The organism is Dyadobacter fermentans DSM 18053, assembly GCF_000023125.1.
In the GTDB taxonomy this organism is placed as follows: Bacteria; Bacteroidota; Bacteroidia; order Cytophagales; family Spirosomataceae; genus Dyadobacter; species Dyadobacter fermentans.
Genome location: NC_013037.1, coordinates 4,007,501 through 4,238,186 on the forward strand (window position 1 = coordinate 4,007,501; position 230,686 = coordinate 4,238,186).

Annotated in this window: 195 protein-coding genes, 6 tRNA genes and 1 riboswitch (2 of these 202 cut by a window edge); of the genes, 104 read left to right on the top strand and 97 right to left on the bottom strand. The window is 50.8% G+C overall.

The window, feature by feature from the left end; translation table 11 throughout:
- Positions 1 to 762, bottom strand: the start of a protein-coding gene (locus DFER_RS16180; protein ID WP_015812724.1) for a ribonucleoside-diphosphate reductase subunit alpha. 1,683 nt of this gene lie to the left of the window's left edge; 762 of the gene's 2,445 nt are visible here — the first part of the coding sequence; its start codon is at positions 760 to 762; its stop codon lies off the left edge, out of view.
- 427 nt (positions 763 to 1,189) lie between these two features.
- Between DFER_RS16180 and DFER_RS16185 the strand changes: the two genes are divergently transcribed.
- From DFER_RS16185 to rimK, 6 genes are all read left to right on the top strand, one after another.
- On the top strand, positions 1,190 to 2,101 hold the full coding sequence (locus DFER_RS16185) for a sugar phosphate isomerase/epimerase family protein (RefSeq protein WP_015812726.1): 912 nt from the start codon (positions 1,190 to 1,192) through the stop codon (positions 2,099 to 2,101).
- A gap of 130 nt (positions 2,102 to 2,231) precedes the next feature.
- Entirely contained in the window at positions 2,232 to 2,474 is a 243-nt protein-coding gene (locus DFER_RS16190) for a type B 50S ribosomal protein L31 (RefSeq protein ID WP_015812727.1), read from the top strand.
- A gap of 157 nt (positions 2,475 to 2,631) precedes the next feature.
- Positions 2,632 to 3,825: a putative sugar nucleotidyl transferase gene (locus DFER_RS16195; protein WP_015812728.1), complete on the top strand. Its 1,194-nt coding sequence runs from the start codon at positions 2,632 to 2,634 to the stop codon at positions 3,823 to 3,825.
- 33 nt (positions 3,826 to 3,858) lie between these two features.
- Positions 3,859 to 4,977: a DNA polymerase III subunit gene (locus tag DFER_RS16200; RefSeq protein WP_015812729.1), complete on the top strand. Its 1,119-nt coding sequence runs from the start codon at positions 3,859 to 3,861 to the stop codon at positions 4,975 to 4,977.
- The gene (locus tag DFER_RS16205) at positions 4,974 to 5,432 is read left to right on the top strand and encodes an ATP-dependent zinc protease family protein (RefSeq protein WP_015812730.1); all 459 of its coding nucleotides are present in this window, start codon (positions 4,974 to 4,976) and stop codon (positions 5,430 to 5,432) included. Before DFER_RS16200 ends, DFER_RS16205 begins: the two co-directional genes overlap by 4 nt.
- Before the next feature lie 54 nt (positions 5,433 to 5,486).
- Positions 5,487 to 6,389, top strand: a complete 903-nt coding sequence (gene rimK / locus DFER_RS16210; protein WP_015812731.1) for a 30S ribosomal protein S6--L-glutamate ligase — start codon at positions 5,487 to 5,489, stop codon at positions 6,387 to 6,389.
- Positions 6,390 to 6,517: 128 nt separating this feature from the next.
- Here the strand turns inward: rimK and DFER_RS16215 are convergent, their stop codons facing one another.
- Entirely contained in the window at positions 6,518 to 7,597 is a 1,080-nt protein-coding gene (locus DFER_RS16215; RefSeq protein ID WP_015812732.1) for a DUF2652 domain-containing protein, read from the bottom strand.
- A 159-nt stretch (positions 7,598 to 7,756) separates the two neighbouring features.
- On the opposite strand from DFER_RS16215, the gene hemC reads away from it, so the two are divergent.
- A complete protein-coding gene (gene hemC / locus DFER_RS16220; protein ID WP_015812733.1) occupies positions 7,757 to 8,680 on the top strand; it encodes a hydroxymethylbilane synthase in 924 nt (307 codons plus the stop codon).
- Between the two features lie 99 nt (positions 8,681 to 8,779).
- On the top strand, positions 8,780 to 9,241 hold the full coding sequence (locus DFER_RS30155) for a hypothetical protein (RefSeq protein ID WP_015812734.1): 462 nt from the start codon (positions 8,780 to 8,782) through the stop codon (positions 9,239 to 9,241).
- A 64-nt stretch (positions 9,242 to 9,305) separates the two neighbouring features.
- Here the strand turns inward: DFER_RS30155 and DFER_RS16230 are convergent, their stop codons facing one another.
- Entirely contained in the window at positions 9,306 to 12,227 is a 2,922-nt protein-coding gene (locus DFER_RS16230; RefSeq protein WP_015812735.1) for a TonB-dependent receptor, read from the bottom strand.
- A gap of 359 nt (positions 12,228 to 12,586) precedes the next feature.
- Here DFER_RS16230 and DFER_RS16235 point away from each other — a divergent pair, with 359 nt between their 5' ends.
- Both DFER_RS16235 and DFER_RS16240 read left to right on the top strand, forming a co-directional pair.
- The gene (locus tag DFER_RS16235) at positions 12,587 to 13,657 is read left to right on the top strand and encodes a sensor histidine kinase (protein WP_015812736.1); all 1,071 of its coding nucleotides are present in this window, start codon (positions 12,587 to 12,589) and stop codon (positions 13,655 to 13,657) included.
- A gap of 2 nt (positions 13,658 to 13,659) precedes the next feature.
- A complete protein-coding gene (locus DFER_RS16240) occupies positions 13,660 to 14,391 on the top strand; it encodes a LytR/AlgR family response regulator transcription factor (protein WP_041736482.1) in 732 nt (243 codons plus the stop codon).
- 57 nt (positions 14,392 to 14,448) lie between these two features.
- Here the strand turns inward: DFER_RS16240 and uvrA are convergent, their stop codons facing one another.
- Complete coding sequence (gene uvrA, locus DFER_RS16245; RefSeq protein ID WP_015812738.1) at positions 14,449 to 17,301, bottom strand: excinuclease ABC subunit UvrA; 2,853 nt, start codon at positions 17,299 to 17,301, stop codon at positions 14,449 to 14,451.
- Between the two features lie 315 nt (positions 17,302 to 17,616).
- On the opposite strand from uvrA, the gene DFER_RS16250 reads away from it, so the two are divergent.
- From DFER_RS16250 to DFER_RS30160, 3 genes are all read left to right on the top strand, one after another.
- Positions 17,617 to 20,874 carry a SusC/RagA family TonB-linked outer membrane protein gene (locus DFER_RS16250; RefSeq protein WP_015812739.1) on the top strand — a complete coding sequence of 1,086 codons (3,258 nt, stop codon included), beginning with the start codon at positions 17,617 to 17,619 and terminating at the stop codon, positions 20,872 to 20,874.
- A gap of 32 nt (positions 20,875 to 20,906) precedes the next feature.
- Entirely contained in the window at positions 20,907 to 22,670 is a 1,764-nt protein-coding gene (locus DFER_RS16255) for a RagB/SusD family nutrient uptake outer membrane protein (RefSeq protein ID WP_041735213.1), read from the top strand.
- 111 nt (positions 22,671 to 22,781) lie between these two features.
- Positions 22,782 to 22,946 carry a hypothetical protein gene (locus DFER_RS30160; RefSeq protein WP_015812741.1) on the top strand — a complete coding sequence of 55 codons (165 nt, stop codon included), beginning with the start codon at positions 22,782 to 22,784 and terminating at the stop codon, positions 22,944 to 22,946.
- Here DFER_RS30160 and DFER_RS16260 read toward each other — a convergent pair.
- Genes DFER_RS16260 through DFER_RS30920 form a run of 4 tightly spaced genes read right to left on the bottom strand, consistent with a single transcriptional unit; the run spans position 22,943 to position 25,153 of the window.
- Complete coding sequence (locus tag DFER_RS16260) at positions 22,943 to 23,551, bottom strand: IMPACT family protein (protein WP_015812742.1); 609 nt, start codon at positions 23,549 to 23,551, stop codon at positions 22,943 to 22,945. The two genes, DFER_RS30160 and DFER_RS16260, sit on opposite strands and share 4 nt — an antisense overlap.
- Positions 23,541 to 24,728 (bottom strand): MFS transporter, encoded by a 1,188-nt coding sequence (locus DFER_RS16265; RefSeq protein WP_015812743.1) that lies wholly within the window; start codon positions 24,726 to 24,728, stop codon positions 23,541 to 23,543. Before DFER_RS16265 ends, DFER_RS16260 begins: the two co-directional genes overlap by 11 nt.
- 37 nt (positions 24,729 to 24,765) lie before the next feature.
- Positions 24,766 to 24,927: a hypothetical protein gene (locus DFER_RS30165; protein ID WP_015812744.1), complete on the bottom strand. Its 162-nt coding sequence runs from the start codon at positions 24,925 to 24,927 to the stop codon at positions 24,766 to 24,768.
- Entirely contained in the window at positions 24,896 to 25,153 is a 258-nt protein-coding gene (locus tag DFER_RS30920; protein WP_374754565.1) for a DUF6934 family protein, read from the bottom strand. Before DFER_RS30920 ends, DFER_RS30165 begins: the two co-directional genes overlap by 32 nt.
- A gap of 157 nt (positions 25,154 to 25,310) precedes the next feature.
- On the opposite strand from DFER_RS30920, the gene corA reads away from it, so the two are divergent.
- Entirely contained in the window at positions 25,311 to 26,255 is a 945-nt protein-coding gene (gene corA, locus DFER_RS16275; protein WP_015812745.1) for a magnesium/cobalt transporter CorA, read from the top strand.
- 385 nt (positions 26,256 to 26,640) lie between these two features.
- Positions 26,641 to 27,627 carry a glycosyltransferase family 2 protein gene (locus tag DFER_RS16280; protein WP_015812746.1) on the top strand — a complete coding sequence of 329 codons (987 nt, stop codon included), beginning with the start codon at positions 26,641 to 26,643 and terminating at the stop codon, positions 27,625 to 27,627.
- On the opposite strand, the gene DFER_RS16285 is transcribed toward DFER_RS16280, so the two are convergent.
- On the bottom strand, positions 27,614 to 28,489 hold the full coding sequence (locus DFER_RS16285) for a glycosyltransferase family 4 protein (protein WP_229206022.1): 876 nt from the start codon (positions 28,487 to 28,489) through the stop codon (positions 27,614 to 27,616). The two genes, DFER_RS16280 and DFER_RS16285, sit on opposite strands and share 14 nt — an antisense overlap.
- 202 nt (positions 28,490 to 28,691) lie before the next feature.
- A complete protein-coding gene (locus DFER_RS16290; RefSeq protein ID WP_015812748.1) occupies positions 28,692 to 29,486 on the bottom strand; it encodes an FkbM family methyltransferase in 795 nt (264 codons plus the stop codon).
- 268 nt (positions 29,487 to 29,754) lie between these two features.
- Between DFER_RS16290 and DFER_RS16295 the strand changes: the two genes are divergently transcribed.
- A complete protein-coding gene (locus tag DFER_RS16295; protein ID WP_015812749.1) occupies positions 29,755 to 30,750 on the top strand; it encodes a ribonucleoside-diphosphate reductase small subunit in 996 nt (331 codons plus the stop codon).
- Between the two features lie 57 nt (positions 30,751 to 30,807).
- Here DFER_RS16295 and DFER_RS16300 read toward each other — a convergent pair whose 3' ends face one another.
- Positions 30,808 to 31,260 carry a regulatory protein RecX gene (locus DFER_RS16300; protein WP_015812750.1) on the bottom strand — a complete coding sequence of 151 codons (453 nt, stop codon included), beginning with the start codon at positions 31,258 to 31,260 and terminating at the stop codon, positions 30,808 to 30,810.
- Between the two features lie 120 nt (positions 31,261 to 31,380).
- Here DFER_RS16300 and DFER_RS16305 point away from each other — a divergent pair, with 120 nt between their 5' ends.
- Positions 31,381 to 32,196 (top strand): metallophosphoesterase family protein, encoded by an 816-nt coding sequence (locus DFER_RS16305; protein WP_015812751.1) that lies wholly within the window; start codon positions 31,381 to 31,383, stop codon positions 32,194 to 32,196.
- Positions 32,197 to 32,199: 3 nt separating this feature from the next.
- Here DFER_RS16305 and DFER_RS16310 read toward each other — a convergent pair whose 3' ends face one another.
- The 3 genes from DFER_RS16310 to tyrS form a co-directional block, all read right to left on the bottom strand.
- Positions 32,200 to 32,475, bottom strand: coding sequence for a hypothetical protein (locus DFER_RS16310; RefSeq protein WP_015812752.1), 276 nt, complete (start codon positions 32,473 to 32,475; stop codon positions 32,200 to 32,202).
- Positions 32,476 to 32,533: 58 nt separating this feature from the next.
- Positions 32,534 to 32,743, bottom strand: coding sequence for a hypothetical protein (locus tag DFER_RS16315; RefSeq protein WP_015812753.1), 210 nt, complete (start codon positions 32,741 to 32,743; stop codon positions 32,534 to 32,536).
- Between the two features lie 178 nt (positions 32,744 to 32,921).
- Entirely contained in the window at positions 32,922 to 34,217 is a 1,296-nt protein-coding gene (gene tyrS / locus DFER_RS16320; RefSeq protein ID WP_041736484.1) for a tyrosine--tRNA ligase, read from the bottom strand.
- 148 nt (positions 34,218 to 34,365) lie between these two features.
- Here tyrS and DFER_RS16325 point away from each other — a divergent pair, with 148 nt between their 5' ends.
- Positions 34,366 to 36,147 (top strand): family 43 glycosylhydrolase, encoded by a 1,782-nt coding sequence (locus DFER_RS16325; protein ID WP_015812755.1) that lies wholly within the window; start codon positions 34,366 to 34,368, stop codon positions 36,145 to 36,147.
- A 2-nt stretch (positions 36,148 to 36,149) separates the two neighbouring features.
- Here the strand turns inward: DFER_RS16325 and DFER_RS16330 are convergent, their stop codons facing one another.
- The 3 genes from DFER_RS16330 to DFER_RS16340 all read right to left on the bottom strand — a co-directional run bounded on the left by DFER_RS16330 (position 36,150) and on the right by DFER_RS16340 (position 38,572).
- On the bottom strand, positions 36,150 to 36,701 hold the full coding sequence (locus DFER_RS16330; protein WP_050774703.1) for a Uma2 family endonuclease: 552 nt from the start codon (positions 36,699 to 36,701) through the stop codon (positions 36,150 to 36,152).
- 81 nt (positions 36,702 to 36,782) lie between these two features.
- On the bottom strand, positions 36,783 to 38,048 hold the full coding sequence (locus DFER_RS16335; protein ID WP_050774761.1) for an S-adenosylmethionine:tRNA ribosyltransferase-isomerase: 1,266 nt from the start codon (positions 38,046 to 38,048) through the stop codon (positions 36,783 to 36,785).
- An 11-nt stretch (positions 38,049 to 38,059) separates the two neighbouring features.
- Positions 38,060 to 38,572 carry a hypothetical protein gene (locus DFER_RS16340; RefSeq protein WP_015812758.1) on the bottom strand — a complete coding sequence of 171 codons (513 nt, stop codon included), beginning with the start codon at positions 38,570 to 38,572 and terminating at the stop codon, positions 38,060 to 38,062.
- Positions 38,573 to 38,680: 108 nt separating this feature from the next.
- Here DFER_RS16340 and DFER_RS16345 point away from each other — a divergent pair, with 108 nt between their 5' ends.
- From DFER_RS16345 to DFER_RS16360, 4 genes are all read left to right on the top strand, one after another.
- Positions 38,681 to 39,241 (top strand): cob(I)yrinic acid a,c-diamide adenosyltransferase, encoded by a 561-nt coding sequence (locus DFER_RS16345; RefSeq protein WP_015812759.1) that lies wholly within the window; start codon positions 38,681 to 38,683, stop codon positions 39,239 to 39,241.
- A 141-nt stretch (positions 39,242 to 39,382) separates the two neighbouring features.
- Positions 39,383 to 40,450 carry a branched-chain amino acid aminotransferase gene (locus DFER_RS16350; RefSeq protein ID WP_015812760.1) on the top strand — a complete coding sequence of 356 codons (1,068 nt, stop codon included), beginning with the start codon at positions 39,383 to 39,385 and terminating at the stop codon, positions 40,448 to 40,450.
- Between the two features lie 188 nt (positions 40,451 to 40,638).
- Positions 40,639 to 41,154, top strand: coding sequence for a cupin domain-containing protein (locus DFER_RS16355; RefSeq protein WP_015812761.1), 516 nt, complete (start codon positions 40,639 to 40,641; stop codon positions 41,152 to 41,154).
- A 67-nt stretch (positions 41,155 to 41,221) separates the two neighbouring features.
- On the top strand, positions 41,222 to 42,121 hold the full coding sequence (locus DFER_RS16360; protein WP_015812762.1) for a DUF72 domain-containing protein: 900 nt from the start codon (positions 41,222 to 41,224) through the stop codon (positions 42,119 to 42,121).
- Between the two features lie 186 nt (positions 42,122 to 42,307).
- Here DFER_RS16360 and DFER_RS29270 read toward each other — a convergent pair whose 3' ends face one another.
- Positions 42,308 to 42,523, bottom strand: a complete 216-nt coding sequence (locus DFER_RS29270) for an MBL fold metallo-hydrolase (protein WP_050774704.1) — start codon at positions 42,521 to 42,523, stop codon at positions 42,308 to 42,310.
- Positions 42,524 to 42,971: 448 nt separating this feature from the next.
- On the opposite strand from DFER_RS29270, the gene DFER_RS16370 reads away from it, so the two are divergent.
- The 4 genes from DFER_RS16370 to DFER_RS16385 all read left to right on the top strand — a co-directional run bounded on the left by DFER_RS16370 (position 42,972) and on the right by DFER_RS16385 (position 47,559).
- Positions 42,972 to 44,810 (top strand): hypothetical protein, encoded by a 1,839-nt coding sequence (locus DFER_RS16370; RefSeq protein ID WP_015812763.1) that lies wholly within the window; start codon positions 42,972 to 42,974, stop codon positions 44,808 to 44,810.
- Between the two features lie 46 nt (positions 44,811 to 44,856).
- Positions 44,857 to 45,879, top strand: coding sequence for a T9SS type A sorting domain-containing protein (locus tag DFER_RS16375; RefSeq protein WP_015812764.1), 1,023 nt, complete (start codon positions 44,857 to 44,859; stop codon positions 45,877 to 45,879).
- Between the two features lie 65 nt (positions 45,880 to 45,944).
- Entirely contained in the window at positions 45,945 to 46,397 is a 453-nt protein-coding gene (locus tag DFER_RS16380; protein WP_015812765.1) for a GNAT family N-acetyltransferase, read from the top strand.
- 97 nt (positions 46,398 to 46,494) lie between these two features.
- Positions 46,495 to 47,559: an AI-2E family transporter gene (locus DFER_RS16385; protein ID WP_015812766.1), complete on the top strand. Its 1,065-nt coding sequence runs from the start codon at positions 46,495 to 46,497 to the stop codon at positions 47,557 to 47,559.
- Positions 47,560 to 47,584: 25 nt separating this feature from the next.
- Here the strand turns inward: DFER_RS16385 and DFER_RS16390 are convergent, their stop codons facing one another.
- The 4 genes from DFER_RS16390 to pdxR form a co-directional block, all read right to left on the bottom strand.
- Positions 47,585 to 48,886 (bottom strand): ABC1 kinase family protein, encoded by a 1,302-nt coding sequence (locus DFER_RS16390; RefSeq protein ID WP_015812767.1) that lies wholly within the window; start codon positions 48,884 to 48,886, stop codon positions 47,585 to 47,587.
- A 3-nt stretch (positions 48,887 to 48,889) separates the two neighbouring features.
- Positions 48,890 to 49,564 carry a TetR family transcriptional regulator C-terminal domain-containing protein gene (locus DFER_RS16395; protein WP_015812768.1) on the bottom strand — a complete coding sequence of 225 codons (675 nt, stop codon included), beginning with the start codon at positions 49,562 to 49,564 and terminating at the stop codon, positions 48,890 to 48,892.
- A gap of 103 nt (positions 49,565 to 49,667) precedes the next feature.
- Positions 49,668 to 51,020, bottom strand: coding sequence for a D-arabinono-1,4-lactone oxidase (locus DFER_RS16400; RefSeq protein WP_041735221.1), 1,353 nt, complete (start codon positions 51,018 to 51,020; stop codon positions 49,668 to 49,670).
- Between the two features lie 82 nt (positions 51,021 to 51,102).
- The gene (pdxR, locus tag DFER_RS16405) at positions 51,103 to 52,587 is read right to left on the bottom strand and encodes a MocR-like pyridoxine biosynthesis transcription factor PdxR (RefSeq protein ID WP_015812770.1); all 1,485 of its coding nucleotides are present in this window, start codon (positions 52,585 to 52,587) and stop codon (positions 51,103 to 51,105) included.
- Between the two features lie 67 nt (positions 52,588 to 52,654).
- Between pdxR and DFER_RS16410 the strand changes: the two genes are divergently transcribed.
- On the top strand, positions 52,655 to 54,607 hold the full coding sequence (locus DFER_RS16410; protein WP_015812771.1) for a TonB-dependent receptor plug domain-containing protein: 1,953 nt from the start codon (positions 52,655 to 52,657) through the stop codon (positions 54,605 to 54,607).
- Between the two features lie 163 nt (positions 54,608 to 54,770).
- Positions 54,771 to 55,424, top strand: coding sequence for an alpha/beta fold hydrolase (locus tag DFER_RS16415; RefSeq protein ID WP_041736486.1), 654 nt, complete (start codon positions 54,771 to 54,773; stop codon positions 55,422 to 55,424).
- Here DFER_RS16415 and DFER_RS16420 read toward each other — a convergent pair.
- Genes DFER_RS16420 through DFER_RS16435 form a run of 4 tightly spaced genes read right to left on the bottom strand, consistent with a single transcriptional unit; the run spans position 55,408 to position 58,617 of the window.
- Positions 55,408 to 56,412: an NAD(P)H-quinone oxidoreductase gene (locus tag DFER_RS16420; protein WP_015812773.1), complete on the bottom strand. Its 1,005-nt coding sequence runs from the start codon at positions 56,410 to 56,412 to the stop codon at positions 55,408 to 55,410. The genes DFER_RS16415 and DFER_RS16420 overlap by 17 nt on opposite strands.
- Positions 56,409 to 56,780 (bottom strand): YccF domain-containing protein, encoded by a 372-nt coding sequence (locus tag DFER_RS16425; protein ID WP_015812774.1) that lies wholly within the window; start codon positions 56,778 to 56,780, stop codon positions 56,409 to 56,411. The genes DFER_RS16420 and DFER_RS16425 overlap by 4 nt, the downstream gene beginning before the upstream one ends.
- 51 nt (positions 56,781 to 56,831) lie before the next feature.
- A complete protein-coding gene (locus tag DFER_RS16430) occupies positions 56,832 to 57,509 on the bottom strand; it encodes a pseudouridine synthase (RefSeq protein ID WP_015812775.1) in 678 nt (225 codons plus the stop codon).
- Between the two features lie 37 nt (positions 57,510 to 57,546).
- On the bottom strand, positions 57,547 to 58,617 hold the full coding sequence (locus DFER_RS16435) for a DUF3500 domain-containing protein (protein ID WP_229206023.1): 1,071 nt from the start codon (positions 58,615 to 58,617) through the stop codon (positions 57,547 to 57,549).
- A 143-nt stretch (positions 58,618 to 58,760) separates the two neighbouring features.
- Here DFER_RS16435 and DFER_RS16440 point away from each other — a divergent pair, with 143 nt between their 5' ends.
- The 6 genes from DFER_RS16440 (at position 58,761) to DFER_RS16465 (ending at position 65,706) form a co-directional block, all read left to right on the top strand.
- Positions 58,761 to 60,107, top strand: a complete 1,347-nt coding sequence (locus tag DFER_RS16440; protein WP_015812777.1) for a deoxyguanosinetriphosphate triphosphohydrolase — start codon at positions 58,761 to 58,763, stop codon at positions 60,105 to 60,107.
- A 110-nt stretch (positions 60,108 to 60,217) separates the two neighbouring features.
- A complete protein-coding gene (locus DFER_RS16445) occupies positions 60,218 to 61,339 on the top strand; it encodes an FIST signal transduction protein (RefSeq protein WP_015812778.1) in 1,122 nt (373 codons plus the stop codon).
- Entirely contained in the window at positions 61,336 to 62,673 is a 1,338-nt protein-coding gene (locus DFER_RS16450) for a sensor histidine kinase (RefSeq protein WP_015812779.1), read from the top strand. Before DFER_RS16445 ends, DFER_RS16450 begins: the two co-directional genes overlap by 4 nt.
- A gap of 44 nt (positions 62,674 to 62,717) precedes the next feature.
- Positions 62,718 to 63,149, top strand: coding sequence for a response regulator (locus DFER_RS16455; protein ID WP_015812780.1), 432 nt, complete (start codon positions 62,718 to 62,720; stop codon positions 63,147 to 63,149).
- A 28-nt stretch (positions 63,150 to 63,177) separates the two neighbouring features.
- Complete coding sequence (locus tag DFER_RS16460; protein WP_015812781.1) at positions 63,178 to 65,181, top strand: response regulator; 2,004 nt, start codon at positions 63,178 to 63,180, stop codon at positions 65,179 to 65,181.
- A 315-nt stretch (positions 65,182 to 65,496) separates the two neighbouring features.
- Entirely contained in the window at positions 65,497 to 65,706 is a 210-nt protein-coding gene (locus tag DFER_RS16465; protein ID WP_015812783.1) for a hypothetical protein, read from the top strand.
- 196 nt (positions 65,707 to 65,902) lie between these two features.
- Here DFER_RS16465 and DFER_RS16470 read toward each other — a convergent pair whose 3' ends face one another.
- The 5 genes from DFER_RS16470 to DFER_RS16490 all read right to left on the bottom strand — a co-directional run bounded on the left by DFER_RS16470 (position 65,903) and on the right by DFER_RS16490 (position 72,118).
- Positions 65,903 to 67,126 (bottom strand): IS110 family RNA-guided transposase, encoded by a 1,224-nt coding sequence (locus DFER_RS16470; RefSeq protein ID WP_015810681.1) that lies wholly within the window; start codon positions 67,124 to 67,126, stop codon positions 65,903 to 65,905.
- 189 nt (positions 67,127 to 67,315) lie between these two features.
- Complete coding sequence (locus DFER_RS30170; RefSeq protein WP_187293388.1) at positions 67,316 to 67,468, bottom strand: hypothetical protein; 153 nt, start codon at positions 67,466 to 67,468, stop codon at positions 67,316 to 67,318.
- 310 nt (positions 67,469 to 67,778) lie between these two features.
- The gene (locus DFER_RS16480; RefSeq protein WP_015812785.1) at positions 67,779 to 68,939 is read right to left on the bottom strand and encodes an ATP-binding protein; all 1,161 of its coding nucleotides are present in this window, start codon (positions 68,937 to 68,939) and stop codon (positions 67,779 to 67,781) included.
- Positions 68,940 to 69,024: 85 nt separating this feature from the next.
- Positions 69,025 to 69,666, bottom strand: a complete 642-nt coding sequence (pdeM, locus tag DFER_RS16485; RefSeq protein WP_015812786.1) for a ligase-associated DNA damage response endonuclease PdeM — start codon at positions 69,664 to 69,666, stop codon at positions 69,025 to 69,027.
- A complete protein-coding gene (locus DFER_RS16490) occupies positions 69,656 to 72,118 on the bottom strand; it encodes a ligase-associated DNA damage response DEXH box helicase (protein ID WP_041736489.1) in 2,463 nt (820 codons plus the stop codon). Before DFER_RS16490 ends, pdeM begins: the two co-directional genes overlap by 11 nt.
- A gap of 157 nt (positions 72,119 to 72,275) precedes the next feature.
- Between DFER_RS16490 and DFER_RS16495 the strand changes: the two genes are divergently transcribed.
- Positions 72,276 to 73,316, top strand: a complete 1,041-nt coding sequence (locus tag DFER_RS16495; RefSeq protein ID WP_015812788.1) for an acyltransferase family protein — start codon at positions 72,276 to 72,278, stop codon at positions 73,314 to 73,316.
- Here the strand turns inward: DFER_RS16495 and DFER_RS16500 are convergent.
- Positions 73,309 to 74,907 carry an ATP-dependent DNA ligase gene (locus tag DFER_RS16500; protein WP_015812789.1) on the bottom strand — a complete coding sequence of 533 codons (1,599 nt, stop codon included), beginning with the start codon at positions 74,905 to 74,907 and terminating at the stop codon, positions 73,309 to 73,311. The genes DFER_RS16495 and DFER_RS16500 overlap by 8 nt on opposite strands.
- Positions 74,904 to 76,013, bottom strand: coding sequence for a ligase-associated DNA damage response exonuclease (locus DFER_RS16505; protein WP_041735226.1), 1,110 nt, complete (start codon positions 76,011 to 76,013; stop codon positions 74,904 to 74,906). The genes DFER_RS16500 and DFER_RS16505 overlap by 4 nt, the downstream gene beginning before the upstream one ends.
- Before the next feature lie 139 nt (positions 76,014 to 76,152).
- On the opposite strand from DFER_RS16505, the gene DFER_RS16510 reads away from it, so the two are divergent.
- The 8 genes from DFER_RS16510 to DFER_RS16545 all read left to right on the top strand — a co-directional run bounded on the left by DFER_RS16510 (position 76,153) and on the right by DFER_RS16545 (position 83,841).
- On the top strand, positions 76,153 to 77,322 hold the full coding sequence (locus tag DFER_RS16510) for an ABC transporter substrate-binding protein (protein ID WP_015812791.1): 1,170 nt from the start codon (positions 76,153 to 76,155) through the stop codon (positions 77,320 to 77,322).
- Positions 77,319 to 78,371: an iron chelate uptake ABC transporter family permease subunit gene (locus tag DFER_RS16515; RefSeq protein ID WP_143828751.1), complete on the top strand. Its 1,053-nt coding sequence runs from the start codon at positions 77,319 to 77,321 to the stop codon at positions 78,369 to 78,371. Before DFER_RS16510 ends, DFER_RS16515 begins: the two co-directional genes overlap by 4 nt.
- Positions 78,368 to 79,411, top strand: a complete 1,044-nt coding sequence (locus DFER_RS16520; RefSeq protein WP_015812793.1) for an ABC transporter ATP-binding protein — start codon at positions 78,368 to 78,370, stop codon at positions 79,409 to 79,411. The genes DFER_RS16515 and DFER_RS16520 overlap by 4 nt, the downstream gene beginning before the upstream one ends.
- A 71-nt stretch (positions 79,412 to 79,482) precedes the next feature.
- Complete coding sequence (locus DFER_RS16525; RefSeq protein WP_015812794.1) at positions 79,483 to 81,465, top strand: ArnT family glycosyltransferase; 1,983 nt, start codon at positions 79,483 to 79,485, stop codon at positions 81,463 to 81,465.
- 14 nt (positions 81,466 to 81,479) lie between these two features.
- Positions 81,480 to 81,878, top strand: a complete 399-nt coding sequence (locus tag DFER_RS16530) for a hypothetical protein (protein ID WP_015812795.1) — start codon at positions 81,480 to 81,482, stop codon at positions 81,876 to 81,878.
- Between the two features lie 51 nt (positions 81,879 to 81,929).
- On the top strand, positions 81,930 to 82,334 hold the full coding sequence (locus DFER_RS16535; protein ID WP_015812796.1) for a ketosteroid isomerase-related protein: 405 nt from the start codon (positions 81,930 to 81,932) through the stop codon (positions 82,332 to 82,334).
- Positions 82,331 to 82,933, top strand: a complete 603-nt coding sequence (locus tag DFER_RS16540) for a GNAT family N-acetyltransferase (protein ID WP_015812797.1) — start codon at positions 82,331 to 82,333, stop codon at positions 82,931 to 82,933. The genes DFER_RS16535 and DFER_RS16540 overlap by 4 nt, the downstream gene beginning before the upstream one ends.
- Positions 82,861 to 83,841 carry a carbon-nitrogen hydrolase family protein gene (locus DFER_RS16545; protein WP_229206024.1) on the top strand — a complete coding sequence of 327 codons (981 nt, stop codon included), beginning with the start codon at positions 82,861 to 82,863 and terminating at the stop codon, positions 83,839 to 83,841. Before DFER_RS16540 ends, DFER_RS16545 begins: the two co-directional genes overlap by 73 nt.
- 51 nt (positions 83,842 to 83,892) lie before the next feature.
- On the opposite strand, the gene DFER_RS16550 is transcribed toward DFER_RS16545, so the two are convergent.
- From DFER_RS16550 to DFER_RS16560, 3 genes are all read right to left on the bottom strand, one after another.
- Complete coding sequence (locus DFER_RS16550; protein WP_015812799.1) at positions 83,893 to 85,086, bottom strand: tail fiber domain-containing protein; 1,194 nt, start codon at positions 85,084 to 85,086, stop codon at positions 83,893 to 83,895.
- A 99-nt stretch (positions 85,087 to 85,185) separates the two neighbouring features.
- A complete protein-coding gene (locus DFER_RS16555; RefSeq protein WP_015812800.1) occupies positions 85,186 to 86,247 on the bottom strand; it encodes a DUF8740 domain-containing protein in 1,062 nt (353 codons plus the stop codon).
- Positions 86,248 to 86,275: 28 nt separating this feature from the next.
- Positions 86,276 to 88,228 carry a tail fiber domain-containing protein gene (locus DFER_RS16560; RefSeq protein ID WP_015812801.1) on the bottom strand — a complete coding sequence of 651 codons (1,953 nt, stop codon included), beginning with the start codon at positions 88,226 to 88,228 and terminating at the stop codon, positions 86,276 to 86,278.
- A gap of 517 nt (positions 88,229 to 88,745) precedes the next feature.
- Here DFER_RS16560 and DFER_RS30565 point away from each other — a divergent pair.
- Positions 88,746 to 90,179: a T9SS type A sorting domain-containing protein gene (locus DFER_RS30565; protein WP_015812802.1), complete on the top strand. Its 1,434-nt coding sequence runs from the start codon at positions 88,746 to 88,748 to the stop codon at positions 90,177 to 90,179.
- A 57-nt stretch (positions 90,180 to 90,236) separates the two neighbouring features.
- Here the strand turns inward: DFER_RS30565 and DFER_RS16570 are convergent, their stop codons facing one another.
- From DFER_RS16570 to DFER_RS16580, 3 genes are read right to left on the bottom strand one after another with little or no spacing between them, the layout of a single operon-like run.
- Positions 90,237 to 92,000 carry a PQQ-dependent sugar dehydrogenase gene (locus DFER_RS16570; protein ID WP_015812803.1) on the bottom strand — a complete coding sequence of 588 codons (1,764 nt, stop codon included), beginning with the start codon at positions 91,998 to 92,000 and terminating at the stop codon, positions 90,237 to 90,239.
- Between the two features lie 11 nt (positions 92,001 to 92,011).
- Positions 92,012 to 93,250, bottom strand: a complete 1,239-nt coding sequence (locus DFER_RS16575) for an amidohydrolase/deacetylase family metallohydrolase (RefSeq protein ID WP_015812804.1) — start codon at positions 93,248 to 93,250, stop codon at positions 92,012 to 92,014.
- Positions 93,251 to 93,252: 2 nt separating this feature from the next.
- Entirely contained in the window at positions 93,253 to 94,530 is a 1,278-nt protein-coding gene (locus tag DFER_RS16580) for an amidohydrolase/deacetylase family metallohydrolase (protein ID WP_187293389.1), read from the bottom strand.
- A 930-nt stretch (positions 94,531 to 95,460) separates the two neighbouring features.
- On the opposite strand from DFER_RS16580, the gene DFER_RS16585 reads away from it, so the two are divergent.
- The 3 genes from DFER_RS16585 (at position 95,461) to DFER_RS30575 (ending at position 98,382) form a co-directional block, all read left to right on the top strand.
- Positions 95,461 to 96,489 (top strand): hypothetical protein, encoded by a 1,029-nt coding sequence (locus DFER_RS16585; protein WP_015812806.1) that lies wholly within the window; start codon positions 95,461 to 95,463, stop codon positions 96,487 to 96,489.
- Positions 96,490 to 96,500: 11 nt separating this feature from the next.
- Complete coding sequence (locus DFER_RS16590; protein WP_015812807.1) at positions 96,501 to 98,093, top strand: YjbH domain-containing protein; 1,593 nt, start codon at positions 96,501 to 96,503, stop codon at positions 98,091 to 98,093.
- A 61-nt stretch (positions 98,094 to 98,154) separates the two neighbouring features.
- Entirely contained in the window at positions 98,155 to 98,382 is a 228-nt protein-coding gene (locus DFER_RS30575) for a hypothetical protein (RefSeq protein WP_015812808.1), read from the top strand.
- A 70-nt stretch (positions 98,383 to 98,452) separates the two neighbouring features.
- Here the strand turns inward: DFER_RS30575 and DFER_RS16595 are convergent, their stop codons facing one another.
- From DFER_RS16595 to DFER_RS16620, 6 genes are all read right to left on the bottom strand, one after another.
- Positions 98,453 to 99,340 carry a dienelactone hydrolase family protein gene (locus tag DFER_RS16595; RefSeq protein WP_015812809.1) on the bottom strand — a complete coding sequence of 296 codons (888 nt, stop codon included), beginning with the start codon at positions 99,338 to 99,340 and terminating at the stop codon, positions 98,453 to 98,455.
- Positions 99,341 to 99,519: 179 nt separating this feature from the next.
- Positions 99,520 to 100,998, bottom strand: a complete 1,479-nt coding sequence (locus DFER_RS16600; RefSeq protein ID WP_015812810.1) for a hypothetical protein — start codon at positions 100,996 to 100,998, stop codon at positions 99,520 to 99,522.
- 208 nt (positions 100,999 to 101,206) lie between these two features.
- Positions 101,207 to 101,280, bottom strand: a tRNA-Asn gene (locus DFER_RS16605).
- Positions 101,281 to 101,365: 85 nt separating this feature from the next.
- Entirely contained in the window at positions 101,366 to 101,647 is a 282-nt protein-coding gene (locus tag DFER_RS16610; protein WP_015812811.1) for a hypothetical protein, read from the bottom strand.
- 27 nt (positions 101,648 to 101,674) lie between these two features.
- Positions 101,675 to 102,295 carry a 16S rRNA (guanine(527)-N(7))-methyltransferase RsmG gene (gene rsmG / locus DFER_RS16615; RefSeq protein WP_015812812.1) on the bottom strand — a complete coding sequence of 207 codons (621 nt, stop codon included), beginning with the start codon at positions 102,293 to 102,295 and terminating at the stop codon, positions 101,675 to 101,677.
- Positions 102,286 to 103,416, bottom strand: a complete 1,131-nt coding sequence (locus tag DFER_RS16620) for a glycosyltransferase (RefSeq protein ID WP_143828752.1) — start codon at positions 103,414 to 103,416, stop codon at positions 102,286 to 102,288. Before DFER_RS16620 ends, rsmG begins: the two co-directional genes overlap by 10 nt.
- Positions 103,417 to 103,527: 111 nt before the next feature.
- Here DFER_RS16620 and tgt point away from each other — a divergent pair, with 111 nt between their 5' ends.
- From tgt to DFER_RS16685, 13 genes are all read left to right on the top strand, one after another.
- Positions 103,528 to 104,661 (top strand): tRNA guanosine(34) transglycosylase Tgt, encoded by a 1,134-nt coding sequence (tgt, locus tag DFER_RS16625; RefSeq protein ID WP_015812814.1) that lies wholly within the window; start codon positions 103,528 to 103,530, stop codon positions 104,659 to 104,661.
- Positions 104,662 to 104,888: 227 nt separating this feature from the next.
- Positions 104,889 to 106,343 carry an OmpA family protein gene (locus tag DFER_RS16630; protein ID WP_015812815.1) on the top strand — a complete coding sequence of 485 codons (1,455 nt, stop codon included), beginning with the start codon at positions 104,889 to 104,891 and terminating at the stop codon, positions 106,341 to 106,343.
- A gap of 111 nt (positions 106,344 to 106,454) precedes the next feature.
- A complete protein-coding gene (gene glf / locus DFER_RS16635; protein ID WP_015812816.1) occupies positions 106,455 to 107,561 on the top strand; it encodes a UDP-galactopyranose mutase in 1,107 nt (368 codons plus the stop codon).
- Positions 107,562 to 107,707: 146 nt separating this feature from the next.
- Positions 107,708 to 109,969 (top strand): GumC family protein, encoded by a 2,262-nt coding sequence (locus DFER_RS16640; protein WP_015812817.1) that lies wholly within the window; start codon positions 107,708 to 107,710, stop codon positions 109,967 to 109,969.
- Positions 109,970 to 109,996: 27 nt separating this feature from the next.
- Positions 109,997 to 111,010, top strand: a complete 1,014-nt coding sequence (locus tag DFER_RS16645) for an N-acetylneuraminate synthase family protein (protein WP_015812818.1) — start codon at positions 109,997 to 109,999, stop codon at positions 111,008 to 111,010.
- Positions 111,003 to 112,148: a UDP-N-acetylglucosamine 2-epimerase gene (gene neuC / locus DFER_RS16650; protein ID WP_015812819.1), complete on the top strand. Its 1,146-nt coding sequence runs from the start codon at positions 111,003 to 111,005 to the stop codon at positions 112,146 to 112,148. The genes DFER_RS16645 and neuC overlap by 8 nt, the downstream gene beginning before the upstream one ends.
- A complete protein-coding gene (locus tag DFER_RS16655; RefSeq protein ID WP_015812820.1) occupies positions 112,145 to 112,879 on the top strand; it encodes an acylneuraminate cytidylyltransferase family protein in 735 nt (244 codons plus the stop codon). Before neuC ends, DFER_RS16655 begins: the two co-directional genes overlap by 4 nt.
- Positions 112,843 to 114,201, top strand: coding sequence for a hypothetical protein (locus DFER_RS16660; protein WP_015812821.1), 1,359 nt, complete (start codon positions 112,843 to 112,845; stop codon positions 114,199 to 114,201). The genes DFER_RS16655 and DFER_RS16660 overlap by 37 nt, the downstream gene beginning before the upstream one ends.
- On the top strand, positions 114,189 to 115,583 hold the full coding sequence (locus DFER_RS16665) for an O-antigen ligase family protein (protein WP_015812822.1): 1,395 nt from the start codon (positions 114,189 to 114,191) through the stop codon (positions 115,581 to 115,583). The genes DFER_RS16660 and DFER_RS16665 overlap by 13 nt, the downstream gene beginning before the upstream one ends.
- Positions 115,576 to 116,541: a glycosyltransferase family protein gene (locus tag DFER_RS16670; RefSeq protein ID WP_015812823.1), complete on the top strand. Its 966-nt coding sequence runs from the start codon at positions 115,576 to 115,578 to the stop codon at positions 116,539 to 116,541. Before DFER_RS16665 ends, DFER_RS16670 begins: the two co-directional genes overlap by 8 nt.
- A gap of 327 nt (positions 116,542 to 116,868) precedes the next feature.
- The gene (locus DFER_RS30580) at positions 116,869 to 117,132 is read left to right on the top strand and encodes a hypothetical protein (protein WP_041735232.1); all 264 of its coding nucleotides are present in this window, start codon (positions 116,869 to 116,871) and stop codon (positions 117,130 to 117,132) included.
- The gene (gene dnaG, locus DFER_RS16680; protein ID WP_015812824.1) at positions 117,122 to 119,146 is read left to right on the top strand and encodes a DNA primase; all 2,025 of its coding nucleotides are present in this window, start codon (positions 117,122 to 117,124) and stop codon (positions 119,144 to 119,146) included. The genes DFER_RS30580 and dnaG overlap by 11 nt, the downstream gene beginning before the upstream one ends.
- A gap of 20 nt (positions 119,147 to 119,166) precedes the next feature.
- Positions 119,167 to 119,706, top strand: a complete 540-nt coding sequence (locus tag DFER_RS16685) for a DUF4136 domain-containing protein (RefSeq protein WP_015812825.1) — start codon at positions 119,167 to 119,169, stop codon at positions 119,704 to 119,706.
- A gap of 69 nt (positions 119,707 to 119,775) precedes the next feature.
- On the opposite strand, the gene DFER_RS16690 is transcribed toward DFER_RS16685, so the two are convergent.
- Entirely contained in the window at positions 119,776 to 120,078 is a 303-nt protein-coding gene (locus DFER_RS16690; protein WP_015812826.1) for a YtxH domain-containing protein, read from the bottom strand.
- Between the two features lie 88 nt (positions 120,079 to 120,166).
- On the opposite strand from DFER_RS16690, the gene DFER_RS16695 reads away from it, so the two are divergent.
- Positions 120,167 to 121,285: a WD40/YVTN/BNR-like repeat-containing protein gene (locus DFER_RS16695; RefSeq protein WP_015812827.1), complete on the top strand. Its 1,119-nt coding sequence runs from the start codon at positions 120,167 to 120,169 to the stop codon at positions 121,283 to 121,285.
- A gap of 43 nt (positions 121,286 to 121,328) precedes the next feature.
- Here DFER_RS16695 and DFER_RS16700 read toward each other — a convergent pair whose 3' ends face one another.
- Entirely contained in the window at positions 121,329 to 122,336 is a 1,008-nt protein-coding gene (locus DFER_RS16700; protein WP_015812828.1) for a YpdA family putative bacillithiol disulfide reductase, read from the bottom strand.
- Positions 122,337 to 122,463: 127 nt separating this feature from the next.
- On the opposite strand from DFER_RS16700, the gene DFER_RS16705 reads away from it, so the two are divergent.
- From DFER_RS16705 to DFER_RS16745, 9 genes are all read left to right on the top strand, one after another.
- Complete coding sequence (locus DFER_RS16705; protein ID WP_015812829.1) at positions 122,464 to 123,468, top strand: aminodeoxychorismate synthase component I; 1,005 nt, start codon at positions 122,464 to 122,466, stop codon at positions 123,466 to 123,468.
- Positions 123,455 to 124,048: an aminotransferase class IV family protein gene (locus tag DFER_RS16710; protein WP_015812830.1), complete on the top strand. Its 594-nt coding sequence runs from the start codon at positions 123,455 to 123,457 to the stop codon at positions 124,046 to 124,048. Before DFER_RS16705 ends, DFER_RS16710 begins: the two co-directional genes overlap by 14 nt.
- A gap of 42 nt (positions 124,049 to 124,090) precedes the next feature.
- Positions 124,091 to 126,586 (top strand): replication restart helicase PriA, encoded by a 2,496-nt coding sequence (gene priA, locus DFER_RS16715; protein WP_015812831.1) that lies wholly within the window; start codon positions 124,091 to 124,093, stop codon positions 126,584 to 126,586.
- Positions 126,587 to 126,614: 28 nt separating this feature from the next.
- Positions 126,615 to 128,054: a pyruvate kinase gene (pyk, locus tag DFER_RS16720; RefSeq protein WP_015812832.1), complete on the top strand. Its 1,440-nt coding sequence runs from the start codon at positions 126,615 to 126,617 to the stop codon at positions 128,052 to 128,054.
- A gap of 156 nt (positions 128,055 to 128,210) precedes the next feature.
- The gene (locus DFER_RS16725; protein ID WP_015812833.1) at positions 128,211 to 128,834 is read left to right on the top strand and encodes a hypothetical protein; all 624 of its coding nucleotides are present in this window, start codon (positions 128,211 to 128,213) and stop codon (positions 128,832 to 128,834) included.
- 156 nt (positions 128,835 to 128,990) lie between these two features.
- On the top strand, positions 128,991 to 129,365 hold the full coding sequence (locus DFER_RS16730; RefSeq protein ID WP_015812834.1) for a BlaI/MecI/CopY family transcriptional regulator: 375 nt from the start codon (positions 128,991 to 128,993) through the stop codon (positions 129,363 to 129,365).
- A gap of 15 nt (positions 129,366 to 129,380) precedes the next feature.
- Positions 129,381 to 130,901 (top strand): M56 family metallopeptidase, encoded by a 1,521-nt coding sequence (locus DFER_RS16735; RefSeq protein WP_015812835.1) that lies wholly within the window; start codon positions 129,381 to 129,383, stop codon positions 130,899 to 130,901.
- Positions 130,902 to 130,913: 12 nt separating this feature from the next.
- Positions 130,914 to 132,728, top strand: coding sequence for a TonB family protein (locus DFER_RS16740; RefSeq protein ID WP_015812836.1), 1,815 nt, complete (start codon positions 130,914 to 130,916; stop codon positions 132,726 to 132,728).
- Positions 132,729 to 132,811: 83 nt separating this feature from the next.
- The gene (locus DFER_RS16745; protein WP_015812837.1) at positions 132,812 to 133,840 is read left to right on the top strand and encodes a Gfo/Idh/MocA family protein; all 1,029 of its coding nucleotides are present in this window, start codon (positions 132,812 to 132,814) and stop codon (positions 133,838 to 133,840) included.
- Positions 133,841 to 133,918: 78 nt separating this feature from the next.
- On the opposite strand, the gene DFER_RS16750 is transcribed toward DFER_RS16745, so the two are convergent.
- The 3 genes from DFER_RS16750 to DFER_RS16760 form a co-directional block, all read right to left on the bottom strand.
- Positions 133,919 to 134,311 (bottom strand): ExbD/TolR family protein, encoded by a 393-nt coding sequence (locus DFER_RS16750; RefSeq protein WP_015812838.1) that lies wholly within the window; start codon positions 134,309 to 134,311, stop codon positions 133,919 to 133,921.
- A 62-nt stretch (positions 134,312 to 134,373) separates the two neighbouring features.
- Entirely contained in the window at positions 134,374 to 135,054 is a 681-nt protein-coding gene (locus DFER_RS16755) for a MotA/TolQ/ExbB proton channel family protein (protein ID WP_015812839.1), read from the bottom strand.
- A gap of 120 nt (positions 135,055 to 135,174) precedes the next feature.
- On the bottom strand, positions 135,175 to 135,801 hold the full coding sequence (locus DFER_RS16760) for a Uma2 family endonuclease (RefSeq protein ID WP_229206025.1): 627 nt from the start codon (positions 135,799 to 135,801) through the stop codon (positions 135,175 to 135,177).
- A 207-nt stretch (positions 135,802 to 136,008) separates the two neighbouring features.
- Here DFER_RS16760 and DFER_RS16765 point away from each other — a divergent pair, with 207 nt between their 5' ends.
- The 6 genes from DFER_RS16765 to DFER_RS16790 all read left to right on the top strand — a co-directional run bounded on the left by DFER_RS16765 (position 136,009) and on the right by DFER_RS16790 (position 141,670).
- A complete protein-coding gene (locus DFER_RS16765; protein WP_041735234.1) occupies positions 136,009 to 136,830 on the top strand; it encodes an MbnP family protein in 822 nt (273 codons plus the stop codon).
- A 20-nt stretch (positions 136,831 to 136,850) separates the two neighbouring features.
- Complete coding sequence (locus tag DFER_RS16770; protein WP_041736492.1) at positions 136,851 to 137,969, top strand: cytochrome-c peroxidase; 1,119 nt, start codon at positions 136,851 to 136,853, stop codon at positions 137,967 to 137,969.
- Between the two features lie 146 nt (positions 137,970 to 138,115).
- Positions 138,116 to 138,445 (top strand): DUF6787 family protein, encoded by a 330-nt coding sequence (locus DFER_RS16775; RefSeq protein WP_015812843.1) that lies wholly within the window; start codon positions 138,116 to 138,118, stop codon positions 138,443 to 138,445.
- 127 nt (positions 138,446 to 138,572) lie between these two features.
- Complete coding sequence (gene ffh, locus DFER_RS16780) at positions 138,573 to 139,895, top strand: signal recognition particle protein (protein ID WP_015812844.1); 1,323 nt, start codon at positions 138,573 to 138,575, stop codon at positions 139,893 to 139,895.
- A 12-nt stretch (positions 139,896 to 139,907) separates the two neighbouring features.
- The gene (locus tag DFER_RS16785) at positions 139,908 to 140,408 is read left to right on the top strand and encodes a hypothetical protein (RefSeq protein WP_229206026.1); all 501 of its coding nucleotides are present in this window, start codon (positions 139,908 to 139,910) and stop codon (positions 140,406 to 140,408) included.
- A gap of 17 nt (positions 140,409 to 140,425) precedes the next feature.
- The gene (locus tag DFER_RS16790; protein WP_015812846.1) at positions 140,426 to 141,670 is read left to right on the top strand and encodes an alkaline phosphatase family protein; all 1,245 of its coding nucleotides are present in this window, start codon (positions 140,426 to 140,428) and stop codon (positions 141,668 to 141,670) included.
- Position 141,671: 1 nt separating this feature from the next.
- On the opposite strand, the gene DFER_RS16795 is transcribed toward DFER_RS16790, so the two are convergent.
- Positions 141,672 to 142,337 (bottom strand): hypothetical protein, encoded by a 666-nt coding sequence (locus tag DFER_RS16795; protein WP_015812847.1) that lies wholly within the window; start codon positions 142,335 to 142,337, stop codon positions 141,672 to 141,674.
- Between the two features lie 101 nt (positions 142,338 to 142,438).
- Here DFER_RS16795 and DFER_RS16800 point away from each other — a divergent pair, with 101 nt between their 5' ends.
- Positions 142,439 to 143,896: an NADH-quinone oxidoreductase subunit N gene (locus DFER_RS16800; RefSeq protein WP_015812848.1), complete on the top strand. Its 1,458-nt coding sequence runs from the start codon at positions 142,439 to 142,441 to the stop codon at positions 143,894 to 143,896.
- A 210-nt stretch (positions 143,897 to 144,106) separates the two neighbouring features.
- Here the strand turns inward: DFER_RS16800 and DFER_RS16805 are convergent, their stop codons facing one another.
- The 3 genes from DFER_RS16805 to DFER_RS16815 form a co-directional block, all read right to left on the bottom strand.
- Positions 144,107 to 144,550 carry a DUF6934 family protein gene (locus DFER_RS16805; RefSeq protein WP_015812849.1) on the bottom strand — a complete coding sequence of 148 codons (444 nt, stop codon included), beginning with the start codon at positions 144,548 to 144,550 and terminating at the stop codon, positions 144,107 to 144,109.
- Between the two features lie 123 nt (positions 144,551 to 144,673).
- Positions 144,674 to 145,534, bottom strand: a complete 861-nt coding sequence (locus DFER_RS16810; RefSeq protein ID WP_015812850.1) for a TraB/GumN family protein — start codon at positions 145,532 to 145,534, stop codon at positions 144,674 to 144,676.
- Between the two features lie 63 nt (positions 145,535 to 145,597).
- Positions 145,598 to 147,238 carry a M28 family peptidase gene (locus DFER_RS16815; protein ID WP_015812851.1) on the bottom strand — a complete coding sequence of 547 codons (1,641 nt, stop codon included), beginning with the start codon at positions 147,236 to 147,238 and terminating at the stop codon, positions 145,598 to 145,600.
- A gap of 101 nt (positions 147,239 to 147,339) precedes the next feature.
- Between DFER_RS16815 and DFER_RS16820 the strand changes: the two genes are divergently transcribed.
- From DFER_RS16820 to DFER_RS16855, 8 genes are all read left to right on the top strand, one after another.
- Positions 147,340 to 147,609 (top strand): DUF2442 domain-containing protein, encoded by a 270-nt coding sequence (locus DFER_RS16820; protein WP_015812852.1) that lies wholly within the window; start codon positions 147,340 to 147,342, stop codon positions 147,607 to 147,609.
- 211 nt (positions 147,610 to 147,820) lie between these two features.
- A complete protein-coding gene (typA, locus tag DFER_RS16825) occupies positions 147,821 to 149,635 on the top strand; it encodes a translational GTPase TypA (RefSeq protein WP_015812853.1) in 1,815 nt (604 codons plus the stop codon).
- Between the two features lie 295 nt (positions 149,636 to 149,930).
- Positions 149,931 to 151,205, top strand: a complete 1,275-nt coding sequence (locus DFER_RS16830) for a Glu/Leu/Phe/Val family dehydrogenase (protein WP_015812854.1) — start codon at positions 149,931 to 149,933, stop codon at positions 151,203 to 151,205.
- A 502-nt stretch (positions 151,206 to 151,707) separates the two neighbouring features.
- On the top strand, positions 151,708 to 152,793 hold the full coding sequence (locus DFER_RS16835) for a sensor histidine kinase (protein ID WP_015812855.1): 1,086 nt from the start codon (positions 151,708 to 151,710) through the stop codon (positions 152,791 to 152,793).
- Positions 152,794 to 152,822: 29 nt separating this feature from the next.
- Positions 152,823 to 153,122, top strand: coding sequence for a Dabb family protein (locus DFER_RS16840; protein WP_015812856.1), 300 nt, complete (start codon positions 152,823 to 152,825; stop codon positions 153,120 to 153,122).
- A 589-nt stretch (positions 153,123 to 153,711) separates the two neighbouring features.
- Entirely contained in the window at positions 153,712 to 155,367 is a 1,656-nt protein-coding gene (locus tag DFER_RS16845) for a fatty acyl-AMP ligase (RefSeq protein WP_015812858.1), read from the top strand.
- A gap of 93 nt (positions 155,368 to 155,460) precedes the next feature.
- Positions 155,461 to 155,709 (top strand): acyl carrier protein, encoded by a 249-nt coding sequence (locus DFER_RS16850; protein WP_015812859.1) that lies wholly within the window; start codon positions 155,461 to 155,463, stop codon positions 155,707 to 155,709.
- A gap of 4 nt (positions 155,710 to 155,713) precedes the next feature.
- Positions 155,714 to 157,099 carry a high affinity choline transporter 1 gene (locus DFER_RS16855; RefSeq protein WP_015812860.1) on the top strand — a complete coding sequence of 462 codons (1,386 nt, stop codon included), beginning with the start codon at positions 155,714 to 155,716 and terminating at the stop codon, positions 157,097 to 157,099.
- A 6-nt stretch (positions 157,100 to 157,105) separates the two neighbouring features.
- Here the strand turns inward: DFER_RS16855 and DFER_RS16860 are convergent, their stop codons facing one another.
- The 5 genes from DFER_RS16860 to DFER_RS16880 all read right to left on the bottom strand — a co-directional run bounded on the left by DFER_RS16860 (position 157,106) and on the right by DFER_RS16880 (position 162,157).
- Complete coding sequence (locus DFER_RS16860) at positions 157,106 to 158,980, bottom strand: monovalent cation:proton antiporter-2 (CPA2) family protein (RefSeq protein WP_015812861.1); 1,875 nt, start codon at positions 158,978 to 158,980, stop codon at positions 157,106 to 157,108.
- 11 nt (positions 158,981 to 158,991) lie between these two features.
- On the bottom strand, positions 158,992 to 159,582 hold the full coding sequence (locus DFER_RS16865) for an NAD(P)H-dependent oxidoreductase (protein ID WP_015812862.1): 591 nt from the start codon (positions 159,580 to 159,582) through the stop codon (positions 158,992 to 158,994).
- A 22-nt stretch (positions 159,583 to 159,604) separates the two neighbouring features.
- The gene (locus DFER_RS16870) at positions 159,605 to 160,510 is read right to left on the bottom strand and encodes a quinone oxidoreductase family protein (RefSeq protein WP_229206027.1); all 906 of its coding nucleotides are present in this window, start codon (positions 160,508 to 160,510) and stop codon (positions 159,605 to 159,607) included.
- 144 nt (positions 160,511 to 160,654) lie between these two features.
- The gene (locus DFER_RS16875) at positions 160,655 to 161,233 is read right to left on the bottom strand and encodes a TetR/AcrR family transcriptional regulator (RefSeq protein ID WP_015812864.1); all 579 of its coding nucleotides are present in this window, start codon (positions 161,231 to 161,233) and stop codon (positions 160,655 to 160,657) included.
- Between the two features lie 84 nt (positions 161,234 to 161,317).
- Positions 161,318 to 162,157 carry an SDR family NAD(P)-dependent oxidoreductase gene (locus DFER_RS16880; protein WP_015812865.1) on the bottom strand — a complete coding sequence of 280 codons (840 nt, stop codon included), beginning with the start codon at positions 162,155 to 162,157 and terminating at the stop codon, positions 161,318 to 161,320.
- A 113-nt stretch (positions 162,158 to 162,270) separates the two neighbouring features.
- On the opposite strand from DFER_RS16880, the gene DFER_RS16885 reads away from it, so the two are divergent.
- Positions 162,271 to 163,149, top strand: a complete 879-nt coding sequence (locus tag DFER_RS16885; RefSeq protein ID WP_015812866.1) for a PIG-L family deacetylase — start codon at positions 162,271 to 162,273, stop codon at positions 163,147 to 163,149.
- Between the two features lie 5 nt (positions 163,150 to 163,154).
- On the opposite strand, the gene DFER_RS16890 is transcribed toward DFER_RS16885, so the two are convergent.
- The 9 genes from DFER_RS16890 to rocD form a co-directional block, all read right to left on the bottom strand.
- Positions 163,155 to 163,922, bottom strand: coding sequence for a class I SAM-dependent methyltransferase (locus tag DFER_RS16890; RefSeq protein WP_015812867.1), 768 nt, complete (start codon positions 163,920 to 163,922; stop codon positions 163,155 to 163,157).
- Entirely contained in the window at positions 163,919 to 164,839 is a 921-nt protein-coding gene (locus tag DFER_RS16895) for a glycosyltransferase family 2 protein (protein WP_015812868.1), read from the bottom strand. Before DFER_RS16895 ends, DFER_RS16890 begins: the two co-directional genes overlap by 4 nt.
- Positions 164,836 to 165,930: a DegT/DnrJ/EryC1/StrS family aminotransferase gene (locus tag DFER_RS16900; protein ID WP_015812869.1), complete on the bottom strand. Its 1,095-nt coding sequence runs from the start codon at positions 165,928 to 165,930 to the stop codon at positions 164,836 to 164,838. The genes DFER_RS16895 and DFER_RS16900 overlap by 4 nt, the downstream gene beginning before the upstream one ends.
- A complete protein-coding gene (locus tag DFER_RS16905; protein WP_015812870.1) occupies positions 165,927 to 166,322 on the bottom strand; it encodes a sugar 3,4-ketoisomerase in 396 nt (131 codons plus the stop codon). The genes DFER_RS16900 and DFER_RS16905 overlap by 4 nt, the downstream gene beginning before the upstream one ends.
- Positions 166,323 to 166,579: 257 nt before the next feature.
- Positions 166,580 to 167,779 carry a hypothetical protein gene (locus DFER_RS16910; RefSeq protein WP_015812871.1) on the bottom strand — a complete coding sequence of 400 codons (1,200 nt, stop codon included), beginning with the start codon at positions 167,777 to 167,779 and terminating at the stop codon, positions 166,580 to 166,582.
- Positions 167,780 to 167,827: 48 nt separating this feature from the next.
- Positions 167,828 to 170,926: an AAA family ATPase gene (locus DFER_RS16915; RefSeq protein WP_015812872.1), complete on the bottom strand. Its 3,099-nt coding sequence runs from the start codon at positions 170,924 to 170,926 to the stop codon at positions 167,828 to 167,830.
- A gap of 118 nt (positions 170,927 to 171,044) precedes the next feature.
- Complete coding sequence (locus DFER_RS16920) at positions 171,045 to 172,559, bottom strand: GH3 auxin-responsive promoter family protein (protein ID WP_015812873.1); 1,515 nt, start codon at positions 172,557 to 172,559, stop codon at positions 171,045 to 171,047.
- Between the two features lie 111 nt (positions 172,560 to 172,670).
- The gene (locus DFER_RS16925) at positions 172,671 to 174,062 is read right to left on the bottom strand and encodes a S41 family peptidase (protein ID WP_015812874.1); all 1,392 of its coding nucleotides are present in this window, start codon (positions 174,060 to 174,062) and stop codon (positions 172,671 to 172,673) included.
- Positions 174,059 to 175,321 carry an ornithine--oxo-acid transaminase gene (rocD, locus tag DFER_RS16930; RefSeq protein ID WP_015812875.1) on the bottom strand — a complete coding sequence of 421 codons (1,263 nt, stop codon included), beginning with the start codon at positions 175,319 to 175,321 and terminating at the stop codon, positions 174,059 to 174,061. Before rocD ends, DFER_RS16925 begins: the two co-directional genes overlap by 4 nt.
- Before the next feature lie 152 nt (positions 175,322 to 175,473).
- On the opposite strand from rocD, the gene DFER_RS16935 reads away from it, so the two are divergent.
- The 5 genes from DFER_RS16935 to DFER_RS16955 all read left to right on the top strand — a co-directional run bounded on the left by DFER_RS16935 (position 175,474) and on the right by DFER_RS16955 (position 180,253).
- Positions 175,474 to 175,701 (top strand): addiction module protein, encoded by a 228-nt coding sequence (locus DFER_RS16935; RefSeq protein WP_015812876.1) that lies wholly within the window; start codon positions 175,474 to 175,476, stop codon positions 175,699 to 175,701.
- Positions 175,702 to 175,709: 8 nt separating this feature from the next.
- Complete coding sequence (locus DFER_RS30925; RefSeq protein ID WP_015812877.1) at positions 175,710 to 176,012, top strand: type II toxin-antitoxin system RelE/ParE family toxin; 303 nt, start codon at positions 175,710 to 175,712, stop codon at positions 176,010 to 176,012.
- 44 nt (positions 176,013 to 176,056) lie between these two features.
- Positions 176,057 to 176,151: riboswitch (TPP riboswitch) on the top strand.
- A gap of 70 nt (positions 176,152 to 176,221) precedes the next feature.
- Positions 176,222 to 178,669, top strand: a complete 2,448-nt coding sequence (locus DFER_RS16945) for a TonB-dependent receptor (protein WP_015812878.1) — start codon at positions 176,222 to 176,224, stop codon at positions 178,667 to 178,669.
- Positions 178,670 to 178,697: 28 nt separating this feature from the next.
- A complete protein-coding gene (gene hemE / locus DFER_RS16950) occupies positions 178,698 to 179,726 on the top strand; it encodes a uroporphyrinogen decarboxylase (protein ID WP_015812879.1) in 1,029 nt (342 codons plus the stop codon).
- A 2-nt stretch (positions 179,727 to 179,728) separates the two neighbouring features.
- The gene (locus DFER_RS16955) at positions 179,729 to 180,253 is read left to right on the top strand and encodes a D-glycero-alpha-D-manno-heptose-1,7-bisphosphate 7-phosphatase (protein WP_015812880.1); all 525 of its coding nucleotides are present in this window, start codon (positions 179,729 to 179,731) and stop codon (positions 180,251 to 180,253) included.
- Here the strand turns inward: DFER_RS16955 and DFER_RS30725 are convergent, their stop codons facing one another.
- Both DFER_RS30725 and DFER_RS16960 read right to left on the bottom strand, forming a co-directional pair.
- A complete protein-coding gene (locus DFER_RS30725; protein ID WP_262485284.1) occupies positions 180,254 to 180,382 on the bottom strand; it encodes a hypothetical protein in 129 nt (42 codons plus the stop codon).
- A gap of 111 nt (positions 180,383 to 180,493) precedes the next feature.
- On the bottom strand, positions 180,494 to 181,999 hold the full coding sequence (locus tag DFER_RS16960; protein WP_015812881.1) for a type III PLP-dependent enzyme domain-containing protein: 1,506 nt from the start codon (positions 181,997 to 181,999) through the stop codon (positions 180,494 to 180,496).
- Positions 182,000 to 182,551: 552 nt separating this feature from the next.
- On the opposite strand from DFER_RS16960, the gene DFER_RS16965 reads away from it, so the two are divergent.
- From DFER_RS16965 to DFER_RS16985, 5 genes are all read left to right on the top strand, one after another.
- Positions 182,552 to 183,193 (top strand): TetR/AcrR family transcriptional regulator, encoded by a 642-nt coding sequence (locus tag DFER_RS16965; RefSeq protein WP_229206028.1) that lies wholly within the window; start codon positions 182,552 to 182,554, stop codon positions 183,191 to 183,193.
- Between the two features lie 64 nt (positions 183,194 to 183,257).
- On the top strand, positions 183,258 to 184,529 hold the full coding sequence (locus DFER_RS16970) for a TolC family protein (RefSeq protein ID WP_229206029.1): 1,272 nt from the start codon (positions 183,258 to 183,260) through the stop codon (positions 184,527 to 184,529).
- A gap of 45 nt (positions 184,530 to 184,574) precedes the next feature.
- Positions 184,575 to 185,705 (top strand): efflux RND transporter periplasmic adaptor subunit, encoded by a 1,131-nt coding sequence (locus tag DFER_RS16975; RefSeq protein ID WP_015812884.1) that lies wholly within the window; start codon positions 184,575 to 184,577, stop codon positions 185,703 to 185,705.
- 150 nt (positions 185,706 to 185,855) lie between these two features.
- Entirely contained in the window at positions 185,856 to 189,287 is a 3,432-nt protein-coding gene (locus DFER_RS16980) for an efflux RND transporter permease subunit (RefSeq protein ID WP_015812885.1), read from the top strand.
- Between the two features lie 125 nt (positions 189,288 to 189,412).
- Positions 189,413 to 189,486: transfer RNA gene (locus DFER_RS16985), tRNA-Pro, on the top strand.
- A gap of 80 nt (positions 189,487 to 189,566) precedes the next feature.
- Here DFER_RS16985 and DFER_RS16990 read toward each other — a convergent pair.
- Positions 189,567 to 190,316, bottom strand: coding sequence for a DeoR/GlpR family DNA-binding transcription regulator (locus DFER_RS16990; RefSeq protein WP_015812886.1), 750 nt, complete (start codon positions 190,314 to 190,316; stop codon positions 189,567 to 189,569).
- A 143-nt stretch (positions 190,317 to 190,459) separates the two neighbouring features.
- On the opposite strand from DFER_RS16990, the gene DFER_RS16995 reads away from it, so the two are divergent.
- The 3 genes from DFER_RS16995 to DFER_RS17005 all read left to right on the top strand — a co-directional run bounded on the left by DFER_RS16995 (position 190,460) and on the right by DFER_RS17005 (position 192,639).
- A complete protein-coding gene (locus DFER_RS16995; RefSeq protein ID WP_015812887.1) occupies positions 190,460 to 191,179 on the top strand; it encodes a 3-keto-disaccharide hydrolase in 720 nt (239 codons plus the stop codon).
- A gap of 13 nt (positions 191,180 to 191,192) precedes the next feature.
- On the top strand, positions 191,193 to 191,696 hold the full coding sequence (locus DFER_RS17000; RefSeq protein ID WP_015812888.1) for a cupin: 504 nt from the start codon (positions 191,193 to 191,195) through the stop codon (positions 191,694 to 191,696).
- 73 nt (positions 191,697 to 191,769) lie between these two features.
- On the top strand, positions 191,770 to 192,639 hold the full coding sequence (locus tag DFER_RS17005; RefSeq protein ID WP_015812889.1) for a sugar phosphate isomerase/epimerase family protein: 870 nt from the start codon (positions 191,770 to 191,772) through the stop codon (positions 192,637 to 192,639).
- Positions 192,640 to 192,685: 46 nt separating this feature from the next.
- Here DFER_RS17005 and DFER_RS17010 read toward each other — a convergent pair whose 3' ends face one another.
- Entirely contained in the window at positions 192,686 to 193,552 is an 867-nt protein-coding gene (locus tag DFER_RS17010) for a sugar phosphate isomerase/epimerase family protein (RefSeq protein WP_015812890.1), read from the bottom strand.
- 239 nt (positions 193,553 to 193,791) lie between these two features.
- On the opposite strand from DFER_RS17010, the gene DFER_RS17015 reads away from it, so the two are divergent.
- Genes DFER_RS17015 through DFER_RS17025 form a run of 3 tightly spaced genes read left to right on the top strand, consistent with a single transcriptional unit; the run spans position 193,792 to position 197,708 of the window.
- Complete coding sequence (locus tag DFER_RS17015; RefSeq protein WP_015812891.1) at positions 193,792 to 194,733, top strand: DUF4249 domain-containing protein; 942 nt, start codon at positions 193,792 to 193,794, stop codon at positions 194,731 to 194,733.
- Positions 194,730 to 197,048 carry a TonB-dependent receptor gene (locus DFER_RS17020; RefSeq protein ID WP_015812892.1) on the top strand — a complete coding sequence of 773 codons (2,319 nt, stop codon included), beginning with the start codon at positions 194,730 to 194,732 and terminating at the stop codon, positions 197,046 to 197,048. Before DFER_RS17015 ends, DFER_RS17020 begins: the two co-directional genes overlap by 4 nt.
- A 33-nt stretch (positions 197,049 to 197,081) precedes the next feature.
- The gene (locus DFER_RS17025; protein ID WP_015812893.1) at positions 197,082 to 197,708 is read left to right on the top strand and encodes an outer membrane beta-barrel protein; all 627 of its coding nucleotides are present in this window, start codon (positions 197,082 to 197,084) and stop codon (positions 197,706 to 197,708) included.
- 13 nt (positions 197,709 to 197,721) lie between these two features.
- Here DFER_RS17025 and DFER_RS17030 read toward each other — a convergent pair whose 3' ends face one another.
- Both DFER_RS17030 and porU2 read right to left on the bottom strand, forming a co-directional pair.
- The gene (locus DFER_RS17030; protein WP_015812894.1) at positions 197,722 to 202,041 is read right to left on the bottom strand and encodes a T9SS type A sorting domain-containing protein; all 4,320 of its coding nucleotides are present in this window, start codon (positions 202,039 to 202,041) and stop codon (positions 197,722 to 197,724) included.
- Between the two features lie 148 nt (positions 202,042 to 202,189).
- Positions 202,190 to 205,510 carry a putative type IX secretion system sortase PorU2 gene (gene porU2, locus DFER_RS17035; RefSeq protein ID WP_015812895.1) on the bottom strand — a complete coding sequence of 1,107 codons (3,321 nt, stop codon included), beginning with the start codon at positions 205,508 to 205,510 and terminating at the stop codon, positions 202,190 to 202,192.
- A 265-nt stretch (positions 205,511 to 205,775) separates the two neighbouring features.
- On the opposite strand from porU2, the gene DFER_RS17040 reads away from it, so the two are divergent.
- Positions 205,776 to 206,057, top strand: a complete 282-nt coding sequence (locus DFER_RS17040) for a hypothetical protein (protein ID WP_015812896.1) — start codon at positions 205,776 to 205,778, stop codon at positions 206,055 to 206,057.
- A gap of 85 nt (positions 206,058 to 206,142) precedes the next feature.
- On the opposite strand, the gene DFER_RS17045 is transcribed toward DFER_RS17040, so the two are convergent.
- The 22 genes from DFER_RS17045 to DFER_RS17150 all read right to left on the bottom strand — a co-directional run bounded on the left by DFER_RS17045 (position 206,143) and on the right by DFER_RS17150 (position 229,332).
- Positions 206,143 to 206,499, bottom strand: a complete 357-nt coding sequence (locus DFER_RS17045; RefSeq protein ID WP_041735241.1) for a hypothetical protein — start codon at positions 206,497 to 206,499, stop codon at positions 206,143 to 206,145.
- Between the two features lie 242 nt (positions 206,500 to 206,741).
- Entirely contained in the window at positions 206,742 to 208,682 is a 1,941-nt protein-coding gene (locus tag DFER_RS17050) for a KUP/HAK/KT family potassium transporter (RefSeq protein WP_015812897.1), read from the bottom strand.
- Between the two features lie 54 nt (positions 208,683 to 208,736).
- A complete protein-coding gene (locus DFER_RS17055; protein ID WP_015812898.1) occupies positions 208,737 to 209,708 on the bottom strand; it encodes a hypothetical protein in 972 nt (323 codons plus the stop codon).
- Between the two features lie 135 nt (positions 209,709 to 209,843).
- Positions 209,844 to 211,988, bottom strand: a complete 2,145-nt coding sequence (locus tag DFER_RS17060; RefSeq protein WP_015812899.1) for a xanthine dehydrogenase family protein molybdopterin-binding subunit — start codon at positions 211,986 to 211,988, stop codon at positions 209,844 to 209,846.
- A gap of 2 nt (positions 211,989 to 211,990) precedes the next feature.
- The gene (locus DFER_RS17065; RefSeq protein WP_015812900.1) at positions 211,991 to 212,452 is read right to left on the bottom strand and encodes a (2Fe-2S)-binding protein; all 462 of its coding nucleotides are present in this window, start codon (positions 212,450 to 212,452) and stop codon (positions 211,991 to 211,993) included.
- Positions 212,453 to 212,546: 94 nt separating this feature from the next.
- A complete protein-coding gene (locus DFER_RS17070; protein ID WP_041736494.1) occupies positions 212,547 to 212,876 on the bottom strand; it encodes a DUF3467 domain-containing protein in 330 nt (109 codons plus the stop codon).
- 175 nt (positions 212,877 to 213,051) lie between these two features.
- Positions 213,052 to 217,374, bottom strand: a complete 4,323-nt coding sequence (gene rpoC, locus DFER_RS17075; RefSeq protein WP_015812902.1) for a DNA-directed RNA polymerase subunit beta' — start codon at positions 217,372 to 217,374, stop codon at positions 213,052 to 213,054.
- Positions 217,375 to 217,463: 89 nt separating this feature from the next.
- Positions 217,464 to 221,330, bottom strand: coding sequence for a DNA-directed RNA polymerase subunit beta (gene rpoB / locus DFER_RS17080; protein ID WP_015812903.1), 3,867 nt, complete (start codon positions 221,328 to 221,330; stop codon positions 217,464 to 217,466).
- Between the two features lie 279 nt (positions 221,331 to 221,609).
- The gene (gene rplL, locus DFER_RS17085; RefSeq protein WP_015812904.1) at positions 221,610 to 221,996 is read right to left on the bottom strand and encodes a 50S ribosomal protein L7/L12; all 387 of its coding nucleotides are present in this window, start codon (positions 221,994 to 221,996) and stop codon (positions 221,610 to 221,612) included.
- Between the two features lie 90 nt (positions 221,997 to 222,086).
- The gene (rplJ, locus tag DFER_RS17090) at positions 222,087 to 222,617 is read right to left on the bottom strand and encodes a 50S ribosomal protein L10 (RefSeq protein ID WP_015812905.1); all 531 of its coding nucleotides are present in this window, start codon (positions 222,615 to 222,617) and stop codon (positions 222,087 to 222,089) included.
- Position 222,618: 1 nt separating this feature from the next.
- Positions 222,619 to 223,317, bottom strand: a complete 699-nt coding sequence (rplA, locus tag DFER_RS17095; RefSeq protein WP_015812906.1) for a 50S ribosomal protein L1 — start codon at positions 223,315 to 223,317, stop codon at positions 222,619 to 222,621.
- 36 nt (positions 223,318 to 223,353) lie between these two features.
- Positions 223,354 to 223,803: a 50S ribosomal protein L11 gene (gene rplK / locus DFER_RS17100; protein WP_015812907.1), complete on the bottom strand. Its 450-nt coding sequence runs from the start codon at positions 223,801 to 223,803 to the stop codon at positions 223,354 to 223,356.
- Positions 223,804 to 223,878: 75 nt separating this feature from the next.
- Positions 223,879 to 224,433: a transcription termination/antitermination protein NusG gene (gene nusG, locus DFER_RS17105; RefSeq protein ID WP_015812908.1), complete on the bottom strand. Its 555-nt coding sequence runs from the start codon at positions 224,431 to 224,433 to the stop codon at positions 223,879 to 223,881.
- A gap of 41 nt (positions 224,434 to 224,474) precedes the next feature.
- Complete coding sequence (secE, locus tag DFER_RS17110; protein WP_015812909.1) at positions 224,475 to 224,666, bottom strand: preprotein translocase subunit SecE; 192 nt, start codon at positions 224,664 to 224,666, stop codon at positions 224,475 to 224,477.
- Positions 224,667 to 224,685: 19 nt separating this feature from the next.
- A tRNA-Trp gene (locus DFER_RS17115) sits at positions 224,686 to 224,756 on the bottom strand.
- 103 nt (positions 224,757 to 224,859) lie between these two features.
- Positions 224,860 to 226,047: an elongation factor Tu gene (gene tuf / locus DFER_RS17120; RefSeq protein ID WP_015812910.1), complete on the bottom strand. Its 1,188-nt coding sequence runs from the start codon at positions 226,045 to 226,047 to the stop codon at positions 224,860 to 224,862.
- Positions 226,048 to 226,210: 163 nt separating this feature from the next.
- A tRNA-Thr gene (locus DFER_RS17125) sits at positions 226,211 to 226,282 on the bottom strand.
- 94 nt (positions 226,283 to 226,376) lie between these two features.
- Positions 226,377 to 226,452: transfer RNA gene (locus DFER_RS17130), tRNA-Gly, on the bottom strand.
- A 63-nt stretch (positions 226,453 to 226,515) separates the two neighbouring features.
- Positions 226,516 to 226,598: transfer RNA gene (locus DFER_RS17135), tRNA-Tyr, on the bottom strand.
- A 163-nt stretch (positions 226,599 to 226,761) separates the two neighbouring features.
- Positions 226,762 to 227,880 (bottom strand): porin family protein, encoded by a 1,119-nt coding sequence (locus tag DFER_RS17140; protein WP_143828755.1) that lies wholly within the window; start codon positions 227,878 to 227,880, stop codon positions 226,762 to 226,764.
- A gap of 11 nt (positions 227,881 to 227,891) precedes the next feature.
- A complete protein-coding gene (locus tag DFER_RS17145) occupies positions 227,892 to 228,761 on the bottom strand; it encodes a hypothetical protein (protein WP_015812912.1) in 870 nt (289 codons plus the stop codon).
- Positions 228,742 to 229,332, bottom strand: a complete 591-nt coding sequence (locus tag DFER_RS17150) for an RNA polymerase sigma factor (protein WP_015812913.1) — start codon at positions 229,330 to 229,332, stop codon at positions 228,742 to 228,744. The genes DFER_RS17145 and DFER_RS17150 overlap by 20 nt, the downstream gene beginning before the upstream one ends.
- 131 nt (positions 229,333 to 229,463) lie before the next feature.
- On the opposite strand from DFER_RS17150, the gene murI reads away from it, so the two are divergent.
- Complete coding sequence (gene murI / locus DFER_RS17155) at positions 229,464 to 230,273, top strand: glutamate racemase (protein WP_015812914.1); 810 nt, start codon at positions 229,464 to 229,466, stop codon at positions 230,271 to 230,273.
- A 19-nt stretch (positions 230,274 to 230,292) separates the two neighbouring features.
- Here murI and DFER_RS17160 read toward each other — a convergent pair whose 3' ends face one another.
- Positions 230,293 to 230,686: the final stretch of a glycosyl hydrolase gene (locus DFER_RS17160; RefSeq protein ID WP_015812915.1), read on the bottom strand. The gene runs 2,129 nt beyond the window's last position; only the last 394 of its 2,523 coding nucleotides appear in the window; the start codon falls outside the window, past its right edge — the gene reads right to left on this strand; its stop codon occupies positions 230,293 to 230,295.

Consider the following 230,686-nt stretch of genomic DNA (forward strand, 5'->3'; position numbering starts at 1 on the left):
GTCGTGAATGCTCAAACCGATACCACCGGCCGACTGCGAAATCAATGCGCAGTTTTTAAGGGTATCATAAATACCATTGATGCTGTCCTCCTTCATCGTGAGCAGGAAGCACGACGACATTTGCGGCTTCGGGGTACCTGCATTGAACAGCGTAGGCGTCGCATGCGTAAACCATTTTTCCGAAAGCAAATGGTAGGTTTCAATCGCCGCCTGCACGTCCTCCTGGTGAATTCCGATCGCCACGCGCATGAGCATATGCTGCGGACGCTCGACAATTTTTCCCTCAACTTTCAGTAAATACGACTTTTCGAGGGTTTTATAGCCGAAATAATCGTAGGAATAGTCGCGGTCATATATAATAGTAGAGTCGAGCAGCGATGCATTCTGGCGGATTACCTCGTAAACCTCGCGGGAGATCAACGACGCATTCTCGCCGGTTTTGGAATCTATATATGTATAAAGACGCTTCATCGTAGCCGAAAACGACTTCAATGTGTTCTTATGAAGGTTCGAGATAGCGACGCGGGCAGCCAGGATCGCATAGTCCGGGTGCTTGGTGGTCATGGAAGCTGCGGTTTCGGCAGCGAGGTTATCCAGCTCGGCGGTAGTAACGCCGTCGTAAATACCGGAAACAACCTTCTTGGCTACTTCCACGGGTTGGACGTACGTGGCGTCGAGCCCGTAGCTCAATTTCTCGATACGGGCGGTCACCTTGTCGAATTTCACGGATTCGCGGCGGCCGTCACGCTTTATGACATACATAGACATAGTAATGTGGTGTTAGATAGAACGTTAGTGATGTATATTGTTGGGATTGCAATGGAAGATGCACTTGAAAAATCTCTTGAAGTAACGTTAAATTGTTCACAAACGCAACGGGAAATTTCACCTGAAAACCGGCTTTAACGCCATAATCCAAATTACTAAATTGTTAAGAAACTAATAACCAGATGTTTCCAGAAAATTGAATCTACGAAAATTTTTTAGGCAAAATGAGATTCAAAAATTTGCAAACATTTTTAGAAAAAATTTTCCATCAAAATCCTAAAATTCATAATTATAAACTGAAAATCAAGTCATTAAAAGTTATCAACTATTTAGATTTAATCTAAACTTGTAAACTTTGCAAACAGAGACACCTGACATTCATCCATAAAAATTCAACTGACAGACGCTAAACAATATAATTATGAGCACAATTATCGAACAGGCCGATCGCCGGACATTTCTCAAAACGACCTCCGGGCTTGTAGCAGGCCTCGCGATGGGCGGGTCGCTCACAGAAGCCATGGCCAAAGCTGCCGGAAACGCAGCCTACAACATTCCGCTGGGTGTGTATGCAGCTTACGACAAAGCCGACTTTTTGCGCAAATCGGGGTGTGCATATATTGAAGAATCCGTGGGCGGCTTCCTGATCCCGAAGGACGGCGACGCCGGCTATGAGAAAAACCTGACACAATTGAAACAGGAGCATTTCCCCATCAAATCGTACGTGATCCTGCTTCCGGCCAGCCTGAAAACGCTTGGCCCTGAGGCAAATCACGAAGCAATTCTGCAACGGACCGAAACCGTGCTGAAACGCGCCAAAGAATGCGCTTCTCAGTTTGTGGTATTCGGTAGTGGTGGTTCAAGAATCATTCCAGAAGGCTTCGATAAGGCCAAAGCGAAGGCACAGCACATTGAGCTAACCCAAAAAATGGCCCCCATGGCCGAGAAATACGGCATTACCATCGCCGTGGAGCCGCTGAACCGCGGGGAAACGAACTTCATCAACAGCCTGGCCGAGGGCGTCGAGATCATAGACGCCGTGAAAAGCCCTCGCGTGAAGCTGCTTTGCGATATATACCATATGCTGGTGGAGGACGAGCCTGCGTCGGAGATCGTTAAATATGGCAAGCACATTGTGCATTGCCACATCGCCGAGAAGGCAAAACGCACACCGCCGGGCGTGGCAGGCGACGATTTCCGCCCCTATCTGGCTGCATTGAAGAAGATCGGTTACAAGGGCGGACTTTCCATCGAATGCTTCGTGTACACCGACTTTGAAAAGGAAGCGAAGCGCGGCGTGGAGGTGCTCAAACAGCAACTCAGTGAAGTTTAGCGCATTAATTTTTGGTGTATTGCATTAATATTAAAAAAGATAGCGCGCGGATGCTTGATTTACAAATCTGGATTTTTTACTTTTGCAATCCTTTTGGAAATCGTATAGAAACAAATAATACCATATACCAATGAAAAAAGATATTCATCCCAATTACAGAGAAGTAGTTTTCTGGGATCTATCAAGCGACTTTAAATTCATTACTCGCTCAACCATAGAAACTTCTGAAAACATCACATGGGAAGACGGCAAGACCTACCCTGTGTACAAAGTCGAGGTTTCTTCGCAGTCACACCCTTTCTACACTGGTAAAAACGTACTGGTTGACACTGCCGGTCGCGTTGACAAGTTCAGAAAGCGTTACGGAAAATAAGCAGCGCTTACGGCGTACACCTGCGTGGTCGAACACAGCGGGCGCACGAAAAAATATAGCGGCAGTCTCCCGACAAATATGCTCGGGAGACTGCTTCTTTTTTTGCCGTAACCAATAAAATGCCCGAACTTTGGCGTGCACATACGCTTTTTGAAACATGCCAGATATTATTCTGTTCGACGATCCAACGCTTAGAATACAACTTTTACCTTTTACATACACCAGACCTGTCGCCGGCATCCGCTGCGGCATTCATACACTGGCCGAAAAGTGGGCCGACAGGTGCCATTCCCCGGTTTCGTTCCAAACCGAAGCTTACCTCACACAGAAATACCCGCAGCATGCTTCCGATGATAACCTGTATATCAACGGCGCATTATGTCCCGATGAGCATTTAGCAGGCATCGTAAAAGGATTACCCTACGGCAATGCACTCGTGTCAAAACAGGGCGAAGTCCTCGCCGTGCGCACGCACGCGGCGTGGCATGCACAGGAAGGCACGAATCGCCTTTCGGCGGTTACCTATGAAGAACCTTTCACGATGATCCGGAATGTGTGGGACATTTTCGGTCAGAACGGTGCACAAATCAAAGCCGATTACGAACGCATTGTGTCCATTCGGAAATCGGTAGGTGTCAGTGATCCGTTCACGCATTGTTACAAACCTGAAAATGTCTTTATTGAGGAAGGAGCGGTAATCAAAGCATCCATTCTGAATGCGGAAAACGGCCCGATTTACATTGGCAGGAATGCGCTGATCCAGGAAGGTTCAATGATCCAGGGACCGTTTGCGATCGGCGAAAGCGGCGTTCTGGCGCAAGGGACAAAGATACGGCCAAACACGACCGTCGGGCCGTTTTCGAAAGTCGGCGGTGAAGTGAGCAATTGTGTGGTGTTTGGTTATAGTAACAAGGGCCACGATGGCTACCTGGGCAATTCGGTTTTGGGAGAATGGTGTAACCTTGGGGCTAATACCAATAATTCGAACCTCAAAAACGACCATACGAACGTGAAGTTGCATAGCTACGCCGTTAATGCATTGGCTGACACTGGTTTAATGTTCTGCGGGCTAATGATGGGCGATTATTCCAAGGCAGGAATTTCGACCATGTTCAACACTGGCACCGTTGTAGGCGTAAGTGTAAATGTGTTTGGCGCTGGATTTCAGGCCAAACACGTACCATCGTTCTCCTGGGGCGGTGCAGCCGAGGGCTATTGCGACTATCGCTTCGAAAAGGCCATAGCAGTGGCCAACGACACAGTGAGCCGCCGCGGCGTCGCATTCGGGCAGGCGGAAGAGGACATTATGCGTGCAGTTTTGGAACAAACGCAATACCAGCGCAGCCAATAGGCATCTTTACCCAATATTAATTGATTTAAAATCGTGCTTTTCAGAGATATTCCGGGACTTGAAAATATCAAATCGACGCTCCGGCGCTCGGTCCGGAACAGCCATTTGGCCCATGCGCAGTTGTTCGACTACCCTGCCGGCGGGGCTGGCCTGGCCATGGCGCTCGCATTCTCTACCTACATCAACTGCGAAAACCGGAATGATGACGACGCCTGCGGCACCTGCGCCTCCTGCGTGAAAATGAGCAAGCTCGTCCACCCCGATTTTCACTTTATATTCCCCATCGCCACTTCCAAGAAGGTGGATGGCAAAAACAGCGAGGCATTCCTGCCACTTTGCCGCTCGTTTTTGCTGGATAACCCCTACCGCGTCCTCCCCGACTGGCTCGACCACATTGGCGCGGATAACAAGCAGGGCAACATTTCGGTGGAAGAAGCGCGCGGGATTTTGCGCAAATTGTCCGTGAAAGCCTATGAAGGCGAATACAAAATCCTGCTCATCTGGAAGCCCGATATCATGAACGCGGCCTCTTCCAATGCAATCCTGAAAATTCTGGAAGAGCCGCCTGAAAAGACATTGTTCCTCCTCGTAAGCGACCAGTCCGACAAATTGCTCACCACCATCATCTCCCGCACGCAGCGCATTACCATTCCGGCATTCAGCGATTCGGAAATCAAATCCTACCTGAAACAGCAGGAAGTGAGCGACGCGGTGGCCAATCAGGTCGCATTTCTGTCCGACGGCAACATGGCTGAGGCATTGAAACTCGTTCAGGAAGAGCAGGATGACCGCTCGGCGTGGTTCGCCGACTGGATGCGGTCGTCCTACAAATTCGACGTGGCGCATCTGGTGAAACTTGCCGATAGCTACGACGTGATGAGTAAGGAAAAGCAAAAAGGCCTGCTTGAATATGCATTGCGGCTGTTCAGGGATATGCTTGTATGGAGCCACGGCGCTGGCGAGCTTTTGCGCGTTCCGCAGGAAGAGCTTACATTCGTGCAGAATTTTTCCAAAACCGTCAATTTTGAATCGCTGGAAAGGATGATCGGGGAAGTGAATACGGCCTATTACCACATTGAGCGCAATGTGCGGGCCAAAATGGTGTTTCTGGACCTGTCGCTAACGGTCGGCCAGTTTTTCCAGCGCCGATGAAGCGCCCTTTGGAAATTATCGGCGCGACCGATGTGGCGGATTTGCCCGAGCTCGGCTGGCATCATGTGCCCGTCAGGGTAGATTCCGGCGCGGCTACTTCGGCCATTCATTGCTCGCGTGTGAAACTGGTGGAAAAAGAAGGCATTAAAGAACTCCACGTGTACCTCGACGCCAAGCGCGGAGCACCTCAACATTTCTTTATAGTAACCGATTTCAAAGAGACCGTCGTCCGCAATTCCTTCGGAAAAGAGGAAAAACGCTTTGTGATCAAAACACCAATCCGGCTTTTCGGCCGAAAAATACGTACCGAATTTTCGCTGGCCAACCGGCAAAAAATGAGTTATCCCATACTACTAGGGCGAAAATTGCTCAAAAACAGATTCATTGTCGATGTTTCGAAGAAGAATCTGTCCGCGGCACGACATTCGCTGACACCAACTCGTTCCCAAAATTAACCAGGATCACCCGGCGCAAAGCCCAGATCAACCTCCATTTTTTCTAAGCATTTTATGAAAATCGCCGTATTATCCACCAATCCGGACCTGTATTCGACCAGGCGCCTGGTGGAGGCTATCAATCAAAAGGGACACGAAGCGGTTGTGATCGATCATGTCAAATGCTCCGTCATGATCGAAGGCGGCAAGCCCACCATTTTTTACAAAGGCAAGTCCGTCGCCGGCATCGACGCCGCCATTCCGCGGATCGGCACGTCGGTGAATGCATTTGGCTGCGCGGTCGTGCGGCAGTTGGAGCTGATGAAGGTTTTCACGACCGTCAAGTCGCAGGCTATTCTACGCTCGCGCGACAAGCTGCGCAGCATGCAGGTGCTCGCGAAGGCCGGTATCGACATTCCAAAAACCGTCATCGCCAAAAACCCAGCGCAGGTCAACGAGCTCATTCACCTCGTAGGTGGCCCGCCGGTGGTGATCAAGCTGCTCGAAGGCACGCAGGGCGTGGGCGTCGTTCTGGCCGAAACCATTAAAGCCGCCAAATCGACCATTGAGGCATTTTACGGGCTAAAAGCCAACTTCCTCATCCAGGAATACATTGCCGAATCCAAAGGCGCCGACATCCGCGCATTCGTGATCGGGAACAAGGTGATAGCCGCTATGAAACGCCAGGGCGCCGAGGGCGATTTCCGCTCCAACCTTCACCGCGGCGGCTCCGGGTGTATGATTGATCTTTCTCCCGAAGAAGAGCAAACAGCCATAGCGGCCGCCAAGGCACTGGGCGTCAAAATCGCGGGGGTGGATATGCTGCAATCGGCACGCGGACCGCTGGTAATGGAGGTCAATTCCTCACCAGGGCTGAGAGGCATTGAGGAGGTGAGCGGCCTTGACATTGCGTCGATGATCGTGGCCTATATTGAGGATAAAATCGTTACCGATGAAGGGGATACGGTGGGGGTTTGAATGATTGAATGAGTGAATGAGTGAATGAGTGAATGTGCGAATGAGTTAATGACCGGGTCGCCGGTGCGATGAATGAGTGAATGATTGAATGAGTGGGTGGCGGAGCGGTGGAGTGGATATGGGTTTGGCTAGAAATCTACGGGGACTGTGATTTCGGGGAGTAGCCTTTCCAGGTTGTTGAGTGATTTGCGGATGTTGGCTTCCATTTTTTCCTTTTCGAGCAGCCTGAAAATGAGCTGTTTCCAGGCATTTTTTTTCAGATAGTATTCCAAACTGAGCCGCGTGCGGGTATCGCTCAGCTTTTCGAGCACGAAATAGAGCGAGCCCGTCAGCTTTTCGTCGGTTTCACTGAAAACCACCCGTGAATCGGGATCGTAAGTAAAACCGCTGGCGTAAAGGATCGCCTCGCCGTCCTCGCGCACGCACCGGTGACGCGACCCCAGGCTGGGCAGGAAATGATCGAGTTCTTCAATGTATTTCACCCCCTCCTGCCAGCGATGACGGAGGTCGAGATGCCCGGCTGTGAAAAAGATTTTCTTGATATCCGCCTCGAAATCCTTCGACACGGTGAGCATCTTCACTTTTGAGGTGGGTTCGAGGACGGGTGCTTCGTAAGGTGGAATACTGTCTTTCAGCGCGCCGATCTGGGTGTATTCAAATGGGATCTGTTCATTCTCGGTCGTTTTCGAGCCGGGGTACCACGTCATCCATTCGGTAAAGCCGTTTGGCTTTTGCCCGTTCAGCAAATTTTGCGTCACCAGCCAGTATTCGTGCTGATCAATATCGTTTTTCAACAACTGGTGCGCGACGATAATGTCCTTGCCGATCAGTTTTTTGAAGTTTTTGACCTGATAGGTCGTGAATTCTCCATAATGCGCAACCACTTTCAGCGTGAGGTTCACAGCCGAAATGCAGGCTTTGCATTGGCAGAAACGGCGGTTATCATACGCAATCAGGTATTTGTGGAAATCGCAGAACATCTTTTCCACTTGCCGGTACAGCACTTCGAGCTGCGGCGCCTGCCCGAATTTGAAAAACAGGATCGCATCGCCCTCAATTTCTGAGATTTCGAGGCCAATCTGATTCGCATTCACCAGCGTTTCGAGCAGCTCCTGGATAATCTGCCGCCCATGTTCGATCTCGGTTTCATGCATAAACCGCGTAAACCCGCTGATATCGGGGATGAAGATAAGGCCCTTATTTTCCATGGTGCTGAAGTTGATGGTGTTAATTTACGGGGAATTTCTGAGGGATTGATGTAGATGCCCGCAAACGAATCCTGGAACTCTAACATTTCACTCGGCGGTTTCCCAGTTAAGGCCTAACTTCGCCGTTGAATTGACATTCGTTCAGGATCATTAACAATCATGCATATAAAAATAGGAACCCGCGGGAGCAAGCTGGCACTTTGGCAGGCGTATTATGTCGAAGAATTGTTGCAGCGAGGCGGTGTGGAAACGGAAATCGTTATCATTGAAACCAAAGGCGATAAAATTCTCGACCGGTCGCTTTCAAAAATCGGAAGCAAAGGCGTGTTTACCGAAGAGCTGGAAGATCAGCTCCGCAGCGGCGACATTGATATTGCCGTGCATAGCGCCAAAGACCTGCAATCGCATCTCGATGACGCATTCGAAATCATCGCTTTCACCGAACGCGAGCAGGCGAACGACGTTCTGGTAAGCCACGATACGACATTATCCCTTAAAAGCGGCGAATCGTTTACAGTGGGAACATCGTCCACGCGCCGGGTAGCAGTTTTGAAACATTATTACCCGCATATCAAAACGGTAGATATGCGCGGTAACCTGCAAACCCGCCTTCGCAAGCTTGAAGAAGGCCAATGTGACGCACTGCTGCTGGCTTTTGCCGGCGTGCACCGGATGGAGTACGACGATAAAATAGCCGAACATTTGCTCCTCGACGAGTTTACCCCAGCCGTAGGACAGGGCAGCGTGGCCATTGAAACCGCCGTGGCGCTCGATCCCGCAAAGAAAAGCAAGCTCCGCGAGCTACTTAACAACGAGCATACCGAAACGTGCCTGCTCGCCGAAAGGGCATTTCTGAAACGTCTTCAGGGCGGTTGCAGCATCCCGGTCTTCGGGATGGCAACGCTTCACGAAGATGAAATCCGCATGACCGGCGGCATCATCAGCCTCGACGGCACCGAATTGATCCGCAAAACCGAAACCGGCGCCACCGCATTTCCGCAGGAACTGGGGACCGCATTGGCCGAGGAGTTGCTCGCTGCCGGGGCGGACCGGATTTTACAAACGATCAGGAACCATATCTGACTCCCAATATTCATTGGTTGTCACCGCGAGATAATTCAAAGCTAGACACAACAGAAGTGTAAGTTATCATTGCCGATATCAACATAAAACGATTTGACAATGACAACGAAACATCTTGCTTACCTAATCATTTGTATATGTCTCATTTGTTGCAAACGCAACGAGTCAGATGATGAACCAGACTTTTCTACGGCATCGAAGCTTATATCCAGGTACCAATCGATAGACGATTCTGTTTTTAACATCAGGAGGCAATGGACTATCGAACTTACTGACGTTAACAAGGTAAGATTGATAGAAAATGTAGATGATTTGAATGAACAGGGAAAGTCTTTCAAGCGGATCTATGAAGAGATCTCGATTATTAAAGAGGGTAACGTTTACTATCTCAAATTTGAGAACTGCAAAATTGACACTCCGAACCAGAAAGTATTGCTAGGATTTGCAGCGCTTGATTCCGCAGAGCCAGATGTCCTGATCGCAAAAATTATAATTGAGGATCTAAAAACACATGCATTGCTACCTAACTGTGCATATGGCACTGTCCTAAAAAAGATTTGAATAAGAATGCGAAATGCGAGGTTTACGACCCCGCATTTCGCTTTTTAACGGTATAAATTAAACTTTATTCCTTCTTCGTCGAATCCGCCGGCGTAGCTGGTTTCACTGGCAACGCGGTCGAATCCTGCTTGATTGGCGTTGCGGGCAATGCCGGACGTGCCGTGCTGTCCGGGCGGACGGTGCTGCTATCTGGACGAATTGTGGTGGAATCCGGCCTTACTTGCGTAGAGTCGCGTTTGATCGAATCCTGACGCATTACAGGTTGTCCTTGTCCGGGAAGGCCCGGAGAGTTACCCTGCTGAACCGGGCGCGCCGTGCTGTCTGCGGCTGGTCTTGCACCTTGCGGACGTCCCGCACCGGGAGCACCTGCTCCACGACCGCCTGCTGCCGGTGCAGCTGCCGGCGCCTGTCCGCCGCCCTGCATTCCTCCGCCGCCAGCGTCCATATTACCGCCGCCGTCGGATTTCTGGTCGTCGTTATTCACTGATTTTCTTCTGCGCGGTTTCTGCTCCACGAACGTCATTTTACCGAAACGATAAGAGAAGTTCACCCGGAAACCGCGGTTGTACAGGTAGTTGGTATTGTTTTGGGTAAATGTACTGGATTCCAGGCTGGTCTTCATTTTAAACGAAGGCGCGAGGAAGTTTTCCATTCCAAAACCGATGCTGCCACGCTTGTTGGCAAATTCCTTGCGGATACCGAAGTCGTACATGCGGAAACCGGCCTGCGTACCTTGCAGCTGCACGTCGCGGCCGCGCATGAAGCCGCCTGCCTGCAAGCCCCAGCCGTTTTTGATGTTCAAACTGGTGCGGAAACGGCCGCTTAACACGAAACCGCTGTTGGAGTTTTGCAATGCGAGATCAGGACTGTTGTTGGAAAGGTCGGCGTAGTAGAAATCGAACCCGCCGCCGAGCTGCCATCTTTTGAAGAAAGTTACATTACCGAAAATATTGGCACCATAGTTCTTCTTCGAACCGATGTTTCCATAAGTCGTCGTGATCACACCGTTTTCGTCGGTGGTACGGATGCTTTCGATGGAGCTGTTGGTGAAGCGCGCGAAAGTCGAGACATTAATGTACATCGAGTTTTTGAAGAAGCTTGTCCCCAGCTCCACCTGGTCGGTCAGTTCCGGTTTCAGGTTCGGGTTACCCTCGGTGATGTTCTGCGGATTGGCCGCATTCCGGTTCGGGTTCAGGAACTGAATGCCCGGGCGTTGGAGGCGGCGGTTATAGGCCAGCTTCACGGTCTGCCCTTTCCCGAAAGTCTGCGAAAGGTTAATGCTCGGTACCAGGTTACCGTATGCCGGCAATCTCAGGTCTCCGGCTTCGCCCTGCTGCGCATCGATGCTCGTGTATTCGTAGCGCGTGCCCGCTTTTACGGTAAATCTGCTTTTGGTAGTGAATGTGTAGGACAAATATCCCGCTGCTACATTCTGATCATAGTTCAGGTTGCTGGCCGGCTGTGGTGTGTCCACCGTGTTGTAATAATCAAAATTACTCACTACCTGACGGAAAATACCCTTTCCACCGAGTTCCAGCATCTGGTTTTCCTTGATCGGTGTCTGGTAATCGACCTGAACGGTGCTTTCCTGGTTGTGGCTGCTATTGTTGTTGCCTTGCTGGCCAATCAATTCTCTCAGCTGCGTATTGTTCAGCGAGAAAATGTCGGCGTCGAAGTCGTTCGTACGGTTGTTACGGCTGTATTGCGTCGAAATGCTCAGCTCCTGGCCAGGCTTGGCAAGGGTTTTCATATAATCGACATTCACGTCCCAGGTGCCGGAAAGGTCCTTGCTGTTCACGTCGCGGAAGCTGGTTCTAGTGGTATCGTTTACGGTATTGTAGGTGTAGAGCTCCTGGTCCACCTTGTTGTTCCGCATGCCATAGCGCACCCCGGCCGACAATGACGTTTTGGAATCGATTTCCCAGTCCCACCCGAAGTTGTAGGAGCCAAATGCCATTTTATTTTTGGAATCGCTCATTTGGCGCACCGTAAAATCGCTCAGCTTGCCAACCTGCAAATTCTCCGATTTACCCGGCATATTATAATTGAACCGGCCGAAACCGCCCAAACTGAAACCCATTTTGCCGATCCGGTAGTTACCGCGCAAGCCCAGGTTGGAGCCGCGGTTACCGATACCCGTGTCGAGGTTAAGCGTACCGCCTTGAATGGTACTCTTTTTGGTGATGATATTGATAATACCCGCAGAACCTTCGGCATCATAGCGTGCGGAAGGCGACGTGATGACCTCCACGGATTTGATCATATCTGCCGGGATCTGTTTCAATGCATCGGCCACGCTGGTAGCGATGATCGTCGAAGGCTTGTTGTTGATCAGCACGCGTACGTTGGAACTTCCGCGGAGCGATACGTTACCATCGAGGTCCACGGTGAGCATCGGCACCTTTTTCATCACGTCGGAAGCGTCACCGCCCCGGCTGGTAATGTCCTTTTCAGCATTGTACACCAGCCTGTCGACTTTCTCCTCCACCATTTGCGCCATCCCCACCACTTCCACTTCGTTAAGCTGCACCACGTCGGGCACCAGTACAACAGTGCCCAGGTTCAGTTCCGTCCTGCGGTCGATTTTGACGTTGCTGATCGTTTTTGTTTTATAGCCGATAAAGGAAATCAGGATCTTGAAGTTGCCCGAAGCCACTTTTGTGAGGGTAAACTCGCCTTTTTCGTCGGTAGTAGTACCATCAATCGGACTATTCGTTTTCGTATCTACGAGCGACAATGCGGCGAATTCCACCGGTTTTTTAGAAGTCGAATCCACGAGCACGCCCGTGATTTTACCGTTGCCTTTGGGGGTGTCTTCTGCCGTTCCCGGAATAACCGTCTGCCGTTGCGGCCTGTTGCCGCCTCCGCGAAAATCGCCTCCACCGCCTCTGGAACCACCGCCGCCACCGCCCGGAAACTGGGCGAATGCCTCCGATGTGAGTCCTGAGAACACAGCCAGGAATGTTAGTTGTAAAACAAGTTTCATGGTTTGGGTTTTAAAAGTGTACTTTTCGAATTTCAAAATAACAACCTATCTATCTGTGATAAAAAAGGAATAGATGGATAGGATAGATGTACCGATCAAAGGCCGTTTTCGGACGATATATCCCGGTAAATGACAGACGGTTCCGTACCCGGACGCACCATAAGGCATGCTTTGACAGCGCTCCGGCCGCAGGGTTTAAACCACACCGCCTGCAGCCCGGCCCATTGATAGATTGCAGCGCGCCATCGGTCGGCATTCGGGGGTACTTTGATCGATTGAAATAGGTGATTTCGTAAATTCCGCGTAAGATTGCAGTGATATGTTGCGTTCAATGCACATTGAAACTAACTAATTGCTAAATGGATACGCGTGCTGCACGGAAATATCCTCCGTTATTCCTCCACTTGCTGGGATGGAGTTTTCTGGCCCTGTTTTTAATGTGGCAACCGCTGAGCTGGCAGATCCAGTTTCCGGCGAGTTTCTGGATCAAACAAGCGGTGTTGTTTTCGCTGCTCATCACCATATTTTACCTCAACTATTACTTCTGGTTCCCCAAATTCCTCGCTAAAAACAAGTATTCGCGGTTTATCCTTTTCAATATCGTGTCGGTTGTGATGCTGGCCGTGATTACCGAGCAGGTGAAGATCGCGATCAACCACGGCGAGCAGATGGACCGGGCATTTAAGCTGGCCCGCGAAGTGAATGGCGACAAGAAACGGCACGACCGCCTCGACTATTTTGCATTGCTCACCGCATTAATGATCATCGGGCTCAGCACCAGCGTGGCCGCCGTACGCACGGCGCAGCTCGACAAGCAGTACCGCCAGAACCTCGAAAAGGAGAAAATCAATTCCGAGCTCTCGTTTTTGAAAGCACAGATCAACCCGCATTTCTTTTTCAATACCCTGAATAACATTTATGCACTCACTGTGATCGACGTGGAGGCTGCGCGGGAAGCGTTGCATAAGCTCTCGCGCATGATGCGCTACGTGCTGTACGAAACCCAGCACGGCACGGTGCTGCTCAGCCAGGAAATAGCTTTTGCGCAGGATTACATCCAGCTCATGCAGCTCCGCCTGACCGACAAGGTAACCGTGCACCTTAATCCGCCCAACCCGCTCCACGACGTTTCCATTGCACCCATGCTATTCCTGCCCTTTATTGAAAATGCATTCAAACACGGTGTGAGCGCCGTACAGCCGAGCCGGATCGACATTCAGATCCGCCAGGAAGGCCATAAGATATTTGTAGAAGTGAAAAATACCCTGTTTACCGACAAAAGGGCCATTCTGGACGAAAGCAACGGCATTGGCCTGGCCAATACCCAACGCCGTCTCGATCTGTTGTACCCCGGCAAATACCAGCTGGAAGTCACGGAGAACAAGGAAGAGAAAGAGTTTGAAGTACACCTGGAACTGGAAACGGCATGAGTGTGACACTGGAATGCATTGCCGTGGACGACGAACCATTGGCGCTCGGCCTGGTGTGCGCATTTATTGAAAAAACACCGTTCCTGAACCTCGCAGGCCGTTATTCCAGCGCAGTGGAGGCTTTGCAGGTGATTAACAGCAAGCCGATCGACGTCATTTTTCTCGATATTCAAATGCCCGACCTCACTGGCATCGAACTAGCCCGGGTGCTTGAAAAAGCCGGTAATAAGGCGCCTAGGATCATTTTTACAACCGCATTCAATCAATACGCGCTCGATGGTTTTCGCGTAGATGCCATTGACTATCTCCTAAAACCCTTTAATTACGAAGAGTTCCTCCGTGCCGCATCCAAGGCGCAGGCGTACGTAGAGCTGGTGCAAAAGGCCTCGTCGGCCGGTTCTGCGGAGCCGAAGGACGAGTACTTGTTCCTGAAAGTGGAATATCAGCTGGTGCGGATCGCCTACGACGACATTTTGTACACGGAGGGGCTCAAAGATTATGTAAAAGTCCACCTCAAATCGGACCCGAAGCCTGTGCTCTCGCTCACGAGCCTGAAAGCGCTGGAAGAAAAGCTGCCCGCGTCCAAATTCATGCGGGTGCATCGGTCGTTCATCGTCAATCTGGATAAAATCAGCGCGGTCACGCGCAATACCATTCAGATCGGCGCTATTTCGATTCCCGTCAGCGACCAGTACAAGGAGGCTTTCAATCAGTTTTTGAGTAAATGGATGTAAGCAAAAAGCCCCGCACGATCACATGCAGGGCTTTTTTATGACTTTTCTTGCAAATTTCTATTTCAATTCTTCTTTCAGGAAGTACCCCGTAAAACTGCCTTTCACTTTGGCTACTTTCTCGGGCGTTCCTTCCGCGATGATACGGCCGCCTTGCGCACCGCCTTCCGGACCGACGTCGATCACGTGGTCGGCGACCTTGATCACGTCGAGGTTGTGCTCGATGATGAGGACGGTATTTCCTTTTTCAACCAGTTTGTTCAATACATTGAGCAAATGGCGGATGTCCTGAAAATGCAAACCGGTGGTTGGCTCGTCGAGAATGTACAATGTCTTGCCCGTATCGCGTTTCGATAGCTCTTCCGATAACTTCACACGCTGCGCCTCGCCGCCGGATAATGTAGTGGCGTGCTGGCCGAGGGTAATGTAGCCCAAACCTACATCGTTCAGTGTCTGCACTTTGCGCAGTAACCTCGGCTGGTTTTCAAAGAATTCCAACGCAGATTCGACGGTCATATCGAGCACATCGGCGATGGATTTGCCTTTGAAACGAACTTCGAGCGTCTCCCGGTTGAACCGCTTTCCCTTACAGGTTTCGCAATTGACATGCACATCGGGCAAAAAGTCCATTTCGATCTTCTTCATCCCTGCACCCTCGCAATCCTCGCACCGTCCGCCTTTGACATTAAATGAGAAGCGGCCCGGCTTGTAACCGCGGATTTTGGCCTCGGGCAATTCCGCAAAAAGTGTCCGGATGTCGGTAAACAGATTCGTGTAAGTAGCCGGGTTCGAGCGCGGCGTGCGGCCGATCGGCGATTGGTCCACCTCGATGACCTTATCAATATGTTCGAGGCCTTCGATGGATTTGTAAGGAAGTGGCTCCCTTCTCGACTTGTAAAAATGCTGATTGAGCAATGGAAACAGCGTTTCGTGGATCAGCGACGATTTACCGCTGCCGCTCACGCCCGTCACGCAGATCATCGTACCAAGCGGTATCGATACCGACACATTTTTGAGGTTATGTCCGGTACAGCCTTTCAGCGTGATGGACTCGCCTTTACCTTTCCGGCGCTTTTTGGGTACCTGAATGGCTTCGCGACCAGCCAGGTAATCCGCAGTTAATGAGCCATTTTCAAGGAATTTCTCCGGTGTACCCGCCCCCACCACGCTCCCGCCATGACGCCCGGCTCCGGGGCCAATGTCGAGAATGTAGTCTGATGCGAGCATCATATCCTTGTCGTGCTCCACTACCAGAACCGTGTTACCCAGGTCGCGAAGGCTTTTGAGCGAGTTGATCAGGCGTACATTGTCGCGCTGGTGCAGCCCGATACTCGGTTCATCCATGATATAAAGCACGCCCGTCAGCTGTGTACCGATTTGCGTCGCGAGGCGGATGCGCTGTGCTTCGCCGCCGGACAATGTCCTCAGCGAGCGGTTTAAGGTGAGGTAATCCAGGCCTACGTCGAGCATAAAGCCCACGCGTTTGCGGATTTCTTTCAAAACCTCGTGACCGATCACGCGCTGCTTTTCTTCCAGGCGGTCTTCCAGCCCTACCAGCCATTCGGCCAGCACGCGGATGTCGCTGTCGGCCAGCTCGGCAATGTCTTTTTTATCGATTTTGAAGTGCAGCGATTCCTTTCGCAGGCGTTTTCCCTGACATTCGGGGCAGGTTTGGGTTACCATGAAATCTTTCAGCCAATCCTGAATTTTTTCGTTGCCCGACTCCTGCTGGCGCTTCAAAAAGTTGATGATCCCGTCGAATTTCGTTTCCCATTCCGTGCCGGGGTATTTTTTCGAAGGCACCGGAACCGCTTCCTCGCTTCCATAAAGCACGAGTTTCAGTGCCTCCTCGGGAAATTTTTCAAGCGGGGTAGTAAGAGTGATTTTGTATTTTTTGAGAAGAACTTCCAGCTGCTTGAATATCCACGCCTCACGATATTCACCCATTGGTGCAATACCTCCGCGACTGATGCTCAATGACTTGTCCGGAATGATCGAATCCTCGGTAATTTCCTCGATAATGCCTAATCCCTGGCACGTAGGGCACCAGCCGTACGGTGAGTTGAACGAAAACGCATTCGGCGCGGGATCGTCATAGCTGATCCCCGATTCGGGGTCCATCAGGTTTTGGGAAAAGTAATGCGTGTTGCCTTTCGCATCCAGCACCATCAATGCGCCCTTGCCCTGCTTAATGGCCGTCGCCACCGACTGGCTCATCCGGTACCGTGACTGCGAATCTTCCTCCTCCTTTTTGGGAATCACGCGGTCGATCACAATTTCGATATCGTGCACCTTATAGCGATCGAGCTGCATTTTGGGCGTAATGTCCTGCACCTCCCCGTCCACACGCACTTTGGTATAACCAAGCCGAGCGATTTGGACAAACAGCTCGCGGTAATGTCCCTTACGACCTTTCACCGCCGGTGCGAGCAGAATGATTTTCTGGCCTAGAAACTGCGTCATCAGCTGGTTTACGATCTGGTCTTGCGACTGCTTGATCATCCGCCGGCCCGTCACATACGAGTACGCCTCGCCCGCACGCGCGTAGAGCAGGCGCAGGAAGTCGTAAATCTCGGTCACCGTGCCCACCGTGGAGCGCGGGTTGCGTGAAGTCGTTTTCTGTTCAATGCTGATCACCGGCGAGAGGCCGCTGATTTTGTCGACATCCGGGCGTTCCATTTCGCCGATAAAACCGCGGGCGTACGACGAAAAGCTCTCCATGTACCTGCGCTGGCCTTCGGCATAAATCGTATCGAATGCGAGCGAAGATTTGCCGCTGCCGCTGATGCCCGTTACCACCACCAACTTATTGCGTGGAATGGCTACGTCTATGTTTTTAAGATTGTGTTCCCGGGCGCCTTGTACCTCGATGAGGTCCTGTTCTGCCACTTCGAGGCCATTTAAGTATTCCAAAGTCCTGATGATGGTTTGTGAGTTAGTTTGTTAAATGAAGTTGTAATTCTGATAACCACAAAAATACACTTTCAGTTGCAAATTTTCTCACTCACAGGCACCTGCGTATACAGTTAACGTATTGATTCTTTCCAAGAAAAAATGACGAATGCAAACGATTGCATTATAAAACTTTTCCAAGACTGAATATTATGTAACCACTATTTTATTTATATTAATTATAAAAATATTCCTAAACACAGGGATGAATTTTCTATTTTAAACAGTATATTGACAATTAGTAATACATTTTTAACATCATCCCCAACTTAATTTATGAACAAACATTTACTAGTCCCGCTTTTCCGGGGTGTCATGATTATGCTGTTTGCAATAGCAGCGCATTTATCGTACGCCCAGGATCATCAGGTCAAGGGTAAAGTATCCTCCTCTGCTGATGGAACCGGCATTCCCGGCGTAAACGTACAATTGAAAGGAACGGCTGTGGGTACCGTTACCGACGCGGACGGTAGCTACGCTATCGACGTAAAAGGTACCGACGCGGTCCTGGTTTTCTCCTCAATCGGATTAATCAAGAAAGAAGTAACGGTTGGTAACCAGTCGACGATCAACGTTTCGCTCGAAGACGACATCAAAAACCTGAGCGAAGTGGTGGTAACCGGCTACGCGGCACAGCGTAAAAAGGACATTACCGGCGCGGTAACCGTGATCAACCCCAAAGAACTGACTTCCGTGCCCACTGCGAGCGTTACGCAGATGCTGCAAGGGCGCGCTTCGGGTGTAACCGTCGGAAACGACAACTCGCCGGGTGGCGGAACGATGGTCCGTATCCGCGGTTTCGGTTCGATTAACAACAACAGCCCGCTCTACGTGATCGACGGCGTGCCTACGCAGGGAACGCTGAACCAGATCAACCCGAACGACATCGAGTCGATGCAGGTACTGAAAGACGCTTCGGCAGCTTCCATTTACGGCGCCCGCGCTGCGAACGGGGTGGTGATCATCACAACCAAAAAAGGCAAAACCGGCGCTCCTAACATTACATTTGACTTCTACACCGGCACGCAACGTCCCGGCAAGATGCTCGACCTGCTCAATACGAAAGAGCTGGGCCAATATCTGTACGAAGCTGACCTCGGCGCTGGTAAAAACCCCTCGGTGACATCGCCCTCTGCCCAATACAAATTCGATGAAAACGGCAACCAGACCGTCGCTGACTACATTTATCCGAACATCTACGGCACGCTGCCTTCGGACATTATCTATACCAACGACATTGCCGATCCAAGGCTTGGTAAAACGGCATTCAACATCACCCAGGCCAACAAAGAAGGAACCGACTGGCAGGACGTGATTTTCGATCCGGCACCGATTTCAAACTACCAGATCGGTGCTTCGGGCGGTTCGGAAGCAGCTAAATATGCACTTTCGGCCAATTATTTCACGCAGGACGGTATTTTGAGATACACCAAATACAAAAGGTATTCCGTACGCGCCAACACCGAATTCAAGAAGGGGATAGTAACTGTGGGTGAGAACTTTACATTCTCTTACGACCAGAGACAAGGCATCACCAACAACGACGAAAGCAACCCGATCATGTTCGCGATCCGCGTGCACCCGATCATCCCGGTGTTCGATATCTCCGGCGGCCCGAAGGCGCTTGGCGGAAACAACACGTCCGATTACAATGGATTTGCAGGAAGCCGCGGCAGTAACCTCGGTAATGCGCCTAACCCGCTGGCCCGTTTGTACCGCGAGAAAGACAACCTGACCAAAGGCACGCACGCATTCGGTAACGTGTTTGCGCAAGTGGACATTCTTCCGGGGCTTTTTGCACGCACCAGCCTTGGTATCGAATACAACCAGTCGAACCGCTCGGAATATTTCCACCGCGACATTGAAGCGGCCGAAGCCCGTAATGCGAACAGCCTGAACGTGATCAATAATGTGGACCGTTCGTTCACCTGGTTCAACACTTTGAATTATGCTAAATCTTTCGGCGTGCATAATTTTAATGTCTTACTGGGTACAGAAGCTGTGAAGACTTACGCAGCGGAATTCCGGGCGAGCCGGAGCGGATTTGCATTCGACGACCTCGATTACCGCTATCTCGATGCAGGTTCGGCGGCCGGTTTGAGCAATGCAGGGCCCGGCGCCACGGAAAGTGCGCTGTTCTCCCAATTCGGAAAAATCAATTATGTGTTCAAAGATCTCGTGCTGGCCGACTTCACATTGCGCCGCGATGGCTCATCCCGCTTCTCGGAATCGAACCGCTACGGTATCTTCCCGGCATTCTCTCTGGGTTTGCGGATGACCGAGCTGGCATTTATGAAGCCTGTGAAGTTCGTCGACGATTTGAAAGTGCGCTTCGGCTGGGGTAAAACCGGTAACCAGCTCATCCCTAACGTTTATAATGCTTACACGCTGTACGCGGCCGATCCGCAGAACAATGCTTACGATATCAACGGTACCGGTACGTCCATCGTAGGTGGTTTTGACCTGGTGCAGTTCGGTAACAGCAATGGCAAATGGGAAACGAATACCTCTACCAACATCGGTCTGGACGCGTCGTTGTTCAACAGCAAGCTGGAAGTGGTGCTCGACCTTTATAACCGCATTACCTCCGATATGCTAACGCAGATCGCGATCCCGAGAACAGCCGGTACCGGTACGATCCCTTACACCAACATTGGCGAAGTACGTAACCGCGGGGTGGATTTGGGTATTAATTTCAGAGAGAAAAAAGGCGATTTCAGCTACATGGTGGGCGTAAACTTTGGCCACTATAAAAACGAAGTATTGAAACTGAACAACGACCCTAATGCGACGATCTTCGGTTTCACAACACGTCTGCCGGCCATGTCGGCCACGAAAGCCGGCCTGCCGATCGCTAGCTACTACGGCTACTTTGTGGATGGTGTGATCAAAGACCAGGCGGAAGCGGATGCCGCACCGAAATTTGGCTCTTACACGAGAGAAGGAACCTTCAAGTTCCGCGATGTGAATGGCGACGGCGTGATCACCGCCGCCGACCGCACGATTATCGGCAACCCGCACCCCGACTTTAACTACGGTATCAATGTGGGCGTTGGCTACAAATGGTTCGATCTGACCTTATTCGGACAAGGCGTGCAGGGCAACCAGGTGTTCAACTACGTGAAATACTGGACGGATTTCAACGTATTCCAGGGTAACCGCTCGAAAACAATGCTTTACGACTCCTGGAAAAAACCGGGCGACGATGCCAAGCTGCCCCGCCTGAACTCGGGTGACGCTACCAGCCAGCAGGTTTCTTCCTACTTCCTCGAAGACGGCTCGTATTTCCGCCTGAAAAACATCCAGCTGACCTTCTCGTTGCCGTCTGCCTGGCTGAAAAAAGCGAAACTGGGCTCTGCGCAGATTTACATTCAGGGACAAAACATGTTTACGCTCACAAAATATACCGGTCTGGACCCGGATATCAACCTGAGAAGATCCGGTGAAAACAACCAGGATACCCACATGGGCGTCGATGAAGGCTCCTACCCTGTGGCCAAATCCTACCTGGCCGGCCTGCGTTTCAGTTTCTAATTATCTCTGATCTTCATTATACAGAACATACAATGAAAAAGACCTTATTAATATGCATGCTGGTCGGCCTGAGCTTCTCCTGCTCCGACGATTTCTTCGATCTGAAACCCCAGGGGCGCGCGTCGCTAGATCAGCTAAGCAATAAAAATGGTGTGAATGCCCTCCTGATCGGCGCATACTCACTGCTTGATGGCGTGGGCGCGGGTAACACCGGCCGCCAGTCGACCATCTCCAACTACGTTTTCGGTGGAATCAGCAGCGACGACGCCGTGAAAGGCACCGACGCCGGCGACCAGCCCGAACAGTCGTTTATTGAACAATACAACTGGCTTTCGGACAACACCTATTTCCTCGGTAAATGGTGGCATTCCTACGACGGCGTTGCCCGCGCGAACGAAGTAATCCAGATCGCAGGCAACCCGAATGTGAAAGACATGTCCGACGCCGAAAAAATCCAGGTGGTGGCAGAAGCACGTTTCCTCCGCGGACACTATCATTTTGAGGCCAAAAAAATGTGGAACAATGTGCCTTTTATCGACGAGAAGATCTACAATGCAGGTGATCCCAACTCGACCAAAGTGCCCAACACGGAGGATATCTGGGCGAAAATTGAAGCGGATTTCCAATTTGCGGCGGACAACCTGCCTGTAACGCAGGCTCAGAAAGGCCGTGCAACACAATGGGCGGCCAAGGCTTACCTGGCGAAGGCCTACCTATTCCAGAAAAAGTGGGATAAAGCGAAAGTGCTGCTGGATGATGTCGTCAAAAATTCGGGCAAGAAACTGGTAGCGAACTACCACGACAACTACCGCACAACCGGCAACAACAACAGCGAATCGATCCTGGAAGTGCAGTTTTCGGTAAATGACGGCACCAATGGTAACAACGGTAATGCTGGCGACAACCTGAACTGGCCGTATTCAGCTGGCGCACCGGGACGTGGCTGCTGCGGTTTCTACCAGCCTTCTCACAACCTTGTGAATGCATTTAAAACCGAAAACGGACTTCCGATGATCGGTAATGCAGCGGATGGAACACTGGATACTTACAACAAAGTAGATTTGCCGAACGATCAGGGAATTGTAGCCTCGGCGGCATTTACATTGGACAAAACGGTTCCCGTTGACCCCCGCCTCGACTGGACCGTCGGTCGCCGCGGTGTGAACTTCCTCGACTGGGGCCCGATGCCCGGCTCGACCTGGATTCGCGACCAGGCATATGCAGGTCCATTCACCGGTAAAAAATGGATGTACTACCTGGCCGAAGAAAACAGCACAACCCACTCCACCAGCAAACGGAACGTGAATAATAACTACCGTTTGATCAAACTGTCGCACGTGCTGCTGTGGCTGGCCGAATGCGAAGTAGAACTGGGCAACCTGGCCACCGCGCAGGATTTGGTAAACCAGATCCGCAACCGCGCGAAAACCGGTTCGGTGCAGGACGAAAGCGTGACCTACAAAGTGGAGCCTTATCCTGCGGGAACATTCGCTTCCAAAGGTGCCGACTTCGCCAGAAACGCGGTGCGCATGGAGCAGCGCCTCGAATTTGCGATGGAAGGTCACCGCTTCTTCGACCTCGTTCGCTGGGGCATTGCCGAGAAAGTATTGAACAAATATGCTGCGGAAGAGGCCGTGCCGGGCAAAGAGCCATCGGGACGGGTGTTCAACAAGCGGGGTTATATGGCAGGTAAAAGTTTCACACAGAAAAACCTGTATTTCCCGCTGCCACAGGACGAAATCCTCAACAGCCAGAAAGACGGCAAACCTACTTTGACACAAAATCCCGGATATTAACCCCGGCATAACCCACTAATGCACCCCAAAAGAGCCGGCCTTCGTGCCGGTTTTTTTGTGCATTGAAAAACAATAAAATACTTTTGACGAATCATTCAAACACTTGCGAACATGAAAATCACGAACGAAAGCGAATATGAAAAAGCCTCGGAGCGGGCTGATGAAATATTTAATGCAAAAAAAGGGTCAGCCGAAGAAAAAGAGCTGCAAGAACTGCTGAAAGCGATCAAAGAGTACGAGGACGATTTTGTACGGATGCTGCGCGACAACAACTAGTCGCCCAGCTTTACCGAAAGGCCTTCGACATTACCCGCGCGCGTGATAAAACGCTCTACCAGTGTGGAGCGCACCTCTACTTCCATTTCGCATTGCATTTCGAACTCCTGCCGCCGCACCGGCAGCTCCATTTCCTTCACGATCCGCATGACGTCGTTCATAAGCGGATATTGAAATGTCAGTTTGTAAACGCTGGAATAATGCCGCGTCACAATTTCCGCCGAATCCAGCGCGAGTTCCGTTGCAGTTTTGTACGCATTGATCAGCCCCGGCACACCAAGCAGCGTCCCACCGAAATACCGCACCACCACGACGAGCACATTGGTCACATTTCTGGAATATAATGTATTGAGGATCGGCCGCCCCGCCGTGCCCGATGGTTCACCGTCGTCGCTCATTCGATAACTCATGCGATCGGCGCCGAGGCGATAGGCATAGCAATGGTGAACGGCTTTCGGATGCAGTTCATACAATTCGGCCAGGTGGGATTTGGCCTGCAAATCGTTTTCTACTGGAAAGGCGTACGCGAGAAATTTGCTGCCCTTATCCTTGAAAAACCCTTCCGCGGGGCCTGCGATGGTCTGAAAAGTATCGTCAAATAACACGGGCGCGGCGCTTTTTAAACTGATAAATAATGACGGTGTAGCAAAGTCCCGCCAGGGCAAATGCCGCCATGCAGAAAAACACAAGCGGGAGGTTCTGGCGCTGATTTTCAAATAATTCGGCCGAAAGGAATGCACCGAGCCCGATACCGGCTTCCAAAGAAATAAACATCGTAGCGATGGCCCGGCCGCGGTTGTGATCGCCGCTCAGATCGACCGTCCATGCCGAAAGTACCGGCGACAGTATGCCCATGGAAACGCCAAAAAACGCGGCGCCGGTCAGGAATGTGAACACCGAATCGGCAAATCCGGTGATGATCATCGCGATGATGAGGATAATGCAGCCTACGATCGTGACGGGCATCCGGCCATGACGGTCGGATATTTTCCCGGCAAAAAGGCGGACCATGATGGAAGATATCGTGAACATCATGAAATACAGCCCACGGTTTTCCAAGCCCAGGTAACCGCTGAAATCCGGGGTGATCGTCGCCACGGCCCCGAATCCGAAATAGCAGAGGAATGTAATGAGCGCCGGGCTGAACACATCAGGTTCAAAAACGTCCCGCCAGGTGATTTGAAACGACTTCAAACTGAGTTTTTGCTTTTCCTGCAAGGTTTCTTTCATATTCAGAAGGATAGCGATGGAAAGAAATGCGAGCAGAGACGATGTATAAAAAAGGGCATTCAGCGAAAACTGCTGGCTGATCATACTGCCGATCGCCGGCCCGAACGCCGAGCCCACGCTCATGCACATGCCATGGATGCCCATCGCCTCCCCACGCCTGTTGACCGGCACAATGTCCGCGACGTACGCAGCGGTGCCGGTGGGTTTGAAGCCGGTTGAAAACCCGTGAACCAGCCTGAGCAGCAGGAACGGCATTACAGTGGTAAAAATCGGATACAGAAACCCGCAGACAAAGCACACGAGCGAGCCGAAAGCCATTACCGGAACCCGCCCGATGCGGTCGGTAAGCCGGCCGCTGAACGGCCGCGAAAGGCCGGCCGTCAATGTAAAAAGACCGATAATGGCTCCTTTATATTCAGCCCCGCCCATGCTCGAAAGGTAAGCTGGCAGTTCGGGGATCAGCATGTTGAAGCTGGAAGAGAAAAGAAACGAGCTAAGGCCCAGCAACCAGAACTGCGTCGTTAATATTCCCGGGGAAGCTGTATTTTGCATTACGCAAAAATACGAGAGTTTCAGGAAAGTGCGGGAGTTAGTCCCAAATATCGTCGATCGGCGTTTTCAACGACTTTAATACTCGCTTCGCTTCTTCGATTTTGCGGACAACGAAAGGGTCGTTCGCATGGCTTTTCAGATTTGGATTAATCTTTACTTTCGACAAATCAAGCATGTAACTTTTTGCTCTCGGTTTCATTGACCTCATTTTTGCGTTTAACAAAGAAACTTTCAAATGCAATATTGCTTTGAAAAGGAATGGCCTTCCCATCATATATGCCCCTAATCTCGAAGATGGAAGACCAACTGCCAACTTCCCTACTTAGCACAACCCGGTAAAGCCTGGTCTTCGCGCCGATTCTGTTAAACTCGACGGATTTTGCCACCACGCGGTCTTGCGATCTGCTTTCAAACGAAAAGCGCATGTAATCCTCCGATGCCTCAAACGGGTAAAATTTCTCTTTCACAAGTGTGTGTTAATTAGCGAATACAAGTTAGCTTTAACCGGTGGGCGTTCCAAGCCAATGCAACACCGATGAACGAACGGCTAAGCGTATGGCTTTTTTTTACCAACTTTAACCCATGGTACGCATATTCTATAAGGACGGTAAAGTCATCAAGCGCGAAAACGATATCCGCGAGTTGGGGAAAATCCCGAACCTGGTTTGGGTGGATTTGCAATCTCCGAGCGCCGAAGAGGAGGAATGGGTGGAGAACAAATGCAATATCAGCTTTCAAACACCCCAGGAAATCGTGGAAATTGAGAGCAGTTCACGTTTTTTTGAGCAAAACGAGACGATCAACGCCAACTCCAACTTCCTAAAAATCGACCGGGATGGATACGAGACTTACCCGATTTCGTTCATTCTCAACCAGAATGTGCTTTTCACTTACCGGCGCGGCGATTCAAAAACGTTTGCCGACACCGTGAAGAAGATGAAAGTGAGCCCCGAGGGCATCCAGGGTGGGGTTGATTTTATGCTGCTTTTGCTCGAAACACGCATTGAAGCGGACGCCGACGCGCTCGAAGGCATTTCCAAAGACATCTCGGCGATCAGCAAAGACCTTACCCACGAGCAGAAAACGCGGCAGGAAGTCCTGATCCGCATCAGCGGCTTGCAGGAAATCACAATGATGCTCCGTGAAACCAGCATCGACAAGCAGCGCGTGCTTTCTGGCATTCTCAGGAGCCAGTATTTTCCCGAGGACCGCAAAGAGCACCTCCGGATCATTCTCAAAGACATCAACTCCCTCCTCGAATACACCACCTTCAATTTCGAGCGGCTCGAATACCTGCAAAACACATTCATGGGTTTGATCAACCTCGAACAAAGCCAGGTGATCAAAATCTTCACCGTGGTGACGATCATCTTCATGCCGCCCACCCTTATTGCGGGTATTTTCGGAATGAATTACCAGCACATACCCTCGACAGGTGAACCGTGGGGCTTTTGGCTTTCGCTCTTTCTGATGGTCTTTTCATCCCTCGTTGTCCTTTGGTTTTTCAGAAGAAAAAAATGGATTTAGAAAGGAAGTTTTCTCACACGCATAGTTTTTTCTATGATTATACGTTTCGGGCATAACTTTGGTGTAATCTTTTATGTTAAGAGGGAATACAATAAAATTTTCGTCATAGTGTTAGTATAGAAGTTATATTTCGGCGGCCGGAGTTTATGCCAGGTAGTACCGACCCTCTTCCAACCATTTCCCTAACAATAGAGTCATAAGTCCAGGCTGCGTAGCTCCCACAAACGCTGGCTTGATATTTGTATAAAAAAATATCCGCAAGGGTATGGGAATGAGCTATATAATTTCACCAATGGATAAGATCATGAACGCCATCCTGTTTAGAGGAAGTATTACAGAATCGGGTATTAAAAAAACTCTCAACTAACTTGATAACCGATTATCTATGAAAAGTATATCAGTAGTAATCCCCAACTATAACGGGAAACATCTGTTTGAAAAATATTTTGAACATAATTATAAGGTCCTTCAAAAACTTGAAACCAGCGTTCAGATAATCGTCATCGACGATGCATCTACGGACGATTCGGTGGCTTACCTTGAAGAACATTATGGCGATAAAATCACGCTGATCCGTAAAGAAACCAATTCCGGATTTTCAGAAACCTGCAATATCGGCATCCAGAATGCCACCAACGATTTAATATTCCTTTTAAATACAGACGTAACCCTTGAACCGGGTTACATGGAAAAACTATATAAGTATTTCGAATTGGAAGACACTTTCGGTGTAATGGGAAGGGTAATCGGAATGAACGACGACCTCATCCGTGAAGCTGCGAGAGAGCCCAAAATTTCGGGAAGAAAAATCAAGTCATCCGATTTCTTCCATTTACAGAATATCAATGCATTTACGCCTACATTTTATTTATCAGGCGCCATTGCATTAATGGATACGCAAAAGCTGAAAGCTATCAATGGATTCAACGAAATGTTCAATCCCTATTATGGCGAAGATCAGGAACTTTCGATTCGCGCGTGGCGACTGGGCTGGAAATGTTATTATGAACACGATGCCGTTTGCCGGCATGAAGTTTCGGCCAGCACGAAAAACCATAACCATAAAAAAGCGATCAAAAGAATCCATTTCCGCAACCGGTATTATGTTCATTACCTGCATTTGCAAGGTATGGACCTTAAATTATGGCACCTGCAAATTCTGCTTTGCGACGTGCTGCTCGGCATGCTGACGCTTCAATTTTTCAAGGTCGAAGCCTATTGGGATTTCATTAAGAACCGGGGAAATTTGCAAGCGAAGAAAGTGGCTTTCAACCGCGAAATGAAGAAACATCAGTCCGAAATCGGCATTATCGATGTGATCAATAACTTCCGGATGATGCTGAAATATCAACAGGTCATTAAGCTAAACTAGCGAGGTTCCGGTACAATTCAAGGTATTCGGAAGCAGCTCTGTCCCAGGAGAAAAATCTTGCCCGATCGCGGATTTTTTCCCTGGGCTTTGTTTTATTATAGTCTTCCAGGCTCGCGTGGAGCACGTTACGCATATGCTCGGGCTCGAAATTATCGAAGTAATAGGCACAATCTCCACCGATTTCCGGCAGCGAGGTGCAGCGCGACAAGATTGCCGGCTTCCCGTAATACATCGCCTCGATCACCGGTAATCCGAATCCCTCCGCGATGGATGGAAACAAAAAAGCCGTACAATTGCTGAGATACCACTTTTTATCATTCTCAGTAACCGGCCCTGTAAATATCAGCCTGTCCAGCACATTCCATTTCTGGGCTTCTTTAAGGATCAGCTTTTTATATTCCTGACTGCTTTCGATACCGGCAATGACTAATTTAAAATTATTCCCAGCCAGCAATGCGGGCAACACATGGAAATTCTTTTTGCCGACAATCGTACCTATTGTAAATAAAAATGGTCCTTCAATGTGTTTTTCAGGTGTGGCAATAGTCGCAGTATCATCGATATTGCAACCGTTGTAAATCACCGACGCCGGTTTGTTACCTAATTCCAGGTTCTTTTTTAGATCTTCCAGAACGAAATTCGAAATGGCCACAATGTGATCGGCCCTATCGATTTTCAGTTGTAATCTGTTTAAATACTTATTAATTCGTTTCTCCGATCGCTTGCCGTCATACAGGAAATTCAAATCGTGAATTGTCAAAACCACTGATACCTTTTTGCCAAACGGATAATAGCGTGAACCCTGGTAAGTACAATGCCAGATATCGACCGAGCTCGTATCTGGAAAAAACAATTTGTGCATAAAATGCTGGGAGACGTAATTCGCATTTTCTCCAAAAACATGTTCCGCCGAAGTAGGTAGGTAAAAAGCGATCTTATCCCGTTCTTCCCCAACCCTTTTCAGGATCGAATTCCCCAATTGAAGGCAGTAATGATAAAGCCCGGTATGAGGGTGCCTCATCCTTTCGCAATCAATCAGAACTCGTTTCAACATAAATGCTTGTTCATTTTTTGTACGCTTCCAGCGCATAACAAAAGCCGTTGATCGGCGTATAATTCACTTCATAACCCAGCTCCCTCAGATATTGGCTGAACGTCACTACATTATAGCGGTCATCAATATCGTGCACCTCTATTAACAGGATTTCACACCGGCAAACGATATCCGCAGGCGTGTTCAAAATAATATCATATTCACTTCCCTCGCAATCCATTTTCAATAAATCGACCTTCGTCCGCGGCATACCGGCCATAATTTCCGAGAATGAAACGGCCGGAAACCAGCGTTCGCTGGTATTATCACCACTAAAATCTTTTAACGAAGAAGCGACCACCTGATTATCATCCGTATCCTGTGCGTATAGCCGCAACATTTCGCAGGATGTTCCGGTTACGGCAAAAGGCTTGATGATCACGCTTTTATCGAATCTGCGATTGGAGGAGGCAACAGAACGCATGCGTTCGATGTTGCTGCTCAGAGGCTCGTACGCATAAATTTGGGCATTCTTTACCTTAGATAAAAGCAATATATCAAAAAAACCGGCGTTCGCGCCGATATCGATCACCAGCGGATCATCGGGCAATACGCGGGCAAGCGGCCGGATGTTGTACACGTCGGCCATGAAAATTTCCTTGAATACCTGGTAGAGACTGGCCGGGACCTCGAATGTGAGCCTGGCGGGTTTGGTGGCAAAATGTAGCGTTCTGCCACGATGGTGGAATTTGTCGAAAAGGTACTCGAACGGATTGCCGGTGTTCCGGACCAGGTTCACGTACCTCCTCAGGCCTGTGACGGGCATAAGTCTTGCTGTTAACGATGTATTTGCGATATTTTCGGGGTAGACATCCAAAGGAGCTACGCCTTTCTATATACCCACACGCTCATTCACATCGCTTTAATAATTAACCAATGGCCCGGCTCCAATTTTCCTGCGGCGCCATCACGGCACTTTATTTGAATTCTAGCCCAAAGCGTGTAGCTTTGTTTTCCTCCGGCCCGGCATTCTGAGCTGTGGCCAGTACTAACGTTATATTCATTCTGATTCCAGCAAAATACGCTAATTAATTATGTCACAAGAACTTAGCAGACAGGAACCCCTGTTGACCGAAGATCCCCTGCGGTTTGTCCTGTTCCCGATCAAACATTCCGACATATGGGAAATGTACAAACGTCACGAAGCCTCATTCTGGACGGCCGAGGAAATCGACTTGTCGCAGGATATGAAGGATTGGGAGAATCTGAGTGATGGTGAAAGACATTTTATTTCCCATGTACTGGCGTTCTTCGCGGCGTCCGACGGGATTGTCAATGAAAACCTGGCTGTCAATTTTCTTAGCGAAGTGCAATATGCCGAAGCCAAATGCTTCTACGGTTTCCAGATTGCGATGGAGAACATCCATTCCGAAACCTATTCGCTGCTGATTGACACATACATTAAGGATTCGGCAGAAAAAGACAGGCTGCTGCGTGCGATCGAAACCATTCCATGTGTACAGAAAAAAGCCGACTGGGCATTGAAATGGATCGATAGCCCCGTATTTGCGGAGCGCATCATCGCATTTGCGGCGGTGGAAGGTATCTTCTTCTCGGGTTCATTCTGTTCGATATTCTGGCTCAAAAAACGCGGCCTGATGCCCGGACTTTCGTTCTCGAACGAGCTGATCTCGCGCGACGAAGGGTTGCATTGCGAGTTTGCATGCTTGCTTTATACCAAACACATTCTGAACCAGCTTCCGCAGGAACGCGTGATCGAAATCATGCTGGATGCGGTGGAAATTGAGAAAGAATTTGTCAGTGAGGCACTTCCGGTGTCGCTGATTGGCATGAATGCCGATCTGATGAAGCAGTACATCGAGTACATCGCCGATTTCTGGCTCGAAAGACTCGGCTGCCCGAAACAATTCGGTTCAGCCAACCCATTCGATTTCATGGAGCTTATCTCGCTTCCGGGCAAGACCAACTTCTTCGAAAAACGTGTGGGAGAATACCAGAAAGCCGGCGTAATGAGTGGTGTGAAGGACAAAGAATCCGCGCACAAAATTTCGTTCGACTCTGATTTCTAGCATTATGTCATGCTGAGCGGCCCGGTCCGCTCAGCATGACCATACCATTAAAATACATCATAACTCCCCTATTTCCTTCCACACCAGTTCACTTTCATAGCCTTTTCCCAGCGCGAACCTCGCCAGCTTTTGTTTCAATTTAAATGGGTCGGTTTCTGTTTTAGAAAGTAAATTCCGCTTCTTCGCAAGCAGTTCGCGCAAACCGGCCACATAATCGGCATCACCGATTTCGTCCATCCCTTTTTCAATGCTATAAGTGCTCAGGCCGCGGCGGTTGAGCTCCTGCCGGATCTTCATGCGGCCCCAGTTCTTGATCCTGAATTTCCCACCGGCATAGGTTTTCGCAAAGCGCTCTTCGCTGAGGTAGTTCATGGAGATCAGCTCGGCGATGATTTCGTCGGCCTCGTCGCCCCACACATTCCATTTTTTCAACCGCTGTTTCACCTCGTCCTGCGTCCGCTCCTGGTAGGCACAGTAGGAAGCCGCTTTTTGTAAAATAAGCCGGTCCATGCGTTCAGTTTTTCATTAAATCTTCATAACAACCTGCAACATTAAGGAAATATAATGGACGAATAGCTATTTTTGAAAATACAAAAAACCCCTGATCCGATCATCCCAACCCGATAAACCATGCCTTTCCAGAGACGGTCTTTTCTAAAACTTCTGCCTGCATTATCCGGAATCACGCTATTATCAGAAACCGCAAAAGCACAGCCGGCGGCGAATATCAGCCTGCGGTTCATCGTTGCTTCGGACGGGCATTACGGACAGCCCGGCACGGAGTTCAAGAGCTTCCATACAGATCTGGTGAGTTGGGTAAACCGCGAAAAGCTGCAAAAAGGCGTCGATTTCCTCTTCCTGAATGGCGACCTGATCCACGACGACCCCACATTGCTGTACGATTTCAAGAACACAATCTCGAACCTGAGCGTGCCTTACTATGTGAGCCGTGGCAACCATGACAGAGTGGCGCCCGATGTGTGGCAAAGCACCTGGGGATATGCTACCAACCACAGCTTCGCAAAGGGCGAATATGCGTTTGTGGTAGGCGATACTTCCAATGAAAAGGGAGAGTATGTGTGTCCCGACGTGACCTGGCTGCGTAACGAGCTTGCCAAATACAAGGAGAAAAAAGGCATTTTTGTGTTCCTGCACATTACTCCGTCCAAATGGACGGTCAACGGCATCGAATGCAAGGAAGTGATCGAGCTTTTTGAAAACACGCCCAATGTGCGTGCCATTTTCAACGGCCACGACCACGACCAGGACAGCACGAAAATCTACGGCAAAAAGCCCTATTTCTTCGACGGCCACTTCGGCGGGAGCTGGGGAACGACTTATAAAGGTTACCGAATTGTGGAAATCTACAAAGACTACACGTGGCAGTCCTACCAGTACAACCCGACAGCCGCACCGGTTTTAAACACGTTTAGCGGGAAGAGTTGAAAGTTATGATTTCCGTTTGACGATCGTTTCGCTAAGCTTTGTGATCAACGTCACCACCCGAAGTTGATTCGCAATGTGTATGCGCATTTCAGGCGTCACATTTTCCATATTTTCTGTGAACAGAAATGCCTCTACCAAAGTGTTTAGTGAATCTACAATTTCGGCGCTGCCGTCCCGTTTGAAAAATTCGGTTACCGCTTCATACTGCTGATAAAGCATTTGAGTTTCGACATCTCTGAAAGGTTTGAACTCTTTGTTTTGTTTGGTTGTGATGGTCATTTCGATAGTGATATAGTGGAAATTGTATGAAAATCTTACAAATTCAATTCAAAAAAATTTACCTTTTGTAAGTCACTAAAATTTTGACGTCAAATCCATAACGCTCTAAAATTGAGATCATTCTCTTCTGGGAAATTCCCTGGTTGAATGTAAAGCTCCGCCATGCGCTGACGAGCTCACCTTTTTTTTCGTCAGCAGGCAAATTTTTATAGACGTTTTCCAAAAACCAGGCAAATGCCTCTTCAATAGAACTAAATGACTTTGACATTCAAATATAATATTTGTAGGAAAATCTTACAAACTGTTTACTACTAATTTTCAAATCTAAAAAAGATAATGACACTGGTGCAAAAAACAGGAGGCTCCTGACGGAGCCCCCTTATTAATGCATTGCTTTATTCTATAAACAGGATGCTCCTAACGGAGCATTTTTTAACTACAAAACCCTATTCAACCCGGATCAAATGGTTCTTCTTACCCTTTGAGATCAGCAAAAACTTGTCTTGAAGCAATGCAAACTCGCTCAATACCTGCGCCTCCGAAGTGACTTTTACCTTATTGACGCTGACAGCATTTTGCTGAATCGCGCGTCGGGCCTCACCCTTTGAAGGGTAGATTTCAGATTTGGTAACAGTTGATACCAAATCGAGCACATTAGCTGCATTATCCCATTCTTCACGCGAAATTTCCGTCTGCGGAACGCCGTCGAAAATCGCATCAAATTCATCAATCTCAATGCTTTGCAAAGTTTCGAGCGTTGCTTTTCCGAATAAAACTTCCGAAGCTTTCAGAACCGTCTGATATGCTTTTTCGGAGTGAATGCGGATTGTCAGCTCGGCAGCCAATGCCTTTTGCATTACCCGCAAATGCGGCTCAGCGGCATGGCTGGTTTCCAGCGCTTCGATTTCTTCGCGGCCTTTCAGCGAAAACACGCGCAGGTAACGCGGCATATCGTCGTCGCTTTGGTTGAGCCAGAACTGGTAAAACTGGTATGGCGAAGTCCGTTCCGGGTCGAGCCAGATATTGCCGCCCTCGCTTTTTCCGAACTTGGAACCGTCGGCTTTGGTCACCAGCGGCGTGGTCAATGCGTAGGCTTTGAAATACCCTTCGTCATCGCCTTCCTTGCGGCGGATGATCTCAGTCCCCGTCGTAATGTTGCCCCATTGGTCCGAGCCGCCCATTTGCAGCCGGACGTTTTTGTGTTTATATAAATGATAAAAATCGTAGCCCTGCAAAAGCTGGTACGAAAACTCGGTAAACGAAATACCGGTTTCCAGACGCTTTTTCACAGAATCTTTGGACATCATGTAATTGACACTCAAATACTTGCCTGCATCGCGCAGGAATTGCAGGAATCCTATATCCTTGAACCAGTCGTAATTATTGACCATTTCAGCCGAATTGTCGCCGGAATTGAAATCCAGGAACGATTCGAGCTGCTTGCGGATACCCTCCTGGTTGATCCGCAATGTATCCTCATCGAGAAACGACCGCTCGGCAGCCTTGAAAGACGGGTCGCCGATCATCCCCGTGGCGCCGCCCACCAACGCGATAGGCTTGTGGCCCGCGCGCTGGAAATGCACCAGGAGCATGATGGTAGCCAGGTTACCGATGTGCAGCGAAGGAGCCGTCGGGTCGAAACCGATATAACCGCATGTCATCTCCTTTTGAAGTTGCTCATGTGTTCCCGGCATCATGTCGTGCAGCATGCCCCGCCAGCGTAGTTCCTCTATAAAATCAATCGCCATTCTAAAAACTGTTGCTTATTTCAAAATCGACCGCAAAGGTAAAGGTTATCAGTTTTAAAACTTCTCAAAGACGCGATCGTTTTACTTGCGGCAACCATTATTAATTCAAAAACGGGTAATTTTGAAGAAATACAAGATAAAAATGAACCCTATCATCAACAAGATCATGGCTTTACGTCGCCCCGGCATACTCACCGCATTCATACTGCTGCTCAGCTCGCTGGCCACCTCCGCGCAGACGACCTATTGTAACCCGATGGACATCGATTACAAATACAACTTCGAGCAGCTCAATGAAAACATCAGCTACCGCTCCGGCGCCGATCCGGTGATTATCAACCATAAAGGCGAATACTTCCTGTTCGTGACCATTTCGGGCGGCTACTGGCATTCGAAAGACATGCTCAACTGGAAATACCTAACCGCCAACCGCTGGCCGTTTGAGGATATGTGCGCGCCGGCGGCGGTGTCCGTGCGGGATACACTGTTTTTGTTCCAATCCACATTCGAATCGCGGCCGATACTGTATTCCGTAGCACCGGAAAAAGGCATTTGGGAGTTCTACAACCGCTGGACGCCACGCCTGCCGAAGGATATCGGCCCGTGGGACCCCGCATTGTTCCATGACCCGGACACCGACAAATGGTATATGTACTGGGGCTCTTCCAACGTGTACCCGATCTTCGGCTCAGAGCTGGATTATTCCAAACGGCTTGCATTCAAGGGGCAATATCAGGCCATGTTTTGGCTAAACCAGTATGAGCACGGCTGGGAGCGCTTCGGGCCCAATCACTCCGACCCATTCAAACCATTCACCGAAGGCGCCTGGATGACCAAGCATAAAGGCAAATATTACCTGCAATACGGCGCGCCGGGCACAGAATATAATGTGTATGCCAATGGCACTTACGTGGCCGATCAGCCGCTGGGGCCCTTCACCTATGCGCCCTACAATCCTGTTTCCTATAAACCCGGTGGATTTGCAACCGGAGCCGGGCACGGCAATACGTTTCAGGACAATTTCGGAAATTACTGGAACACCGGCACGTCGTGGATCGGCCTGAACTGGGCCATGGAACGGCGCATTGTTCGCTACGCGGCCGGTTTCGACAAAGACGGACAAATGTTCGCCAACACCCGCTTCGGCGATTTCCCGCACAAAATGCCCACTAAAACATGGACCGGCAAAGGCGACGAGCTTTTCACGGGATGGATGCTGCTGTCCTACAAAAAACCCGCAACGGCGTCCTCCACGCTCGACACCATGGCTGTGCATAAGATTACCGACGAAAATCCGAGGACATTCTGGGCCGCGAAACAAAACAAACCCGGCGAAACGCTGACGATCGACCTCCAAGCAGAACAGGAAGTAAAAGCCGTGCAAGTCAACTACACCGACTATAAATCCGACATTTTCGACAACAAGCCCGAAAAGGTTTACACCCAATTCAAAATCTGGACCTCGAAAGACGGCAAGAAATGGGACCTCGCCAGCGACCTTACCAACGAACCGAAACGCGACCGTCCGTGCGCCTATATTGAGCTCGCGACGCCGGTACGCGCGCGTTACGTACGCTACGAGCACGTGTACGTAGCCTCGCCGGTCCTGGCCGTCAGCGAATTCCGGATTTTTGGAAATGGCTTCGGCAAAGCCCCGCAAACGCCCGCAACCTTCACGGCCGTCCGCCAGAAAGACACCCGCAATGCGGATCTGGAATGGGAGAAAGTCCCCGGCGCAATCGGTTACAACGTGCTATGGGGCATCGCGCCGGACAAGCTGTACCAAACCTACCAGTTCTGGAACGACGAGCCAAATACCTTCGAGTTGCGTGCATTGAACGTAGGAGTGCCTTACTATTTTGCGATTGAGGCTTTTAATGAGAATGGGGTGAGTGCTGCGAGCAAGGTCGTTTCGGTCAAGTAGCACTACTCCTGTGCGGCAAGCCTAATATGCTCGTAAATCGCTTTGAGGCCGATTTCAAAATTGAACACGTCAAAGCTAATTACTTCCTCCAAATTCTCGTACAAACGGTAGCTCCAAAGATCGCTCCCTTCGTTCCGCGAATAGCACTCTACTTTATATTCGGCCTGGTGTATGATCAAATAGTGATAAAGCGTAGATATCGACTTATGCTGATTTAGTTTAAAAACCCGGTCTCTTCTGCCGGAAGATTTCGATATCACCTCCACCACAATGCAGGGCTGCTGCACAATATGAGTCCCTGCAAGATCTTTCTCCGAACAGGTAACGACGACATCGGGGTAAAGGTAGCAAATGTCCGAAACCTTTAATTTCACAGTTTCGGCGAAAGCACGGCAGCCACGCGGACGGAAGATACTTCTGAAAACATTGCCCAAATTCCCAACAATGTCATTGTGATTAAAACTAGTACCGGACATGGCGTACACCTCGCCATCGTAATATTCATAGCGGATATCACTTTTTTCGTCCAATTCGAAGTATTCCTCGACAGTCATTCGCCGGTCAATTGGCTTTGCACATCCCATAATTTACTGTTTTTTAAACAACAAATTGCGAGAAAAGCTCAACTAATAAAACTACGATACATCACCGTTTAGCCAAAGGAGCGAAGAATCGCCGTAGCTTAAAAAGCGGTAATCGTTGCTCAATGCCTCTGAATAGATCTTTTTCCAGTCATTTCCGACAAAAGCGGCGACGAGCAGGATGAGTGTGGAGCCTGGTTGATGGTAATTAGTAATTATCCCACGGCACAATCTGAATCGGTAACCCGGGAAAATGAATATCTCCGTTTCGCCGACGATCTCGTGCAGGCCTCCGGCGTCCATATGATCGGCGATGGCTTGCAGGGATTGCGCTGCGGTAGGCAATTCCGTTTCTCTCCAGGGGTAAGGGTATAGTTTTTCGATATGGAAATCGGTCGTTTCGCCTGCGAAAAGCTTCACGCCGTACCAGTACAAGCTTTCCAGCGAACGCAATGACGTAGTGCCCACCGGCACAATGTGATCCACCGATTGAACCAGGTCATTGATCAATTCTCTGGTGAATACCACCTGCTCCGAATGCATCCGGTGCTCGGTAACCTTCTCTACTTTGATCGGCTGGAATGTGCCCGCGCCCACATGCAGTGTCAGGAATGCCTTTCCGATGCCTTTCTTTTCCAGTTCATCGAACACCCGCGGCGTGAAATGCAGGCCGGCCGTCGGAGCGGCAACCGCACCGTCGTGGTTCGCGTAAACGGTTTGGTAGGTTTCCTTATCCGGCTCTTCGGTGTCGCGGTTGAGATACGGCGGCAAGGGAATCTCACCCAATGCTTTCACCAGGTCGAGGAAGGTGACGCCGGCGTCCCAGGTGAGCCGCACGAGGTTCCGCTCATAGTCGTGGTACGAAACCTGTAAATGGACTTCAAATCCATTCACCTGAATGACGTTTGATAAGCTATCCCCGGCTTTCCACCGCTTTTTATTACCGATCATACATTCCCAAACGCACGCATGCGTCACAAGCATGGCGTCGTTGATCACCCGCGTGGGCAATTCGGGATGCAATAGCAGCAATTCGATAATCGCCCCGGTTTCCTTTTTGAAATGCGCGCGGGCAGGTATCACTTTGGTATCGTTGAAAACGAGCAGCGTTTTTTCCGGCAGCTCCGAAGAAATGTCGGTAAACCGTAAATGGCCGAGTTCCCCGCCTCGGTACACCATCAGCTTCGACTGGTCACGGACCTCCATCGGGTACTTCGCGATTCGGTCGTCGGGGAGGTCGTAAGTGTAGCTTTGCAGATCAATCGCCTCCGCTTCTTTCCGCCACAAAGCTGCTTCGTCAGCTGTCCTGTTCCCTTCCATTTTTGGCAACATTAAAGCTTATCGTCGTGCAATGGAGGCCAAAGCAACCGGAGCGGAAGCAGGAAAACGATTAGCACGAGCGCGAGGCTGGTGTAGTAAAGCCAGGAGAAATCGAAGACGTCCAACTTGTAAGCAGTGCTGTTGATCGTCGCCAATGCGAGCAAACTAAACCCGGTAATGGTGTTGATCACCGCCACGAGGCAGAAAAGCCAGTTGGTAAGATGCTCATTCAGTTCGGCGCGGTGCCTGGCCCATTCTTTGCGTTTGAGGATCGGCAGATGCAGCGGGTCCACATTGGGGATGTGGCGGGCAATGCCGGTGATCACCACGTTGTTAAGCAAAAAGAGGCCGGTTACAATGTAAAAAATATTTCCTTTTTCCACATATCGCTCTGCGAGCCCGCTATCCGCGAAGTCGACCGCGACCATTTCCGGGAAAAGTGAATAGGTCCACGCCAGCGCCCCGATAACGAATAATAAAGAAGCCCAACGCCAGATCTTTATTGCAAATGTTGTAATTTTCATGAATTGGTAACCTTTAGAGAGGTTTTTTCGCCATAGTAAATCAGGGTGCAAAATTAGGTCGGGGAGTTTCTAAAACCTAATTGAAAAAAGTAAAGACCTATTTCACCTATGAAAATCTACACCAAAACCGGTGACAAAGGCACAACGTCGCTTATCGGCGGCACGCGCCTGAGCAAAGCGCATGTGCGCATCGACGCCTACGGGACGATCGACGAACTGAACAGTTACATCGGAATGCTGCGCGACCAGCCGGTAAACGAAGGCCGTAAAGATCTGCTGAAAGAAATCCAGGACCGGCTGTTTACCATCGGCTCGCACCTGGCCTCGGAGTCGGACCAGAAAAAGAAAATCCTGCCCGATTTGCATGACGAAGACATTGTCCTGCTCGAAAAGGAAATGGACCTGATCGACGCGAAAGTGCCGCCGCTGCGGGCATTCATTCTGCCCGGCGGACACGCCTCCGTTTCATTCGGGCACATCGCCCGGACCGTCTGCCGCCGGGCCGAGCGCGCGGTGATCCATTTGCAGCAGGGAGAGGAAGTCGAACCGATCGTCGTCCGCTATCTGAACCGACTCTCCGACTACCTTTTTATGCTCTGCCGCGCCATGACACACGAGCTCGGAATCGAAGAAATTACCTGGCAGCCGAGGGTCTCGCGGGAAAAATAATTGTTATACTAAATATCAATAATTTACAGATTAAATTCTTTAAATTGCGGGACTTATGAAAGAATGCGCCGGGACTTCCAAACCCTGCCTTTTTTCGAATTGTAAGCTCGGAAAGCGTTTGAAAAATTAAATTTTGGCATCATGACAGCCGACACAGTACAAATAGAAGTTCAGCAAACCACCCAATCCCGTTTGCAGGAGGTTGACTTCGACAACCTCGTTTTCGGGCGGAACATCTCCGACCACATGTTTATCGCCGAGTATAAAAACGGCCAATGGCAGGACCTCCGCATTGTCCCTTACGGCGATCTATCACTGAGCCCCGCCACTGCCGCACTGCATTACGGCCAGGCCATTTTCGAGGGAATGAAGGCTTATAAAAACGAAGCCGGCGAAGTGCTGCTTTTCCGTGCGATCGATAACTGGAAGCGCCTCAACAAATCTGCCGAGCGCCTTTGCATGCCGCAAATCCCGGAAGACGTTTTCATGAACGGCCTTACCGAGCTCCTCCGCCTCGATGCAGGATGGGTGCCGTCACAGCCGGGCTGCTCGCTTTACATTCGTCCCTACATGTTTGCCACCGATCCGTACATCGGCGTCAAAGCATCGGATTCATATTATTTCATCATTTTCACCAGCCCGGTTGGCACCTATTATGCCAAACCGCCGCGCGTGAAAGTGGAACAACATTTCATCCGTGCCGCAGAAGGTGGCGTGGGTGCTACCAAATGCGCAGGTAACTACGCAGGCTCTTTGTATCCGGCAAAACTCGCGCAGCAGGAAGGCTACGACCAGCTGATCTGGACCGATGCCCGTGACCACGCCTACATCGAGGAGTCGGGCACGATGAACATCATGTTTATGCTGGACGGCAAGCTGCTCACACCGCACGTTTCCGAAACGACGCTCGACGGCATTACCCGCAAAAGCATTGTCGCTATCGCCGAGCATTGGGGAATTCCTGTTGAAGAGCGCCGCATCAGCGTGGCTGAGATCATCGACGCCCTGAAAGCCGGCAAACTTGAAGCCGCATTCGGCGCAGGAACCGCCGTGGTAATCTCCCCGTTCGCGACCATCGCTTACGAAGGCGTGGATTATCCGTTGCCAGAAATCAAGGAAGATTCGTTTGTGAACAAAGTGAAAAACTACCTTACAGACCTGCGCACCGGGAAACAGGAAGATATCTTCGGATGGATGCTCAAAGTGTAAAGTTTTAATGTCGCCAAATGGCGATATCGATAATAAAAAGAGTTCTGAGCCGGGAATTGCCCTAGGCTTTGAACTCTTTTTCATTTAAACCCCAATCACAGCGCTTCATCTTTTTTACTTCCTGAGGCATCTTTCTGTTTTTTATCCTATTTTTGAGCTTCACCTGATTCACTAATTACATCCCGGTTATGATACAATCGTTTGCGGCTGATGCCGATAAAACTGAGGTTTTTGAAAACGTACAGCAGTTTATAGATAAGCAAGGCTTTACGGTTGTCGCCAAAGATCATTCACGTCCGTGGGGCGGCTTTTTTGTGCTCGACGAAAGCCAGGCACCGCAGTTCATTTCCACGTTTTTCCCCCATTTGTCGCTCGCCGATTTTGCCGGTTACGAAAAACTCAGTCCGAAAATCCTTGTGGTGGCGCCGAACAAGCGCCTTTCATGGCAATATCACCACCGCCGCGCCGAAATCTGGAAGGTAATCGGCGGGAACGCAGGCATCGTGATCAGCGATACGGATGAGGAAACCGAATTGCAGCAACTGCCGATCGGCACGGTTGTAAACCTGAAAAAAGGCGAGCGCCACCGCCTGGTAGGCGTTAACGAATGGGGCTTCGTGGCTGAAATATGGCAGCACACCGACCCTTCCAACCCGTCGGACGAAGATGATATCGTTCGCGTGCAGGACGATTTCGGAAGATAGTGCGTTCAAAAGCCGGCCAGGCAGCATCTGGTCGGCTTAATATTTGTTCATCCTAACCTAGCCAGTCATGAAATTCGGAAAAGTTGATGATGCCGATCATATAGATTTCAAACTGCCGGACGATGCGCCTGCCAACAAAGCGCTGCTGAATGCGGCGAAGGGCGGAAAGCCGGAAATCTACATCGGCTGTGCCAAATGGAACAGAACCGATCTCAAAGGTTTTTACCCGCGGGGCACGAAAGATGAATTGGAATACTACGCGAAGCAATTCAACAGCATCGAACTAAACGCGACCTTCTACAACAATTTCCCCGTAGAAACCATCGAAAACTGGTACGCCAAAACACCGGCGGGTTTTAAGTTCTTTCCCAAACTTCACCAGGGCATCAGCCATTGGAAACGACTGAAAGAAGCCAAAGAGCCAACGGATCTTTACCTAGACGGCATTGCCCATTTGCAGGAAAAACTCGGCATGCTGTTCCTGCAAATGCCCGATAATTTCGGCCCGAAAAACTGGGATATCTTACAGGCCTATCTCGAAGAATGGCCATCCGGCTTCCCGCTGGCCCTCGAATTACGTCACAAAGGCTGGTATGATAACTCTTTCAACAGCGAAGAGTTGTACAGCTTGCTCGAAAAGCAGAAAATCACGCATATCATCACCGATTCGGCGGGGCGCCGCGATTTGCTGCACATGCGACTCACCACACCCACCGCATTCATCCGCTACAATGGCGCCAATGTCGATTCCGATTACACCCGCCTCGACGACTGGTTCGAAAGGCTCAAACTGTGGATCGAAGAGGGCATTCAGAATATTTACTTTTTCGTACACCAAAACCACGAGGAAGCGTCGCCGCTGCTGTCGTCGTACCTGATCCAGAGACTGAATAAGGAACTAGGAACGGATTTGCACGTGCCTTTCGACCCGCGTGTGGACAGCGGGCAGGTCACATTGTTCAAATAGCACGAAGGCGGGAACCGACCCGCCTTTCGCATGCTATTTCAGTTCCAATTTTATGCCTTGCATTGCAAAGATCAGTCGCAGGCCGAAGCTGTTGGCTGCGTTCAGCGCCTTCCGTATTATTTCCTCGTTGTTTCCGGTCGGTTTAATGTGCGTTACCACCATATTCAGGTTTCGCAAATGCTGCTTTCAGTCGAGTTCCGCCAGTGTTTCACACTCATTCATATACCACTTGGGCGTCAGATGCCCGTACAAATGCCGGTCGGGCTGCGCACTGGGATACAGGACTTCCGGACACCCCCCTTTCAACCGCCCCGACTTCACGAGCGGCATCACAGCGATCCTAACTTGCTTCATGCGGTCGGATTTCTCTACCTCATCCGGGCCGGTATCCGTAAAGTGCATACTCGTCACGATATTTTATCAGGAAAGCAGTACTTGAATAGGGTTTGGAATGGCTTAGCGTAAATGCCTGCACGGTCATTTCTGGTCCCGCGGATCGTCTCCACCCTTCTTCGAGCTGTTGGTACCGGTATTTGTTCAACGTGGGCTTCGGACCGTCGCCGGTAAGATTGGGCCAGCTCTGCCAATTGAAGTAATGCGCTTTCATGACGTCAATGCAATGCGCCCTGGCATAAACGTGTTTGACGGTACCGCATTAAAAAAAGAGCAGAATCTCACCGTGGGAACCGAAGGTTAATTCGCCCGATCCGGTTGTTCATTCTTTGAAACCGCCATTCCGAAGAGTGCCGTAATTAGTCATACTAATCGCAAATAAGGCACAACAGATTTTAATCAAACCGGCATCGCCTCTGTCATCATGAAAAATTTTTTTTGCTTGTTAACCATTTGCATGGCTGGTATTCAATTGGCATATGGCCAGGTTTTTCCCGAAACTTTCACGAGTGCCGTTTGCAGTAACTGTGTCCCGCTTGGATACAGCATCGTGTCCGGCGAACCGGCCGTCTCCAACATTGTAGGGTATCAGGGCGTCCAATGGGCTTCCGCCATTCCATTTCCTCCTTCGAAAGACGAGGTAATTTTTCCCAACACCAATAGTGTGTTTCTATCCTTGAAAAGTACCGGCACCCAAAGTGCCAAAGTAAAGGTTATTTCAGGCGGGTTTGTACCTGGATTCGAGTACACGATAAGCTATTACGTACTCACGTCCAGGGAGCAGTTCTCTTCCTACGGTAGCTCCGCCACATTACAGATCGCGACAACCGACCAACTTCCGGCGATTATTGCCACCGGTGTTACTAACTTTAATTCTAATAATGCCAATCAATGGCTCCTGCAAGAGCTGACATTCAAGGCCCCTGCGGCAGAGCTGCAATTCACGCTCTATGGAGCTACAATCGGTGGCACGGGTCACGTAAATTTTGATATTTACTCACGACCGTTCAAATGTAAGATTCCCGGCGGGCAGGTTAAGTTTATTAGAGACTCAGACATTACGCCGTTCCCGTGCGAGACCGAGAACCTTTACGAGAACATAAAGTTGCCCATCCCCGCAGGCGCACAGGTAATATGGAAAGCAAATCCGGAGGTGACCTCGGCTACGTTAACGACCCAGCAGGCGTCCAATGCCAGCCCGCTCCCTTCCGGCCAGCACTATTACGCTTTCTATAAAGGCGAAAACATTCCCTACGAATGTTACAACACGGAGTTCTCAAACGCCGAATATTCGTTTACGTCTGTCGAAACGCAAGCGCAACTCATAAGCAATTCTGCCACCATCAATTGTGTCGACAAGAATTCGTTCGATCTGACGAGCCAGAAAGCGCAGTCACCGTATGAGGTCCGATGGTTCAATAACGACGCCCATACCGGCTCCATGGTCAGCAACCCAACCCAGGCACCTTTGGGCACGTACTATGCATTCTATTACAATTCCGACGGCAATTGCTATTCGACCAACAAAGCGCTGTTAACTTCCGCGTTTACGGTCTCGCCGGCGACGATATGCTGCAACAACCCCAACAACCCCGCCAGCCAAATCCCGCTGTCGGGATCTACCGCCGACGTTGCATGCCCCATGCAGACCGCCGATTTGACCAGTTTTCTCCCTCAACCTTTAAATTTACCTCCCAACACGGTAATCGAGTGGTTTACTACCGCAGACCATTCCACCGGCAAAGTGGACGACCCTACTGCCGTAACTACCGGCACTTACTACGCCTTTTCACACGATCTTACTTACGGTTGTTACAACACCATCCTTTCCAGCTCTTTTGTTAACGTCAATACGCCCTGTGCTGCGGCTGAGCTTACCACGACGCTGGACATAGACGGGCTGAATTTCAAAGAAGGTACCGAAAGAGACTTTGTGGTCAACATTTTTGAAACCGCGGGCTTCGGAACGAATGGAAACACTTCATTCAGGATCAGCAAAGTCGGTGCTTTTGATATCACTTTTCCCACCAACAGCGGCACTTCAAACGTGTTCGGGGGCGTAAACAATAGCAACGGCAACTGGGCATTTTCAGAAGACCCCAATTTTATTACCGCCAGCTCAAACATGGCACTGCCTGCCAACAGCCAAACTACTATCGGTTTCAAAATCAAAAGGAAACCGGACAAACCCGCCGGCATCATACAAAATGTAACCGCGGTGATTGTGACCAGCTCAGGCGGAGACAAGAATGGCTATAACAATGCGGCAGTAACGGCCGTCTCCACGACCAAGTAGCCTATCGATATTTACATCGCAAAGTTTCAAATTCTACATCTAAACCATGAAAATAAAAGTGACAGCCCTGGTAATGCTGATGATTGTCGGCCACTGCGTACACAATAGCTACGCCCAGGACCTCGATATCAATCTCGATCCGCAACAGGCCTCTGTTCTGGACAAAACATACGGGGCTTTGGAAGTTAAAATATGTAACTGCCACACCGCAAATATTACGGCACCCGCCAATAAAGCAAGGCCGCTAATCAGTTTTCCCGACAACCTCATCATAGAAAACGTGACAAACCCGGACGGCTCGGCCATTACAGATTTTTCCGTGCAAAAGCTGAGTAACGATCCCGGCGATCATGGTGTACGTTTACTATTGAATACTCCACTGGCCAACACCGCCTGCGCTTCATTCCTGATAAATGTCAAAGGGAACGGGGTAGGTGATGGACCGATAATAGCCACTTTGGGCTTCATGGGCCCCCAAACAGTCGGGAACCTGACTGCCAACGACAATGCCGTAGCGGCGCTGCCGGTTATGGTAAATTTTCCGGTCGAGCTCGATGAATTCAGCGTCAAAAAGGAGGAAAACACCGCTATTCTGGAATGGAGCACCGCCGTTGAGATTAATTCAAGCCAATTCGACGTTCAGCGAAGCAGCGACGGACATAATTGGCGTACATTGGCGAGCGTTACAGCGAAAGGGAATTCCCAAACGCAGGTGCGCTATTCGGCCAGGGATACCGACCCTTTGAACGGCGAAAATTTGTACCGCCTCCATATGATAGATACGGACGGCTCTTCGACTTACAGCATGATACGCAACCTGAGATTTGAATTCGAGCCTGTCGCCTTCTTCCCAAACCCCGCCAGGGACATGCTGCAAATCAAGACCAGCGATTGGAGCAAAATTCAGCAAATCTCTATCAAAAACACAAAAGGACAGGCTGTTTATATCTCCGCCGGCAGCAAGGCCAGGCAGATAGACCTCAGCTCATTAAAGGTCGGCATTTATATTTTGGAAATCCTTACGCATAACGGCGAAATCAATACATACAGAATAGCTATCGCAAAGTAGTACCGGATGCTCATCTTTCCTGGTATTGAAGCCGTATCTTCGGGAAATTTACCAGCAGACCACGCATGTATCAGATCATCCGCACGAACAGCGAACACCCCGGCTTCCGCGTACTCACGAACGAACTGGACGACGAACTTTGCCGCATTTACAACACCAACAAGGCTGATTACGAAGCATACAACCGCATTTCCGGCCTCACAACCGTGTTACTCGCATACGAAAACGGCCTAGCTATTGCCTGCGGCTGTTTCAAAACCTTCGATGCAGATCGCATTGAGCTGAAACGCATGTTCGTAAAACCCGCATTCCGCGGCAAAGGCATTGCCTCAGCGATGGTCGCCGAGTTAGAAAAGTGGGCGGCGGAGCTGGGCTACCAATCGGCAATCCTGGAAACCGGCATTGGGCAGCCGGAAGCCATTGCATTATACCGGAAGCTTGGATACCACGATATCCCGCATTTCGGAGAATTTCCGGAGGAGTCGCGGAGTGTATGTCTGGGGAAAAGTTTAACTTAAACGTGCTGTAAGATAAAGTCAAACTTATTACTCATTGGAAACTTCTACCCCGCCCTTCTATCAAAAACTTTCCCTAACCCTCCTGGCAATCGGCATTATGATGGTTGCCATTTACCTTGGGCAGGACATTATTGTTCCATTGGCGCTGGCCGGACTGCTCGCGGTGCTGCTGCGGCCGCTCGAACAGCGGCTGATGCGAATGGGGATTCCCAAACTGATCGCAATTACCCTGGCGCTTACGCTCGCGATCCTGGTTGTGTCGGCGGTGGCGGTGCTCATTTCCATGCAGGTGGCCGATTTTTCGGACGAATGGCCTAAGCTGAAACGCAATATCGATCACTTTTACCGCGATGCGCGCCGGTGGATTCGCCGGGAATACAGCGTAAGCTACCGCCAGCAGGCCGAATACCTCAAAAACGCGCAAACGAAAACCCTCGAGACGTTCCAGGGTCCCGAAACCCTCGGTGCGGTGACAGGTCCGCTCGGTACACTGATCCTCATTCCGATTTACACGTTCCTGCTGCTTTACTACCGGGCTATGCTTATCCATTTTTCGGTGGTGCTCTTCGCGGAGGAACAAAAGCACCGCGTTCTGGAAATTCTTGGAGAGATCAAATCGATCATTCAGAGTTACATGGTGGGATTATTGCTCGAAACCACCGCGGTGGCCGTGCTCAATTCGGCTGGTCTGCTGGTGCTGAATGTGCAATATGCGATCCTGCTGGGCGTGATGGCTGCCATCCTGAACCTCGTACCCTACATCGGCGGGCTCGTGGCTACGGCCCTCGCGGTAATGGTGACGTTCATCAGCCATCCGGAAATAGATGTGCTGCTGGGCGTTGTGGGGATTTTTATCGTGGTGCAGATCATTGACAACAACTTCCTCGTGCCGTTCATCGTCGGTTCGAAGGTGAAGATCAATGCCCTGGTGTCAATTGTGGGCGTGCTGGTGGGAGGTGCGCTCGCGGGACTGTCCGGGATGTTCCTTTCCATTCCGGCCATTGCCATGATGAAGGTAATTTTCGACCGCGTCGAGGGATTGGAGCCGTGGGGCATTTTGCTGGGCGACCAAACGCCCGAGCAGGCGAACAACAATCTGTTCCGGTTTGTGAATCTCAAAAAACCGGCCGCGGACGACGCAAAAGAAGAAAACCAGTCGTGAAAAGTATCACGACCGGTTATTGGTGTCAGCTTACAAATTGCTTGGTATCTACCACCGCTTTCAAGTCATGCAGCAGGCTGAAAAGCCCGAAGAATGTGCGGTTGATATAAATAAAATGCTTCGAGCCGCGATTCATGTTCATCTTGCGCAGCTCCTTGTCGTTCGCATATTTCTCCCCTAACGCGGCCAGTTTCAGGAAAAATGCTTCGTCCGAAAAATCGAACGTCTCGGCCTGGAATGGCTGGGTGAGCAGCGCGAGTATGTCCCGAAACAGGTTCGAGAAATAAACGATTTCCGCCTGGGTGTCCTTCTCCGTGAGAATTTCGAGCTCGGCCAGTTTGGCGTGGAAAACGGCTGGATTGTTCAGATTTTCCGGCTCGGCGAGTTCGAAATACGGTACGTAAAACTCCTCGGGTATTTCTTTGATACAACCAAAATCAATGGCGATCAGGTTATCGTTTTCGTCGATCAGAAAGTTGCCCGGGTGCGGGTCGGCGTGGACTTTGCGGAGCTGGTGCACCTGGAACATATAGAAATCCCACAATGCCTGCCCGATTTTGTTGGCCGTTTCCTGGCTGGGGTTTGTTTTACAAAACTCCGACCAATGCACCCCGCTCATCCAATCCATCGTGATCACGCGCTCGCTGGAAAACTCAGGATAATATTTCGGGAAGCGCAGGTTTGGGATATGCTCGCAAGCTTCGGCGATTTCGGTGCTCTGGGCTATTTCAAGGATGTAATTCGTTTCCTCGGTCAGCTTCGTTTCCACTTCTTTGAAATACTTGTCCGAATCCTTCGCCTGGATGTTGAACATTTTCATCGCAATGGGCTTCACGAGCGCTAAATCGGTCGAAATGCTTTCCGCTACTCCCGGATACTGGATTTTTACCGCCAGCTCCTTGCCCTCGTGCGTGGCCTTATGCACCTGACCAATGCTGGCCGCATTGATCGCATTCGGATTAAATGTGTCAAACAATTCCAGTGGCGACTTGCCGAAGTATTTGCGAAAAGTCTTCACCACCAGCGGAGCCGAAAGCGGCGGTACCGAAAACTGCGAGAGCGAAAACTTCTCCACATAAGCCTGCGGCAAAAAGTTTTTCTCCATACTCAGCATTTGCGCCAGCTTCAATGCGCTGCCTTTCAGGCTTTTGAGGCTATCATAAATATCCTCCGCATTGTTGCTGTTGAGGTTGTCCCGGGCCGTTTCCGGACTGGTGATCTTCTCGCCGTAATATTTCAGATAATTTCCCCCAATCTTAACCCCTGTTGAAATAAGCCGGGTGGCACGCCGTATTTTGGAAGTAGGGATACTGTCAATTGTTTCCATTCCTTACTTCAATTTTTCTTTAATGAGAAACTTCCCAAAATCGATCACGCTTTCGAGCGGCGTGGTGTCGATCAGGTCAAACGTCGCGCGGATTGATTTTTCAATGAACAGGTCCGTTTTTTCAAAACCAACCGATTCATCGTCGATCCAGAATTTCAGGGTAAGCAGCAGCTGAATCCACGCGCCCTCTTCAAGCGCGTCCTGCTGCGCCTTGCGGATGCGTTCGCTCCGGGCTTTGAGGTAACCATCGCTGATCTCGTGAATGTATTCCTTGAAACTGTTGCGAAATTCTTTGAGCTTCAAAATGCCGTTCAGCCTGTTTTTGTCCTGTTTTAATGCAAAAACCACGTAGCTGCGGTTGGCTGTCAGGATTTCCACGAGCGTGAAATAGTACGCCAGCAATTTGTCCCTGAAACCCACGCCGTCGATCTCGCCGCTCTGATTGATCAGGTTCACGGCCAAGTTATGGAAACTCACAAAAACGCGCTTTTCAAGCGAATCGATCGAAGTGAAGAACTTGTAGAACTCACGCTCCGTAAATCCGTGCGCCTTGGCAAACAAATAGACGGATTCCGGCTTTTTGTTGTTTTCAAGGCAGTAATGCATATATAATTCGGTGATCTTGTCGGCAGTGAGCTCCTCGCTCGCAGGTGGTAATGCCTTCATTTTAGTAGCCATCAGAAGTATTGGTTTACTTATGGAAGATGAGTCACGTTAAAGTAAACGCTCGAAGCGGCTATTTAATTCGGCAAAACCTCACTTAATTCCGCTCATTTTCAGCCTATGCCTTAAACACATTCAAATTCAGAAATGCATTCCGAAACTTCCCTTTCGGGTCCATTTGCCCGGCCAGTTCGCGGAATTCCGGCAGCTTTTCGTACCGCTTTTCCAGCACCGCGGGCGACACCGTGAACAGCTTGCCCCAATGCGGCCTCGGATTGAATGGCGCCAGCTCCCGCTCGATCACCGGCAGCAACTTGCTCACCGCCGGCCAGTCCTGCTTCCAGGTAAAGTGGATCGCCACTGAATCCTGCTTGTAACACGGGCTCAGCCAAAGGTTATCGGCCGCAATGGTCCTGATTTCGGATGTAAACAAATGCGGGCTGATTTGTTTACCCATTCTGGAAATTGCCAGGATCGCGTCCACCGCGTTTTTTCTCGGAACAAAATACTCCGATTGCAGCTCTTTGCCGCTGCTGGGCGTAAAACCCATTTTGAAATGCGGCATCCGCTCGTACCAAGGCCCCGGCACGCCCATCTGCTCGGTGCAGTTTTCGGCCGAGAGCTCAGGGATCGGGTGCAGGTTTTTGGTAGCGAGCTTCCCGCCGAAAAATTCCTTGTCGGGCAGCGCTTTCAACGGCTTGGCACTATTGGTTTTAAATTTAACCCACACCTCGGTAATGTCATCGGCGGCCCAGTTGGTAAACAAACTCACGCTGTAACCGCTGGCCTCTATCTCATCGAAATGTGCTTTCAGCTGGCTCAATGGCACATTTTCATACACATATTGGCCCATCATAAACGTCGGCTGCACGTCCAGCGTCACTTTTGTCACCACGCCCAAAGCGCCCAGATGCACCACCGCCGCATTGAATTTCTCTCCGTCTTTTTCCCTGCTCAACTTCAACACTTCCCCGTCGGCCGTCACCATTTCAAATGCAGAAACTGCGGTAGCCAGGTTGCCGTTTTTTTCGCCGGACCCGTGCGTGGCCGTTGCACAGGCGCCCGCAACGGAGATGTGCGGCAGCGAGGCGAGGTTAGGCAGCGCGAAGCCTTGTTCATGCAGGTAAGGCGCCAGCTGGCCGTATTTGAGCCCTGCGTTCACGGTCACGGTTTTATTTTTGGTATCCAAATCCATCACCTCCTCCGCACCGACTACGGAAATAAACTGGTCTTTCGTATCCGCAATATCGTTGAAGCAATGCCGCGTTCCGAGTACTTTCAGCTTCGGGTATTTCTTGACGATCGTTTGTACCTGCTTCAAATTTTTGCCCAGATCCAGCCTATCGGTGCTGTATTCAAGGTTGCCTGCCCAGTTGCGGAGCTTATCGGCCTGGGCCCAGCCTGCGAGCGGGGAAAGTAACGGAGCCGTCATTAATGCCGATGAAAGTTTGATGAAAGTTCGTTTGTTCATGCGGTAGCTAGGTTGAAATGCACGAATAGGAATTTATCCCAAATTAATTGAATAAATCGGCATTGCAACGCTGCGCAGTCGATCAGGCGGTCTTTTCCAATGCCGCTTTCAGAATCCGCACCGCTTCCCGCAGCTCTTTTTCGTCCAGATTGCCGAAACCCAGCCGGATGGCGCTCAGCCGGCCCGTTTGGAAAAGCAGCGTCTGGGGCAAATGCAGGTTTTCGCGCAGGCATTCCTTGCTCACACGCATGAGGTTAATGTCCCGCCGCCACTCCGTCCAGATCGCCAGTCCGCCCGGCGGCGCCTTAAAGGTGAGGTAAGGGCTGAAATCGTTTTCCAGTAATTCCGTAAACAAATCCCGCCGCAGGTGATACACTTTCTGCGCTTTCTTGATGTGCCGCTGGATTTCGCCCTCATCGAGCAGCTCGGCCAGGGCTTGTTCCATCATCAGGTCGCCCTGCCGGTCGATAATCCGCCGCATTTTGCCCAATTCCCGGATCAGGTTCTGCGGCGCCACCACGTATCCCGACCGCAAACCCGGCGCCAATGCCTTGCAAAATGAACCGACGTACACGACCATCCCGGCGCCGTCCGCACTCGCCAGCGGCAGCACGGGACTGCTGTTGTAGTGAAAATCGTAGTCATGGTCGTCTTCGAGGATGATAAACCCGTACTGCACCGACAAATTCAGCAATTCCACCCGTCGCTCGGCGCTGAGCGTGACGGTGGTGGGATAATGGTGATGCGGCGTAATGTACAGCATTCTGATGGCCGTACGCTCGCAAAGCTGGCGCACCGCTTCTACGGAAATCCCCTGATCATCCACCGGTACCGCAAGGATATTCGCACCGGCTTGTTGAAAAATCATATTGGCTACATAATAGCTCAAATCACCCACCACCACATTGTCGCCCTTTTTGAGCAGCAGCGTCGAGGCCAGGTAAATGCCCATCTGAATGCCTCTTGTGGTAATGATATTCTCCGCGCCGATGTGCAGCCCGCGCGTGTTGTTCAGGTAAGTTGCGAGGCGCTCGCGGAACCAGACGTTCCCTTCCACGTGCGAATAGCTAAGGTATTTCCGGTTGTTATTTCTTCTCAACACACTCGAATAGGCTTTCGCTAGCTTATCCATAGGCGCGAGGCGGACGTCGGGAAGGCCGTCGGTAAATTCCAAATCCACCCGGGAAAGCGAAACGGGCCGGTCGAGCAGCATACTCTCTTCGAATGCGAAACCGGTGCGCTCGGGGTATTGTTTCAAATCGCTCACGCTCGCGAGCGCACTGCCGCGGACTACCGGACTTTTCCGGGTTACGAACGTCCCGCGGTTCGGCAACATTTCTATCCACCCTTGCGCGTCGAGTTCGTTGTAAGCGGCCACCACGGTTTTACGGTGCACGTCGAGCATTTCGGCAAGCGCCCGTGTTCCAGGCAGTTGCACGCCGGTAACCAGCACGCCGCGCTGAATGGCGTTGATCATCTGGTGTGCGATTTGCAGATAAACAGGGGTGCCGGACGCACGGTCCAGCAGGATCACATTTCGGAAGGGAATTTCAACCGGACTACTCATTAGATTTAAACCGGAGCATATAAACGGTCCGGCAAGATAATAGTTTTGCATCGAAATCATTCCAGATATGAAACTACATTACCTCAGCATCACCTTCTTTCTGTCTTGCATTGCGAGCCCCGGCCTCGCGCAGGAAATATCGCTCGACCCTGTTACCGTCACCTCGTCGCTCGTCGAAAAGCGCGCCTCGCAGACCGGCCGCAACATTGCCGTCATCAAAGGCGAATACTTTCAGCAACTGCCCGTCCACAGCATCGACGACCTGCTCCGCTACGTGCCGGGCGTGGAAATCCAGGCGCGCGGCCCGCAAGGTTCGCAGAGTGACATTGTGCTGCGCGGCGGCACGTTCCAGCAGGTGCTTGTGATCCTCGACGGCATTCGCCTGAACGACCCGAACACAGGCCATTTTAATAGCTACATTCCCATCTCCCCGGCCGAAATCGACCGGATCGAGGTTTTGAAAGGCGCTTCATCCGCATTGTACGGTTCCGATGCCGTCGGCGGGGTTGTTCATGTTATTTCAAAGACATTTGCGGCGCGGCTTGCCGGCGCAGGAACGGATAATGCTGTACAAAAAACGCAAGTTAACGGCGGCGTGAGCGCTGGGGAATATGGGCTGTTTAATGCCAATGTGGGCGCATTTGTACAGCGGAACAAGCTGGCGGTTTCCGGAGGATTTTTGTCCAACAATGCCTCAGGCGTGCAGCAGCGGGGCATTAAGGGCTATTTTCACAATAATACGGCCTCATTATCGCTGAGCTACGCGATTTCTCCGAGCTGGAACCTATCCATCCGCAGTGCCTACGACCACCGCGATTTTGCCGCGCAGAACTTTTACACCGTGCTCAAATCCGACACCGCGAGCGAAAAAGTGAAAATGTCGTGGAACCAGGTGCGGCTGAGTTACCAGAAAAACAAGACGGCATTTTCGGTAGACGGTGGATTTAAATCGGTGCAGGACACCTATTTGTTCAACCCGCATTCCATTGCCAACAGCAGTAAATCGAAGCTCTGGCAGGGGCTGGCTACTTTGCAGCAGGGCCTCACCGCCAGCACGAACCTGATCGCCGGCGTCAACTTTCAGCAGCGTAATATCCGGTCCAACGACCGCGGCAATCACACATTGAACCAGCTCGCACCATTCGTTTCGGTGGTACAAACGATCGGGGAGCATTTTACAGTGACACCTTCCGCCCGCCTGGATTGGCGCGAAAACATTGGCACCGAAGTTTCGCCCCAAATCAATTTATCCTACAAAAAATCGAACTGGCAGCTGCGGGCGAGTGCAGGAAAAACCATTCGCGACGCCGATTTCACGGAACGGTTTAACAACTACGCCAAAACGCTCGTCACCGGCGGCAGCGTCGGCAACCCCGACCTGAAAGCCGAGCGCTCGATCAGCTACGAAGCCGGCGCCGACTGGTTCCTGACCAGCAACCCGACGGCTCAGCTCAAAATTTCAGGCACGTTTTTCCAGCGCCTTCAAAAAGACCTGATCGACTACGTCACCACACCATATGCACAAATGCCCCGCAAGGATAACCTCTCGCCAACTGGCACATTCGGCCTTGCATTGAACATCGCCGAAGTAAACACGACCGGCTTTGAGCTCGATATTCAATCGGCCAATGCGATTTCGGATAATCAGAAACTGCTCCTCAACGCAGGCCTTACCTGGCTCGATAGCGACAATAAAAGCAATATCCAGTCTTTCTACCTCTCGTCACACGCCCGTTTCCTTGCCAATTTCTCGGCCATTTACCAGGTCGGCGCATTCTCAGTGAGTGTGAATGGTTTGTACAAAAAACGGGCAGAACGGGAAGCATCGGCCATCGAAGCCACGATTTCTAAAAACTACTTTTTGCTGAATGCACGCGCCGAATATGCGTTTCTGAAACGTCAGCTGGGTGTGTTCGTGCAGGCCGATAATGCATTCGACAAGCAATACAGCGATGTGCTCGGCTCGGTAATGCCCGGTCGCTGGTTGATGGGCGGCGTTCGTTTCAGCTTTTCAAAATAGATCGGCATTCTTTTTGCAGGCGTTCGTATATTCGTAAAGACAGCCCCCTTTTATGTTTTTGAGTATACGTAACTCCTGTTTTCTAGTGGCATTATTGGCATTTTCAGGATCACAGGCAGCCGGCGCAACGGATAGCGCCGGCGTAGATCCTGCGGCCAAAAAAATGAATGTTTACTTCATCAGTGGTCTTGGCGCCGACGAGCGCGTGTTCACCAAACTCAAACTCGATCCGCGACTGAATGTGAAGTACATTAAATGGGTGAAGCCGCAGAAGAAAGAGACGTTGCAGCATTATGCAGCCCGGCTGAGTACGCAAATTGACATGTCGCAGCCGTTTCAATTGGTAGGATTATCATTCGGCGGCGTAGTGGCTTCCGAAATTGCGGATATCGCCTGTCCGCAGCAGGTTACGCTCATTTCGAGCATGTCGACCGGCGTTCCGCTTTCGAAGTTCTATCAGTTAATGATTAAATTCCTGCTGATGTCGCCGCTGTCGGCACCATTGCTGAAATCAGCGAATCGGCTTACCTACAACTATTTTGGCGCGGATACGCCCGAATTAAAGAAGCTGCTCAAAAAGATCCTGCACGATACCGACGCCAAATTTCTGAAATGGGCGCTGGTGCGCATGAGCGGCTGGAACCGGAAGGAGCGCATCGATAACGTTTTTCACATCCACGGAACCGCCGACAAGCTTATCCCGATTATCATCGTAAAGCCGGATATTGTGATCGAAGATGGCGGGCATTTGATGATTTACGCCCAGGCCGACCAGATTTCCAAAATTCTCAACCACCGGCTTACGGCCATTGATTGAGCAGAATGATCTTGCCGATATGGTCGCTGCTTTCCATTAATGCATGTGCTCTGGCAGCTTCCGCCAGCGGGAATGTCTCCGCAATCACGGTTTGAAATGCACCGCGTTCCATAACCGGCCACACGTTTTCCCGTATTTCATGTGCTAATGCTGCCTTGAAAGCATGGTCGCGGTTTCGCAGCGTGCTGCCGGTGACGGTGAGCCGCTTGCGCATGATCAGGCTGAAATCTACCACATCCTCGCCGGTGACCTTTCCGCCTTTCATGGTATTGATAAAAACAAGCCGGCCTTCTTCGCGCAGCAAACGCAGGTTTTTGGGGATATAATTTCCACCGACCATATCCAGGATAACGTCTGTACCGAGCTCGCGCAGCTGTTCTTCGAAATCTGCTTCCCGGTAATTAATGCTGATATCGGCCCCCAATGCATCGCACGCAGCACACTTTTCTTCCGACCCTGCGGTGGTAAACACGCTGGCACCGAATGCCCTGGCCAGCTGGATAGCCGTAATACCGATTCCGCTCGTGCCCCCGTGTACGAGGAAGCGCTCACCCTTCCGCAGCCGCCCCCGTTGAAAGACATTATGCCAGACGGTGAATACCGTTTCCGGCAACGAGGCCGCCCGGGCAAAAGCATCGCTATAATGGTTGAAAGCAACGGGTATGGGCAGGCAATGGCTGGCTTCCGCGAGGGCATATTCCGCGTAACCGCCGCCCGCCAGCAATGCGCAAACGGAATCGCCGGGTTTCCAGATGGTAACCTCCGGGCCCGTTTGGTCGATGATACCAGCCACTTCCAAACCAGGAATGTCCTGCGGTGCATCCGGCGGCGGTGGATAGTTGCCTTTCCGCTGGAAAACATCGGGGCGATTTACACCTGCCGCGAATACCTTGATGCGTACTTGCGAACCGGTCGGATGCGGCATGGCTACCTCCTGCATTTGCAATACTTCCGGCCCGCCGGGTTGAGTGATGACGATCGCTTTCATGAATAAATTTCTTTTCCAAACGGTGCGAAAGAGAGGCTCATTAATTTGAAATGCTGCTTCGCAAATGGCAGTCCGATGATGGTAATGGCGAGCAAAATGCCGAAAACGAGGTGCGTCAATGCGATCCAGATCCCGCCCAGAAAGATCCAGATGATGTTGAACACGGTAGACAAGCAACCCGAATCGCCAGGGACATCCCGCACGTGCTGACCAAACGGGAAGAGCGTCATGATCCCGATTTTGAAACATTGAATCCCGAAAGGAATGCCCACGATCGTCAGGCAAAGCGCCAGGCCCGCGGCCATATATTCCAGAAAGACGACAAATCCGCCGAAAATAAGCCAGATAATGTTCCCGATGAGGTTCATGGTGCGATCAGGTTAGATGTGAGTACCGCTTAAAACTAATGCCGTGAACAACTAGTATGCCTGATTTTCGACAGACGGTTCCAGGCGCAAATCGCCGGACGAAATCACTGACTTCCAGTTGTCTATTTTCAGCAATCTGAAAAACTCCTCCTCCCCGATTTCCCTCACCCCTCCCGGCGGCAGATCGCCGAGTTCCAAATCCTCGATACTGGCCCGGACGAGGCGTTTACAGCGGTGATTCGCCTCCCGCACCATTTTGCGAACCTGGTGGTATTTGCCTTCGGTGAGGGTAATGCTCAGCCAGGTGTTGGGCACACCGGGCTGGCCTTCGCTTTGATGCCAGGGCAAAATCGCCGGGCGTTCGATGACCTCCACCTCGCAGGGCGCTGTTGTGTAATAACCGCCACCCTTCACGCGGATAGGAATGCCCGTCCGCAGCAACTGCACCGTCTCCGGTGGCACGATATGGCCCACATTCACCCAGTACGTCCGGGTATGCGGCACTTCGCCCAGGAAAAGCAAGTTGGTAACTTTTTTGTTGGTAGTCAGGATCAGCAGCCCTTCCGACATGCTATCGAGCCGCCCCACGGCGTGCGTACCTTCTGGAAAATCAAAATCCAGCTCCCCCAGCAACCGCACATCATGCGAGCTGACGAACTGCGAAACCATGTTGGGTGGCTTGTTGATAATGAAGTAGCGGTGTGGTACCATGCCCAAATGTACGATCATGGTACCACATGCTGCACAAAAGCAGCAAGAACTTTATTCAGTTATGCTTCGCCTTGTAATGCGCTTCCAGCAAATCCTCTCCGAAATCGTTCGTGAGATCGCGGACTACCGAGTGGATGTGGTTGCCGCCGTTTTGGGTGTTGTCGAATTCGATGAGGAATGTGGGGCCGTGGATGCGGTAGTAGTGGCCGTGGCCGGTGCCGATCTCGGGCTGGTGGTCGCCGAGCCATGCGAAACGGATCTTTTCGAGGCCATGTTTTTCGAGTTCGGCCCATTGCTGGTTTTTGAGCGTGACATGATAGCGCTGCAAATAGGCCATAATGAGTTTTTTGAATGCGGCTTGCTGGCTTGCATTCAGCTCGGCCATCGGGATGCCTTCCATTTTGGCAAGGGAGGCTTTCCGGCTGTTGGAAGTAAATATTTCGTTCGGTGCTTTGGCACCGAGGTTCGCTTTTTCGAGCTGGGAGGCGTCGAGGCTGTGCAGAAGCGCAAATGCGAGGTCCTGCTCGGCTTGGAGGATCCTCCGGCCTTTTTGCGGTACATCGGCCATGACCGTCCCGGGGTTACTGCCCATAAAACTGGGTGTGTAGGATAGCTGATTGTCTATCGACGAGAAGTGCAGCGACAAATGGTGGCCTTCCACGCGCCAGCCCCACGGCTCGCTGCCCGGCGTGCCGAATATGAGAAATGCATAGTTTTCAGGATCGCGGTAGGTGTCGTTCGCCGGCCGGGATTCTACCACCCGCAGCACATGTTCGAGGTCGATGATCTGCACGGCTTTGTTATAACCTTCCTGGCTGAGTACCACGCGGATGAGCGCCATTGCGGCTTTACGCTGCGCGGCATTCATCGTTTTGAGCGTAATGCCTTTGCGGGCGCGCGGCGTGAAGTTCCAGTCGAACCGGGCAAGGTCGGTGTAGGGCAGCTGGGCCTCCTTTCGCTGTTCGGCGGAGAGTGTATGTAGAAAAGCTGCGGCAGCGGCCTGCATTTCACGGGCAAGCCTGGCATCACCCGGCCCGCAACGAACGGGTGGCTTGCCGAAAACCTCCGGCGTAGCGATTTTAAGGCATATTAATCCAAAAAATAAACACTGGATCAGCTTTCTCATAGCGCTTCGGTTTGAAATAAATCGTTGTGCATTACCCATTTAAAAGCCGCGCCGGCGTTCGTTTCTACCTGATAAAGCCCCCAGCCTTATTTCCGCGTATTTTCGACGAAAGGCATTAGTTTTGCGGCTTATTTGAAATTAATATGATGCAATGGGAAAAATTGCTGTCGGCCAAACGCTGGGGCAGTGAAGACAAATACAATTCCGACCCGACCGAAGCGCGTTCGGAATTCCAGCGCGACTACGACCGGCTGATCTTTTCATCGCCATTCCGCCGTTTGCAGAACAAAACGCAGGTTTTTCCGCTGCCAGGAAGCATTTTCGTTCATAACAGGCTTACCCACAGCCTGGAAGTAGCGAGCGTGGGCAAATCGCTCGGGCGGATGTTCTACAATCATTTGCGGACACAAAACCATCAGATCGACGACGATCTGCCGCTGATCAGCGAGATCGGCAACATCGTGTCGGCGGCCTGTCTCGCGCACGACCTCGGCAACCCGGCTTTCGGGCATTCCGGCGAGGCGGCGATCTCACATTATTTCACCGATGGCGACGGTTTGAAATACCAAAAAGAAGTAAGCGAAGCGCAATGGGCCGATCTCACGCACTTCGAAGGAAATGCCAATGCGATCCGCATTCTCACCCATCCGTATGCAGGCAAGGGTTACGGCAGTTTTGCTTTGACCTACTCCACATTGGCTGCCATCGCAAAATATCCCTGCGAAGCCAGTGCAGGACATCAAAAAGCAAATATTTATACCAAAAAATACGGCTTCTTCCAATCCGAGCAGGCTGGTTTTCAAAAGATTGCCACTGAGCTGGGGCTTTCGCAAGTTTCGCAATCGCCGCTCGTTTATAAGCGGCACCCGCTGGTGTACCTGGTGGAAGCGGCCGACGATATTTGTTACAATATCATCGACCTCGAAGATGCGCACCGCCTCAAAATCCTGTCTTACCAGGAAGTGGAAGCGTTGCTGCTGGCGTTATGCAACGATCCGCGCATGCCCGGCCGCCTGGCCGAAATCGAGGATGACGATGCCAAAATCGGGCTGCTGCGGGCGAAATCCATCAGCGTGCTCATCGGCGCATGTTCCGAACTATTTATTAATGAACAAAATACAATCCTGAAAGGCGATTTCAATGCAAGCCTGATCGACCGCATTCCCGAGCCTCACCGGTCGGCCATGAAGGAAATTGCCCGGATTTCGGTACAGAAGATTTACAACTATTCATCGGTGGTGCAGATCGAGGTGGCGGGTTACAAAGTCATGGGTGGATTGCTGGAAGAATTTGTGCCTGCATACCTCCATAACAACTCGCATTACACCCGCAAGCTGGTGGACCTGATACCGAAGCAATTCATCACGTCGCGCACCGACACTTATTCCAAAATTCAAACCGTACTCGACTTTGTATCAGGCATGACCGACCTGTATGCCGTAGAATTATTCCGAAAAATCAAAGGCATCTCGTTCCCATCTATTTCGTAGCAGTTACCCAATTACAGTGGCTGCATATCGCCTTGCGTAAAAGTAGTTCGTTCTCAAAAGTTTTTATGTAAATTGTAGATCGAATTAAACAGCCGCAACCGCCTGTACGTATGCAGATTGAACAATTTGTCTATTCGGATAGTCAATCCGAAATCGCATTCTCCTTTTCACCGCAATTGCTGTTCATTTTCGGCGACCGCGAATTGCTTGAAACGACGGGAATTGCTCACCAACTGGCCTCGGAATTTCCGGGTGCGGTATGTTCCGGATGTTCCACAGCAGGCGAAATCGCCAACGAATCGGTGCGGGAGCACACGGTGATCGTAACAGGCATCGCATTCGACTCCGTGATGGTGCGCAGCTCCAAAATCCAGCTGACCGATGTGGCTTTCGATAGCACGGAAGCGGGAAAACTGCTCGTTTCCAAGCTTCCGCAGGAAGGTTTGAAACATGTTTTCGTCGTTTCGGATGGCCTGAAAGTGAACGGCACCGACCTCGTCAAAGGCATGACAGAAGGCCTTTCCGATGGCGTTACCATTACCGGCGGCCTCGCTGGCGACGGTTCTCACTTCTCCCGTACGATAATTATTGAGCCCGATGGAAAAGTCGCGACGGAAAGTGTAGCGGCAATCGGGTTTTATGGTGAAAAATTGACGATCGGTTACGGCTCGCGCGGCGGATGGGACAGTTTCGGGCTCGACAGGGAAGTGACGCGTTCGCAGGACAACATACTTTACGAAATCGACGGCCAGCCCGCACTTGACCTTTACAAATCGTTTTTGGGTGAAAAAGCCAAAGAATTGCCGGCGTCGGGACTGCTGTTTCCACTGAGCATGCGCGATAATGAAGACCGTGTTCCCGTGGTGCGCACCATCCTGGGAATTAATGAGGAAGAAAAGAGCCTCACATTCGCGGGCGATATTCCGCAGGGCTCATTTGTGCGATTAATGAAGGCCAATAACGACCGGCTTGTGAACGGGGCCGAAGAAGCGGCCCAGGAAGCCGGCCGCGCACTGGGCAATAGTCCGGACTTCGCCATCCTGGTGAGCTGCGTCGGGCGCAAGCTCGTGCTGAAACAAATGGTGGAAGAGGAAGTGGAATGCGTGTCCCAAGTGCTCGACGGGCCTGTCATGACCGGCTTTTACTCATACGGGGAGCTGGCGCCATTCAACCGCGATTCGCTTTGCGAGCTTCATAACCAGACTATGACCATTACCACCTTCCGTGAATGACACCCATGCAAACGCTCGAACTGACCGAAACCAATTACCACCGGCTGTTGAAGCGGCAAATCCGGAAATCGCTGCCGCCCGACCTAGCCGAACACCCCGACATACAAGATTTCCTACTGGCTGTAAACCAGGCATATACCGAATACCAGGACGATCTGTCGCGCATGGAACTGATCCTGGAACAGAGTTCGGGAGAGCTTTTCAAGGCCAACCGCGAGCTTAGCCGCATTGCCCAGGAAAAAACAGAAGAGGCTGCCCTTACCAGTAAAAGGCTCGAAGAAGTGGTAGGCAGCATTTCGGAAGTGCTGGTGCAGCTCGATCGCGACGGTAATTTCACTTACCTGAACCAGGCGTGGGAAAGCATTACCGGCTACCCGGTGAGCGCCAGCATGGGACAAAGCTTCGCAGGTTTTTTCCCAACCGCCGAAGCCAGGGAAAAAGTGACCGAAATACTCTCCCAGGAAACCGAGGGAAAGGAGGAAACGCTGCGGATTTATACGGTGGGCGGCCAGGAAAAATGGCTGGGCGTTTCACTTACCCCTTATTTCAGCAACGGGCAGCACATTGGCTTTACCGGTACGCTCGCGGACGTGACCGCACGGGTGACCGCCGAAACGAAACTAAAATCCTACACCCGCGACCTCGAACGCATTAATGCGGAGCTCGACCAGTTTGCCTATGTGGTAAGCCACGACCTGAAAGCGCCGCTGCGGGCGATCAACAACCTCTCCGAGTGGATCGAAGAGGACATTGCCGATATGCTCGAAGGCGAAACGAAGGACCAGTTCCGGCTGCTGCGCGGGCGCGTTCACCGGATGGAGAACCTTATCAACGGCATCCTGTCCTACTCGCGCGCCGGAAGAATGAAAACCGTGAAGGAGAAGTTCGTGATCAGAGGACTGGTGGACGAGCTGTGCGAATCTTTCAGCACCAAAAAGCCGCTTTCTTTCAGCATTGAGGGCGACGCATCTATGGAAATCGAGGCGGAGAAGATCGCATTGACGCAGATTCTCCAAAACCTCGTTTCCAATGGGATCAAATACAATGATAAAGATGAAATCCGCATCAGCGTCGGCTGGAAGGACCTTGGGAAAGAGTACGAATTTCACGTCGGCGACAATGGTCCCGGCATCAGCCCCGAGTTCCACGAACGCATATTCGTCATTTTCCAGACGCTTCAGGCGCGCGACGAGGTAGAAAGCACCGGCGTAGGACTCGCGATCGTCAAAAAAATACTCGACGAAAAGCACAGCAAGATCCGCATCGACTCGGTAATGGGCGTCGGCACGACTTTTTACTTTACCTGGCCGAAAAACGAAGCAAAAGACATTTGATATGTCCCTGATAACCCAATTAAATACAATTCAAAAACAACAAGATGTCCCTTTCCTCCCCTATCCCGATGACCATATTACTGGTAGAAGACGATGAAGTAGATGTAATGAATGTCAAGCGGGCATTCAAAAAGAACAATATTTCCAACCAGCTCGTCGTCGCATCCAACGGCATCGAGGCGTTGGCGCTGCTCCGTTCCGACAGCCTGGATTATCCTAAGCCGAAGATCGTGCTGCTCGACCTTAACATGCCGAAAATGGGCGGAATCGAGTTTTTGAAAGAAATCAGGCAAGACCCGTCGCTCAGTACGCTGTCTGTATTTGTGATGACCACCTCGAATGAAGACAGTGACAAAATCGACGCATTCAACCTGAACGTCGCCGGCTACATCCTCAAACCATTGTCGATGGACCGGTTCATTGCCGCAGTATCCACATTAAACAGCTACTGGACCCTGTGCGAATATCCTCAATAGCCGTTATTCACCACTATATCTGAACATTATGCCCCCTCTTTCCATTCTGCTTGTTGAAGACGACGACATCGACGCTATCAAACTGAGCCGTGCAATCAGCAGGGCGCAAGTTGAAATAGGGGAGATCCGAGTATGCAAATATGCCGAAGAAGCGCTCCGGATGCTGGAAACGTGGACGCCTGGCTGCATTTTTCTGGACTACCAGCTGCCTAAAACCAACGGTTTGGAACTGCTCAAAACCGTGAAACTCCGCGCGCCCCACCTGCCCGTGATCGTGCTAACCTCGCATGGCGACGAGCGCATTGCCGTCGAGATGATGAAAGCCGGGGCGCTGGATTACTTTCCAAAATCGGAAGTGAACCCCGAAAAACTCACGAAGGCCTTCCACACCATGAGCCAGATGCTCGAAATGGAAAAAGGCCGGGAAGTAGCGGAGCACGAATTGGCTGAGAAAGAGGAATTTATTAATAAAATCGCGCTCCTTTCGCCCAATATCATTTATGTGATTGATATTGAAAAATGGACCAATATTTTCCACAACAAGCAAATCTGGAAAATACTCGGCTACTCGGAACACGAGGTAGAAACCGACACCCGCAAGGGCCTTGCGCGGATTATCAACGAGCGCGACCAGCATACTTTCCGCGCGCATTACAACCACATGCGCTACAGTGTGAAAGATGCGGAAGTGGTTGAAAAGGAATTCAGGTTGAAACACAAAAACGGCTCGGAAATCTGGATTATCACCCGTGAAGTGCCTTTCAAAAGGAACGCGCGCGGGCGTGTGCAGGAAGTGCTGGGCACGGCCATCGACATTACGGCCCGCAAAATCGCCGAAAAGGAGCTCATTCAGGCGAAAAAAGATGCCGAAGAGGCTACCCGCATCAAATCCGACTTCCTATCGACGATGAGCCACGAGATCCGGACGCCGATGAATGCGATCATCGGATTCACCGACCTGCTCCTATCGAGCGGGTTTACCGGACAGGAGCAGCAGTATTTGAACACCATTAAATATTCCGCTGATAATCTGCTGGTTATCCTGAACGACATCCTCGATTTTTCGAAGATCGAAGCGGGAAAATTCGGTCTGGAAAACTTCGAATTCGACCTGCGCGAGAAGTTGGGATACCTCATGAAAACGTTCGAAATCCGTGCGAAGGAGAAGTCGATCCAATTCACTTTCCAATGCAGCACCGACGTTCCGCAGATCGTCATGGGCGACCCTTACCGGCTGAACCAAATCATGGTCAACCTGATCGGCAACGCCATCAAATTCACCGAAGAAGGCGGTTCTGTGGAAGTATCCGTGCACCTCGATAAAGATCACGGCGACAGCATCGACCTGAAAATCGACGTGTCCGATTCAGGAATCGGCATTTCGGAAGACAAGCTGAGCGTGATTTTCGACAGCTTTTCCCAAGCGCACAACAACAATGCCGTCCGCAACTTCGGCGGCACGGGGCTGGGGCTAAGCATAACCCGCAAGATCACCGAGCTCATGAATGGCTCCATTTCGGCCCGCAGCACGCTGGGCAAGGGAAGCACATTCACGGTGGTCCTCAATTTCGGCAAGGGAAGCACGTCCTATGAAGAAGAAAAAACCAATGCGCCGACGAAACTGTCTTTAAAAGGCTATCGCATTCTGGCCGCCGAGGACATTTTCGCGAACCAGATCCTGCTGAAACACCTGCTGGAAAAATGGGAAGCCGAGTTTGTGATTTGCAACAACGGAAAAGAGGTGCTGCACATGCTCGAAACGGAAGATTACGACCTGATCCTGATGGACATCCAAATGCCGGTCATGGACGGCGTAACGGCCATGAAGAAGATCCAAAGCTCCTATCCGCGCCATCACCACGTCCCGGTAATCGCGCTCACCGCCGATACCTTCGCGGAAAAAACACCCGAAATCGCCGCCTGCAATTTCAGCGGGTTTGTGACGAAACCGTTTAAAGCGGAAGAGCTGATCAGGGCAATTAATAAGCATCTGAAAGTAAAGGTCCCGCCGAATCATGCGGTGATTGGGTAATGGGGGTGGGCTTGGAAAATTGCCGTATATTTGCGGTACATTTAACTATACACCACCATTATGAAAGCTTAGCCTCGATCAGTTCCAGCTAGCTGATTACTCCCATTATTTTCCTGAATGGAAGCGATTCCAGGAAAAAATCGGGCGACCGGGATCCAGCTACAAAATGGACATCAACGATTTTTTCGAAAATTACATTGATGAAAAAGGTCTTTTCAACGATAGTGAAGAAGATTTGGAAAATGTATTTGTCCTAACTTCGGAAAAAAACACGCCTACTGCTTTGTAGGAAACTCGAATAATGATTATATTTGAATGAAGAAGTTTGATTCAATTCCGGAAGCGTTTGACTGGTGGATAAAGAATGTATACCCATCACTTCCGCCTGACATTAAGAAGGGAAAGCCGGTAGTTGCTTGGAGAGATTATACCTACAAACAGGGGATTTCCGAAAAGCGAATGCGTGACATCCTGCTCGAATTCGGAAATTTCAGAATTGAGACTTTGATAGTTTACGAGCCGTGATTGCGGCTTTTTTTTCTGAAAGTCTTTTCTAAACCCGTATAGACAAAGTAATCCGATGATCACAGATCGATGTAAGCGCTTTTCCTCTTAGAGAAAAATTTTTTCTACGTGCTCTATGGCAACAGCTGTGGGTGCTTAGCGTCTGTTATCAGTTTTGTTTACGGGGTATAGTCCACCAAAAAAAGCCTCGACCTTTCTATTGGGACGCTAATATTTTCAACTTCCTTACGCGGTTTTCTAACCGTTGGATTTCAGCTTTCCTTCTTTCGATCAGGATTTCTGGTCTCAGGGCTGGTTCCTTGTAAGGTAATTTATCCCGGAGGATATGGTATGATGCTGTGAGTATGTGGTGGGCAATCGCCATTGCCGCTTTCTTCTTTCCCCGTCTTTGGGTGAGCTTGTGGTACTTGAATGACAGGTAGGTATTCATCGTATGGCTTGCCGCCCAGGCTGCTTCGATCAATGTTGTTTTCAAATAGGTGTTGCCATGGGTGGTCCTTGCCGATCTTACTTTTCCTGCACTCTCGTTGTTGCCTGGGCATACCCCTGCCCAAGAAGCCAGGTGCTTGTCTGAGATAAACTGGGACATGTCCAGACCGATCTCGGAAACGATACCAATAGCTGATTGCCTGGATACGCCTGGGATGGTTTGCAGTAGTGCGAGCTCGGCCTGCTTACCGGCCAGGCAAAGTTCAATCTGCTGGTCAAGTTGTTCGATGAGCTTTTCCAGGGCGCCCATTGTCTGTGTGAGCAACTTTAACATAAAGCGGTGACGCTCACAGAACCGGCCGTAAAGCGCCTGTTGTAAAACCTGCTTTTTATTTACCAGCGAACCTTTGGCCTGGTTTGAGAGAACCACGGGGTCAGTAATTCCTTCCATAAGCAGATCTACGATCCCCTGTCCGGTTTTGGAAAACACATCGCTAACCACGCTGCCGAGCTTGATGTTGGCATCTTCCAGAATATTCTGTAACCGATTTTTCTCCCGGCTACGCTCATTGACAAGCTTCTTACGGTGGCGTAGCAATGTCCTTATCTCCCGCACCCATCCTTCCGGGACAAAGCTGTGCCGAAGAAGTCCGCTCAACAGCAGCTTGGCGATCCATTCGGAGTCCTTTTTATCAGTTTTGTGGCCGGGAACGTTCTTGATATGACGGGCATTAACCAAAATGATCTCAAAGCGGCCTTCCAAAACATAATACACAGGCCGCCAGTAAACGCCCGTACTCTCCATAGCGATGTGGGTAATCTGATGGCCTTCAAGCCAATGCGACAAATCTTCCAGGTCTCTGGTGAAGGTGGCGAAGGTCCGGGTTTCTTCCTGGATTCCCGTCCCTTTGATTGAAGCAACTACTGTATCTTTGTGTACATCCAGGCCACAACCTCGGGCTATGAGCTGGGGGAATTCTACTACTGCCATGTCGTTTGATAGATTGGTCTCTAATTAAAACGACTTTCATGCGCGTGGGTGAATTCCCCCAATTCATAATTGTTTTGTTTAAGCAACATTTGTAGAGTTTCCTACAAAAACAAAACATTCACGAACTATGACCACACTACACACCACTTCACCACACAAGCCCTATTAGAAGAACACGAAATCATCCAGTCATTCTTCCAAACCGACAGCGCCAGCGAGATTATCAATTCGCTGACTTTCATAACCGAAAGCCTCCTCTGCATGGAAAACATGGAGAATGTGAGCGGTGAAATGCGAATGCATATTGTAAATCAGCTGCGTGTTGCGAATCTGATTTCCCAACTAGGCGAGAATTATCGATTTGATGGTCGGTAATGGTAACGGTTGATGCATGTAGGAGGCTCCGTTCGGAGCCAAGCACATTGGTGCCTTTTGGATTGCTATAAACAGGGTGTTCCCCCGGAACAGTGCTACCCTACGTGGTTGTGATTCATTCGATTTTGAAACCACGGGATTTAACAGACGAGGCCTACACTGCAAAACGATTGTCGAAATGCATAATTCCGGCGGAATGCCTGTTTATAGCATCCCGATATCCTGCCCGTTCGCGGCTCCGAAGGAGCCTCCTAACTAATGCGGAATACCGGCACACTCAAACATTCCGTCGCAGCAACTCAAACCAATTCAGAACGTTGATCCCATTCGAGCGCTCCTCCGTCTGGTTACCGGCGTAGGCAATGTAGCCGGTTTGGGCCCCGCTCAGTTTGTTCCAGTAAGTCATATTGCTGAAAAATTCGTTATTCACGGTCTTGCCGGCTTTGATTTCAACGGGGATCAACGACAACCCATTATCAACAATAATATCCACCTCATGGCCGGTTTTGTCCCGCCAATAATAGAGATTTACGAGTTTACCCGCGTTCGTGCGCTGTTTGACGAGCTCGGTAACCACGAGCGATTCGAAGAGCGCACCTCGCAAAGGGTGAAGCGCAACCTGTCCCGCATTGGAAATACCCAATAGAGAACAGACAAGCCCGGTATCATAAAAATACACTTTGGGCCGCTTGACGAGGGTTTTGTTGAAGTTTTTATAATGCGGCCGCAGCAGATAGATAATAAAACTGCTTTCGAGAATGCCAATCCACGACTGCACGGTTTTCGTGTCCACGCCGGTGTCGACGGCCAGCGACGTAAGGTTAAGCTCCTGCCCATTCCGACCGGCCAGCAATCTGACGAACCTTTCGAAGACAATGAGATCGGTAATATTTTTGATTTGCCGTACGTCGCGGTCAATGTAGGTGCGCAGGTAATTCGGAAACCAGTCGGCAGGCGGGATACCGGGCTCGTAAATTGGCGGATAAAGCCCGTTGAATATCAGCTCGTTTTCGTCCGGCACATTGCCCAGCTCTGCAAATAGCTCTTCCGTGCTGAACGGCAACAGATTTAGAATGGCAACACGTCCGGCGAGGGTTTGTGAAATATTTTGCTGCAATAAAAAGTTGTTGGAGCCGGTCAGGATGAAGCGGCCTGGTTCGGGCGATTCGTCCAGGATTTCCTGTAAGTAGGAAAAAAGCTCGGGCGCTCGCTGCACTTCGTCGAAAACCGCGCCGGATTGGTACCTCGAAAGGAACCCGCGCGGATCTTCCAATGCAAACCGGCGAACATCCGGATTTTCAAGTGACAGGTAAGTTTTATCAGGAAAAAGCGACTTTGCCAGCGTCGTTTTCCCCGATTGGCGCGGACCCGTAATGGCTACGGATTTGAAAACCGATGCCAGCTGGTCGATTTTTGAAGCTGCATTTCGTGCTATCATACACCAAAAATAAGCAAATCTGGAAAAATATGGAATCTGATTCCAGATTTTTCCAGATTTAACATAACTCCTTAACTATCAAATCTTAACAAACAGAAAATACCCGAGTCTCCGTAGTAATATAAATCTTCCGATCATCCGCGAGCCCCATTTGATACCCTCCCGTGAACACGCCGAAGCTCGGCAGGATAGCCTGGTGCTTGTCAATCACGAAGCAGGGCAGCCGCACGCTTTGCCGGCCCCGCCCGTAGGAAGTGAAAACGGGATGCACGTGGCCCGCGAAAACGAATTTTGATGGGTCGAATTCTACTCTCGGGTGGTGGGTGAAAATAAATATATCTTCTTCATAATCATTTACATAAACCTCCAAATCACATTCAAGGAGCAGGCTCATGGGCAGTATGTCGTGGTTGCCCATGACGATGATCATGTCGATGTAATGGTGCTCGGCGCGCCATTCGCGGAAGGTTTCCCATTCCGAATTGTATTGGTTATGAAAAAGGTCGCCGAGGAAAATGATGCGTGTGGCGCCTGTTTGCTGCACGATTTGATTGAGCCGCTCGAAATTGTTGGCCGCGGCATTGTTCGGGATGGCGATGCCCTCCTTTCTGAAATGCGTCACTTTGCCCAAATGCAGGTCCCCGATCAGTAATGTTTGCGTTTCTTCCCAAAAAATCGCCCGCTGCGTCAATAATAAAAAATGGTTGCCTCTGATCTCAATCTGCATTACTGTACTGTTTGATCATTCTCTGGATCCTGTCATCCAGTTTTTCCGAAGTTAATTGCTCCCGAAGCCGGTCCACCATGATCGGAAATGAAAATGGCGTGGGCCTGTCGGTGTGTTGTATCACTATTTTCTGATGCTCGATCCGGGCGAGCGCGTCGCGCATGCGCACTTCTTCGAGCTGGTAGGTCAAAACCTCCTGGTATGCCTGCTTGATGAGCAAGTTGTTGTCCTCATATTTGCTCATCACAGTAAATAACAGCGAGCTGGATGCCTGCAATTGCCTGGTTTTGACGTATTTCCCCGGATACCCCTGGAACATCAGCCCCGCTATCGCGGCGATCTCGCGGAATTTTCGCTTGGCCATTTCCGTCGCATTTACGCTCTGGTAAATGTCGTCCACGAGGTGTTTGGTCGAAAAAAGATCGGTTTCGCCGAGGATTTCACCTATATCAACAAACTGATCACTCAACAGTTCAAATCCGTAGTCGTTCATCGCCACCGAGAACGTGATCGGTCGCAGCTGACTGATGCGGTAGGCGAGCAGAATCGACATTCCCTCGTGCACGAGCCGGCCTTCGAACGGAAATATAAATATATGATATCCCTCGCGGGTTTCGCATTGTTCGATCAGGAGTTGGTTGGTTTTGGGGATAACCGAGCGCTTGGCCTGCAATTCGAGCAACGGCTGCATTTTGGCCAGTTCCAGTTCTTTATGCGGATTTTCAATGGCGTCGGCCAGGCGCTCGCGGATGAATGCCGACAGTTGCGAGGAAAGCGGCATACGCCCGCCGGCCCAGCGCACGAGGAAGCCCTTTTTGCCATCGGCTTTTTTGACGGTCACGGTCATTTCATGGATTCGTACAAATTCTACGCTCATGCCCGCGAAGAAGAACACATCGCCCGTTTTCATCCAGGTTACAAACGATTCCTCCACCGCACCCAGATATTTGCCGCTTTGGAGCTTCACTTTGAGCGAAACCTCCGAAACAATCGTCCCCATACTGAGCAAATGCCGGTGTGCAATGCGGCGGCTCGTCACCACGTAGCGGCCATTCACGCGCTCTACCTTCTTGTATTCGTCATAAACAGTGAGTGAAGAACTGCCGGTCGTGATGTAGCCCAAAAGCCATTCCCATTCCTCCCGGTTAAGGTATTGATACCCATAAGCACTGCGTACTTCTTCAAAAAGCTCCGCCTCATCAAACCCTTCTCCGACGGCAAGCGTGATCATCCATTGAGCCAGCACGTCGAATGCGTGAGCAACCGGCGGACGGTCCTCGATCATGTTTTTGAGCACGCCTTCCCGCAGCGACACCGCTTCGATCAGTTCCAGGGCATTGGTCGGACAAAAAAAGATCTTGCTATCCACGCCCGGCCGGTGTCCGCTCCGCCCGGCACGCTGCACAAACCGCGCGATGCTTTTGGGGCTTCCCACCTGGATCACCGTGTCCACGGGGCGAAAATCGACTCCCAAATCGAGGCTGGCGGTGCAAATGACGAGCTTTAATCGTTCGTCGTGCAATGCCTCCTCCACCCAATCGCGGATCTCCCGGTCGAGCGAGGCGTGGTGCAGTGCCATTATCCCGGCGAACTCCGGGTATTTTTCGATGATTGTCCGGTACCAGATCTCCGTGCCCGATCGCGTATTGGTAAAAAGCAGCGTCGTGCGGCTCTGGTTCACGATCTCCACCACCTTATCCACCAGCCTGATGCCCATATACCCCGACCACGGTAATGTTTCCACCCGTTCGGGTATAATGCTTTCTACCAATATCTTTTTCTCGGTATTGGCCCGGATCGTCACTGCGTTTTCCTGCGGAAACTGCATGCCCAGCAGCACCTGCCGCGCTTCTTCAAGGTTGCCGATGGTTGCGGAAATGCCCCACGTCTGAAGGTCGGGGTTGATCGTGCGGAGGCGGGCCAGTGCGAGCTCGGTTTGCGTGCCGCGCTTGCTGCCCATGAGCTCATGCCATTCGTCCACCACCACCGTATGCAGGTTTTTGAAAAATTCGGAGGCATTCTTCTGGGTGAAGAGCATATGCAGGCTCTCGGGCGTGATAATGAGGGCATCGGGCATTTGCTTTTTTTGCTCGTTGCGCTCGCGTGTGCCCGTATCGCCCGTACGGATGCCCACACGCCACGTAAGGTTCATTTCCAGCGCAGCCATCTCCATATTGCGGAACAAATCCTTTGAAAGCGCGCGTAGCGGCGTTATCCAAAGGACTTGCAGGCCCTTTTTGGTCTTCAACGGCTTCTTGGGTAATGAATTGATATGCCGGATCAGGATCGGCAGCCAGAGCGAGTAGGTCTTGCCGCTGCCCGTAGGAGCGTTCACCAATCCGCTTTTCCCCGCTAGGTAAGCCGCCGCGGCCTCCTTCTGAAAAGCGGCCCACTTCCACTTTTTATCTTTAAACCATTGCTCAACAATGCTATGTCCGCGGGATTTGGTCAAAATGTTCAAGGATGTTTTTCAGTAAAATACAAAGAATATCAAATTCCATTCCATATCTGCCGGAATAGGCGAAATAGCCATCACTTAAAAATATTGACTAATTTCGCGGTGGACTGCCAAACCGGCAATGCGGTTATAGCACACTTACTTTTCCATCATGCTTAACAGTATCCAGATTCTGCGGGCAATCGCCGCACTTTTTGTAGTATTCGCACACTTTGAATATATCAAGCCAACGATCGGCGGATTCGGTGTTGATATATTCTTCATCATCAGCGGATTTATCATGGCGTACATCGTCGACAAAAGCACGGCGTCATTTCTCTACCGCCGCATCATCCGGATCGTACCGCTTTACTATTCCATGACATTGCTGACGACCGGTCTCTATCTGGCCAAACCTACATGGTTTCGGAACGTCATTATCACCCCTGAGGCCATTGTAAAATCGCTGCTGTTCATCCCCTACCGCATCAAAGGAAGCGGCCCCATTCTGTCGCTGGGCTGGACACTGAATTACGAAATGTTCTTCTACCTCGCTATCGCCATTTTTGTAACCATCTTTAAAGGAAAGAAAGGCATGATAGCCTGTTTGACAGGCCTGTCGGCATTTGTGTTGATTTCCACTCTGTTCCCCTCCGACAACCACATGCTGCGCTTTTGGGGCGGAACGATCGTTCTTGAATTTGTAGCGGGCGGCATCTTGTTTTATTTGTGGAAAAGCAAACTGCTTTTCCTGTCCAAGCCGGCGAAAACCGCGGGGATCGTCTTAGGGTTTCTAAGTCTCCTTTTTTTGATGTACGCCGACTACACAACAGATCCTTATTCCATCCGTTTCCTGCTGTTCGGAATCCCGTCATTTTTCCTGGCGGCCGGCTTTTTATTGCTGGAAGGCCGCGTTGACAGCACTAATAAAGTTCACTCCAAGATGATACTCCTGGGTGATTCCAGTTATGCTATGTATCTGGTACATCCATTCGTGATATATGGTTTTTTGCGACTGATATTCGTGCGCCTCAGTCCCGAAGGGGAGATCTACGAACTGATCGGCCTGATACTTTCGATGATCGCGGTTTGCCTGGTAAGCATTGCAATTCACAAATGGTTTGAGAAGCCTGTTATCGCGCTGCTGAAATCATTTCTGGACAAGCGCTTTGATCCAAAAAAAGCCAAACTGAACGAAAAGGCGGTCATTTGAACCCTTCCAGAATCGCCCTGAGTGATTGAAGGCTATCCGCCTCCGCCGCCTTCTTATCCTTCCTCCATCTCAAAATCCGCGGAAAGCGTACGGCTATTCCCGATTTGTGGCGGGAGGATTCGTTGATGCCTTCAAAGCCAATTTCAAAAACCAGTTCCGGCTTTACCGTCCGGACAGGGCCGAATTTTTCGAGGACGTTGCGCTTGATGAAGTAATCCACCTGACCGATTTCGGCGTCGGTGAGGCCGGAGTAGGCTTTCGCGAATGGAACCAGCTTGCCGTCGTCGCCCCAGACCGCGAAGGTGTAATCCGTGAAGAGCTCGGCACGGCGACCGGAGCCTTTTTGGGCGTAAATGAGCACGGCGTCCACGCTCAGCGGATCGATTTTCCACTTCCACCAGTCGCCTTTTTTCCTGCCAACCTGGTAAATGCCCGCTTTTCGCTTGATCATAAATCCTTCCGCGATATTCTCGCGCGATTGCGGATGCAGCTCCCGCAGCTGCTGCCAGTCCGTGAAATCGATCAGCGGCGACAGGTTGAAATGGTTTTGCGGCGGCACATTGGCGTGGATCGCTTCCAGCTGCGCGCGGCGCTGCTCCTGTGTGAGGCCACGAATGTCCACGCCGTTTGCTTCAAGAATATCATAGGCCAAAAACGCCACCGGCGCTTCTTCAAGCACTTTTTTAGAGAGATTTTTCCTTCCAATGCGCGTTTGCAGCACATTGAAAGGCATCGGCCGGCCATTCATGTAAGTCACGATCTCGCCGTCGAGCACAGTGCCTTCGGGCAGAACGTCGCTGAGAAAATGCAGTTCGGGGAATTTCTCAGTGGATAGCTCTTCGCCCCTCGTCCAGATGAACAGCTCCTGATTCCGGTAGATCACCTGCGACCGGATTCCGTCCCATTTCCATTCGGCAAACCAATCGATTGCCTCGCCGAGGTCCGCCACGTCGCCTTCGATCGGATAGGCGAGAAAAAACGGGTAGGGCCGCGATGCATTGTCGTTTTCGCCTTTGTCGAGAATGAGCTGCTCGAAAGTGGTTTCCAGCGGGTCCCATTGGCCCATTACGCGGTGCGCAATCACGTTGGAATCCGTTTCAGTCGCTTCCGCGAGCGCACGCACGACGAGCGTCTGCGATACGCCAATGCGGAAACTGCCCATGAGCAGCTTGTTGAAAACAAATGTCTCGTGCTGCGAAAGCTGCATCCAGGCCTGCATAATGTGGTCGCGCTTCTCTTCGTCGCTCATGCCGGGCAGCATACCGAGATATCGGAACCATTCCGAGAGCGATTTGTCCGAACCTCCCAGGCTGGTCCGCGGCAAAAGGAGCGAAATGGTCTCGCCCAAATCCCCCACACTCTGGTAGCTTTCCTGAAAAAGCCACATCGGCACGCCGGCTTCCGCTGCCGCCCATCCCTTCACCTGCGTACGATTGACCTTGAACGACGGCCTGCGGCCGGTAAACAATGTGAGCGCCCACAGCTTATCCTCGTCCGACGCCGTCAGGAAGTAGTTTTTCAGCAGTTCGACCTTCGCATTGGTTTTATTCGTGCGGTCGAGGTTCATGAAGAGTTCGGCAAACTGTTTCATGGCTCAAAATCGTTATGTTCCGCATGTTTTTCGCCTTCCAGCTGCTGCTTATGCTCCTCGTAAGCCTCCTTGCCGGCGCTGGCGTCCTGCACGGTTTCCTCTTCTTCATTTTCATCCTCATTGCCGTACATCGTAGTCACTTCGGCCGCTTCAATGCCGTTTTCGTTGAGCCAGCGGGAGTAAATGCTCGTATAACCGTGGGTAACATATACTTTTTCGGCACCGGTTTCTTTTACGGCCCGGTTCAGGTCGGGCCAGTCGACGTGGTCGCTCAGCACAAAGCCCTGGTCCACTGCGCGGCGATTTTTGGCACCCCGCAAAGCCATCCAGCCCGAGCAGTAGCCCACTGAATACGGTGCAAATTTCTTGATCCACGTCGTACCGTCGGCCGACGGCGGGGCCAGTACCAATGCGCCACGGAACAATTTTCGGTCGGTTTCTTTGGTAACCAGCGTGAGTTCGGGCAGATCGAAACCTGCCTCCCGAAGCCTTTCGTTTACGGTGTAAATGGCGCCGTGCGCATACAGCACGTCGTCCTGCAACTGAATGTTCTTCAAAATACGCTGCATTTTACCCAGCGAATAGCCCATCAGCACGCTGGTTTTGCCGTCGGCACGGTTTTGCGCCCACCAGTCGTCGATTTCCGACATGACCTGCTGCTGCGGCTGCCATTTATATATAGGTAGTCCAAACGTGGATTCGGTAATGAACACATTGCATTTGACTGGTTCAAAGGGCGTAGCGAAATGATCGTCTTCGAGCTTGTAGTCGCCGCTCGCCACCCACACTTCGCCCTGGTACTCAACCCGCACCTGCGCCGAGCCGATGATATGCCCTGCCGGATGCAAAGAAAACTTCGCGCCGTTGATCATGAATTTCTCGCCGTACTGCACGGTTTGCAGGTTAATGTCCTGCCCGAGCCGCAGCCGCAGGATCGGCTCGCTGTCCTGGTGCGCCAGGTAATGCCGGCTGCCCCAGCGCGCGTGATCGCTGTGTGCGTGTGTGATGATCGCCCGGCCAACCGGAATCCACGGGTCGATGTGGACGTCGGCAACGGCACAGTATATGCTTTTTCCCGTGAACTGTAAGAGTGGCTGTTTTGGCATAGTCGGTAAATTATCAAAAGTATGCCAGATCGCCACCCGCATTTGCGCCGCGTCCCACGCCGAATTTCGGGCACAAGGGTCGAAGCACTTAATAAATCAGTAATTTTGAACGGGCGAATCATTCACTCAACACAAAAACATGCTTAGAATCATCAGTCTGCTCTTTCTTGCGGGCCTGCTTGTGCAGGGCTGTGCGCCGTCCGGAGAGGGCCAGCAAGAGCAGTCAGCTGCCGCCGATACGTCCACACAGTTTGTAACGACGGACATCCATCACGCCCGCGGTTTCACGATCCGCTATTTCCGCGATTTCAAGCTGGTGAGTATCATCAATCCATTCGGTGCGAATGGCGACACGATTCAGTATATCCTGCAAAAAGCGGGTGCAGCTGTTCCCAAAAGCTACCCGAAAGCGCAGCGGATCACGATTCCCGTAAAAAGCCTGGCGGCAATGTCGTCCATGCACATCGGCCTGCTTCACTTTCTCGACGCCGAAGATGTTTTGACGGGCCTCGGAAGCCTCCAATATGTGTTTTCACCTTATGTAATCGACAGGATTAAGGGCGGAAAGGTAGTCGGAGTGGGCCGCGACCAGGGTTTGAATGACGAAAAAGTGGTTGAAATGCAGCCCGATGTGGTCATGACCGTCGGCAATCCGGGCGGAAAAATGGACCATTACAAGGTGCTCCGGGAAGCCGGCATTCCTGTGCTTATCAACTCCGAATGGGTGGAGCAAACACCCCTGGCCCGTGCCGAATGGGTGAAGCTCATGGCCGCGTTGCTGGATAAAGAACAGCTGGTGAACGAAAAATTTGCGAAAGTTGAATCAGAATATCAGCGACTTACAGCCCTGGCGGCCAACGCTGCCAAAAAGCCCACCGTTTTATCAGGCCTGAACACCAAAGATGCCTGGTTCGTACCCAGCGGCAACAGCTATATGGCGCGCTTTTTCGCCGACGCCGGTGCCGACTATCCCTGGCAAACTACCCAGTCGACAGGCAGTTTGCCGCTGCATTTCGAAGCCGTTTACCCAAAGGCATTAACGGCCGACTACTGGCTGAACGTCGGCTTCGATCCCGCCGACAGCCGGAAGAGCATTCTGGCGCAAGACTCGCGCTATGCCGATTTTAATGCATTTAAAAACAGGCAGATGTACAGCTACAACAACCGCGTGAATGCACTGGGCTCCAATGACTTTTTTGAATCGGGCAGCGTTAACCCGCATATTGTGCTAGCCGACTTGATCCACATTTTCCATCCCGGGCTACAACCGGGTTACCAGCTTTACTACTACAAACGACTTCCCGAATGACGCACGCCGGTGATAGCAGAAGGTGGATGTTTGGCTTGCTGGGTGTGCTGGCGGTCGCGCTGTTCTGCCTGGACATTATGCTGGGTTCGGTAGCCATTCCGTTCAAGGAAGTGTTCCGCATTGTCACCACGGGCGAGTCCGAAAACCGTGCATGGCTTTTTATTATTGAAAAAATCAGATTGCCGAAAGCGCTTACCGCTGTGCTGGCTGGCTGCGGCCTTTCCGTGAGTGGCTTGCAAATGCAAACGCTCTTCCGTAACCCGCTGGCCGGGCCGTCGGAGCTGGGCATTACCGCCGGGGCCGGGCTGGGTGTTGCGGCCGTGATGCTCGCAGGCGGAAGCAGTGCGAGCATGTATGCGATCAGCCAACTGGGCATTTCGGGGAGCTGGCTTATTATCGGCATGGCCTCGCTGGGCTCGGGGCTGGTGCTGTCGCTCATTCTGCTCATTGCAGGCAGGGTCCGCGACAATGTGATCCTGCTCATCGTAGGCGTCATGATCGGCACCATTACCCTATCTATTATCAGTATTTGGCAATATTTCAGTCAGCCGGAACAATTGCAGGAGTACATTATGTGGACGTTCGGCTCGCTGGGCGGTGTTACGGGCTATCATTTATACGTGCTGTCGGGTGTAGTAACGGCGGGCTTGATGCTCGCATTTGCTTCTTCCAAATCCCTTAATGCATTGCTTTTAGGTGAAAACTATGCGCGAAGCATGGGGCTCACCGTCGGGCGGACCAGGCTTGTGATCATGCTTAGCACGAGCCTGCTCACGGGCAGCATTACCGCCTTTTGCGGTCCTATCGGCTTTGTGGGCATCGCCATTCCGCATATTGCCCGGCCGCTTTTCAAAACGTCCAACCATCGGGTGCTCATTCCGGCTACCTGTCTGGCGGGGACGGTGCTGCTGCTGCTTTGTGATATCATTGCACAGCTCCCCGGTTCTCAAACCGTCATTCCGATTAATGTGGTGACCTCCCTGCTGGGTGCGCCGGTGGTCATCTGGATCATTATTCGCCGCAATAATATACGCTCCGCATTTTCATGAAAGAGCCGGCCATTATACTCGAAGCGCATGATCTGGCAATCGGCTACCGGTCGGCGGGCAACGTACGGACCGTGGCGAAGGGCCTTCACCTGCAACTTCGGACGGGCATGCTAGTGTGCCTGCTCGGCTCCAACGGGGCGGGCAAATCCACGCTGATGCGCACATTGAGCGGCTTGCAACCGGCACTCGACGGCCAGGTCGTGATCGGCAACCGCGCACTCGCCTCATTGAAACCGACGGAACTGGCCCGGCAGCTAAGCCTGGTCCTCACCGACCGCACCGACACCGGCAATCTTACCGCGCGGGAAGTGGTGGCGCTCGGCCGCACGCCTTACACCGGCTGGCTGGGTTCGCTCACAGCCGTCGACCATGCAAAAATCGACCTCAGCATTGCGCAAACGGGCATTGCCCCCCTGCTCGACCGCCCTTTGCACCAGCTTAGCGACGGCGAAAAGCAAAAGGTAATGCTCGCGCGCGCGCTCGCGCAGGACACCGCGCTGATCATGCTCGACGAACCCACAGCGCATCTCGATCTGCCCAACCGGGTCGAAATGATGCGCCTGCTGCACATGCTTGCCCGCGACACGCGCAAGGCCATCCTGCTGAGCACCCACGAGCTGGACCTGGCCCTGCAAACCGCCGACGAGCTGTGGCTCATGCACCCCGACGGCCGCATTCTGGCCGGGCTCCCGGAAGACCTCGTGCTGAATGGCGCATTTGAAGCGACCTTCGCGCAAAGCGGCTTTCCATTCGACCGCTCTACGGGCACATTCGTCATTCACCAACCGGCAGACGAGCCGCAGATCTACCTCGAAGGCGCCGAACGGCCGCTATTTTGGGCAAAACGTGCATTGCAGCGTGAAGGAATGGGCATCGGGCGGTACCGCGATGCCCCCTGCCGCGTGACGGTTACAGAATCGGACAGCGGCTTCGAGGCTGAAATAAACTTCGGGACAGCGGCCTTCAAAGTCACTTCCGTTCAGGAACTTATTGAAAGGTTGCGGCTCATTTTCCCTTCCCCGGCAAATGCTGCGCCGTGAGTTAATGTGGTTCTTTGCAGCGAAATAGTTAGTTTGCGCCCGATATTGCCTCACAGGACCTTTTCTGACCTATGATTCTTTTGATCCCGCTGGCGATGATACTGGCCACGGCCAGTTGCTACGTGGCGCTCTACAAAGATTCCGAGCAATCCTTTCGCCGCTCGCTGATTACAGCTTCCATACTCGTTTTCTTCTTTATCGCAGTCAGTACCGAGCTGCTGGGGCTGCTCAATGCCGTCAACCGCTTTGGCATTGCCCTAAGCTGGCTGCTATTCGACGCCGCGCTGGCTGCGACATGGATTAGGATAAAAAAGGCCCATCGTGTAACACACCGGTCGCTGGGTCAAAGATGGCTAAGCGGCATCCGGCGTTTTTATCAAAGCGTCGGTCCGCTCACGGTCTTCATGCTGGGCGTACTTTCAGCTATTACCTTGTGCGTGGCGGTGGTGGCGATCCCCAACAATCAGGATTCGCTCAGTTACCATCTCAGCCGGCTGGGTTACTGGGCTCAGCAGGGCAATGTGGCGCATTACGCCTCGCACATCGAACGGTCCATTTCATTCAGTCCGTTTTCGGAATATGTTCATTTGCACACGTTCCTGCTATCCGGCTCGGTCCATTACTTTCAGCTACTGCAATGGGGCTGTCTGGCGGGTATATTACTGCTCGTTTCGATGATTGTGAGGCTGTTTTCAACGTCCGCGGCGGCACTGCGTATCGCATTGTGCTTCGCCGCGACGCTCCCGATCGTGGTTCTGGAGTCGATGACCACCCAGAATGACCTTGTCGTGGCATTCTTTCTCGTGGCAACCGCTTTTTTTGTATTTGATTATCTCCAAAACAAACAACAAACGAGCCTGTACCTCATTGCGCTCTGCTGTGCCGCCGGCATGTTCACCAAAGGAACGTTCCTATTTTACGCCCTCCCTTTCGGCGGCTACCTCATCATCCGGATGATCGGGCAACCGGCCATGCGGAAACACCTCTTAGGCTTTGTGGCCGCTGGTGTGGTGCTCACGCTGGCGCTCAACACACCGTTTTGGTACCGCACTTATGTGCTGTTCGGCTCGCCCGTCGGCACAATCAGCAATGGCAACCAAAACGACCTGCAACGCCCCGCCGACTATGTTTCGTCGGTAAGCAAGCATGTTTTCCTGCATCTCGGCTTCGTTTCCCCCGGCAACCGCTATAACGATTTCCTTCACACGCAGCTCAAAAATCTGCATGCGGCGATGGGCATTCCGCTCGACAGGCCGGGCCTGGGAATGCCGTTCAAGATGAATAAGCTGAATTTCAACGAGGATTTTGCCCATAATTTTTTCGGGATCTGGCTGATCCTCGCCGGTATTCCGCTGCTCTGGTGTGCACGTTTGCAACGAGCGGCCAATTGGTACGCAGCGCTCACATTGCTCAGCTTTCTCACCTTTTGCTTTTTTATCAGTTATCAAACGTACGGCTCGCGGCTGCATATCGCATTCTTTCTGCTTGCTGCGCCTGTGGTAGGCATTGCGTACGCTGCGGTGCTGCCCGCATTCCTGTCGCGTTTGCTGCCCGTGGTGCTCTGGCTGGCGGCGCTGCCATTCGCGTTACTCAGCGCATCGCACCCGCTGCTTTCCACCCGTTGGTTTTTTGAAAAAATATTTCCGACGGTTAACAATGCCTTGCATTTGAACATGCGCATCGACGCTGCCAACCTGAACCTCAAACAGGAAAGTGTACTGCACGCCACGCCGGGCCGGCTGTTCTGGGGCGACCATTGGGCCGGGCTGCAAGGACTTTTCGAGCGGGCAAACGCACTCAATCCCCAAAAAATCGGTTTTGCTTTTACGGAAGCCAGTTTCGACTTCGCCTACCAGTTTTTGCTTCGGAAGCCCGGGCGTGAATTTGCCCACGTGATGGTCGGTAATCCGTCGCGGGTGCTGGAAAATCCCGTATTTCAGCCGGATTTGATCATTTCCGAAAAGAATATGGGTAACGGGTTTGATTACAATGGTCAATCCTACCGGCTCGACTGGCAAAGTGACGACCGATGGCTGTACGTTTCAGTGAATTGACCCGATTTGAAAATATGCTAAAAAACAAGAAAAATCTCCTGCTGATCGGAATAGCGCTTCTGGTAGGCTACATCGTCTACGATTCGAGCACCCAGCCGACTGTGAACGACCTGGAAGGCGGCTTCCGGGAGGTGGCGATGTACCGCAATGAAAATAACACCGGGCCGATCGTGCGGGTGTACGCCGTGACCGTGGACGATACCCTTTCCAAGGACATGCTCCATTACGGCAACCTGATGCCTTACAACAAGTACGGCAGCACCACGGTTTACTTCTTCGACAGCGCCAAACCGACCCCGAAAACGCTGGCTGCCAGGGAACCACACTTCGATGCCCAATTTTCGCTGGGCTGCATTGCAGTGTACCGGAAAGACGCGAACGGGCAGGTATCGTTGGATCACAGCCCGTTTTAAAGCAAATACCTTTATTTTATCCCCATCATATTTTAAATAAACATTACTATAATGACTGCACTGGAAACCGTTCAGCAATACTATGAGGCCTTTAATGCGAAGAACTGGAAAGGCATGCTTGCGCTGCTTCATCCGGAAGTAAGGCACGAGGCCAACCAGGGCGATGTGCGCATTGGTTTGGAAAAATTCACTGAGTTTCTTCAAAAAATGGACGAAGCATACGAAGAAACGCTGACGAACATGGTGTTTTTCTCCGAGCCTCAGGACAAGCGTGTTGCGGTGGAGTTTGTTGTAAATGGCATTTATAAAAAAGCGGAAGATGGCCTTCCCGAAGCGCACGGACAGTCGTATGTGCTGCCCGCCGGGGCATTCCTGGAAGTCACCGATGGCAAGATCAGCCGTGTAACCACCTACTACAACCTTCCGCTCTGGATCGAGCTCGTTTCAAAACCATGACCAACGAACTGACATTCGTCCGTAAGACCGGCGCCGGCATTGCGGACGTTTTCGATGACCTGGCCGGGCTGCGGATTGCTGTTTTCAGGGATTACCCTTACTTGTACGAAGGCAGCTTAGATTATGAAAAGGGCTATTTGCAAACATACCTTCGCTCGGACCGCTCCTTTCTTTTTGCTGTTTACGATGGCCATGAGATGGTTGGCGCAACGACCTGCATTCCATTGGAGGACGAAACGGCGGAAATCCGCAAGCCGTTCGAAGATGCAGGCTTCGACATTGCTTCGGTATTTTACTTCGGAGAAAGCATCCTGCTGCCCGCCTACCGTGGAAAAGGACTCGGGCACCGCTTTTTCGACGAGCGCGAGGCACATGCACGGACATTCGGGCAATTCGCCCTGTGCTGCTTCTGCTCCGTCGACCGCGGCAAAAATCACCCGTTGAAACCGGCTGACCACCGGCCGAACGACGCGTTCTGGCTGAAACGCGGCTACCGCGAAGAGCCCGCATTGCAAAGCGTGATGGAATGGCCCGATCTCGGAGAAACGGCGTCCACGCCCAAAAAGATGATTTTCTGGACAAAACCGATTACCTATTGACCATGACCCAGGCAGTTACCATTACTTCGGCACAATACCCGATCACCGAACACGCAGATTTTGCTTCGTGGCAGCGGCACACCGAAAAATGGGTTGCCGACGCCGCCATCCGGGGCGCAAACCTGCTGCTTTTTCCGGAATATGGCGCCATGGAGCTGGTGAGCATTTTCAACGCGGAAATCCGCGCCGACATTCGCCGGCAAATCCAGGAGCTGGATGCCTTGAAAGACGATTTTTGCAAGACATTCGAAATGCTTGCCCGGAAATACGGTGTCATCATCGTGGCACCGAGCATCCCGGTGATCGAGCATGCGAGGAATCTCAACCGCGCATTTGTGTTCTCACCTACGGGAATGGCCGGTTACCAGGACAAATTCTTCATGACGCGCTTTGAAAACGAGCATTGGGGAATAGAAAGCGCCCCACGGCAGCTCACCGTTTTCGAAGCCGACTGGGGCAAATTCGGCATTCAGATATGCTACGACGTGGAATTCCCCATCGGCGCGCGAAAGCTCTCCGATGCCGGCGCGAACCTGATTCTCGCCCCCAGCTGCACCGAAACCATTCGCGGCGCCACGCGTGTACACGTGGGCGCCCGCTCGCGGGCGCTCGAAAACCAGTGCTACACGGTCGTATCACAAACCGTCGGCGAAGCATTATGGTCGCCAGCCGTCGACGTTAATTACGGCTATGCCGCTTGTTACACGACCCCGGACAAGAACATGCCCGAGGAGGGCATTATCGGCACCATGCCCGCACAGCAAGAAGGCTGGCTCATGCAAAACCTCGATTTCGCGCTCATTGAGGAAGTCCGCGCGGACGGGCATGTTTTTAACTTTAAGGACCAGTCGCGCGTGACGTTGGAAATGAAGGATGCTGCAATTTCCGTTGTTCATACAAAATTATAAAACTAACTGCGGCTACGGATGGCTGCCGCAGTTAGTCGATTTATCGAACAGCTACTTTGCTGTTGTTCCAGCCGGAGCAACTGTGGCGGCCAGTTGGTCTAATCTGGCAGTTAAAGCCGCAAGCAGAGCTTGTATAGCCACATTTTCACTTTTGATTCCCGCATTTTCCGAACCCAGCTTCGCGTTCAATGCGGCAAGGGTCTTCACCGACTCGATGAGGTGCGGGATAAGCCCCGTATAATTCAATGACTTAAAGCCCTTTGCATCCGTTTTGACCAACTCTGGGAATAATGTCTCCACATCCTGCGCAATGAGGCCGGTTTGTAATGACTGGTCACGCTCCTTATCTTTCCAATAATAGTGATAACCTTCTAGTTTACTCAGCTTTTCAAAACTGGTTGATAAAGGAGAAAAGTCGCGTTTAAGGCGGCGGTCGGAGGATTCACTTATGATTCCATTAACACCCAGGTTCCCGTTTATAAGTGTACCGCCATTTCCATAAACTTGAAGCTTCCAATCATTTCCAATATAAAATCCTATCGAATTATCGCCCGACATACCTACAAAACCGACGGAGTTATGCTGTGAATTATCGAAGTATATTCCGGCAGTGCTTCCGTTGTGCCGCATACGGGCACGTCCTCCAACATCCAGAATATGACTGGGCATAATACTTTCATTTCCAATCCCCACATAACCATTCCGGAGTACTGTGAAGGCATTCGATAAATTGTTGAATGCTGTACCGTTTCCAATTTGAAAAATTCTGTCTGACGCTTTCAGGCCCGCCTTTGTCGACACCGAATTATCCTGGACGTTGTTCCATGTGCCTATCGTCATTGCACCCCAGGCTTTCGCCATTGTTCCTTCTCCAAAAGCAACCGACTCATTGCCATCCGCCCATGTACCGTTCCCTAGAGCTATGGCATTGGTTCCGTGGCAGTTTGCGTTGGTACCTGCGGCAATTCCCGCAAGATCTGTTACCTGAAAAGCCCATTTGTTGCCAATATATAATCCTACCTTATTATCGGTAACCATACCTACAAAGCCACTCGGCACACCGGTCGAATTGTCGAAGTGAATACCCGCAGTAGCACCTCTATGCCTCATCCGCGCGCGTCCGTCGACGTCTAATCGGTATTCAGGAGTCGCAACATCAGCTCCGATTCCGACATTCCCGTTGTCTGCAACATGAAGAATCCATTTGTTTCCGATGTACAGCCCCATCTTGTTATCGGTGATCATACCCACAAAACCTGACGGTGCATTCGATGAATTGTCAAAATGAATGCCTGCGGTAGCACCACTGTGATATATACGCGCCCTGCCGCCAACTTCAAGCGGCTATGTGGGGTTTACCACATTGGCTCCGATGCCAACAAACCCGGTGCCTGTCACCTGGAATCTCCATTTGTTGCCAATGTAGAAGCCTACCTTTTCATCAGTAATCATCCCCATAAAACCACCTGCATTGTTCGAAGAATTGTTCAAATGTATCCCCGCAGTTGATGTGCCACTGTGTTGGATCTTAATTCGCCCGCTAACTTCAAGTGGAAGGGAAGGTGCCAGAACACCATTTCCAATACCGACGTTACCATTTCGAAGGACTGTCAGTGCATTTGAAGGGTTTTGCGGTCCGGCCCCATTTCCAACCTGAAAGATGCGATCAGTTGGCGCAATTCCAGAGGCGTCCGGCACCGGATTATCCGTATTGTCATTAAAAGCACCTACACTCAGAGCTCCCGAAGCCTTTGCCACGGTGCCATTACCAATGGCTGCCGAGGCCTCTCCCAAGGCGAGAGTATAGCTTCCCAATGCAATCGAGCCGTTGCCAATATTATTGTCGCTCCAAAGACTTTCCAGCGACCTTCCAGCTAACAACGCTGCCTTCTTTGGATACCAGACCAGCCTGGGACCGTCACCGATACCTCCTAGTGACGGTCCTGAACCATACGTCCCATGCTGAACGATTGGTGCATTCTGCCGCCAACTTTCCGCGACAGTGCTATGCATGGCATAAGGCACACTGAGCAACTGGACAGCACCTAAGTCATGTGTTTGTCCATCTCCTAAAGTGAACTGAATTTGCAGATAATATTTGTCACTACCCCAGTCGATTATCTTCATATCTCCCGTCAGCACCTGATTGCCAGCGCCAATTTGCAAGTTGAATATGCCGCCATCCATGATCAAGACGTTGGAATGAATTTCTTTGTATTCGACCGGCCCGTCAATGGCTCCTTTTCGGATCATAAAACTTACGCCCTCTACACTGCTTCCGCCGGTAAGGACTTTTCCCGTCTGATCTCTTGCTACACCTTGAAAACTGAATTTTTGAGGAGACTGAGCTAGTGCAGCGTGCAAAGTGCAAAGCCAGGAGAGGCCAATTATAAAAATGAATCTCATAGTGAATGTTAGTTATAGTTAGACTTATTTAGAAAATCTCGTCTCCGGTTTCTGCCCGGTGCTGGCTGTCCTTGCTTCTGCGGGGCGTCGCCTGCAATACATCCTCGATCCGCCGTAAACGCTTCTGTAAATTTGCATTTGAAATTGCCAGGGCTTCGTTGTGCGATTTCAATGACTTCACCGCCTCGATCAAATGCGGGATTAATCCGGTGTAGTTCAGCGATTTGAAGCCCTTACTGTCTGTTTTGACCAATTCAGGGAACAGTTTCTCCACTTCCTGCGCGATGAGTCCGGTTTGCAATGATGGGTCACGTTCCTTGTCCTTCCAGAAATAATGGTATCCGTTGAGGCTGGTCAATTTGCCGAGGCTTGATGACAGCGGCACGAAATCGCGTTTGAGGCGGCGGTCGGATGTCTGCACGATGGCATTGTTGATATATCCGGTTCCGCCATTATCAACCCAGAACATCCAGGAATTGCCGAGATAAAGCCCTACCTGATCATCCGTTTTCATTCCCACGAAGCCGTCGACCTGGTGTTGGGAATTATCGAAATGAATGCCCGCCGTGCTCCCGTTGTGATGGATACGCGCGCGGCCGCCTACTTCCAGAATGTGGGTTGGAAACAAGGCATTGTTGCCTATCCCGACATTCCCGTTCCTTTGAACGGTGAGGGCATTGGAAAGGGCCTGATTTCCCATTCCATTACCTATTTGAAAAATCCGGTCCGAGGTTTTGGCCCCCGCGTAATTGCCTACCGAATTGTCCTGGACATTATTAAATGCGCCAATCGTGACAGCGCCATACGCTTTGGCGGTTGTCCCCGGCCCCAGCGCCACCGATTCATCGCCGATGGCATTCCCGCCTCCCGTAGCAACCGCGCCGTTTGAATGCACCTGCCAGCGCCACTTTCCGAGATAAAATCCAACGTTATCGTCTGTAATCATACCCACAAAGCCAGTAGGAACCGCCGACGAGTTATCGAAGAACAACCCTGCCGTGGCGTCCTTATGTCTGATCCGCAGCCTCCCTCCGACGTCGAGGATGTGTGTTGGACTGGTTGCGACACTGCCGAAACCAATGTTGCCATTCCTTAAAACGGTAACTGCATTCTTGCGTGCATTGTTATCGCCGTTACCGATCTGGAAAATCCGGTCGGCGGGGTCAAGCAAGGCTGGGTGTGGGTTATCGGTGTTGTCGTTGAAAAACCCGGCTGTGAAAGATCCGTTAGCTTTCGCTGCGGTGTGGCTACCGAAAGTAGCGCTGGCCCAGCCGGAAGCGCTTGTTTCGTTTCCGGTGGCGAACGAATTCGCGGTTGTCGATAACGAAGCTGTTCCAAAGGCCGCGCTGTTTGCTCCGGAAGCGAGGGTGTTAGTTCCGAAGGCTGCCGAGAAATCGCCGATCTGCGCATCTTCCCAGGCGCCGTTCCCGACAATTCCGGCCCTGAATGCGGCTTTTTTAGGATACCAGATCAGCCGCGAACCGGCGCCTACCGTGGGGAGACGATGTTTTGCGATGTCAGGATCGCCTGGTACTAAAACATCGTTCTTTTGAACTACGGGATATCCGTCCGACCATTTCGCTGCCTGTTCTGAATGCAGGGCATATGGTACGCTCAGGAGCTGCGTTGTCCCCAAATCAATGTAGCTGGCCCCGCCGGACACATCCATTTCCAGTTGAAGATAGTGGGCATGCTTCTTCCATAGAATTGCTCCCACATTGCCTACGATGCCGTTACCTTCACCGATCTTGATATTGAAAATCCCGTCGTAGCCTGTCAACGGCGCCTGGGTCTCCTGGTACACGATCTCTCCGGCGGGCGATGCTGAGCGAATGGAAATTCGTATTCCGACAACTGCATTGCTTACAGTTTTCCCGTCGATGCTTCGGGCGATTCCCTGAAAACTGAACTTCTGCGGCGATTGGGCCGTGCAGGGAAGATGGTACAAGAGGAGACAGATACTAGCCAGAAAATTTCTCATGAATAAAGTTTGAGTTAGCTGAATTTAAAGCGCTCCCAAACTGCAACCGTCACCAACTAGTTTTAGAAAAGAACCAGCGAATCACCCGTTCTGATTCTCAAGCGGAAACCTTAATCGGAGCGAACCTTTCCCAAGACTCATTAAAATCTTACCATCCGTTTGTATTTTTCCAATACGACCAAAAGTTACTCTCTATGTATTCCGACAAGTATCAACTAAGTGCCAACCAATTTTATATTTAGTCTTGATAAAATTAATCTAACTGATAAAAGTACTTTTGTTTAATATACAACTATCTATAAAACAAGTAACTAAAATATTTCGATCACTAATTTGCAAAATATTTTTACATGTTAATGTAAACGTTTATTGGATAGGGTGATTTATTTTGATGCCGACGTATAGTAGTCTTCGTTTTTGTTTAAAAACTTTTTACATTCACCCGCAACTTTCACTATTTCAAGATATTGCATGTATATTCAACAGTACTTTTTTTGGTCACTAAACGTCCTCTATCATGAAAACTTTCTACCGTTTGATGTGCATTACCTTGATAGGTATTTCTATGCATTTCACGTCGCAAGCACAGTGCACGCTGACCGATCCCGCAATTGAATTAAACCATGTTGGTGACAGTAACGGGAATTGTGTGGTGAACATTAACCTCTCCTTCACCATCAATAAGAATTTTGGAAACAAGTTTACGTATGTTCACATATGGGCTCCTTCCTCATATCCCAACATCGACTACAAAAAAGCACCGGACAAAACTGCCCTCGGTGCTGTGCTTGCCACGCTCGCGCTTGATACGCGTGGAGCAGTTACCTTATTGCCAGATTATAGTGCTGACAATCAAATACAGCCACTATTTACAGGCTTAACACTATTGGAGGAAGACTTGGGTTCGGGGCTGGTCCGTGTCACGATCGACAATATCCAGTTCACTGTTCCCGGTGCTTGCGAAACTCTTCCCATCCTGAAAGGAGATGTGTGGTCTACCCAGGCCGCAACCAATAATCCGGCTGTACACTGCTATAACCGCGGTTTCAACCTACGCATTAACGACCCGATGATAACCGGAAAAATCAACTGTAACGAGCCCGAAGGACCACGCACCTACGACCTGGATATCGTATCCACGAACCCTACTGCTTTTTCCGTAACATATAAATTGTACCTGGATGACGGCGAGCTGACCAACGGCCAGCCAACGTTCAGCACTATGGATGATGAGCTTATCTATACGAGCCCGCCAACTAATTTGTCAACGTCGGAGCCGATCGTGAGCAAAGACCAGCCCTATACGTATGCGTTCCTTGAAGACAAACGCTCGATATGGGTCGTTTTGACAAGCCCTACCTTGCCGAATGCCATCATTGCGGAATTGAAAAACAATTGTACTATCACATTGCCCGTGACGCTGGCGCGGTTCAGTGGCTCTTTGCTCGACAACGCGGTGAGCCTTTCCTGGACCACCACCGAAGAGGCCGGGAGCAGCCATTTTGACATCGAGCGCAGCGCCGATGCAAAAGAATTCATTCAGCTCGGCCGCATTCAGGCTAACGGCAATTCTTCGGTGACAAAACAATACCGTTTCGTGGACACCAAACCGCTGAGCGGTAATAACTACTACCGGTTGCGAATGGTAGATACCGACGGAAGCTTCGAATATTCACGCACGATCGCGATCGATAATGGCTCAAACAGCGTGGCATTCGAGCTGCTGGGTAACCCGGCGCCGAACCGGGAGATCAAATTCCTCCTCAAAAACGAGAAGGCGTCCAACATCCGCCTTTTCGACCTGTCGGGAAAAACGATCGGTTTCTCGCTCAGCCAAAGCGGCAACGAGTTTGTGCTGAGGCCGAAAGGTAGCTTCTCATCGGGTCTGTACATTCTTTCGCTGCAACGTAATGGCGCCAGTATGCTCACGAAGAAGGTTTTGATGCCATAGTGAGCTCCGTATAGATGCAAACGGCCCGGTGGAAGCATTTCCGCCGGGCCGTTTGGCTTATTTACCCAATACCTGCCTCACATCGCCTGCCGAAACCGGGCCGGCGTCGTTGCCGAAGCTCCTGCGGATGTAGGTAAGCACCTGGGCCAGCTCCTCGGCTTTCAGGAAATCATGGCGTGGCATCAGGTCGTTATATGGCTTCCCGGCAACCTGGATGGGCCCTTCAAGGCCGTTGGCCACGACTTCGATCAGCCGCTTTTTATCGCCCGTCACCCATTCGGAGCCTCCGAGGGGCGGGAACCGGCTGCCGTCGCCCATTCCGTTGCGCTGATGGCAGGGCGTGCAGTAGGTGTTGTAAATGCGCTGGCCGAGTTCCTTCGTCTGGGTATCGAGGTTATCGGCCACTTCGTCGGGCGTGCGGATATGCGCCAGCAGCTTGTGCTGTTCCATCGAGGCAAGTTGTTTTGTTCCAAAAGCCTTTCTATCCCCTTTGAACATAATGCGCCAAACCTTTCCCACCTTCGAATCAGTGATGTACAATGAGCCATCGGGGCCTTCGGCGAGGCCCATCGGCCTGAACTTCGCATCACTTACATTGATGATCGGATCGACGCCCGCGAAACCGTCCGCGAAAACCTCCCATTCGCCCGAGGGAACGCCATTTTTGAACGGCACGAAGCCTACAAAGTAACCCGCCTGCGGATATGGCGCGCGGTTGGTGGAACCGTGGAAGGCAATGAATGCACCATTTTTATATCGTTCGGGGAATTGACTGCCCTGATAAAAAAGTACGTCGTTCGGTGCCCAATGTCCCGGAAACCCTATGAGCGGCTTCTGGTACTTCGCGCCCTCGCCCTCCTTTTTACCGTCGCCTCCGTATTCGGGATTGAGCATTTTCCGGCCTTTCATCTGATCGTAGTAATAATACGGCCAGCCGGAGTTGGTGCCCTGCGTTACTTTCACAAATTCCTCGGCAGGGAGCACCGCGCTCTGCCACGACGTGAACAGGCCCGGAAACAGGCGATGGAGGTTATCCCGGCCATGCACCACCGCATAAAGGCTCTTGTCCGCAGGATTCCAGCGCATTCCGACGATACTTCGCAAGCCGGTGGCATACAAGGAGCCGTCGGCCTGGGTTTGGTTGGGCTTGTCGGCACTGAACTTCCATATCCCGCCGTGCTTTTCGAGTTCGGGGCACGGGTCCACGCCGCGGTTGCCGGGTTTTCCGCCTGGTGAGTTCACCATATCCTGGCAGGCATCCGAAGGTGCGCCGAACGGGACGTACATATTCCCGGCGTCGTCGAAGGCCATTGGTTTTGTGATATGCCAATGCGGGCCGTGCTCGTGGTCATCTTTCAGGATGAGCTCTGTTTTTTCGTCGGGCAGGAGCTGGCCGGGGATGAGCTTGCTGCGGTAAACAGCCAGTGAGGAGCTGTAATAAAGATATCCGTTGTGAATGGTGATCCCGTTGGCGAGGCTGCTATGGTCCTGGTAATTACCGAAATTCCGCATGACATCCGCCCGGCCGTCGCCGTTGGTATCCCTGAGCGCCACGGTGCCGCCGCCCTGCCCTTTGCCGAAATAGCGGAGTTTGATATAAATGTCGCCATTATCATTCACCACAATGTGCCGGGCAAGGCCGGTGCTGTCGGCGACCACGAGCGTTTCAAAATCGTCGGGCGTTGTGAGGCCGCCCTGGTCGGCGTCGCCGGCGGGCAGGGTATCGTGCGGCAAATGCGTTGCGCCGGCCAATGCGAGCGCCAGGAGCCCTATGCCCAGATATGCCCGGATTCCTGTGCGTTTTAATTTATAAAAATGCATGATTGTTTCGGTTAAAATCCCTTTTTCTTCGCTGCGAGCCCATTCAAATCCCACACTACCTTTCCCTCGCGGACGGTCATTTCCACTTCCAGCTTCCGGCTGCCGCTGATGCTGTTTCCGACAGAATCCATGAAACCGAATGTACCTTCCCGCAACCGGAACAATGCGATATCGGCCGGATTTCCCTCGCGCAGTGCACCCAGCTCGGGATGACCGATTGCCTGGGCCGCATTCCACGTCGCGATCCGCACCACCTCTTCAAGCGAAAGGCCCATCGCCATGAACTTCGACATGACGTTTGACATATCCTTCATGGCAGAGTTCATGCTGAAACGATGCAGGTCCGTCCCAAACGAATTGGGCCAAAAACCCTGCTTCACGGCGGGCACCGCCTGATCGAACCAGAAACCAGCACCGCCATGACCGAGGTCGAACAGCACGCCGCGCTTCCGGGCTTCGAGCACGAAGGGGCGCACGCGGCCGTCGTCGCCTACAATCGGCATTCGTTCTTTGATGTTCTCGAACGTGTGGGTGATCATATCGCCGGGCCGCATTCTGGCCAGCTGATCTTCCAGGGAATATTCCGGTAAATGGCATTCGACAAAAAGCGGCTTGCCGGATTGTTTGGCAGCATTCAATGCATTATCGAACGGCGTCCATTCCTTCCCGTTATAATGCCCGATCTTCACGCCTGCGATCACAGCCGCATATTGCCGGATCGTGGCAACAGCCGAATCCACATTCATGTCCTGCAAGTTCTGCTCATGCGCCGCGCCCGTCATACCGCCGCCGGAGATGTTCAGAAATGCCAGAATGCGGGTTTTGGACTGATCAATCACCTGTTTTTTAAACAACGGAAAGCTCCGCCAGCCGGAAGTTCCCGCGTCCACAACGGTGGTTACACCCGAGCGGAATGTAAAATCGTCGGGCGAAACACTGTTTACACCATTGGCAAATTGTCCCGTCTGCGCGCCTACGAACACATGCGTGTGCGGATCGATAAATCCGGGCGTGAGGTACAGGCCGTCGGCATTGATCACCTGCGCCGCCGAGCCGCGGATATCAGCCGCCACCCGGGCGATTTTCCCCTGACTCACGGCAACGTCCATCCTGGCATTGACCGAGCTGGCCGGATCGATCACGTGCGCGCCTTTGATGAGCAGGTCGTAGGATTGGGCACGGGCATTTACAGCGACCAACGCCGCGAATGCGAGCCAGCATCCCGTGATTTGGAATAATAATGCTTTCATACCTATTTCGCCTGCATTTCCGATTCCCAACCCGCTACGCTGATCCCGTTGAGATCCCACACGACCTTTCCGGCACGTATCGTCAGTTCGGCTTCGAGCTTTTTGTCGCCTTTGAGCTTCAATCTGCGGGCGTCTATGAAGCCGAAATCGCCTTTGCGGACGTTAAAAACCGTAATGTCGGCCTCGCTGCCCACGGTAAGACTGCCCAGGTCGGGGCGCTTGATCACCTGCGCGGGGTTCCAGGTGACGCGCAGGATCGCGTCCGGCAGCGGTACGCCCATGTTCAGGAATTTGGAGATCACATTATCCAAACCCTTCATTCCGCCGTTCATGCTGTCGGTGTGCAGATCGGTGCTGATCACATTCGCGAGAAAGCCCTGCCTGATTGATGGGATCGCCTGCCGCCAAGCAAATGCGCCTCCGCCGTGACCGACATCGAATACGAGCCCTTTTTTCTGTATTTCCAGCACGAAAGGCTTCACTTTGCCCTGCTCGTCCACCACGGTTTCGCGGTCGTTGGGCCCGTGGGCATAGGTATGCGTGAAAATATCGCCCGGCCTGAGGTATTCCTTAAAAAGCTTTTCGATCGACAGCGGCGGCCGGTGCTCGCCAAAATCGACCATTACCGGCACGTCGGCCAGCTTACCGGCTTCCACGGCCCGCTGCACCTGGCTGTAATCGCCCCAGAAATGCGCCGATTTGATACCTACGATGATATTGGGATACAATCTTTTGATCATGTTTGCCACCATTACCGGATTCATGTCCGTCAGGTCCTGCTCTTCGTAGCGGCTCGCCATGCCTGTGCCCACGATGTTCAGGAATGCCAGCACGCGCGTTTGCGCACGATCGATCGTTTGCGCTTTGAAAAGTTTGAAATTCCGCCAGCCCGACGAACCGGCGTCCACGACGGTGGTGACGCCCGTCCGGAATGTAAAACCATCGGGCGCGACGCTCGTGTGGCCGTTGGCGATGTAGGCGTCGGGCGTGGTGCCATTAAAAACGTGGGCATGCATGTCGATAAACCCGGGCGCGACGTACAAACCTTTGGCGTCGACGACTTTTTTAGCATTCGCGGCGGGAATGTCCGCGGCCACCTGGGCAATTTTCCCGGAAATAACCGCCACATCGCGCACGCCGTCGATCTGGTTTTTCGGGTCGATGACGTGGCCGCCTTTGATGAGCAGGTCGATGGATTGGGAATGCGCCGGTGATAGCGCGAGAAGCAGGAAGGCGAAGACGGTCCAGCCGCGACAGCCGTGCCTTAGAAAGGCAGTCATTGAAGTAATCATTTTCATTAATCTTTAAGGTTCAGGAATGTCGTGACGCCCGGCGAGGCGTCATTTCAAATTATCTTTAACACAGAAAGCCTCCAAAATCAATGACTTAATACTGCTCTGACTGAAAATATTCGCGTTTGTGGGAAATAGCACGATGACAAGACCTGCTCCCACCGGATCTTTCGGAAGTGGGCGATCGCATTATCCCTTAGAACCAGAAATAAACGCTCAGTTACTACAAGAATTTATGTATGTAATTTTCGAAGAAAAAAAGTGATTATTTATTTTTAAGCCTATTTAACTTATTGATAATCAAAAAATTAAATTTTTGTAGAGATATTTTTATTTTGAAAATGAAATCCAATGCTTTAAACTTGTTGTAGATTTTATTTTACATGAATGTAGCTACACGTAAAATAAAGTCTACGCATTGCGAATGTTGGAATTTTCGATCGAGCGGAAACGCTGCCTGAAAAGCAACTCACTCAACGTTAAAAGACATGACGAACAATCGTTATCTACGGCTTTTGCCACAAGGCAGCATGCGGCACCCGGCGGTGTGCTCCGATCCGGAGCCCGTTCCCTCGGTGGAAAGTGATAATCCTACCCTACCTGTTAAACGTTCTGTTTCAAGGACATTCCATCCGGAACCGTCCCACCTTCTTCCTCCTACTGATAATGGCCGGAGTTCCTCGCGGAATGCGGGCAAGGCACGTGCGGAGCTGATCATGCTTTACGACCAGACGGGTTGTCAAAGAGCATGACAGAACACATATAGGCGTATCCGTTCGCTCATTTAGCTTGCCCCGCGAAGGCAATGCGTGGCATTCTTGTGCGATAAGATATCCGACTGTTTGCGACCGGCAACCAGCCAATGAGAACCAATTTAATAATCCGCCACATAATTTTTTTCACTAAATCTAACGCGTAATGAAAACACGTACACTGAAATTACTTACCCTTCTGATGTTCCTTACATTCTTCCTGTATGATTGTAAAGACAAAGAAGCGGATTCGCTCGAACCCGCTAACACCGAGCTATCCAACCAACTGGACAAGCTGGAACTTCCCGCTACCACACTGGAAGAAACACCGGACATTAAATTGGTGCCCGGCAAAGTCGACCCTTCCGCCAAAACGAAGGAGCTGAACGAATCGCTTGGCGCTGTAACAGTCGGCAGCATTCCGGCCAGCGTGACCAAAGCCGCTGAAGAAGTGGCAGGTTCGCTGTCGGATGCCGAGGTGAAGGCATTGAACCAGGTGAGCCCGTCGTCCAAAAACGAGCTCAATTCGGCCCAATTGCGCACGATCCTGAAAAAGGCTACGGCTGACGTTAAACTTCAAAGCTACCTGTCGCTCCTCACCGCCGCCAAAGTAGACGGGCTTCCGGACGGCGGCAGAACCGGTGCCGTGACGGAGGGTACGCCTTCCAACCCGGCCGTTGAAGCTGGCAAAACGGACGATTGCATCGCCCGCGCCAACGAGAAGTTCGACCGCACCAAAGAGCGCCTCGACGACGCCAAAGCGAGAGAGCTCGGCAAGATCAACGATGCGTACGCAAGAGACCTGGAACGCATTCAGCGCAACCTGGAAAGATGTACGGGCGAAAACGGCGCGGCACATTTCGAGGCGCTCCGCCAGGTAGGCATCAAGATCGCAAACGATGCCCTGGCCGCATTGGAAAGAGCTAAGCCATTCCTCCGCCCGGGCCAGTACGAATACCTGAAAGCGCTGATCAACATTCAGTTGCTCGATTACCTCGACAAAGTAAACCAGCTGGAAGCCGCTAAAATCGGCAGCTGCACGGAAATCGCCGAAATCGCCAGAGCCCGCGCAGAAGAAACCAAAAACTCCAACACTGCCCGCGTAGAAGCAAACTACAACGAAGCCCTTGCGAAAGCGGTTGAATTGAGAGACAAAATGATCGAAAACTGCCACAACCAGGGCAGCGGTATCTAACAGCAAGGCGGATGATTCAATTTGTTAGAAGCAGAAGGGGGAATGTATGGTTTCCCTTTCTGCTTGCTCTGTGTCTGAGTGTGCCAGTTCATGCGCAAACGAACATTTCGGGCAAGCCCGGGCTGATTTACATTCCTTCGGCCCGGCAGACCGACGACGGCGCATTTGAGCTCGGCTACCATTTCAACCCGATCCGGTACGGGTTCAGGTACAACCGCAGACATTCGGAGGGGATCTATTTCGCAAACCTTACCTTGCTTCCCAGGCTGGAAGTGAATATCAACCTGCTGCGCGTCAATAATGAATTGAAGCGCGGCCAGAAAGGCATCGGCGACCGGCAGCTCGACCTCAAATACCTGCTTTTAAAAGAAACCCACAAGCGCCCGTCCGTGGCGGTTATCCTCTCGGCGCCTTTCGGAATCGACAATTCGCTGTCCACCAACGCGCTGGTAGCGAGCAAGACGTTCCGCCTGAGCAATCGCATATTCGCTGATGTGACAGCAGGTTTCGGCAGCCCGGTTTTTATCCAGCGCGACGAATCCGAGAAGAGCAATTACAATATTTTCAACAGTCTTGAAATCGTCAGGAAAAAGGATTTCGACTATCGTTACCTGTCGGGACCATTCGGTGGATTTAACCTCCGATTCGAAAACAAAGCCGGCTTTATGGCTGAATGGGACAGCCAGCATTTAAATGCAGGGATTTACGCCACACTTTTCAAACGCTGGACAATACAGGCAGGTATTCTCAACTTCGACCAGATCACCTTCGGAACGTCCTATGCGGTGAACGTGCTGCCGCTTCCCCGGAAGTTCCACGGCTACCAGGAAGCTGCCCGAACCGCGCCGGCAGATGCCGTCGACCAGCAAAAATTGCTTAACAACTTTGAAAATCTCTCGATCGATTCAATAGCCGGAAAGGTCGCTTACGAGCAACGGCTGTACCGAAACCCGTATTTGGGCATGCTCGAAATGCAGCGCGCATTGGGCGATTCTTCCGTAAAAGAATATGTACCGATGTTCCAGGGCGTGCCTATTGGTGCTTACCGGATGGACAAGCGGATCAGCTACCGTCCGTTAGCGAAAAGGGAAATGCGTTCGCGACGCTTTTTGCTCAATCAATATAAATTCGATTTCTGGCTGCAACCTGTTTTCGCCGCCAGCTTTGGTTACCGGGAAAAAAACCTGCAAAGCAACACCAGCCTGCTGCTGCAAACGCAGTTTTATCTATGGAAAGGGATGTCGGTCAACGCAGGCGTGCTGTTCCCGATCACCAATGACCTGGACAACCGACCAAAGATCGTCCGTCCGGCACCGGTTTTCCTGAACCAGTTCCTGGCGTCGGGCAAGCATTTCGTCAGCGCGTCGGCGGGTTATTTTTACAATGATCAGTACGGCTTGAATGTCCAGTACCGCCATCACGACCTCTCGGGCCGGTGGTCGTTTGGGCTGGAAGGCGGGCTCACTGGCTTGTATTATTATACCAAAAGCGGCATTTACTACGAAAACATGGACAACCTCCTGCTCATCGCCGATGCCGCGTACAAATTATCCCGTCCCGACCTCACGCTGAAACTTTTCAGGCGGCAGGTACCTGGCCGGTGACGAAGGCGCACGCTTTGACCTGATCCGCCAGTTCACGAATGTGGAAGTAGGGCTGTATGTTATGAAAACAAACAACGGAACTACGGCCGGCTTCAATTTTGCCATTCCTATCCCGCCAGGCAAGATCGCCCAGGGCAGAAAGGTCAGGTTCCGCACGACCGACGAGTTCCGGTGGGAATACAGCTACACCCGTGGCTTCCGCATCGGTGAGCGGTACCGGACCGGCTATCAGCTCGACCAGAAGCTGCGGCAATACCATACCGATTATCTCAACAGACAAAGACCATAATGCCAACGCCCCGCGGCACCGTTACGGCTCCGCGGGGCGTGTTTTGGCAAAATGAAATTCTATTGCCTCGCTAGACCAGTTTTTCCTTGAAGAAATCGACGGTTCGCTTCCATGCCAGCTCGGCTGCCGCCTTGTCGTAGCGGGGTGTGGTATCGTTATGGAAACCGTGGTTTACATCGGGGTAGATGAATGCGGTGTAATCTTTCCCGTTTTCCTTCAATGCCTTTTCATACGCTGGCCAGCCTTCGTTCACGCGCGTATCCAGGCCTGCATAGTGCAACAGTAACGGCGCCTTGATCTTCGGCACATCCTCCGTGGCCGGTTGTCCGCCATAAAACGGCACTGAGGCGGCGAGGTCGGGAACGCGCACGGCCATCATATTCGCTATGGCGCCGCCGAAGCAGAAGCCTACCACGCCGATCTTCCCATTGCAATCCTTGTGGTTTTTGAGGTACTCGTATGCCGCGATAAAATCCTCCTGCATTTCTGCGCGGTCGCGCTTGCTTTGCATTTCCCGCCCGGCATCGTCGTTCCCCGGGTATCCACCGAGCGGTGTGAGGGCGTCGGGCGCGATGGAGACGAATCCGGCCAGCGCTGCTCTGCGCGCCACGTCCTCGATATGCGGATTAAGGCCCCTGTTTTCATGCACCACCACAATGCCGCCCAGCTTACCCTTCGCGCCCGCGGGTTTCGACAACAGCGCCTTGATATTCTTCCCTCCTTTCGGAGAATCGTAATTGACATACCCAGATTCCAGGCGGGGATCGTTGGCCTGCACCTGGACGGCCCCCTTGTAATCGGGCATAAGGAAGCTCATCAACGACGCCACGGTAACACCACCGACGGCGTAGGTCGACAAACTTTGCATAAAATTCCGGCGGTCGATGCGATTGTGGGCATAATCGTCGTAGAGATCGAAAACCTCCTGCCTGATGTCTTCTTTTTTAAGCTGGCTCATTGGTTCGGGTGTAAGTTTGTACCGAGATGGATTCTGCATAAAGTTCTCAATTTTAGCGGAAAATTACACGAGGTGGGTGGAGGGTGCGGTGCTAATTCTGTTCTGTTCGGCACAAGTGCGATCTGGAATGTCAATTATCTACATGGAGCCACTGCTGCAATACGGGAGACGAAGCCGCTTCACTTTGGCGATAAGTACCTATTGTAAATGGAATTTGTGTCGCCCAGATATTGAAGCGCTTCGGTTTGGGTATATTTTGCTTTCAGCATTTGATAGCTGTTTGCATAGGTGTGGTACGGAATCACGGGGAAGGTTGTTCCCAGGAGATACGCGGTAGCGGCATTATGCTCGAACTGCTTTTTTAGGACGTCCATTGTGGAAATGATCGTGATGAACATCAAACCGTTCAGTACGATGAAATATCTGCTGCGCATCTGTGCCGCTTTTTGTTCGCTGACTAAACGGGCGATTTCGAAGTAGATGAGAAAAAGCGCCGGCATGGATGCTTTGGCCACCAGATCGTTGTAGAGGCCTATTTTGAAGAAGGAAATTAGGCAAAGAAAACAAAATGCGCTTGCGAGCAGCGGCGAAAGCCGAATGCCGGATTTACCGGACCGCATAATCAGATAGAAGAAGCATAGGAGATTGACTGCCAGAAATATCAGATAACCGATCAGCCAGTAGGGCCCTGATCGTGCGACGGTGGCTAGCCCGGACCGGTTGTTTGAGCTCATAAAATAAACTACCAGCGGCAAAATATAAATGAAGCTCAACACATCGGTCTTCTCCCAATATTTGTACAATAAGCATCCACCCTTTCCTCTGACCCATTCGAATATAAAGGCTGGAAAGATAATTCCCAATGTACCAAGCGATACGAAAGGCCCCCAAACAAGGCAACTGCAAGCCAGAAAACACACCAAACCGTAACGCAGTTTAAATGAGGTGGTGTGTATCATTACCGCAGCGAGCAGAGCCGCCGGAATGCACTGATGGGGCTGCCAGAGCATGGCCTGCGCGAAACCAAGGAAATAAAGTTTATGCTGCTGGATAATCGCACCGTGGTAAAACGGGATGGCATTGAAGAAAAGGTATGGTACTCCTCCAAGCAGAAAGAGCGATACCGCTAACAGCCGTCTGCGGAAAAGCAAGAAATACCAGATCAAAATCAGATAGATGCCCAGCCCCGACCAGATAATAACCAGCCAGTTCAAATGCCCCGGGAAAAATTTGTACAAAAGGGCCGGAACGAGGTAGTAGCCATAGTAATAGCAGGCGAACGTTCCCGCTTCGCCATATGAAATAGGCCACGGCTGATTTGCCAGCTCGAAAAACTTGGTATTGTGGCCCCAGTAGTCGTAAGATTGGATCGAAAAACCGCCTATTCCCGAAAAGTAAACGATGGCAGCAGCCAGTATGAGCAGTTTGAGTAACCCGTGAAGCGTAATTTGAAAAAGTAGTGGTTGCTGGGAAGACCTTACCACATGATACGTCGCCAGCGCAATGCCCAGCGACACCGCGACCACCGACACTTCCGGCCTAAACCAGAACCATGTGAATATCAGCGACGGGACTACCAGGTAAATCGTGGTGAAAGCAATTAATGCAGGCCTGATGGATAGCGTTGCATTAAAATCTTGGAAGGGTGTGAGTCGCATAAGGAAACTAGTGTGAGCTATTTCCTGTAAATATAGAGCCGGGCACTGGCATTAGATAGGCAATAACTGGCTCAATGGCAACCGATTATCTAACGGGTTATTTAATGGATAATATCGCTATTGTTATACCAATCGCAGTCCCGGGGCAGCTTTTTTGGGGGAAAAGAAAAAAGGACTTGCAAGATGATCTTGCAAGTCCTTTTCGAAGCTCCCGAAGCTGGGCTCGAACCAGCGACCCTCTGATTAACAGTCAGATGCTCTAACCGGCTGAGCTATTCGGGAATCATTATCCGGTTGTTGTACTCGAATTGTGGTGCAAATCTAGTGATTCAAGTTATACAGCGCAAGTCCTGGGTTCAAAAAATTCTTACGCCTGTACTTTTGCGAGGATTAACTCCTTGACTTTCTTCGCATCTCCCTTCGTAAAATTATTGATAATAATTTCAGGACGCATGCGCGGAATGATCCGGATCGTCGAAAAAAGAACGCCGCTCTCGATTTCCACACCCGAAATGTCGGAGTAGAAAACGAAGTTATCGTTGCTCTTGAAAAGTTTCCTGACTTTGAAGGTTACGCCTTTTTCGCCGAACGTTACCTCGTCGGGGAAAAACGGGTTCATGAGCCCACTGGCGCTGAATCGCTCGTTCATATTTTGAATAGGTTATTAAATGAATGCTTACAAAGGTACATATACGACCTTCTTTGTTTCAAAGAATTCTTCGGTGAAAAAGTCCGAAAGCTCGTAAATCTGAGCCTTTTCTTTGATCTCCGACAATTCTTCGGCGAGGTCGCCACCTTTGAGATATAAAATTCCATTCCTGCGGTCGTGGAAGGAGTTGCGGCTGATGTTCTTTTTCACCCAGCCCACAAACGGCGCCATGCGCGTCACTGCCCGGCTTACCACAAATTCGTAACTATCGTCGAGCTTTTCGGCGCGTACCTGCTCGGCGCGCACGTTGTCGAGTTTCAACGCATTCACGATTTCCTGCACGACGCGGATTTTCTTGCCAATGCTGTCGACAAGGTGAAATTGCGCCTCGGGGAACATGATGGCGAGCGGCACGCCGGGGAAGCCGCCGCCGGTGCCGACGTCGAGAATGGCCGTTCCGGGACGGAATTGCTGCACCTTGGCGATGCCGAGCGAATGCAGCACGTGGCGTTCATATAATGTATCGATATCCTGGCGTGAAATCACATTCACGCGCGCGTTCCAGTATTCGTACAATTCGCCCATCTGCCCGAACTTGTCGCGTTGGTCGGCGGTCAGGTCGGGGAAGTATTGATCAATCAATTCCATGATTTACGGGGTTTTCTTCTCGTCATGGTCAAAAACCCGAAAACGAGGTAATAAACAAAAAGTGCAAAGTCCATCAATAAAAAGCTGAACCACTCCACGGTTTTATCGAGCTTGATATTGATAATGATCAGCAGGAACCATTGAATGACCCACCGCACGCCGAACACGACGCCGAGGGCTTGGAGCAGCCACTGATCTTTGGCGATCAGCGCCCACGCCAGGGTGATCAACCCAAGAAACCACGTCGCAATGTGCGCGCCGGAAAGCATTCCGAGCAGCATTTTGTTGCGGGGTTTGTAATAACGGCTCACCGAAATGTGCCGGCGTTTCTGACGGAACCAGTCCTTCCAGTTGGTTTTCGGAACAGAGTAAACGAAAGAGTCTTCCTCAATCGAGATGGTAGTATTTGAGCTCGTGGATACTTCGTTTAGAAATATATCGTCATCGCCGCCAAACACGTGCTTGTGGGTATAAAAACCCTTGTTGGCGAAAAATACGGAACGCTTATATAATATGTTACGCCCAACGCCCATGTAAGTCAGGCCGGCCAATGCGAACGACAAGTATTGAACCGCCGTGTAAAAGGTTTCGCAGCGGATAAACCAGTTGAGCAGGCCTTTTTGTTTGAAATACGGAGAAAAACCCAGCACAATATCCTTGTCATGAGTTACCCGGGAGGTCATCGCAGTTATCCAGTGGTTTGAAGCGGGACGGCAGTCGGCATCGGTCATGAGCGCGATGGGATATTTGGCCTGCTTCATGCCGACGGTCAGAGCATATTTCTTCGGAGTGACGTGGTCGAACTGGTCGTTGATGCGGATGTAGCGGATGTTTTTCCAGCCATTGATGTTTTCGCGGATATAATCTTCACTTCCGTCGTCGGAGCGGTCGTCGAGCAGGATTACCTCGTATTCGGGATACTCCTGTGCATCCAGCAAGGGAATGAGCTCAGTCAGGTTCTCCCTTTCGTTCCACGCACACACGAGCACGGTAACTCCGGGCATGGCATTGCCATAATTTGCCCCCTTTCCGTAAAATGCAAGCCGTGTAAAAAAGAAGAGGTAATAAAATAACTGAACAGCTACGAACGCCCCCAGCGCATAGAGTAAAGAATCGGCCACAACAGAAGAGAGATGTAAAATTTTATCATATTCATGCAAATATACTGTCGTTGACAGGAATGTTCGAGGCGTTACCCCTATTTTTGCACACCAGCAATTTAAAACCTTTTAATGAAGTTTACACTACAAGTTGAGGATCCCCATTCGAAAGCGAGGGCCGGATTGATCGAGACGGATCATGGGGTAATCCAGACGCCCATCTTCATGCCTGTGGGTACCGCGGGGACGGTGAAGGCTGTTCATCAGCGGGAGTTGAAAGAAGATGTCAAAGCACAGATCATATTAGGAAACACCTATCATTTATATCTCCGCCCGGGGCTCGACCTGATGGAAAAAGCCGGAGGCTTGCATGCGTTCAACGGATGGGACCGCCCGATTCTGACCGATAGTGGCGGTTATCAGGTGTATTCGCTCGCCGGAACCGGCCGCAAGATAAATGAAGAAGGTGTGGTATTTAAGTCACACATTGACGGTGGCGTACACACATTCACGCCCGAAAACGTGATGGACATCCAGCGGACGATCGGCGCGGACATTATTATGGCGTTCGACGAATGCACGCCTTACCCTTGCGAATTCACCTATGCGCGCAAATCGATGGAAATGACGCACCGCTGGCTCACGCGGTGCTGCGACCGTTTCGACAGCACCGAGCCGCGCTACGGACACAGCCAGACGTTATTCCCTATCGTTCAGGGGAGTGTCTACAAAGACCTCCGCAAGCAGTCGGCAGAGTTTATCGCTTCTGCCGGGCGCGAAGGCAATGCCATCGGCGGTCTTTCGGTAGGCGAGCCGGCTGAGATCATGTATGAACTCACCGAGGTGGTATGCGATATTTTGCCCAGGAACAAGCCGCGTTATCTAATGGGCGTAGGTACCCCCGCCAACATTCTCGAATGCATTGCGCTCGGGGTGGATATGTTCGATTGTGTAATGCCTACCCGCAATGCACGCAATGGCATGATTTTTACAACGGAAGGAATCATTAATATTCGGAACGAAAAGTGGAAAGACGATTTGTCACCGATAGACGCCGGACTTGGAGGGCACGTTAGTACATTTTACAGTAAAGCCTATCTGAGGCATCTTGTAAAATCCGGGGAAATGCTCGGAGCGCAGATTGCGAGCATCCATAACCTGACATTCTATTTGTGGCTGGTTAACAGTGCGAGAGAGAAAATTATCGACGGAAGTTTCGCTTCATGGAAGCGGGAAATAGAAAAAAAATTGAATCAACGGCTTTGAAAGTTCAAAAAAGGAGGTTTCTTTCGGGTAAAATTTGAATTAAATATCAGGAAACTTTTCCATTTGTATCAACTTGCGGTTGATTAAGTGATATTGTTAACCTATTTTTGTGCGCACTAGGCATTTGGTTAATGTTGCGATTAGCCGTGAAATAAATATATAACTTTACTCATAAAATTGGATATAGATCAATCCTAGTTAATCTTAATAACGCTAACTTGAATAGTATGAAAAAAGTATCCCAGTTGATTGGTTCGTTTGCCTTGGGAGCAATGATGGCGCTGCCTTCATTCGCACAGCCGCTGGTGCAACCGAATTCTCCGGATTACAATCCAAAAGCGACGTACGATGGCCCTTACAAATTGAACACCTGGTCAATTTCCGCACACTTTGGCCCGTCGATGTTTTTTGGTGATTTAAGAGAATATGACTTCTGGCCTGTTACCAAAACTTCATCCGACAGCCACAAGGAATCCGGTACTTTTCAAGGAGGCCTCACACTGAACAAACAACTTTCCTACCTGTTCGGCGCCCGTTTGGACGCGTCTCTGGGCAACCTGAGAGGTATGAAACGCCGTACTTATAACCGCTATTTCGAAGGCAACTATTTCGATGTTTCTCTTTCAGGAACTGTTAACCTGAAAGGACTTCTGATGGGGCCTAACAAAATGAAGCGCTGGAAAATCGATGCGTATGCAGGTATCGGTCAGGTGTTCTACGACGCTACCGCTTACGATCTTACAGGTGGTGTGAAGCTTCGCGAAACCGGCAACATGAACGACTGGATCGTTCCAACAGGTTTGAACGTAAACTACGAAGTAACGCCAAGAATCGATATCGGTCTTGACTTCCGTTTGACTCACACCAACTCTGATTACCTTGATGCTACTTACGGCGGCGATTACGACAGAACGCCTAACAGCTTCAACATTGCAGACCAGAAAACTTCCCGCAAAGGAAACTCTGAGCTTGACAGCTACGGATACGGTGCTGTTCAGGTAACTTACAAATTGGGTAAGAAAGCCCTGAAAGTTCAGAAAGTGGACGGCAAATGGGATTACAAACCAGAAGAAGGCGGTTACTACCACCTGCGTTACACAGACCCACGTGTACTGGTTAAGCCTCCGAAAATCCTTACACTTGAAGAAATGGACTCTGTTGCAAAAGCAAACCGTCCGAAAGATATCGACCCGCGTTTGTTGCTTGATACCGATGGTGACGGTGTTTCCGACTTCTTCGATAAAGAGCCAAACTCACCGGCAGGAAGCATTGTTGACGGTGCTGGTCGCGTACTCGACTTCGATTCTTACGTGAAAAACGCACTGGCAACCGGCGCGGCTTGCTCCGAGATCTTTGCTAACGTAACATTCGATACTGACAAAAACGTATTGAAGCCTGAATTCCAGGAACTGCTTAAAAACGTAGCAGCGTTGATGAACAAAAACGGATGCCGCTTGCAACTGGCTGGTCACACCGACCGTCGTGCATCTGACCGCTACAACATCGCGCTTTCAAAACGCCGCGTAGAAGCTGTTAAAAACTTCCTGATCAACGAAGCTGGTCTGCAAGACCCAAGCAAAGTGATCGTAGACTACTTCGGATCATTCAAACCGATCGCAGACAGCGCAACCCGTCCAGGTTTGCAGAAAAACCGTCGCGTAGAATTGAAATTGCTTCCCTAATAGTTGAAGTAACGACTTAAAGAGAAAGGCTCCCGTCGGGAGCCTTTCTCTTTTTAATATATTCACACGCAAAATCAATCAGCCACATCATAACAACGCAACGGAGCATTAATGAAACAATATGATTATCTGGTAGTAGGTGCAGGTTTGTGGGGATCGGTATTTGCCCATGAGGCAACCAAACGCGGCAAGAAATGCCTGGTCATCGACCGCCGTGACCATATCGGCGGCAACGTGTATTGCGAGAATGTGGAAGGTATTAATGTGCATAAATACGGTGCACACATATTCCACACCAACGACAAGGATATCTGGGACTATGTCAATTCCTTCGTGGAGTTTAACCGGTACACCAACTCTCCGGTTGCAAATTTTAACGGCGAGCTGTATAACCTGCCCTTTAATATGAACACTTTCTACCAGCTATGGAAAGTGCGCACACCCGAAGAAGCGAAGGAAAAAATCCGCCAGCAGGTGGAAGAAGCCGGCATTAAAGACCCGCAAAACCTGGAAGAACAGGCGATTTCGCTCGTAGGAACCGACATTTACGAGAAGCTGATCAAAGCTTATACCGAAAAGCAATGGGGAAGAAAAGCTACCGAACTGCCGGCATTCATTATCAAACGGCTCCCTGTTCGCTTCACGTTCGATAATAACTATTTCAACGATCGCTACCAGGGAATCCCCATCGGCGGTTACAACAAGCTTACCGAAGGATTGCTGAATGGCGTGGACGTGCGCCTGGGCGTCGATTTCTTCAAAGAAAGAGAATCACTCACCGAGCTTGCTGAAACGATCGTCTACACCGGCCCGATCGACGAGTATTTCGATTTCCGCTTCGGCCAGCTCGAATACCGCAGCCTGCGATTCGATAACCAGCTGCTGGATCAGGAAAATTACCAGGGCAATGCGGTGGTAAACTATACGGACGGTGAAACGCCCTTTACCCGCATTATCGAACACAAGCACTTCGAGTTTGGTACACAGCCCAAAACGGTAATCACGCACGAATACCCGCAGGAATGGGTAAAAGGAGCCGAGCCGTACTACCCGGTGAACGACGACAAGAATACCGCTGTGTTCAACCAGTACAAAGCCCTCGCGGCGGAAGAACCCAACGTGATCTTCGGTGGCAGGCTCGCTGAATACCGGTATTATGATATGCACCAGGTGGTAGCGTCCGCCCTCAAAAAAGTGAAGGTACACTTCGATTCATAATTTTTTTTCGTTCAAAAAGCCTGTTTCAACGCGTTGGGACAGGCTTTTTGCGTTTATGGAGATTATTTTAGAAAATTCTTTGTAGAAGTCGCGTTACCAAAATAACCTGTCAGCGTCTAAATCATACCTACTAAAATGTGTATGCGATGCTGACAACAAAAGGCCCCACCAACGACTACCCGCCATTCCAGGACTGGGCGAACCATCCATTATGGAAAGCCATTCAATTCCGCTGGTACTGGCTGGTCGTCTCGCCCATTGTGTCCCTCTTGCTGGGGACGGCTTTCCTGCGTTACAAAACGCCGCGCTACCAAGTCACTGCTTCCCTCATGGTCCGCGACGATTCCCGGGGAAGCGATTTGCACGAAACGGCCCTCCTCGAAGAGCTCGGGCTGCCCGATGCCGCGGGGAGTGTGGAAAATGAAATTGAAATACTCAAAAGCCGCACATTGCTCGGTCAGGTGGTCGACGATCTGCATCTCACGATCCAATACTTCGCCTCCGGTCTCCTCAAAACCACCGAGCTTTACGAAAAGGCCCCCTATCGCGTAAGGTTTATTCAAAAGCAGCCTCCACGTCCTGAAACATATCATATTGTAAGGCAAGCGGGTGATTTTTACATAATAGAAATTTCCGGCAGCCGCTTTAGAGGGAGGTTTAGCAGCCCATTGGCGCTGCCCCAAGGCGTAGCTGTGATTGTGGACACTACCCGTTTCAAACCTTCTGCTCTTTACCAGTATTCTTTCAGGACACTTGCAAAAGAGACGGTCGTCGATCACTACGCCCGCACGCTCTCCATTCAGGCGCCGAACAAAATCGCCAGCATGGTTAACCTTTCCATTCAGGACGTGCTAGCCCGAAAAGGCGAAGCCATATTGAAGCAACTGATTGTACGGTATCAAAAGGCAAGTATCGACGAGAAAAACAAGGTAGCGGACAATACTATTGCTTTTATTAATCACAATCTGGAAAGGGTTTCGGCCGAACTGGCCAGCGTTGAAACGAACATCGAAGGCCTGCGTAAGCAGCATAAGCTGATCGACATCGCAGAAGACACCCGGCAGGCCCTCCAAAAGCTTGCTGCCAACACGTCGGAAGAAAGGGAATGGGCTACCCATTTGAAAATCGTTCAGTTGCTGGAAGATCATTTACGCAAGAGCCCATCGACGGCCATCCCTTCCCTCCTCTATCCGCAGGAAAGCAATTTCTCCGCTCTCGCATCCACCTTCAATGAAATGCAGCTGAACCGCGTGAAAGCGCTCACCACCCTCGCGCCCAACCATCCTGCCGTTACCACGCTCGACAGCCAGATTGCAGCCGCCAGGGGCAATCTTTTCGACGCGATCCACCAGCAAAAGCAGGAACTGGCGCTCCGCCTCGCCTCCGTTCACGCCTATGGCAAAGGCTTCCATGCCGAAATCATTCAAATTCCGACGCATCAGCGGGCGCTTTTAACCCACTCGCGAGAGCAGGGCATTCAGCAGGAGTTATACCTGTTTTTACTCAAAAAAAGAATGGAAACGGCTATTTCCCGTTCTGCAAACATCGCCAACGCCCGGGTAATCGACCCGCCCAAAGCAGGCATCGCGCCCACATTTCCCAACCCGGCGCTGACCATTCTCGTGGCTTTGTTCGCCGGCATTCTTGCACCCATATCGACGCTTTACGTTGCCCGCATACTGAACAACAAAGTCACGTCCAAAGAGGACATCCTGCTGCATTGCAATGCGGTGATCATCGGCGAAATCAGTCAGCAGAAACCAAATTCCCGTTTCACAGTTGCCGATAGCCGGAGCCTGGTCAGCGAGCAATTCCGCTCGTTGCGGACAAACATCCGGTTCATTTCCGGCGCGCGGCCCCACACCGTGATCCTGCTTACATCCGCAATGGGTGGAGAAGGCAAGTCGTTCGTCGCCGCGCACCTGGCGCATTCGCTCGCGCTCGCGAGCAAAAGTGTGTTGCTGGTTGACCTCGATCTTCGGAAACCATCGCTCGCCCAACTTCTGAAATTGAAAAACGAGGGCATTACCGAGTCGATTGCTTCGAGTTCCAAACCTGAAATTCAAGCCGCCGGTAGGGAGCATTCCTTCGATTTCATTGCCGCAGGCGCGCCTTGCCCCGGCGCCGGTGAAATCGTGCTTTCTTCCCATTTGACCGGGTTGATTTCGTCGCTCAGATGTCGATACGACTATATTCTGCTGGACAGCCCGCCCATAGGCCTGGTGGCCGACGCCGGTGTGTTGGGTTCCCACGCCGATATGACGCTGTACATCGTGCGGCAGCACTTCACATTTCTGCACCAGCTAGCCGACATGAAAAGGCTGCACGAGCAGTCACTTTTGCCGGATCTGCACGTGATCCTGAACGGTACGCGCGACCTGCACCGCTATCAGTACAATTACTATTAATTAACTCACATTCAAATAAACACACTTATGAAACATCAGATTTACATCATTGGCGAGGTTGGGCAGGCGCACGAGGGGAGCTTGTCGCTGGCGCATTCGTACATTAATGCACTCGCCCAGTCGGGTGCGAATGCGGCTAAGTTTCAGGTTCATATTGCCGAAGCGGAGAGCAGCATTTACGAAGATTTCCGCGTCAAAATGCCTTATTTGAGCGGCTCTCGCTTCGATTACTGGAAGGCCATGGAATTTTCCCGCGATGAATGGGTCGGACTGAAAATGCATTGCGAAAAAGTAGGGCTTGATTTTCTCGCCAGCCCGTTTTCCCTGGCTGCGGTGGAATTGCTCACTGATATCGGCGTTTCCGCATTTAAAATTGGGTCGGGGGAGGTGGATAACCTGCTGATGCTCGACAAGATCGCGGCTACCGGCAAACCGGTCATTTTATCGTCCGGCCTGAGTTCATGGGCGGAGCTGGACCAGGCGGTGGCATTCCTGCAATCGCGGAAAGTGATCGTTTCTGTTCTTCAATGCACCACGGCCTACCCTACCAAGCCGCATCAGTGGGGAATGAATGTATTGCACGAAATGGGCCTGCGCTACAAGGTTCCGGTGGGCTACTCGGATCATTCGGGCGACGTTTTTGCCTGCCTCGCCGCGGCCGCTATCGGCGCGCGCATTCTGGAATTCCATATCACATTTGATAAAAGAATGAGCAATCCCGACGCTTCCTCATCGCTGACCCTCCGGCAGGCCGCCACGCTGATTGCCGGTATCAGAAGCATTGAAACTGCGCTCAATTTTCCCGTTGATAAAGATGCGAATGCCGTTTTTTCCAGGCTGAAAAGCATGTTTGGCAAATCCCTCGCCGTTAATCGTGACCTGCGGAAAGGCGAACGGATACAATGCAGCGACCTGGAAACGAAAAAGCCCGCCGGTTTCGGGCTGGCCGTCACGCGCTACCAGGAAGTGCTGGGCAAAACGCTCGCACGGGATATTGCGCAATGGGAATTTCTTACCGAAAACCATCTGGACCATGCGTAAAATCTGCGTTGTCATCACCGCCCGGGCCAGTTATAGCCGCATCAAGACGGTATTGCAGGCGATCCAGGCGCATCCTCAGCTCGATTTGCAGATTGTCGTCGCAGGAAGTGCGCTCATAAGCAAGTTTGGAAATATCCTGCCTCAGCTTGAAGCCGAAAACCTGCCTGTTTCTGCCATTATCTCCAACCTGCTCGATACCGAAAGCAGCACGGCATCGGCAAAAACGACGGGGCTCGCGATCATTGAGCTGGCTACATTTTTTGCCAATCACCGGCCCGACGTGGTCGTGACGGTCGCCGACCGCTTCGAAACTATTGCCACAGCCATCGCGGCAATTAATATGAACATCCCCCTCGCGCACATTCAGGGCGGCGAAGTGACGGGCAATATCGACGACAGGATCAGAAACAGCATTTCGCAACTCGCGGACCTGCATTTTACGGCGACCCGGCAGGCCCGTACCAGGCTCATGGGCATGGGGCTGCCTGCTCAGAAGGTGTATTGTACCGGCTGCCCGTCGATAGACCTCGTTCGGCAGCACAGGCATATTGATTTCGATCCTTATAAGATGTACGGCGGTATCGGGGCGCGACCGGATTTGAATAAGCCTTATCTCGTGGTACTGCAACATCCCGTCACCACCGAAATCATCCATTCGAAATGGCAGATAGTATGCACGCTACGCGCATTGGCGACGCTCGGCATGCCTGTCGTCTGGTTTTGGCCCAATGCCGACCCGGGTACGGACGGAACTGCACAGGGTATCAGGGCATTCCGCGAGGCAAATCCGGGACTTCCGTTTCATTATTTCAAACACATGGAGTCGGACCACTTCATTCAGTTGCTGAAAAACAGCGCTTGCCTGGTGGGAAATTCGAGTGTCGGCATACGCGAATGCAGTGCGCTGGGTGTACCGGCGGTAAACATCGGAAGCAGGCAGCGGGGGCGCGAACGTGGCAGCAATGTCGTCGACTGCATCCCGGATGCGGATGCGATTGTGGCTGCCGTAAAGCAACAATTGGCGCACGGTCATTACCCTCCGGTTGCCATTTACGGTGACGGCGACGCAGGCGTCCGGATCGCCGACAGGCTTGCCACAGTCCCTTTTATTCTCAAAAAACACCTCCTGCCATCATGAATACACGTGTTTCAAAAATCCTTGGGCTCATTCCGGCGCGAAAAGGCTCGAAAGGCGTTCCCGGCAAAAACATGAAACTGCTTGGCGGCGTACCGCTTATCCGTTACACGATCGATGCGGCACTGGAATCAGAGCTGCTGACAACCCTTTTGGTGTCCACAGACTGTCCGGAAATAGCAGCCTTCGCCAACCGGTTCCAGCCCGAATGTGCTCCATTTATGCGGCCTGAATACCTTGCGACAGACCATTCGCCGATGATCGGCGTTGTGGCGCATGCTTTGGATTATGCCGAGGCCATTCACGGGGAGTTTGAATATGTAGTGTTACTCCAACCGACCTGCCCATTCCGGCCGCCGGGCATTATTGACGCCACAATCCGGCATATTACCATGCACAATTTCGATAGCCTGATCTCGGTATGGAAAATCCCCGACGCATTCAATCCGCTCTGGGCTTATTGGCTGAATGGCGATTCTCTGGAAAAAGCATTACCGCAAGGTCCAACCGTTACCCGCCGGCAAGACTTGCCGGACAGCTATCACCGGGACGGGGAGATTTACATTGCGAAGACATCGCTTGTTCGCGCGGGGTGCCTGACAGGCGGAAAAATAGCTGCATGGCCCAATGAGAATGCTTTTGGAATCAATATCGACACACCTGCCGACTGGCTGGCAGCCGAAAACCTCTTCGCAAAATGGAAAGAGCAAACAAAAAACGCATTCTCTTGCTGATTACCAATCCGTTCGCCGCGATCAATGTCATCCATTCGGGACTGTTGAGTGAGTTGGAAAAGTGTTATGAAATCTCGGTGATGTCGGATTTACTGACCGAAGGCGACGTGGGCAGCTTTAACGAGCATTTCAAACTGAATATGCATTTGATGGAAACGCCCGTCGCGTCGGCACCGGGGTTCATCAGGCGGCTGCGCATTTTTCAAACGGTGCTTTTTGGCCTGTTCTTCGACGTGGCCACGATCCGAATCAAGCTCATGGAAAAAGGTGCCTTGGTCCATAAGCTTTTCTGCATAGCAAGACAATCCAGCCTGCTGATATTTCTGAGCGGTCGCTTGCTCATTTATTTAAGACGCTGGCTCATTCGCAAGATGACCCACCCAGCCCGCTATGCATCTCTGGCGGAATGCCAATTTGATGCTGTCCTTTCTACCTCTCCGCTTGATATGCGCGAAAACGAGATCATGAACTCGCTCAAAGCTTACGGCGTGCGCGGCATATCGATGATCATCAGTTGGGACAACCTAACTTCCAAAGGGATTATCAATGCCGATGCCGGACTGGTGCTCGTTTGGAGTGAAACCATGGCGCGGGAATTCGATCGGTTCTACTGGCTTTTTGGAGACAATGCGACCGTCCGGATTGTCGGCGTTCCAAGATTTGACGTTTACCACCGAAATACCTGCAAGAAATCCCTCCCGGCGGCAATGCGAATGGCCGATGAAGGTCGCGCGACGCACAAGATCCTCTTTTCCACCGGAGCCGCCAAACACCATTCCTGCCAGAATTATATCATTGACGACCTCCTGGAATATGCTAAAACACAGCCGGGCCTTGCCATTCTCGTAAGATGCCACCCAGCCGATGACCCGGCGCGCTACGTACGGTACACTTCCTGTGGAAATGTGCGCCTATTCCAGCCGTTCGCAGGAAACGAGACGCCTCCGGCTGACTTCTTGGAAACGTTGCGTGCCCAGCTCAGTCTCTGTAGGGTTTGCGTACAGGTAGCGTCAACGATGTTTCTGGACGCTGCGGCGTGCAACACGCCGGTCATTAGTATTGCCTACGACGCGCGGGACGATGTGCCATATGCGCATTCGGTAAGACGGTATTATGATTATTCGCACCATTTGCCGCCGCACGCTTTCTTACAGGCAAGCGTCGTTCGCAAACGGCAGGAGCTATTTGGCAAACTGGATGAAATCCTGGAAACCCATGCAGCCACAAGCACTCTCAGGAATGCCATAGCACCGCTCGTGCATCACAGCGGCCCCGATTCCGTTTCGGCAACTGCACAACACATTCGGGAATGGCTGGGTTAGTGCTGGAAATGCTCGTAAAAGCATGGCTGGCAATGGGCATTGCCTGGGTGCTCACCACGTTGTTCGACCCTGTGACCGCGCTCGGCGTGGGACAGGGGCAAATCGTGGCTGTATTCGGCTTTTACCTGTACTGCCTGATCGTGCTCGCGCTGCCTTCTGCGCACAAACCATTTCATGTGCTTAGCATTCCGTTTCTCACGCAATTCTTACATCTTTTTCAGAAATACGACTTCTCCGCCGGCGCTAATTCGTTGTGGCGACTATTTCCATTTATAGTGATGGATCTCTACCTGCTATGCATGCTGGCCCGGTTCAAAACCGGCCTGAGTCGCCCGGAGCAAAGCCTGCTGGCTTCGTGGGTGATCGTGCAGTTCCTGTTTATCATCATTTCTCCCAATTTAGAAAGGGTGATCATGGGTGCATTCGTATTGTTCCTCGTTACACTCCCGGCTGGTTTCCTGTATTTCAGCATATTCTCGCGTACACTGGGCTTCACCGGCCGCCTTGAACTGTATTGTTGCCTGCTATTCGTCATCCTCGCGCTCGGGACATTTGGATTGGTATTCTTCGGTGCGCGGTACAAAGGCGCTGAAAACCTGCTGGTGACGCGCAACATTTCGGATACCAATGTAACGATGGCCTATTTTATCCTGGTATGGCCCTTTGCTGTTCGCTATGCCAGCCGGATGAAGCTTCCGCTGCTGGCAACCTCGCTGCTGGTAATGCTCTTCGCCGGTGTGGTGGTACTGTCATTTTCGCGGGGTGCAGTGCTCATCGTCGGGCCTTATGTGGCTGGTACGCTATTCATAATGGGCAGGTTCAGACACCTGCTCTGGTTCACGACTTCGGGAATTGCCTTATACCTCGGCTCCGACCATTTGACCCGCCTTCTCGACGTCGATCTGGCCTATTCCTGGCAACTTCGCTTCGCGGATTTCCCGGTGACGAAGCCTGGAATGGACGGTTTGCATGCAATCAGCGGCCGGGCGGAGATTCGGAAGCTTGCCTATTCGCTGTTCCTGGAAAGCCCGCTCTACGGGCATGGGATAGCGAGTTTTGAAGTGCTCGGCCCCGGCTACCGCGAGGCGCATTCGATGTTTTTCACGATGCTTGCGGAGCAGGGATTGATCGGTACGCTGTATTTGTACGCGGTGCTGCTGGCACTAGGGCGTCAGTTGTTACAAATGGCGCGCGTTGGCACTGAATACTGGCCATTCCTCATGGCGTTTGGTGCCTATTTGCTGTTTAATCACGCCGTCGGGACGGTTTTTGTCATTATTCCTTCGAAAAGCCTGACGGTCAACTGCATTGCGCCGCTGCTGCTGATCTGCCTGTATTACTATTCGAAAAGCCTTTGCCAAAAGCTTGGGTCAGATGGCTAGCATCCTCATCATCGGCAGAATCCCGCCGCCCGTCGGGGGTGTGGCGGTGCATGTGAAAAGGCTGACCGACAGCCTGCGGCGGCAAGGTTTCCCGTTTGAATTTTACGACTACGGGAAAGAACCGCTTTTTAGCCTATTGCTGAAAATCCTGCGGCATCCGGTCATTCATATTCATTTCTCAAATCCTCGCGCACAGCTGATTTTTGCAGTTTTCTGCAAGCTCACATTCAAGAAACTGATCATCACCTATCACGGCTGCTGGGGAAGATACGGTTGGTTGGGAAACTATGCCGTGAGGTTTTCAGCGCGGCTCGCGCACCTACCCATTGTGCAGGAGCACACCAGCCTGAAACAGGCACTGCGCCAGAACCCGCGTGCGTGCGAGATATCGACTTACATCTACGATGTGCATGTAGAACCGCTTCCGGCCGAATTGCAGAACGAGGTATGGCTCCTCCGAACGCATTATAAAGCCATATTTTGCACCAATGCCTGGAATGTCACTTTCGATAAGTACGGGCGGGAGATTTACGGGATTTCGGAGCTTATCGCCCGGTTTGAGGGCCAGCCCGAATTTCTGCTGCTCATTTCCGATCCTTCGGGAAACTACCGTTCATACATTGAAACAAGCTACCCGCACATTCCTGGCAATGTGTTTTTCATTACCGGCCTGCATGATTTCAGAAGCGTACTGCTGCATTCCGATGCATTCATCCGAAACACCACGACCGACGGCGTATCGCTTTCCGTGCATGAAGCGCGGGAGCTCGGCATTGCGGTTCTAGCCTCGGCAGCTGTGGCACGACCGCCGTTTTGCTACGTTTTTGAAGATTTTTCGAAAACAGATTTGGAGAAAAGCCTGGAAGAAGCCCGGCGGCTCATTACCCTTCCCGGCGAGATGAACAATACCGTAGCTGAGCTCACAGCGCTGTATCGGTCCGTTCTGAATGTGCGCTAATTTTCTGATAATCAGTATAAAAAACAAAGGCATAGAAAAATTTCCATGCCCTGTTTCACACTATACACACACTATATTTTTAATATCTATATATCGCTCAGATAAAAGTTCGAGTTGGATTTCAGTACCGCAAAATAACAAACTAAAGTGATCAGAAAAAAACTTTAGATTGTGAATTTCTAAATTCTAATGAGAAAATAATGGACATTTTCCGAAAAAAATCAGAGCCAATTTCGGCGGCACTCAAAAATATCGAAAATTGGCGTAATAATTGCTGAAACTCCGCCACCTGATTATTTTCGTGTCACAAACACTCGCAACTCATTCATGGAATCACTTTTCACCACCGGCGCACCAGCCAGTATGCTGATAATAACCGTGTTGCAAGTGATCCTTAATCCAGACAACGTAATTTCTACCATAATTGTTTCGAAGGTGTTCCCGCTTCATCCGAGCGGCTTGATGCACGCTCCGGGCAAAATCGGCGATTTTGTAAATTATCGCCCTTCGATCCAAATTTTAACGCTCTCATTTTTGTTGATAATTGGTACCCTGCCAGTGGCAGAAGCTTTCCAAAACTATGCGCATTAATCCCGAAACCGTCGAAAGAATCAAGCACGCCGCAGATATTGTGGAGGTCGTAGGGGATTTTGTGTCATTGAAGAAGAAAGGTGCTAACTATTCGGCCTGCTGCCCTTTTCACAATGAAAAAACGCCGTCGTTCAACGTCAACCCCGTAAGGCAGATCTACAAGTGCTTTGGCTGCGGCGCGGCGGGCGATTCCATCAAGTTTGTGATGGACATCGATGGCATCGGCTACGGCGAGGCGCTGCGGTATCTGGCCGGCAAGTATAATATTGAAGTCGAGGAGGAAGAGCTTACCGACGAGGAAACACTCCGGCAGAATGCGCGGGAAAGCTTGTACATCATCCTCAATTTTGCCAAAAATTACTACCAACACCAGCTTCACCATAGCGATGAAGGCCAGGCGATCGGTCTGAGCTATTTCCGTGAGCGTGGTTTTACGAGTGAAATCAGGAAAAAATTCGAGCTCGGTTACAGTCTCGACAACTGGGATTCCTTTTCAAAAGAAGCATTGGAAAAGGGCTATTCCGCTGAAATCCTCGAAAGGGCGGGATTGCTCATTCACAAGGAAGGCAGCCACACGGCCGGCTACGACCGTTTCCGCGGGCGGGTTATTTTCCCGATCCATAATATAGCCGGGAAAACGATCGCATTCGGCGCCCGGATTTTAAAAACCGACAAGAACCAGCCCAAATACCTCAACTCTCCCGAAACGGAGGTTTACCATAAAAGTGAGGTCCTTTACGGCATTTACCAAGCCAAAAACGCGATCCGCCAACTTGAACATTGCTACCTCGTCGAAGGCTATACCGATGTGATTTCACTGCACCAGGCGGGCATTGAAAACGTGGTCGCGTCTTCGGGAACGTCGCTGACGGTCGAGCAGATCAGGCTTATCGGCCGGTTTACGCCCAATATCACGATTCTTTATGACGGTGATATGGCGGGGATCAAGGCGGCGCTGCGCGGTCTGGATCTGGTGCTGGAAGAAGGTTTGAATGTAAATGTCGTCCTTTTCCCTGATAACGAAGACCCCGACAGCTATGTCCGCAGAGTGGGTGCGGAGGCTTTTAAGGCACACCTCAAAAGTGCGTCGAAGGACTTTATCACTTTCAAAACGGAAATCCTGTTGCAGGATGCCGGCAACGACCCATTCAAGCTGGCGGCTGTGATTCAGGAGGTTGTGAACAGCATTGTAAAGATTCCCGATGCTATCAAACGGCAGGTGTTTTTCCACCGGACGTCGGAAATGATGCGGGTGGATGAGCAGATGCTGATCACGGAGGGCAATAAACTACTCCGAAAACAGCATTCGGCCAAACCGGCGGAGAGGCCGCGGCAGTCAAATGCGGGGGGCCAGGGTTCTGCCGGGACAAGAGGGCCCGAATTTGATGGGCCGCCGGATCTGGATGCATTGTTCAGCGACGGTTTCGGACCATTCGGCGGTGAGCCGGATGATAACCCATTCGTGCCGACCGAACACGCGCCGGAAGCGTTCCAGCGTACCAAGCTGCATTACCAGGAAGAAGCCTTTGTGCGCCTGCTCGTGGTGCACGGCGCGCGTGAGCTGGAGCCAACCATTACCGTTTGCCAGTATGTATTGGGCCAAATTGAAGGAATTGAGCTGAAAGATCCCGTTTACAGCCATTTACTGAACTTGTTCCGCGAGAATTTTGGCAAAAACAATGTCCTCACAACCGACTATTTCCTGCAACATCACGAAGCGGAAATCAGGAACCTGACGATCGAATGGCTGACGCAGAAGCACGAATTGAGCGAGTTATGGAAGGAGAAATACGAGATTTATGTACCTTTTGAAACCGATGTACTCGACAGGACCGCCTTCAACAACATTTTGAGGCTCAAAAAGGCATTTGTAGAAGAAAAAATGAAGACCTGCATCCAAAACATGGCCCAGGCCAAAACCGGCGAAGAGCAGGATGCCATCATGAATGAATACCAATTCTATAAAGGAATCAGCATGGCCGCCGCCAAGGAATTGGGAAGCGTAATCGGATAACCAACCTAAACATCGCTGTTATGAAAAACGCATTGGCCATTCTGTGTGCCGCTTTGTTGCTTACCGCGTGTAATCCTTCTTATAAACTCCTCAAAGTGGAGAAGGAAGATTCTTTCAAGCTCTCCGACTACCCCACCTACGGCTTTTTCGACATCGAAGCGCAGGGCGACACCGTTTCAGGAAATTTTGAAAAGAATGTGGGCATTATCAAGGAAGCCATCGCCAAAAACCTGCAAGCCAGAGGATTGGACGAAGCCCGCGACCCGAGCCTGAAAATCAATATTGCATTGAATGTAAAGGAGCAGCTGCAAACCCGGCAGACTGATTTCCGTACCGACGGCCTGCCGCGCTACATGGGCCAGCGGCGCTATTCATGGAAAAGCGAGGAGATCGTAACCGGCAAATACCGCGAAGGCACCATCGTGATCGACCTCGTGGATGCGGCGAATAACCGGATGGTGTGGCAGGGCGGCGCCGGCGGCATTATCCCGGAGAAAACGAAGAATTTTACCGAAGATATCAATCAGGCAATCAGCGAAGTAGTTGCCAAAATCCCCTGACAGGCCAGCAAAAAGGGTCGCTTCCCGGTGAGAAACAACCCTTTTATAATGTCGTGAATATCGGAGTTACTAAGCATTGTTGTTAACTACGCCGCGCGCTTTTTCAGTCACGTTATCGGCTACGCCATTTGCTTTTTCTTTTGCGGTATTTACATTTTTGAGGAACCCATCTTTGAGTTTGTCGGCTAGGTGCGACAGCTCTTCAAGGCTTTTTTCATACGTATCCTTTGCATTTCCGCCAAGGTCATTTGCCTTATTTTTGATCAATTTCCGGGTTTCTTTACCGTTTTTGGGAGCTACCAAAAGGCCAATCGCGATGCCTGTCAACAGTGCCCCGATCGAGCCAATCAAAAATTTTTGGTTCTTGTTCATACGAATTCCCTATTTTGTGTTGATAATACATTACACCTGAAAATAACAAAATACTGTGCCACTTCGCAAGCCAGCGCGCCGATTTTCTATGAACGGCTTCTTCATCGTCTCTCTTTTGACGGCACTTATGATGACAATGGGCGAAAGCTACGCGCAATGGAAAGTCATCGACATTAAAACGAAGATCCATATGCGTGCGGTACATGCCGTATCGCCTACAATCTGCTGGATCGGCGGTACGCAAGGCACTGTTTTGAGGACGACGGACGGCGGCCATACCTGGACCACCTTTAAAGTCGCCGGCGCCGACTCGCTCGACTTCCGCGACATTCACGCCTTCGATAAGGATGTGGCGATCGCCATGAGTGCCGGGGAATCGGAGAAGGACAAAGCTAAAATTTACAAGACCGACGACGGCGGCCAGAGCTGGAAGCTTGTGTACCAAACTACACAAAATGGGGTTTTTCTGGATGGAATCGACTTTTGGGATAAAAATAAAGGCATTTGCCTCGGCGATCCAACACAGGGACGACTCTTCATTTTGACAACCGAGGACGGCGGAAATTCCTGGCAGGAACTCCCGCTCGACAAGCGCCCGGCCGCCGAACCCGGCGAGGCCTGCTTCGCTGCGAGCGGCACGTCTATTCTTGTAAACGGCAAGGGCAATGCATTCATCGGAACCGGCGGAAGCAAAATGGCCCGCGTTTTCCGCACGGAAGATTACGGCCAAAGCTGGCAGGTGTCCGCTACCCCATTACCCGCCGGGCCTACTGCCGGTATTTTCGGGTTAAGGTTTTGGTCCAAAAAGAATGGCATTGCTGTGGGCGGTGACTATAAAAAAACTACCGATTCGACCCAAAACGTACTTGTGACGAACGACGGAGGCATTACCTGGACTTTATCCGGCATGACCAAACCCGCCGGTTTGAAAGAATCCGTAGCCGTTTACCACAAAACCAACGCCACCTGGAACGGCGACACGCAGATCCGCTCCGACAACTATGCATTGGTTGCGTCGGGCCCGTCCGGCAGCAGCGTTTCCCTGGATCGTGGGAAAAGCTGGATCCTGCTCGGCACGGAAGGTTTCCACTCGCTCAGTTTCGCCGGAAATGTGGGCTACGGCGTCGGAGCGAATGGTTTAATCGGGAAAATCGAAAAGATTTCTTCCAAAAAGAAAAAGAAGAAGCTGGTGCTTGTGGACCAATAAAGTCATAGTTTTCATTCGTGTCCATTCGTGTCTTCGTGGCATTCTAAATCCGGTCAATGAGCTCATTCACTTTACGAACTTCGCGGCCAGCCAGATGATCAGCGATAGCAGCCGCGTGCTCACGGCCATTTTCAATAAACACCTTTTCGGTAAACACACCAGCCAGTACAGTCCCGCACAAATACAGCCCCGGCACATTGGTTTCGAAGGTTTCTGAATCATATTCCGGCACTTTGGTCAGCGGATCGAGCGTGACGCCGCAGCGAGCAAGCAAATGCTCGTCGGGCAGGTAACCTACCAATAGAAAAACGAAATCGGCCGGTAACCATTCCTGATCGCCCGTTTCCACATTTTCAATGAGCATGCGCCCGGGTTCGATCGCCCGCGTCACGGAGTTGAAGCGCGTGTGGATTTTGCCCTCTCTCACCCGGTTTTTTACGTCGGGCACGAGCCAGTATTTCACTTTGGTACGGAAATCGGCCTCTTTGTGCACGATCGTCACCTTGGCATCATGGCGATAGAGCTCCAAGGCCGCTTCTACCGACGAGTTGGAACCGCCTACCAGCACCACATTGGTGTAGGAGTATTTAAATGGCTCATCATAATAATGTGAAACATGCGGCAGGTTCTCGCCCGGTACATTCAGCATGCGCGGCACGTCGAAATAGCCCGTTGCCAGGATCACATTCTTGGACTGAAAAACCTGACCGTCATTGGAATAAGTCAGAAAAGTACCGTCGGCCTGCTTTTCGGAACGGTCGACGTCCACGAAGAGTTTAAAGTTCAAATGGTAGTAACCGGCTACCTTGCGGTAATATTGCAGGGCTTCGTTGCGGTTGGCCTTCACGTCGGAAATCGCGAACGGAATGCCGCCTATTTCGATATTTTCAGCGGTAGAGAAGAATTTCATGCGCCGCGGGTACCGGCGGATGGATTCGGTGAGGTTGCCTTTTTCGAGGATCAGGTAGTCGAGCCCGCTTTTGGCCAGCTCCACCCCCATTGCGAGGCCGCACGGGCCGCCGCCGATTATGATTGCGTCGTAAATGTGCATTGTATGGGCTGACGACCCTTTTGCTTGCGGCCGCCACTAGTCTTTTAACCCTCTAATTTAGCTATTGGTTTCTGAACTTTGTAAATTAGCTAACTGTTCAGAAAGTCTGATAATACCACTTTTTAGCTTGGAAAACGCGGCCGGCGATTTTACGAAGAAACTGAATGAATGGGGCAAAGCGAAAACCCCGTTCTTTTTTTTGGTGGACTACCTATTCCAAAACCCGCAGGCCTGGAAGCTCGAAGACGTCGACCCGAATGAGATTCTTTTTAGCTTGAACGGGTTTACCAATGATCATTCGGCATTCCGCAGCGAGCTGCCGGAGCACATCCAGTTCGATAGGCGCCCGCTTCCCTTCGAAGCGTACGAGCCAAAATTCAAATGCGTGCTCAACCATCTGAATGCAGGCAACTCATTTTTGGTAAATCTATCGATCCCTACGCCGGTTGAAACCAACCTTTCGTTAAAACAGATTTTCCAGCACAGCGAGGCGCCTTACCGGCTGCTTTTCCAGGACCGGTTTGTCTGCTTTTCTCCCGAAATATTCGTCCGCATCCGGGGCAACCGCATTGCCTCATTTCCGATGAAAGGCACCATTGACGCTTCCGTCCCAAATGCGGAGCAGGTAATTCTCTCGGATCACAAAGAGGCCGCCGAGCACGCCACGATCGTGGATCTGATCCGGAATGATTTGAGCATGGTCGCTGAAAAGGTGTGGGTGGAGCGCTACCGCTATATCGATCGCATTCAGACTTTTGATAAAACCCTTTTACAGGTCAGTTCGGAGATAGCAGGGACATTACCGGCCACTTTCGATGGCCACTACGGCGATTTGCTGCAAAAACTGTTGCCCGCCGGTTCTATTACCGGTGCGCCGAAACCGCGCACGCTGGAAATCATTGAAGAAGCCGAGCAATACCAGCGCGGCTATTACACCGGTGTAATGGGCTATTTTGATGGGCATAACTTCGAAAGTGCGGTGATGATCCGCTTCATCGAACAGGAAAAGGATGGTTTGGTTTTCAAAAGCGGCGGCGGCATTACCGCATTAAGCAATGCCGAAAGCGAATATCAGGAAGTGATCAATAAAGTATATCTCCCATTTAGCCACGCCCCGCATGCTGTGCCTTGAAACGATCTGCATCGAAAACCGCGAACTCAAAAACCTGTCCTACCACGAAGCCCGGCTGAACAAAACGCGGCGGGAATTGTGGGGTTACGAGGATGAATGGGATTTGAATGCATTGCTGAAAGTACCCGATCATGTGACCGAAAGCATGCACAAATGTCGCGTGGTGTACAGCAAAGGTATCGATAAGATTCAGTGGGAGCCCTATTCGCCGAGGGCGATCCGCAAAATAAGGCGGGTTTATGACGATGAAATTGACTACCGATACAAATACGACAACCGCGACGCGCTGAACACGCTCTTCGCGCAGCGCGGGGATGCAGACGAAATCCTGATCATTAAAAACGGGCTGGTAACGGACTCCAATTATTGCAACGTCGCGTTCTTCGACGGCACGCGCTGGCTTACACCCGCGAGCCCGCTCCTGCCCGGCACGCGAAGGGCGCATTTGCTGGATGAAGGCATTATCCAAACTGCCGAAATCCGTGAAAGCGACATTGCGAAATTCAGCCGGATACGGCTTTTCAATGCCATGGTGGACTGGGCGCATGCCGCTACGCTCGATGTGTCGTTGATTGCTTGACCACAAATTGCGAACTTGCGCCCGAATTAACGATTTGAATCCATGACCTCCTTATTCGAGGAAGAAATCACCCTTTTTGCCGATTTGATCCTTCCGGTACCGATCCCGAACCTGTTTACCTACCGGGTGCCGCGGGAAATGGCGTCGCTGATCAAGGTGGGGGCGCGGGTGATCGTGCAATTTGGGCAAAAGAGGGTCATAACAGCCGTGGTAGCGCAGCTGCATTCCAACCCGCCGGTGAAATACCAGGCAAAATACATTCTGGAATTGCTCGACGAGCAGCCGATTGTGACCCAGCAGCAGCTCGAACTCTTTGCCTGGGTGGCCGAATATTACCTCTGCAATATCGGCGAAGTGATGAATGTGGCGCTGCCTGCCGGTTTGAAAATCACCAGCCAGTCGCGCATTCAGTTAAATCCCGAGTTTGAACACGAAGATTTGCTGACCGACCAGGAACAGCTGGTTGTGGAAGAGATTAAAAAGCATCAGACGCTTTCGTATGAGGAAGTCGAAAGGCTTTTGCAAAAATCGAATATCACTTCGATCATCAAATCGCTCGTCGGGAAGCGGGCGGTTATTTTATATGAGGAGGTAAAAGAGCGCTACAAGCCGAAAGTGGCGAAAAAGATCAGGCTGACGGCCGCTTATACGACCAACGAAGCGCTGTCGAAGCTCGCCGCGGACCTCGACAAGACGCCCAAGCAGCAGGAAATCCTGTTGAAATACCTCAGTTTTATCCCGGTTTACAACAATCCTGAGTTGAATTATAAGGGCCTGGACAAAAGCATTTTCAGTCAGGACGATACCATTTCGGATGCTTCTTTGAATACTCTCATCAAAAAGGGCATTTTTGAGCAGTTCGAAGTTTTCGTCTCCCGCTTTGACGACATTCCGGCCGGCAACATGGGCACCATTACGCTCACGGACACCCAGCAAGAAGCCTTCCGCCAGATCCACGAGCTATTTGCGGAAAAAGAAGTGGTGCTGCTGCATGGCATTACCGGCTCAGGCAAAACCGAAGTGTATATCGAACTGATCAAACAAGCGCTCGAAAGCGGCTCTCAAGTCTTGTTTCTACTTCCTGAAATCGCATTGACCACGCAGATCGTTGTGCGGCTTCGGAAGGTTTTCGGCGATGTGATGGGCATTTACCATTCCAAATTCTCAGATAATGAGCGCGTGGAAGTGTGGAAGGGCATTCTGGACGGCAAGTTCCAGTTTGTGGTCGGTGTGCGCTCGGCGATATTCCTGCCGTTTGATAATCTTGGATTAGTTATCGTCGACGAGGAACACGAAACATCCTATAAACAACACGACCCGGCGCCGCGCTACAATGCACGCGATGTAGCGGTGATCATGTCGTACATGCACAAAGGCAAAACGCTGCTCGGTTCAGCGACGCCTTCGCTGGAAAGCTATTTTCATGCCCAAAGCGGCCGGTATGGATTTGTGCAAATGAAGCAGCGCTACGGAAATGCGGCATTACCGCGTTTTGAGCTGATCGACACCAAGAAGGAAAAGCGCCAGAAGCAGATGAAGAACGAGTTTTCTTCCGTTCTGCTAAGCCATTTGGAATACAACCTTAAAAACAAAGAGCAAACCATTCTCTTCCAGAACCGCCGCGGCTACTCCCCTTACCTGCAATGCGAGGAATGCAACTGGATTTCGGAATGCGCGAATTGCGACGTAAGCCTCACATACCACATGAAGGCGCGGGAGCTCCGCTGCCACTATTGCGGACATAAGGAGGAAGTGCCGCGCACCTGCCCGCATTGCGGCTCGCCGAAAGTAAAAACGATGGGTTACGGCACGGAGAAGATCGAGGAGGAAATTAATGTAATGTACCCCGAGGCGCGCGTGCAGCGCATGGACCTCGACACGACGCGCGCTAAAAATGCCTATCAGCAAATCATTTCCGATTTCGAGGAAGGCGGGATTGACATTTTGGTGGGGACGCAAATGGTGAGCAAAGGCCTCGACTTCGACAATGTGAGCGTCGTAGGCATTTTCGATGCCGACCGCATTATCCATTTCCCCGAATTCCGCGCTTCGGAACGGGCGTTCCAAATGCTGACGCAGGTGAGCGGGCGCGCAGGCAGGCGGGCCGACAAGCCGGGGAAAGTGCTCATCCAAACGGCCAACCCCTCGCAGCCGCTGCTCGAAAAGATCATTAATAACGATTACGAGGGAATGTACGAGGCCGAAATCGCCGAGCGCGAGAAATTCAGCTACCCGCCATTTACCCGGCTGATCAAGGTTACGGTGAAGCATATCGACGAAGGAACCGCCCTCCGCGCAGCCAAAGTACTGGCCGAAAAACTGACGTCGCATTTGGGCGCCAGCAGGGTTCTGGGGCCGCAGCCGCCGCTGGTCGAAAGAGTAAGAAATCAGTTTTTGTTCGATATTCTCATCAAACTTGAACGAGAAAAGATTAATTTTAAGGCGGCAAAGTCATTTATACAGGAAAAAGTAATTGACACTCTGACTGACAAGACGCTAAAAAGCATCCAGGTCGTGATTGACGTGGATTGTTTATAAAACATCATTTTTACTGCACATTAACTTTATGTCTTCCAAAAAAACCAGAATTGTTGCAACCGTAGGCCCTGCCTCGGAATCGAAAGAAACGTTATATGCATTGGCCAAAGCAGGAGTGAACGTGTTCCGTCTCAACTTCTCCCACGGCACCCACGCCGACCACCTGCAAAGACTCACCAATATCCGCGAGATCAACGAAGAGCATGGCCTTAACCTCGCCATTCTGCAAGATTTACAAGGGCCGAAAATCCGTATCGGTCTGGTAGCTGAGAAGGACGGCGTTCTGATCGAGGCAGGCAAAAAACTGATCCTTTCCAACACCGAGGTGCTGGGTACTGCCGAGAAAGTGAGCACACCTTACGACGGGATGTACAATGATGTGAAGATCGGTGACCGCGTGTTGATGGATGATGGTAAACTGGAAGTGCTGGTAACCGGCATCGAAGGATCGGATGTGATCACGGAGGTGATTTATGGCGGTTATCTGAAATCTAAAAAAGGTGTTAACCTGCCAAATACAAAGGTTTCGATGCCTTCGGTAACGCCGAAAGACTGGGAAGACCTGGACTTTGGTCTGGAAAACAATGTAGAATGGATCGCATTGTCGTTCGTTCGCACGGCGGAGGAAATCCTGAAAGTAAAAGAATATATTGCCAACAAAGGCAAATTTGCCCGCGTGGTAGCGAAAATCGAGAAGCCTGAGGCGATCCTGAATATCGACGAGATCATCGAAGCAACAGACGCGATTATGGTTGCGCGCGGTGACCTCGGGGTGGAATTGCCTGCGGAAGAGGTTCCGATGATCCAGAAAATGATTGTGGAGAAATGTAACCGTGCCGGCAAGCCTGTAATCGTGGCTACGCAAATGCTGGAATCGATGATCGAGAGCCCGCGCGCCACCCGCGCCGAGCTGAACGACGTAGCGAACTCGGTACTTGACGGCGCTGACGCTGTAATGCTTTCGGCTGAAACAGCTTCCGGTAAATATCCGATCCTGGCCGTTGAAAGCATGAGCCGCACCATTGAAAAAGTGGAAGCGTCTAGCAAAAGCATTTATTTCAAACACCACGCGGCAGTAAACGACACGCCTGGTGCCTACAAACTGAACGACAATGTGGTAATGAGCGCATGCCGTCTGGCGCGCGATACCCAAGCTGCGGCGATCATCGGCATCACGCGCTCGGGCTACACATCATTCCGCCTGTCGCACCACCGCCCGAAAGCCAACTTGCTGATTTTCACATCCAACAGAATGCTGATGAACCAGCTGGCGCTTTATTGGGGCACCAAGGTATTCTACTACGACCGCGACCAGGGTGTTTCTACCGACGATCTGATCGAAGACATCAAAACTTTCCTCGTTGAAAAAGGCGAGCTGCAAAAAGGTGATGTGTTCATCAATACACTGAGCATGCCGGTTTCAAGACAGCGCAAGACGAATACGGTGAAATTGAGCGTGGTGGAGTAACATCACGGATGTTCATACTACAAGGGCGACGGGATTTGATTCCGTCGCTTTTTTTATGTTATGCCGCCTGCTCATCGAGCGATTGACTTTGCACATTCTACTGAAAATCAGTTATAGATTTTTGTATATTTGATAATGGGCTAAACGATTCAAATCATGATCGCTTCACCAAGACCTGGCTTCGACATTCCTGAAAACGCATTGGAGAAAAGCATTCCGACATCGCTAATCCGCGAGATTATTGATGGGAAGCCTTACTACTACAAAGGCTACCAGGAAGTGCTCGCAGGCAATGTCAATGAAGAAGGTGTCATGGGTTGCAGTATTTTACAATCATTCATCGTCGCTTATCTGGTACGTGTTCTTCTTCGTTCGATCGACGAAGACAGATATCTCATAGCTTCCAATGAACCCGGTCTCCACATTGATAAGAAAAACAATCTGTCTTCCGACATTCTGGTTTTTGACTACAACGTGTTGACAATCGATGAGATCAATCTGCGTTATGCGCAAGTTCCCCCTATAATATCAGTCGAAGTAGACACGCGCATTGAATTGGAAAATGTCGCTGAGAGTAAGTATGTGGCGATGAAAACAATGAAGCTGCTAAATTTTGGCGTAAAAAAAGTCATTTGGTTTTTTACTGAGACAAAGCAAATTATGATCGCCACACCCGGCAACTGGGCGACGTTCGGCTGGGATCATGAAGTTGCATTAATGCCTGGCGCTCTGTGTAATGTAGGGCAATATCTTCGCAGCAAAGGCTCAAAGTATGCCTAGCATAAAATATTCATAATCAACATAAACCGTCGACTTTACAACCCGACGGTTTTTTTATTTTTTCATAATAACTAATAAAATAGTTTTGAAACTAACGAAATAGTAATACCTTTGAAATAAGCATCATTAATAACCCATTTTAAAAGAAAGAACAATATGGAAATCCGTAACCTGACGAGGGCTGAGGAAGAGGTCATGAGAATTCTCTGGCAATTGAAGAAAGCATTTGTGAAGGACATCCTTGCCGAAATGCCCGAGCCCAAGCCTGCCTATAACACCGTATCGACCATCATTAGGATACTCGAAAAGAAAGAGGTGGTGGGATATAATGCCTACGGCAAGACACACGAGTACTATCCGCTCATCTCGGAAGAAGAATATAAACGACACGAAATGAAGCAGTTAATGGTCAATTATTTCGATAATTCGCTGCCTAATCTCGTTTCCTTTTTCGTGAAGGACAATGATCTTAACACCAAGGACCTGGACGAGATCATGAAGCTCATCAATCAACACAAAAACGACCAGTAAAAACATCTGTCAGCCATGGAAACATTACTTTACATCGGCAAGGTGAGCCTATACTGGACGTTGCTATACGGCTGCTACTGGCTGATGCTGCGCAAGCACACCTTCTTCCAGTGGAACCGCGCCTATCTGGTCGCCTCGCTGCTCGCAGCATTCCTGCTTCCCGAGGTGATTTATCCGGCATCGGGGCCGGAGCTGCCGGTTATTTACGAGGTCAATGCCGCTGCGTTCACCGTGTCGGCCGCGCCCAGGGAGCCGGCGAGCGGATTTAACTGGTGGCAGGGAATTGCGATCGTTTACGCATTCGGGCTGGCGATCTTCGGTTCGCAGCTTATCCGCGAAGTCGCAAAGCTGGTACGGTACCTGAAATCGGGGGAAGTGATCGGCCTTGAAGATTGCACGATCGTCCTCATCGATTCGAACCAGGTAGGCTCGTTTTCCTTCCTGAAATGGATTGTCATCAACCGGAACGACTACGAAAATCACTTCGACGCGATATTAAGGCATGAAATGGTGCACACGCACCAGCGCCACAGCCTCGACATCCTGCTCGTGGAGGTGCTCCGGACCCTATTCTGGTTTCACCCGGTGCTGCCGCTGTACAAACGCTCCTTGCAGGAAATCCACGAGTACCTGGCCGATGCCGAGGCGCCGAATCGCGAGCATTATGCCAAATTTCTCGTTGCCTACGCCCTCAATGCGCCCGTGGCTGCGCTCACGAACCATTTTTTCAAACCATCCCAAATTAAAAATCGGATCAAGATGATTTACAAAAGCAGAACTTCGAAGTGGATGCTCGGCACGTACGCCGTGGCAGCCGCGCTGATTGGCAGTGTTGCAGTATTCGTTGCCGGTTGCGAGAGCCAGGTTTCCAAGGAAACGGAACCACCCAAAGTGGAGCAAAAAGAAGCAGTGGTAGTGCCCGACGAGGCAGTGAAAGACGAAAAAGTTTATACTGTGGTCGACAAGCATCCCCTGTTTCCGGGAGGCGTCAAAGAGATGTACAAGTTTCTCGGACAAAATATCAGATATCCTAAAAAAGCGATCGACGCGAATGTACAAGGCCGGGTGTTTCTGGCATTCGTGGTGACGGAAACCGGCGAGATCAGCGACCTCCGCATTCTGAAAGGATTGGGCGCTGGCTGTGACGAAGAGGCACTGAGGGTCGTTTCGACGATGCCCAAATGGGTACCCGGCGAGGTCGACGGCAAGCCGGTTCGTGTTAAATATAACTTGCCGATCAATTTCCAGCTGGAAGAAACGCCTTCTAACGACACGACGCAGGCTACTGTGCCGGGCGTTGCTAAATCCCCAACAAAAGTTACGTTGCGCCTGAACGACCAGCTGACGCTGCCCGGTTCGCAACCGCTTTACATCCTGAACGGTGAGGAAATGGAAGAAGGCCTATCACTTAATACGATTGATCCCAACACCATCGAGAGCCTCAACGTTTTCAAAGGCGCGGAGGCGACGAAAATCTACGGTTCGAAGGGCGCAAACGGTGTCATCTCCATCATTACCAAAGACAATAACAAATAATTCTCTCCCGGCATGGAAACGCTCCTTTATTTGTTGAAAGTCAATTTGTACTGGGGCGCATTTTACGCCTGCTACTGGCTCCTGCTCCGCAAGCACACTTTCTTTCACTGGAACCGTTTCTACCTGCTGGGTTCGTTACTGATCGCCTTCGCATTGCCTGCATTACGCTTCTCAGCACCGGTAACGACCATTTACGTACCCGAAACCGTCTACCAGAAAGCGACTATCTCAGTAGCCGTGGTGGCCGGCCATGCTCCGCAAACAGGTAGCGGTGAATGGCTGTGGCTGATCGCAGCTGCGTATCTTGCCGGCGTGGTCGTGCTGGGATGGCAATTCCTTTCCGGTTTGAGGCGGTTGATCCGGATAGCGCGCCAAAGTGAAACAATCGGAATGGGCCAGTACACGCTCGTAATGCTGCCGGAATGCAATGTTAGGCACGGCGGAAGCTCTTTTTCGTTTTTCCACTGGCTATTCCTGAGCGCACACGACTACCGGCACAACCCCGACGCGGTGATCCGCCATGAATGCGAGCACATCCGGCAATGGCACACGGCGGACATACTGGTGGTCGAACTGCTCAAAATCGGTTTCTGGTTCAATCCGGTGCTGTGGCTTTACAAACGCTGCATTCAAACCGTGCACGAGTACCTCGCCGACCAGCCGGTTCCCGACCGGCACGGTTACGCGTCGTTTCTCGTGGCTTATGCGCTCCGCAGCCCGGATATCGCGGTGGCTAATCATTTTTTCAACTCGTCGATGCTCAAAAACCGGATTGATATGATCTACAAAAAGCGCAGTTCCCGTTGGCTGCTGGCCAAATATCTGCTAATCCTGCCGGTGCTCATGTGCTCTATGGCCATTTCAGCTTCCCGGTCGCCGTTGCAAGCGATCCAGCGGCTGGATGCCGCTATCGGACAGAACATCCGCGTAAAGGGTAACCTCACCAATGAACAGAAAGAGCCTGTTTCGGATGCGATAGTGATCGTAGCCGGAACCACACGCGGCACCACTACCGACCGGAACGGCTGGTTTGAGCTGGACAATGTGCCGACCGGCGCCAAACTGGTCATCACGCATGTTGCCTATCAAGCGGTTGAAGTGACGGTTTCTGATAATCAAACCGAGCTCATGCTGGTTATGAAAAAGGCGGTGAATCAAATCACCGGCCCGGTGATCGTCGGGAAACCGGCAACCGCCACAGCGCCGGTAACTGCCTCCGCGCCCCCTTCGACGGTGGATCGCAATATGAAAGTGGTAGAGCAGCAACCACAGTTTCCCGGCGGAAGGGAAGCCCTCATGCAATATTTAATGCAAAATCTGGAATATCCTGAAATTGCCCGGCAGATCAGACTGGAAGCTATCGCGCTGGTTTCATTCACGGTGGATAAAAACGGCGAAATCCGCAATGCCAAAAGCCTGAAAAACATCGGCTATGGCATCGACAAGGAAGCGTTGCGGGTGGTGAACGATATGCCGAAGTGGAATCCGGCGGTGCAAAACGGTAAGCCGGTTGAAATGGAATACACCCTTGAAGTGAATTTCAAAATGGAGGACAAAAGTGAGGATAAGCGCCAGGGGTTCATGAATTTCAGAGACATTACTCCCGCCTCTTCGATGGAAAAAATAGGTAAGCTGTTCGGTAATCCATTAGACATTCTGGCATCCGGCAAAGTGCCCGAGGTGAGGTATGGAGCAGTGAATTACAAGACTTCAAGCAATGCGGCTACCGAGTACATGTCGAATGACAATGGGACATACAGGTATCTCAACTATGGCCTCACATCCCGGCGATATGCCGCGCCAGTCTTGAAATACAGGGCAAAATAGAAACGCGTAATGCCGGTTTTCGCAGCGCATTTCGCGTTTTAATGCGGATATTTGGAAGATATACCAAACCTATTCTTCCTTTCATGTCAATCCTAAAAGCGGCCATCATTGGCGGAGGGCATATTGCCGATCAGAACCATCTTCCGGCGCTAGCTAAACTGTCCGATCGCGTCAAAGCCGTATCGATATGCAGCCGCGACATCCATAAGGCGCTGGCGCTGGCCGACAAACATGGCGTACCGTTCGCCTACGATAATCCCGATCAAATGTACCGGAGTGAAGGCAAGCCCGACATCGTGATTAACTGCACCGCTAATAACCTGCATTACCCGTTCACGATGCAGGCCCTCGAAAACGGATGTCACGTGTTCTGCGAGAAGCCGCCAGCCATGAATGCGCGCGAAGCCCGCGAAATGGCCGATCTGGCTAAAAAGAAAGGATTAATACTAGCCTACAACTTCCAGCGACGCCACGCACCGGAGTATGCGACATTGAAAAACTACCAAGCGACCGGTAACCTGGGCGAGATTTATCATATCAAAGCCAACTACCTGCGCCGCCGCGGCATTCCCGGCTGGGGCAACTTTACAAACAAAACCATCCAGGGAGGCGGTGCGCTCATCGATCTCGGCGTACACATCCTTGACCTCGCATTAGGCCTCACCGGCTATCAGCAACCTACTCGGATCGTCGCCAACACGTACGATTTTATCGGCAAAAGCGGCGGAAAGGGCTTGAAAGGTGCCTGGAATCCATCGACATTCGAGGTGGAAGATGCCTGCTTTGCACATTTGTCGTTCCCGGGGAACGTCAGCATTTCGCTGTCCACCTCATTTGCGCTCAATATGGAGCAGGAAGAGACGATCAACCTGGAAGTGTTCGGTACCAAGGGCGGCGCCCGGCTATTCCCGCTTTCGGTCCACACCGAAATAGCAGGCGAGCTGGCTGATATCCGTTTCCCACATTTGGCCGATGTGGATTTTCAGCTGGAAAACACAACGGCGTTCCTGGATCTTTGTGATGGGGAGACGGCCAATATCTGCGACGGCGAGCAAGGCGCTATCCTGCAACAGATCGTTGAGCAAATTTACCAAAGCGCAGCAAATCAATAAGCAAGAAAAAGGGCTTGGAGATCCGATCTCCAAGCCCTTTCCATTCTCCTTACTCCCTCGTCCTTTCTCCCAAAAATTCTATTTAGCGGTAGCCATCACCATCTTGATATCGTTCTTGGCCCCGATTTCGAGCACATCCACCAGATCCTGCACGGCAAGGTTTTTATCGACTCTCAAAACGACGGTGCGCTCCTCCACGCCGGCAAAAATGCTTTGCAGCTGCGTTTCCAGATTATCGAAAGGGATCGGCTCTTTATCGATAAAATAGGCCTTATTTTCGTCAACCGACAGGGTAATCTGCTTTTTGTACATCTGCTGCGTTGCCGATGCCTTGGGCAGCATCAGTTTGATCACGTTCGGATTGGACATCGTCGAGATGATCAAAAAGAACAACAGCAGGAAGAACATGATATCGTTGAGCGAGTGCGTGAACACCTCCGGGGCAAACCGGCTCTTCCGACGTATTTTCATATTGGAAAATGTAATGGGTTGTCAGATGGGGCAGATTGCGCGAACCTGCCATCCTTGAATATCTATTTTGCAGCAACTGGCTTTTGGAGCACATCCAGGAAATCGGACGCGGCCATTTGCAGGCGCAATGCAAAACGGTCGATCTTCATATTCAGCAAGTGGTAACCCGCGTAGGCGATCAAACCGATGATCAGACCGGAGCCGGACGTGATCATTTTCTCATACATACCACCGGCAATGGTGCTGATATTGAAGTCATTGGAAATCGAAATATCGTAGAAGATACGGATGATACCGGAGATCGTACCCACGAAACCGAGCATCGGCGCAATACCGGCGATCACCCCGAGATAAGGCAAATTTCCCTCCATGCGCTGGATTTCGATCTGGCTGGCGTTTTCGATAGTCGTTTCAATGTCTTTGATCGGATAGCCAATCCGGCCGATCGCCCTTTCGAGAATGCGGCCTGCGGCATTACGCTGGTTTCTGCAAAGCGACTCGGCCGATTTCAGGTTACCCTGCTGGATAAAATCTTTCACATTATCGACAAATTGCGGCTCAATCCTACCATTTGCGCCAATCCCGAGGAAACGCTCGATGATCAGGAACAGCGTGGCGAGGAACAACAGCCCGAGTGGCAACATTACCCACCCCCCTTTGGCGAGCAGATCGATTACGGAAAGGCCCTGCTCAGCGACGGGTGCAGCCGCAGTAGAGTCAGTAAGTGCTTGCAGAAGCATCATATCAGAAATAAAAAGTGAATGGTTAAGCGAATGAAACAGAGGTCGATTCTATTCAAAAACAATTTTGATCTTAAACGGAGCAAAATGCCCCTTATTGTTCAAAGGGCAAATATAGGAAAATTACTCTTTTGGTGGGGGAACGAGGCTGGTTACATTCTCGGTGCCGTCATAAAGATCGGCCATTTGCAGGGTTGCGCCAATGGTTTGAATTGTAATTGTTTCGGTCAGGGAGAATGCATCATCGGCCAGTATCCATTGATTACCGGGCATACGGCGGAAAACCTGCGCGTCGGCTTTACGGGAATCTATCGTCACATATTCCTGCAAGGTTTCAATGTCACGGTACAATTTGAATTTCTGCCCGCGGTCGTACTCGCAGGTGAATGGGGAAAGAATTTCAATAATTACCGACGGGTTAATAATCGTGATGCGATCAAGCTTTGAAAACTGGTTAGCCCCGCAGACAATCACAATGTCGGGATAAGTGTACAGTGAATTGGCGGGAATATGAATGCGCTGGTCACTGGATGAGCTTCGGCAGGATTTGTTCTTTTTCAAAACCTGATAAATTTCCCCGATCACATTCTCCTTTACCCGATTATGATTCGGTGCCGCACCCGACATTTTAATGATCTGCCCCTGAAAATATTCGCTCTTTTCAAAGGCGTCGTTTTCAAGGCGGAGATATTCCTCTTCTGAATACATGGTCGGGTGGGGAAGTGCTAATGCGCGCGCTGCTATGGCCATAGTGTGTTTCTTTTTACCAAATATACATTTTGCAACCTAAATCGAATGCACATTCAAACACCGATTATCCTGCGGGACTGCAATGCGTCACAATGAAAGCGGCCCGTTTGCAGTTCTATCATTAGTTGGAACAAATTCTTTGTGCAATTTTGCCGGCTCAAAGCCCGTGTATTGTCTGTGGGTGGTTTTTTTATTAAACAAATATTTATGAAAAGGACATTTTCAATATTGCTGGCGATAGCGTCGGCACTATGGATGGCTTCATGTCAGTTTCCCGACGAAAAAGATGATACCGACCCCATTGAAACGGGTACGATCCAACTGCAATTCGACAATATCGCAGGCAACCAGGATTTACAGCTCGATAGTGTGAGATACCAGAACTCGGCAGGAGAAGATTTTACAGTGAGCATACTCAATTACTACATTTCCAATATCAAACTGATCAGAATGGACGGCAGCGTGTTCACGGTGCCACAGGATTCGAGCTATTTCCTGATCCGCGAATCGAACCGCGAATCGCAGAAACTCACGATCAGGAATGTGCTCACCGGCGAGTATACCGGCGTGGAATTCACCATCGGCGTGGACAGCCTGCGGAGTGTCATGGACCCCTCGCAGCCCGGACGCAAAGGCATTCTCGACAAGGATAGCGGCCCTACCAACGAAGAGGCCATGTATTGGGACTGGAACCCAGGCTACATTTTCCTGAAAATGGAAGGCTCGTCCGATTCGTCGACGACCGCCAACGGGAAATACTTCTACCATATAGGAGGCTTCGGCGGCTTAACGGCGCCAACGCTCAATAACATTAAAACCGTGAAACTGAATTTCCCCGGTCAGAAAGCCATCGTCACTACGAGCATCGTATCCAATGTACTTATTCAGGCCAATATCCTGAAAATATTCGACGGTCCGACGCAGCTGAGCATTAAGGAGAACCCCGGCGTGATGTTCACACCGTTTTCAAAAAATGTCGCCGACAACTATGCAGGCATGTTTAGTGTCAAGGAAATAAAAATCAACTGAAATCACGTCCGCGAACGATGATGAAGAAAATTGCAGGCATATTGATCGTGATGGCGGTAGTTTCCTGCGGCAGGAAGCCCGACAACCCCGAGCCGGTGGCCCCGCCCGCCAAAACGCCCACGCCCTTGCAATGGACGAAGCCGTCGTATTTCCCTGACCCGGTTTATGATTTGTCCAAAAATCCATTGACCGTCGAGGGTGTCGAACTCGGCAAGTTCCTTTTTTACGACGGCATACTTTCCAGAACCGACAATATCGGCTGCGGCACGTGCCATCAGCAGCAGGCGGCATTTACGCATCACGGCCACGACCTGAGCCACGGCGTGGACGACCTGATCGGTACACGCAACGCCCCGTCGGTCCAAAATATGGCTTGGAGCACCTCGTTTTTCTGGGACGGCGGCGTGCATGACATGGACCTGGTGCCGCCGGTGCCCATTCAAAACAAGGTCGAAATGGATGAGCGGGTTTCCAACGTGATCGAAAAATTGAGGAAAACCCCGGTTGCTGGTGCCGCCAAGCAGGTAGATTACCCCAAAATGTTCAAAGCGGCGTTCGGAAGCGATAGCATCACAGCCGACCGGATGATGCTTGCATTGTCGCAGTTTATGATGACGATGGTGTCGGCTACATCGCGCTACGATTACTATGTGCGCGGCGACGCTTCGGCATTAACTTCCCTGGAACAGAACGGCTTAACCATTTTCAAACAAAAATGCGCCTCCTGCCATGCCGGAGAGCTTTTTACCGATCAAAAGTTCCGGAACAACGGCTTGAGGCCCAACCGGATCAACGATCAGGGCAGGTACGACATCACTTTGAACGAAAACGACCGGCTGAAATTCAAGGTGCCCAGCCTCCGCAATATCGGCCTTACCGCACCCTACATGCACGACGGCCGGTTCACAAACCTGGAACAGGTCCTCGACCATTATGCCAACGACCGGCCGGGCAACAAGGACAGCATCCACGTGTCGCCCACCCTCGATCCGCTGCTGAATGTAGCTGGCCAAAAACGCGGAATCAGCCTGACAAGTGCCGAAAAACAATCCATCGTCGCATTCCTGAAAACATTGAATGACGACGATTTCATCAAAGACAAACGTTTTTCCGACCCGGGTGTGGGGACGTCGTTTTGATGCAACCGATGAACCGCTGCTTTGCCTGTCCCAAACGCACCGCCTTTCACGAACCCGGCCATTAAACCTTCATTAAAATCAAGGATTTTTGAGATTCGCGTTGTTACTTTGCAGGAATTCCAGTAGCAGTCAATACAATAACATATATGCAAAGCGGAGAAAAGAATGCGCAGCCCTGGTTGGGCAAAATGCAGGAAAAATGGGGATTGGAAACAACCAGGCAGGTTTTATTGGTACTCGCGGTGTTCAGTTTGTCGGGCTCGTCGGTAGTTTGGCTCCGCAAAGGGCTGTTTAACCTCCTCGGGTATGACGATGCGACGCCGATGTGGCTCAAAACAATCACTTACATTCTGTTCATTTTCCCGACTTACCAGAGCCTGTTGCTGTTGTACGGGTTTCTGCTCGGCCAGTTCTCGTTTTTTTGGGAAAAGGAAAAGAAAATGTTCCGCTGGATCGCCGCCAAGTTCAAAAAATAGACATTATGCAGGCCTCCGGGCCAGTGAATATTGAGGAGTACGGGAGCTAACTATCCTGTACTCCTCATTTTATTTATACCTTTGTGTTTTATTTCAAATTCAGGTTCAGATTCATAGATATTACTCCATGTTTGAAAACTTACAGGACAAGCTTAATAACGCCTTTCGCACACTAAAAGGAAAGGACAGGATATCCGATATAAATGTTGCCGCCACCACCAAGGAAGTCCGCAAAGCGCTGGTTGATGCCGACGTAAACTTCAAGGTAGCCAAAGAAATTACAGACCGCATCCGTGAAAAGGCCATCGACAGAAAAATCCTGATTTCTGTTGAACCCGGGCAGATGTTTGTCAAAATCGTGCAGGAAGAGCTCACTGAACTGATGGGCGGCAATGCCGAGGGGATCAATATCAAAGGCGACCCCGCGGTGATCCTGATCGCCGGTTTGCAAGGTTCCGGTAAAACCACATTCTCCGGAAAACTCGCTTCATTACTAAAAAAACAAGGGCGCCAGGTACTTTTGACTGCCTGCGACGTGTACCGCCCTGCGGCGATCGACCAGCTGAAAGTGCTCGGAGAGCAGATCGGCGTGGAGGTATATTCTGAGCCTGAGAACAAAAATGCGGTAAGCATTGCGCAGAACGCGGTGTCGCACGCTAAAAAATCCGGCAAAAAGATCGTGATCGTCGATACGGCGGGCCGTTTGGCAGTGGACGAGGTGATGATGAAAGAGGTGGAAGACATTAAAACTTCCGTAAAACCTTCCGAAATCCTCTTCGTAGTCGACTCGATGACCGGTCAGGACGCGGTGAACACGGCTAAAACCTTTAACGAAAGACTTGATTTCGACGGTGTAGTACTTACCAAACTCGACGGTGACGCCCGCGGTGGTGCGGCGCTTTCGATCCGCCAGGTGGTCGAAAAACCGATCAAATACATCAGTACCGGGGAAAAAATGGAAGCGCTCGACTCCTTCTACCCCGATCGTATGGCAAGCCGGATCCTCGGCATGGGTGACGTGATCTCCCTCGTGGAACGCGCACAGCAGGCATTCGACGAAGACGAGGCAAAGCGCATTAACGCCAAAATGCGTCAGAATAAATTCGATTTTGACGACTTCCTCGGCCAATTGCAGCAGATCAAAAAGATGGGTAACGTAAAAGACCTCATCGGAATGATTCCGGGCATGGGCTCAGCCATTAAGAACCTCGATATCGACAACGAATCGTTCAAACCCATTGAAGCGATCATTCAGTCGATGACCAAAAAAGAACGCGAGAACCCCGATATCATCGACGGCAGCCGCAAAAAACGCATTGCAGCCGGTAGCGGCACCACCATTCTGCAAGTCAACAACCTGATCAAACAATTTGATGAAATGCGGAAAATGATGAAAAAAATGAATACCATGCAGGCGGCCGGCAAGCTTGGCAAAGCAATGCGCCGCTAAAAACTCTCCTCGATGAAACGAGTTCTTTTTGTACTGATGCTGATCGCCCTGCTGGGCCAGGGAAAGCTGCGGGCGCAGGCATCGGTGGGTTACTACCCGTGGAGCAGCCTGCTGACCGTCAGCACGAACGCGAAAAAAGTGATCTGGCTCGATACGCGGCTTCAAACCAATTCACTGTTCAGCAGTCTTAGCATTGACCTGCTTCCGATGATCAACCTCAAAAGAGGCGAAGTAGCCCAATGGTACATTGGTGGTGGCCTCCGGCTAAATCCTCTGTACCGCATTGCCGATCCCGACGCGGATGTAATCACGGTCGACGGCTATTCTGTCAACATAGGCGTGCGCATTGCGCCGCTTCCGATGAACCGCCGCATTATGCTCGCATTGGAATTGAACCCGTATGTCAAAGACAAGTTCGACAGCGGTGTTCTGAAAAGCCATTTTGGGATTGTTTATGCATTTGGTAAAAAGAAAAAGACGGACGCAGCGCCGGAACAACCGGTAAGCCCCTAGAAAACATCATTCAATTTGTGAAAACCCGCATTTCCTTCCTGTTAGGACTATTGTTGGCTGCAAGCATTGCCCCGAATGCTTTTTCGCAGGCTGCTAAAACCAAAAAGGTCGTCTTCGTGATTGTGGACGGCATTTCCAGCGACAGTAAGGAAAAAATCGCGACGCCCCATCTGGACGCGATCGCGAAGGTGGGCGGGTACACACGTGCGTACGTAGGCGGAGGCAAAGGCACCTACTCGCAAACGCCGACCATTTCGGCCGTGGGTTATAACAGCTTGCTCACGGGCACCTGGGTGAACAAGCATAATGTTTGGGATAATGATATTAAAGACCCGAACTATCACTACTGGACACTTTTTCGCTTTCTGGAAGAGCAATATCCACAAAAACGCACCGCTATTTTCTCGACCTGGCTTGACAACCGCACCAAGCTTGTGGGTACCAACCTCCCACAAACCGGCCAGCTGCAAATCGACTATTCTTTCGATGGTTTCGAGCTGGACACCATGCATTTCAAGCACGACGAACAGAAGGAATACATTCACAAAATCGACGAGAAAGTTGTGAACGAGGCGGCCGCTTACATCCGCGACAACGGCCCGGATATGTCATGGGTTTACCTCGAATACACCGATGATATGGGCCACAAATATGGCGACAGCGAGCAATTCCACAAAGCCATTCAAATGATGGACGACCAGATGGGCCGCCTTTGGAAATCTGTCTCCTACCGCGAGAAAACTTATAATGAAGACTGGCTCATCGTGATCACAACCGACCATGGCCGCGACGCCAAAACCGGCCAGGGCCACGGCGGCCAGAGCGATCGCGAACGCAGCACGTGGATCGTGACGAATGCAAAAAATTTGAATGCAAACTTCAAGGCGACACCCGGCGTAGTGGACATTTTCCCAACCGTGGCCCGTCATATGGACATTCATATCCCAAAAGAACAGTCGTTTGAAGTGGACGGCGTTGCATTTACAGGCAAGCTTTCAATCGTATCGCCGGTTGTTCAAAAATCGGCGGGCAAGGTGGATATTTCCTGGAAAGCCGTTGAAAAGGAAGGAAAAGTAAAAATCTGGCTCGCCACGACCAATGAGTTCGAAAAAGGCGGTCGTGACCTGTATTACCTGATGGACGAGGTAGACGTGGCCAATGAAAAAGCCGGAATAGACATTTCGCAATATCCTTCCGGCTTCTTTAAGATCGTTATCGAGGGCAAATACAACAGCGTAAATCGCTGGGTTGTGGAAAAGTAGGCTAGTTACCGCCGCGCCCGGCCTTGTAAGAATCATATTCTTCCAACAGGCGAATGAGGTCGTCTTCGCCGGCAAAGTCCAGCTGCTGCTCTTTAATTACGTAATTTAGCTTATTCCTCTCGTCTGTGAGCAGTTTCAGAAAACTGTTACGGTTACTGAGCTGCACCGCATTCATTTTCCCATCCTTCAAAAGATACAATTTCGCGCCGGCATCCATTTCCCTTGTGGCGCTGGCTTTTTCCACTTTAATAGGGTTGGTATATTTTTTCAAAAGCTTGGTGTTCCCATCGTAAAGTACGCGGTAGAAGCTGTTTTCGGTTCCATTCCCAACTGCCGGGTACCCGCTTCTGAATGTGTACAACTCCACGCCGCTCGGAATCGTGAACTCCTTCACACCGGACGACACCCTGTACATACCGGAACCCGTTTTATATTCTATTTCATCTTTCAGATAGTCATACCGCAGCTGAACGCCGTCATGAACGCGGTCGTCGCTGGTCCGGACGGCGCCCGAATACCATTCTTTCAATAAATACGGCGACTTATCACCTGCCGCAAGTTGTGTTTCCTGATAGGGCGTTCCCGCCAATCCCGTCGAATCCTGCGCATTCACCTGAGCGGCTGCGATGCAGGATGCCAGCGTGAAAATTCTTAGCAAATATTTCATGATTTAAGTTGGTTAATTTGATAAGTTCGAGGTTTGGAAGCCTAAGGGCTGGATTCCCCGCCCTCTTTCTGTACTTTTGCATAAAAATTGTACCTGCTCTCTTGGACATCAACGACCAGCTCATACATATACGCCAGAGCCTCGGCGGAATCATCCCTGAAATATTTCTGGCCATTTTCTTTTGTGTGTTCCTGCTTGCAGAACTGCTTTTTGTGAAACGCTTCGGCAAAGAAAAAGCGACGTCCTACCTCCTGAGCGTGGCTTTGGCAGGGAGCCTGGTAACATTGCTGCTCGTCGTCGGCCAATGGAATTCCGAGCCCGCATTCCGGTTCCAGCCCCTGCTGTTCCTCGACAGGCAGGCCGTATTCTTCAAAATACTGATTACACTCGCCTGGATTTTTACATTACTCCACGTCCGCATCCTCAAATACGATTTCCCGGCTGAGTACCATGCCTTGCTGATAGCCGCCGTGGCAGGCTTGCATTTGCTGACAATGTCCACACACCTGCTGTCGATTTACCTCTCGCTGGAACTCATTTCCATAAGCTCCTACCTGCTGGTAGCGCTTTCGCCGTACAAAAAAGCAGCTGAGGGCGGCATTAAATACCTGCTTTTCGGCACCGCCAGCTCGGCGGTAATGCTATACGGCATTTCGCTGATCTACGGCCTGAGCGGCACGCTTGATATCACGAGCCAAGACATGACCGTCGCATTAACGAACAATTCCGACCTTGTTGTAACGGTCACCATTGTACTGACGCTCGCAGGCCTGCTTTTCAAACTTTCGCTCGTGCCATTCCACATCTGGACGCCCGACGTTTACGAAGCGGCGCCCACGCCATTGGTATCCTTCCTTTCCGTAGCTCCAAAGGCCGCTGTGGTGCTGGTGCTCATGCGCCTTGCCGGCATTTTGCCTTCCCAATACTTCCCTGTTTTGGGCGGTATCGCGCTGATCAGCATGACGATCGGCAATGTGGCTGCGCTTTGGCAAACCAATGCACGCCGCCTGCTGGCCTACTCCTCCATTGCCCAGGCAGGTTATTTGCTGGTAGGCATTGCCGCATATAGCCGTTTCGGCTTCGAAGCGGCCGTATTTTACACATCCGCTTACCTCGTGATCAATCTTGCGGCGTTTTTCCTGGTGGATCTGCTGCAACCGAGGCAGGAAACCCAGCTCAAAGACTACGAAGGCCTCGGCCGCAACTACATCTGGATCTCCGGCATTCTGACGGTCGTGATGGTGGCGCTGGCTGGCCTACCCCCTACCGCCGGCTTCACTTCCAAGCTGCTCGTTTTCTCCGCCCTTTGGGACAGCTACCATGACCAGGAGCTCACCTGGATGCTGTGGTTGCTGGTTGGCGGCATTCTTAATGCTGCCATTTCACTGGCTTACTACATGCGGCTGCCGTACCTGCTGTTTTTCAAAACAGTGCGCGCCGAAGCGGTGAGCACCAACAACAGCGCTTCCGGCAAATTCATCGCCGGGATCTTCCTCGTGGCCTTGCTTATGCTCTTTTTCAACCCCGAATGGCTCACGCGCTGGATCTCAGCGTTTTGATCGGACACTTGACTGATTTCGTTTTCTGGGTAATAAATGCTTAGGTACCGGATTGGATGTCAAAAATTCAATTGCCATTCTTTGCTTTCTCAATACGAATGGGTCATTGGATAAATCAGGAAGTGGCGGAAAGCATTTCGCTGCAACGTCTTCCAAAACCTGGCTTTGTTCGTTTTCCATAAGCTGGCAGTTATTTTGATCTAAAAAACTTCATTTATGAAATAGTAAGAACGCATCGTAGCTGACACCCTTCTTAAAAGATTGCCACTTTTTATTGCAGCTTCCGCGAACAACAAAGCGGCTATTTATCTCTGCCAAATGTTTCGCAATGCTTATCCTGTACAACCTGTTTCGCGCTGCACTGTTGCCTGCCGCAAAAATCACCGCCCCGGGTCTTTTTGCTAGAAAGGACTCAGCAACAAAAGCCACGGTACTCAGTATTTTGGGCGTATCCAGGTTATTTGAAATAATTGTGTCATCCAGCTTTTGAGTGAATTCATTCCAATCCCCAAACGAGAGATTGTAGTAATTGTCCGTCCCGACAAGCTCCGTAAAAACTACGATTTTTTGAATTTTGCCTCGTGGCCCGTCGCTGATGAATCTGAATGTAAAGTGATCGTCGTCAAAATTCAGGTCGTATTTTTCCAGATTCATGTAGCAAGTGTGTTAGCGAAAATTTACAACACTCAATTTATCGCTTTACCTGCTAATAACGTGTGACGAATCTGCAACGGTTTTCAAACGGCTGGCGCTAATTATCACCGAACCCGCCGCGCGTTACTTGACCGCTCGAACCTGGAAGCCTTCTTTCCTCAGCAAGGCGATCACACCGCGTTCCCCTCCCAAATGCGCAGCACCGACGGCGAAAAATGTTGGCTTCGCACTGGCGATACGACGGATGCGGGGGATCCATTTTTGGTTGCGGGCAAACAGCATTACTTCTTCATTGCCGTCCATTCCAAAATCACTTTTCATCGTCAAATCGTACAGCTTGCTGATGTCCTGCATTTTGTACAATGCAACCAGGCTCCGGAATTCTTTTTTGGCGGAAGGTAAACTGTCGATCAGGGTGAGCAGCATTTTTGCCTGATCTTTGTAAGGAATCGTGTCGAAAATAGCCATTTGTTCTTCCAGCGTTTCAATGCCGATCACCTCGGACTTCTGCTTGCCGGCGAGCTCCACAAGTGCCATTTCGTAGGATTGCGGCTGGCAGTCGAGCAATGCATTGAAGAGCGGGCCCATCAGAATAAATGGTTTGGCCCGTTCGAACATCGCCAGACCTACGTGCACAGAATCCGTAAAAAAGCGGTTCAGCCGCTCGTATTCCGACGCGGTAACGAGCTTTTTTAACTCGTTACCGTCGGTCATATTCATTGTTTTCATCATCCCGGTCATCATACCCGGGTCGTCCATATCCATTTCGAGCGCCACCTGCTGGGTGCGCGCGAGGGTGCTTTTCAGGGAGTCGCTGATCGAGAAATCGGTGGGGCAAATGAGGTGGATCGTGCCAAACAAATACGAAGGTTTAGCCAGCCCGCGGCCGCTGATTTCCCAAAGCAAAGAATTCTCCACCGGCACCTGTGCCCGCGAAGCAATTGTAAACGCACAAAAAATCAGCAAAAACAAAACCCGTTTCATATCAATATCAGTTTAAACACCCCATTTCCCGCCTCCTCCATTCTCCTTCCTCCCAACCATCACCTACTCCTTATGGCTATCCACCACAATGCGTTCATCGCGGTTCACAAGCTCCCAGGCAGTGTGGAAAACCAGTTTCACGATTTCCGTTTGCTTATCGAAGAGGATTTTCTCCACATCGTCACCCGGCCGGTGGTAGTCCTCATGCACGCCTGTAAAGTAGAAAATCACGGGAACGCCCATTTTGGCAAAATTGTAATGGTCTGAGCGGTAGTAGAAGCGGTTGGGATCTTTCGGGTCGTTGAATGTGTAGTCGAGCTTGAAGTTGACATACTTTTTATTCGCCTCCTCACTGATCTCGTGCAATTTCGACGAGAGCTTGTCCGAGCCGATCAGGTAAACATACCGGTGATCGTTTTTGTGCGCCTCATCCACGCGGCCAATCATGTCGATGTTCAGGTTGGCAATGGTGTTTTTGAGCGGCAGCAGCGGGTTTTCGGAGTAGTATTCCGAACCGAACAGTCCCTTTTCTTCGCCGGTAACATTCAAAAACAGAATGCTCCTGCGCGGCCCTTTACCCTCGGCTTTGGCTTTACCGAACGCCTCTGCCAGTTCCAGCAGCGAAACCGTACCCGAACCGTCGTCATCCGCGCCATTGTTGATCTCCCCGTTCTCCGAAATACCGATATGGTCCAAATGCGCGCTGATCACGAGCACTTCATCTTTCTTGTCGGTCCCTTCCATAAATGCGGCCACGTTCTCCGTATCGATCGTTTCACTCACGCGCCCTACTTTCAGGGAAGCCGTCCCGCTGAAGTCTTTCGACACCGGTTTGCCCGATTTGTCGATCCCGGACTTCAATTTATTCAGTTTCTGAACCGTCGTGCCGAGCATCTCCGCGGCTACTTTACCGGAAACGACGAATGCAGCCGTTCCTGCCGGATTTTCCTGAACTGGTTTCAGCGTGGGTGCACTAAACCGCCGCGCCATTACCGCGCGCTGGCGGATCTCCTTGTCGAGATCCTCGCCGGTTTTATCCGTAATAATGAAAATGTACCGGGCGCCCTTTTCACGCGCCAGCTTGGCTTTCACCTGCCATGAGACCGGCCCGCTCCACTTGCTTTTCTCCGAATTGCCGGTGATGAGGTATTTGCCGCCCGAGGTCTGAGGTTCGCCATCGAACAGCACTACCGACTTGTCTTTCACGTCGATGCCGGCGTAATCGTTATATTTTTCATCTTCAATTCCGTAACCCGCCGTGACCAGGCTGGTTGTAATCTCTTCCGGAATATCGAGCAAACCGTTGAGATAGAAGTCTTTGTTAAACTCGTATTTCTTTCCGTTCGACTTCACATACACCTCGCCCCAGCTGCGTTTGTAGAGTTTATATTTTTGCAAAAAGCTTTTGGAACCGTCGGCATCGGTCACAATGGGCTGCAATCCGTATTGTTTAAAGTACTTCGAAACGTATTCCGCAGCCTTTTTCTGACCCGGCGAGCCGGTATCCCGGCCTTCGAGGCTGTCGGAAGCGATAATGACCAGGTGCTTTTTAAGATCTGAGGGAGTTATGCTTGCCGCATATTTGGCTGCATCGTCCTGCGGCAGGCGTTCCTGCGGCAGGCGTTCCTGCGGAGCGGCCGTCTGCGCAAGCGCCAAAGTGTTGATTGACAGGAATAATCCGGCCAGTAGGTTTTTGTTCATCATGAGGTTTAATAATCATTCAATCCCTACAAATTAACAAAACGCGCAGGCGATTGCAAAATGGCGTGATGCGGTGATTTTTCATATCTTTGATATATGGATCTATGCTGCACTACATCACAAATATTATCGAAGTACATGACTACGCTGTGACATGCCTGTTCAACACGGGTGAAACACGCGTTGTAAACCTGACAGCGATAATTGAAAAGTACCGCAGGATAAATGATGGTTTGATAAGCCAACTGTCAGATCCCACTTATTTTAAAACAGTGAAGCTCGACTCCTACGGAACATTGACGTGGGATAATGGTGTCGATTTCGACCCTGACAACCTCTACGATATGTCACAAAAAGAACCAGCTGCATACTGACCGCATTTCTTCCATTTTGCACTTCTTTTAGTTTAAAGGCTGTTTTTCACGGGATAACAATTAATTAATTGTAAAATACTGTTATTCAGGGAAAAACTACGTACATTTGCACCCTGTTTGGCAAAATATATCCAGACAAAAGCCAAATCGGCCATTGGAGCGTAAATCGACCGTTTCGTGACAGTGCCGTAAACATCTGATCCATAAAACAATGCAAGCCATTCGTAACATCGCAATTATTGCGCACGTTGACCACGGTAAAACCACTTTGGTCGACAAAATCATCCACGCGTCAAAGCTGTTTCGCGACAATCAGGAGTTCGACGACCTGATCCTCGACAACAACGATCTGGAACGTGAGCGTGGGATTACAATTGTTTCCAAAAACGTATCGGTGCGTTACAAAGATGTGAAAATCAATGTAATTGATACACCAGGTCACGCAGACTTCGGTGGTGAGGTAGAACGCGTACTTAAAATGGCGGATGGCGTTTTGTTGCTGGTCGATGCATTTGAAGGTCCGATGCCGCAAACCCGTTTCGTGCTCGGCAAAGCCATTGGCCTTGGCCTGAAACCCATCGTGGTTGTCAACAAAGTAGATAAAGAAAACTGCCGCCCGGAAGAAGTTCAGGAAAATGTATTCGACCTGATGTTCAACCTAGGCGCTACCGAAGACCAGCTCGACTTCGTAACCGTTTACGGTTCGTCGAAACAAGGCTGGATGGGCCCTGACTGGCAGAAACCAACCGAAGATATTACATTCTTGCTCGACACGATCATTGAGCAGATCCCTGCGCCGGTGATTCCGGAAGGTAACCTGCAAATGCAGATCACCTCACTCGATTACAACGCATTCGTTGGCCGTATCGCCATCGGCCGCGTGAAAAGAGGCACCATCAAGGAAGGATCGACCGTAACGCTTTGCAAAGCCGGTGGTGTAAACAAGAAGGTGAAAATCAAAGAAGTACAGGTATTCGAAGGTTTGGGTAAAACCAAAGTAACCGAAGTAGGTGCAGGTGATATTTGCGCTGTAACCGGTATCGAAGATTTCGAAATCGGCGACACCATTGCTGACGCTGAAAACCCTGAGGCACTGCCGCGCATTGCCGTGGATGAGCCTACTATGAACATGCTCTTCACAATCAACAACTCGCCATTCTTTGGTAAGGAAGGTAAATTCGTTACCTCACGCCACATCCGCGACAGGTTGTTGAAAGAAACCGAGAAAAACCTCGCATTGCGCGTGGAAAACACGGATACGGAAGACAAATTCCTCGTTTATGGCCGGGGTATCCTTCACTTGTCGGTATTGATCGAAACCATGCGTCGTGAAGGTTACGAATTGCAGGTAGGTCAGCCACAGGTGCTTTATAAGGAAGACGAAAACGGCCAGCGCCTCGAACCAATCGAGACATTGGTGGTAGACGTACCGGAAGAAACCGCCGGAAAAGTGATCGAATTGGCTACCCAGCGTAAAGGTGAGCTGTTGATCATGGAACCGAAAGGCGATTTGCAACACCTTGAGTTCGAGATCCCTTCACGCGGATTGATCGGTCTTCGTTCAAACGTACTGACCGCCACACAAGGTGAAGCCGTAATGACCCACCGTTTCAAAAGCTTCGAGCCATTCCGCGGACCGATCCCGGGCCGTCTGAACGGATCGATCATTTCGAAAAACACAGGTCCTGCAACGGGTTACACCCTTGATAAACTGCAAGATCGCGGACGTTTCTTCGTTGATCCGGGCGATGAGATCTACGGTGGACAGGTAGTAGGCGAGCACAACCGCCCTAACGACATCGTGGTGAACCTGCAAGAAGCGAAAAAGCTGACCAACATGCGTGCTTCCGGCTCGGACGACGGCCTGCGTATCGCTCCGAAAATCAACTTCTCTCTGGAAGAATCAATGGAATACATCCAGAAAGACGAATACCTCGAAGTTACCCCGCAGAACATGCGTATGCGGAAAATATACCTGGATGAAAACGATCGCAAGCGTTATGCATCCAAACTGGAAATGGCTTAATCCAAGCCCGACATTCCAAACCCGAAAAGGAGGCAATTCTTTGCCTCCTTTTTTATTTTTTCTGCATTTCAGAATTTGCCCCGATCCCGCCACATTATTTGGAAGAATCGCTAAAAGCGTTGGTATAATTTTAGTCTTGGTCACAAGGCTGAAACATTCTACTTCGGCTGGTTTTTATTACTATTTCAAGAAAAACTAGTTTTTTGTTTTTATTATAACAAATACCGTAGTTTGTATCAGACGCTCGGATACACTGAGCTAATCTGTTTATTATCAACATTTTATAAATCAAATAATGTCTTACATAGAACCGGCTCCGATTAAGGATAAAGACAATCCGTTGGAGTCAATGATGCAGCGATTCGACAAGGCGGTAGACCTGCTCGGCATTTCGGAAGAAATGTATTATATCCTCAAAGTGCCCCGCAAACAAGTCACGGTGGGCCTGCCGGTAACGATGGATTCCGGCGAAATCCGCACCTTCGAAGGTTATCGTGTGATCCATTCCACCATCCTCGGCCCCAGCAAAGGCGGCATTCGTTTTGACCCCGATGTAAACCTCGATGAAGTGCGCGCATTGGCCGCGTGGATGACCTGGAAATGTGCCGTGGTGGACATTCCCTACGGCGGCGCCAAAGGCGGTGTAGCCTGCAACCCACGTGAAATGTCGGCCGGCGAGATCGAACGTCTCATGCGCGCGTACACGACGGCATTACTCGACGTGTTTGGCCCCGACCAGGACATTCCCGCACCCGATATGGGCACCGGTCCGCGCGAGATGGCGTGGCTCATGGATGAGTATTCCAAATCGAAAGGAATGACGGTACCCGCCGTGGTGACCGGCAAACCGCTGGTCCTCGGCGGCTCATTGGGCCGTACGGAAGCAACCGGCCGCGGCGTAATGGTATCCGCATTGGCTGGTATGGAAAAGCTCCGCATCAATCCTTACCGTGCTACGGCGGCGGTGCAGGGCTTTGGTAATGTTGGCTCGCACGCAGCGCTGCTCCTGCGCGAGCGCGGCACGGCCATCCACGCGATCAGCGACATTTCAGGGGCATATTATAATGATAAGGGCATCGACATTGCGGATGCCATTGCTTACCGTGATGCCAACAAGGGTTCATTGGAAGGTTATGCCAAAGCGGAGCTCATTTCCGGCGACGACCTGTTCACATTACCTGTGGACGTACTCGTGCCCGCAGCGAAAGAGGACGTAATCACCCGCAAGAACGTGGCGGGCATCCAGGCTCGGATGATCGTAGAAGGCGCCAACGGCCCCACATCCGCCAAAGCCGACGACATTATCAATGACAAAGGCATAATGGTCGTCCCCGACATCCTCGCCAATGCCGGCGGCGTAACGGTATCCTATTTCGAATGGGTGCAAAACCGCATCGGCTACAAATGGACACTCGAACGCATCAACCGCCGCACCGACCGCATTATGAAAGATTCCTTCGACAAGGTGTATGAAACGTCCCTGAAATACAAGGTATCACTGCGCATTGCGGCGTACATCGTGGCGATTGACAAGGTGGCGAGTACATATAAGTACCGTGGAGGGTTTTAAGGTCATAGTGGTCAGGGGTAGTCAGGTATTGCCACTGTTGTACTCCTTCATTGCTTCGCAAAATCGCGTAGCGATGGAATATTGGTAGCCGCCAGACCAGAAGTTCTACTTCGGCAAATGCCGTCAGGCATGCAACAACAATGCTCGGTTGTTACATGCCTGACGGCATTTTGACACAATCGGGCAGACTGCGTTTGCTACCAATGTTAGATGCCTAACGGCATTTACTTCTCCAAAACGGCGCATACAACTACACATCACAACAACCTGATAAATTTACCCTTTGATAATACCTGACTACGCATAACAACATCTGACCACCCTTGACTCCCCACCAGCGACAGATAACACCATAATCGCTTAACAATTTCTTAATAAACCACTTCGGGTGCGAAACCGAATCGAAACCGGTTTCAAAGTGTTAACTTTAAGGCTAAATTTTTAACAGATTCGCATTGCGCCCGAGGATAATCTGCCGGCGTAATGCAAGCTTTAAAGTACCATGTCTTTAAGTCCGCGTTTCATCGCCGTTATTCTGGCGTTTCTGATTTCCCTCATTACCACCACATTTCTCGCGTTTGTGGATGGTGTTTCGAAAGGGATGCTCTTTGTGTCGGCCATAGCCTCGTTTGCTTCCTCGTTTTTCCTTGTGCTCTACGCCGTCGATATCCTGGTTTTTCGCGAGGTGAACAAAATGTACCGGACCATTCATAAGCTCAAAATGCGGGATTTCAATATGGCCCCGCGCAAGAAGCTGATCAGGGAATCGAACCCGTTGAAGACCATCAACGATGAGATTTTTGTTTATGTAACCAAAAAACAAAAGGAGATCGACGAGCTGAAAAAGCTGGAACTCTTCCGCCGGGAGTTCCTGGCCGACGTTTCCCACGAATTTAAAACACCCATTTTCGCCGCCCAGGGGTTTATCCACACTTTGCTCGATGGCGCAATGGACGATGATAATGTGCGCGAACGCTTCCTGCGTAAAGCCGCGAACAACCTCGACAGCCTGGATGTGCTCGTGAAAGACCTGCTCGTGCTCTCGCAAATGGAAACCGGGGATATTAAAATGAATATCGTCCCGACCGACCTCCGCAAACTCACCCTCAGCATATTCAGCCGCTTGGAACACATCGCCAAAAACCGCAATGTGACATTGAAAGTTAAACCGGACGATATGCAGGAAGTGTGGATCAAGGCCGACGCTGACCGCATGGAGCAGGTAATGCTCAACCTGATCGAAAACGCCATCAAATATGGCAATGAGAATGGCAAGGTGATCGTGCATTTCAGCGAAAGCAAAAAATACATCGAAGTAGAGGTGAAAGACAACGGCCCAGGCATTCCGCACGAGCATTTGAACCGTATTTTCGAGCGCTTTTACCGGATCGACAAGAGCCGCAGCAAAGAAATCGGCGGTACAGGTTTGGGACTTGCCATTGTTAAGCATATATTGAATGCCCACGACACCAAAATCGCCGTCATGTCGAAGCCGGACAAGGGTACAACGTTTTCATTCAAGCTCGAAAAAGCGTATCACCTGGCGGAACCGAAAGCGGACGATGTCGTGAACCAGGTGAATCCATAATCAATTTCTAACACCATAATCCATTATCCATGTTTATCCACAACGTATTCTTCTGGTTGAAAGAGAAGGACAACGAAGAAGCAAGACAGGCCCTTCTGGCGGGCATCAAATCGCTGGAAGCTATTGAATCCATCGAATCAGCCTACATCGGGCCGCCGGCTGCTACCCGCAGACCGGTGATCGACGCTACTTACGACTTCGCGGAGATATTGGTTTTTAAGGATGAGGCTGGCCATGACGTGTACCAGGTTCACCCATTGCACAAAAAGTTCGTGGAAGAATGCGCGCACCTTTGGGAGAAGGTGGTGATCTACGACGTAGAAGCATAATCCTAATATTTGTTAACAAGTTATCCACACGCCAAATGTGTATAACTTGTTAACAACTTCAAAAAACCCACTCTTTCAATCGATTAACCTACATTTATAGGTTACTCACAATGTGGATAACTCATAAGACACTATCGGTTACTGATCCTCCCGGCACTATTCTGGCGTCCAATCCGTTCTAAGAACAGTACAAAACGAACTAGAACCGTGAAAAAGAATAGTGTTTTGCTGTCGGTCATCATGACGGTGATTGCAGCTATTTCGATCTCATCCTGTACCTACCGATCCTACGATCCCGGTTACGACTACGGCTACCGGCACGGTTACAGGCATTACCATGCCCCCCCTCCGCCACCACGTGTGGTTGTGGTAAAACCAGCACCGCGTCGCATCATATATGCCGACCGTCACCGCCATTACCGCCACGACAACCGGGCTTATCGCAAACAATACCGTCGCAACGATCACTACGGCAACAACGGACGTCAGCGTGGTCCCAGACGATAATTAATACACCTTTTGATAAAAAAAGGCCAGATACTGTGCGCCAAGCCACTTTATCTGGCCTTTTCTTTCTATTTTGCAGTTTATGGATATACTTGATGTACTAAAAACCAACGCCGGTTTACATCCAGATAAGCTTGCCTACGGATACATTGGCAAGGAGGGTGAAGTGACCGAGCAACTTCGTTACAGCGAACTTCATCAGCAAGTACTGGCTGCCTCTCACCAACTGAGCGCCAAATTTCCCGTCAATGCGCGGGTGATTTTGTTGCTGCCTGCCGAGGCTGCTTTCATTTGCTCCTTCCTGGGCACGCTGCATGCGGGCATTATCGCCGTGCCGACGCCCATCAGCTATTCCGAGCCTGGCATTAACCGCATCCTCAGCATCATCCGTGACTGCGACGCTGCGGGGATCATTACCAATGCGAAGACGTACAAAATGCTGTTTCAGCGGAAAAACGATGCTTCTTCCGCATTGCAGGAATACGACATCGAGTGGGTTTTCACAGACGACCTGATGGCTGCCCCCGCCGCTGCGGCAGCGGTGCGGAGGCATAAGCAATCGGTCGAAACGGCCTATTTGCAATATACTTCCGGCTCCACCAGCCAGCCCAAAGGCGTGATGATCAGCCACCCGAACCTGACCGCCAACTTACGCGCCATCAACAACTGCTTTGGCCGCACCGCGGACGACACTTCGGTTACCTGGCTGCCGCATTATCACGACATGGGACTTGTGGACGGGCTTTTATCCCCGCTTTTCACCGGCGGCACGGGCTACATCATTTCCCCGCTGCTGTTCATTACCAAGCCCGCATTGCTCCTGCAAACGATCAGTAATTATCGGGCCGGCTTCTGCGGCGGTCCGGGCTTCGGGCTCGACCATTGCCTTGCGCGCATTCCGGAAGAACAGCTGCACGCATTGGACCTCAGCTCATTGCGCGTCCTTTACGTAGGCGCCGAACCGATCCGGATCGCTACGCTCGAACGGTTCGCAGCCGCCACGCAAGCAGCCGGTTTCAGGAAAAACAGCCTGGTACCGTCCTATGGCCTTGCCGAAGCAACGTTGGCCGTGAGCCTGCATTTGAACGGCGTTGACTTGACCTACCACAAACTGGGCGATGCGGTCAACAAGGAAGTGGTAGCATGCGGCCCGCCCGTGGAATTCACGGAAGTGCAGATCGTGAACCCAACCAACGGGGTAGTATGCCCGAATGGCCAGGAAGGCGAAATTTGGGTAAAAAACAGCGCGATTGCCGGCGGATACTGGGAAAAACCAGAAGCTACAAAAGCGACATTCCAGGCCTACACCAGCGATGGCAATGGTCCTTATTTGCGGACCGGCGATTTAGGGTTTATGGAAAACGGCCTTCTCTTCATCACAGGCCGCACCAAAGAGCTCATCATCATACGCGGAGTGAACTATTACCCGCAGGATATTGAAGAAGTCGTAAGCGGAAGTCATCCGGACATTCAGCCTAATGCCTCGGCGGCATTTTCGGTGGAAACGGAGCAAGGCGAAGCGCTGATGATCGTGAGCGAAGTGCGCCGCGTGACGCAGACACCGGATGATGAAAAATCCATCAAAACCAAAATGGCCCAAAGTGTAGGATTGGCCTTTGGCCTCATTCCTCACAATATTACACTCATCGCTCCCGGAAAACTGCCGAAAACATCCAGCGGAAAGATCCAGCGATTGAAAGCGCGTGAGATTTTTGCCCGGAAAACAATTCTAGATTAACGCCGGTTACATAAAAGGTCGTTTGCTTTTGAAAAATTCGCAAAAGTACTAATTTCACCTTTGCATTCGATGCGATCACAAACTTTTAACTAAATGAGTAAAACATTTACCGAGATTTCCGGCTGGATAGTTGAGCGCATTGCACACCACGCGGAAATAGAACCCTCCGAAGTAGATTTGGACGCCGAGATCATCGACTACCGTCTGGACTCCCTCCTGATGGTCGACATCACCACCGAATTGCAGGAATGGCTCGGCATCGAACTCAGCCCCTCCATTTTCTGGGAAATGGGCACGATCAATGCCACTACACAGTGGATCGTAGAGCACCAGGAAGCCTGACGACATGCTGGCCGTTTCCATCCTGGCATATCTGCTCGCCAATCTCGGAATCGGACTCTGGGCCTCCAAAAGAATCCATTCCACGCAAGACTTCGTTCTCGCAGGGCGCAGGTTGCCGCTGGTCCTGGCCGCTTCGGCCACATTTGCAACCTGGTTTGGGTCGGAAACCATCATGGGTGCCCCCACCGAATTTGTCGAGAATGGCGTGCTGGGCATTATCGAAGATCCATTCGGCGCATCGCTGTGCCTCCTGTTGGTAGGACTTTTCTTCGCCCGCAGGTTTTACAAAATGAATATCATCACATTCTGTGATTTTTTCAGGCTGCGCTACGGCCGCAATGCCGAGCTCCTCTCCGCCATGCTCATCATTCCGTCCTATTTCAGCTGGATCGCCGCGCAGTTGCTTGCGATGGGTATTGTGCTGAAAGTCGTGCTGGGCTGGTCGCTGCTGACCTGCATTCTGGCCAGCTCTTTTGTTGTAATACTTTACACCATCTGGGGCGGCATGTGGTCCATATCGATCACCGATTTTGTGCAAACGCTCATGATCATCGTAGGTTTGCTGGTGGTGGCGGCGGTATTGTATCAGAAAGTCGGTGGTTTTCAGCCGCTGATCGATAAGGCGCCGCCAGGGTTCTTCCGCTTTTTTCCGGAAAATACATTGAAAGGCCATCTCGAATACTTCGCCGCCTGGATCACGATCGGGCTCGGCTCGATCCCGCAGCAGGATGTTTTCCAGCGGGTGATGTCGGCCAAATCGGCCCGCGTGTCGGTACAGTCTACGCTGTTATCCTCGCTCATGTACCTCACCATTGCCCTCCTGCCGCTGTTTATCGGGCTTTGCGGGCATCATTTGTATCCGAACGAGGAGCAGGACGGGCAGATGATCATCCCCAACATGATTTTGAAACACATGAGCCTGCCGCTTCAGATATTGTTTTTCGGGGCACTCGTTTCGGCCATTCTAAGCACAACCAGCAGCGCGATCATGGCGCCGGCAGTGGTGCTGGGAGAGAATATTTTCAAATTTTTCAACCCAAAACTCGACGACCGCCAGCTGCTTAAAATCATTCGTACAGGGATCATCGGTATCACGGCCATATGCATTTTTATGGCTGCCACGCGCGAGAGCATTTTCGAACTGGTGGCCGAATCGTCGGCATTCAGCCTCGTGTCATTATTCGTTCCGCTGGCCGCGGGGCTTTACTGGAAATCCAGCAATGCGCTCGGCTGCTACCTTTCGATGATCGCCGGCCTGGTTGTCTGGCTGGTTTGTGTTTATATAGAAACCGAGTATCCCGCACTTATTTATGGTCTTCTCGCGAGCTTTCTGGGAATGGTAGCCGGCTGGTTTTGGGACAAAATTAGCCCGTCACCAACCGCCTCCTGAGGCTTTTCAGGCCGTTTCGGCTTCCGCCTTGCGGTCCCAGCCTGCGAGGGCGTTCAAATGGACGGCCTCCCTGTCGGCCTGCATGATCATTTCCAGCTCTTCCATATGCTGCCGGGCGGCGTGAATGTACTCTTCATCGTTGCGGATGCTCGACAAATGTTTCAGCGTCCGCTCGTCGTGCACGAAAAACGTCTTAGCCATGCGGGTCGCTTCATGTGCGCGGTGCCCGAGCAGCTTCAATGCATCCACCCCTAACCTGAGGCTTGTATCGAACGTTTCGCGGTAAATGTGCATCATGCCCGCATTCATCAGGTCGTATGCGTCGTTGCGGTTTGTGGAGCGTACGAGCATGTGCAGGTTGGGGAAATGCTTTTTAACTGTTTCAATGAGTTCAAGCCGCTTTTCCTCGTCGCTGATCGCGATGATGATCATTTGTGCGCGGCTGGCGCCTGCTATATCGAGCAGTTCGTAGCGGGTGGCGTCGCCGTAATACACTTTAAGGCCTATTTTCCTCAGGAAATCGACATTGTCGCTGTCATTGTCCAATACCGTCGCTTCCACGCCGTTGGCCCGGAGAAACCGCCCCACGATGTTGCCGAAATGCCCGTACCCGGCGATGATCACCGGATTATCCTGCTCTTCCACATCACTAGGCCGCTGCGCAGTTTGCAGTCCGGCGCTGACGAGGCAGAAGCGCGTCAGGATAAATTTCTCATTGACCATCATAGCCAGCGGCGTCATCGCCATGCTGATCGCCACCACGGCGGTCATCGTATCCGAAATTTCCTTTCCCAACACGCCCTGCTGCACCGAAAAGCTGAGGAGCACGAATGCAAACTCGCCGATCTGGCTTAGTCCGATACTGAATATGAAGTTCTGCGCATTCCGCACTTCAAATATTTTACCCAAAACAAAGAGAATGGCCGTTTTCAGCAGCATAAGGCCTGCCACTAGCCCAATGATGAGCAACGGCTTTGACATAACCAGTGAAAAATCAATGGAAGAGCCTACCGAAATGAAGAACAGGCCCAGCAAGAGCCCTTTAAACGGGTCAATCGAGCTTTCCAGCTCGTGGCGGTATTCGCTGTTGGCGAGTACTACGCCGGCCACGAACGCGCCCAGCGCCGGACTCAGCCCTACCGAGGTCATGAGCACCGCAATGCCAACCACCAGCAGCAATGCGGTTGCAGTAAACATTTCACGCAACCCGGTGCGGGCCATCATGTGGAAAACCGGCCGTAAAAGGTATTTTCCGGTCAATACAATGCCTGAAACCGACAGCAACACAACGATCGCCTGCTGCCACGCGGACAATGCGCTTACCAGCGACCCGCCGCCACCGTGCCCGTCGGCCACTCCGGCGTGATCCGCCAGCAGCGGAAATAATGCGAGCATCGGGATAATCGCCAGGTCCTGGAACAGCAGCACCGCAAACGAACTTTGCCCGGCCACGGTTTTCAGCCAGCCTTTTTCATCCAGCGTCTGCATCACGATCGCCGTGGACGACATGGCCACGATCATACCCAATGCCAATGCTTCTTTCCAGCCGATACCCAGCAGCATGGCCACGCCCGCCGCGAGGACGGTGGTAATGCCCACCTGCAAGCCGCCAAGCCCCGCAATGCTCTTGCGCATCCGCCACAAGCGCGACGGTTCCAGTTCGAGACCGATCACAAAAAGCATCATCACCACCCCGAATTCGGCAAAGTGCATAATGTCCTGCCCCTCCGTTCCGATGAATTTCAAGCCTGCCGGCCCAATGATCACCCCGGCCACCAGGTAACCCAGTACCGATCCCAATCCGAGCCGTTTGGCAATTGGGACCATCACCACCGCCGCAGCGAGGTATATCATTGCCTGAAAAAAGAAGGATTCCTGCATCGTTGAGGGTATTAGTGTGGAAAAAGTTCATTTAAATATTCTACTCCCGAAAGCGCCCCGGCACTGATCCGGTCGTTCACCAGCGCATCGAGCAGTTCGGCATATTGTTCGCCGAAAGTTTTGAGCGCATAGTCTTCGATGGTGTAGGTTTCATGCACGACAAACGGCGGCAGGTATTCCATCCGGCACAAATGAGCCGTCTGATCGAACGGCAGCAGGTATTGCCCCAGCGGGAACCGGTTGTAGCCCGTTTCGGAATAAGCGTCGCGCCCGCCCCCGCAGGAGACGGCGTTGAACACCTTTTTGCCCTGCAATGCGTATCCCTTCGGACCGTAAGCCCAGTTGTATTCCAACACGAGGTCCTGCCATTGTTTCAGGACCGGCGGGCTGCTGTACCAATAGAACGGATGCTGAAATACGACGATATCGTGCTTCGCCAGCAGCTGCTGCTCTCTTTTTACATCAATGAACAGATCGGGATAATGCTCGTAGAGGTCGTTGAATGTCACGCCCTTCACCTTACGGGCATATTGTTCCAACGTTTTCTGCACATTGGATTTACTGAGTCTCGGATGAGCAAACTGAATAAGGACTTTGGTCATAAAGCTGGATGGATGCGGAAACTTACGGCACCAAAATTACGGAACCAATTGTTTTTCGGGCTTCGAGGTCGGCCTGCGCCTGGCCGGCCATCGATAGCGGATAGCGCGTAATGGCAAGTTTCCCAAAAATTCCGTTGTGAAATGCCTCGAAAGTATCGGCTGCGTACGCGTCGAGCGCATCGCGATCCGAGATGTAAGCGCTGAGCGTGGGCGTTGCCATAATAATGGATCTTTCGCGCAGCAGCGCATGATCGATATGCTCGGGCTGACCGGAGGATGAACCATAAAGCACGATCTTCCCGCCTTTGCCGATCAGTTCCAGCGAATGTGCGAAAGTGTCTTTTCCCACCCCATCAAACACCACATCCACGCCCCGGCCGCCGGTAATTTCCAGCACGGAGTGTACAAATTCGCGGCATTCGGCCAGGAAAACGTAATCCGCCCCGTTGGCGAGCACCACTTTCTTCTTCTCTTCCGAGCCGGTGGTGCCGATTACCGTCGCGCCGAGTGCTTTCGCCCATTTGGTCACGAGCGCACCCACGCCTCCGGCCGCCGCATGCACCAGCACAACGTCGCCGGGCTTTACCGGATGAACTTCTTTAACCAGCATGCGCGCCGTAAATCCTTTCACCAGGAGCGCCGCCGCCTCTTCCGACGACATGGTATCCGGAATATGGACCAGCTGCTGCGTGGACACCACGCGGCTTTCCGCATACGCACCGGGAATGAAGTGATATCCCACACGATCGCCGACATGGAATTCAGTCACCCACGGGCCCACGGCCTCGATGATGCCTGCCGCCTCCACGCCCGGCGTGTAAGGAAAGGATCTGACGGGAAACTTGCCGTCGCGGTAATAGGTATCCACAAAATTCAGCCCGATCGCCTCCTGGCGAATGCGCACCTGTCCGGGGCCAGGCTCGGTCATTGTTTCCCTTTCATAACCCAATACCGAGGGCGCACCTTGCTTGTAGATTTTTACTATACCTGATTTATTTGCTATTTCTGTAACTAACCCTGACATTTTCGTACGAATTGCCATTATGGAATGCCCGTTCCACCATTGGCAACATTATTTTTTGATCGATTTTATTAAAAACTCGGCTTGCTGGTGCACCAGCTCCGCATCGCCATACACGAGGTAAAACTGCCAGAAACCCGCAAAGCTGGATACAATGAAATGGGCCAGCATGCCCGGGTCGCGCTTGCTGCTGATTTCATCCGCCTTTTGCGCTTTTTTGAGCAGATCTTTCAGCAGGGCGGTCAGTTTGGTGGTGTTGTCTTTCAGCACCGCATGCACTTCCTCATCTGCCGAAGCCAGTTCGAACGTCGACCTCACCCCCATACACGTCCTTTCCTCCCCGATCGTCCGTACCGCCGCCTTTTTGATGATCTTTTCCACCGCCTTAATCGGCGACTTCGACTCCCCGGCCACGTTCAGGTAGTCGTCGAACGTGGTTTCCGTGTAGCTTCGCAGGCATTGGAGGAACAGGCTGTGCTTGTCGCCATAGGTGTCGTAAATGCTGCCTCGGTTCAGCCCCATCGTCTCCACGAGGTCCTGCATGGAAGTAGCGTTATAGCCTTTTTGCCAGAAAAGGCATTTTGCCTTTTCCAGCCTTTCTTCGGGTTCGAATGCTTTGCTGCGTGCCATGATAATCAGACAATTATTTCAGAACGAACGTTCCAGAATGAGTCGAATTCTGGTCAATGCACTTAAAATCAGGCTACACGAGCGTCAGATGATGAACTTCGCCACGCCGCCGTCCACTTTCAGCGCCGAGCCATTAGTACCTGACGAAAGCGGGCTCGCCACGTAAGTAACGAGGTTAGCGATCTCTTCCACTGACGCGAAACGTTGCAGCAGCGAGGTGGGCCGTGCATTTTTGAAGAAATCCTTCTCGGCTTCCTCTGCGGACATATTGTTGGCCTCACCCAGCTGCCTCACAAAGTCGGCCACACCTTCCGATTTGGTTGGGCCGGGCATAACTGTGTTCACTGTTACGTTGGTGCCTTTTGTAAGTTCGGCCAGCCCGCGGCTCACGGCGAGTTGAGCGGTTTTGGTGGTGCCATAGTGGATCATTTCTTCCGGGATATTCACCGCCGATTCGCTGGAAATGAAGATGATCCGGCCCCAATCTTTCGCGATCATCTTTGGAAAGAAATACCTCGCCAGACGTACGCCGCTAAGCACATTCACTTCAAAAAACCGGAACCATTCCTCGTCCGAGATCTCGGTAAACGGCTTCGGTTCGAAAATACCGGCATTATTGATTAGGATATCAATGTCCGGCAGCTGTTGCAGCAATGCATTTACTTCATCGACCTTCGAAAAATCGGCAGCAAAACCTCTCGCATTCCCGCCGGGCGGCATCCCGCTGGGCGGCATCCCGCTGGGCGGCCCCCCGCCCGGCGTCGATTCATTCAGTTTTTGGACCGCTTCCGCTACCTTACTTTCGGTGCGGCCGTTGATGATCACACGGGCACCTTCTTTCAAGAGACTCTGCGCGATGGCAAAGCCGATACCCTGTGTCGAACCGCTGATGAATGCAGTTTTCCCATTGAGTTTCAAATCCATAAAGCTTTGATAATAAGAGTGTAGACGAATGTTTGACCTGGCAGGACGGGCAACGATTGCAATACTACCCGGAATCCATAATTTTATAACACATCACCTAACAAAATGATCGCATGAGAAACATTTATCTTTTGTTACTATTGCTGATTTCCGCGGCCGCTTACGCGCAAGGCCCGCGCGTCCTGATCGTTACGGCGCATCCCGACGACGAGACGATGTTTCCCGTGACGGTGTTCAAAATCACCCGGGAGCTGAAAGGCTCCGCCGATCTCGCTTTGATTACCGACGCTTCGGGCGGCTACAATGGGCTGGTAGCTTCCAGTTACTATGGCCTCAACCTCGTAGACTCCGCTACGGGAAGAAAGCATTTGCCACTGATCCGGAAAAAAGAGCTGATGGCCTCCGGCGAAGTAATGGGCATCGGCAATTTCTTCTTTTTAGACCAGCTCGATGACTACTACAACCGGGACGAAAAGCCCTATTTGCAAGGTAAAAATTGGGACATTGCCTATGTCGAGAAGAAACTGGACTACATTCTAGCCAACGGCCAGTACGATTTCATATTCTGCCTCGTTCCGCACGAAGGCCAGCACGCGCATCACAAAACGGCGTCCATCAGCGCCATCAGGGCTGCACAGCGCTATAAAGGATCAAAAAAGCCTGTGGTGCTGGGCGGGCAATCGCAGAGCAAAAGCTATAACTTCCGGTTTGCAGGCCTTGCGGGCTATCCCGAAACAGATGTGCTCAAAACGGCTCCGGTATTCGAATTCGACCGTTCTTATGGTTTTGGGGAAGATAAAAAGCACAGCTACATGATCGTCGCCGACTGGGTGAAAGCCGCGCATAAATCCCAGAGCGGCGATATGAACCAGGCCATGCACCGCGGCGATCTCGAAGTGTTCTGGTATTTCGCGGTAAACGGCGAGGCCGGTTTGGCTACAACGAAAGCATTGTTCGAGGCGGTGAATTCCTCGGGTTACTCCAAAAAGTAGGTGGATCAGGCTTGTCGCAGGGTCATGAAAAGCGAGCTGCCGAATGGTGCTTTGCCCAGGATGGCGGATTCGGCCTGGGTAACGGCCTTTAATACGGTATTGATGGCGTCGCCCGGATATTCAACGTCCGAATCGAGCTCCTCCACATTGATCTTTTTATTGCGGATACGGTAGTTTTGCCATTGCCGCACGAGCAGAATGGGCAGCGAAAGCGCAAATGGCCAGTAAGTATTGTACCCGATCTTCAACCCCGCCGCTTTGGAATAGGCCTCAAACTGCGCTAACCTGAACCTGCGAGAGCTTCCAACGGCAAGGTCGTGGGTGCCGGAGAAGGCTTCAAATGCGTGTATATTAATGATAATCAATCCATTCCGATTCAACCGATCTTTGAATGCGGCTAATGCGCGGACGATCTCCTCGTCGCTCAGAAAATACAGCGCGTCGTTGCAGGTAATGATGTCGAAAGTTTGCCCGGGTTCGAATGCAGCTACATCACGAAGATCGCCGAAGACCACATTCAGGCCGCGTTCTTTGGAGAAGTCGATGGCATGCTGCGAATAATCGAAGCCCCGCACATTGGAATAACCATTTTCAACCAAAAACCACAACAGCCCACCGGTGCCGCAAGCAGCATCGAGTATGCTCAGCTCCGGGTCCATGGCCCGGAAATGTCTGCGGATCTGGCTCAAAACCTTGCCGTGGAGGATTTTGTACCACCACAACTTCCGCTCGGTTTCGTACATGCGCTGGTATTCGAGCCGGTTGTCGATCATACGTTTTCGGAGCTGTTGTATTTGATCACATATTGCGGCTGACCGCTTTGGGCCATGAAACTCTTGCCGATATATTCGCCCAGCACGCTCAGCAGCATGCATTGAATGCCGCCGATGAACAGGATGGTGGCCGTGACGACCTGCCAGCCTTTGGGGTCAGGACCGATGATCCACTGGATGGTAAGGAAGATCAGCAGGAAAAATCCCAGGCTGAACAACCCCACGCCAATGGGCACGAAAAGGCGGATCGGAAGTGAAGAATAGCAGAACAGGATATTCAAAAACAGCGAAATGAGTTTGTGCAACGTGTAGTTGGATGCCCCCTCCTCGCGTTTCTGGTGTGCCACCTGCACTGTCCCAATGTTTCTCGTGATCCTGAATATCAGCCCGTCGATGTACGGGTAAGGGCCGTGGTATTTGATAATTTCCTGCACTACTTCCTGCCGGATGAGCTTGAAACTCGACAAATACAGGTCTTTGGGCTTGTTGAGAAGATAGCTCGTGAGCCAGTTCACAAACCGACTGCCCGCATTCCGACCGATGGAGTGCTGTTTTTTGGCATAATAGGTGTACACCACATCATAATCCCCGGCTTCGGCGGTTTCTACGAGCTTCAAGATCTCTTCGGGCGGGTTCTGAAAGTCGTCGTCGATCATGACGCAGTAGTTGCCATAGGCCCAGTTGAGGCCACACATTACCGCGTTGAACTCCCCGTAATTCCTGCGCAGCGAAATAAACCGGACATTTTCGTATGTCGCCGACAGTTCCCGGCAAACCTGCTCGGAGCGGTCACGACTGCCGTCGTTGACCATCACGATTTCAAATGATATTTGTGAAAGAGTCGCTTGTAGCTTTTCGATCAGCGGCCGGATGGTTTTTTCGCTGTTGTAAACCGGGATGATGACCGATAACTTCATTGGCGATCGAATTGATTGACGGTTTGTATGATGTAAGCCACCTCGTCGTCGGTAATAACCGGGTTGAGCGGCAAGCTGATCACTTGTTCGTGAATTTGCTCTGTCAGCGGCAAATGTAAATCTTTAAATTCTTTGTAAGCCAATTGTTTATGAATGGGCTGCGGATAATGCACGTTCGTCTGCACGCCGCGCGCTTCCAGGTACGCAACCAGCTCGGCCCGCCGCGGGTGCCGCACTACAAACAGGTGCCACGCGTCCTCGTCGATCCTGTCGCCGGGCGGAAGCATTAAGTCGCTGCATTGTAATTCGCGTAGGTAACGGGCCGCTATCTCCCTCCGTCGGGTGTTTTCGGCATCCAGATAAGGCAGCTTTACGCCGAGGATGGCAGCCTGCATTTCATCGAGGCGGCTATTCACACCCTGATATTCATTCTGGTAACGGATAACGGAACCGTAATTCCGCAGGTATCGGATTTTTTCTGCCAATGCAGCGTCACCAGTGGTAATGGCCCCGGCGTCGCCCAATGCACCCAGGTTTTTGGTAGGATAAAAACTGAATGCCGTTGCGTCCGCCCACGCGCCTACTTTCCTGCCCGTGTGCGTAGCGCCGTGGGCCTGTGCGGCGTCGGTGATCACTTTCAGTTTATACTTTCTGCCCAGGTCGACGATAGCGGCTATTTCGCAGCTTCGTCCGTAGAGGTCCACGGTAATGATGGCCTTCGTCGCGGGCGTGATCGCCTGTTCGATCCGCGCGGGGTCGATCAGCATCGTGTGCGGGTCGGGTTCTACAAAAACGGGTTTGAGATGCAGGTAGCTGACGGGCAGTACCGAGGCAATGTAGGTGTTGGCGGGAACGATAATCTCGGCATCGGCCGGCAGGTCCAGCGCCAGTAATATGAGCGTGATCGCATCCAGGCCATTGGCAACGCCGATACAATGCTCCGTTTCGCAATATTCGGCAAATGCTTTTTCAAACGAATTCAACTCGTTGCCCAGAATGTACCATCCCGAGCGGATCACGCGGAGGGACGCATCTTCGATCGCTTGCAGATAAGGGGCATTTACCTGGTTTAAATCCAGAAACGGGATCATTGAAAGACGGTCTGGATTAGCTGGTTCAGCGGATAGGGCTCGTCGATATAGTCGGCTTTGTCATAATATTCATTGGACAGCACCAGCAGGATCGCGTCATCGGAGAAGGAATCCATGATATGCCAGTCCTTCGGTTCGAGGATCAAGCACGATACAGGGTTATCCAGCGTGAAGATTTCTTCCTTTTCACCATCGTTGGAGTATATACGACAACTTCCGTGGATGCACACCAGCGCATTCCATGTTTTATGGTGCCTGTGACCGCCGCGTTGCGTCTCTCCCGCGCCGTAAATGTAAAAAACGCGTTTGATCGTCCCCGGGATTATTTTTTCAAAGACTGTGAGGTTACCCGATCCGGTATTAAATGTATCCAGCTCAACTAATAGCGGCATATCGAAATTTCTTGAATGTTAGGGTGTGGCTAAACTCTTTCTGGTGTGCGAAGCTCTCTCAGAAGTAACCTTTTAGTAAATGTCAGACATTTTTTTCTCAAAATACAAAAATACCGCACAGTAAAAAAAATCGATTACACACCGGCAAGGCTTAACGATCATTTAATGCAAAACTACTCCCGCTGCAACCCGCCCCTCGCCTTGACCATTGTTACCGGCCATTGGTTGGGAAAGGACGAAAATAAACAACCCGGCCCCTACCCGAACAGCCCCCATTGCATGCGATGGTCGATCAGCATGAACACTTTAATGGGCAGCGGTTCCAGCCAGAGTATTTTGTTGTAACCCATGTAAAACACTTGCGGATGGCTCACGCAGATGATCATTGTGAAAAAGAGAATGAGCCGCACGGTAGAAGTGGAGGACGTTTCGATGAGTATGAAAACCGCCAGGAGAATGAATGGAAAACCGTAGGATAACGCTCGGTCAATGTCGTGCACGTAAATCCCCGTCGCGACGAGCACGGCAAAACCGGCCATCAGCGCCAGCAGGAGCCAGTAGCGGCGGGTCAGGCAAAGCACGGCAAATGCGGAGATGAGGATCAGCCAGGTGCCCTCGAATGCTCCCCACATGCTGCTTCCCAGGCCATTACGGTGCGCATTGGCGAGCAACACGGGCGTGCCGATCGTGGAGTAGGAATGGCCCGGGAAATAGGTCATCTGCACATATTCGCGGATCGTGAAGTAGATCGCCCAGGCGATCCATACCACGAGGCTTTCACCCGTAAATGCCGATTTCAGCAGCGCCGGCACACCGAAATTGTTGTTGCGGTAGGCTTTGGTTCCCATCCACCACAACAGCAGGTAACCACCCGCTACCACGGCCCGTTCGTCGGTAAAAAAAGCGATCTGGAGTGAAAGGAATATCACCAGCGGATTCTTGCTCAGCAATGCCAGCAGGAGGAAGAAAAAAGCATATTCATCGCCATACCCGTGCACATCCGCAAACGCCCACACGCCCACGAAAATATTGGCCATTGCCGTCACGAACAGCGCTGTTATAACCTTGTCGCCCGACACCGAATGCACAAACGCGGCCAGTTTGTACAAAAACAGCACGCCCAGCACGCCTTGTATGATCAGAATGAGCAGCACGTTGTGCCCGGTGAGAAAAGATAATACCGGCAATGTCCACCGGAAAATCATATTCTCGCGCCGGATATCGTAGTCCATGTCCTTCGGATGCAGCAGATCCTGCGCCTGGTTTTGGATAAATACCCAGGCATCCAGGCTCACGCCGTCGTTGCGCAAATGATGGAGGAGTAACGAATAGGGAGGAAACGCGAGAAAGAGCGACACAGCCACCGCAAAAAATGTGAGCTTCCACAACCAGTTTTTACCCGATAGTTGCGCTTCAATCCAAAGTAGAGACGAACCGTAAAAGTTTTCCAAAAGCATAGGACGGCTTGGACAAATAGAGCCAAATATACATTTAATGTGCGATTCTCATTTCCAGCTCGGTACGATCCGGCTGCCTTCTTCGCTTTCGGTAATGCGCAGGTACGTCTGGATCTCCTGTTGCAGGTCCTCCACGTGACTGATGATCCCCACGATTCGGTTCTCCTTTCTCAGCGATTTGAGCGTTTCGAAAACGGTTTGCAATGCGTTTTTGTCCAGCGATCCAAAACCCTCGTCCAGGAAAAAGAAGTTGTGTTTCGACTCGTTTCTGACGTGAATATGGTCGGCCAGCGCCAGCGCGAGCGACAGTGCAGCCTGGAATTTCTGCCCGCCGGAAAGCGTTTTCAGCAGCCGCATGTGTCCGCCGTTGAGCAAGTCCCTGACCCAAAAGCTGTTACCTTCGCCAAGTTCGAGGTGCAGCTGCTGGTGGGTCATCTGATGGAAACGGTGGTTGGCGGCCTGGATGAGGTTTTGCAGATAAATGCTCGATGCATAATCCACAAAACCGCTGGACCGGAAGAGCTTCGCCAGATCGTCCAGATGTTCCTTCCTGAGCTGCAAACGGGCTTTTTCGGCAAGTAATGCCGCTTTTTTAGCCAGGTCCTCCGCCATTTGTTTCAGCCTGCCGCCAATATTGCCTTCCTCTTTCCGCTGCGCATTCAGGTTTTCGGTCAATGCAATTTTTAATGCGATAACTTCCTCGTGCCTGGCCGCGTCGTATTGTTCGCCGGCATGGTCTTCCAGCATGTTTTTCAGCTCGGCATTCGTCGTTTCCAATGCCAGTCTGAACTCGTCGATCGCCTGCCGTTCGGTTTCGATCCGGAGCGGCTTTTGCAATATTTCCGCCACCTGCGCCTCCGATTCGAATGCGTAGGCGGTCAGTTGTTCATCAATTTTTACCTGCACGGCCACCAGTTCGGCCCGGTTTCCTTCCAATGCGGTAAGCATTGCAGCCTGGCTGCCTGAAAGCGTATTCCGCTCTTTTTCCAGCGCGTCGGCCTGCTTTTCAGCGTCCGCGAATGCCGCCGAGAGCTGCGTGTAATCGGTTCTTAATGCATTGATTTTGAGTGAAATATCCGCCTTGTCGGCATTTGCGAAATCCGCCAGGCTCACCCTCGACAGCTGCTCCGAAAGCGTTTGTACGGTATTTTCAAATCTTAAGATCTCATCTTTCAACACTTGGAGCGGCTTTTCGATTTTCTCGGCTTTTTCGGTCAATGCAGCTTCTATTTGCGCCGTTAAACCTTTTAAAATCGTTTCTCCTGCCTTGATTTCGCCCTGCACGCGGCTGCTTTCCGCGAAACGTTTGTCGAAACCCTCGCGATCGGCTTTGTTGAATGCTGGCCACGCAAATCCTTCATCGTGGGCCTTTAATTTCGCCTGCGCGTCGGCATAGCGTTGTTTGATCGATGTTTTCTGTCTCTCAAGATTTTCGATCTGGTTAAAAACACGCTCGATCGGCGATTGCAGCTTCCTCAGCAACCGCTCTTTTTCGTCCAATGCATTCAACCGCTTCTCGATCGCCGCTGTTTCCGCGGACAATGCACCGTCGGCGATGAGCACCTCGGGATGATGCAGCGAGCCACAGAGCGGGCAGGGGGCTCCGTCTTCCAGGTTACCCGCATATCGATGCAAGGCAACGCGGGTATTGATATGCAACAACTGCCGGTTCAATTCCCTCCGGTCAGTTTCACAAGTCTCCAAATAACTAGTAATGCGCTTTTGAAAATTTTCCAACAGCATTTCACCATCAAACGGAATTCCGAATTCGCCGGTAATCTCCTGCAAGCGCTGCGTGAGGCCTTCCGTCAGCGTTTTGATCTCCGCCGCAAGCGTCTCCGCCTCTGTTTTGATCGACTGGCGATCCGCCATCAGATCGTCTGTTTTCACAAACCACGACTTCACCAGCCCCATTTCGAGCACGTCGCCCAGTCCGGCCTTGCGTTGTTCGTTTGCGGCTTCCAGCTCCTGCTTTTGTTGTTTTTGCAGCTCAATAGCGTTTTCCCGTTCCTTCAAATGCTCCTCACCCCGCTGTAATGCGTCTTTCCGTTTGATAACCGATTGTGAATGTTCGATAATGCGGATGACCTTTTCCAATTCCTCGGCGGTGGCGAGCAGTTCCTCGCGCTTTTCAAAGCGCGGTTTAAGCATTTGCAATGTCTCCTGCTGCTTTTCGAGTAAAGCGGCCAGTTCGGTCAGCTTCGCCTGGTTCGCGGATGAAATGCGTTCGTCGCGTGCGATGGCTGTCAGCAGGTTGTTTTTCTGGTCAAAAATCGATTTAAAATGCAGGGAACAGGTTTCAAAAGTCTTTAATGCCGCCTCGCGTTCCTGCATTGCCGCTCGTTGGGAATCCAGCGTAGCGAGCCGGTTTTGGAGCATTTGGGTCTTTTCGCCTGCGAGTTTGAGCTTTTGCAAATTACTTTCCAGCTCCGTCTGCACGTTCAGTTCGGCGCTAACCTGCTGAATTTGCAGCCTGATCTGCTCCAACCGCTGTTCGCTTTCGGCAAGCATTTCCTGCGTTACTTCGCCGAGGCCCATTAACTGGCCGTCCACATTGGACAATGCCAGGTTATTGCGGTTACTCAGCGAACCCACATTGCGGCTGAGGTCGTATTTTTCGAGCTGGAAAAGCTCTTTCATCATCCGCGTCCGCTCGGCGTCTTTCAGCTCGATGAATTCCTGGAAGCGGCCTTGCGGGATGATGATGGTCCGGCGGAAGTTGTCATAACTGAGGCCGATAATGCTTTCGGTCGATTCATTTTCCGCGAGCGGCACCCAGTCCTCTTCCTGCCATATGTAGCCCTTTCTTTCAAATGTCTTTACATCCTTGAAATTCTTGCTGTTCCGTTTTCCGCGCACGGTAAACCGGTAACGGTCCGCATTTTTGCCTGCAATGCATTCAAAATCGATCAGCAGATCGTCCGACCGCAGGTTCATCATGTTGTACGTCCGGTCGTCGCCCGATTTGTTGAGCCGCTCTGTATCGCCGTACAATGCAAATGTGATTGCTTCGAGAATGGACGATTTCCCGCTTCCCACCGAGCCGAAGATGCCAAACAGGGATGCGTCCGTCAATGGATCGAAATCAATTTCCTGCTCGGTCTGGTAAGAGTAAAGTCCTTTTATTTTTAAGCGCTTGGGAATCATAGGCGGCTATCGGCTGTCAGCTTTCGGCTTTCGGCCGTTGGTTTTCGGCTATCGAATACGGTTTTGGGTAAAATTATGGCTTGAAAAGTCCGACAGCCGATAGCCGACTGCCGAAGTACTACAAACTGGCCAGCAGATCATCCAGGTATTCGCGGGTATTGCTCAACCGCGGCACTTTGTTCTGGCCGCCCAGCTTGTGCTTCCTGCCCATCCAGGCGTAGAATGTGCCGGCCGGGGCAAAATGGACCTGCGGGCGGGTGAGCGCCATGTCTTTATAGCGTTTGGCATCATAATCCGAATTCACCTCGCGCAATGCATTGTCCAGCACCTGCACGAACGCCTCGCGGTCGGCCGGCTCCCTCGTGAATTCGATGATCCATTCGTGGCAGCCGCGCGAGCCGTCGCCCATGTACACGGGACCAGCTGTATAATTCGCTACCAATGCATCCGTTTGGTGCGCCGCTACCTTAATGGCGTGGTCGGCGTTTTCGACGATCACTTCTTCCCCGAATGCGTTGATAAAGTGCTTCGTACGCCCGCTTACCTTCACGCGGAAGGGGTAAACCGACGTAAATTTCACGGTATCGCCGATCAGATAGCGCCAGAGGCCGGCATTGGTCGAGATCACCATCGCGTAGTTTTTCCCAACTTCCACTTCATTCAGCAACAGCGCTTTCGGATGCTCTTTGCCCAGTTCTTCAATGGGTATGAATTCGTAAAAAATGCCGTAGTCGAGCATAAGCAGCATTTCACCGACCCGGTTGACATCGTCCTGAATCGCGAAAAAGCCTTCCGATGCACTGTATGTTTCGAGGTATAGCACCTGGTCGGAAGGGAAATACTTGGTCATGAACAGGTCACGGTAGGGCTCGAATGACACCGCGCCGTGCACGAAAACCTCAAAATCGGGCCATACTTCTAGCATATTCTTCTTGCCGGTGCGTTCGAGGATCTGGTCGAGCAGCACGATTGTCCAGGTAGGCACGCCGAGAATGCTCGTCACGTTCTCCTGCGAGCAAATCGAAGCCATTTTGTCCAGCTTGCTTTCCCAGTGGTCCATCAGGGCCACTTCCAGGGGCGGCGTGCGCATGAATTCCGCCCATGAAGGCAGGTTCTGCATAATTACCGCCGACACATCGCCGATCTGCGTGTAATCGTCAAAAGGATTGGCATGTAAAGTACCGCCGATGGATAGCCCCTTCCCGTCGAACACACGCGTGTCCGGCCGGTTGTTAATGAGCAGCGTCATCATGTCCTTGCCACCTTCGTAGTGGCATTCTTCGAGTGCTTCGGGGGAAACGGGCAGGAATTTGCTTCTTGCATTGGTGGTGCCCGACGATTTTGAAAACCATTCGATCTGCGACGGCCAGAGCACATTCGGTTCTCCCTTCAAAACCCGCTCAATGTACGGGTACAATTGCTCATAGGCCGAAACAGGCACCTGTTCCTGGAACTCCTGAACGGATTTGATCTGCGCGTAGTTGTAGCGGCTGCCCCATTCGGTGTAGCGGGCCGTTTCGATCAGTTCGGAAAATATACGCTGCTGGGTTTCAATTGGGTACTTCATAAACTGTTCGATCCGTTCGAAGCGCCGCTTCATAAACCAGACAGTCATATCGTTTACCAGCTTCATAAAGGTCAATTAGTTAGAAATACGCAAGTCTGTAAAAATAGCAATAAAAAATGGTGCGAGAACAGTTGTAAGCCGTTCTCGCACCATTCTTAAAAATTTATCGACCGGCCGCTATTTGTCGAAGAACATATTGCTGCCGCCCGCCTTGCGACTGATCGTTGACACCAGTTCGTTGGCCTCTTCTTCCTGCAATACGCGGGCGTTCCGGGCCTGCCGCACCACATGCGTGCCCGTTATCCGGAACAGCGCCTCGCCCAGCAGCGGATCGCGCGGATCGCCGTAAGGAAACAGGATATTGCCCTCGCTCACCTTCACATCCGGCTCGAAACCAACATGGTAATCCGATTTTTTGTCCTTATTCAATGATTTCGAAACGATGGGTTGCAGGCCAACTTTAATGCCTTTCTTTTCATCACTGATCGTCACCGAGCCTACATTCTTGCCGACTGTCCTGCCACCCACCAGCGTCACATTCATAAATGGCTTTAATCCGTTGATCACCAGCTCACTGGCAGAAGCCGAGCGCGACGATACCAGAAATACCAGCTCTTTCAGATTGCTGCCTACATTCTGCGCTTTGGCGGTAAACTTATCGTAGAAATACGATTCGCCGTATTTTTTCAGGTTCGTTTCGGTGACCTGCTTGTTGTATTCTTTGTAATAGAAAATGTCATTGGCCGAGACTTTGCCGATGAGGCTCGCCAGGTTCGTTGCTGAGCTCACATAACCACCCGGATTATAGCGAAAATCGACCACCAGCGCATTGATATTGCTGTTTTTAAATTCAGAAAAAATGCCGTCCAGTTTCTTGTCATAAGCCTGGTTATTCGCTTTGAATGGCTCCGGAATAAACTGATGGTAAACGACATAACCGATTTTATCGGCCCCGATGGTGTAAACGGTGTCAAAAAACACGGGATCTTCCTGCAATACTATGGGCGTTACTTCTCTGACGGTGGCGGTCTCTTTCAAGGTGCCGTCCTTGATGTCCGCGAGGGTGTAGGAAGTTTTGTTTTCCGTGTTTAACAGCTTCGAATAATTGGCGTCCGTCAGTTTCTGGCCGTTGGCACTGCTGAACACGTCGCCCCGCACGAGGCCCGCCTGCGCGGCCGGAGAGCCGGGAATCACATATAGTACGACGCCTACCACATTACTGGTATTGGCCGGAAAATACACCAGCTTGTACTCCATCCCACTCGTTTTCGATTCGCCTCCGAGCGATGCTTCGAGTTCTTTCGCGCTTTCCTGCATCCATGAGAACCGGTCGCCGTCCGGGCGGGCCGTTGCGTCATATTTATAGAGCAGGGAGTTGAAAAAATCGCCGGGCGTTTTGTTGTAGTCGGGCGATGCGGTGATCTGGTCCGTCCAGTAGTACCAATATTTCATGTTGGCATAAATCCACTGGTTGGTTTCTGTTTCGTTCTTGGGCTCTGCATTTTTCTCTTTACACGAAAAAGCAAATGCGACCAGCAAAATGACAGGCAGGAAAATTCTTCTTTTCATAAATCTCCATTCATTTCTAAAAACACCTCTTCAATGATCCGGCAGGCATGGTCCATTTGCGCCTCATCGATCACCAACGGCGGCGCGAAGCGGATTTTATTGCCATGTGTAGGCTTGCACAACAATCCTTTTTCCATCATTTTGTAGCAAAGGTCCATTGCTGTGCTGCTTTCCTCGGTGTCGTCGATCACGATCGCATTGAGCAGCCCCTTCCCTCTAACGCTTTCGATGAGAGAACATTGCTTTTGAAGATCCTGCATTCTGTGCCGGAAGATCCGGCCCATTTGTTCGGCATTTTCGGCCAGGTTTTCGTCCTGCACCACCTGCAAGGCAGCAATCGTCACCGCGCACGCCAGCGGGTTTCCGCCGTAGGTAGAACCGTGCTCGCCCGGAGCGATCGTGAGCATCACCTCGTCGTCGGCAAGCGCAGCCGAAACGGGCATGGTACCGCCCGACAATGCTTTTCCGAGTACGAGAATATCGGGTTTCACGCCCTCCCAGTCGCACGCCAGGCGCTTGCCCGTGCGCCCGATGCCGGTTTGCACCTCGTCGGCGATAAAAAGGACATTGTATTTTGTACACAACTCCCGCACGCCTTTCAGGTAACCCGCGTCCGGCACCACCACGCCCGCTTCACCCTGAATGGGCTCTACCATAAAACCGGCGATATTCGGATCGCTTTTCAGCAGGTTTTCGAGTGCGCCGAGGTCGTTGTAGGGAATGATCTCGTAGCCGGGCAGGAAGGGGCCGTAGTCGTTGGTGGAAGAAGGATCTGTGGACGAAGAAATCGCCGCCAGTGTCCTACCCCAGAAATTACCGGCCGCGTACACTGTCTTGGCCTTTCCGGGTTCGATACCCTTTACTTTATACGCCCATTTGCGGGTCAGTTTCAATGCCGTTTCACCGCCTTCCACGCCGGAATTCATCATCAGCACCTTATCGTACCCGAAATATTCGCACAGGAACTTCTCGGATTCGCCTAAGCGGTCGTTGTAAAATGCCCGCGAAGTGAGCGTCAGCTTCTGTGCCTGTTGGATCATCGCATTCACGATTTTCGGATGGCAATGCCCCTGGCTCACCGCACTATACGCCGAGAGAAAGTCGAAATACTGCTTCCCTTCCACATCCCACAAAAAAACTCCTTCCCCCCGCTCGATCACTACCGGCATCGGTTTGTAGTTATGCGCACCGTAGCGGTATTCGAGGTCTATGGCGTGTTGGGAGGGGCTGATATCGGTTGTGTCTGTATAGTCAGGCATATTTTGGAAAAATCTTGATGGAGATATTAGTAATAAGATAAGTAAAATTAAGGAAAACCGATAGAAAATCGGGCGCACAACGGATTTAAAGGCTTGACCAACTTTCGTTATCTTTGTTCAAAGCAAGAAGCGACATTATCAAGCTAGCAATTATGAAACTCCAATATTTACCTGAGCGCAGTGGCTTTACCAAAAGCCTGTTCATCCCAATGTCGGAATGGAACGCTCTAAACACACAGTCGGCAAAGGCCGGGAGCGGAGACTTGCCGGAATGGCAAAAACGATTGTTAGATGAAAGAATCGAAGCATACGAAAATGGCCTGGAAGACATATTCGATTCTGAGGAAGTATTTAAAGACATCGAAAAGGACTTGTATTAATAATTTTAATGCACAAAACGGTATTCCTGAGTCGTGCCAGGAAGGATCTTCGGGACACTGCAACTTGGTATGACGAGCAGCAACCGGGCCTGGGCAGGCGATTCACACACGCTATCAGAAATAAGCTAGTCTTGATTAGTGAAAACCCCTATCTATACGCGGTTCGTTACAAAAAAACACGAACGGCATTGGTTTGGCGCTTCCCGTTCATGATTCATTTTCGTATTGACGAGCGGCAAAAAATTGCCGTCGTAATTGGGATCTGGCATACAAGCCAAGACCCTTTGAAAATTCAGGCACGCAAACAATAAATCTTTTCGCTTGAAACATCCCGCCTCAACCCTTAATTTTGCAACATAATCTCAAGGGGTGCCCTACCGAACGGGCTGAGATCATACCCATTTAACCTGATCCGGGTAATGCCGGCGTAGGGAGAGAAAGCCGGAACCGGCTGTTTTCTGTTAACATTTTATCGGACTTTAAGATAGGTGGCCCCTGCCTGTTGTAATTGTATATCGCAATGCGAAAAATTACTACCTATCTGCTGGCGCTGCTGCTGAGCGCCACTTCACTCCTCTCTTTTGCCCAAAAAAGCGTTTCAGGCCGTGTTACCGATGCCGAAGACGGCAAACCACTGCCCGGCGCGACCATTAAGGCCGGCGAGATCCGCGGCACCAGCACCGACAAGGACGGCCGTTTTACATTAAAAAACATCTCCGAAAATATCGACGCTCTCGACATTTCCTATATCGGCTACCAAACTTCCAAAGTGGCGCTGGGCGCATCGAACGAATTGGAAATTAAGCTCAATAAAAGCACCTACCAGGCCGACGAAGTGATTATTAACGCCACCCGCGTGAATGACAAAACCGGGATGGCTTACACCAACGTAACCGCCGCGCAGATCGACAAGCAAAACCTTGGGCAGGACCTTCCGGTGCTGCTCAACTTCTCACCCTCGCTGGTGAGCACGAGCGACGCAGGCGCGGGCGTGGGCTACTCGGGCATACGCATACGAGGCTCCGACGCAACGCGCATTAATGTGACCGTGAATGGCATTCCTTACAATGACGCCGAAAGCCAGGGCGTGTTCTGGGTGAATATGCCCGATTTTGCATCGTCGGTGAGCAGCATCCAGATCCAGCGCGGCGTGGGAACTTCCACCAACGGCGCCGGGGCATTCGGGGCGTCGGTGAATATCAATACCAATGCATTCCGCGAAACGGCTTACGCGGAGTTGAATAATTCTTTCGGCTCTTTCAATACCTTTAAAAATACACTGAAAGTCGGCTCCGGGCTGATCAAGGACAAGTTTACATTCGATGCACGACTGTCGCGGGTTTCTTCGGACGGTTTCGTGGACCGGGCATCTTCGGAATTGCATTCGTACTACCTTTCCGGCGGGTATTTTGGTAAAAAGAGCTTTGTAAGGGTGAATGTGTTTTCAGGCAAAGAGCGCACCTACCAGTCGTGGAACGGCGTGCCGGAGGCTAAGCTGCGCGGGAATCGGGAAGGGATACTGGCATATATAGACAGGAATGGTTTGGGTGAAAAAGATGCACAAAACCTGCTCAATGCCGATAACCGCACTTACAATTCCTATACTTATAAAAACGAAGTCGATAACTACCGCCAGGATCATTACCAGGTAGTTTCTTCCCATAATCTGAGTAACAAGCTGACCTTCAATTTGAATGCATTCCTCGTGCGCGGCCTGGGCTATTACGAACAATACCGCGCCGGGGACGATTACAGCAGTTACAATCTCCCGAATGTTGTTATCGGCCAGGACACACTCACCAGCACCGATCTGATTCGTCGCCGCTGGCTGGATAATTACTTTTACGGAAGCACATTTTCATTTGATTACAATAGTTTTAAAAAGATCACCGCCAGCTTCGGCGGCGGCTGGAACCAGTACGACGGCGACCATTATGGCCGGATTATCTGGGCACGTAATGCCGGGAACATCGAAAACGAGCACCAGTATTACTTCAACACCGGCAAAAAGAAGGATTTTAACCTTTATGGAAAGGTCTATTACGCATTTACAGACCAGCTCACCGCATTCGCCGACCTGCAATTCCGCCGCGTAAGCCACGCCATTCACGGAATCGACAATAACCTGGTGAACCTGGCATTTGATCAATCGTATTCATTTTTTAATCCGAAGGCTGGCCTTACTTACCAATTGGCTGAGCAAAGCTCGGTGTACGCCTCATACAGCGTTGGCAACCGCGAGCCTAACCGCGACGATTTCACGAATTCCACAGCCCTTCTTTTCCCCAAAAGCGAACGTTTGCAAAATGTGGAAGCCGGTTTCCGCACCCAGCAGGGCAAATGGGCATTTGCGGCCAACTATTATCTGATGAGCTACAAAAACCAGCTCGTACTCACCGGCCAGATCAACGACGTGGGCGGCTCTGTGCGCGTGAACGTGCCAAAAAGCTACCGGACCGGCATCGAGCTGGAAGGAGCGGTGGTTTTCAATAACCATTTGAAATGGAATGCGAATGCGACATTCAGCCAGAACAAAATCAAAAACTTCACCGAATACATTGTGGATTATGACAACGGCGGATACCAAACCGTCGATCACGGGAAGTCGGATATTTCCTTTTCTCCGAATGTGATTGTAGGAAGTCAATTCACTTACTCATTGCGCAAAAACCTCGAACTGGCCTTGCTGACAAAATACGTAGGCAAGCAATATCTCGACAACACCTCCACCGAAACCCGCAAACTGGACGCCTACCTGACGAACGACATCCGCCTTTCCTGGACCATCAGACCAAGCTGGGCGAATGAAATTGCATTCAATTTGCTGGTGAACAATGTCCTGGACGAGAAATACGAATCGAATGGCTACACCTACGGTTACATCGCCGGCGGCGCGCTCACGCAAGAGAATTTCTACTTCCCGCAAGCCGGCAGGAATTTCCTGGTTGGGGTGAATTTCAGGTTTTGATTAACCACTTTCTCCCTACCTTTGCCGCATGAATCTGAAAAATGACCTTTTGCTTCGGGCGGCGCGGGGAGAGAAGACCGAACGCACGCCTGTTTGGATGATGCGCCAGGCCGGTCGCATCCTTGCTGAATACCGGGCCGTTCGCGAGAAGGCCGGAAGTTTTATCAAATTGGCTACCACACCTGAAATGGCAGCAGAAGTGACCCTGCAACCCGTAGATTTGCTGGGCGTGGATGCTGCCATTATATTTTCCGACATCCTGGTGATCCCCGAAGCCATGGGACTGCCTTACGAGATGATCGAACAACGCGGACCTGTTTTCCCGAGCACCGTACATTCATTGGCCGATCTCCAAAAACTGCATATAGCCGAGCCGGAAACGGATCTCAAATATGTGCTGGATGCCATTAAAATTACAAAAGAAGGCCTCGCAGGCCGCGTGCCGCTCATCGGTTTTGCTGGCGCGCCGTTCACGATTTTCTGTTACATGACGGAAGGCAAAGGCTCCAAAACTTTTTCGGTAGCAAAAAAGCATTTGTACGCCGAACCTGAATTTTCGCATACATTATTACAACAAATCACCGACAGCACGATCGCTTACCTGAAAGCGCAGATCGCCGCCGGTGCGGATATTGTCCAGCTTTTCGATTCCTGGGCGGGCATTCTCTCGCCGGAGCAATATCGCGTTTTCTCGCTGCCTTATATCAAACAGATCTGCGACGCGATTACCGAAGTGCCGGTGACTGTTTTTGCCAAAGGCGCATTCTTTGCCAGGAAGGAAATCGGGGAGCTGAGCTGCTCGGTGGTAGGCCTCGACTGGAATATGGACATTTCCGAATCCCGCGCGCTGGTTCCCAACAAAACTTTGCAGGGCAACCTCGATCCGTGCGTGCTTTACGCTTCTTACGATCAGATCCGGAAGGAAGTGAAGAATATGGTCGATCAGTTTGGGACGCAGCGCTACATTGCCAACCTCGGCCACGGCGTATACCCCGACACCGATCCCGACAAGGTAAGGTGCTTCATCGAGGCAGTGAAAGAGTATTCTTCCCTTTAAATATGACTTTGCATCAGAATAAATGCGTATTCCTCGACCGCGACGGAGTGCTGAACGAAGATTGCCCGGACTATTTGTACAAACTGGAAGAGCTGGTCATCCCTGACGGCGTTGCGGAAGCGTTGAAAACGCTGAAAGAAGCTGGTTATCTGCTGATTGTGATCACCAACCAGGCGGGCATTGCGAAGGGATTGTACACGGCTGACAATGTGTACGCGATCCACGAAGCCATGCAGAAAGTCTCTGATAGTGCGCTGGATGACATATATTTCTCGCCTTATCACCCCGCCTATTCCGGCAATTCGTTGTCTCGGAAGCCGGGCTCGTTGCTGATTGAAAAGGCAATGGCCAAATATGATATCGATCCCGCGCAATCATGGATGATCGGTGACCGGGACAGGGATATGGAGGCAGGAAAGAATGTGGGTTTGAAAACGGTACATATCATCCCGAATGCAGAAGAGTCCACGGGAGATTATGCCGCTGTGAATTTGCTGGAAGCCGCCAGGCTGATTTTGAAGCAGTAATTAAGCTTTTACTACCGGCGCAGGCTGCGTTTTCTGAACAGAGCCGTAAGCAGGGCAGGCGTGTTTGGTGCAGGATGATGCCACCGCCAATGTTCCGCAAACAGCTACGAGAAGTAAGATCTTTTTCATTTTCCAGTTCGTATAAGATTTTGTCACTACAAAAATATAAAATTAAGTTCTTTGAACGAGCGTTTTAGTCTGACTAATAACGAACTCATTCAAAGAACTTTATATACGGTATCAGATTTTTGTTTCTGCCAGTTCCTCTTCCGGCTCGGCCTTTTTATCGTCGGCCTTAGGCTTGCCATCGATTCCAATGCGTTCTTCCACGCGGTCCTGCGGGCCGAAAGGTTCTTCTTTGAAACCCAGAATCTTCAACATCGAATCGCTGTTTTGCTCTGCCGCAAATACGCGGGTCGTCAACCGGCCCTCATCGTCGCGGTCGATCAGCACGTGCTTCGGCGCGGGGATCAGGCAATGCTGAATGCCGCCGTAACCGCCGAGCGATTCCTGGTAGGCGCCCGTATGGAAGAAGCCAATGTACTGAGGCTCGTTATCTTCGAAAATCGGCATGTACAGATCCGCGCTGTGCATTTCACTGTTGTAGAAATCCTGCGAGTCACACGTTAATCCGCCGAGATTGACCTTTTGATAAGGGTTATCCCAGTTATTGATCGGCAGCATAATGTACTTCTGGTTCATACCCCACGAGTCGGGCAGCTGCGTGATGAACGAGCCGTTGATCATGTACCAGAGCTCTTTGTCGTTTTGCAGCTTTTTATCGATGATTTCATAAATCACCGCGCCGCTTTCGCCGACGGTATAGCTTCCGAATTCCGTGAAAATATGCGGAACCGGGACATTGTTTTTATTGCAAATCCACTGGATATTCTCGATGATCTCGTCGATCATCTGCTGGTAATCGTAGCCCGATTGCAGCGAAGTCTGGATCGGAAGGCCTCCGCCGATGTCGATCGAATCGAGATCCGGGCAAATTTTCTTCATTTCGCAGTATTTGAACATGAAGCGGGTCAATTCACTCCAATAGTAAGCGCTGTCCTTGATGCCCGTGTTAATGAAAAAGTGCAGCATTTTGAGCTTGAAACGAGGGTTCGGCTCGATCTTCTCCTTATACAGCTGCTGTACATCATTATAACGGATACCCAAACGCGAGGTATAGAATGCAAAATTCGGCTCCTCGTCCGTCGCGATGCGCATCCCGAAATGCACCGAATCCGCGGTTACCTGCTGCTCGTAAGATTCAATTTCTTTCAGATTGTCCAGAATCGGCACCACATTGAAACCCTCGTTGATCAGCTCGCTCAGGTACTGCGTGTAGCGCGGCAGCTTGTAGCCGTTCGCGAGGATGTAAGTGCTTTTGTTGACCTTGCCACGGCGGTAAAGCTCCCGGATAATGGGAATATCGAACGCAGACGACGTTTCAATATGGATATTATGCTTCAAGGCCTCTTCCAGCACAAAGCTGAAATGCGACGATTTCGTGCAATAGCAATAGGTATAAGTGCCTTTGTAGTTATGTCTCTTGAAGGCATTCCGGAAAAACATGTTGGCATTCTCAATGTGCTCTCCGATCTTGGGCAGATAATTGATCTTTAACGGCGTACCATGTTCCTTGATGATATCCATCAGAGGTACATTGTTGAACAGCAACTCATTATTATCTACGTTGAACTCCATAGTGGGAAACTCGAACGTCTGCTGAATCAGGTCAATGTAGCTTTTCATTGATTTGTTTGTCGCGATGGCAATTAGTGAATTGGGTGTTGAAAAATAGGAACGAAAACGATCCGAAAATTGCTCAGAATATACATCATTTCCAAACACGGATCACCGGCAAATCATTCCCATCGGAAAGCAATTTATCTCTCTATTTGCCAAGTTCATACCAGAAAATCCCCGCTTAATAATTTTTTAATTGACCAACCGGTTGACTAACCGCTATTTTCAGGCCGTAATTCTGAATCCGCCCGTGAGGCGAAAGCAATGGACCGTGCGGTTGGCAATCAGTATCGAGACTAATTATTCTTAATATAATCCTATTCAAGATCTATTCATTTCTCAACAGCTAAAAACCACTTCATATGAATCTTCTTCCAAACGCAGCGCTGGTTAAACGTCCTAAAAACGTCAAAATCTGCTAATAACCAGCGTTTTCAGGCACTGATAAACGATTTTTGTGCCCTCTTTCCCGACAATGGACTACTAAGGCGTGGAAAACTTTAAACATTCTCAAAGTTTTCTTGGTTTTTGTCATTCGAAAATTTCAACTTTGCCGCTGTGAAAGAGCGTATTATCAAATCGGCACTGAACCTTTTTTGGCGCTACGGCATCCGCAGCGTCACGATGGACGACATTGCCCGTGACCTGGGAATTTCGAAGCGTACCATTTATCAGCATTACTCCGACAAGGAAGCCATTCTCGCATTAGTGATCCAGGAAGAAATCCGCGATCAGAAATGTGAACTGCAAAAGCTGGAAGCGCTCGCCGAAAACCCGATCGAGGAAGCGATGTACGCCACGGTGCAAATGCAGGAGACGCTCGCCGACATGAACCCGACGCTGCTGTACGATCTGAAAAAATATTATCCCAATGCATGGGAGCTTTTTCAGAACTACAAGCAAGAGTACATCATCCGGAACATCCGCGACAATCTGCTGAAAGGCATCGAAATGGGCTTGTACCGGCCTGATATTGACACCGATGTGCTCTCGCTACTGCGTGTGGAGCAGATTGTGCTCGCTTTCGATCCGACCGTTTACCCTGTCAAACGATTCAACATGATGCACGTGCAAACGCAATTCCTGAATCATTTTTTAAGGGGGATACTTTCGGAAAAAGGATTTGAATACTACAACACCATAAAAGATAAACCAGCAACTGAACTTAATATCCATGAAAAATGCCAGAACAATACGTAGCACTTTGATGCTGCTCGCGGCACTGATAAGTTTTGTCCCACTACATGCACAAACCGGCTACTCGTTGAAAGAAGCCGTTGATTACGCGATCAAGCACAATCTGAATGTCAAGAATGCACAGCTCGATGCCGTTTCCGCGGAAGCCCGCATTGGTGAGATCCGCGCGACGGGCTTACCGCAGCTCTCGGCCACTGCTACGTTGACGAACAACATCATTATCCCGAGGTTCTTCCTTCCGGGCGGTAGTCTCGATCCATCGGTGCCGCCGGATGCACCACCGGCGGCACTTGAATTCGGTATCCCCTGGCAGGGAGCGGCTTCTGCGAATTTGAACCAGTTGATTTTCAACGGGTCCTATTTTATTGGTTTGAAAGCGGCCGCAACTTACCGGGAGCTTGCGCAAAAGACCACCACTTCATCGAAAGTGTCGGTGGCAGAGGCTGTTACCAAAGCATATTACTCTGCCCAGGTGGCCGAAGAGCGTGCAAAATTACTGGATCTCAATATCGCACGCGTGGATTCGTCAATGCGCGAGACGAAGGCAATGAACGCAAGCGGATTTGTAGAGCTGCTTGATGTGAACCGTCTGGAAGTGCAAATCAACAACCTGCAAACCGAGCGCCAGAAGGTACAAAATCTCATCGAGCTGAGCTACGCATTGCTTCGTTTTCAAATGGGAATGGCTGCCAACGAGCCTATTAAGCTTACCGATGACATCAATGCAGTGGACGTGGACGCTTTGCAAGCCGCATCGGCCGGTTCGGAAGTCAGCTACGAAAGCCGCATCGAATATTCGTTGTTGAACACGCAGGAAAAACTCGCCGGCCTCGATCTTCGGAATGTGCGGAGCGGTTATTTGCCGAGCGTATCTGCGTCGCTGGGTTATGGATACAACGCGGGTGCCGACAAATTTTCGCAGTTGTTTACCAACCAATGGTTCAATAATATGGTGTTAGCCGTGAACCTCAACATCCCGATCTTCGACGGTTTCCAGAAGAAATACCAGATCAACCAGAAGAAGATCGCGATTGATAAGGTAAAAAACAGCCAGAATTTGCTGAAACAATCCATCGATCTGGAAAACAACCAGGCGGCGATCAATATCAAAAATGCATTTGCCACACTGGAAACGCAGAAACGGAACCTCACGCTCGCCGAAGAGATTGTGCGCGTTTCGAAAATCAAATACAAGGAAGGCGTAGGCTCGAACATCGAGGTGATCAATGCCGAATCCTCTTTGAAAGAAGCGCAAACGAATTACTTCACCGCATTGTACGACCTGATGATCGCGAAAGTTGACCTCAGCAAAGCCAAAGGCGAGCTTTATTCCGAATAATACCATTAACACTTACAAAATTTGAAACAGCTACTTACCAATACCATGAAAAGCAATATTCTGATTATAACCGCTATTGCCACCATTCTGGCCTCGTGCTCCGCCAAGAAAGAAGGTTTGGAAGGCAAAAAACAAGAGCTCGCCGAGCTGAAAGCCCAGCAGGTCGAGAATGAGAAAAAAATTAAGGCGCTCGAAATCGAAATAGGCAAACTGGACCCGAAGAAAGCGACGGAAGCCAAAGTGAAGCCCGTGTCGATCGATACGCTGAATGCAGAGACATTCAAGCATTACGTGGAGCTGCAAGGCACCGTGGACGCGAAAAACAATGTGATGGTTACGCCCAAGACAGGCGGTGCTATCGTGGCGATGTACGTGAAAGAAGGCGACGCCGTGAAAGCGGGAACCGTGATCGGGAAGATCGACAACAGCATTCTGGTGGAATCCATCGAAGAGCTGAAAACGTCGCTGAGCCTTGCCAATACCCTTTTCGAGAAGCAGAAAAACCTCTGGGACCAGAAGATCGGAACGGAACTGCAATACCTGCAAGCCAAAAACAACAAGGAATCGCTTGAAAAGAAACTCGCGACCCTGAATACGCAGCTCGCACAAACCAACATCGTGTCGCCCATGGCCGGCGTGGTGGATATGGTGAACGTGAAAGTGGGCGAAATGGCTTCTCCGGGCGTTGGCGTGGTTCGCGTGGTGAACCTGGGCAACCTGAAAGTGTCGGCCAAAGTGTCGGACGTTTATGCGGCCAGCGTGAAAAGGGGCGACGAAGTAATCATCAAGTTTCCTGATTTGAAAAAGGAATACAAGGCACGGCTCACCTTTGTGAGTACCGCCGTGGACCCATTGTCGAGAACATTCACGATCGAGGCTAACCTGCCTTCCGACCGCGACATCAAGCCTAACATGATGGCGCAGGTGCAGATCAACGATGCTACGAGCAAAAATGCACTGGCGATTGACCAAAACTACGTTCAGAGCACGGAGAAAGGGAATGTGGTGTACGTAGCCGTAACCGAAGGCAACAAGAAAGTAGCCAAGGCGAAAGAAGTGAAAACCGGCCTGAGCTACAATGGCAAGGTGGAAATTCTTTCGGGATTGTCGGCAGGCGACGCGCTGATCACGCTGGGCTACCAGGAAGTGTCAGACGGCCAGCCGATTAGCTACTAATATGAAGAGTGACGACTGTCAAAGGTCAGTAATGGTCAAGAGTTGTCAGGAATTGTCAGGGATTGTCAGGAATGCACAGCCTCCCTATTCACTCATTCATCGCGCCGGCGACCCGGTCATTCAATCATTCAATCATTCAAAATTGATTCTATGAAATTCAACGAATATAAAACCCTAGGCTTCACCAACTGGTGCGTAGAGAACAGGACGACGATCTACATCTTTACGTTCATCATCACGCTGGCGGGGTTCATGGTGTACAATAACCTGCCGAAGGAGCAGTTCCCGGACATTAAAATCCCGCAGATTTACATTAATACGGTGTATTTCGGGACTGCGCCGGCCGATATCGAAAACACGATCAACAAGCCGATCGAGAAGCAGCTCAAATCCCTCAACGGGGTGAAGAAGATCAAATCCAATGCATTGCAGGACGTGTCGGTAATCCTGGTGGAATTTACGCCGGATGTGGCCGTGGAAGTCGCCTTGCAGCGGGTGAGGGATGCGATAGATAAGGCCAAAACCGATTTGCCCCAAAACCTCGACACGGGCCCCACAGCCCAGGACGTGAACTTTTCGGAGTTCCCGATCATGAACGTCAACATTGCCGGTAACTATTCTTTGAAACAACTGAAGGAATATGCCGAAGATTTGCAGGACGGGATCGAAGCATTGCCGGAAATTACCCGTGTGGATATTCTCGGTGCATTGAACCGCGAGATCCAGATCAACGTGAACCTCGACCGCATGAAATCGACCGGTTTGACATTCTATGACGTGCAAACGGCGATTCAGAGTGAAAACATCAACGTTTCGGGCGGCGAACTGAACGTGCAGGGCGTGCGCCGGACGCTGCGCGTGAAAGGCGAATACACGGATGTGGCCGAAATGGCGAATATCCGCATTCGTACCTCCACCGGTGCGACGGTCCGCCTGGGCGACATTGCCGAAGTGGCCGACAGCTTTGAAGAACAACAGGATTTCGCACGTTTGGCCAATAAATCGGTTATTACCCTGAACGTGATCAAGCGCTCGGGTGAAAACCTGGTGGACGCAGCCGATAAAATCGAAGATGTCATCGCGGACTTTAAAGAAAACCGCTTTCCTGCCGGTTTGGATGTAAAAATCACCGCCGACCAATCGATCCAGACGCGGGCTGATTTGCACGATTTGATCAACACCGTAGTACTCGGCTTTATTTTCGTGGTGATGGTGCTCATGTTCTTCATGGGTGTGCGCGACGCGATTTTCGTGGGGCTTTCGGTGCCATTGTCCGCATTGGTAGCATTTGTGTTAATGCCTATTATCGGACCGATGGTCGGGACGGAATTCACACTGAACACGATCGTGCTCTTCGCTTTCCTGCTCGGGATCGGATTGGTGGTGGACGACGCGATTGTGGTAATCGAAAACACGCACCGTCTTTTCAACCAGCATAAGGACTGGACGATCCAACAAGCGGTGAAAGCGGCTGCGGGAGAGGTGTTCATTCCGGTACTTTCGGGAACATTAACGACCATTGCGCCATTCTTCCCATTGCTTTTCTGGACGGGTATCGTCGGGGAGTTTATGAAATTCATGCCGCTGACGCTCATCATTACGCTCGGCGCGTCGCTTTTCGTGGCTTATGTGATGAACCCCGTGTTTGCGGTGTCGTTCATGGGCCGCCATGATGATGAGAAAGAAGCACACGACACGAGTTTTAAAGCCATCCGCAGGCCGCTAATCATACTTGTGGTAGCAGCATTGATCGGCTACGCCATCGACCGGGGTATTGGAAACTTCTTTGTATTTATCCTCCTCCTGTGGGTTTTCAACCATTACATTCTGACACCAAGAATCCTTGTCCCATTCCAGGACCGGCTGCTTCCATCCCTTAAAAATGGCTACCGCAAACTCATCGACTGGCTTTTGAGAGGTTGGAGACCGGTAGTGGCCATTGTGGCTGTGTTCCTGTTGCTGATCGCGACGTTCATCATTACCGGCATTGCCCAGCCGAAAGTGCTCTTCTTCCCGAGCGGTGATCCTGATTATGTGTACGTCTACAACAAATTACCCATCGGTACCGACGCCCGCGTGACCGACTCCGTAACCAAGATCATCGAGCAGCGTGTTTTTGATGTGTTGGAAAAAGAAAAAGCGATGGATATGGTGAACTCCGTCATCGCCAACGTCGGTAAAAACGCCGGTGACCCTTACAACCCCGACCGCTCGGCCACGCCGCACAAGTCGAAAGTGACGGTAGCATTCGTGTATGGTACCGAACGCGGCGGAAGGTCGTCCGAAGCGATCCTTCGCAAGATCCGCGATGCGGTAGCCGGCATTCCGGGTGCTGAAATTTCGGTAGAACGCGAAGCGGTGGGCCCTCCTACCGGTAAGCCTATTTCAATCGAGATTTCCGGTGATGAATTTGATGTGCTTCAAAAACTGGAAAAAGACGTTCTGAAAAAAGTGCAGGATTCGGGTATCGAAGGGATCGATCAGCTCCGCTCCGATCTCGTGACCAACAAGCCCGAAATCGTGATCGACATCGACCGCGAAAAAGCGCAGCGCGAGGGCATTAGTTCGCAACAAATCGCACTGGCGGTCCGTACGGCATTGTTCGGTCTGGAAGTTTCCAAATTCCGTGACGATAAGGACGAGTACCCGATCATGGTGCGCCTCGAAAAAGATGACCGCGAGCAAATCGAAAAACTGCTCAGCCTGAACGTCGTTTACCGCGACATGAACATGGGCGGTGCATTGCGCCAGGTTCCCATTACGTCAGTAGCGAACATCCATTACTCGACCACTTTCAGCCAGATCAACCGGCAAGACCAGCGACGCATCGTCACATTGGGCTCGGACGTACTGCCCGGCTACAATGCCAACGAAATCGTGGCACAAATCCAAACCCTGGTGCAGGAAATGGAGGTACCAAACGGCTATACGATCAAAATGGGCGGCGAGCAGGAAGAGCAGGCTGAATCGATGGCGTTCCTCGGAACAGCGTTCGGCGCGGCGATCATGCTGATTTACCTCATCCTGGCGACGCAGTTCAACTCGGTGGTCAAGCCATTCATCATCTTCTTCACGATCGTGCTTTCGCTCATCGGGGTGTTGCTGGGCTTCGTGATATTCAACAAAGACTTCTCCGTAATCATGTCCGGTGTGGGGATCATCGCTTTGGCAGGTATTGTGGTGAAAAACGGTATCCTGCTCATCGAGTTCATCGAAGAACTTCGCGGGCGCGGGTATCCGATGCGTGAAGCCATTATCGAAGGCGGCGCGATCCGTCTGACGCCCGTATTGCTCACCGCCTCGGCCGCCGTATTGGGTCTGGTACCGCTTGCATTAGGTATTACGGTCGATTTCGTGGGTCTTTTCCGCGATCTCGCGCCCGATCTGATCATTGGCGGGCCAAGCTCCGTGTTCTGGAACATCCTCGCATGGACGATCATCTTCGGCCTCACATTCTCGACCGTACTCACGCTTGTGATGGTGCCTTGCATGTATTACGTGAATGAGCGCGTCCGCGACAAGTGGTTCCGGAAGGGCAAACCTGAGCCGGTAAACCCGAATTGGCAGAACGAAACGATCTGAAATCCGGCCCGGTAATTGTTCATTTCAGGTTAAATCAATTTTTTTCGGCCTGAAATGAACAATAATCCAAAACATTCTTAGATTTGCAACCCCAAAGAATGGCCGTGAGGCATTCAAAAAAAGTTCGGGATGTAGCGCAGCCCGGTAGCGCACTAGCATGGGGTGCTAGGGGTCGCAAGTTCGAATCTTGTCATCCCGACGTTGAAAAAAGCCACTTACGACAGATGTTGTGAGTGGCTTTTTCATTAAGTCGAACAGGGGTCGAGCATTTCTTGGGAATTAATAGATCTCCAAGCCCGAGAACCGGTACTTTGCCAGTTGGTCGTCGTCACTAACTAAATCTGTGATGATGGCATCGACTTCATTCAATTCGGCTACTTTGAAGTAATCTATCATGTTGAGCTTTTCTTGACTGACCAGGGCAATCGTTTTTCTTGAAGATTCAATAAATACTTTTTTTACTTCACCGTCATCTGCAAACTGAGCCGTCACACCAATGCTTACATCAATGGCACAGGTCCCCATCAGGTAAAGATCCGCGACGTATTTTCGTGCTTCCATGCATGTTTGGACACCTACCGTTGTCTGGGTCCCTGGCACGTAGTTACCCCCCAGCAACACGATTTCTATCCCCGAATGATTGGATAGCACATGAGGTAGCGCGACGTTATTGGTAATAACCCTCAACTTGGCATTAACCGGAATCGATGCCGCAACAGCCAGCATCGTAGTACCGCCATCCATCAGCACCGTTTTGACGTCGGCAAGATGTTGTTGTACTTTAAGTCCTATGCGCTGCTTTGCCTCGGTAAACATTCCTGCACGTTGCTGGAATGTCAGCGGGTTATGGGCCGGTGAAATAGCTCCCCCACGCACCTTGACCATCAGGCCGCTCTTTGCCAGGATATCTATATCCCGTCGGATGGTGTCCTCAGAGACTTTCAAGTCGTTGGCCAGTTCTTCAAAAAACACCCGGCTGTTCGCCTTCAACTTATCCAAAATATGTTCAAAGCGGGCTTCTTTTAGCATTTTTTAGTCTCGATGTTTTGTAATAACCGGTAGGCGTGTCCGGCTAAAAGCCGGCAAATGTAAAAAACTAATCCTTTCAACAATTGTATGACTTTGCAATATTATACATATTTGCATGTTTTCGCATAACCATATTTATTTTGATGAAGAAGTTCCTAATTTTCTCCCCATTGCTGATCAGCATCAGTCTGCTGACCGGTTTCAACGCAGATATGCCGAACGAACTTACCGCTCAGGAAAAAAAAGAAGGATGGTCGTTGCTGTTCGATGGAAAGACAACGAATGGTTGGCATTTGTATAACAAGGGCAAAATGCCGTCCGCATGGATCGTGCAAAAGGGAGAACTGTATTGCGATCCTACCCTCACCAGCGCAATGCACGGGGACCTGGTCACCGATAAAGAATATGAGAACTACGACCTGAGGTTTGAATGGAAGATCAGCAAGGCGGGTAACAGCGGTGTGTTCGTAAATGTCAAGGAAAGCAAAGATATTCCAACCGCATGGGCATCGGGACCGGAGTACCAGCTTTTGGAAAAAACGCATTATGATTACAATTCAAACCCCAAAAAACGGGCTGGATGTCTTTACAGTTTTCAGAGTCAAAAAAATGCGGCTACTGACAAGCCCGTCGGACAATGGAACCAGTCACGTATCGTTCAGAAAAACGGCAAGATCCAATTCTTTTTGAACGGGACACTCACCGCTGAGGAAGACTTCAAATCTGAAAAGTGGAAGAAGATGGTTGCGGACAGCCATTTCAAAACTTTCCCCGAATTTGGCAAATACACCAAAGGGCACTTGACGTTGCAAGACTGGGCGAAGGGTATTTCATTCCGTAATATCAAGATCAAGCAGCTATAACTCTCAGATCGTTATGCCGAAGAATTTCGAGGTCGAGAAATATTGGTTTGAGGATGATGGCGTGATACCGAACAATGCATTGCCTGTCCTTGTCTACCGCCAAATCTGCGCAGTGGATGATAAGTCGGAGTGGTTCGAAACCACTTTTATCGCTAACGGATGGACAAATAACTGGCGGGATACTATTCTTCCCTACGATCACTTCCATAGCACCACACATGAAGTACTGGGTGTGGGCAAGGGTGATGTTATGCTGCATGTGGGAGGTCGGTTCGGTAAACAGCTGTTCCTCAATGCAGGCGATGCAATCATACTCCCGGCAGGCGTTGGTCACTACGCATTGCCAACGAAAAATGAATATGAAATCGTTGGCGGTTACCCCGAAGGCAGGGCTTGGGACCTTCTGACAGGCGAAGAAGGTGAGCGGGAAAGGGCGCTGATCGGCATTAAGAATGTGCCTGTGCCCTTCACAGATCCCATTGATGGTGAGCACGGGACTTTGATCAGCTCCTGGTAATAAAGCCGAATTGTAATTTTCTAAATAAAATAATCAGCCTGGCCGGGTCGGGGCCAGGTAAAAACAAAACAACATGGAAAGAAGAGACTTTTTAAAGAAATCCGGTTTTTTAACGGCTGGGGCATTGTCGGTTAGTTCTTTGAGCGCAATTGCCGCCGCTCCGAAGAAAGTGATCGATCCTTTTGGTGTTCAGCTGTTCAGTGTGCGCAGTCTGCTGCCGGATGATCCCAAAGGCGTCATGACCAAGCTGGCCGAAATGGGTTATAAGCAGTTTGAAAGCTTTCAAGGCCCGAAGGGGTTCCTGTGGGGCATGGAGCCGAAGGAAATCAAGAGTTTTCTCGATGGCCTGGGCGTGAAAATGGTGAGTACGCACTTTGATTTCAAAGGCGCTGCCGCAGATCCTGAAAAGCTGAAACAATACATCGATATGGCGCAGGGCGCTGGCTTGAAATACATGATCTGCCCGTGGATCGGCCCGCAAAAGACCTGGGACGAGTGGAAGGTCGTAGCGGACGACTTCAACAAGGTAGGCGAGCAGGTCACAAAATCGGGCCTGAAATTCGGCTACCATAACCACGATTATTCATTCAAACCACTCGATGGAAAACTTCCGCAAGACTATTTGCTAGAAAATACCAATCCGAAAAACGTCATGTTCGAACTCGATCTTTGCTGGATCGACGTGACAGGCGTTTCCACGGCCGACCACCTCAAAAAGTACGGCAAGCGCTACGAGCTTTGCCACGTGAAAGATTACACCAAAGAAAACGGCAAGCCGGTACAAAACGACCTGGGTAAAGGTAGCGTCGATTTCAAAAAGACGCTTCGCCTGGCCATGGACAGCGGTATCAAATACTTTTTGGTAGAGCAGGAAGAATATCCCGAGTCGCCGCTGGTCAGCCTGGCCAACGACGCGCAGTATATGAAAAAGCTCTCAGTGTAACACAAGGGCAATTTCACACAAAGCCGCCGGATTATTCGGCGGCTTTTTATTTCAAACCTAACGTAGTTTTGTAATATTTAACGGTTTGAATCACCGACGGCAGGTTGCTTGGCTTTTCTTGTCGGTCGCGCTCGATGATGATGTGCCCGTTAAACTTCTGCGCTTCGAGCTCCCTGAACACCGCCGGAAAATCGATCACGCCCGTTCCCACCACTACATCCACCAGCTTGGGATCATTATATGCCGCAATGTCTTTCAAATGGATGGCGATAATGTGGCCTTTCAGCTTTTTCAATGCGTCGACGGGATTAATGCCGCTTTTGGGCATGTGCCCCAGATCGGCGCAGACGCCGAAATTCGGATGCCCTTTCAATGCAGCCAATGTCGAATCCGGATGCCAGTAGGCGCTCGTTCCTTTCCAATGGTTGTGGATCGCCAATTTAATGCCGTACACGCCCGCCAGGCTGTCGATGCTGTCCCAAAGGCGCACCGGCGGCTCCGCAGTGACGTATTTTACGCCAAAGTTCTTCGCAATCTCGAACTCCTTTTTCCAGTCATGAATCGTCTTGCCGCCAACAAGATAGATCGACTCCATTTTTAAGCCCTTTTTCTCGACGAAGGCTTTCAATTTTTTAATGCCCGAAGGCGACAATTTCATCACGGCGGAATCTTTCAATTCGGGAATCGACTTGCCGAATGTGAAACCCTCCACATATTTAAGGCCCGCGCTATCGGCCTTGTCCAGTTGTCCCTCAAAAGACGAGGGATTAAACGTGTACAGCGCGACACCCAGCTTCCAGGAGCGCGGATTGTTCGCTGTAAGTGCAACAAGCCCTGCACCAGCAAGCACCACTGCCAACAGCACCAATGCGCCCGATTTCGTCTTCAACGCTTTCCAGAATCCAGTATCCATTTTCGATTAGTTCAGATGTTCCAATCTAAAATAACAAACACCGGCACAATTCCAGCGCTTGAAGTTAAATTCTAAAAAATGGAAAAATAATTTGAGGTCCGCTGCACCGATATCAAACTCTTAAAAAAAGTTAATGAAGTCGAACGTTCCGGTAATTGAGTAATTTTGGTCGTCGGCAACCTTCCAGAAAATGTATTTCCGAATTCATATCTTTATCTCCGGCCGATTTTATTCAACGCATGAAGTTTCTATATTTCCTATTAATACTATTTGCGGCTGGCTGCAAAGAAACCGACCTCGATCTCGACATTCCCTATTCCGGCGACAAGCTCGTTTTGTGGGGAAAACTCAAAGCGGGAGCTCCCGTAAGAATTCAGGTAACGAAAACCTTCAATCCGGTTGGGCTTATCCCGAAGGATGTCAGCGTTCCGGATGCAAAAGTAACCCTGGAAATAAATGGAAAAACGAATATTGAATTGTCTCCGCTGGCAAATGAGAAAGGTATCTATGTATCTGACCATGCGGTCGTTGCCGGTGCCACTTACATTATAAAAGCATCGGCTCCCGCATTACCCGACGCCGAATCCGCACCGGTGAGTGTTCCCCTGAATCTGCCGGATGTTGAAATAGTAAGAACCCGGAATGTGCCCGGTGAAATCAATCATCAATCGCCCCAGGATTTGGTCAGTTTATATTTTAAGGAGCAGCAAGCTGATCCGGAAAAATATTATACCCTCACATTTTTATCATACTACGAAAAAGATACGCTATCGGCAAATACTTATGGCGCCACCGATAATATTCCTGCCAAAGAAGAGGATTGTCACACCTGGGCAAGCGAGAAAATATCGAGCGTTTACATTGAGGTATTAGGAGGAACATTCGATCGTTTCGCCTCGGTATTCCTGGTGAAAAGCAAATGCCTTCCAGACCCCGGCATTCCGATTAAATTTTACGTTGAAGCCGGCAGGGGAACGCTTGATGACCCGCGATTGGCATTAAAAACTACCATGAGACTTGAAGTCGTCACGAAAGAAGCATTTGACTTTGCCAAAATAGAATACGACCAGCCCGAGGGCGTAGACCATCTCGTGCTTCCTCCCCAAAGAGCGCTGACTAATATCAAAAATGGTTACGGGCTGATTTTTGCTTCCAATGACAAAGTGATCGAAATACCATGATGAAAATATTGATCACGATCCTCTTCCTGGCAGCCCAGGCACATCTCGTATTTTCCCAAAAATTAACGATAAGCGGAACCGTTCGGGATGCTGCGAATGGCGAACTTCTTGTGGGGGCAACTATCGCAGACAGCCTTTCTCAAACAGGCGTACAAACAAATGCATACGGTTTTTTCAGTTTGGAAATACCCTCACCGGACCATCCCGTCAAAATCAGTTTTGTAGGCTATACGCCGCTGTATATCAATAATTTAACCAAACATAAATTCCCGCTTGATATTAAATTGGCGCAGTCCAATTTGCTCAAAGAAGTGACGGTAAAAGAAATAAGAAATTCGGATGCGCTTATCGGGAGTTTATCCATTCCGATGGACAAAATAAAATCAATGCCGGCCTTATTGGGTGAGGTGGATGTCTTAAAAGCGCTGAGCCTTACACCGGGTGTTTCGACGGGCACGGAGGGAAGCGCCGGCTTGTATATCCGGGGCGGAACGCCCGATCAGAATTTGATTCTGCTCGATGAAGTTCCCGTATATAATGTCACGCATTTGGGTGGATTCTTTTCGGTTTTTAATCCTAACTCTTTGAAATCGGTTGATTTATACAAAAGCGCATTCCCCGCCCGCTATGGCGGCAGGCTTGCTTCGGTAATAGACCTGACTATGAAAGACGGAAATAACCAGAAATTCGGTGGCGAAGCGGGCATTGGAATCCTTAACCAAAGCCTGACATTGGAGGGGCCTATTGTTAAAAACAAAGCCTCGTTTATCGTTTCCGGGAGAGTTTCCACACTGGGGCTTTCTGCCTTATTGCAGCCCAAAAAACCGAGCGGATACGGTGAAACCCGGAAATATCGCTTCTACGATCTTAATGCGAAACTGAATTACCAGATCAATAAAACGGATCAGATTTATCTGAGCTTTTATAATGGATTTGACCGGTTTACCTACGGTGAATGGAGCGCCAATAGCGGACGGGAAACAGAAACTTCCCTGGGTAATAATTGGGGAAATACGACCGCCACACTCCGATATAGCAAAGTATTATCTCAAAAACTCTTCGCCCGGTTTATTTTGCTCTATTCAAAATACACCAGTGAATTCAACAATGAATTCGAGGACATTAACCCGAACAGGGACCCGGTCAGGCTCTATCGAAATACCAATGCAGGAGTAACGGATTTAGGCAGTAAAATTCAGTTTGACTATTTCGCTTCCAATCGGGTAAATCTGCAATTCGGTCTGGATGCTACAAGGCATTCATTTAGTCCGTTTGTTACAAAAAGCAATTACAGTGGCTCACAGGAAAGTAGCGGAGCAGGTAAGCTACCGGCAACGCAGCTGGATTTTTACGCGGATGCCGATATTAATCTTACTTCTAATTTACGCTTCAATCCCGGCTTCCGGTATAGTTTGTATAATGTGAATAACCAAACTTTTTGGAATCCTGAACCGCGCCTGGGGTTGAACTGGTCGCTTCCGGCAAATTGGGCTTTGAAGGGTGGCTATGCAATTATGAATCAATATGTTCACCTGCTTACCAACAATGGTTTCGGTTTCGGTTATGACGCGTGGCTGCCTTCCACGGACAAGGTAACGCCTTCACGAAGCGCACAGATTTCCATCGGATTATATAAAACTTTTCCCCGGCAAGGCCTGGAATTTTCACTGGAAGGGTATTCAAAAAGGATGAAAAACCTGATCGATTATCCCGACGGAACCAATTTCACGGGCTTACTTGCAGAGTCATGGGATGATATTGTCATCAAAAATGGCGCAGGACGCGTACAGGGAATTGAAATGATGCTAAGCAAAACGACGGGACGTTTCAATGGCTGGATTTCATATACTTTATCCAAATCAGAAAGAAAATTCACAGAAATTAACGACGGTGCATGGTTCCCGATGAAATATGACAGGCGACATCATATAGCGGCGACGGCCAACTACGAAATCGGTAAGAAATGGAAATTAAGCGCCAGCTTTGTTTACCAGACAGGCCATGCTGTTACTTTGCCCGAAGGTGCCCTGATAACTGAAAATAGTGGCGGCCCAAGATTTATTTATGACAAGCGAAACAACGGACGAATGCCCGCATTTCACCGCCTCGACATTGGCGCAAGCAAATCGCTGATAACTCCCGGCAAACGAAAAGCGGAACTACGGTTTGGTTTATACAATGTCTACAACCGAAATAATCCGCTTTATCTGGATATGAAGACAGAACGAAAGAATTACACACCGACGGCAATTTCCATTAAGCAGGTTTCATTTTTCCCGATTTTGCCATACATAGGTTACACATTGAAATTTTAACTCAATATTCCCGAATTGAAATCACCATTGCTTATGAAAAGCGTATCCTTCTTCTTTTTGATATGTTTCCTGATTTTTTCTCAAAATGTTTTTGCTCAGCAGGGCGAGGATTCTCTCAGAATTGATGAATCTATAAACATCCCACCTTATAAGAACTTAAAAAAAGGTGCTCTTACTTTTTCATTGAATGGTTCTGCAAATAATAGCGAGCAGAAAGCCGGCTGGTCGCTCACGCCACAGGCGGGTTATTTGATCGCTGACCGACTGGTGGTTGGGCTTCAATTGTCGATAGCCAATCGATTTTCCAAAGAGAGAAGGAGCTGGGCGAGCCTGAAACCGGGAGGGGTAAAGGAATATGCTTTTACACCGGAAGTGTACGCCCGTTATTATTTGCTGCCGTTCCGTTTCACCCCGTATTTCCAATTGTCGACGGGCTATAATTTTGGTAAATTCACAGCAAGAGATGATTTTTTCGATAGAAAAATATCTGTCAGTACCAATAATTATGTCATGTTCGGAGCAGTTGGACTAAGCGTGCGCGTCGGGAAATACATGGGCTTGCAGGCTCAGTACAACTTGCCCATCATCGTGGATTCGCAGAAGAATGAAATGATCAGAGATAACCGCTTCCGGCTTGGATTATCCTTTTACTTTAAGTAGTGCGCCATTCAATTTACCGCTTGAAAATCCTGAACGAGCGTTTGTGTTGCTGCTCTTCAATCGTCAGCAGGTAAATGCCCGACGGCCAGGAATCCGCCGCGATCTGATGATTTTGGCTGGTAATGCTCTCCTGGTACAGCAATGCGCCCGCCAGGGTATAAATGCGAACGTTCCTTTTCGCAGCATTCTGAAAATTCAGCCTGAAAACATCGCTCGACGGGTTTGGTGACAATGTTACTTCCAAAGTCGCCGGACCTTCGGTAGCGAGGATTTCTTCGAACACCAACTCTGCCGGCTCCGCTAACGTTCCGCTGCCGCACACGTTCCAGACACCCAATAGCCTGAAAACGGCCGGACCGCCATTCTGAACGAACACCGTATCCTGCGCCTTGCTGGCTTCCCGTGTTGGAAATGGGGCCATTGTGCCTATGGAAAAACGCCACGGCGAATCGCCTTCGAATTGCAGCGGGAGCGCTATCACAGGGCCACTGTGGAATGGAATGGAGGTCGCGCCGAAGCGTGCCCGCGCACGATGGCGCAGGTAAAGCGGCTCCGCGTGCGCCGAGCTGGACGTTCCGGCGTCGGAAGCCACCACCCTCAGCCGGTAACCACGGCCACGCGGCAAATCGGCCGGCACGATGGCAGTAAGCGGCGCATTGCTGCCGGTAGTCGGGATATCCCTGAAATTCTGCCCGGTGGTGTCCGACAGTTGGACGGTGAAGCGGTTTGTCGCCGAAAAACTGCCGCGCGTGCGGTAGTCCACCCGAATGGTATCGGTAGCGCAAAATGCCTCCGAAGTAGCCGACCACCAGTTTGTGACCGCAATCCTTCGCTCCGTGCGGGCTTGCACCGTCACGACAGCCGAGCCCGAAAACGTGCCCGCGCCGCATTGATTTGTAATAGAAACAAGCTGGTAAGTAGTCGTTTTCGACGGACTCACCGGGATGAAATCATCCGGCACGGTAAACGTCCCCGCAGTGCCATCGGACAACGCATATCCGATCCGTTCATAGGAATTTATATTGTTGATCCGCAGGCCCAAACCCGCCGTATCGCCCGCGCTGATCGTCATATCTCCGAAAAGCGTGGCATCTACCACCGTGTGGATGTAGGTGGATAACTGCTGTTTCAGGTTGTATTTAGGCACGTTCACGATCATGTTATAGTATCCCGCCTTAATGCCTTTTGGAAGGTTAAATGCACGCTGCCCGGACGCTATCTTGCTGGAATCGAGCAGGTAGCTGGCTTTCGTTGCAGGGTCTTCCAGCTCGAACCGGATAAACGAATCCGACAAATCATAATCGCCGCTGAGCTTATAAATCACCTGCATAGACTTCCCGCCCGCACAGGCCGTGCCATCCATGATCATCGACATCGCCAGCACCGGGTTCGGGCTCACCACCACCGCTTGCGAAGGCGGGCCGAAACCACACGCATTGCTCACCGATTTGATCTGAAAAGTAGTCCGTTCCGAAGGTGAATGCGAAAATTCTTCCGGAGTTTCATATTTGTACTGCTTTTCATTGTACTGGTTCACCGTCGTAATCGGGAACGAACCGGTGTAGTCGATGCGGAAAAGCAGCTGCTTGGTGTAATCGAGGACAATCGGGTTTTCGTTCGGATGATTCGGGAAAGTCAAAGATACCGTTGGAGCCTGGCCTACGACCACCGGCACCTCGTTGGAGACTGGCCCCTGTTCCGCACTGATGCGCGAAATGTATTTACCGTGGCCAAAGCTTGCGGGAATCGTGCCGCTGATCCGGTTGTTGTCCTTGCCGGTGAAAATGGTTTGAAAAGTAGTCTCATTTTCCTTCCTGACCTGCCACGAATAGGTCGCGCCGGAGGCATCGCCGTCCTGGATCACGAAAGGCACGCTCACCTGAGCGCCCGGGCACAGGGTCATGTCGGCAAATGTCTCCGTCATCACGATCCGGTAGGGAATTACTTCCATCGATTTGCTCACATTTACTTCCTGCCTGCCGCAAACGGTCGTCACCGACTTGATTGTGAACGTGTTACTGCCCACTTTCGGCCATATTTTAAACGGCGACATTCCGCCGTTGAGCCCGGTCAGTGTGAAATCCTTCCTGCCATCGGAATACACGAGGGTATCGATGGACGCCCCCTGCGAATTGAAATGTATGTAGAAATCTCCGTTTGAAGTAAACTCCGGCTGACCGGTCGCCCGGTTCACAAAATCGATCGACATATCGTAAAGCGGGTAGCTCAGGTATGGAAAATACTCCGTGCCGATCACTTCCGGCACCGTAGAAGCCACGCGTAGGCCAAAGTTTTCGGTACCGTAGGAGTTCGTCCCACGGGTATCGTCGCCCGGGATTTTCAGTTTGATCCTCCCTCCGCTACTCACCGTCGCTATCGTTTCGTAATTGCAGCAATTATCGCCTTTCACGATCTGAATGCGGAATACATTTCCTTCCCCGAAAGTACCGGCCGTCTGAATGTCCAGTTCAAGGCTATCACGGTGGCAGCCGCTGAACGCCACCGGCAGTACCGAGATAAACGGCTTTGTACTCGCGGGATTTTTAACCACCAATTTAGCTTTGGGGAGATCGGTTGTCGTGAAACAGGCATTGCTGACCGACTTTATCCCGAAATCCATCGTCTGCCGCACAAACAGCGCTTCGTAAAAAAGGCTTTCCGCAGGCCGCGGCGTGAGTTGAATGCCCGAGCTCGTCACGACATCATATGGCCCTCCGCCCGACATTTCCATGTACACGCGTGTACTCGTGGGCGTATCGTATTCAAACTGGTTTACGTCCGAAGGAAAAATGAGTTGGGGCTTGGATTGAATGGAAATACCTTCTACCCCCAGCGAGCGAACGGCAGGCGAACTACTCACCAGCGTGAATGTAAACCGGGCCCGGACGCGTGGATATTCCGTATTGTAATCAGCAAAAACAGGGATTTTAAAGGATACAAATTCGCCATCCCTGGTTACCGGAAGCGTTTTGATCTCTCCGTTTTGATGCCTGATCTCCATTGAAAGCGCGCTGGAAGACGGAATAGGCTCGCTGGAAACGAAATGCAGCCGGGCAGTCTGCTGCTCACAAAATGGCTTCGCCGGATTCAGGTCGTCGAGCAGCATTCCCGGCAGTACTGTCACCTTTGCCGACGGAGCGGGCGACGGTGTGTGCACCCCGCAACCCGAACTCACCGATTGAATCGAATAAGTAGTGGTTTGTAAAGGCTTTTTATACAATGGGTTGCTTTCGTCGAATTGAGTGCTCGCGCCATCGAAATAGTCCCTTCCATCGCTAAACTTCACCCGAAATGGTGCTGTCCCGGTCTTTTGTATTTGCAACAAAACCGCCTCGCCGAATGCGACCGTGTATGCGGTTTTCGCAAATGAAACCTGCGGCGGCGTCTGCATCTGCAACAACACTTTACCCCGACCGCCAACAATGCCCCCGCCCGGCGAAAGGACGCGGATGTTTAATGGAGTATTGAATTCGGGTGTGAATGATGCAGGGACGGTGATTTCGAGCGTATTGTCCGAAGTGCGCTTCGCCGGCAACTCCATCGTTCTGCCGCCGGGCTTGTCGTCGCCGGTGTAAATGGCCTCCCGTAACCTTACTTTCCAGCCCGAAGTGGCCGCCGGCAACGGTCCGTCGCCCGAAAACTGAACTGATATGGTATTCCCTGCGCAAATGGTCGACGGTGATACCAGCGTTGTAACCAGCGAAACCGCATTCACCACAGCCCGGGAAACCCCTTTCGTTTGCATGGGGCCGCAGTAGTTTTCGGCATGGGCAATGGTAAAGTCAGTGGTTTTCTCAACCATTTTAGCATCCAGCTGCGGCGAGGTGGGCCCGATGTGGCTACCGTAAATGCGCACGCTGGTACTGTCATTCAGCACGCCCGTTCCGTCGGATGAACTGATCGTCTGCGTCTGAAAACGGTGCTCGTCATACTTATTCAGGGTGTCGGACAGGAGTGGTGATATGGTAATAATTCCCTTGCCGTGCACGCGGAAGTTTTCCTGCCAATTGCTTTCCACAGCCGGTGCCGTGGCGGCAATCCGAATCCAGAGCGTGGGATGCGAAACCAGCGCAGAATCGGAAAATGTGACTTCAATGGCGCCGTTTTTCAAAGTGCCGGCATATTGTGAATAACTTTGAGCCGCAGCGCTTGTTTTGATCTGCACCCAAAACTGGTTGCCCGCCTGAAACAACCCGGTGAGCTTTACCGGAATGCTATGCTTCGTTCGGAGGCATGCGGCGGGAGAATCGGTAATGGAAATGGATGCATTCTGAGCCAATACGCCGGAAATGGCCAGCCAGAAAAGGAAGACGCAGGTAAAGGGTCTGATCATAAAACTGATTGAGAGGAACGGCGGTGTCAAGTGTATCCGTCAGATACACAAATGTACACAAAGGAACCATTCTTCAAACGAATTTAGCAGGCATGCCCAAATACCTTTTTCTCACGGGATTACCGGCCCTTTAACCGCCTCATTTCTTTCATGGAAATGACACTACACCCGACTTCGTGCCGAGTATCTTTTCTTCCTCTCCAATCAAAAAAATTTTGTAAATATACAGCCCCGACGCAGCAGCCCCTCGCTGCCAATACCACTCTAACACCGACGAATTATCCGGGACTGTGAAAGTCTTGTCCGATATCTCATTCCCACGCTGATCATGGATTACATAACGAAGCGATTTCACCGGCAATCCGCCCGTCTTAACCTCAAACCGCAAATAAGAAGTAGCGGGATTCGGACTCAAGACGAGTTCGTACTGCATTTTGCCCGGCTCTTCGACCTTGAAAGGCATTCTGTACTGCTGGACAACCGCATTGCCTGACGGATCTTTGGCATTCACCATTATTTCATATTCACCCGGCGCGAGGTCACTGGGATAGTTGAGCGCCAGCTCCTTGCTACCGGTTTCGGACATCGTCAGTTTGCCTCCGGCATAGGTGATCCGCTCGAAATCGCAGTCGTCGCCGGCACACCTTTTGATAAACAGATCGACCAGCGTGGTGTCGGTATAGAGCAGCCTGTTGTCCGAAACGGCAATACTGATTTCCGGTTCGGGCAGCACGGGCTCGCCCTGTTTGAGTCGGCGGCCATTGACCTTCACCTCAATGATCGGAGGAATGTTGTCCTTGTTATTCGCATTGGAAAACGCCGGTTTGTCTTTCACCAGATCCCACTCGATGTCCAGTTCGGCTACGTTATTGTTGCGGCTGAGCTCGTTTATAGCCCGTTCGGGGTCAATCTCCGCGCGGATTGTCTGAACCTCTTTATCAAGCCGGAAAGCGACTTTCAGCACCTTTTCAGAGGGAAATGCCGTAACATCCATTGTTTTAGCCTGCGTCCCGTTCTTCCCGGCGCTCGTTACTTTGACCTGCACCTGCTGCTCTTTCACAAACCGGCCGAAGTTGGACAGTGCCAGACTTACCCGCAACGAATCCGCTTCCCCGATCGGCTGATCCGCCGCGCCGGAAAGCAGCGTAATCCCTTCTTCACTGCCAATGGCATAGTCCGGCCGGTCGACCGTGATCAGTTTCAATGCCGGATCACCCTGCAACAGCGACTGGTGTACGTGCGCAATGTGGTGCTTGTCCTTAAACTTTTCCAAAATCTCGTTCGATACCAGCCAGTGAATCTTTCCAATCGAAAGATCGGCCGATGTTGGATTGGCCAATGCATGCTGGTAAAGTGCCTCTAAATGGTTGATTCCCGTGTTGGCAAAGCTTTCATACGAGCCCGCTACCACCGCAATGGCCCCGCGTCCCGGCGCAAGCAGCCAATCGAGCGATAACGGAATGCGGTCGGCGCTCTTCGGATTTGGCGGATTTACATTGAACCTGTTACCGAATACATTCCCGACCCCGCATCCCAGGAAAAACATGACGGGGTATTTGTTGACATTGTTATAACCCCTCGCGGCTTCCCTCGCATAGCCGATGTTGGGATCGACGATGACAGCCGCGCCATGACCAAACAGCGTGATCAGCCCGACGCCTTCATTCACTTCCTTCGTAATGTTCACCGATTCCGTCTCCTCCATCGGCTGCTGCTTTACGTAATGCGTCACCTTTCCGCGCAGCAATCCATTCATCACATACGGTTCCAGACCGCGCAAATGGTTTTTGAGCTGCAAGATCTCGGACGTCGTTTTGCCGCCGCTGAGATGCAAAACCTTCTTCCGCCAGGCATATTCGCCCGATTGGTTGCTTTCGTAGGCCTTTACCTTTTCGAGGTAATCCATGATCTGCTGGTTTGTGTTGGCGGACAACCGGCCGACGGGAATGGCCGGCGCATTCACGGGCGCGCCTGCAATGCCTTCCACGAGCAGGATATCGGAACCGGGATAGCCTATCGTAGGCACTTCGCCGGGCAGCTCGCGCACCATTTTTTCATTCTGCGTGATGGATTTACCGATCAAGAAAAGGTATTTATCCTTACTATCCGAGAGCATGTAGGACATAAATCGCTTGATGCCTACCGGGCTGGGCTCGCCGTAATTGAATTGGTCGTAAATATCGCGGATATTGACGATCAATGGCTTAAACGATCCGCCTGCCGGCGATGAACGGTACTCGGCAAAGGCAGCAGCACCGTCCCGGAGCTCGTCGGTGGTGATGATAATGTAGTTGCCCGCTTTGGGATCGTGAGGTTCGAAGTCGATGGCGCTGATTTTTGCAGGAACGACGTCGGTAGTTTCGCTGGTGGCTAGTATGAGTTGCTTTTGGTTTGCCTTGCGCGGGATCATCAGGCTTTCGCCGGTCGCTTTCAACACGATCGGATTGTCGGCATCGGATACATCGAGCGTCATGAATTTGGATGATAGACCCTCCACCGAGGCCCTGCTCCATTTTTCCGTTGTTGCTCCGAGCGCGAATTCTTTCATCGCCAGCTTACCCATTTGGAACGATTGCGGATATCGGACTGAGAAATAAGCCACCGAAAATCCTTCCGAACGTTCCCCGCTCACCGATTTGACCAGCAATATTCCGCTCTTTTCCGCATCCACATCTCCCACTTCCATTTCAAAAGTGCATTCAACTCCCGCGAAATCGGTATTGTCCAATGCTTTCACAAGCCGCAGTGAGCCTTTATTTTTACCGATGTAGACCTGGATTTTCCGGCTGTTGTTACTTCTGCCGTGAAGCAGCAGCTTTACGGTCGGCTTTTGACCCGTTTCTACATAATGTTCCAGTTTAAAATCGAGAATCAGGTCCGTGCCTTCTTTGTATGGCTCACTCGTCCGGCTCGCTCCCAGTTCGAAAAAGCTATTGAAAAAATGCGGGCGTACGGGCGTCTTGGTCGAGAGTGAGTAATCCTCCTGAAAAAGCTTGATAAAATGCTCGTTGTGAGACGCCAGAGGCGGAAGTTGCGCATCTATCGGCTGGTTCACCATGCTTGCCCTGCTGCCGGCCACATCGCCTGCCGTGAGGAAATACGCGCCCTCATCGGAATACATGCTGAAATACGGGTTCATGCGCGCGGTCGCCGGCCGGTAAAGCAGTGAATCGCTCGCGCCGTCGTTCGGGAGGCCATAGAAGACGATTTCCTGATGGTCTGTGCTGATGATCGATACCTGCCTGCCCCGTCGCCATAGCTGCAATTTCTCGGGAGAGCCCACCGGTAAGTTTTTAGGCAGCGCGGAAAACGGTATTCTGTGCAGCCCCTTTTTGGCAACGCCGATTTTCACATAGGGTTTGCCGTACTTGATCCAGCTGTTCGCATAGGGCGCCGACCACTGCGCCCTTACCCCCAGGCTGCCCAATAATACAATTAACAAGAGCGCCGCCTTGAACACGTCCTTCATACCAATGTCTTTTAATTCACAAGGAAACATCTATCCTTGCAAATCACCATAAAACATCGCTCGGCCGTTCTATGCACTTATCGAGCGTTTCAGGTGAATGAACAAGCGGTTTGAGGCTGCCCGGCGCCATTTAAAATACTATTGAAGTATTTCTACCATGTAATTCGATAGATATTGGTATAGTACTATCAGGGCCAAACCAGCAGAAAATGGTGGCACAGGATTTGACTTTTACCTTCCAGCATGAAAATCAACCTCAAAACCAATGGATACTTTGAAGTTTATGAAAGGCGATTGGGTGAAAGAAAAAGGCAACGACCAGCTCATGCAGGTCGATGACTACCAGATCGTCGAAACCGTCGTTTGTCCTGGCGGATCGGCCTCGCTTCCTGTCACGAAGCGGGTGTTCAGTGGGAAGGTTTGGTGTACCTGGGTGAATGAAAACAAAGCGGTGATCACACAGCCGTTTTGGGAAGACGACCTCGAACCTGCCTCCTACCGGCAAGAGAGCGTGCGCGCCTACCCTTCGCTTAACCACACACACTAATCTCCACGAAGCCCATTCTATCTTCTGGACATTAAAAATCAAAGCCCGGACATGGTCCGGGCTTTTTTGTGAGTTGTTCCGTCGATCAGGGCTTCCTGGCAGGATCTGCTGCGGTAGTATCGCCTGTTTCAGCGGTTCCTTTGCGGTTTTTCTTCCTGTCCGACCGGTCTTTCCGCTTGTCGGTGGAGGGCATGAGCGTATCACGTATAACGGCCCCCGAGCTTTTCTGTCCTTTAATCAGCGTATCTTCTGACGGGACCTGGGCAGGTCGGGCCGGTGATTGGGGAGAATTGAAATCAGGCTTCGTTTCAGGTCCTGTGGCAGGCACAGGGCTGGTTTGCGGTACTGGCTGTGGTACAGACGGCTCCGGCGTAACCGGATTTTGGGCGAATGCCCCTGCCATCCCCAGAAGCATTGTGAATATGCACGCAAGGTATCTCATGATCCTCTCTGGTTTAGTGAAAAATTATTTACCAATACAATGGCGTTGATCTCACTAAAACCATTCCAAAATGCGCCTGTTTTGGCAGGTCAATGAATATTTTTTCGCTGGCATGACCCGCTAAGTCGCTCAAAGATAGCTATCCACAAATTGCGTAGCGTTATACCCAAAATGTCACCTGTCCGTGGGATAATTGAGGTGGATATCAATGACTTTCAAGTACGAAATACTTCTAGGTCATTTCATGAATAAACCCTTTTCATGCGTATTTTTTCGCCGGGCGTCAGCACTAGCGGCACTTTCTCTACCTTCACCGAGCTACTGTCCAGCCCAAACCATTTATCTTCGGATGTAGTAATGCTTTTAATCCCGAAATATACCTTCATAATCAGCTCCTCCATGAAGGGCAGGTTGTTTTCCAGCGACAGGTAGCGCTCCAATACAATGAAGCGGAAATCGCCGGTGATATTCTGGCGGTTGAGCGACTCGTAGCGGCTCGTAATATCCACTTCTTTGTTGAGCACCATGTCCTCGACCACCTTCCGGAAGAAAAGGTTGATCCGTTGCTCGATCCGGAAACCGAGCCGGAATGTAACCTTGATCACGTCGTCTTCCGCCAGGATATTCACGTGGTAATCCATCGTGTAGGGCTCGTCGGTGGTTTCTACGTGTACGAACCAGTAAATGTCGGCGCGTTTGGGACGTTTGTAAAAAATGGAGTAGATGATCTTACTCTCGATCTCGCTTTCGTCGGATGCATTGGACATGAATATCAAATGCGTTGAATATTTCGGAATGCTGATGTCGTTGCTCAATTCTTTCAGCGGGCCGATGTATTTTTCCAGCTTTTCAAACTCAGTGAGCCGCAGTTTGATATAATAAGCTCTTAGCCAAACTGTTATTACCAATCCAATAACACTCGCAAGTACCAGCGATACCCAGCCTCCGTGCGTGAATTTCAGCAGGTTTGCGGCCAGAAAAGAGCCCTCGATGGCCAGGTAAACGATCACAAAAACTGCCACCATCCATTTGGCTACCCTTTTCACGTATAAATAGACCGACATGAGAATTGTGGTCATAATCATGGTCAGCGTAATTGCCAGCCCGTAAGCTGCCTCCATGTGCGACGACTCCTTGAAATACAGCACAATGCCGATACAACCCGCCCACAGCAGCCAGTTGACGCTCGGCACATACAATTGCCCTTTTTGATCACTTGGATAAACCAGCCGAACTTTCGGCCAGAAATTAAGACGAATGGCCTCCGAAATGAGCGTGAATGAGCCGCTGATCAGCGCCTGGCTGGCAATGACCGCCGCCGTGGTAGCGATGCCGATACCGGGAAGCAGCCACCAGTCGGGCATGATTTCGTAGAATGGCTTACGGCCGTTCAGCAGATCGCCCGAATGCACGATCAGCCACGCACCCTGGCCGAAGTAATTGAGAATGAGGCAGGTTTTAACAAAAATCCAGCTGATCCGGATATTACCGCGGCCGCAGTGGCCCAGATCGCTGTATAGTGCCTCGGCGCCGGTTGTACAAAGGAAAACGGCGCCCAGCATCCAAAAACCGCCCGGATGGGTGGCTAAGAGCTTATAGGCGTAAACCGGACTGAGCGATTTCATGATCTCGGGGTGGTCTATCACCTGCGCAATGCCCAACACCGCGAGCATCAGGAACCAGATCATCATCACCGGCCCGAATGCGCGGCCTACAATGGTAGTCCCGAAAACCTGGATGATAAACAGCAGCGTAAGTATCCCGATCACGATCGGGATCGTTTGAATATCGGGATACAGTATCCGCAAGCCTTCCACCGCCGACGACACCGAAATGGGCGGCGTGATGATCCCGTCGGCCAGCAATGTACACGCGCCGATAATCGCCGGGACCGTGAGCCACGCCGCACGCCGGCGGACGAGCGCAAACAATGCGAGAATGCCTCCCTCGCCTTTGTTATCGGCCCTGAGAATGAGAATCACATATTTGATGGTGGTCTGTAATGTGAGCGTCCAGAATATACATGACACGGCGCCGTAAACTACGTCGTTTGTAATCTTGTTGGTGCCGATCACCGCCTGCATTACGTAAAGCGGCGAAGTGCCGATATCGCCGTAAATAATACCTAACGCAACCAGAAGCCCGGCTGCCGACGCTTTGTCCAGGTGTTTGTGTGAACCCATTGACCAGTTTATTGAAAATGCGGTGCGAATTTAGAAAAATCCGCCCGTCATGCATTAAAAGGTATAAAACTCGTAGTTGACCTTCCATTTCACCTCCTGGCCTGGCTGGGCGGCGATTTTTATGTAAGGTTCGGGGCAGGAGGTGGTGGGACAAGCCCAGTAAACCAGCTTCTCCAACGGCTGATCGCTCGTAATCCTTACGCCTGCCTTCGTTTTGGTGTTTTCGATCCGGATATCGTAGTCTTTCGCGGTAGGGCCGAAGCCCTGCAAACCGGCGCTGAAAACCTGATCTCCTTTCACCACTTTCCGGGTGTAATTCAGTGTTTTGCCATTTGCCTTGATGATATTTCCAAAGCCGCTGCCCTCGCCCGTTACATCGGAAGGGAATACAATGCGGATGTTCTCATTGGACGGCTCGTTGTCGATCATGAAAAAGTTGTGATTGTAGGTGCTCACCGCGATCGGTTTGCTGCCGGTGTTTTTCAAGGTGTGTTCCAAAACCAGCTGCGGTTTGCCTTTGACCAGTTTCAATGTCTTATGGTAGTTGTACCCGTACCCCGTTTCATCCTGTAATTCATGGGTGAATGCGACCTGGTCTTTGCCTTTCACGACCGACCATTTGCCCGGGTTTTTGATTTCATATTTGGTTGCGAATGAGTACTTCTTATCGTCCGGCCTGGTGAGCACACCTACGCCAATTTTGACAAACTGCTCGCCGGGTTTCGCATAATCGAAATCGAGCGGAGTAAATTCCTCCACCGGCCCCATGATCGCATCGTGCAGCTTGGGGTCGTACGGCGCCTGGTTCCATTTCCCGAAATAGCTATGCCCCTTGTATTCCAAGCTCGGCACCACACCTGCCCAGTCGAAGCGAACCCCGCGGTAATAGCCTTTGTCGCCATCGGGCAGAAACAGCTTGGCTTTGATAATGCCATTGGTGATATCCGTTTCCGGAAAGTCGGCCATGGTGAAGGCCATGATGACCGTGCATAGTGCCGCGAAAAACAGGGTAACGATCTTTTTCATTCGTATTTCAATGGTTTAGGAACAAAAAACAGGGCTGCCAGCCTGCGTGGAAACCCTCTGTAAATAAAAACAGTAAGATAAAAATGTGGTATCACATTTTCACCTTACTGTTCAACAATTAGTATCATTTAATGCTTACGAAATGCCTTTAAAGGCCGCATCGTTTATAAACGGCTGATTCCGAAGCCTTTGTTTGGTAGCTTTGTAGAATGCATTGGCTACCGCCCCACCTGCCGGCGGCAATGCCGGTTCGCCCAAGCCGGTGGGAGAAATGCCATTCTCGACAAAGTGGACATCCACTTCGGGAATTTCGTTCATGCGTATCAACCGGAAACCGTTAAAGTTACTCTGGTCGGGCGTGCCTCCTTTGAACGTCATATTGCCGTACATGGCATGGCCGAGGCCGTCCACCACCCCGCCGCGCACCTGCTGCAATGAACCGCTTTTGTTGATCACAATGCCGCAATCGACGGCCGCAATGATGTTTTTCAATGCAGGCTTACCTTTCTCAACCACCACCTCGCCCACCTGGGCTACGTAGGACCGGTGCGAGAAATAGACCGAGAATCCCTGATGAACGCCTTTTTTCTTACCCCAGTTACTTTTCTCTGCCGCCAGTTTGATCACCGCGATCATCCTGTCCACATCGTATTTCACTTCCCCGGCAGGCGATTTTTTAGCCTTTTCCAACAGCGCAAGCCTGAATTCCACCGGATCTTTACCTGCTGCCTCGGCCACTTCGTCGATGAACGACTGCTCGGCATAGGCCAGGAAGTTGGTGATCGGCGCGCGCCAGGGGCCTGTTGTAATGGCCGATTTATGTTCCACCGAGTCGATCAGCAGGTTATCCACAGAGCCTGACGGGAAGTTATCTTCACGGGTAGGGTTACCCGAGTTAATGCCAACTCCGCGCAGCTTGTACCCAATCAGTTCATTGTTTTTATCCAATGCAGCCTCAAACCGGTAGCGAACCGCCGGGCGGTAAGTCCCGCCAGTCATGTCATCTTCGCGGGTCCATATCACTTTCACGGGCGCCTTCACGAGCTTCGAAACGTGTACCGCTTCGATGGCAAAGTCTGCCGAAAGCCGGCGGCCAAAGCCACCGCCCTGGCGGGTAATTTCCACGGTGATTTTTTCGGGCGGGAAGCCGGTAATCTTCGCTGCTTCTCCGCGGGCGCGGTCGGGCGTTTGCGTCGGGCCTACGAGCTCCACGCCGTCCTCGCGTACGTGCGCAAAGAAGTTCATCGGTTCCAGTGGGCTGTGCGGCAGGAACGGGCACTGGTATTCGGCCTTGATGACCTTCGCTGCATTCTTGAATGCGGTTTCCACATCTCCGTTTTTCCGGCGAACGGTCGCTTCGCCGTTGTCCATCAGATTGGAGAAGATGCGGTTATGATCTTCGGAGCTTTCGAGGTCGGCTGCTTTTTCGTAGTCGATTTTGAGCACCTGACGGGCTTTCTGGCATTGCCAGGTGGATTTCCCTACTACCGCTACGCTGTTTTCGAATGTCACAACATCCACAATGCCGGGCATTGCCTTGGCAGCGGCGGAGTCCACCGATTTGAGTTTGTAACCGAATGCCTTTGGCCGCTGGATAATCGCGAAGAGCATTCCTTCACGGTAAAAATCCAGACCGAACAGTGGCTTGCCCGTTGCTATATTTTTGTTATCCACATTCCTGACCGACTGTCCGATCAGCTTGAATGCTTTTTCATCCTTCAATTTCACGTCCGTCGGCGCGGTGAGCTTGCCTGCGGCCTCCGCAAATTCGCCATAGCTGGCCGATTTGCCCGATGCTTTGTGCATCAGCTTGCTATCCGCTGTGGTAATTTCCGACGCGGGCACGCCCCATTTCGCTGCGGCGGCTTCGATGAGCAGATGCCGGGCTGTGGCACCGGCCTTGCGCAGCCTTTCCCATGAATGCGGTACGGCACCGCTGCCGCCTGTTACCTGGCGCTCAAATTGGGTGCTATCCAGGTTTCCCTGCACGGTTTTTACCCGTTTCCAGTCCGCATCCAGCTCCTCTGCGACCACCATCGGGAAAGCCGTTTTAATGCCTTGGCCGATTTCAGGGTTGGGAGAAACGATGGTAATGCTGTTATCGGCACCGATTGAAAGGTAGCTGTTGAATTTCACCGAACCGGCCGCGATCTGGCTGGCATCCACCACTACCGGCGCCGCCTTCGAATCCGACCAGTTGAAACCCAGGAACAAGCCGCCACCGGCCGCAGCCGCGAACTTCATGAAGTCGCGACGCGAAGTCTGATTTAATGTCTTCATGATTAATTCGTTTTAGAGGCTGCAACTTTTACGGCTTCGCGAATGCGGTGGTAAGTGCCGCAGCGGCAAAGGTTGCCGCTCATCGCGCCCACGATCTCCTCGTCGGTTGGTTTGGGTTTTTCTTTGAGGAATGCGGCGGCGGTCATGATCTGGCCTGCCTGGCAGTAACCGCATTGCGCCACGTCCACTTCGTCCCACGCCTTCTGTACCGGGTGATCGCCTTTTTCGGACAGGCCTTCAATGGTGGTGACTTTCGCTTTTCCTACCGCCGAAACCGGCAGTACGCATGAGCGAACGGCCTTGCCGTCGAGGTGAACGGTGCAGGCCCCGCATTGTGCGATACCGCAGCCATATTTGGTACCTACGAGGCCCAGATTATCGCGCAAAACCCATAGCAGCGGGGTATCTCCCTCCACATCGGCGCTGTATGCACGGTTGTTAATAGTCAGTTTGAATGATGCCATGGTGATTAAGAGTTTGGCAAAAGTTACAAAAAATCATCAAAGAAGCCAAACTCCTTATTCGCGAAGTACCTGATTAATAGCGATATAGCCGTGCTTACGCTTCGCCTCCGGGGCCGCCAAAACTAATGGGGAAATTGAATGTAGGCTCGCTGTCCTGGGAATTTTGTATCGGACCGTACTGATCCTCATACTTTTGAATGTTATCGCGCAATGCGGCCACCAGACGTTTGGCATGCTCGGGCGTTACGATGATCCGGGCTTTCACTTTCGCGCGCGGGACGCCCGGCATGAGGCGGATGAAGTCAAGAATAAATTCGCTGTTGGAGTGGGCGATCATGGCCAGGTTGGAATACACGCCTTCTGCCATTTCCTCCGACAGCTCCACATTGATCTGTTGTTCGTTTTCCTTGTTTTCTTCTTTCATTGCTGGATTTGAATAGCTCTCGCTACTGATTTTTCTTTTAATGGGGAAATTACTAAAAATACCGGGCTTGGGAAAGCCCGGCATGGCAGGCGTCACTTGGGAAGGCAAGCTTGAAAAGCAAAGAGCCGGTCCCGCTAATGCAGGCCGGCTCTTTGCTTACTCATATTCAGTCGGATTACGCCAACTCCTTTTTCTTGCGCGATTGTCTCTCGCGAGAATCGGACAGCGCATCGAATTCTTCTTTCGATCCAACGATCAGGTTTTCGTATTGACGCATACCTGTACCGGCCGGAATGAGGTGACCTACGATCACGTTCTCTTTCAAGCCTTTCAGTTCGTCGCGTTTTCCACGAACAGCCGCTTCGCTCAATACTTTGGTTGTTTCCTGGAATGAAGCCGCGGAAACAAAGCTTTCAGTACCCAAAGAAGCTTGTGTGATACCCATCAGGGTTGGTCTTGCTACCGCAGCTTGCGCGTCACGGGCAGTAACCAATTTCAGGTCACGACGTTTCAGGCTTGAATTCTCATCGCGCAAACGACGAACTGAAACGATCATACCAGGCTTCAATGTTTCGGAGCTACCAGCGTCCTCAACCACTTTCATATCCAGGATTTTGTCGTTTTCCTCGCGGAATACCACGCGGTCAACTGCCTGCATTTCAAGGAAGTTGGTGTCACCAGCGTCCAGGATATCTACTTTCTGCATCATCTGGCGCACGATACACTCGATGTGTTTATCGTTGATCTTCACACCTTGCAGACGGTATACTTCCTGGATCTCGTTCACGAGGTACTCCTGAACGGCGGTTGGTCCTTTGATAGAAAGGATGTCCGCAGGGGTGATAGCACCATCGGAAAGCGGGTCACCGGCGCGTACGAAGTCGCCATCCTGAACAAGGATGTGTTTCGACAAAGGCACCATGTAACGGCGTTGTGTTCCGTCTTTCGATTCGATATGGATTTCACGGTTACCGCGTTTCACGCCGCCGTAAGATACCACACCGTCGATTTCAGAAACCGTCGCAGGGTTAGACGGGTTACGTGCTTCGAACAATTCGGTCACACGTGGCAGACCTCCCGTGATATCGCGTGTTTTACCAACGACACGTGGGATTTTCGCCAGCGGCTGACCAGCTTTGATAGCGGCACCTGCCTTCACAACCAGACGCGCTCCAACAGGAAGGTTATAGCCCTTTTCAGTCTGATCTTTCAACAATGTAGACTTACCTTTCACCACGATCGCCGGGTTTTTGGTTTTGTCACGCGTTTCAATGATCACCGACTCCTGGAAGCCTGTTTGTTCGTCAAATTCTTCACGGAATGTGATACCTTCTTCGATCGCGTCGAAGGAAACCGTTCCAGTGAATTCTGAAAGGATTACCGCGTGGTAAGGGTCCCAGGTACAAAGTTCCTGTCCTTTGAATACGGTATCACCTTCTTTCACCTGCAAATGCGCACCGTAAGGTACATTGTTCGAGATCAGCAGTTGTTTCGTTTCAGGGTGAACGATTTTCACCTCACCTGAACGACCCATTACTACCGTTACTTCGTCGCCTTCTGAGTTAACAGATTGTACCAAACGAAGATCTTCGAACTGGATCAAACCGTCGAATTTCGCTTTGATGTTGGCTTCAACAGAGATGTTGGAAGCCGTACCACCCACGTGGAATGTACGGAGTGTCAGCTGTGTACCCGGCTCACCGATTGACTGGGAAGCGATTACACCTACTGCCTCACCGATGTTTACCATCTGGGCAGACGCCAGGCTGCGTCCGTAGCATTTCGCGCAAACACCGTCGCGGGTTTCGCAAGTCAGTACCGAACGGATTTCCACAGTTTCGATCGCTGTTTCATCAATGTAAGCAGCAATTTCCTCTGTGATTTCCTGGCCGGCAGTCAGGATCAATTCGTTGCTCAACGGATCGAACACGTCATGAACGCTCACACGACCCAGGATACGCTCTGACAATGGTTCTACAATATCCTCATTGTCTTTCAACGCAGAGATTGCTATACCACGGAGCGAGCCGCAGTCTTCTTCCACTACTACCACGTCTTGCGCAACGTCGTGCAAACGACGGGTCAGGTAACCCGCATCCGCAGTTTTCAACGCGGTATCGGCCAAACCTTTACGCGCACCGTGGGTAGAGATAAAGTATTCCAAAACGTCGAGACCTTCTTTAAAATTAGAAAGAATCGGGTTTTCGATGATTTCACCGGCACCACCAGCGATGTTTTTCTGAGGTTTGGCCATAAGACCCCTCATACCACCCAACTGACGGATCTGCTCACGGGAACCGCGGGCTCCGGAGTGCATCATCATATAGATTGAGTTGAATCCGCCTTTGTCTGTTTCCAGCTGCTTCATCAACGTCTCTGTAATGCGTGAGTTAACGCGCGTCCAGATATCGATTACCTGGTTGTAACGTTCGTTCTCGGTGATGAGACCCATCAGGTAGTTGTTCCAGACGTTTTCAACATCGCCTTTCGCCTGCTCGATGAGTTTTTCTTTTTCACTTGGAACCATTACATCGTCCAATCCCATTGACAAACCGCCTTTGAAGGCCATTTGGAAACCGAGTTCTTTGATTTCATCCAGGAATTGAGCCGTACGGGCCACACCAGCTTGTTTGAATACCAAACCGATGATCTGCTGAAGTTTTTTCTTGGTCAACAATTCGTTGATATAACCAACCTCCTCAGGAACAGCCTGGTTGAACAGGATACGACCTGCAACGGTGTCGATCAGCTTAATTTCAAATGTACCGTCCTCGTTACGAACGCGAACGCGGCATTTGATATTCGCATGTTTCGACAATTTGCCTTCGTTGATCGCGATGATCACCTCATCTGGACCGTAGAAGATTTTGCCTTCTCCGATGATCGGATATTGCTCGGTGCTTACGCGACCTTTTGTTACATAATACAGACCCAAAACCATATCCTGCGATGGTACCGTAATCGGCGCACCGTTGGCTGGGTTAAGAATGTTATGCGACGAAAGCATTAGCATAGACGCTTCCAAAACGGCTTCCTGACCCAGTGGTACGTGTACCGCCATCTGGTCACCGTCAAAGTCGGCGTTGAATGCCGTACACACCAATGGGTGAAGCTGGATTGCCTTACCTTCGATCAGTTTAGGCTGGAATGCCTGGATACCCAAACGGTGAAGTGTCGGAGCACGGTTAAGCAATACCGGGTGACCTTTCAGTACGTTTTCGAGAATATCCCAGATCACAGGGTCCTTGCGGTCTACGATCTTCTTCGCTGATTTTACAGTTTTAACAATACCACGCTCGATGAGCTTGCGGATGATGAACGGCTTGAAAAGCTCGGCAGCCATGTCTTTCGGCAGACCGCATTCGTGCAGTTTCAATTCAGGACCTACCACGATAACCGAACGACCAGAGTAGTCAACGCGCTTACCGAGCAAGTTCTGACGGAAACGGCCTTGCTTACCTTTCAGCATGTCTGAAAGTGATTTCAAAGCACGGTTACCTTCCGAACGTACCGCATTTACTTTCCGGCTGTTGTCGAAAAGCGAGTCAACCGCTTCCTGCAACATACGCTTTTCGTTACGCAAGATCACCTCAGGTGCCTTGATCTCGATGAGGCGTTTCAGACGGTTGTTACGGATGATCACACGACGGTAAAGGTCGTTCAAATCCGAAGTCGCGAAACGGCCACCATCCAGGGGTACCAATGGACGCAATTCTGGTGGAATAACCGGTACCATTTTGATCACCATCCATTCAGGGCGGTTTTCGATACGGGTATTCGCATCACGGAATGCTTCTACCACTTTCAAGCGCTTCAAAGCTTCCGCTTTACGTTGCTGAGAAGTGTCGGTAGCAGCCTGGTGACGGAGTTCATAAGAAAGTTCGTCGAGCTTAATGCGGCTCAACAGCATTTCCAATGCATCGGCACCCATTTTCGCGATGAATTTGTTGGGATCCGTGTCAGGAAGCAACTGGTTCTCGCGTGGGAGCTTGTCAACGATATCGAGGTATTCGTCTTCGGTCAGGAAGTCGAGGTAGCCAACGCCGTCCTCTTCTTTGATACCTGGCTGAACAACCGCGTACCGTTCGTAATAAATGATCTGGTCGAGTTTCTTGGTAGAAAGTCCCAACAGATAACCGATTTTGTTCGGCAAGCTGCGGAAGTACCAGATATGTGCAACAGGAACCACGAGTTCAATGTGGCCCATGCGCTCGCGGCGAACCTTTTTCTCGGTTACCTCGACACCGCAACGGTCGCAGATGATTCCTTTATAGCGAATGCGCTTGTATTTACCGCAGTGACATTCCCAGTCTTTTACAGGACCGAAAATGCGCTCGCAGAACAGACCGCCCATCTCCGGCTTGTAGGTCCGGTAGTTGATGGTTTCAGGCTGGGTTACCTCACCGAAGGAGCTTTCTAGAATAGACTCCGGTGACGCCAGACTGATGGTCATTCTGGAAAAGTCGCTGTTTAATTTTTTATTCTTTTTGAAAGACATAATAAAGAGTCGTTTGTCTGTTAGTCGAAACTAATTCAATTGCTTTTTTTAAGCAGCGCACTTTTCAATGCGCTGCTTACGACTAGAAATTAGTCCAGTGTAATCTCCAATGCTAGTCCGCGAAGCTCGTGAACAAGTACGTTGAATGACTCTGGGATATTTGGTTTCGGAAGGTTTTCACCTTTCACGATCGCTTCGTACGCTTTGGCACGGCCTACCACATCATCGGATTTCACAGTGAGGATCTCTTGCAGAATGTGGGAAGCACCGAACGCTTCAAGCGCCCACACTTCCATTTCACCGAAACGCTGTCCACCGAACTGCGCTTTACCACCCAATGGTTGTTGAGTAATGAGCGAGTATGGCCCGATAGAACGCGCGTGCATTTTATCGTCAACCAAGTGGCCCAGTTTCATCATGTACATCAGACCGACTGTAACCGGCTGGTCGAACTGCTCACCAGTGAGACCATTGTACAGATAAGTACGTCCCCAATCCGGCAGACCTGCTTCTTTCAACTCGGCAGCAACTTCCGCTTCGGTAGCACCGTCAAAGATCGGTGTTGCGTAGCGTCGGCCAAGTTTCAGACCAGCCCATGCGAGGATGGTTTCGTAAATCTGACCGATGTTCATACGTGAAGGTACCCCGAGTGGGTTCAACACGATGTTTACCGGCGTTCCGTCTTCCAGGAATGGCATATCCTCGTCACGAACGATACGGGCAACAACCCCTTTGTTACCGTGGCGACCCGCCATTTTATCACCCACTTTCAGCTTGCGCTTCTTAGCGATGTATACTTTCGCGAGTTTCACGATACCTGCTGGCAATTCATCACCTACTTCCAATGCGAAACGATCGCGTTTGAAGCGGCCCATTACTTCGCTGCGGGCATTCAGGTAGTTTTTCAACACCAGCGAGATCTGACGGTTGGTGTCAGCGTCGTCGCTCCAAGAGTCGGTCAATACGTCTCCGATGAGGTTTACCTCTTCGGGAACAGCGTACTGGCTTTCGTCGCGGTACGGGTTGTTCGCAGGGAACAAGTTCTCGGAGATATTTCTCACATTGAACTTCATTCCTTTGCTGATCAGCTCGTCACCGAATTTGTGCTTCACGCCTGAGCTCGTTTTGCCGTCAGTCAGCTGAACCAGCTTGTCGATCACACGACCGCGCAATGCCGTCAGGTCACGGCTGTATTTCTTCATCAACAGACGCAGCTCGTCTTTATGTTTTGCACGCTCTTCTTTGGTCGGGCGGGAGAACAGTTTGGTATCGATTACCACACCTTTCATCGATGGCGGTGCTTTTTTGGAAGCATCCTTCACATCACCAGCCTTATCGCCGAAGATCGCACGAAGGAGTTTTTCTTCCGGGGTAGGATCAGATTCTCCTTTTGGAGTAATCTTACCGATCAGGATATCACCTTCTTTAACCTCAGTACCTACTTGTACGATACCATTTTCGTCGAGGTTCTTCACAGTTTCCTCACTTACGTTCGGGATCTCAGCGGTCAGCTCTTCTTCTCCGCGTTTGGTATCACGCACTTCCAGTTCGAATTCTTCGATGTGGATCGAAGTAAAGATATCGTCGCGTACTACTTTTTCGGAGATTACGATCGCATCCTCGAAGTTGTATCCCTGCCAAGGCATGAATGCAACCAACAAGTTACGGCCCAATGCCAACTCGCCACCTTCGGTACCATATCCCTGGCAAAGCGGCTCGCCTTTCTTCACTTTCTGGCCTTTCAACACCATTGGTTGAAGGTTCAAGCAAGTGTCCTGGTTGGTACGACGGAATTTCACGAGGTTGTAAGTAACACTGTCGTCAATGAAGCTTACCAGACGGTCCTCATCCGTTCTGTCGTATTTCACAACGATTTTCTTCGAATCCACGAATTCGATTTCACCGTCGCCTTCCGCTACTACCAATGCACGTGAGTCCATGGCAACACGGCGTTCCAGACCAGTTCCTACGATTGGAGCCTGAGGGCGCAACAAAGGCACACCCTGGCGCTGCATGTTCGATCCCATCAATGCACGGTTCGCATCATCGTGTTCGAGGAACGGGATCAGCGAAGCCGCTACCGATACGATCTGGTTGGCAGCAACGTCCATATAAGACGCTTGCGAAGGATCTACCATCGGGAAGTCACCTTCGAAACGTGTTTTAATTTTCTCAACGGTGAAGTTTCCTTCTTTATCCACAGAAGCATTCGCTTGTGCGATGTACTTGGAATCTTCTTCTTCCGCCGTCATGTAAATCAGCTCGTCGGTCAGCTTTCCTGAGCCGTCGATCACGCGGTAAGGCGTTTCGATGAAGCCCATTCCATTCACTTTCGCAAATACGCAAAGTGACGAGATCAGACCGATGTTCGGACCTTCGGGTGTTTCGATCGTACACAGACGCCCGTAGTGGGTGTAGTGAACGTCACGAACCTCGAAACCTGCTCTTTCACGGGAAAGACCACCTGGCCCGAGTGCCGACATACGACGTTTGTGCGTAATCTCAGCCAATGGGTTGGTTTGGTCCATGAACTGAGAAAGCTGGTTGGTACCGAAGAACGAGTTGATTACTGATGACAATGTTCTTGCATTGATCAGATCAACAGGTTTGAAATCTTCGTTATCACGCACGTTCATACGCTCCTTGATGGTACGCGCCATACGTGCCAAACCTACACCAAACTGTGCATACAACTGCTCGCCAACCGTACGTACACGACGGTTTGACAAGTGATCGATATCATCGACTACCGCTTTCGCATTGATCAAACCGATCAGGTATTTCACGATGGAAACGATATCACCGGTTGTCAGAACGCGCACGTCGAGGCTGGTATCCGATCCCAATTTCTTGTTGATACGGTAACGGCCTACATCGCCCAGGTCGTAACGCTTATCCGAGAAGAACAAGCTCTGGATCACGTCACGTGCAGTTTGCTCGTCCGGAGCTTCCGCATTACGCAGCTGACGGTAAATTTGCTCAACAGCTTCCTTGTCGGAGTTTGAGCTATCTTTTTGAAGCGTATTATAAATGATGTTATAATCCGCTACGTTCATGTCCTCTTTGTGCATGATGATCGATTTCTGACCTGATTCCAGGATCACATCGATATCATCCGCAGAAATAGTAGAGTCACGTTCCAGCAACACTTCGTTACGCTGGATTGACACTACCTCGCCGGTATCCTCATCCACGAAGTCCTCAGTCCAAGTACGGAGAACCCTTGCCGCCAACCGGCGTCCTACTGCCTTTTTCAGGTTAGCAGGTGTTGCGCTGATTTCTTCCGAAAGGCCGAAGAGGTCGAGGATGTCTTTATCAGATCCGAAACCGATCGCTCTCAAAAGTGTAGTTACCGGGAACTTCTTCTTACGGTCGATGTACGCGTACATCACGTTGTTCACGTCCGTAGAGAATTCGATCCAGGAACCTTTGAATGGAATAATCCGCGCAGAATATAGTTTGGAACCGTTGGTGTGCTTGCTCATCGAGAAGAACACGCCTGGTGAACGGTGAAGCTGAGATACGATTACACGCTCAGCACCATTGATCACGAACGAACCGCGTTCGGTCATGTAAGGAATGTTTCCGAGGAATACTTCCTGCTCAATGGTTTCAAATTCTTCATGATCGGCGTCATTACAGATCAAACGCAGTTTCGCCTTCAAAGGCACTGCGTAAGTCAGACCGCGATCGATGGATTCGTCGACAGAATACTTCGGTGGTTCAAGGAGGTAATCGATGAACTCGAGAACGAAGTTTTCGCGTGAGTCGGCGATGGGGAAGTTTTCAGCGAAAACTTTGTAAAGTCCTTCTCCGGAACGGTCTTCAACCGACGTATCCAGACTGAAGAAATCCCGGAATGATTGTACCTGGATTCCCAAAAGATCCGGATAATCGATAATCTGATTGATCCTTGAGAAGTTCTTTCTTGGTGTTTTTGGATTAATAGTAGCCAAGGCTATGTGTGATTTGGGTTAGCAGAAAAACTAGTTAGTTTTAACCTAATCTATTGCCTCGTAGAGAAAGGTTAGCCGTCCCTGTTCTTCCATTCTACGAGTAAGGAAGTGTTTCGGACAAAGTTAACCGGAAGGGGATTTCGGAAGCGATCTCGTCGCCACCTCTAACCAGAACGATAAAAAAGTGATTTTCGTTTGGTTTGTGTAGAAAACAGGAAAAGACCTGACGGTTGTCAGGCCTAATCCCTAAGAATTTATCTTCTAATGCTGTGGAGCAAATTACTTCACTTCAACTTCTGCACCAGCTTCTTCCAATTGCTTTTTCAAAGCATCAGCTTCGTCTTTAGCAACACCTTCTTTTACAGGTTTTGGAGCGCCGTCAACGAGTTCTTTCGCTTCTTTCAGGCCAAGACCAGTCAGGTCTTTAACCAATTTCACAACAGCCAATTTACCAGCACCAGCTGATTTCAAGATCACATCGAAAGATGTTTTCTCTTCAACCGCAGGAGCATCAGCACCAGCGCCACCAGCAGGACCTGCTACCATTACTGCACCAGCAGCTGCTGGCTCAATACCGTACTCGTCTTTAAGAATTGCAGCCAATTCGTTCACTTCTTTAACCGTAAGGTTAACAAGCTGTTCTGCGAAAGCTTTCAAATCTGCCATTTTATTTTTGATTTTTTTGATTATACAATAAGATGATTTAAAAAAGGCTCCTTTAATTATCAACCCGGAGAGCTAAGCCTGGCTATTTAATTAGTCTTCTTTTTCAGATAAAGTTTTCAAGATACCAGCCAGGTTCTGTCCGCCGCTTGTAAGAGCGCCGATAACATTTTTGGCAGGCGATTGCAACAATCCGATCACTTCGCCGATCAGTTCTTGTTTCGATTTCAGTGAAATCAGAACGTCCAGCTGGCTTTCTCCTACGAAAACGGCAGTGTCAACAGAAGCTCCTTTGAACTTCAATTTGTCGCTACCTGATTTCTTTTTGAATTCCTTGATCAGTTGCGCAGGTACTTTACCTGACTCCGGGTGAAACATTACTCCGGAAAATCCTTTCAACACTTCGTCGAAAGAAGAATAATCCGTATCTAGTGTTTCGAGCGCTTTTTTAATCAATGTATTCTTCACAACACGATATTCTACGCCACGTTCGAAGCAAAGTCTTCTCAGTGAGTCCACCTCGCTCACGGACATGCCCGCTGCATTGGTGATGTAGAAGTATGGAGTGTTGGCGAATTTCTGACTTAACTCGTCAATAATTACTGCTTTTTCTTCCCGTGTCATATTACAATCCTGGAATCGTGTTTTTGTCAATAATAACACCCGGGCTCATCGTACTAGACAAGTGAATGCTTTTTACGTAAGTACCTTTTGCCGAAGAAGGCTTAAGGCGAACCAAGGTATTGATAACTTCAGTTGCGTTTTGCGCAAGCTGGTCAGTTCCGAAAGATACCTTTCCGATGCTGGTGTGGATGATACCGGTTTTGTCAACTTTGAAGTCGATTTTACCCGCTTTCACTTCCTTCACCGCTTTCGCTACATCCGGAGTTACAGTTCCAGACTTAGGGTTTGGCATCAGACCGCGAGGACCCAATACTTTACCAAGTCTACCTACTTTTGCCATTACACTTGGCATTGTAATAATCACGTCGATATCAGTCCAGCCTTGCTCGATTTTTGTAATGTATTCGTCAAGACCAACGTAATCTGCTCCTGCCTCTTTCGCTTCTGCCTCCTTGTCGGGAGTACACAGCACCAATACACGAACTTCTTTTCCGGTTCCGTGTGGCAATGTTACCACGCCACGCACCATTTGGTCAGCTTTACGGGGATCTACGCCCAAACGAACGTCGATATCCACGGAAGCATCAAATTTGGTATAGGAAATCGTTTTCAGAACATCCGCAGCAGCTTCAAGCGTGTAAGCCTGGGTTGCGTCGTATTTTGAAAGAGCTTCTTTTTGCTTTTTGGTCAATTTTCCCATGTTCTTTGTTTCTTTGGCGTATCTATAAATCTACGCTCAGTTGTTTTCTTCCCATGGGGCCTTGCCAGCCACGGTGATACCCATACTACGAGCCGTTCCCGCGATCATTTTCATAGCAGACTCTACGGTGAAGCAGTTCAGGTCGGGCATTTTAGTTTCAGCGATCGTTTTAACTTGATCCCATGAAACTGATCCTACCTTCACACGGTTTGGCTGAGCCGAACCTGTCTTTACTTTTGAGGCTTCCAGAAGAAGAATAGCGGCCGGGGGGGTTTTGATGACGAAGTCGAAAGACTTGTCTTTGTAGTATGTAATAACTACCGGCAATACCACACCCATTTTATCCTGGGTACGGCCATTGAACTGCTTGCAAAACTCCATGATATTCAAACCCTTCGATCCTAGTGCAGGACCAATCGGAGGTGATGGGTTGGCTTGGCCACCTTTCACCTGCAGTTTGACGTATCCACCTATTTCTTTTGCCATTGTTTTGGAATTTGTCGGTTCATTGATTGACTAGCGGTTAACATGCAGTTGGAAGCCTACCTGCCCGCTATTCGATCAACTATCCTTTTCTACTTGTGCGTAACTGAGTTCCACGGGTGTATTACGCCCGAATATTTTTACAACTACATTGAGTTTTTTCTTCTCATCGAACACTTCTTCCACCAGACCGATGAATCCGCTGAACGGACCATCCACCACTTTCACGGTTTCGCCTTTGATGAAAGACATGCTTGGCGCTTCTTCGTGCTGTTCCGCTTCGTCGACCTTACCGAGAATGCGGTTAATTTCTGACTGACGCAATGGAACTGGCACTTTGGAGTTTCCTTCGGCATTGCCCAGGAAACCGATTACGCCGGGGATACTTGTAATAATGTGCAGAACCTCCCCCTTGGACAGATCGGCTGAAATGATAATATAGCCGGGAAAAAAGTTCTTTTCCCTTACACGCTTCTTACCGTTGCGCATTTCATAAATCTTCTCGGAAGGGATCAGGATTTGCGGAACGAATTCGTTTAGTTTCTGGCGTGTGATTTCATTTTCAATGTAAGACTTGATTTTCTTCTCTTGTCCCGACACTGCTCTTAATACAAACCAATTTAGACTACTCATACCTTTCAGGGGGTTATCTTACCTCTACAATAAAAATAGCCTTAGAAAGACTGGTAAAACAGTTTCAGTGCGTTCTCGAAAACGAGATCCATTACACCTACCACGAAGGCAAAAATGAGCGAACCTACAAGCACCAGTGTGGTGTTGGCTTGCAGCTCGTTGAAAGGCGGCCATGTAACATGTTGGGTCATTTCTTCCCAGGACGCTTTCAAAAAAGAAGTAAATTTTTCCATTTCACCTTATCGATTTATGCACGGGTGGAGAGATTCGAACTCCCATCAACGGTTTTGGAGACCGCTATTCTACCCTTGAACTACACCCGTTTATCGTGCAATTACCCATTCGGGGCTGCAAAGATACGAAAATCTTTACAAAAAACAAGTGCATTCCAAAAGAAATGCACTTGTTTTAATATTGCTATCTTGATTAGTCAAGAATTTCAGTTACCTGACCAGCACCTACGGTACGTCCACCTTCACGGATCGCGAAACGAAGACCTTTTTCCATAGCGATTTTGTTGATCAGCTTCACTTCGATAGTGATGTTGTCACCTGGCATAACCATTTCAACACCAGCAGGAAGTGTAATTTCACCTGTCACGTCAGTGGTACGGAAGTAGAACTGAGGACGGTATTTGTTAAAGAATGGAGTGTGACGTCCACCTTCTTCTTTCGACAGTACGTAAACTTCACCTTTGAAGTGCAAGTGAGGCTTCACTGAGCCTGGTTTACAGATAACCATACCACGACGGATATCAGTTTTGTCGATACCACGGAGAAGGAGACCTACGTTGTCACCAGCTTCACCACGGTCAAGGATTTTGCGGAACATCTCAACACCAGTTACTACTGATTTAAGACCTTCTGCACCCATACCAAGGATATCAACAGCTTCGCCAGAGTTGATCACACCACGCTCAATACGACCAGTTGCAACAGTACCACGACCAGTGATCGAGAATACGTCTTCAACAGGCATCAAGAAAGGAAGATCAGTCATACGTGGAGGAATTGGAATCCAGGTATCAACAGCTTCCATCAGGTCTTCGATAGTTTTAACCCACTTAGGCTCGCCGTTCAGACCACCCAAAGCAGATCCCTGGATTACAGGAATGTTGTCACCATCGAATTCGTAGAAGCTAAGAAGCTCACGGATCTCCATCTCAACGAGTTCAAGAAGTTCCGGATCATCCACCATGTCCACTTTGTTCATGAACACAACAAGCTGAGGAACACCTACCTGACGAGCCAGAAGGATGTGCTCACGAGTTTGTGGCATTGGACCGTCAGTAGCAGCAACCACGATGATTGCGCCGTCCATCTGAGCAGCACCAGTTACCATGTTCTTCACGTAGTCAGCGTGACCTGGGCAGTCAACGTGCGCATAGTGACGGTTGGCTGTCTGGTATTCTACGTGAGAAGTGTTGATTGTGATACCGCGCTCTTTTTCTTCAGGAGCATTGTCGATTGAAGAAAAGTCGCGTTTCTGTGCAAAACCTTTATCAGCCAACACAGTTGTAATCGCCGCTGTAAGGGTAGTTTTACCGTGGTCAACGTGCCCGATAGTACCAATATTTACGTGGGGTTTCGAGCGGTCAAACGTCTCTTTTGCCATGACTTAAGTACGCTTAAAATTAAAAGTTATTACGAATTTATTATACACTACTAATTGATCCTGCTGGCTTTACTGCAATCAAACACCGCAATCGTTACCAAACCAGGATCAAACCATCGCAGGCCAGCCTGCATTTTCGAATCTTACAGATTCAAAATTTCTGAGCTTTTGAGGGGATTTGAACCCCTGACCTCTTCCTTACCAAGGAAGTGCTCTACCCCTGAGCTACAAAAGCATTGTTACTAAAAGCATTCTTGTTAGAACCAAAAAGCGATTAGCGAAAGTTATCTATTGAATGTTTTCGCTAATCGCTTCGATGATGCTTCTAATGGAGCGGAAGACGAGGTTCGAACTCGCGACCTATAGCTTGGAAGGCTATCGCTCTACCAGCTGAGCTACTTCCGCATTTGTTTTCGTCTTTTACCTCAAAAACTGGCTTAATTGAAGCTTTTTCTCAGACTCAAACTGTGGGGGCGGATGGATTCGAACCACCGAAGACATAAGTCAGCAGATTTACAGTCTGCCCCATTTGGCCACTCTGGTACACCCCCAGACAACATTTCAACACAAGCGTGAAAACCGTTTGTTTCACAATTTGGAGTCGCAAAATTATACCCATTTTTTAGATTCTCAAATTCTTTTGAAAAATTTTTGAAAAAAAATGCGGGCTGGAATCAAAAACTGCGATTCCAGCCCGCATGGGCACTTTTTGACTTAAAACAATCTCACGCCAAAACTCAACATACGCACCGACGGGCCGCGGTTGGCTTCGAAAAGATAGTTTAAATCGTAGTTCACAAAGAAGTCAGGAAAGTTACGGATACCGATTTCGGCCGCCAGGCCATAGCGCAAATCTTCGATGTAAAAATTACGTCGGTCGTGGTCCACATCCTTTGTGCCCACCTTGCGGACCTTCGTGTAGCTGCCCAGGCGATAGCCTCCGTAGGCACCCGCGCTGATGTACGAAATGAATGATCTTGAAAAACTTAGCGTGGGCATGACCGACAGGTTTACGTAGGGCACGACCAGCTTCGATTTCCTCACCTCCACCTCCTGATTGTTATCGTCCGTCACCAGCGGGAACTCCACGCCGTCCTCCGTTTTGATGATCGTATTATTGCCATCGTACATCATGTTGTACCAGGAGAAATCGACTCCGAAATCCAGCGTGAACCTCGCATTTTTCCCTCGGACCACATTCGCACTCGCCACATAGCCGAGGCTTACATACCGCGAGCCGAACGGTTTGAGGTCATAATCGTCCTTGTTGAAACCCGGCGTTGCTTCGTTGGTGCCATAGGTATTCAGCCCGAATGCCACATTGAAACCCTTCCGCGGGCTTGATCCGCCCCATGATTTGCGGTGGAAACGCTTGCCGATGCGCCGGTATGTCGAATCCGAAGCAACGACCTCTTCCCCATCTTTCACTTCGACGCCATTGCCGTCGATCGAAACGCGCGTGTCGCCGTCCTTGATGTGGATGCCGCGAAGCCCGATTCTGACGTAATCCTTCTCGCTGGCGTCCGTGGGGTCTTTCAGGTATTTGTTTCCGTTAAATTCCTCCCGTAGAAACGTTGTATCGGCCTGGGTGCTGTCCAGCCTTACTTTCAGGTCTTTCAGCAGCGCATTCAAATCATACTTCATGATTTTTTCCAACTCCTGCCGGTTTTCACCGTAAATGATCAGCCTCGTTTTGTGCCCGAATGTGACGATGATCGAATCCTTGTCGCCGGCTTCGCTGCGAACCCGTTCTGCATTCGATTTCAACGAACCTGCGTGCGCGCCAATGGCCAGCAATACCAGCATTGCCATTGCATATATTCTACTTTTCATGGCTCAATAGATTACAGTTTTCTCTTGTCTTTAGGGTGATCTCTTTCATTACTTCTTTCATCCTTGCCGCGCAGGCGATCGTCCACGCGCGCCACCAGATTTTTTGGATTAAAACCCACTTCCTCCCAATCGACCTTCTCGCCGGCCCTTGCGTTTTTGAGCTGGCGGAAAACCCTTGCAAAACGGGTATTACGTGGTTTCTCTTCCGGTTCAATAGCGCCGGTCTCCACCGCCACGACGATCGTCCGCGTCGGTTCAGGCTCCGGCTTATTTACCCGACTAACAGCTGGCTCATCGGGCAAAGTCTTGATTCCCTGCGTCACAGGGTTATGAATAGGTTCCGGCTGGATCGCATTTACCACAGCCGACGGTTTCTCAGTCAAAGCGCTAACCGGCCCTTGCTGAATTTCCTCATGCTCGTCTACCGGCGTTTTGGCTATTTGTTCCGCGGCTTTTGGCCTTGCGGTTTTTTCCAAAACGGGCGCAGCCTTTTTCAACTCCTTCTGCACATTGGCCGTCTCGTCATTTTTATATTGGGTTGCTGCTAACTGTTCCAGCGGAGCATTTAACTTTTCCACCGGAGCAGCCACCGAGTCAAACGAAGGTACTTTTTTCGAAGCAGCCGGTGCAGTTTTAATCTCGGCAACGACCTTCCGGTTATCGATTCCCGGTGAAGCATTCTGCTGATTCTGCCAAACCAGGTAACCTCCCATCACCGCCGCAGCCACACCGGCCGCCGCATACCAACCCCACACAATCGGACGCCGCACAGGACTTGCCGATTGTTTTTCCTGAATTTTCAGCCACGCATTTTCCGAAGGCGTTCTTTCCAATCCTTCGAGTTTGCGCTTGAAAAGATCATCAACAGGATGCTTTTTCATAGTCTACTTTTTTTTTATAATCATTCTGCCATTCCGCCACCATCTTCTGCAATAATGCGCGGGCGCGGTGCAACTGTGATTTCGATGTACTTTCGGTAATGCCCAGCATTTGGGCAATTTCAATGTGTGCGTAACCTTCAATCGCATACAGGTTAAAAACCGTGCGATAGCCGACTGGCAGCGATTCGATCAGTGCCATCAGCTCTTCCGTTTCCAGGTTTTGGTCGGCGTGGATATAATCGGGGATGTTATTGGCTTCGTCGGAAATATTGTCTTCCAGAATCCGCTTCTGTTTCCGCAAATATCCCAGCGACTCGTTCACCATAATCCTCCTGATCCACCCTTCGAAACTCCCCTCTCCGCTGAACTGGTTTATTTTTTCAAAAACCCTTAAAAATCCTTCCACCATCACATCCTCAGCCGCCATATCGTCGCATACATAGCGGAAGCACAAAGCCAGCATTCTGTTGCTGTACTTGTCGTAAAGCTGTCGCTGCGCCTTCGGATCTTCCTTCCTGAGGGCTTTGACGAGCTGTGCTTCCTGGCTAAATAATGCTAAAATTCGACCCATTCTAATTGGTGGTTTCGACAGCAAGATGCGCATTCCAACGCGTGAGGTTGCGTGTGCGGGGAAAGTTTTTTGATATTTTTTTAGCTTTGATGCGAATATCACTCATTGACCACCAAAAGGACATTTCCACAATGCTCGACTCCTCTGCGCCCATCGGTATTTTCGACAGCGGGATCGGCGGTATGACCGTCGCCAGTGCCGTTACCAAGCTGCTTCCCCAGGAAAACACCATCTATTTCGGCGACACGGCGCATTTGCCCTACGGCGACAAGTCGACGGCAGCCATTCAGGCCTATTCGATCAAGATCTGCAACATGCTTTTACAGCAAAACTGCAAGCTGATCCTCATCGCCTGCAACTCCGCGTCCGCGGCCGCCTACGAGCTCGTTCGCGAATACGTGGGAAGCAAGGCAAAGGTTTTGAACGTGATTGATCCGGTGGTGGATTATGTGAAGGAGCATTATGAAGGCAAAACGATCGGGCTGATCGGTACCAAGCAGACGGTCCTTTCCAATGTTTATAAAAAGAAAGTGGACGCGCTGGACCGCAACATCCATTTGAAATCACTGGCCACACCGCTGCTGGCGCCGATGATCGAAGAAGGCTTTTTTGACAATAATATCAGCGAAAGCGTGATTGCCAATTATCTATCGGATGCTTCGCTCGATGGCATAGAGGCATTGATACTCGGGTGCACGCATTATCCGCTTATCAAAACCCAAATCCGCAAATTCTACGGCGAAGCAATTGAAACGCTGGACACCTCCGAAATCGTCGCCCGCTCGCTGAAAGCGTGGCTCGAACAGCATTACCTCATCAATGAGAAAGGCGAAGGTAAGCGGCAGTTTTATGTTTCGGATTATACCTTATCGTTCGAGCAATCGACCAACATTTTCTTTGGCCGACAGATCCAGTTGGAGCATTACCCGCTTTGGGAATAATGCATCACATATTAATGCATCAATAAACCAACTTTACCGGGCCCAGCAGGCCGGACGGCATCGGTTGCCAGCGCGTGGCGTCGAACTTTTTATAAGTAATGTCCACGATGTTGATATCGTAAAATTTCTTCCAATCAGGCTGCTGCTGGTCGCGGAGACGCATGTAGTTGGCTGAAAGATTGGTGACTTCAATTTCGAGCACATTGCCTTTCGCTTTTAATGCATGCCCGGCATGTAAGCGGAAAGGTATATGCCAGGCGGTGCCGAGGTCTTTGCCGTTCAGTTTTACGCTCGCTACTTCGCGGACGTCGCCCAAACTGATTCCTGCGCCTTCGTATTGCTTCAATGAACCTTTCAGGTCAAATGTGATCCGATAGCGCGCCTTTCCTGAAAAGTATTCTGCGGAATCGCGT

Bases quoted from the DNA above. Each gene is read 5' to 3' on its own strand.
- DFER_RS16185 (WP_015812726.1), top strand. From the start codon at position 1,190: ATGAGCACAATTATCGAACAGGCCGATCGCCGGACATTTCTCAAAACG.
- DFER_RS16190 (WP_015812727.1), top strand. From the start codon at position 2,232: ATGAAAAAAGATATTCATCCCAATTACAGAGAAGTAGTTTTCTGGGAT.
- DFER_RS16195 (WP_015812728.1), top strand. From the start codon at position 2,632: ATGCCAGATATTATTCTGTTCGACGATCCAACGCTTAGAATACAACTT.
- DFER_RS16205 (WP_015812730.1), top strand. From the start codon at position 4,974: ATGAAGCGCCCTTTGGAAATTATCGGCGCGACCGATGTGGCGGATTTG.
- rimK (WP_015812731.1), top strand. From the start codon at position 5,487: ATGAAAATCGCCGTATTATCCACCAATCCGGACCTGTATTCGACCAGG.
- DFER_RS16215 (WP_015812732.1), bottom strand. From the start codon at position 7,597: ATGGAAAATAAGGGCCTTATCTTCATCCCCGATATCAGCGGGTTTACG.
- hemC (WP_015812733.1), top strand. From the start codon at position 7,757: ATGCATATAAAAATAGGAACCCGCGGGAGCAAGCTGGCACTTTGGCAG.
- DFER_RS30155 (WP_015812734.1), top strand. From the start codon at position 8,780: ATGACAACGAAACATCTTGCTTACCTAATCATTTGTATATGTCTCATT.
- DFER_RS16230 (WP_015812735.1), bottom strand. From the start codon at position 12,227: ATGAAACTTGTTTTACAACTAACATTCCTGGCTGTGTTCTCAGGACTC.
- DFER_RS16235 (WP_015812736.1), top strand. From the start codon at position 12,587: ATGGATACGCGTGCTGCACGGAAATATCCTCCGTTATTCCTCCACTTG.
- DFER_RS16250 (WP_015812739.1), top strand. From the start codon at position 17,617: ATGAACAAACATTTACTAGTCCCGCTTTTCCGGGGTGTCATGATTATG.
- DFER_RS16255 (WP_041735213.1), top strand. From the start codon at position 20,907: ATGAAAAAGACCTTATTAATATGCATGCTGGTCGGCCTGAGCTTCTCC.
- DFER_RS30160 (WP_015812741.1), top strand. From the start codon at position 22,782: ATGAAAATCACGAACGAAAGCGAATATGAAAAAGCCTCGGAGCGGGCT.
- DFER_RS16265 (WP_015812743.1), bottom strand. From the start codon at position 24,728: ATGCAAAATACAGCTTCCCCGGGAATATTAACGACGCAGTTCTGGTTG.
- DFER_RS30165 (WP_015812744.1), bottom strand. From the start codon at position 24,927: ATGAAACCGAGAGCAAAAAGTTACATGCTTGATTTGTCGAAAGTAAAG.
- DFER_RS30920 (WP_374754565.1), bottom strand. From the start codon at position 25,153: ATGCGCTTTTCGTTTGAAAGCAGATCGCAAGACCGCGTGGTGGCAAAA.
- corA (WP_015812745.1), top strand. From the start codon at position 25,311: ATGGTACGCATATTCTATAAGGACGGTAAAGTCATCAAGCGCGAAAAC.
- DFER_RS16280 (WP_015812746.1), top strand. From the start codon at position 26,641: ATGAAAAGTATATCAGTAGTAATCCCCAACTATAACGGGAAACATCTG.
- DFER_RS16285 (WP_229206022.1), bottom strand. From the start codon at position 28,489: ATGCACAAATTGTTTTTTCCAGATACGAGCTCGGTCGATATCTGGCAT.
- DFER_RS16290 (WP_015812748.1), bottom strand. From the start codon at position 29,486: ATGCCCGTCACAGGCCTGAGGAGGTACGTGAACCTGGTCCGGAACACC.
- DFER_RS16295 (WP_015812749.1), top strand. From the start codon at position 29,755: ATGTCACAAGAACTTAGCAGACAGGAACCCCTGTTGACCGAAGATCCC.
- DFER_RS16300 (WP_015812750.1), bottom strand. From the start codon at position 31,260: ATGGACCGGCTTATTTTACAAAAAGCGGCTTCCTACTGTGCCTACCAG.
- DFER_RS16305 (WP_015812751.1), top strand. From the start codon at position 31,381: ATGCCTTTCCAGAGACGGTCTTTTCTAAAACTTCTGCCTGCATTATCC.
- DFER_RS16310 (WP_015812752.1), bottom strand. From the start codon at position 32,475: ATGACCATCACAACCAAACAAAACAAAGAGTTCAAACCTTTCAGAGAT.
- DFER_RS16315 (WP_015812753.1), bottom strand. From the start codon at position 32,743: ATGTCAAAGTCATTTAGTTCTATTGAAGAGGCATTTGCCTGGTTTTTG.
- DFER_RS16325 (WP_015812755.1), top strand. From the start codon at position 34,366: ATGAACCCTATCATCAACAAGATCATGGCTTTACGTCGCCCCGGCATA.
- DFER_RS16330 (WP_050774703.1), bottom strand. From the start codon at position 36,701: ATGACTGTCGAGGAATACTTCGAATTGGACGAAAAAAGTGATATCCGC.
- DFER_RS16335 (WP_050774761.1), bottom strand. From the start codon at position 38,048: ATGGAAGGGAACAGGACAGCTGACGAAGCAGCTTTGTGGCGGAAAGAA.
- DFER_RS16340 (WP_015812758.1), bottom strand. From the start codon at position 38,572: ATGAAAATTACAACATTTGCAATAAAGATCTGGCGTTGGGCTTCTTTA.
- DFER_RS16345 (WP_015812759.1), top strand. From the start codon at position 38,681: ATGAAAATCTACACCAAAACCGGTGACAAAGGCACAACGTCGCTTATC.
- DFER_RS16350 (WP_015812760.1), top strand. From the start codon at position 39,383: ATGACAGCCGACACAGTACAAATAGAAGTTCAGCAAACCACCCAATCC.
- DFER_RS16355 (WP_015812761.1), top strand. From the start codon at position 40,639: ATGATACAATCGTTTGCGGCTGATGCCGATAAAACTGAGGTTTTTGAA.
- DFER_RS16360 (WP_015812762.1), top strand. From the start codon at position 41,222: ATGAAATTCGGAAAAGTTGATGATGCCGATCATATAGATTTCAAACTG.
- DFER_RS29270 (WP_050774704.1), bottom strand. From the start codon at position 42,523: ATGCACTTTACGGATACCGGCCCGGATGAGGTAGAGAAATCCGACCGC.
- DFER_RS16370 (WP_015812763.1), top strand. From the start codon at position 42,972: ATGGCTGGTATTCAATTGGCATATGGCCAGGTTTTTCCCGAAACTTTC.
- DFER_RS16375 (WP_015812764.1), top strand. From the start codon at position 44,857: ATGAAAATAAAAGTGACAGCCCTGGTAATGCTGATGATTGTCGGCCAC.
- DFER_RS16380 (WP_015812765.1), top strand. From the start codon at position 45,945: ATGTATCAGATCATCCGCACGAACAGCGAACACCCCGGCTTCCGCGTA.
- DFER_RS16385 (WP_015812766.1), top strand. From the start codon at position 46,495: ATGATGGTTGCCATTTACCTTGGGCAGGACATTATTGTTCCATTGGCG.
- DFER_RS16390 (WP_015812767.1), bottom strand. From the start codon at position 48,886: ATGGAAACAATTGACAGTATCCCTACTTCCAAAATACGGCGTGCCACC.
- DFER_RS16395 (WP_015812768.1), bottom strand. From the start codon at position 49,564: ATGGCTACTAAAATGAAGGCATTACCACCTGCGAGCGAGGAGCTCACT.
- DFER_RS16400 (WP_041735221.1), bottom strand. From the start codon at position 51,020: ATGAACAAACGAACTTTCATCAAACTTTCATCGGCATTAATGACGGCT.
- pdxR (WP_015812770.1), bottom strand. From the start codon at position 52,587: ATGAGTAGTCCGGTTGAAATTCCCTTCCGAAATGTGATCCTGCTGGAC.
- DFER_RS16410 (WP_015812771.1), top strand. From the start codon at position 52,655: ATGAAACTACATTACCTCAGCATCACCTTCTTTCTGTCTTGCATTGCG.
- DFER_RS16415 (WP_041736486.1), top strand. From the start codon at position 54,771: ATGAATGTTTACTTCATCAGTGGTCTTGGCGCCGACGAGCGCGTGTTC.
- DFER_RS16420 (WP_015812773.1), bottom strand. From the start codon at position 56,412: ATGAAAGCGATCGTCATCACTCAACCCGGCGGGCCGGAAGTATTGCAA.
- DFER_RS16425 (WP_015812774.1), bottom strand. From the start codon at position 56,780: ATGAACCTCATCGGGAACATTATCTGGCTTATTTTCGGCGGATTTGTC.
- DFER_RS16430 (WP_015812775.1), bottom strand. From the start codon at position 57,509: ATGATCGTACATTTGGGCATGGTACCACACCGCTACTTCATTATCAAC.
- DFER_RS16435 (WP_229206023.1), bottom strand. From the start codon at position 58,617: ATGAGAAAGCTGATCCAGTGTTTATTTTTTGGATTAATATGCCTTAAA.
- DFER_RS16440 (WP_015812777.1), top strand. From the start codon at position 58,761: ATGATGCAATGGGAAAAATTGCTGTCGGCCAAACGCTGGGGCAGTGAA.
- DFER_RS16445 (WP_015812778.1), top strand. From the start codon at position 60,218: ATGCAGATTGAACAATTTGTCTATTCGGATAGTCAATCCGAAATCGCA.
- DFER_RS16450 (WP_015812779.1), top strand. From the start codon at position 61,336: ATGACACCCATGCAAACGCTCGAACTGACCGAAACCAATTACCACCGG.
- DFER_RS16455 (WP_015812780.1), top strand. From the start codon at position 62,718: ATGTCCCTTTCCTCCCCTATCCCGATGACCATATTACTGGTAGAAGAC.
- DFER_RS16460 (WP_015812781.1), top strand. From the start codon at position 63,178: ATGCCCCCTCTTTCCATTCTGCTTGTTGAAGACGACGACATCGACGCT.
- DFER_RS16465 (WP_015812783.1), top strand. From the start codon at position 65,497: ATGAAGAAGTTTGATTCAATTCCGGAAGCGTTTGACTGGTGGATAAAG.
- DFER_RS16470 (WP_015810681.1), bottom strand. From the start codon at position 67,126: ATGGCAGTAGTAGAATTCCCCCAGCTCATAGCCCGAGGTTGTGGCCTG.
- DFER_RS16480 (WP_015812785.1), bottom strand. From the start codon at position 68,939: ATGATAGCACGAAATGCAGCTTCAAAAATCGACCAGCTGGCATCGGTT.
- pdeM (WP_015812786.1), bottom strand. From the start codon at position 69,666: ATGCAGATTGAGATCAGAGGCAACCATTTTTTATTATTGACGCAGCGG.
- DFER_RS16495 (WP_015812788.1), top strand. From the start codon at position 72,276: ATGCTTAACAGTATCCAGATTCTGCGGGCAATCGCCGCACTTTTTGTA.
- DFER_RS16500 (WP_015812789.1), bottom strand. From the start codon at position 74,907: ATGAAACAGTTTGCCGAACTCTTCATGAACCTCGACCGCACGAATAAA.
- DFER_RS16505 (WP_041735226.1), bottom strand. From the start codon at position 76,013: ATGCCAAAACAGCCACTCTTACAGTTCACGGGAAAAAGCATATACTGT.
- DFER_RS16510 (WP_015812791.1), top strand. From the start codon at position 76,153: ATGCTTAGAATCATCAGTCTGCTCTTTCTTGCGGGCCTGCTTGTGCAG.
- DFER_RS16515 (WP_143828751.1), top strand. From the start codon at position 77,319: ATGACGCACGCCGGTGATAGCAGAAGGTGGATGTTTGGCTTGCTGGGT.
- DFER_RS16520 (WP_015812793.1), top strand. From the start codon at position 78,368: ATGAAAGAGCCGGCCATTATACTCGAAGCGCATGATCTGGCAATCGGC.
- DFER_RS16525 (WP_015812794.1), top strand. From the start codon at position 79,483: ATGATTCTTTTGATCCCGCTGGCGATGATACTGGCCACGGCCAGTTGC.
- DFER_RS16530 (WP_015812795.1), top strand. From the start codon at position 81,480: ATGCTAAAAAACAAGAAAAATCTCCTGCTGATCGGAATAGCGCTTCTG.
- DFER_RS16535 (WP_015812796.1), top strand. From the start codon at position 81,930: ATGACTGCACTGGAAACCGTTCAGCAATACTATGAGGCCTTTAATGCG.
- DFER_RS16540 (WP_015812797.1), top strand. From the start codon at position 82,331: ATGACCAACGAACTGACATTCGTCCGTAAGACCGGCGCCGGCATTGCG.
- DFER_RS16545 (WP_229206024.1), top strand. From the start codon at position 82,861: ATGGCCCGATCTCGGAGAAACGGCGTCCACGCCCAAAAAGATGATTTT.
- DFER_RS16550 (WP_015812799.1), bottom strand. From the start codon at position 85,086: ATGATCACCGATAACAAGATGGGGCTGTACATCGGAAACAAATGGATT.
- DFER_RS16555 (WP_015812800.1), bottom strand. From the start codon at position 86,247: ATGAGATTCATTTTTATAATTGGCCTCTCCTGGCTTTGCACTTTGCAC.
- DFER_RS16560 (WP_015812801.1), bottom strand. From the start codon at position 88,228: ATGAGAAATTTTCTGGCTAGTATCTGTCTCCTCTTGTACCATCTTCCC.
- DFER_RS30565 (WP_015812802.1), top strand. From the start codon at position 88,746: ATGAAAACTTTCTACCGTTTGATGTGCATTACCTTGATAGGTATTTCT.
- DFER_RS16570 (WP_015812803.1), bottom strand. From the start codon at position 92,000: ATGCATTTTTATAAATTAAAACGCACAGGAATCCGGGCATATCTGGGC.
- DFER_RS16575 (WP_015812804.1), bottom strand. From the start codon at position 93,250: ATGAAAGCATTATTATTCCAAATCACGGGATGCTGGCTCGCATTCGCG.
- DFER_RS16580 (WP_187293389.1), bottom strand. From the start codon at position 94,530: ATGACTGCCTTTCTAAGGCACGGCTGTCGCGGCTGGACCGTCTTCGCC.
- DFER_RS16585 (WP_015812806.1), top strand. From the start codon at position 95,461: ATGAAAACACGTACACTGAAATTACTTACCCTTCTGATGTTCCTTACA.
- DFER_RS16590 (WP_015812807.1), top strand. From the start codon at position 96,501: ATGATTCAATTTGTTAGAAGCAGAAGGGGGAATGTATGGTTTCCCTTT.
- DFER_RS30575 (WP_015812808.1), top strand. From the start codon at position 98,155: ATGAAAACAAACAACGGAACTACGGCCGGCTTCAATTTTGCCATTCCT.
- DFER_RS16595 (WP_015812809.1), bottom strand. From the start codon at position 99,340: ATGAGCCAGCTTAAAAAAGAAGACATCAGGCAGGAGGTTTTCGATCTC.
- DFER_RS16600 (WP_015812810.1), bottom strand. From the start codon at position 100,998: ATGCGACTCACACCCTTCCAAGATTTTAATGCAACGCTATCCATCAGG.
- DFER_RS16610 (WP_015812811.1), bottom strand. From the start codon at position 101,647: ATGAACGAGCGATTCAGCGCCAGTGGGCTCATGAACCCGTTTTTCCCC.
- rsmG (WP_015812812.1), bottom strand. From the start codon at position 102,295: ATGGAATTGATTGATCAATACTTCCCCGACCTGACCGCCGACCAACGC.
- tgt (WP_015812814.1), top strand. From the start codon at position 103,528: ATGAAGTTTACACTACAAGTTGAGGATCCCCATTCGAAAGCGAGGGCC.
- DFER_RS16630 (WP_015812815.1), top strand. From the start codon at position 104,889: ATGAAAAAAGTATCCCAGTTGATTGGTTCGTTTGCCTTGGGAGCAATG.
- glf (WP_015812816.1), top strand. From the start codon at position 106,455: ATGAAACAATATGATTATCTGGTAGTAGGTGCAGGTTTGTGGGGATCG.
- DFER_RS16640 (WP_015812817.1), top strand. From the start codon at position 107,708: ATGCTGACAACAAAAGGCCCCACCAACGACTACCCGCCATTCCAGGAC.
- DFER_RS16645 (WP_015812818.1), top strand. From the start codon at position 109,997: ATGAAACATCAGATTTACATCATTGGCGAGGTTGGGCAGGCGCACGAG.
- neuC (WP_015812819.1), top strand. From the start codon at position 111,003: ATGCGTAAAATCTGCGTTGTCATCACCGCCCGGGCCAGTTATAGCCGC.
- DFER_RS16655 (WP_015812820.1), top strand. From the start codon at position 112,145: ATGAATACACGTGTTTCAAAAATCCTTGGGCTCATTCCGGCGCGAAAA.
- DFER_RS16660 (WP_015812821.1), top strand. From the start codon at position 112,843: ATGGAAAGAGCAAACAAAAAACGCATTCTCTTGCTGATTACCAATCCG.
- DFER_RS16665 (WP_015812822.1), top strand. From the start codon at position 114,189: ATGGCTGGGTTAGTGCTGGAAATGCTCGTAAAAGCATGGCTGGCAATG.
- DFER_RS16670 (WP_015812823.1), top strand. From the start codon at position 115,576: ATGGCTAGCATCCTCATCATCGGCAGAATCCCGCCGCCCGTCGGGGGT.
- DFER_RS30580 (WP_041735232.1), top strand. From the start codon at position 116,869: ATGGAATCACTTTTCACCACCGGCGCACCAGCCAGTATGCTGATAATA.
- dnaG (WP_015812824.1), top strand. From the start codon at position 117,122: ATGCGCATTAATCCCGAAACCGTCGAAAGAATCAAGCACGCCGCAGAT.
- DFER_RS16685 (WP_015812825.1), top strand. From the start codon at position 119,167: ATGAAAAACGCATTGGCCATTCTGTGTGCCGCTTTGTTGCTTACCGCG.
- DFER_RS16690 (WP_015812826.1), bottom strand. From the start codon at position 120,078: ATGAACAAGAACCAAAAATTTTTGATTGGCTCGATCGGGGCACTGTTG.
- DFER_RS16695 (WP_015812827.1), top strand. From the start codon at position 120,167: ATGAACGGCTTCTTCATCGTCTCTCTTTTGACGGCACTTATGATGACA.
- DFER_RS16700 (WP_015812828.1), bottom strand. From the start codon at position 122,336: ATGCACATTTACGACGCAATCATAATCGGCGGCGGCCCGTGCGGCCTC.
- DFER_RS16710 (WP_015812830.1), top strand. From the start codon at position 123,455: ATGCTGTGCCTTGAAACGATCTGCATCGAAAACCGCGAACTCAAAAAC.
- priA (WP_015812831.1), top strand. From the start codon at position 124,091: ATGACCTCCTTATTCGAGGAAGAAATCACCCTTTTTGCCGATTTGATC.
- pyk (WP_015812832.1), top strand. From the start codon at position 126,615: ATGTCTTCCAAAAAAACCAGAATTGTTGCAACCGTAGGCCCTGCCTCG.
- DFER_RS16725 (WP_015812833.1), top strand. From the start codon at position 128,211: ATGATCGCTTCACCAAGACCTGGCTTCGACATTCCTGAAAACGCATTG.
- DFER_RS16730 (WP_015812834.1), top strand. From the start codon at position 128,991: ATGGAAATCCGTAACCTGACGAGGGCTGAGGAAGAGGTCATGAGAATT.
- DFER_RS16735 (WP_015812835.1), top strand. From the start codon at position 129,381: ATGGAAACATTACTTTACATCGGCAAGGTGAGCCTATACTGGACGTTG.
- DFER_RS16740 (WP_015812836.1), top strand. From the start codon at position 130,914: ATGGAAACGCTCCTTTATTTGTTGAAAGTCAATTTGTACTGGGGCGCA.
- DFER_RS16745 (WP_015812837.1), top strand. From the start codon at position 132,812: ATGTCAATCCTAAAAGCGGCCATCATTGGCGGAGGGCATATTGCCGAT.
- DFER_RS16750 (WP_015812838.1), bottom strand. From the start codon at position 134,311: ATGAAAATACGTCGGAAGAGCCGGTTTGCCCCGGAGGTGTTCACGCAC.
- DFER_RS16755 (WP_015812839.1), bottom strand. From the start codon at position 135,054: ATGATGCTTCTGCAAGCACTTACTGACTCTACTGCGGCTGCACCCGTC.
- DFER_RS16760 (WP_229206025.1), bottom strand. From the start codon at position 135,801: ATGGCCATAGCAGCGCGCGCATTAGCACTTCCCCACCCGACCATGTAT.
- DFER_RS16765 (WP_041735234.1), top strand. From the start codon at position 136,009: ATGAAAAGGACATTTTCAATATTGCTGGCGATAGCGTCGGCACTATGG.
- DFER_RS16770 (WP_041736492.1), top strand. From the start codon at position 136,851: ATGAAGAAAATTGCAGGCATATTGATCGTGATGGCGGTAGTTTCCTGC.
- DFER_RS16775 (WP_015812843.1), top strand. From the start codon at position 138,116: ATGCAAAGCGGAGAAAAGAATGCGCAGCCCTGGTTGGGCAAAATGCAG.
- ffh (WP_015812844.1), top strand. From the start codon at position 138,573: ATGTTTGAAAACTTACAGGACAAGCTTAATAACGCCTTTCGCACACTA.
- DFER_RS16785 (WP_229206026.1), top strand. From the start codon at position 139,908: ATGAAACGAGTTCTTTTTGTACTGATGCTGATCGCCCTGCTGGGCCAG.
- DFER_RS16795 (WP_015812847.1), bottom strand. From the start codon at position 142,337: ATGAAATATTTGCTAAGAATTTTCACGCTGGCATCCTGCATCGCAGCC.
- DFER_RS16805 (WP_015812849.1), bottom strand. From the start codon at position 144,550: ATGAATCTGGAAAAATACGACCTGAATTTTGACGACGATCACTTTACA.
- DFER_RS16810 (WP_015812850.1), bottom strand. From the start codon at position 145,534: ATGAAACGGGTTTTGTTTTTGCTGATTTTTTGTGCGTTTACAATTGCT.
- DFER_RS16815 (WP_015812851.1), bottom strand. From the start codon at position 147,238: ATGATGAACAAAAACCTACTGGCCGGATTATTCCTGTCAATCAACACT.
- DFER_RS16820 (WP_015812852.1), top strand. From the start codon at position 147,340: ATGCTGCACTACATCACAAATATTATCGAAGTACATGACTACGCTGTG.
- typA (WP_015812853.1), top strand. From the start codon at position 147,821: ATGCAAGCCATTCGTAACATCGCAATTATTGCGCACGTTGACCACGGT.
- DFER_RS16830 (WP_015812854.1), top strand. From the start codon at position 149,931: ATGTCTTACATAGAACCGGCTCCGATTAAGGATAAAGACAATCCGTTG.
- DFER_RS16835 (WP_015812855.1), top strand. From the start codon at position 151,708: ATGTCTTTAAGTCCGCGTTTCATCGCCGTTATTCTGGCGTTTCTGATT.
- DFER_RS16840 (WP_015812856.1), top strand. From the start codon at position 152,823: ATGTTTATCCACAACGTATTCTTCTGGTTGAAAGAGAAGGACAACGAA.
- DFER_RS16845 (WP_015812858.1), top strand. From the start codon at position 153,712: ATGGATATACTTGATGTACTAAAAACCAACGCCGGTTTACATCCAGAT.
- DFER_RS16850 (WP_015812859.1), top strand. From the start codon at position 155,461: ATGAGTAAAACATTTACCGAGATTTCCGGCTGGATAGTTGAGCGCATT.
- DFER_RS16855 (WP_015812860.1), top strand. From the start codon at position 155,714: ATGCTGGCCGTTTCCATCCTGGCATATCTGCTCGCCAATCTCGGAATC.
- DFER_RS16860 (WP_015812861.1), bottom strand. From the start codon at position 158,980: ATGCAGGAATCCTTCTTTTTTCAGGCAATGATATACCTCGCTGCGGCG.
- DFER_RS16865 (WP_015812862.1), bottom strand. From the start codon at position 159,582: ATGACCAAAGTCCTTATTCAGTTTGCTCATCCGAGACTCAGTAAATCC.
- DFER_RS16870 (WP_229206027.1), bottom strand. From the start codon at position 160,510: ATGACCGAGCCTGGCCCCGGACAGGTGCGCATTCGCCAGGAGGCGATC.
- DFER_RS16875 (WP_015812864.1), bottom strand. From the start codon at position 161,233: ATGGCACGCAGCAAAGCATTCGAACCCGAAGAAAGGCTGGAAAAGGCA.
- DFER_RS16880 (WP_015812865.1), bottom strand. From the start codon at position 162,157: ATGGATTTGAAACTCAATGGGAAAACTGCATTCATCAGCGGTTCGACA.
- DFER_RS16885 (WP_015812866.1), top strand. From the start codon at position 162,271: ATGAGAAACATTTATCTTTTGTTACTATTGCTGATTTCCGCGGCCGCT.
- DFER_RS16890 (WP_015812867.1), bottom strand. From the start codon at position 163,922: ATGATCGACAACCGGCTCGAATACCAGCGCATGTACGAAACCGAGCGG.
- DFER_RS16895 (WP_015812868.1), bottom strand. From the start codon at position 164,839: ATGAAGTTATCGGTCATCATCCCGGTTTACAACAGCGAAAAAACCATC.
- DFER_RS16900 (WP_015812869.1), bottom strand. From the start codon at position 165,930: ATGATCCCGTTTCTGGATTTAAACCAGGTAAATGCCCCTTATCTGCAA.
- DFER_RS16905 (WP_015812870.1), bottom strand. From the start codon at position 166,322: ATGCCGCTATTAGTTGAGCTGGATACATTTAATACCGGATCGGGTAAC.
- DFER_RS16910 (WP_015812871.1), bottom strand. From the start codon at position 167,779: ATGCTTTTGGAAAACTTTTACGGTTCGTCTCTACTTTGGATTGAAGCG.
- DFER_RS16915 (WP_015812872.1), bottom strand. From the start codon at position 170,926: ATGATTCCCAAGCGCTTAAAAATAAAAGGACTTTACTCTTACCAGACC.
- DFER_RS16920 (WP_015812873.1), bottom strand. From the start codon at position 172,559: ATGAAGCTGGTAAACGATATGACTGTCTGGTTTATGAAGCGGCGCTTC.
- DFER_RS16925 (WP_015812874.1), bottom strand. From the start codon at position 174,062: ATGAAAAGAAGAATTTTCCTGCCTGTCATTTTGCTGGTCGCATTTGCT.
- rocD (WP_015812875.1), bottom strand. From the start codon at position 175,321: ATGCCTGACTATACAGACACAACCGATATCAGCCCCTCCCAACACGCC.
- DFER_RS16935 (WP_015812876.1), top strand. From the start codon at position 175,474: ATGAAACTCCAATATTTACCTGAGCGCAGTGGCTTTACCAAAAGCCTG.
- DFER_RS30925 (WP_015812877.1), top strand. From the start codon at position 175,710: ATGCACAAAACGGTATTCCTGAGTCGTGCCAGGAAGGATCTTCGGGAC.
- DFER_RS16945 (WP_015812878.1), top strand. From the start codon at position 176,222: ATGCGAAAAATTACTACCTATCTGCTGGCGCTGCTGCTGAGCGCCACT.
- hemE (WP_015812879.1), top strand. From the start codon at position 178,698: ATGAATCTGAAAAATGACCTTTTGCTTCGGGCGGCGCGGGGAGAGAAG.
- DFER_RS16955 (WP_015812880.1), top strand. From the start codon at position 179,729: ATGACTTTGCATCAGAATAAATGCGTATTCCTCGACCGCGACGGAGTG.
- DFER_RS30725 (WP_262485284.1), bottom strand. From the start codon at position 180,382: ATGAAAAAGATCTTACTTCTCGTAGCTGTTTGCGGAACATTGGCGGTG.
- DFER_RS16960 (WP_015812881.1), bottom strand. From the start codon at position 181,999: ATGAAAAGCTACATTGACCTGATTCAGCAGACGTTCGAGTTTCCCACT.
- DFER_RS16975 (WP_015812884.1), top strand. From the start codon at position 184,575: ATGAAAAGCAATATTCTGATTATAACCGCTATTGCCACCATTCTGGCC.
- DFER_RS16980 (WP_015812885.1), top strand. From the start codon at position 185,856: ATGAAATTCAACGAATATAAAACCCTAGGCTTCACCAACTGGTGCGTA.
- DFER_RS16990 (WP_015812886.1), bottom strand. From the start codon at position 190,316: ATGCTAAAAGAAGCCCGCTTTGAACATATTTTGGATAAGTTGAAGGCG.
- DFER_RS16995 (WP_015812887.1), top strand. From the start codon at position 190,460: ATGAAGAAGTTCCTAATTTTCTCCCCATTGCTGATCAGCATCAGTCTG.
- DFER_RS17000 (WP_015812888.1), top strand. From the start codon at position 191,193: ATGCCGAAGAATTTCGAGGTCGAGAAATATTGGTTTGAGGATGATGGC.
- DFER_RS17005 (WP_015812889.1), top strand. From the start codon at position 191,770: ATGGAAAGAAGAGACTTTTTAAAGAAATCCGGTTTTTTAACGGCTGGG.
- DFER_RS17010 (WP_015812890.1), bottom strand. From the start codon at position 193,552: ATGGATACTGGATTCTGGAAAGCGTTGAAGACGAAATCGGGCGCATTG.
- DFER_RS17015 (WP_015812891.1), top strand. From the start codon at position 193,792: ATGAAGTTTCTATATTTCCTATTAATACTATTTGCGGCTGGCTGCAAA.
- DFER_RS17020 (WP_015812892.1), top strand. From the start codon at position 194,730: ATGATGAAAATATTGATCACGATCCTCTTCCTGGCAGCCCAGGCACAT.
- DFER_RS17025 (WP_015812893.1), top strand. From the start codon at position 197,082: ATGAAAAGCGTATCCTTCTTCTTTTTGATATGTTTCCTGATTTTTTCT.
- DFER_RS17030 (WP_015812894.1), bottom strand. From the start codon at position 202,041: ATGATCAGACCCTTTACCTGCGTCTTCCTTTTCTGGCTGGCCATTTCC.
- porU2 (WP_015812895.1), bottom strand. From the start codon at position 205,510: ATGAAGGACGTGTTCAAGGCGGCGCTCTTGTTAATTGTATTATTGGGC.
- DFER_RS17040 (WP_015812896.1), top strand. From the start codon at position 205,776: ATGGATACTTTGAAGTTTATGAAAGGCGATTGGGTGAAAGAAAAAGGC.
- DFER_RS17045 (WP_041735241.1), bottom strand. From the start codon at position 206,499: ATGAGATACCTTGCGTGCATATTCACAATGCTTCTGGGGATGGCAGGG.
- DFER_RS17050 (WP_015812897.1), bottom strand. From the start codon at position 208,682: ATGGGTTCACACAAACACCTGGACAAAGCGTCGGCAGCCGGGCTTCTG.
- DFER_RS17055 (WP_015812898.1), bottom strand. From the start codon at position 209,708: ATGAAAAAGATCGTTACCCTGTTTTTCGCGGCACTATGCACGGTCATC.
- DFER_RS17060 (WP_015812899.1), bottom strand. From the start codon at position 211,988: ATGAAGACATTAAATCAGACTTCGCGTCGCGACTTCATGAAGTTCGCG.
- DFER_RS17065 (WP_015812900.1), bottom strand. From the start codon at position 212,452: ATGGCATCATTCAAACTGACTATTAACAACCGTGCATACAGCGCCGAT.
- DFER_RS17070 (WP_041736494.1), bottom strand. From the start codon at position 212,876: ATGAAAGAAGAAAACAAGGAAAACGAACAACAGATCAATGTGGAGCTG.
- rpoC (WP_015812902.1), bottom strand. From the start codon at position 217,374: ATGTCTTTCAAAAAGAATAAAAAATTAAACAGCGACTTTTCCAGAATG.
- rplL (WP_015812904.1), bottom strand. From the start codon at position 221,996: ATGGCAGATTTGAAAGCTTTCGCAGAACAGCTTGTTAACCTTACGGTT.
- rplJ (WP_015812905.1), bottom strand. From the start codon at position 222,617: ATGACACGGGAAGAAAAAGCAGTAATTATTGACGAGTTAAGTCAGAAA.
- rplA (WP_015812906.1), bottom strand. From the start codon at position 223,317: ATGGGAAAATTGACCAAAAAGCAAAAAGAAGCTCTTTCAAAATACGAC.
- rplK (WP_015812907.1), bottom strand. From the start codon at position 223,803: ATGGCAAAAGAAATAGGTGGATACGTCAAACTGCAGGTGAAAGGTGGC.
- nusG (WP_015812908.1), bottom strand. From the start codon at position 224,433: ATGAGTAGTCTAAATTGGTTTGTATTAAGAGCAGTGTCGGGACAAGAG.
- secE (WP_015812909.1), bottom strand. From the start codon at position 224,666: ATGGAAAAATTTACTTCTTTTTTGAAAGCGTCCTGGGAAGAAATGACC.
- tuf (WP_015812910.1), bottom strand. From the start codon at position 226,047: ATGGCAAAAGAGACGTTTGACCGCTCGAAACCCCACGTAAATATTGGT.
- DFER_RS17140 (WP_143828755.1), bottom strand. From the start codon at position 227,880: ATGAAAAGTAGAATATATGCAATGGCAATGCTGGTATTGCTGGCCATT.
- DFER_RS17145 (WP_015812912.1), bottom strand. From the start codon at position 228,761: ATGAAAAAGCATCCTGTTGATGATCTTTTCAAGCGCAAACTCGAAGGA.
- DFER_RS17150 (WP_015812913.1), bottom strand. From the start codon at position 229,332: ATGGGTCGAATTTTAGCATTATTTAGCCAGGAAGCACAGCTCGTCAAA.
- murI (WP_015812914.1), top strand. From the start codon at position 229,464: ATGCTCGACTCCTCTGCGCCCATCGGTATTTTCGACAGCGGGATCGGC.